Here is a 184657-nt window from a genome sequence, read left to right as displayed (position 1 = left end):
CCATTGCGGAAGATTCCCCACTGCTGCCTCCCGTAGGAGTCTGGGCCGTGTCTCAGTCCCAGTGTGGCCGTTCATCCTCTCAGACCGGCTACTGATCGTTGCCTTGGTGAGCTTTTATCTCACCAACTAGCTAATCAGACGCAGACCCATCCTTTAGCGATAGCTTATATATAGAGGCCATCTTTAGTAGAAGAAACATGCGTTTCTTCTACAGTATTCGGTATTAGCAGACCTTTCGATCTGTTGTCCCCATCTTAAGGGTAGGTTGTCTACGCGTTACTCACCCGTTCGCCACTAAATTACGCTCAACACCCATCTCTTATGGGTTGGCACTTTTTATGCGTGGTGAATTCACTTCGTTCATCCACCGCATAAGCAGCTTAACATCCAACCTATTATTTAAGAAATCGGTGTTAAGCGTAATTCCGTTCGACTTGCATGTGTTAGGCACGCCGCCAGCGTTCGTCCTGAGCCAGGATCAAACTCTCCAATAAATTTATTATTAGAAAACCTAAAAGGCTCAATTAATATCTTGTTTCTTTTTTAAAAGAAATTGTTTTTGTTTTGTGTTTATCTTACGATAGACACCGCACATCTGGCATTTATTACATCTACATTGTTTAGTTTTCAGAGAACACTTGCTGGCAAGCTTCGTTGTCAGCTCATTTATATTAACACAACGTTCAAGTTGTTGTCAACATCTTTTTTATCACCGCGCTTTGTTCATCAGCGACTTGTATTATGTTACACGTTTTCTCCGATTATGTCAACACCTTTTTAAAAGTTTTTCATAAAAACTAATCAACTCTTCCACGGCAATGTTTCAGTCCACTGAAACGCGCTCCTTGTTTTCGTCCTTCTCTATATAGTTGTTCCTAATTATAGTATAGAGAGCAGATGCTTTACATAAGAAAACAGTTCAACGAAGGCAATGAGATGAATCAGAGTCTGTACGGAGTAAAACCGACTTATGTCTGACCGTAGGGAGTTTAAGTCGGTTTTGCGGTCTTCGATTCTATACTACCTTAAGATTCATCGCGCGCCGTCTTGCCTGTTTTCGTTGTGAAGTATCTGCTCTCGCATTGCAAAATAAAAGCAGATGTTTCACCCATGAAAGCATCTGCTTGTTCACACTACAACCATGCAATTAAAACATCACTTTAAACAATATCAACAAAATCACACCCGGAATTCCAAGAAAACCAGCAACAAGTGCTGATAATACATTGATCCCGATTTCAAAGCCGAAATTCGCACCTACGAAATTAACAACCCATAGCATAATCCCACCAACAACACCATTATAAATGAGCTTCCAAACAATTCTTACTGGCATTAAAAACATTCTGCCGATAAAATAAATTGCTAATATTCCTACAACATAAGCTGCGATTACACTCAATTCCATATGTATAACCTCCATTTTCAGCGATTTACTCAGATTTATTTTTTCTAAATCTGAATTATGACACTCTATACTTGTATATTTTAGTACATAAATTACGATATGTCATGGAAATTATTTTTTTGCCACACATCACATTGGATTTTTTCTTGCCTTGCAATTTTCAGCAGGTAACGATATTTTGCTTCATTCGCCTTGATTAAATAGATTACATAGTCCATCAGATCAACATCTGTTATTTCAGCAAGCATTTTCATAGAATATTGCCAGTCCAGTTTTGCTTTTTCCAGCAGATGGAGAAACTCTCTACGCAACTCCTGCGCTTTTTCGTGTTCTAAACGCTCATGTCTTTGCGTATATAAATTAATCAAATAATCGCCTCCATATACATGCTTATACCATAATATATTGGAGCTACTATGTAAATATGAAAAAGACTTTAATTTAGATAAAATACCATCAAGATTCATCTATCTCCCTCCCAATGTTATTTTATCCAGTTTCTTTCATAACTAAACAACTTAGCTTTTTTAATCGAAAACAAAACTTTTCTTAAATAGCAAAAGAGGTGTCACATTTTTTATGCAACACCTCTACAGATTAATAAATCTGCATATATTTTATTATATTTCTCGACGATTTTCCAGCGCTTTGGATAGCGTAACTTCGTCGGCATATTCTAAATCGCCACCAATCGGTAAACCGTGGGCAATTCTGGTCACCTTAATACCAATAGGTTTTAGCAACTTCGCAATATACATTGCAGTCGCTTCGCCTTCTACATTCGGATTTGTAGCCATAATAATTTCTTTCACATCACCCGAATATAATCTCGCAAGCAACTCTTTAATCCGAAGATCTTCCGGACCAATTCCTTCTAGAGGAGATAAGGCTCCGTGCAATACATGATACCGCCCCTTAAACTCTCGCATACGCTCCATTGCCGCAACATCTCTTGGCTGTTCTACAACACATATGACCGTTTTATCGCGATTTTCTCCAGCGCAAATACTGCATGGATTTGTATCGGTTAAATTAAAACAAGTATTACAATAGCCAATCTTCTCTTTTGCATCGATAATTGCTTTTGCCAGTGATTTTGCTTTATCGCTGTCCATATCTAAAATGTGATAAGCAAGTCTTGTAGCAGTTTTCGCCCCAATTCCCGGCAAAGCACGAAAATGTTCTACAAGCTTCGCTAAAGGAGCTATGTATTGCATACTTAAAACATTCCTGGTGGTAATCCAAGTCCGCCAGTTAATTTACCCATCTCTTGTGACATCATATCATCCACTTTTCTAATCGCTTCATTTACTGCAGCGGCAACTAGATCTTCAAGCATTTCAATATCAGCAGGATCCACAGCTGATGGATCAATCTTAAGCGACTGAATTTGTTTTTCTCCATTGATGACTACTTTTATCGCACCGCCGCCGGCAGACACATCCACCGTTCTTTTTTTAAGTTCTTCTTGCATTTTAGCCATGTCACCTTGCAATTTTTGTACTTTTTTCATCATGCCGGCCATATTGCCCATGTTTCCCATTCCACCAAACATTCTATATCCTCCTTAAAATTCGCAATTTATTTATAACTTATTTAAGACTACCAAAATAGCGGTTAGTCGTCAAATATCATTTTATTCTTTTAAATCCTCTTTTTTTACAAAATTGTCACCAAACATTTTTACTGCTTCTTCTAAAACATGTCGTTCTTCCGGTGGCAGGTCAGCAGCAATTTCAACCACCGTATGATCCTTTTTGGGCAATTCCGGAGCTTTTGGCGGTACCGCCTTTGGCACTGATGGCGGTGCCGGTGGAGGTGCAGCAGCGCCTTGTACACATCGTACAATAACCGGCATAGCACAAATCTCCGTTAAAATATTTTCTAGAATTGCTTTATAATCGCTTTTTTCTGTTCTTTCTTTTGGAAAAGCGGCTGTAAACGCAATCACCATTTGCCCATCAACAAAACTTTGCAGAGCGCCCTGCGCTACACATGCATAGACAGATCGTTTTCCACTGTGAACCAGCTCTTTGAGCATTCGATCCCAAACTGCTTTCGCATCACCAATAGTTTCTGCTGCCATCGGCTCAAGCACAGCTGCTTTCTTTTCATTTGTTTGCAAACTCGGCTTTGCTTGTGGTTTTTGTCCAGTCATAGTTTTCTCCACAGCCGGACCTCTTTCTGGCATCTGGTACTGCGGTCTTTGCGGTGAAACTTCTGCATAGTTCCTGCTTTGTTCTGTTATTGCAACACGCGGCGCACGAGAAACTGTTTCACCCAGTTTTAATATTTTTTCTTCTAACAACTCAATCCGCTTTAATAAATCCTCCTGATCCGCGCCAGTAGAAACAGAAGGATTAGAGATCGATAACAACGCAACCTCTGTTGTAATTCTCGGCTGCGGTGACCATTTCGCATCATTGATCGCGGCATGCACAAGTTGGATATTTTTCACCAGTGCATCATGTGTAAAGTGTTTGGCCTGTTCTATAACTACATTTTTATCTCCACTGTAGAATTCTATACTTTTTATATCTCGCGTTGCCTGATAAAGCATGACACTACGCATATGCAAAGCAATTTCGCTTAAAATTTGTTTTACATCTTTACCTCGTGTGATAAGTTCATCAAGAATCATTAATACTTCTTTATTATTTTTATTCGCCAATTGATCAACAATTTTCTCTATTGCTTCATGTCCGACAAGACCTAGAAGTTGCCTAACTTTTTCTGCAGTAATTTTTTCATCATCCAGCGTACTGCATTGATCAAGAATGCTTAGTGCATCGCGCAAACCGCCATCTGCATGCAGTGCAATTAATTGAATTGCTTCTTCTTCAGCCTCGATCTGCATTTCCTTTGTAACAAAGTTTAATCGTTCAATAATTTTCGGAACTGAGATGCGTTTAAAATCATAATGTTGGCAACGAGAATGAATTGTAGCCGGGACTTTATGTGTTTCAGTCGTAGCTAAAATAAAAACAACATGACTTGGCGGCTCTTCAAGCGTCTTCAGTAAGGCATTGAAGGCTTCCGTTGTTAACATATGAACTTCGTCTATAATATATACTTTATAGCGTCCATCAACAGGCGTGAACTTTACAGTTTCACGTAAATCCCGTATTTCATCGATTCCACGATTCGATGCAGCATCAATTTCAAATACATCCATGGATGCTCCCGCATTAATCTTTGTACAACTCGTACATGCATTACAAGGCGAAGGAGTCGGCCCATGTTCGCAATTTAACGCTTTGGCTAAAATTTTCGCTGTACTTGTTTTTCCTGTACCACGTGGTCCAGAAAAAAGATAAGCATGCGCAATTTTTCCTGTACGAATTGCGTTTGCAAGTGTTTTACTGATATGTTCCTGCCCAACTAGACTATCAAAATCACTCGGACGCCATTTTCGATATAAAGCAATATATGCCATACGTATCCTTCACCTCCTACAAACTAACCCAACCTAAGTATTTTATAGCGATGCCCCGCTTAAACTATAATTTATCAAGTATATAAATTATTCAACATGAATTCAGCGTTTTCCTTTACTGGTTCGCAAACGATATTTTCGTACAACAAAAAAGCAACCATATCTATGGTTGCTCATAACTATATCATTTATACCAGTGCTTTTAATGTCGGACTACGGTCCTTAGGCACCCTTACGGCACATGAAGGTTATCACTTACCGTTGCTTCCTTCCAGACCTGGCGGGATTCATGAGCCTCCATTGCGTAAGACCCAAGTACCGTAGTCCCACCTTAAAAACACGGTGAAAGCTTAAGTTTAAATTTAATGGCGGAGAGAGAGGGATTCGAACCCTCGGTACAGTTGCCCGTACACACGCTTTCCAGGCGTGCTCCTTCAACCACTCGGACATCTCTCCAATGCTTAAAACTAAAAATTTATTCAATTATCACAACGACACTCGCTGCGACCTTTAATAGAATATCATTATATTAACCACTTGTCAATACTATTATTTATCATTTCTTTAAATAAAAAAGACGATTGAAACAATTCGTCTTTTGGTCTTATTGAATTCCATCCACAGCAAGAATGAGTTGAATCAACCCGATCTTTGTATCAATATGGATTACAGCCTGTTTACTTCCAACCGGAATAACACCCTCACCAAATTTCTGTGGTTCTAAATCAACATCAATATTTTTATTCGACAGCGCGACAATGAACAATCCATTTACAACATTCAAGAACTCCGAAACACTATCCAGCGCTAATTGATCTACCGTATTTATATCTTCTTCCTTACTGTAGCGTTTTGCAAGATGAAGAACGACAGGCTCCGCTAATAACACACCTGTTCCTAAAGCAACGTCACCATTCATTTTTTGACTGATCAACCATTTGCCTTTACCACCTAACGCTGTCGCTGGAATTATTACCCCATCTAGCTCCGCAAATTGCTCTAATGCCTGCAAAAACAACTCTACATATTCTATATAAAGCTCACGAATTTCTTCAAAATCAGTACAGCATATATTGCCAAACTCCATTTTTTTAAATGAATCTGCCAAGCTAAATTGATTTTGCTTTCTATATTCTGCCAAAGTATTTTCTAACTCTTCCAACGTCATAAATCCCAAACTAAGAATTGCTTGTGCCACGCTTAAATTATTGTCTTCACGTGCTGCCAAAACCGCCCCTACTTGATCTTCAGTCAGCAGACCTGCATCCATAGCCGCTTCACCAAAAAGTTTGTCATGGTCAATTTGGATCTTCTGAACCTTCTCTATTTGTTTAGCCGTCATCAACCCCATATGAAGAGCAACCACGCCTGGTGAAACACGTTGAAATTCGTCATCTTCAAGAATTTCCAAAACCTGTTCGCTGCTCAGCAAATTTTTATTTAATAGATATTGCGCTAAAAATTGCTTAAGCATGCTCATATACCCTCTTCCTTAAATCTATGATCGCCTTATCAATTTGCTCCACAGTATATGGTTTTTGAATAAAATCGACTGCACCAAGTTTTAATGATTCTAATAATTTTGCAGAAGTCCCCGCAGAAGATAACATAACGACATAAGCCTTTTTATCAATTTCGCGAATTGCTTTTAAAGCTTCAAGCCCGCCAACTTCTGGCATAACAATATCCATAAAGATTCCATGAGGATGGTTTTTCAAGAACATCATAACTGCTTCTTTGCCATTTTTAGCTTCTATGACTTCGCAATCTCTGCTTTCCAATTCTTTCGTCAACTTTTTTCGCAATAAAGTAGAATCATCGCAAACGAGTATCTTCAGTGTTTTCTTCAATGCTTTCCCCCCCCATAGCTTTATAACAATTATTCTACGATAAAGTCATACAGCCTGCTAAGAATATAATGTCATGCATTTTAATTATATCATAAATATTTAAAATACATAGCCTTTAAACTATATCTTTTTGCAAAAATTCAAAATCGATATACTTGATTACATATTTACATGCATATGTTCTTGTCCTATAATAGATGTATAGTAATAGGCAAAGGCGCCTGAGTGTAAGCTCATGGCGTCTTTTTATTTTTCTTAAAATCTACCGCCTCTTACAACCTTTCAATAATACATTACTGTCAAACTCGATTCACTAGACATATATGCATCAACTGCGCTGCCTCTCTTGTTGCATTTCTTATTTCATAAACAAAGGAGCGAATTTTTATGATATTAGATCACCAGATTACCACCTTAGCTGAAGACTTAAAAGACCTTACAATAGCTAGACGTCGTGATTTCCACCGTCATCCAGAGTCAGCTTGGGTAGAATTTCGTACCTCAGCAATCATAGCTGATATCCTCTCTGATTTAGGGTACGAAGTGCAGGTTGGTAAACAAGTCATTGCCGAATCAGCAATGTCAGGCGTTCCTAAAGCAATTATATTAGCCGAACATATGAAACGCGCACTCAATCAAGGTGCCAATCCGAAATGGGTAAACAAGATGGGTGGAGGCAAAACCGGAGTCGTCGGAATCTTCACATTCAAAAAACCGGGCCCCACGATTGCCCTTCGCTTTGATATAGATGCTACAGATATTACGGAAACACAAGAAGAATCTCACATTCCCTGCAAAGAAGGTTTTACTTCCATTTATAAAGGATCTATGCATGCTTGTGGACATGATGGACATACGGCCATCGGTTTAGCTGTTGCCGAAATTTTGGTTCAATTACAAGACCATCTTGCCGGAACGATTAAACTCATCTTTCAGCCCGCTGAAGAAGGAACCCGAGGCGCTAAAGCCATGGTCGAACGCGGAGTCGTTGATGATGTTGATTTTATAGTAGGAGCACATCTAGGCCTACAAATGAAAAGAACAGGGCAATTGACCTGCAACGTAACCAGCTTTTTGGCCACCAGCAAATTTGATGCGGAATTTTCCGGCTTGCCAGCACATGCAGGTGCCGCACCCGAAGAAGGGAAAAACGCCCTCTTAGCAGCTTCATGTGCAACTTTAAATCTCCATGCCATTCCAAGGCATAGCGAAGGCGCATCACGTATCAATGTCGGCATATTAACAGCTGGAAGCGGACGAAACATTATACCTGCAAATGCAATTTTGAAGCTAGAAACACGCGGCGCAACTTCTAAAATCAATCAATACATGGCAAAAGAAGCAAAGAAGATTATCACAACCGCCGCTCTAATGTATGATGTCAAGGTAAAAATCACTGATATGGGCAGTGCCGCCGGCGGCGATACAAATAGACGACTCGCAGAAAAACTAACCAAAACTGCAACGAGGCTCGGAATTTTCAAGGAAATGATTCCCGCTTGTCCGTTCGGCGCAAGTGAAGACTTTTCTTACTTTATCGAACGCATTCAAAAAACCGGAGGGCAAGCCGCCTATATGATGATCGGTACTACTTTGTCAGCCGGCCATCACGATTCTCGGTTTGATTTCGATGAAACAGCTCTTGACCCAGCAATAAAGTTACTTGCCGCTGCGGCTGCAGAATTGCTAACGAAGGAATTATAAGATTCATTAATCCTATGATTCAATATTGATTATTGCATTATTTCATTTCTCCGTTTACCATTAGAATGAATATATATTTTAGGATGGTGGTAACATGGTCTCCCAACAAAGATTAGCAGAAAATTTTGAAAAAATGAGTATAATTACAGCTCCTGGTCAGGGCATCACACGTCTCGCTTTTAGCGACGAAGACTGGCAAGCGCGCAAATTTATTATAGATTTGATGGAAAACGCTGGTTTAACAATTCGTATTGATAACTTCGGAAATATCATCGGACGACGCGAAGGAACAAATCCTACTGCAAAAGTCGTTATGATGGGATCGCATATCGACAGCGTACCAAACGGCGGTAATTTTGATGGTGTCGTTGGCGTTCTTGGTGCAATCGAAGTCATCAATTGTATGAATGAAGAAAACTTCGAAAACTATCATCCAATTGAAGTCGTTGTATTCATGGCAGAAGAATCCAGCCGTTTTGGTGTTGCTACACTCGGCAGCAAAGCAATGCGCGGTGAAATGGATATCCATTTATTAAAAAAATTAGTAGATAAAACCGGTGCCTCGCTCTACGACGTTCTAAAACTTCGCGGACTGGATGCTGACAAAATTGAAGAAACCGAGTACACAGATAAATTAAAAGCATTTATGGAAATCCATATCGAACAAGGCAAAGTTTTGGAAACTACAAAACATCAACTTGGCATCGTCACAGGAATCGCAGCACCAACACGTCTCAAAGTCATATTAAACGGACAAGCTGATCATTCTGGCGCCACACCAATGAACATGCGTCAAGATGCACTTTGTGCGGCGGCTGAAATCATCCTGCAAGTTGAAAAAATTGCAAAAGACTCAAAAGAATTCCCAGTTGTCGGTACAACGGGAATTATCCAAGCTTATCCAGGCGTTATGAATGTCGTTCCGGGAAAAGTTGAATTGGGTATTGATATCCGCAGTATCTATATGGAAACGAAAATTAAAGTTGTCAAAGCTGTAATCGCTGAAATAAATGCAATCGCCAACGAACGTAATTTAACAACTGAAATCACAACTCTTACCAACGAAACACCGGTTAAACTTAGAGATGATATGATTTCCTTTCTGGATGAAATTTGTAAAGAAAAAGATTACGCTTATATGCAATTGCCAAGCGGCGCCGGACACGATGCTATGCACTGGGCACCGATTGCACCTACTGGCATGCTCTTCATTCCTTGTAAAGATGGAATCAGCCATAATCCTGCCGAATCAGCAGAAATCAAAGATATCGCCGCTGCAACGGATGTCCTTTATACGGCAATCCGCCGCCTATCCACACAAGACTAATTTAAAATACAAATACCTTTTAAACGAATCGGTAAGAGGATCAGCGCCTCTTACCGATTCGTTTTTTCTATATAGATTTAAAGAATCGCTTGCCTTTCTCAGTAATTTTCGTACCGGCACGACCCTTCAATATACAAACCAAGCCTTGCGCATTCAGTTTCTTTAAGGCGGTTCGAACACTTTGTTCACTCAAAAATATATCCTGTTCCTTCAATTGCGCCGAAATCTCTTTTCGCCCAATATAACGACATTGCCGCTGTGCTTCAAACAGAATTTTTAAAATGCATTCGCCTTCTTCGCCAGGATTGCTCTCTCTCAAGAAACGCTCCTCTTGATCCCTATGACGCTGAATGCCTCTTAAGATATGCCCCGGTAAATTTTGGGGTTCAAACCCCTCATCCATACTGACCATATATTCGATGCAATTACGTAATTCACGAATGTTTCCCGCCCACTGATGCGCAAGCAAAATCTGCATTGTCTCCTGTGGAAAATCAACTCTGACATTTTTTTCACGTAAAAAAGCTTTAATTAAATAAGAAATATCCGATTTTCTTTCCCGCAGCGGAGGAATACGTAAATTAAATACATTTAGCCGGAAATATAAATCCATCCGAAACTTTTTTTCTTCTACCAATTGATATAAATTTTGATTCGTTGCTGCAATCACGCGAATATCAATCGGAATAATTTTCGTTCCGCCTACGCGTATCAACTCGCGTTCTTGCAAAACACGCAGTAACTTTACTTGTGTTTCTGTTGACACTTCGGATATTTCATCTAAAAAAATAGTCCCTTGATTCGCCATTTCAAACAAACCGCGTTTTCCTCGCCGGCTTGCCCCTGTAAAAGCCCCTTCCTCATATCCAAATAATTCACTTTCGAGCAGAGACCCACTCAACGCCGCACAATTAAAGGCAACAAAAGGGCCTTTGCGACGTGTAGAATAGTTGTGAATGGCTTGTGCAAAAAGTTCTTTTCCGGTACCACTTTCCGCTTCAATCAAAATATCACTCTCTGTTCGCGCCGCTTTTTGCGCAAAAGTAATCGCTTGCTGAATGGCCTGATGCGTACCGAGAATATTGGCAAATGTATATTTCGCAATATAACCTTGTGAAACCATCGCCTCATGGATTTTTGTATTCTGATTTTGGATGCTGTCACACGGACGAATGGTAAGTATTCCCCCATGTATGCGCCCGTTCTTCAAAATCGGTGATTTATTCACAACATAATAAGTGCCCTGTAAAATAACCACAGCATCTTTTACTTCTTCCACTTCACAAATTTCCTTTGCGGAAATCTTTGCAAACAAATTTTCTAAAGGCTGATCCGCTAAATGCAGAATATGGCTGAAAAACTTAACGGCCTGCTGATTATAGATTTTTACATGTTGTTCTATATCAAACGTCAATACCACGTCATCAATCATATCCAGCAATTGCTCAAAATCTTCCTTTGTATCATAAAAACGATAAAACAAATTCACAAAACCGGGACTCATCGGCACCATTTCTTTCATATGCGCATAAAGCAATTGTTTGGTAACCTGATTTACCAAATTCAATTTATGTAAAATATCAAATATCGTTGAAACATCCACCGGACGTGTTCCTATATCAATGGCATGCTCAATATAACCGGGTACACTCTCCCTTTCATTTGGCGTAATCGCATAACGAATGTCTCGATAATTCTCCGGTTGATTGTTATTAAACGGAATCAGTTCCAATTGATAAAGCCCTAATTCATACAGTACTGCCACCGTTTGCGTCGACATCTCCCAATACGTATTCACCACCAATACTTTTGTGTTTGGCGGTATTTGACTCAGTTTATCCCAGGCACTTTTAGAAATCGTCCGCCGCACAACCAAGAGCTCTGTTTGCGGCATAAGGTAGCGTTTTACAATACCAGCAACTTCATACGACGGTACAAGAGCTAAATCACAATTGATATAAGAATCAATGCCTTCTTCTAGTGAATAGCTGATAAAGTCAATATACTTACCAAGCAAAGCCTGCAGTTGATATACAAAATGAAATCTTTTGCGCAATAATACGATCGCAACCCGTGGTTTTCCCATAAGCGCCTCCAATCATCTAAATGGTTAAATTGGTTAAACCTTTTAGACTCATTCCACCAATTTAAGATATAGTATAGCATTTTCCTTTCTTTTATAAAACTTTATTTAGACATAAAAGCACTATTTTTAACCTTCATGTCGTTCTATATAAATAAAAATTATTGGCACATAATTTGCATATATACAATAACAACTCCAGAATTTTTCTGGACAAAACATCGAAGGGAAGATTTTTATGAAGGAACAACAACAGCAAACTACCTCCGAATCGACAAAACTTACTGTACCTTGGTATGGATTTGTCGCACTCATTTTTGCCATTCTTTTTTTCTCAGGCATTTTCAACAGCGCCAGCGGTGCATTAAAAGCACTCGATTTTAGTGCGTTGCTTGGAAAATATGGTTCTGTCCAAGCGCCAAATGGCGGACTTACTACATTTACCGGAAAGGCAGGGCTTGGCGCACGTGATGGCTTCTTATTTGCACTGAGCCTGGCACCAAGCGTTATGCTGGCTCTCGGTGTCGTTGAAATCGTTACCCATTTGCAAGGACTGAAAGCCGCACAAAAATTACTCACTCCAATTCTCCGCCCATTACTTGGGATTCCAGGCATTGCAGGGCTCGCTCTCATTTCAAGTCTACAAAGCACGGATGCCGGCGCGGGAATGACTAAAGCGCTTCGCACAGAAAATCAGATCACCGATAAAGAACGTTTGATTTTCTGCCAATTTCAATTCAGTGCAGGCGGTACCATTACCAATTACCTAGCAACTGGTTCAGCACTCTTTGCCGCTTTAACTGTACCAATCATTTTGCCACTTGTCGTTTTATTCGCTTTTAAAATATTTGGTGCAAATCTCATGCGAATTTATCTGAAACGCTTTAGCGAGGAGGCTGTAAAATAATGAATAAATCTTTAATCGACATCTTTGTCGAAGGTGCTAAAAAAGGTCTTCATATCAACCTCAACAGTATCATCCCAAATCTCGTCATGGCATTTGTTTTTATTGAGATCTTAAAAATTACCGGTCTGCTTGCATTTCTCGGTGAAGTTTTTGCCCCTATTATGGCGATCTTTGGGTTGCCTGGCGAAGGTGTAACCGTTCTTCTAAGCGCCTGGCTTGCTATGGGCGGTGGAGTCGGTGCCTGTGCCAGTCTTTTCAATGAAGGAATTTTAACCAAGGAGCATGTAACGATCCTTATCCCAGCAATTTTTCTGATGGGCGCACAAGTGCAATATATGGGACGCCTGCTCGGCACTGCTGGTATTCCAAGCCGTCATTACCCCGTTCTACTTGGTATTTGCATCTTAAATGCTGCACTTTCTATGCTCGTCATGCGATTTTTCGCATAAAATTAAACGAGAATTTATCCACAAACGAAAGGATCTGATTTGGTGAACGTTTTCAACTTAAATGATTATCTTGACAATTTACAATATCTGGTTAACTTCGACAGCGGAAGTTATACCCCCTCCGGCACAAAAAAAGTCGCTGCATTTTTCAGCGAAAAATTCAAAACAGCGGGTTGGCACGTCGAAACAGTCGAAGTCAGCGATAAAGTAGGCCCTTGTTTAAAAATCACAAACTGCCCCGACGACACGTATGAACTTTTATTGCTCGGCCACATGGACACCGTATTTCCAGAAGGAACCGCTGCCCAAAGGCCTTATAAAATCGATGAAAAAGGTATCGTCACAGGTGCCGGCGTCAGCGATATGAAAGGCTGTCTCCTCCTGACGTATTACGCTTTGATGGAACTGCAACAACTCGGTAAGTTAAAAGACTCCCGTATTTGCTTCTTGCTGAATAGCGATGAAGAACTTTCCTCCATTTATTCGCGCCCTTTTATCGAAGAGACTGCCCAAAAATGCAGCTATGCATTGGTCATCGAAGCCGCACGAAAAAACGGTGATATGGTAAAACTCCGCAGCGGGGTCGGGCGATACCTAGTAACTGCAAGCGGCACAGCTGCACACGCGGGTGTCAATCCGCAGGAAGGATCAAGTGCAATCAATGAACTTGCACACTGGATCATCCAATTAAATCAATTAAGCAATTACGCCGTAGGCACTTCAGTTAATGTAGGTATAATCCATGGCGGAACTGCCGTCAACGTTGTCCCTGATCAAGCAACAGCCGAAGTCGACATTCGTTTTAAAACACCGGCAGAAGCGGACCGTATTGAAACAGCCATACAAGATCTTGCAAAAAACTCCTTTACCGCAGGTGGTGCGAAAATTACGTACGAACGAGAAATCAGCCGCCCTGTCATGCTGCCAAGCAACGAAACCTTGGCACTTTGCGATACCATATCAAAATTCGGGAAAGAATTAAATCTTGACTTTAACTGGGTAGAAACCGGCGGCGGCTCCGACGGCAATTTAACCGCCGCACTTGGTATCCCAACCGTGGATGGAATGGGTCCGGTCGGTGCAGGTGGACATAGCAGTAAAGAATGGCTGGACACCCACTCCGTAGAACCTCGTCTAAAACTTCAAATGCGTACAATCGATTATATCGTACACGAACTAAAATAAACGTACACCAAAAGGTAAAACAAAAGCTGGTACTAGAAAATGATTTCTAGTACCAGCTTCGTCGTTTTCATACCTAGCCCTCGCTAAGTCGTTTCAATCAGCTTTTTATTTCGCCAAGTATTACTGCGCCAACGATAAATGAAAATAACCGCTCTGACACATTCATCTGCCGCCATACCAATCCATATGCCAACAATGCCCCAATTCATGACAATACCGAGCAGATAAGAAAGTCCCACTGCAATACTCCACATACAGATAATCCCGACAGTCACGGGGGTCTTAATATCACCGGCTGCCTGCAAAGCACGCACCATGACGATATTAATCGCCCGTCCAATTTCCAAAAATATTTCAATAAATAAAATCGTCTTACCGAGTTTTAGAACTTCCGGATCTGTCGTAAAAATCCCTAAAACATAATCGCTACACAGATAAAGCACCACTGTCAGTCCCGTGCATGCCATTAAAGAAATTCGCATCGTATACCAAACTTTTTTACTGACCTCTTCAAATTGATTACCACCGATCAGATACCCAACCACAATCTGCAATGCCGAGGATATCGCCAACGCGTAAATATACGCAAAGGTTGCAACAATATATACATATACTTTTGTATTGATTACAACTAACCCAAACGCATTTACCATTTTCATAATCGTCGTCTGTGATAACTGATATGACAGCGTTTCCCCGCCGGACGGAATGCTAATATATAAAATACGTTTTAGCGATTCCCAAGGAAACGGTTTTAAATATTTCATAGAAAGATTCACCTTTAAATAGCGCTTGAAGATATAATAAATCAAGATCAAGCCAATGACCTTACTTACCGTTGTTGAAATTGCCACACCGGCAACGCCCATTGCCGGCACCTTCCAAAAGCCATAAATCAAAAGCCAGTTACCAAAAATATTCATCAGATTCATCAAACTTGAAATGACCATGGTTGCTTTGATCCATGAATGACCTCTAAAACAAGCAACAAACGAAAAATACAAACCTTGTACTGTAATCCCACTTGCCATAATGGTAAAAAAGATACTCGTTTCCTCCATAATTTCATCCGGTACCTGCAGCCAATGAAACAGCTGACGGTGAAATAAAATCAAAAGAGCACTTGAAACAAATCCAAATAAACCATTAAACAATAGCGAAACCGTACATACTTCCGATATCTTTTCCTTGTTTTTTGCCCCTAAGTACTGCGCAATCAAGATCGTTGTCGCTGTACTCATCACTGTAAGTAAAATAATGATAATATTCATAATCTGATTGCCGTTGCCAACTGCCGCAACCGAAACTTGTGAATATTGGCTGATCATAAATTGATCGACATTGCCGACGAGCATCTGTAAAAAGATTTCAACGAAAATCGGCCAGCTCATCTTTACGATCGATTGTTTACTAGGACCTATATTACTCTGCATATACTACGTTTCCCCTTAAGTACGTTATCCTTTATCTAGATAAGATTAGAAGATTATAACACCCTAATTACAAATTAGCAATGCTCTCCTGCCATTTTTATCAAACGTACAAAGCTACAGAGATATACAAGAATCCACGGTATAGCAAAATCCAGTTTAACAGCCCATTTTTTTCTTCAACGTACTATATTCATTCACTACATAGTTTTCTGCCCATTCTTGATCTTCGATCGCTTCAATATTCACTGAACAATATTTTAGCTCCGGCGTCTTAGAAATCGGATCCAAATGTTCAATCGTTAAATCATTACAAGCACCGATCCACCAATGATAGGTCATATAAACGGCCCCACGATTCACACGCTCGGTTGATAAAACTCTGGCAATTACCTTCCCACGACGAGAAACAACCCACACCAGTTCCTGATCTTTGATGTTGAGACGTGCTATGTCTTGATCATTTACCTGAATATAGCCCGGTTCGTCCGATAAAATTCTAAGTGCATTACAATTTCCCGTCATCGTACGCACAGAATAATGTCCGACTTCACGCACTGTCGAAAGAACGAATGGATAGGACGCATCCGGCATTTCTTTCGGTTTACGATACGGTGCCGCAAACAAAAGTCCCTTACCGTTTGGACGCGTAAATATATTTCCCTCATACAAATAAGGTGTTCCTGTATCTGCTTCATCCACACAAGGCCATTGTATGCAGCCAAGCGTATCCAGTTTTTTATAAGATACACCGGCATAGAGCGGACAAAGGCTACGAAGTTCATCCCAGATTTCTTCCGTATTCTTGTATTGCATCGGATATCCCATCGCTGTGGCCATAAGCGAAATAATTTCCCAATCCGGCTTTACATCCCCTTTAGGTTCTATCGCTTTATTAAACTTTTGAAAACCACGATCAGCCGCTGAATAAACGCCTTCATGTTCTCCCCAGGAAGTCGCCGGCAAAATCACATCCGCATATAATGCCGTTTTATTCATAAAAATATCCTGTACAATGACGAAATCCATTTTTTCCAGAGCCGCCCGTATTCCATTGGCATCCGGATCACTCTGCACTGGATCCTCACCGAAAATGTAATACGCTTTTATTTTTCCTTCTCTGGCTAAATGCGGCACCTCCGTCAAGCAGACGCCCCGTTTTTTCGGCAGTTTCACGCCCCATGCCTTCTCAAATTTTTTCCGATACGCTTCATCTTCCACAGATTGATAACCCGGGAATACGTTTGGCAGGGCACCCATATCACAAGATCCTTGTACATTATTCTGTCCGCGAACAGGGCCAACACCAACATTTGGACGACCGAGGTTTCCTGTCAAAAGTGCCAGCGATGCCAATCCTTCGACAACATCAACCGCCTGACCAAATTGCGTAACGCCCATCCCCCAAAGAATCGTAGCACTCGGTGCAGCTGCATACATCCGCGCCGCCGCACGAATTTCTTTTGCCGGTATACCAACAGCTTCCTCTACACTTTCCGGACTGTAATCCATTACGATTTTTTTGTATGTATCAAAACCTTCTGTATACTTTTCCACATAGTCTTTATTATAGAGATTTTCTGTAAGCAAAACGTACGCCAATGCATTTACCAAAATCATATTCGTACCATTTTTCAGTGGCAGCCATAAATCAGAAATTTTTGCCTGCTCGTTGAAACGCGGATCAGCCGTGATAATTTTAGCACCCTTTTCTTTTGCCTTAAGAATACGCCGCGCAACAATCGGATGCGAAACTGCAGGATTATAACCAAACACAAAAACGCATTTCGTATCTTCAATTTCCGGAATTGAATTTGACATTGCCCCATTCCCTAAAGCAAGCTCTAACCCCGCAACAGAAGAACCATGACAAACACGTGCACAATGATCGATATTATTTGTACCAATTACAGCTCTGGCAAACTTCTGCATGACATAATTTGCTTCATTCCCTGGCCCCCTGGCTGCACCCGTACACATAATTGCATCCGGTCCATATTCTTTCTTCACTTCTTGTAATCGCGTCGCAGCAAAAGAGATCGCCTCTTCCCAAGACACTTCCTCAAGTTCAGATTCCCGTGTACGACGAATCATTGGTTTTGTTAACCTAGAAGTCATACGTTTATTATTTTTTAAGAAATCCCAACCATAGTAACCTTTTAAACACAATTCTCCTTGATTATTGCGCCCCTGACCAGGTTCTGCACAAACAATTTCACCATGTTCCACCGTAAAAAGAATTTCACAACCACTTGCACAATACGGACAGATTGTTTTTACTTTTTTCATCATTTTATCCTTCTACTCCTTTCATCCTTGCATAAATCCAGCTGCATATTTACGTTTACGCATGATCTGCTTAGAAAAATTGTCGTGCTTGATTTGTTTCAACGCTTTCGTCGGGCAAACCCCAATACATGCCGGGCCATTTTCATTTCCCTTACACAAATCACATTTAACAACACTGAGCTTATTCGTTTCTTTATTCACTCTGATCTCAATTGCACCATAAGGACAAGCAAGCATACATGCTTTACAACCAATACATTCTTCTTCCTTGATCTCTACGGAATGTGCGCCCTGTACCAAAGCACCCTTCACACAAGCTTTCGCACAAGGTGCATCCTCACATTGGCGGCACTGAATAGGTGCTGTAATATTCGCTGTTTTTACGACAGTCAGACGCGCAGCAAAATTTTCCGGTGTCAAAGCATCCAAATCCGGCCTCTCTTGATGCGCCAACACGCAAGCTATTTCACAAGTTTGACAGCCAATACATTTTCCCGGATCCGCGATTACAAAATCATTCATCTCTCTCTTCCTTCCGTATATGTAATAAATTTACCATGTAACTCCGCTACACGATTTTATTTCAAACGATTCTCTTTACCTAGCGTTTTTCATCATTGCCAGTGCAACCAACTTGCTTTGGCATCGCTTGATAACTCGTATGCAAAAGCTTATGCGACACATGCCCTAATGGCTCTCCTAAAAATTCTCGGTAAAGGAGCTGTATCTGTGGATTTTCATGAGAAGTATGCACTTCTAACGCTTGATCATGCTGATACAAACCAGCCCGACGTTTGTCATACGCCTCCTGTACTCTATTGCCTAAATATAATTTCGGCTGTCCGCCACCACTAATACACCCTGCCGGACAAGTCATCACTTCCATGAATTGAAAATCAGCCTTCCCCTGTTTTACCTGTTCTAGCATCGGCTCAACATCTTTTAAACCGGCAACGCGCCAAGTTTTCAACTGCAGACCGTTCAGATTCAGTTCAACACTTTGTTTACTGCCGCCTTCACGCAGCCCCTGCATTTTATCGTCTGTCAATTTTTTCTTCATCAACCGTTCATACGCAGTCCGTAAAGCAGCCTCCATAACACCACCGGTAACACCAAACAAAGTACCTGCACCCGAATAAAATCCGAGCGGCAGATCAAACGCTTCCTCCGCCAAAGTGTTAAAATCAATGCCAGCCTCTTTGATCAAATAAGCCAATTCCGCTGTAGTCAGCACCGCATCCACATCTTGATATCCGCTGTCTGCCATTTCTTTTCGCTCTGCCTCCTGCTCTTTACAAGTACAAGGCATAATAGCAACACTATAAATACGCGACGCATCCATCCCCAGCTTTTTTGCACCATATGTTTTAAACATCGTACCAGCCATCTGCATCGGTGACTTACAACTGGACAAATGAGGAATAAGCTCCGGATATTTTGTTTCTACAAAGCGTACCCAGGCAGGGCAACACGACGTAAACATCGGCAATACACCGCCATTTTGCACACGATCTAAAAGTTCTTCCGCTTCCTCCATAATGGTTAAATCGGCACTAAAATTCGTATCATACACCTGATCAAATCCAACCAAACGCAGTGCAGCAGCCATTTTACCCGGAGTCAACGCCCCAAATTCCATTCCAAATTCTTCTGCGAGTGACACACGCACTGCCGGCGCACATTGTACCATTTTATAACGATCTTTTTGCGCTAAAGTTTGTTTCACTTTTGTATAAACACCTGTATAATGTGCGGCAAATACAGGACCATGATAGTTTGCAGGTAAACCACGCATCTTTTTCATCTCCGCAATCGCATCTGCACTATGCTCAAAATTAGAAGCATATGCACTGCAAATCTGCACACATTGCCCGCAACGAACACATTTTTGCTGATCGATCTTTTGACTTACCCCCGCATCCCCTTCGATTGCAGCCGTTGGACAAACAGCACTGCAACGCTGGCACCCCGTACAAAGCACCGGATCTATATTTATTTCTGCTTGCTTTCCCATGATAGAAATCCCCCTATCCTTCTAAACCTTGACTTAACACTGTTAAGCTTTGCGCGGCGAAAGCTCTTTTTTGTCTTGCGTCTGCAATCGGGTCCACTAGCCGTAAAGCCTGTGCCGAACAAACTTCTACACATGCCGGACCTGCTTCACGCTGGTAACACAAATCGCACTTTCCGGCAAATCCATGTTTATTCTTCGCTTGTAAAATTTCAATCACACCAAAAGGACAAGCAACTACACAACTTTTACAGCCACTGCACAATGCTTCATCAACAACCACTTTCTGCTCAAAAATATGGATGGCGCCACCGGCACAACTCTTTAGACATGGTGCCGATTCACAGTGATGACATTGCACGGGCATCGCTTCTTTTTCCGTTCGAACAAAAAAAAGCCGCGGCATAACTTCACCCTGTACATTCCCTAACGTTTGCCCTGCTTTACCAGAATGCACAGAAGAACATGCCACTTCACAGGCCCTGCAGCCTATACACTTACTTTTGTCTGCATACACAAAAGATCGTAACTTCTTTTCCAACTTTTCCTGCCTCCAATAAAAAAAAAATACACAAGTAGCTCTCCCTCAAACTCCTTGACGAAGAACATCTTTATGTATTTTAATTATACACGATCCCATGCTATACTAATAATACTTAATAAATACTTCTTTTATACTTTTAAAGTATAGTTTTATCGCTTAGAAAGGATTTTTTCTATGATCAATACGCGAGAACTCACCTATTTTCTAACCATCGTACAAGAAGGCAGTATACTTAGCGCTGCCCAAAAACTCCATATGGCACAGCCGCCCTTAAGCCGCAGCATCAAACAATTAGAGGAAGAACTAGGCTGCAAGCTTTTTAAACGTGGACCACGTAAAATCGAGCTGACAAAAGCGGGAAAACTTTTCCGTAACAGAGCCGAACAAATGCTAAAACTGATGGACACCGCCATAACTGAAGTTAAATATCTGGAAGACGGAAATCACGGCACACTTTCGATTGGTACGGCCTCATCTTGCGGCGTGACAATTCTCCCAAGAGTCGCCAATATTTTCCACCAACAATATCCAAACCTAAAATTTGAACTCTGGGACGGCGAATCCATACGCATTATCGAATTAATCAACGCAGGTATCGTTGAAATTGGCCTTGTTCGTTTTTCCTTTGACAATGAAAATTTTAATATGATCCGACTGCCAAAAGAGCCTCTAGTTGCTGCTTTACATACAAATATGCTGGACAGCTTTCCAAAAACAAATTATCTGTCTTTAAAGGATCTGTCTGAAAAGCCACTCATGATCCATCGAAAATATGAAACAATTTTGACCGAACACTGTCAGCAAATCGGCTTTGTTCCAAACTATCTTTGCCAAGCAGATGATATCATGCCAATTCTTGCTTGGGCCGACGCCGGCGTTGGCATTGCCGTTGTACCAACCTCAGCCATCGGCATGATTCCTACCCCCAATATCACCTTTTGTACGATCGTTGATCCCATCGTTAAACTCAATGCCGCACTGATTTGGAAACGCAATCAACCGCTCTCCGTTGCCGGGCAAAAATTTCTTGATGTTTTTATGACACTCCATACTCTCTAAACCTTACTACGATTGTACCTATTCTTCTATTGGAATAAATAAAACATCCCCAGAATTGATTCTATTCACATCACTGATTTCGTTATATTGCGCAATTTTCTCTGCATATGATCCCGTTCCATACATTCGATAACTAATCTTCTCCAAAGTATCATGTTCAGTCACATAATATTTAATCTCTATCTTTTCTGCCTTCTTTTCCTCTTTCGTGGCATCTTCTCGCGTCTTTAATTCCACACTTGCTCCAGGCAGTGCATGTTCCCCATGAAAACTCTTAATATATGACATACTAACAAACACGGCAATACCAACTAAAATCAAGCCCAATAAACACCGCATTACTTTGTCCTTTTTCATAACTAACGCCCCAAATCTCCTGAATTAAATATAATCCTATTAAAATAACACACGCATCGCATAACTGTATTCCTTTTTATTATACAAAAATATTGTCTGCCTTGCATATACGCCAAGAAGGAAATAAAATATTCTTATCAACCTAACAAAAGGAGCATAGCTATGACCATTCATGAAAAACTAATTGCACTTTTAGAAGAACATCACTGCACCTATCGTCTTTGCAGCCATGAAGCAGAAGGACGCAGTGAGCAAATCGCTAAAATTCGCGGTAACAAGCCAAGTCAAGCAATGAAAGCCATTGTTATCATGGCAAAAATGAGTAAAAAAGAAAAGCAATATTATCTAGCCATCGTTCCCGGTGATAAAATGCTGGATTTAGACGCTTTAAAAACATATACCAATGCCCCCAAAGTCATCTTCGCGCCAAAAGAAAACGCAAAAGAAATTACAGAATGTGAAATAGGCGCCATTCCGCCCTTTTCTTTTCAAGAAAACCTCCCGCTTATCGTTGACCCTCTCGTCAAACAAAATGAAGAAATCGTTTTCAACGCCGGCGAACTCACAAAATCAATTTTCATGAAACTAGACGACTATATCCGCATCGTCAACCCCCCCTTCGTAAAAATTGCAAAAGAACCGTGAACTAAGAAAGAGCTTATCTCAAAATGAGATAAGCTCTTTCACTGATTTACGATTCAAAACGATCCCATATACAATTAAACTTGTTGATTAAAATCATAATTCTAATCAGACTATATTTGAGCTAACCACGCTTGTATCATCCATGTAAATTTAATCTTAAGCCATCCTTTAATGCACTAATTAAAATATTCATTTTTATGCCAATGTTACGGTTCATCTGACCACACAACATACATTCATCTAAATCTATAAATAAAGTAAAATGTATATTTTCGACACGGAGTGAACAAACTGGTAACCGTATGCATTTACGAACATTTCTTATAGATCTATGTTCATACGATCAACGAATTAGGGGGATAACTGTGCTTAAATCTAATAAATCGTTATACACAATCACCTTAGTTTTTCTAATCGTACAAATTATGATTATGATTGGATTAGTCCATATAAATCGTTATGACCATCTGCGAAGCGTCGTGATAACTACTTCACTTTGGATAATCTATACCCTTTTAGAACTCAAATACCAGTTTAAAATGAACACTTACATCCGTGTACTTATGGTACTGTCAATTTTTTTTGATGCATATTTCGGTATATTTCTTGATCTTTATTCGTCCTCTTTTATTTTTGATAAAGCGCTACACATTTTCGGTTCATATTCCTTTTCTTTATTTACATACATTCTAGTAATGCAACTGCAAGCAAATCTAATAGACAAAAAAATTAAATTCATTCTCGTCATCTGCCTTGGTTTAAGCTTAGGCGCCATCTATGAAATTTCCGAATTTCTCACTGACACTTTCTCGCATCCCTCCCCACCAAGCCAACCTAGTTTACTAGATACAGATCTTGATCTTATAGGAAACCTGACCGGATCATTATTAGCAGGCTTTCACGTAATATCACGAAATTTTGTTAATGAGAAATTTTGATATATTTATCATATCGCCATCACTAGTTATCCTATTATGAATAAGAATACATCTCTACACATAAAAAGCTCTACATCAAACAGATAAAGCCTTATGCGAATAAAAACCGAAATATAATTGATTTCGATTTAGAATAGGGCTTTTCTGCCCCTTCTGGCATCTTGCTTCATAATACGAAGCTTTAAAACAAGGATCCTTGCTATGCATAACTAGTCATATCTGAAAATAAAAAAATTATATGCTATCACTTAGTCGTTTGATTGGTTAGTTTTAATAAAGAATTTTATTAATGAAAAACAGCGACAACCAAGCACAATGTTGTACCTAGTTGCCGCTGCTCAATTACTTATTAAACTTCAATCACCTTAAAACTAATGATCTTTTCAAAAATCAAGTACTCCGTACTTTCATCAATAACATCTGCAAATTTGTAACAGTTATCACCGATTCTGCCAGTGCTATTAATCCATTCTATGAAGTTATTCGATTCGGTTTGTATTACTTTGTATTCTCGTTCACTGGAATCGTTCATTGTAATACGTAATAATACTTTGCTATCATCTACAGGCATCGCAACTGGTGTAGCAGAAGCTTCATTTGAATTGTCACTTTCTCTATCGGCAGTTACTGAAACCACCACATAATAATATGTAGTTCCATTCGTCACATTAATATCTGTATAGCTGGTATCAGCGACACCAGTGGCAATCGTTTCATATGTTCCACCCAATGTCGTAGAACGTTTTACGATATAACTGGTTGCTCCGTCAACAGCGATCCATGTCAAAACGATTTGTGAATCGCCTGCTGTGGCAGTTAAGTTTGTTGGGGATATTACCGATGTATCAGAATTAATCTCCAACAATGGCCTAAAGGTAACAGCAGACATCGTATCAGTATAGCCTTTATCGGGTTTATTATCTAAATGCGTAAAATTTTTATCATAATATACCGGAATATACATACTCCTACTATCTCCTGCTGAGTAATGCCATCTCATTTGATGGGCAATATCACTGTATTTTGCCCCACTCATATTACATACAGTTATACATACATTATCAGAAGCCTTAAAAGTTATACCATCGCTACTAATTTGCCCTGACGAAATATCATCTGATAATATCTCAGGATATTTCCAATGGAAATTTGGACTCTTCCAATCACAATACTCACTAATAGGTTCAATAGTTCCATGCCAAACACTCGTGCTTTGCTTGCTTATTTTTCCATCAAGTGTGCTATTGGTTATATATTTTGCAAATTCCTCTTGAGTTGGGCATCTCATTGTGCCTCCTTTAACTAATCCCATTGTATCGAGATCGGAATAACTGATACGCTGTACAATTCTTCTATCCGCTAACAATCTATTCCCATCAACTTTTAGAAAATAAAATACTCCATTCGCTGATGTCGGTGGAGTATTAACATCAATTTCGTCTAACTCATCAGCTTCCGATCCAACTTTATAATCTATTTTACCATCTTCTTGTTGCACTGAACATTTTATATAATCTCCTACCTGCATTTCATCAATTGAATTACGCAGTACTCCCGTTGTTTCAGGAACTCCCATTTTTACCAAACTCCTTTTATTTTATATTGAAAGTCAACATAACTACCGAACCTCTTATCTTCAATTTTGCCTGTCCTGTATATCGACTTTCACCTATATACATTCTTTTAACTCCGATTTTTAAACACCTAAAATAAAAAAATCCGGCATCGATACATTTTACTGTACCAATGCCGGATTTTTTATCATTTCAATATTCCATATATTGCAGCAATCGCAAATAAATTTCGTTGCCACGTTAATTTTGTAATTTTACTTTTTTCCTCTTTGGCGGATTGTTGCAAGGATTGATTCGCCTCGTTCAATGAGTTGTTCGCTTGATCCAGTGATCTTTTCGCTTTCGTCGATTCGATCTGCAGCTGAATCAACTGATTCTTTAGCGCTGTCAACTCCGTGTTCGATATTATCAACTGATTTTGTGCTGCTTTCAAGTCCTCTTTCGATTGCTCCAATTGATTCTGCAGCTCGTTGTTGTTGCTCTTTAGCTGACTGAAGATCTCCTGCAATTCTGTCAATTCCGCTTCCGACATCTGATACATCTGTTCTTGGGCCGAACAAGTACCATATTCCGAGATTGACAATAAGAATACTGCCAATACCAATAGCAATAGTTTTTTTATCAATTTTCAACACCTCCATAAATTTAACCTCCGTTAAAAAATTCTGATTCGTTAGAATTCCCTATGCAAAATAATCGGTCACGCCTCTTGCTATTGCATGCGCAAAATCAGCTTGTCTATTCGCAAGCAATTGTTCATCGTCATAGTTACTGATAAATGCAGTTTCAACTAACACAGCTGGACATTCTGTATGTTTTAAAACATATAAACCCTGCGAGTATTTGACTCCGCGATCGACAGTACCAAGTGAATTTACAATTTGATTTTGAATGTAAGAAGCTAAGGATTCACCTTCACTGCCTTGTCTATAACAAAACGTTTCTGTTCCTTTTGCAGTTTTATTCGTTGCCGCATTACAGTGAATTGATACAAACAGATCGGCACCAAATGAATTGCTGGCACTCGTGATATCTGCAAGCTCATTTTCTTGTACGAATAAAACTTCATAACCAACTGCTTCTAGGTCCCTACATACGATTTCTCCTATATTTTTCACTACGTCTGCCTCCTGCAGAAAGGTTCCTACTGCGCCGCTATCTAGACCAGGGTAATGCCCTGCATTAATACAAATTTTCATTTTCAACACTCCTATCTGTTTTTAAATTTATTTAAAGTAAGACTTGCTTTGTCACGTAAGAAATTAAGTAAATCATTTGCCTGTTCTATCCCTGCATCACGAAGATTCTCAAGGATACTGATTGCTTCGGTGATAGCTAAGTACACCCATGTAGCTTTTAACAAGACAGGGTTTTCATCTGAAACAACGATTAATTCATCTGCCTTGACTGCGACAATTGTTAAGATTACGTATACTAAGATTTTCCCAGTAAAACGATGCTTCATAGCATTACTGTTAATATACCCTTCACGAATTGCTTTTGGTATATCTGTTATACAGCTAAATAAATCGGTTGATTGCGCATTTTCAGATAAGTGCTCGTAACAGATTGCGATCCATCTTGTTAGCAAATCAATAAATACTAATGTAACAAACGCAGTTAAAGCGCTGCCGTGAATACCGGTTAAAATCGGTACTACAAAAGCAATCATTGCTTTGATCACCCATACATCCAGCAATCCTTGAATCGCTTTACATATCGATATCCATACTTCATTAAAGTTCAAAATAATCACTCCTTGATTTTTAGTTCTTACTTATATACATTCTTTTAACTGCTATTTTTAAACACATAAGAAATAAAAAGAGTGAAGATTTCTCTCCACCCCTTAAAAGTATTATTTCTTCACTATCTGTACATATAATGACATCTGATTAGCTTCTGCTTAGAATCCAACAGCAAACCAATAATACTCTTGATTTTTCCAACTTAACGCAGAAAAACTAACATTTGATACATTATAAACATAATCTAACCCACTCGATGATTTCCCCGACGCAATTGTATTAACTTCGACGCTAACGCATTTATTCGGAAAAGGAACAGGAAAATTGATTGTCGTCCACTCCTCAGTTCCACCTTTACCCCATTGAAAAATCAAACCATTTGGCAACTTAGTCCAGCCATGATCAGTTAGACTACCAGTTACACTCCCCATCTGAGATAAAGTATTAATTTGCTCTTGTAAATTTTCATCTGTTTTAACTCTGGCACTAACTTCTGCCTGGAGATCTTCTTGTATTTTTTCATCTGCATTACTGCGATCTGTAACCTCTTTATTAATTTGATCTTGTAACTGCTGCTCTGCTATTCCTCTCGTTTTAGACTCCTCATCCAATTTCAATTGTAATTCTGAATCCCCGGTGGTTCTTGCTACAACTTCTTTAGAAATTTGATCTTGAAGATCTTTATCTGCTGAGCTCCTTGCATTCGCTTCAACGTCAATAGCTTCCTGTAACTTTCTATTTTCGTTGATACGATCAGTGATTTCCGCATTAAGCTTGTCCTCTAAATTTTTATCGGCTTCTTTTCTTTCTTTTGTTTCCATATCAATATTGTCTTGCAGTTTAGTATCAGCGTCTGTACGAGCCGCTGCTTCTGCCTCGATCTGTTTTTGAAGCTCTTTATCTGCTTTCGTTCTTTCTGTAACTTCCTTTGTAATTTGTTCTTGTAAATTCTCAATCTCTGGAACGACACTTGGATCAAATTTACCATCATTCCCTAATACCGCAAATTTGCCAATGTCTTTTTTCCCTTCTGAAACAACTACAAATTCCTCATTCACATTTACTGTTCTACTCATGTAAAAATCCCCCTAAAATTTTATCTTAACCAATATAGCCAAAGACCTCTTACGTTCAAATTTTTTATCTTGTATATCGGCTTTCACTTATATACATTCTTTTAGGAACAATTTTTAAACACAAAAATTAAATTTATTTTAGATATGTGATTTTATTTTTCTTATCTATTGATTTAAAAGCAGGCATTTAAATTTTTATCTACTTTTAAGATTAATTGCTACAATTCGCAGAAGGGCATAAAAAAAAAACGTCCTCTAAAGGACGTTAACTAGCAGCAACAAAAAAAGCCACGCGAGGCCTTGTGATTACTAATGGCAGAGAGGGAGGGATTCGAACCCTCGGTACCTTGCGGTACAATTGATTTCGAGTTATTTTAGGAGTTTTTCAAGCCCTTTGGCAGCCTGCTTTATAGTGTTTTTCTTATAAAAATAAGATTTTTACTATGTATAACTAGTCATATCTAAAAATAAAAAATTTTATAGGCTGTCAACAGGCTGTCAGTTAGTTGTTTGATTGATTAGTTTTTTACTTAAAGTTTAGACAAAAAAGCGGAATCTAAGTACGAGATTGTACCTAGATTCCGTCTTTTTAATTATGAGATTTCAATTACCTCGAAACTAATGATCTTTTCGAAGAACAAATATTCTTTACTGTTTTGCAAACCAACCGTTTTATCGAATACATAATATGCGTCTCCCGTATCAACAGTACGATTACACCAAGTAATAAAGGCTTCTACCTCAGAAATACTTAATTCGTACTCACGTTCACTGGAATCATTCATTGTAATACGCAATAAACAATTCTTTTTAACTGGTTCTGGATCAAAATTTTCTGTCCAACGAGCAATTCCTTTTGAAATACGAAGCTCATCAATATAGCCATTGAAAAATTGCGCTGCTTTATATAAACCAATATTTATAGTCTCATCAGAACTGAATACTGTTGATGAATTATTTAAACTATCTTTTAAAATACCATTTTGAAAAGCATAAAAAGTTCCAGAATGACGAACCAATGCATAATGTGTCCATGCACCAAAAATAGCACTTCCCATTGGTCTACCTGATGCTATATCCCATGTTGTCCCATTAGATGACATCCACCATGTTACATCACCATGACTTGTAATATCGCCACTATGCCCAATAGAAAAAACACGCTTAAGAACCCCATTAGTATTACTACTCCCAAGAATTACTTGATTAGCACTTGAAGTACCCTTTCTATATTCCCACCAATCAATAGTAAAATCGTCGGTGCCAAAATTAAAATGATCGGAATACGGAGTTGTCAAATAGCTACTCCCATCCAAATATAAACTTTTCCCACCAAACTTACTTTGATCCGCTGATATTACCGGACTCCCATTAGCCGTCCAAACCTTCCCCGTTTCATCCTTAAAATCCTCATTAAAATGTAATAAAGATACTGTATATTCGTCTAATTTATACATAATTACTACCCCCAATATTTAATATTTAATAATTAATTGTTCAATGGTATTACTTTAAAACTAATGATTTTTTCGAAAGCTAAATATTCTTTACTGTTATCGACAATATCACTTAATTCATAACATGAGTCTCCTGTTCCAAGTGTTCGTTTATACCAATTAACAAACTCTTCTACTTCTTTGATAGCTAAACGGTACTCTCGTTCGCTTGAATCAAGCATCGTTACTCTCAATAATACTTGATCTGATTTATCATCTGGATTATATGGTAAAAGTTCGCCAGTTTCATCAATGTCGATTGCATCTATAGCAAAATATCCTGTCCCATCATTCACTATTTTCACACTATGTTCTTTATCTTCTAATTCTTTAACTTCAAAATCTAAACTTTGGGTAACTTCACTTTTAGAAATATATTGATCTATTACTCCAGCTTGAAGATTATCAATATAAACTAAAATAGATGATGACTTGTCTTGATATCTATCCCCAATCATTCGTAACTTAGTTCCCCGAAAGTTAAACTGTGCGCTATCGCCAGTTACTTTGCTCTCCTTCATTGTGCCACCAGAATAAATTCCAACCTCGGCTTTCGCTGGAGAAACCCATCCTGATCCATTATAAATTATATTAGAATTTGTCTCCTCAACTCTTTTCCAACCTTCTTCCGGTGCTAATAATTGTTGTCCTACTGTTGCCATTTTACATTCCTCCATAAATAATTTATTTTGAAAACCAACATAACTACCGAACCTCTTATTTTCAATTTGTTTTGTCCTGTATATCAGCTTTCACCTATATACATTCTTTTAACTTCGATTTTTAAACACCTAAAATAAAAAAAATCCGGCATCGATACATTTTACTGTACCGATGCCGGATTTTTTATCAATTCAATATTCCATATATTGCAGCAATCGCAAATAAATTTCGTTGCCACGTTAATTTTATAATTTTACTTTTTTCCTCTTTGGCGAATTGCTGCAAGGATTGATTCGCCTCGTTCAATGAGTTGTTCGCTTGATCCAGTGAGCTTTTCGCTTTCGTCGATTCGATCTGCAGCTGAATCAACTGATTTTTTAGCGTTGTCAACTCCGTCTTCGATATGATCAACTGACTTTGCGCCGCTTTCAAGTCCTCTTTTGATTGTTTCAATTGATTCTGCAGCTCGTTGTTGTTGCTCTTTAGCTGACTGAAGACTCCTTGCAACTCTGTCAACTCCGTTTCGGACATCTGATACATCGGTTCTTGGGCCGAACAGGTACCATATTCCGAAGCTAATAATAAGAATACTGCAGATACCAATAATAATAATTTTTTTATCAATTTTTGACACCTCCATTAATTTAGCCTCCGTACAAAAATTTTTATTTGCTAAGGTTTTTTATGCAAAATAATCGGTCACGCCTCTTGCAATTGCATGCGCAAAATCAGCTTGTCTATTCGCAAGCAATTGTTCATCGTCATAGTTACTGATAAATGCAGTTTCAACTAACACAGCTGGGCAGTCTGTATGTTTTAAAACATATAACCCTTGCGAGTATTTGACCCCGCGATCGACAGTACCCAGTGAATTTACAACTTGATTTTGAATATAAGAAGCTAAGGATTCACCTTCACTGCCTGACCTATAACAAAACGTTTCTGTCCCCTGTGCTGATAAATTTGCTGCTGCATTACAATGAATTGATACAAACAGATCAGCACCAAATGAATTGCTGGCATTCGTGATATCTGCAAGCTCATTTTCTTGTACGAATAAAACTTCATAGCCAACCGCTTCTAAGTCGCTACATACGATCTCTGCAATGTTTTTTACTACATCTGCCTCCTGTAGAAATGTTCCTACTGCACCACTATCTAGACCAGGGCAATGCCCTGCATTAATACAAATTTTCATTTTACGACTCTCCTATCTGTTTTTAAATTTATTTAAAGTAAGACTTGCTTTGTCACGTAAGAAATTAAGTAAATCATTTGCCTGCTCTATCCCTGCATCACGAAGATTCTCAAGAATACTTATTGCTTCGGTGATAGCTAAGTACACCCATGTAGCTTTTAGCAGAACAGGGCTTTCAGATGATATAACAATTAATTCGTCTGCCTTGACTGCAACAATTGTTAAGATTACGTATACTAAGATTTTCCCAGTAAAACGATGTTTCATCGCATTGCTGTTAATATACCCTTCACGAATTGCTTTTGGTATATCTGTTATACAGCTAAATAAATCGGTTGATTGCGCATTTTCAGACAAGTGCTCGTAACAGATTGCGATCCATCTCGTTAGTAAATCAATAAATACTAATGTAACAAACGCAGTTAAAGCGCTGCCGTGAATGCCGGTTAAAATCGGTACCACAAAAGCGATCATTGCTTTGATCACCCATGCGTCTAACAGTCCATGAAACGCCTTACATATTGATATCCATAACTCATTAAAATTCAAAATAACCACTCCTAAAATTGTTTTCTTATTGGTATACATTCAATTTGATTTCTGATTTTAAACATAAAAAAAATAGACGTTCTCACGTCTGCATGGTTCTCTTGCTCTATTCACTATAATCTCCTAATAATTTAAATCATCTTTTGTCCTTCACTATAATTTATCTTGTAATCACCGTCGGTTTTCAATGTAACCCTCAACAGATTATTCCTAGGATATCCGTAAATATAATCTGTGCCATGTATTGCTTTGTCCCACGAACCTTTCATATCTACCTGCATGGATAAACTATCTATTGCTGCTGTAGATTCATAAAGTTCTTCTCCGAGCAGAAAAGCGAATCCAATCCCCTTAAAATTACCTACAGTTAATTCATCCCATTTATCTCGTTGAATACTTGACATCTTATCATAACTAATTCCAACTGTTTTTAACTCATCAAAATTTTCAATATCCTCCCACGAATTAGTTGAAAAATTAAATACTTTATAGTGCTGTAAATCTGTTGTTACCATAAATCTTATATTAGAGGAATCAATCATTCCTTGCACTACAGGAGGAACAAAATCAGCTGTCCACCTTGCCAATCCCCTTGTCACTCTAAACTCATCAAGATAGACATTACCATTAACATCAAAAACACCAACAGTAACGGGAAAACCCGTACCTATGTTTGTATTAACAAAAGGTAAACTAGATACAAGATGATAGAAACTAACACCATTTAAATAACAATCAATATTTGAACCATTTCTGACCAATGCAACATGATTAAATTGATTTAAATTTATGTTTGGTGAATAAATTGGACCTATGCCCCAAGAAGAATTGTTAAAAGACATATATAGCCTAATTCTTCCTCCATCAAGATATAAATGGAATGGGGTTACTTGAGTAGTATTACCAGAACCATATCTAAAAATTGACCCAGAGTCAGTATTTGATTCTGCGTATATTTGAAAATCAATAGTAAAATTATCTGCCCCAAATAAAAAATCAGTGTTAGGTGCAGTTAAATAATTTCCAAGAGTAATTTGAAAACTCTTACCTCCAAACTTACTATGATTAGCGGAAACAGTTGGTGTACCAACCGTTGTCCATGCCCTCCCTGTTTCATCTGTAAAATCATCATTAAAATGAAGCAAAGACAAATTATTAGCTGTATTAGTTACTAGATTAACTTGATCTATCCCTTCAAAACTATCTAATAAAAGTAATTCTTTAAGAATTATTAATTTATCCTTAGGCACTGCATTTAATATAATGTCTGGTAATATAATGTCTGGTAACTCAGAATCAGGCTCTCCTTGGTAACAACACCTTCTTGGCCTTGCAGAACCTATGCCTAATTGTTCTAACTCTTTTTGAGTTGGGCATATGTCTGTTCCGTAGTTATTAAATAAAGAAACTAATTCAGCATCAGTAGAAGGTATACCAAGATAACTCCAATTACCAGGCTTGTTACTATAATACCCCTCTACAAAAGAGTATTGACTTGTGGGAGGAGTAAAGGTAGTGTTTATAGCCCATCTTTCCTTGGAAGAAATTCTAAATTCATCGATATAGCAATCTGCTGAAACAAATCCACCAACATTCCAAAATGAGGATGTTCTTGCACCAAAAACAACATTAGTAATGTTCTCACGTGAGGGACGCTTTTCAGAAGCATTTCCATTTCCTACTATTTGACCATTTATTCTAATTTGAAACCTTAATATGCCATTACTTACATAAAGATCAATAGCAAAATGATTCCATGTGTGTAAAGGAACCCTATTTAACCACTGATTTTCATGTAGGTTCACAGCATTATGAATACCAGCATTTGATCCTGTACCAAAATAAGTATCCCTCACCCCTAACATTAAGCATAACCCATACGTACTATAATTCATAAAGTACAAATAATACAGGCCTGCTAATTCCAAAATAAGATTCCTAGAGCCATTAGAATATGATTTAAAATTCATCCAAAAATCAATCGTGTAATATTCAGTGGATGTCCCGGGATACCCAGATATAAAAGGTATTTTTAGCGTTCTATTTAAATAAGTAGTTGGGGATATATTTAAACTTCCTTCTCCAAATTTATAATTTTCAGTGTTTACTGTCACACCACTATTAACATCAGATGATATATTGTCTACAATATCAGTAAAAGAAGAATCGTTACAATGCATCATTACCACAACATTGTCATCAATACCACCGCCTTCAGTCTCTACTCTCGCTAACCAATAATTATCCTCTATTAAATAATCCGTGGGTGGTGTAAAATCTGCTGTCCATAAAGCCTTACCTTTTACAACAACTAGATCATCTAAATAACCAATAGTACTATTTGTGCCCTCACGAGAGTCACCATTCCAATGTCCGACATATAAGGAACTACCAAATGCTAGAACATTGCTATTTGTGAAAGTTCCTACCTGAGCACCATTAACAAATACACGATTGATTCCCCCTTGTCGCGTAAAAGCAATATGATTCCACTGTGCTGTTGGGTTTGGTACCTTATCAACAAAACCATTATTGCTTGATCCTATTCTAATAGTTAACTTGTTGAATTGTGTATCATCACTTAACTGTATTGTATTTTGAGAATTTGTTCCCCCTAGCACAATACTCCAGCTTCTACTACCAATAGACATTCCTGTTCTTTTATTCCAAAAAGATATTGTAAAATCTCCTGATCCAAAATTAAAATCACTTATGTTTCCAGAAGACAAAGTAAAATATTTACCCACACCTGTAGCCCCAAAAAATGCGGCCCTGCCACCGAACACTCCCGGTTCATTAAAAGTTACACCACTATTAGTCCACGTGTTTTTTATATCATTTACCCCGGAATCGTTAAATCTCATATTAACTAAAACTGTTCCAACTAATCCCCCACTAATATCCGCAGAATCAACTAATTTAAATTCTGTATCATCAATGGTAGTGTCTTCTGAATACTGCCCCGGGCCTGTGAATGAATCCACTTTTGTCATTTTATATTCATATCGCTTATTCAATCTAACAGTTCCATCAAAAGTTACATATTTATTCGTGTTGGCGTCTACGCCATCAACTGTAAATTTACTACCATCCCCTGACGAAAAATCAAACTGATTAATGATCTGATCCTGCAAACCAGGCGCAAATTTCAGAATTTCTACAGGCGGTAAATTAAACGTTAAGGGGTTATTAATTATAATTTCAACTAAGGTACTCCCGACTACACCTAATTTAGTTACCTGTTTAAGCGCTCCTGCCGATCCGCCACTATTTAATGATCTCCATTTTTCACTACCAGGTTGCATATCATCTGCAAAACTATTGCTAGATACCTGCTGTAAGTTAGACAAATAGATCATATCATTATAAACAACAGCTTCATCAATCCCATACTGAGCTTGGGGTTTCCAAGCAGATATAACAGCGCCCTTACTTGCAATCACTTCCCAATAATTATTTTCAACATTATTATAATCAGTCTCACTTGTATGGGCTGTTACACATCTAATAATACTTGTTCCCTGTATAGCAACTTCATGAATATTATAAAAATGGTTTGGTTTCCAATCATCAATATAGCCAATTGTTATTAGATCATACATTGCAGGAGTAAATACTGTGCCGCTTGTATGATTATTTTTTGTTCTATATAATAAATTTTCAAATGTCAATAATTGATTTTTTGCATAGAAAGTACTTGGTTGCCATTCTTCTGCACCCCCTACTATAACTCTACCGTTATACATAAAATTTCCACTTGTATCTTCACTAATTTTATCTACCTTAGCTTTATCGGTATCAATATAATCATTCGTAGACAAGTCCTTCCCTGACACTTTATCTACTTTTTTGTCCAATATTACCATGATCGCAGAAATAACATTATCATCATCGGCTAATGCATCTGCAATTTCTTTTAACGTATCAAGTGCTTCCGGCGCGCCATCAATCAAATCAGCTATTTTTGTATCTGTATAGGCTCTCGCATCTACTGAGGTTATTAAAGAATCTAATAATACTTGCAATCCTGTAATTGCGCTAATTGGGTGCGCATTATCCACACCACGACCATTTAATTTGTTGTGTATAGTTACACCTTCATTGACAAGCTTTCTAAGTTTCCATACAACAGTACCGTCAGTAAAGTTCATTTCTTCGACGGTACCTGCTGGCGGCGTATTTCCACTTGTGCCGGGTGTTACGCATTCCCATACTCCCCAACTCGGAATATCGTTTACTCTGACAAGATGGTCAGCTTGGTAATCTGTATTTGCCTTCCATGATTCAAAGTGCATTTTACTTGTTTCATGTCCAATTCCTAAAACTTTATCATCGATATCTGAGACAATATTATTGATTGTTTCTCCTGCGAAAATATCGCTATCTTCCATTAATCGAAGGTTTAATTTCTTGGTTGCTGACATTTATACCACCTCATTCTCCACTTAAAGTTTTTCCGATGTTAATGAATCCGCTATTCTCAAGTCTGTAATAAATCGCATCACCTGTTTTATCAGGATTATAATAGGTTTGAAAAACATAATTATCTTCCGGACTAAACTCTACAAGTCCATCATTAGCAGCATCTTCAAAGCTGCGTTTAAACATATAAAACTTGTTCGGTAGGATTGAAACTCCGTCTTGGTCCAACAAAAAAAGACCGGCCTGTTCAGGCTGATCTCCAGCAACTTTTTTACCAACTACAAGAAGCGGTGTTCTATCAATCATGCAATAACTACTATCTGTTGTAAAAGTACCGGCTTGAACAAATACCCTATCACTAGAAACATTGGCTTGTATGAATTCAGCAATATCATCTTGTAAATTATCGGATTCTTCCAATACCGCTACGATCGTTGGAGCAACCAGTCTAAAATTTCTAACCTGCGCTTGATAAGATTCTAAGCCGTTACTGTCAACTTGATAAAACTCTATCGTCGCTTCCTTCATCATGCTGTTTTTAAAATCATTGCACCAATTTTGCCAGGTATAAATAAAGTTCTGACTTGCATCTTCGGTACCTTCCAAATTTGTATCGCGATCAATAACATACTGATTGTTTTCAGTATCGTTATATATTTTAGCGATAAAGTTAACATCTTTGTTTATAATCTTTTCCGCTGTGTAGTAATTTTTTATATCATCCTGGGCAACGGCTCCAACATTATTAAACTTATCTCTTGGAGTAAATCTGAATTTAACTTGTGTACCGCAAAGCCCGTCCCCATAACGTGTATAACCAGATTGATTTGGATAATTCATGACACGTAAATATCCTACTGGGCTTGGACGCTGCGCTCTGTTGTTGGTTTCCAAACGTCTTATCTTTGATGCATCAAAATCCTCCGCTACATCTACAGAGGCCGTCGTGATATTATACTGCTCTGTCGTTGTTTCCCCAGCTTTACAAACGAAAGTTGAACCAGTCACATTGCTCATCTGATCAGTTCTTAAGAAATATACAAGCTCATACTGTTTATGCTGCGTCGGTACTGTATCCATTACGCCTCTCATGATGCCTTGAATCATGAAATTACCGTTTGGTAATCGATTAATGGTGCTATACGCCATAATCTCATCGCCAATCATCAGCATTTTATTCCCGACTCTTGCGGCAGATATATCTGCAGTCGCATAACTTTCTAAGTACTGTATAACGTTTCCGTTACCCATTTCCTTAATTTCAAATCCATTGTAGTCCCAGTACTCAGTATCTTCCCTATACGCAACCTGCAGCTCTGCAATCGCACTCCACATACTTTTTCGCGATGTTGGCGTAAATTCCGTAGCAGCTTGTTCTTTTCTCCAGACCTTCCATTCCGTTGTAATGCTGGTTGGTCTGGCAGCGATACCATATACATATGTATCTTTGCTGTAGGAAAGTTCATAAGGAACTTCAATGAAATCATAAAATGAAACACCGGTTGGGTACTGCACAATCGGCTGCCACCCACTACCATCGGATGGTTTTAATACGCCTGACTCGAATCCAAAGACATCTTCAACACATTCTACTTTAATTTCCCCATTGATCATATCTCCGTGATCTACATCCGTAACTCGCATAACAAGACGTTCTATGCCATAAGGTGGCCAGCTTAATACCACAGGATCACCAATCTGCACTTGAGCAAGGCTTCTATTACCGATAATACTTGCAGTCGAAAGTGGATAAGCCTGCGCGGTCAGTTCACGTTCTGCAGCAGTCAATGCATTTTGTGCAGTCGTAAATAAGGTATAATCATATGTTTTATTTGTTCGAGTATTTGTTATTGCAATATTCGCATTGTCGTATCGCGGTATTGTGGAGTTTTCATACAGATTTGTAGAATCGGTAAATGCCACCGTAATATTTGAAACAGTTTCCGACCAATCAAGTCTTGAAAATTCACAAGATGCGCAATTGTTGGTGCTTAACTTAAATAAATTGCTAACTTCATAATCATTTCTGATTAATTTAAACGTTAACTTTCCTGTGACCGGATTCAAAAACCTAACGGCATTTATATGGTTGCAAATCTGTGTTATAAGTTCTTTTGCCGTTATTGTTGAATCAATTATACCCGATATGCCCAGTCCCTCTCCGTCAATGCCGCCTCCTAATGTAATTGTAAATTCAGGAGAAAGTATTGCATAAGTTTGATTGTACAATACATCAGCTTTTACTAGTCTACTTGCAAGATTGTCATTATTGATAACATTTACAATATCCTGGGCAGAGGTTTCAGGAATTTCATCATCATTACGTGAGCAATAGATTGTAATCGTATGTCCTACTACATCACACCGTGTATCACCGCCGGCGTATTTAGGGCCTGTCACTTTAATTGTAATGTCATCGTATTTTGTCCCTGGGTAAATTGCCGTGAATTTTACAACCGGCGTTTTTTCAGTATCAGTCTCATTCATGAGCAATTCTAATACGCCTGAAGCATATTCTCCATTGCCGAGTTTTTTTCCTACTTCAATTAAAGCCTCTATATCAAGCTTATCAGGAGATTCATTTAGTCCCCAGTCTTGATTGATATAGGCTTCATAAATTACTTCGGCCGGATTGTTGTCTTCACCAACGGCACCTAAACCTAATCCATCATAAATATTTTGGACTTCAATCCAAGTTTCAGGAATTGTTGCAGACTTGCCGATATAGGCCTGCGGTACAACGATGGTAAGAAAAGACCGATAGACTGGCGTAAGCCCACGAAGTTCTGCCTGCACACTATCTGCACGCATTTGCTCCACCATCCAAGGGTCTTTTTGCTGTACTTCATCACCAAAATATACATTCATATTGCCGATAAAACCACCTGATTCATCTGGTCCACCAAATAACTGATCATCATCTATCGTTAGGATTTTGCCGCCAGGACAATCAGACTTTGAGATATTCCCTTCCCAAGCCAGGTTTTCTCTCATGTAAATCTTTTTTAATTTGATGTTGGGACCTGTCCAACACAATATAAGCTGGTAACCTAAAAAATATTTAAAACCTTTTTGTATCGTAGTTTTAAGATTCCTGCCATTGATAAGCCAAGATAAAAGCCACATAAACAAAGCGTTGATAAGTGGTCCAGTTAGATCATCTTTGAATTTTGCCTCTGTAGATTGACCTGTTACTTTTGTACTAACTGAACCCCCCTCCCCACCTTTTACGCTTCCATCTTCTAAATTAGCATCTACCTTTGCCGCCCCTACTTGATGACCAGTAATCGCTGCTTTGATATAATTTACGATCAATGAAAACACCATCGGCCAAGCTGAAAATTGAGCATGCGCAGCGTAGGTTTCTGTATAAATATCTGCTCTAAAATCACCAAAATGAGAAACCAATGGTTGTTTTAGTAAAAATGTTCCGAAACCGACCGGAATTGGTTCTCCAACTCTCGTAGTACTTGCGGTTACATTTAAATCATCAGCCGTATTTGAATCGGATGAACTACTGGACCTTTTATTTAAAAACTTCAAAGCCCAGGTGGTTAATCCCCAACCGAGAAAAGTATTTATATTCATTTTTTATCACCTATATATCGATTGTGCCGACAAATCCATCTGTATCTCTCTGCACAACCAAAGTATCAATCCAGTATGCGCCTTTGCCAACAGGATTTTTTTCACTATCCGTGGGTGGCGTATAGGGACACCCATAAAAATTATCTGTATTTCCGAATTTTACAGCGCAGGTTTTAAACAATGCATCACACCCCGGAACGATAGTAAACTCGCCTGTACGAATACTTTCGCTTAACGGGTATTTTATCGTTATCGTATCGCCTTTATGCATAGCTACCGCTCTAATGTTGTTTCCTAGCCAAACCATCCCGCCAACAAAGTACCCTTCCGTAAATTGCAAAAATTCATCGGATTGAATGGACAATCCTGCTATATTTTTTATTGTACACTTAACTTTGTATTGCTCTATATCCAGCCTGCAATTATGGTCGAATAATCGGTTGTTGCAATGATACTCAAGTTTTCCGTTTGGTATTTCTTTATTTAGATAATTTTCTTGTGTAACAGAGATTTCTGCCTGACTGCCGTTAAAATTCACCTGCGATACTGTACCTTCTAAAACTTTGTCAAACTTTGTGAGGTCTTGACGATGTGCTCTGAAAATACTTAGATTCACTCTGCCCTGCTCCGGTGGACTTCCCTGATACAACATAGCTATATTATTATCTTTCTTTGTAGAGATCGTTGTTACGCCATCCTCGGATGGTTTGATATTTCCTCGCATAATATAATCGTGATAAAAGACCTCATCATTGCCATCTATGGACAAAGTTATATCTTTCACCGCCGAGGTGTAATTATAATTTAGACCATCATACGTAAATCTGTAACACTCAATAGGCCTGCCATGATAAGCAGACCCTTCATAATTCGATATATTACTGTCGTAACTCAAACTAATACCTCCTTCAATGCTATTTTTGCTGATCCGACGCCTGTCGTATCATAAGCAATTTCTAGAATATCTGATGCTAATCGATATTTGCATAAAAAGCTAATCATACGTACATCGTTTATACGCAAATCGCCAATGTTGTCACCGAGCAGAATCTTGCCGTGTTTGATATTCTTACTATCGATATACGTGGAAAAACCAACAATACTGCTTGTTATCGTCTTTCCATTGTTTAGAAAAATAATTAAGTTTTTCCTTGTTGGCAGATCTGAATAATACCTGTAGAAATCGGTTAGTTGCGTCGACAAAAAAGATTCTGAACTCAGTTTATCCTTATCTAGCGTAATATCATTTAGCCATGTTGGTGCGTAAAATGGTACCAAGCAACCTTTACAGCGAAAGAAAAATCTTTGCAGATTATTAGTCTCTTCTACATCGAGCGTTATATATTCTATCTCACGATTTTCAGCAATAAGATGACTTTTCATATCGTAATAAAAGCTACCGGTTTCATTATCCAACTTTTCTACGTTTTTTTCATAAGCCATGTCAATCTCTCTCGACCATGGCGGCCAAAGCTTAAATACTTCCAGATCGTTATATTGATCCGGCAACTTTATATTATCCAGGATAAAATTATCATCATCCCTATACGTCATATAGTCATAAGAAGGGGGTAAGGTCATTCCGTAATCTTGCGGGACAATCTCAAAATTCATTGTTAAGTTTGTATCATTACTGAAAAGCGCATTTAAATCATTTGAATCCTGGATCACTGCAGTAAACACGGGACAAACAAAATCCCCTTTCTTTCTTGCAGCCGCACTGAATTTTTTTAGTTTAATTGCACCGCTTGCTGATACGTTGACAATATCATAATAAGATCCACCGCCATTGATTTTATCTCCATAGGAGAAAAAAACTCCGCTGATATCTCTATAGGTCCACAGATATCTTTTATCGGCCTGATAATAATAATCTCCACGATTTATGTCTTCCTGGATGGTGTGCAGTCGATGCCAGGCTGGAATTTTAAAGGTGTTGTTTTGTCTTGATATAATCAGCATTCTTAAATATTGAGATTGCCATGTATCCACGCTGACATAATTAAAAGAGAAAAACCGTCTCGGCTCTTCTCTTAATGCAGCTCTTTGTTCAGTTCCATCATATGCAGTATGGATCTGCGTTTTAAATTCAAATCTTTCAACAATATTTTCATTTGCCATATGATCTACCCCCAGTTTGGCGAAAGGCCAATTACATTCGGATCATTACCTTCATCATCGCCAGGATTGTGTGGGTCTTGTCCTTCATCGTCAGGGAAGATAAAAAAATTGGTCATTATATACCAGATCATCCAAGGTTCATATACAGGACGATTATTCATAGTTTCCTCATTTCTCAAAATCGGCTGCAAGTGCGGATATAAAAGATCTGTAATAATAGCCAACACAATCAAATTGGTCATATTGTTTATAAAGCCTTGTTTAATTTTTTTCACATCATTTACTATTAAATTATCTTCTGCAATATATATTTGAGGATAATTTATTTTAAAAGATATATTACTCAATTTTGCACTAACTGCATTTATAATTTCTTCTACCGTGATGTTTCTTACAATATCCCTGCCAACATCGTAGTATGTACTTCCGTTTGCTAGGCGCTTGCTTAAATCAAAATGATATACACTTTTAATATATCGATCAAACTCGCCCCATAAGAATTGCTCTGTACTCGCATGGCCCAATTTCTTTAGTAAATAAACGACAATAAAAAAAGATGATACATCTGTAGCACCTGTAAAAATGATTCTAAACTGATGACTTTCTATGATTGCCTTGGATATAGCTAAGTCGGCCCATGAACGAATATTTGTTTTTTTAAGTATTGTGTTTCCGTCAGTATCCTGGATCACAAACATTCTATGCGTGAAATTGAATGTGTAAATGTAGCTAGAATTTAATAACAGTGGACTTATTCCTTTTCCCGAACCAATTGGCAATAATAAACTGCCAAGCTGTCCCATCATTACCGTATCTCCATACCAGATGATCGGTAATATAACCCCAAAGCCTGACGAATCTAAAATTCTGATATCTGATACATGTGATATATTTGCAGTACCTACTAGGTTAGAGTTAAAACCTTGCGAAAACCCTTCGGATAAAATACCTGGAAGTATTACGCTCATTTCCTCACCTACTGTTTAATGCTGATTCCGTCATAGCCAAATATCCCACCGCGTTTGGACATCGGAAACACCTGATATAAGTCACCGCTAGTCGGGTAGTTGATTTCATATGCTCCGGCAGAAGCTATATTATAAAGCGATATAAAATATATGCCCGGAATATATCCAACAGGACTGAATTGTCTTAGTTTATCGGGATCCCGCACCACGCACATCATTAAAGGTAAATTTACAGTAATACAATTTAAAGTATTTGAATTTCTTCCTTGATCGGTTGGACTCTGTGATTGTAGAAAATAATAATGTGGTGTTTTCGGTGCCCAGGCAGAACTTCCATCACTTGCAGCCCCCCGAATTGGCAAAGACATTTGCTTGCCGGTATAACAAACCGTGCCGCTTGTTCCTGTTGATCCGGAACTGGCCCATATAATATATCCACGGCTGGGTGCATCATCCATATCAATCCTTAAGAAAGTAGAAGCGTCTTGTTCCGTACCAAAAATTCTAAGCAAATTTAATTCAATCAAATCTAAATTCATATCAACATCTGATTGCAAAGATACAAACATTCGATAACTATTTGATGTACCACTTAAAAATTGACCGCCGTTCCAGCTTCCGATCTTCTTTATATGACCAAGCACAAGTTGTTGAAAGATTGGTTCGGCAGTCCCGGTTTCCATAGTTCGATAATAGCAAATGGAAAACGTTAATACCGGCGAATTTTCTTCGTTAATGCAGTTGGCAAATACGGTATAGTTCAATCCTTGAATTAATTGCACGCCAATACCAAGGATATCTCCTGTATTGTTTGTTGTGGCATATTTAGGTGCATCCGCGTGATCAAACCATTTTTTTGCTGCAGTAGAATGCGCTGAACTTGCGGTTATTCCAACTCCATGCATAGAATTGTTTATTGGCGGTGTTGTTGGTATGTAGTTCCCATCTTTATCTAAATGTGAAGAATACCATGCTTTCAGATCAATTCCTAACCGCTGCTTATTGAAAATTTGATAACCATTTGCACTTCTAATATTAAAAAAGTTTTTTCCGTCTGGTGTGGAAATACTTGCACGTATACCATCGCTCATTTGATCATTAATAATATCTAAATCTGCAACTGGTTCTTCAACGACATTCCAGGCGTTTTCTCTTGCAAACTCTACGATCTGCGTTACTAACTCATCCGGAGTATTAATCGTAAACTGTTTAAAAGCCAAACTTCATCACTCCTTAATCTAATTTTATTGCCATTCTATAGCGTTTTGAAATACTTCTTAATTGATCGTATTCACTAACGATACTGCTTGCCTGCCAAAACGCATCAACAAGCGAATTGTTGTATGCATCAAAATGATAATTGTAATAAAATAGCCGATCTTCCCATACATTCGGTATAATTAAAAACTTTCCGTAAGCATTGCTAATTTCACCGAATCTTGTCGGTTCGCAATTTGCATAATAATAACGCGGAATCGCACCATTATTCCCAAATACATTTGATGTAATTGTATTGCTCTTGCTTTTTTTCATATTTTGTACTGGATATAACGGAATAAGATGGTGTGTAAAATTATCGATCCCGTTTTCTACATAGGTTCTATATTCCGCAAATTCCGTAAAATCTTCATAGGTAGGATAAACATTCATAAGATCATCTTGCGCATTTCCCATAATTCGTGCAGGGGTTATATATGGATATGCAAGTCGCCTATCTACCCCTTCATGCCGCAAGGACACCAAATCTTGTTGATAATTGCAAAAATATCTCCACTGGCCATCGGGCTGCATGATATTGATTTGCGTTGGACAATTTAAGTCTGTTCCTACCCTGCAGGGGAAAGCTGGCACACTATTTGTAAATGCTGGATTATTAGGATTTAAACTAACGCCTACACCTGTGTTTCCATCAACCCGGTAAGCTCCTTGCAAATTGGCTGCGGTAGGTACTAGCCCTGTAGGCCCACACATATAGGCCGGAAATGGGAAAGATTCAGAAATCACACTTTCCATCATTCCAATATTTATGGTTTGCCAAAACTTCCCCGTTTTCATGACGACTGTCAAATTTAAATTGTCTTTTATTATCCAAAGTTGTGGTTCCGGATAATCCGAAATGCCGATAGAATCATTAAGAAATAGCAAAGGATAACCTATTCCATCTAATGGTGGAGGTGTAAACTTAGAATATCCATAGCCCGTTGTGTTACTGTTCGAGCGCAAAACTAAAGGGATTAGGGGTATTTTAAATCTTTCTTGGTCGATATGTCCTCCCTGTTCTACAAATCTCAAATTCTTGTCAAATTGTTTAAACACACCAAATGATAAATATTTGCCGTACGGACTAAATCCAGAGGATGTATCTGCAATATCAACAATACCAGTTGTACCTTCAGCACCAGTTACACGATAAACATATCCATCTTGATTTTTTGTTTTATAAACTGGATAATCTGGATAAATTTCATGATCAATATACTCACTCTGCTCTACATAATACGTATTAATTAGCCCTGAAGCTGGATTGAAGGTAAACGGCGTTTCATATTTTTTCATTAAAGGCAACACATACCTTTTTATTCGTGGATGCGTAAAAAGCCATTTGCGATATGTATTGGGTTTAAATTCATTGATCATCATACCGATATAAAATTTATCATTTTCATTTATATTTACTTGAAAAAATCGTCCATACGGAAATGAATCACCGTATTGGGGATTGCTAGGCATTCTTATCCATGCATTATCTTTATGTATCTCTGTGGAAGTAACATAAGAAGTGATGCTTTCTAATACCCCTTCCAAAGAGTCATAAGAATCCTTTATATATGCCAATTACATCACTCCCATTCAATAGCAAAATAATCATTTCCGGTTCTTCCTAGAATATTGCTGAAAATAATATAGTCTTTATCCTTTATTCTCACAATATTTTCTGATGCGATATCCTTTGAGCCTCCGATCCAATAAACCCCATCCAGTGATCCTATTAAATTATTAGGAAAGTTGCTATAAAGCAAAAAAGGAATCAACACGTGCGGCTCATCAATGATACCCGACGAAGCTTCCACATAAACCGTATATAGTTCCGTTGAATTCGTGTTTGTTGGGAAAATATTCAGTTCTCCGTATTTACTTACGCCATCATTGTTATAGCCTGCTGTCCAGGTACCGTCAACTTTTCTTAATTTAAAAGGAGATAGCAAACTGGATGTCGTAACTGCAGGATAACTTTGTTGATAAGATGCGCCATTTGAACTTGATAAGTTAACAGGGTCTGTAAACGAGGAAATTATAGAACTATCCCACGTATAGTTTCTTGCTGGGGCAGTGCCGGCAATCAATAATGGATACGGGTATTGTTTTTCTACTGATACCGGTCTAAAAAACCCAAAATATCCTGCCATATACTGCGTTGCTAGTCTAACTACAACGATAACTCTTTTTGTCGTAGCAGTTATCCAATATGCAAATGATGTGTTATTTACAGTCGGGAAACACGGATACGATGAATTCAAAGGAAGTTTTTTTATTGCTCCCGGCTGATCTTCCCAACTTTTCAAACTAGCATCATAGCCTGCATATCCATTAAATTCAATTGTCCCTGTTACAGACGCATTTGATTCTAAAACAAGTCTCATTCCAAAATAAATTTTATCCTGCCCGTCCCCTACGCCTTTGTATATAACAGAAGCTAATTGCTCAGCTTCTGCCTGTGGTACATCTGGTGTTGGTCCATAAATCGTATAGACTCTTTGCCATTTCGTTGATTCTGAAAACTTATCACCTGTTAATAGCGAATCTATCGCATTATACAGATCGTAAATCGTTGTTCCCGTACCGGAACTTGCGACAACTGTATCCAAATTAACAACCCCTTTCATTTTTGGCATAAAGAAAGACAGCTTAAAATTTAAGCTGTCTCAATTGATAATATTAAATTAATATCAACTACTCCGATATACTAAAGATTCTCCATATCTTTTATAAACTCATCAGTACATAAACTAGCAATATCTAACCAGGCGTTCACTTTACTTGTATTTGATCCTGTAAATGCAGGAAATATAGATGTGCTCGTCCCATCTTTAACTATATCTTTTCTATATATGTATGATCCAGTTTGCGTATCTACAACTTTAGCACTCATTTCCGCTGTTAAAGTCTTATTAGTTGCCCATGTAATTATAAACTTCCCTTTACCATCTCTTTGAGCGATTTGATTAAAATTTAAAATGGCAACATAATCATATCCATAAGTTTTCCCGAAATCTGCGATATCCTTACGCTTTAAAACGTTTGGATCTTGAATATCATGATCTTCTAAGTATTCAAGAAAATGAGTAGTTTCTTCTTGGGTTGCTAAAAGTGAATAATGCGATTTTGATTGCGTTAATATTTTTTCATTAAGTCCCGTCATTATGCTCGGATATTGTTTGGCAGCACCAATATTACTAATAACAATAGCCATTTTAGGATATGACTCAGAATAACTGTGTATTGATTGATTGGGATTAATTGAAGCTGAACAAATTCCCGATATCATCCATCCAAGAATTAAACTTATCGTAAACACTATTCTCATTTTTATCACTCTTTCTAGTATTGTTATATTTTTTCAATAATTTTTTGTGATTTTTATCTGCATACTTCACCGTTTCTACATACCATTGATCAACTAACGTAGCTGGTACCACGATTGACCACAATGAAGCGTTAGGTTTATTTGATATTTTAGAAATAATTTCACCATCGTCATCATAAGATATTTGGTTTAATAACATAGCTTCTCGGTCATTTTTATTGAAAAGATAATTATAGATGACATATTCTCCTGTATATTGATCAGGAATTGTTTTTACCCAAACGTTGATCATTAATCCTTTTTTACTTTCAACGTTATCGTATTTAATCGAATCGGTATCAAATTCACCAACAATTTTACCTTCAAACGAGATAGGTATATATCTATTGTTTTCAGCAAATGTTGTATTTGAATTTGCAAGCATTACTGCTATAAATGACATAATGAACGCCAATTTCCTAAGAGACATATACAATCATTCCTTTTGTTTTAGTTGCAATAAAAATAAAAATCCTTTCTTATCTATTATTAAATCTATGTAATCCGTTACCGGCTATTTTCACTATCTCTTTTACCTAAATCTCTATAAATTGATTTTATCCATCCAATTGCGACAAAATTTACCTTTTAATATTATACTGTGAATCGGAAGGATATGCAAATTCAATAACTGATTGTGTATCATAAGAAAAAGCACTCCGCAAAGAGTACTTTTTTATTTATTCCTCAGTATTTATAACCTGTTTCCATTCAGCAAGTACAGTGTCAGAAAAATCGGAGGTGGTGTTAAATCCTTGACTGTCCGTTACCCTGATTGTTACTTTATTTGCGTTTTTTATTAGATCAATTAAATTTTCCCATATAATTACTTTTACAAAAATGTTTCCATATACCGCAAATTCTCCTCGAGTAACTTCTTGATATTGATGATTTATTGGAATATCAAATATTTGATCATTTATTTTTATCTGGAATCTATTAATTTGATAAATTACACCCGGTTTGTAACCGCATGACTTATTAATTATCAAACCATAAACATGGCTAGATGGATAAATCACTTTCCCTAAACCTACTGCATTGAATAACTCTACATTATTGGCTTCACTATATACGGTTACACTATTTTCAAAAGAATCTCTTGGTTTTCTTATGACTTCTGCAAACGCTGTAATTTGCAAAGAAAAAATTAATATTAATACTAAAGCTAAAATCCTTTTCATGCCAAAATCCTCCAATGTTTTCTTTTAGAATAGCATTAGAGGATTTTATCGTCAACTAACTATTTCATCCGCTTATTAATTTGGCTATAGAATTTTGCATTTTCAATATGTTCTTTTCTCACTTCACTCTTAATGAGCGATCTGCCAAATGTATCAAAAACACGCTGACCATCTACATAATTATTTACATTTAGGCGCGGACTCATGCCAGTGCTTAAATTAGCAGTAAAGCTTTCCATAGCATTCGACATGCCTTGTGATCCTGCACGCCCTACATATCCACCTTTCGCAAATTTCGGAAGCGAAAAATGCAAATTATGAATATCACCATTATTTACTCTTTCCAAAAACCTTGTTCCGACTTTTTTTACAGCATCAGCTTTTACAACAAACTCACCATTACTTAATTTTGCAAATATGCTGTCGCTGGTTCCAGTCCCCGGTCCAACAACACTGCCGCCACCTGAAAAATACTGTGATTTATATTCAAAATTACTCGTCCCTCCACTTGAAGTACTCCCTGCCGTATCTACACTACTCCCTATCGGTATCGCATTCGCAGCACTTTGCATTGTTTGTATAACACTATTAAAAAATGTTTGTGTTCTGGATAAAAAATAATTCCCCGTAGTGTTAAATTCATTAACAAAACTGCTAAAATTACTTGATATACTGTTTAATTTTGAATCAAGTTCTTGTGTTTGCGTTGCGTATTGAGGCGCAAAATCGGTATTAAAACCAAGGGCTCCGTCTCTATTCTTCGGCTGCGATTCCCCCATGGAATACATATTCTCCGTCGGCTCAAACCATTGATTCATTAGATCATCAGTGATTTTCTTCGCAAAAACTTGCTGAATCGATTTTAATATAGACTCAACTAAATCTAAAAATGCTTCTTTCAGATTTTCAGCTTCATTGATACCATCAGTCAGAAATGTAACTAAACCATCTTCGAGTGCCTGTTTGGACGAAGTGTGAATATCATCTAGCAATGATGGGACTTTGGCAAGCTCTTGATTATAACGTCTCTGCTGCTCTATCGGCATTATATTTTTATTGAAAAAATCGCCCTTTTCCCAAATTTTCAGCTTGTCATATTCTGACCATAATCCATTTAATCTGGCATCCAATGCAGCTACATTTTGCCTAGCCCCATCAGCATCTACATTCTTCTTAGCATTTTCTTTCTGCCTTGAAGTCATGGTCGAATTGACATCGATCATTTTAGTTTGCCAATCCATATTATCCTGAATTTTATCTAAAATTTCATTGATCCCATTTTTTAGAGTTTCAGTAACTTCTTTGATTTTTGCTTTGATCGATGCAATTGTTTCTTTATCGCCTATCGAAATTGCCTGCTCTAGTTCGGTTTTCAATTCAGCTAGATTTTTATCCATTAAGGTATGGAATTTTTCTATATAAGATTCAGTTACTTCCGTTGCTGAAATTGCACCGCTTGCCAGCTGAGATAGTAATACTTCCTGGCTTTCAGTCAGATCGTTGTTTGCATATTCGAGTTTTTTCTGTGTTTCTTTAAAATCAATATCAAGTAATTCTGAAAAACGTATTTTTTCAATAGCTTCAACAACATGATTTAAATTAGCCGCTCTAAATTTTTCTGCTAATTTATTATATTTACTATTGATCTCCGCTTTATCCAACTGGCTTTGTTCATCAACTAATCCTACAGATTGTATCAATAATTTATTGCCTTCATCGAACAATGCTTGTAAAGATTTTCTATACTCTGCCCCACCTTTAGTGAGCATATCGCCTGCCTGCCACGTCATATATTGATTAAGTTGTCCTGTAAAACTCGATGCATCAAAATCAAGATGACCGGCCGTCGCCCTTGCTGACGGATCAGAGTATTCATCCAATACATCTAGTCCAATACTTCGTGCGTAATCAATGATCGCATCACGAATACCGTTTGAATTACTTTCTAAAAGAATAGACGAATAATCATCAACAACATCGAATTTATTGCCGTTGACATGGCCACCCCAATTACGCAGTCCAGAAGATACCACCATCTGCCGACCTGTTAACTCAAAAAACTTTTGACTAACTGCAGAAATTGCATTTAGAGCGACTTCGTTGAGTCCTTCAATATTAACGTCATCGACTTCTCGCCGCCAGGTTGTACCTTCTTTATTAAATGCGGTTTGTGCTGTTTGCATTGTCCCGGTTATTTCGTTTAGAGCATCACTCAATTTACCAGTAGCTTTAGCCGCTTCTTCGGCATCTGCCTGGTATTTTTTTATGCTCGCAGATCTATCTGCTTCATCTTTAAACAGAGCATTGTTTGTAGCATTTATTTTCTCCTGAATGGCCATTTCAGTATTGATAGATTTTTGCTGTTCTAAACTATAAAGCTGATTATAAAAATCTTGCGGGTTCATCGGGCTTTGCTCATTTTTAAGTTTTAAAGTCTCTATTTGATCATCTATATCTTTATTTGCTGCCTTGACCCAATCAGAAATACTTCGGATAATACTTTTTAGTTCTTTTTGTGATTCCTTTGTCGCTTCTTCTGATTGGCTATTTTGCGTCTGTTGCCTAGTCCCCGGCTGATACTGCTGCCGGTTACTTTGCTGTTCTCTCAGTTTATCCAATAATTGCTGAAGCTTATTTTCTGATTTTTCATCATCCGGAGAACTTCCCTTTAAGCTTCCGAAGTCAAAAATACCCGATTTTTCTAAAGCATAACCAGCGCCAACAGCTGCTGCACTTGCTCCTAAAGCCATTGCAATTCCCGCAGGCCCCCCCATTGCACCGGTTAAGACGTTTAATGCCGCTTGTGCAATAGATGTTGCTTTGACCGCTTCGCGCACACCTATAACCGCTGTTTTAACTAAATTAAATGCAGTTTGCATTCCTTGAATCATAGTAATAATTTTTTCAAGAATAAAAAAGCCCATTAATGTATCAACAACGATATCAATAATAGTATTTGTACCTGCAAATGACTCGTTAACATCACCGACCCCAGGATTTATTGCGTTTACAATGATATCGACAATATTGATTAATGTTTCTAGCCATTCTCCAACCCTACTGATAATTTCGCCAACAACTGGGCTTGTATTGACCAGTGCATCTCCGATATCAAGCGCTAAATTCCAAGCTCGTTCTAAAAGATCACCAGCATTTTCAATTGCTGACAGCGCTTCTTCTGAAAAATAAAAACTTCCATCATCGTCATATGCCCCAAATAGCTCGGTAAAAGATATAAATGAATCTTTCGCTTCTTCTAATCCGGTTTGGATTTTAACAATAACTCGAAGAACGCCTACATTTTCATCAATATTTCCTTGTCCATTAATTGCAGCGCTGAGCTGATCAGAAAAATCACGAACCTTTACAAGCCCTTTTTCCAATGATTCAAAAAGCGGACTTAAAACAAAGCTGCCTGTATTCATTGCGTTGTCTTGTATGGTTGATAAAAGCCCCATCATTTTATCTGCAAGTTTTGTTGACAAACCACCAAATTTCTCATCCATACCGGTTAGCAAGGCGTTTATTGCTGTATCTGCATCTATACCGGCATCCCCTATATTTTTCACCTGATCTGCAGTAAGCCCCAATTTGTCAGCTAAAATTGTGTATGCAGGGATCCCTGCTTCAGTAAGCTGCAAAAGTTCATCGCCCATGACACGACCTTTGGCTTTAATCTGCCCAAGAGCGAGTGTTATACGTTGAATGCCCTCTGTACCAAGACCAAGCCCTGCAGAGGCATCCCCAATGGAACGTAACATTTTTAATGACGTTTCCGCATCAAAGCCAAATGCTAAAAGCTTCTTACCTGCATCAGTAACACCAGGCATATCAAAAGGAGTGTCAGCTGCAATCTTTTTTAAATCGTTAAGATATTGAGTCGCCAATTGGCTGTTGCCAAGAAACACTTCGAATGAGGCTTCGTTGTTTTCCATACTCATACTATATTTGCCAATTGATCCAACTGTACTATCAAGCCCAGTTTTTAGCATAGATAAACCAGCATATACGCCTGTTAGGATCATACCAAAGTTAGCGATTTTAGAAAGGAAACCACCAACAGCTTGCGTACCTTCCGTGGATGACTTCTTTGCTCCCTTTATGGCACTTACAACTTCTTGCAACTTCGAAACAAACTGCTCATTTTCCGCAGTAATATGTACTTTTATTTCATTGTTATTTGCCAATTATCTTCACTTACTCCCTAAGCTTTTTTAGTAGCGGTGTAATTTCCTTCGCTCCACCGAACGCCATACCAATTCCACCCGTTACAGCTTCAATAAAATCAGCTTGCCGGCGCATTTCTTCTTTGAGAATTTTCTCGTAGAATAATTTGACTTCCGGCAAGCTGTATGAATTTACTATTTCATTTTTTGTATGACCATACGTGATTAACTTTTGGACAACTTCATAAGGTGTTACTGAGACTTTTTCTCCGCTTTCTTGCTTGGCTGAACTGTCTGCACTTTCGCCAAGCGTTTCGTGAAAAAACCTTTATTCACATCATAAACAGCAGTTCCTAGCTCAAATACATCATCGAGCATAAGCCCTTGAATATATACTTCATTTTTCCCGGTTGCTGTGACCATGAAATCAGTTAATGCCTTTACCAGCTCTTCGCTCTCTATGTCTCCTAGAAGATCGATAATTGGCATAGCTTGATTTATGATTGATTTAGCACCTTCATATTCTTTTAATGCCATTTGTAATTCATCTGCATGCTTAAGCAACAAATGCATAATCACTCCTAAAGGCTTAACTAATTTCATGCTCTGTGCCCAGGAGTAAGGTTTGATGGTGATTGTTTCATCGCCAATTTTGATCTCTTTTTCAGCAAACAAAATATCTGCTTCATTCAATTGTTCTGACATTATAATTCCTCCCATATAAATAAGCCGCCCGGATTCGGACGGCCATAAGTTTTGTTGTACTAAAAAAGACAGCTCGAAAGCTGCCCTAAATTATTTATTTTTTTTATTCAAACCCACAGTAATTTCGATTCTCCTAATCAAATCTTTTACAAACTCATCGGGATTCTCCCATTTAATTGTATTGACTTGTGCGATATCAAAATGTCTATTATTGAAATCAGTTTCATGACAAGTAAATATTACTTCTTTTCCTAAAGCCTTAGCAAATCCAGCTTCGTAATACACACCTGTTTTCTGCTCTGTCAAATCAGCTACAACGAAAGCCGAATGCTGAATTTCATATAAGATTTCATCCATAATAAAATTATTGTGTTGTTTATCACTAATAATACTAGGAATATATCCAGCACTAGAAATAGCAGTTTCAATACATGACTTTGCAGAATTAATAACAGGATTATCAAAAGAAAAGGACATTGCAATAAATGCGGTTTTACTATTATTCTTTTTACGTAAAAAATATACTTTTTCCCAGCCTTTAGCTGTAAACGAAAATTTACCATCTTCATCCGAAGTTATATACTGTAGTTCTTTAAGTAATCGAATAAATTCACCACGCTGATAATATGCACTTGTTACGTTAGACGGCATGAAAAATATATCAAATTGCATTTTATTAATGCCGTTTTTAAAATTTTCAGTGGGAGTATAAAACCATTGCCCAACGTCATTTATTTTAGATGCAAGTAATTCAATTACCATATCTAACCTATCATTAAAGTTATCCGGATATAAATTATAAACTGTGTCTAAATCTATATACAAATCACTATCATATTTATTAATTGATATAGTAATTGGCGTAGAATCTGTATTTAAATGATTCTTTTTCACAACTCTCAGGTAGTAAAATAATGCAGATTTTAATTTTAATAAATCATACTTACCTACATTGTAACTACCGTTTAAAGTACCAGTTATATAATCAGCTAGTATATAATTACCGCATAATTCACAATACCATACACCGGTCAAATCATTAGACGACACTAAATCAGCTTTATGTCCGCAAATTAAACATTCTTCGTTCATTTCAAGCACATCCTTCTAAAATAATGCAATATTTTACATTATATCATGGACTCACTTGAATCAACAATTAATATTTAACCAGTATAACCAGTCTGTCCCTTAAGTCAGACTCAATCTGAGCAACCATACTGTTCATACATTGTGGCGAAAATTCTTTTATAAAATTCAAAGGCATTCCCTTAATACGAATTGCCGATATAGGAATGTGAAGATGTGTCGGGTGTTCATTCATTGGATAAGCTTTAATATTTTCTGCCGAATCAAGACGCGTCTTTTGCGCATTAACATGAATCATTACCGCATTATTTTCAAGCCTGTCACGAAGGAATTCTATTTCTTCTGCCATTTCCTGAATGTGCTGCTTGTATTGACTAATCGTATCGTCTGTCTTTGCTTGTGTAAGTTTTTGATTAAGTTCTTTTTCTGACCCACTGTATCCAGAGTAATTCATAAAACATCATCTCCTAAAGGTATTATCTTAATCAGTATTAACCATTTTAAAGAACGGCTCTTTCGGATGATTTACACGATCAGGCATTACTGACAATTCAAGCGTAAAGGATCCCCATTCTTCGGTGATTAAACCAACGTCTCCGTTTGGAGTTACTGACACATGCCAAATTTCCAATGTATATGGACGACCAGTAGATGGATCTCCAATGAAAAGTAAATCACCCTCTATTTTCTTTGCGGTACCACCCATGATCTTTGGATATTTCTTTTCCGGTACTGTGTACGAAACAAATACCTGTGATCCATCAAGGATATTCGAAGTATCTGGAATTGGAATAACGCCACCTCTAAGCTGCGTATCGTCAATAATGTAATCGACACCTGAGATATAAGCACCTTGTTTTGCAGTTACTTTAATTTCGTAAATTTCACCAACAACGAAATCTTGTCCGCTCGCACCTGGTTCAAATTTAACAGTCACACCTTCATCTAGCTCTTGTACTAATCCTGTCATGATAACCGGAGCACTTTGATCTCCATTTAGTTCTTTTCTCCACGTAAATTCTGCATCTGTAATTGTACCCTCAACAGAATTTTCTTTTGTAATTTCAATGTAATAAGCTCCCGACTCAGAACCTGTATAAATTCCTCCAGAAATAACTTTTCCTGTTCCAGGGGTGCCAACTTCGACATATGAAGTTGCTGGATTAACAACTGCCGGAGTAGCTACGGCGGGTAGAATAGAAACATCTTTAATATTTTTATAAGGCACTTGTAAAACTGCACCCAATGTCACATCATGAATTTCTTTTTCGATTGTTTTCTCAGCTTGTATTTCAATACCTTCGGTTCCATACAGCGCCAGCGCCAAATTAAATGGGTTAAATTCGTCAAGTGTTAATGTAGGCTTGTACGACATAGATTTCACAGCTTCAGCATAAAGCTCAGCGGCTGCATCCATAGAACTCATTTTTTGTATCTTTTCAATGTTCGGCGTCATTTTAAAATCAGGGCAGTTTCCCATGTGGCGTAAAGCTTGTTTTGTTCCATCATAATTCCATCGTCTAAAATAAACTTTACCTTTACCAACAATCAAATCGTTTGGTGTTGGCGTACCGAATAACTGCATATCAAAATTAAAACTAGAAAGATGGTTGTTAACATCTCTTTCCAGCGCTTTTGTTTTACTCATATACTATTCCTCCATTCAATTTCTAAAACTATACGGCTCTGACATACAGGTCGCTGTACATCCCCGTCAGACATCACACTTGGCACTTTTACGATTGCGGCAATGCCGATTTCTTTTTTTGCCCATTTAATCCATAGCGGCAATAAATTCATGAATTCTGTCTGATATTTAAACAGCAGTTCATAAGCGTCTGACGGTATTGGGCTGTTACTTTTAAGCAAAATATCCACCCATAACGTAGTCAGCGCCCGATCCCCCGCAGCGTCGTTTTCACTATCGAAAGTAACCTCAATACAGGGATAACTTTTTCCTGTTGCCCTTGTGCCGGCATAGATATTTACTCCATCAAAAACGGGGGCGTCCAGGATATCATTCTGTTTCTTCAAAAATTCCACCAGGCTATTTGCCAGCGGCCACCAGTTTAATTTATTCATACCTACCTCCGATACACGGAAACAGACATCGGGAATGCCCGTTTTTTCGCTGACTTTCCACCAGTAAAGGTGTCGGCTGTAATTTGATCCGTGAGATCATCTACTTCGGCAGCATACACACGACGCTTTAGCTCATAGGCATCTGCGCCTTCCACAGTCCCCGAAGTATTCATCATAGATTGCTTTTTGGCAGCTTCCATGAGCGCATAAGCTTCAGCCAACTGCTGAATTTTAAAAGGAGCAGGCTCTACAATAGAACCCGCTCCCACCCCAAGACTGTTTGCCAAATCTTCGACATAAGCGGTTGATTTTGCAATATGCGTAGGTGTTACGCACTCCTTAAGTAATTCATCATCAATTAAATTTTTATCAAAATATATCCTCATAGCCCTGCCTCCTTAATCGCCAGCCTATTGTTACGTGCAAAAATTTCATTTATCTCCGCCCGATTGCGATCCGCCGACTCATACAAAAATCGATCTGCAGGTGTACCAGGGTGCCTTACTTTTCTAGCAAAAACAAAACCTCCGCGCTTGTCTAAAAACCTTAACATTTTTTTATTTACTGGTTTTATTGCATACGAACCATCTGCCCAGCGATAAAATTTACTTGGCAATCGTTTATCGGCCGGAGCAAAGGTACCTGTCGGCTCATGCACAAACACACCATACGAGGCGATTGCTGGATTAATATCAATAACACCTTCACATTTTTTTAAATTTGTGCGAAACCGTATTGCGCGTTCCAAAGATCCTCCACGGCTTTTAAATTTATGTTGTTCCCTTGCTCCGCGTTGCACCAAACGACATGATTCCTGCAATGCTCTTCTCATATAATTCAGTGTAGTTTCTGGCGACTTCTCCATAGCCTGTAATGTCGCCTGGGCATCCATCTGAACCTTTATGTCCATAATGCTTAACCCACTTTAGCAATAAACACGGAATCAATAGCCTCGAAAGATGGTAATACAATTTCAGAAACAATCGTTATAGAATTCACTGGATGAGGCTCCATAATTGTAGTAATTGCTACACCCGTATTTACGATACTTACCTGCGCCTGAGATTGCCCACTGACTAAATCAGCCTCTTCTGGGGTTGTACCATAATACGTTTTACCAAGATCGCCATCTGGTAGTAAGGTAAAATGATCATCTGGATAAAAGTTTTCACCAGCTCCACCAACTTCAGTTGCAAATTTCTTAGTATAAACAGATATCTGTAACTGTAATTTGGTTTCGAAGTATTCTTTCATCATTTTATCTGTAACAATAATGTTTTCCCCGCCGATCGGATTTATATCTAATCGAATTTTCTTGTTGTTTACAATATTTTTCCACGTCTTCCGTGTGCAGATAGCGCGAGTTGGACGATTACCTGTATCTGTTTCAACTTGATCCATCCAATCTAAAATATCTGAAACGACATCCGCACTTTCTGTATTTGACCATTTAGCACTACCTGCTAATGTGGTTTTATGTTTTGTTGGATGTTTATAATCATACTCGTAGGCTTGTCCATCTTTCGACGCAATTTTAATTTTGCCTGTCGAAAGCAGCTGCATAATCATGCGTTCAGGAATTACGCCCGCGCCATCAACAAGAGTTTTCGCGTCTTGATAAACCTTTTTAATAATCGGATCCGCAATTGCAGAGTTCATGCCTGACATTACTTTTAAAAGTTCTTGACGTTCTTTTTCACCAATCCTGAAAGATTCACGGAAAAACGGCATTTCCGTTTCGATTTTTGCAATTCCAATACGATCCCTTACTGGAGCTTTCGCATCAAACGCACTTGGCGCTAAAGATACTGGCAAACCATTATGCCCTCTAATCCACGATAAATCTAATCCCTGCTGCTTTTCAGCTGGAAACAACAAGCTACCTAAATATGGAATGTTATTGCTTGCTGCAGTTGTATAATACGTAGAAATAACTGGCGCTTGCACCAGATCAAAAATTGATTTCATATTCTATTCCTCCCATTAACCTAAAAATGTAATTTGTTTTAATGCCTCGATATCCGCCGTTGTTGGCTCAATCGGCATTTTCTTTATATCAATAAAACCATGTACAAGCATTGCACCAAGAGCTGGACCATAAGTTACGTCAACATCGTTTTCAAGAACACCTTCTGCGACTCCGCCAGCACCTGCAGTACCGCCAGCTAAAGCAGTGGCGACCAAAGCGGACACTGTGCCACTTCCACTATTACCGTCCGCTGTCATTACATCAACTAAGTCTTGTGCTTCAGTATTTTCTAAGATAATCGCAATAACATCATCAGCAACTGTCGTTACCGTTTTTGTTTCATCAGTCGCAAGATTTACAGTAATAACATTACTTGCTACAGAAACACTCAATTCCTGACTAGCTGTAGTTGGTGCAACGAAAGCGACTTTAATGGAATTTCCATCTACCCCTTTTTCTTTCGCTACAAAAGTAAGATTACTGTTTTCTGTAGTAAAAGTTGTTGTAAAACTGGCTGCCTTTGCGCCTAAGTTTACATCAGAGACAGCTTTGCTTGGATCAAGCAGCACGCCTCCGCCACTAACAATCGTACCTGCTTCTACAATTTTTTCTCCATCCTCATTCACAGTTACCCCCTCATCACTAACAGTTACAGTCATTGCAACCTTGTGATCAGGAAACTTTAAAATTTGTTTTGTCCCAAGATAATTGGTTTGTTTAAATTTCATTATGTATATCCTCCGTAATTATTTAAAATAGCCTTCTAAAGCCTTTTGATTTTCGGTAGAATTTGAATTACCACTTTCGGCCAGTTTTTTTGCATATTCTGTACTTTCGTTATCATTGCTAGCTCCACCATTTGCACCAAGTAAACTTCCTGCGCCAGGCTTTTGAATATTTGCAATTAATTTCGGATGCGCTGTTAAAAATTCTTTTACATAATCATCAATCTTAGAATTTTTATCATCGTTAAAGGCAAGTGACTCATCATCTTCATTAACAACGATCTTCCCAATCAACATATCAACCAAAAGATTGGGATCATCCGCATTGTTTTTGCCTAAAGCTTCAAGTAATGCTGTACGTTTCATGCCATCAAAACGCTTGCCACGTTCTTCAGATAGAGTAGAATTATGCTCTTCGTCTTTAACTCTCAGCTTTTCTTTTAAATTGGTAATTTGTTTTTGCAGGGCGGGATCGGCAGTTTTTTCTTTCATAATCCCCTTAATTGCTTCTTCAAGATCTTCAGTATCATCATCAATACCAAGTGCATCTTGAAATTTTTCAACTCTCTCTTGCAGGGTTTTAATTTTACTCGCATCCCCCTTTGTTTGGGCTTTTAGAACTTTGATATCTGCCGCTTTATCTGTAACAGCTTTATCCTTTGCGGCAACAAAGTTTCTCAAAACGGTTGCATTTGCCTCATCCAGGCCTAATGCCTTGATCAATTCTTCTATTGTCAAATAAATCTACTCCTTTTTTAAAAATAGATACAAAAAATACCGCTAAGAATAATGTCTCGCGGTAACTGTGGCAATCAATGGCACCACCACCTCATTTAATTTTGGACATAATAAAACCACTCAGCAAAAAAATGTGAGTGGTTTTATATTAATATTTCAATTGATTTAATTTCATTCTGATAAAGCTCAACTCCATACTGCTCTCCATCCGATGTAGTTTGAGATATTGAGAAACTATCAGAATCAATATCTTGATAATCTTTATTATCATCAGCACACGTATAATCTGTTACTTCTCCTACAATGATTTGATCATCAATACATGTAACTTTTAATGTTTTATGTAAATACTCTAAAAGATGCTTCACAATTACTCCTCCTTTTTCGGATAATGCGGAACTATATGAGTTCCTCGTTTACTATAGTGAATTTTAAAAACACTAGTAGTAACTTCTTTACCGTTTAAATTATTTACAACAGAACCAACAATTTTATCATTATTATAAATTGTTTCTTTGTGATTCCATTCACCAGATCTCCGTGTTCTAATTTCCCCAGTTCCGGCAAACGTATCGATTAACTGCTGTATTTCAATAAGATTTAAATCAACTCTACTAGGCCCATATTGACCTTTAGATCTAAGACCAGCAACTTTCTGTTTGTAATTATTCGTTCCTTCAATATGTTTATCTTGATTACCCTTATCAATATTTTTAGGCTGTGCCTCTGAACGAATAAATTCTCTTATTTCTTTTATATTACCATTATCATTATTAAGTATCAACTGAAAATCGGCTTTACTTAATCTACTTACGGGTTCATTAAACCCATCCCAACCACGAAGTATAGTTTGCCAGTCAGCGCCACTTTTATATGCCTTTACACCGTCATAGCCAAATAGCATTGCTTGCTGGCCAACATCCAAACTATCAAGATATTCTTTAGCTTTATTGGGATTGAACTTTATTTGTTTATCAATCTCCCAAACAAATACAACTTCAAGCATACACATGCAATGCGGATGGCGCGGTATAAATGGCACTTTCCCTTTTGGATAGATGCCTTTGCCATAACCAACATTCATATTAGCGCAAACATCACATTGATCAAACGGAACAAATTTATGTCGGCTGCTTAATCTCCACCGGTACCCCCATACATCTTCGTCGTCTTGATTTTCAGCTATAAAGCCATCAAACCAGGCTCTGGCAGATTCGGTTCGAGCAATGCGCATCGCATGATATCGTGCTTTTTCCTGCACTGCTGCCCAGGCTGCTTTATTGAGAACTGCAGCATTCAATTCTGGTGCTGTTACTGCGTCCAGAAAATTCTTATACGTAGTACGCAGCTCAGGCATTTTTAAATTTTTTACCGCAGCCTTCAAAGCTTCCGCTTCACCGCGTAATTTTTCAGATACTTTACCACTGCCACCCGCAAGGTCAATTCTTTGAAGAATATTATCGAGGTATTGCGGCAGTTTAGCCTCACGAATTACTTGGTTTCCGCTATTATAGCCGTCGTAAAGCTTCATCGCCATCTCTCGCGCACTTTGCATGTTTAGCATACTAGAATTAATTGTATCAACTATGGTTTCTCTCATTTTGCTATTCGTACCGTGCAATCGCGTGGACAAGTTCATTTTATCGCCAGTCCAGCTGTCGGATAAAAGCTTATCTTTTATATTTACCTGACTGGCTTTTGTGACAATCGAAGGCAGAACGCCATACCCGGAGCAGGCGGCCAGATACATCGCATTTGTAATTTCGGCTTTATTGGCACTAAAAAAAGCCGTATCTGATAAAGCACCAGCTACAGCTTCGGAAACAAACTCTCCCTTTTCGATTCTACTTATAATAACATTGATAAGCTCTTCTGCTATTGTATTGTATTTGGATCCGTACCCTTTCACAATATTTCTGACCGCTTCGCGAAAATCATCTTTATTGAAGTCAGCCATATTTAATCATCCTCAGATTTGCTGTAATCTATATCATCGGACTGCTGATCGATTTCATCCAAAATTGCATTAAGCTCATCATCATCAAGCTCATTTAATACAACGCGGGCGGCTTGTTTCTTAACTTCTTTATTAAATTTACCCCCGATGTTCAGCATCAGCGCTTTTGTTACCTTATCAAGCTCCGCTGAGGTATCAACAACACCAAATTCACTATTATAAGTCGAAGCATAATCAAGATCTTTATTAATATATCGCCCAAAAAGGATTGCAATTTTTTCTTCAAATTCTTCAAGACTTTTCGCGAACTCTGCAATTGTTTGATTGGTAGATTGGTTGTCCCACTCTTTTGCTATTCCGGATGTTTGTTCTTGTACGCCGGTAACATTCGCACGTTCAGCCATACGGTATATTTCCTGCACCATGTTTTTGATTTCGTCTAAAAGCATCTGACTTGGTGCCGAATCCGGCGAAATGTACTCTGGACCTCTACTAGAACCGGCTTTGTAAACAAGCATATCTGTTGTGCCTATAGCGATTTCATTAGCAGTTTCATAATCGTCGCCTTCTCCGATCGGATAGGTCAGTAAACTAAAGGCCTGGTTACGATTACGTTCCCGAAGCTCACTACAAGCATTGAATATAGCGAGGTTTGTTTTTGCAATTGGATAAAATTCTGATTGAGGGGTAATATCATCGTCCTCATCATTTAATGCCCCAAACAGAGGAACTACAGGAATTATACCAATTGGATTATCCCCCTCCTGCCTGCCGTGTTCATCAACCTTGATCCATTTATCATTTGTCCATGTCCAGATAACCGATTTAGAAATTTTGTTTTCATTTACAAGCTCAGTATATCTTAACTTATATTTAAACATCATGATATTCCCAAATTGATCGGTTGCCCAGTCTTCGATTTGATTCGGCCTAACAATGTACATATACGGAAATGTACGATTTCTAATTGCTTCTTCAAAATCACTTGCTTGCTCTATGTAATTATCTACAATTCCAAATACACAACCAAACAATTTAGCCTTAATTGCAGTGCGTTTCATGTACCTGTCAATTTTAGTTCCTTTCCCATCAACATTTTTCAAAAATTCATCAAAAAAAGGATTCGCATTATATTTGCGTACAGGATATTCCTTGAAAATCGGATTCACATGTGCATCTATGCAGGGTTTTGTGTAATTGCAGTAGTAAGCCATAAAACATCGCCGCACATATTTATCAAGAGGTTCACGCGGATGCGGTACAAGATATGTCCCATCTTCAAACCCGCCGGTCCCGGAATATGCATCTTTGAGCAGCAGATACTTATCCGAGATATCACCCAAGAAAGGCGCTGCATGTTTAACAATTTGATACTCACTCATCTGCTTTTTTACTTTTTTAACCTGTTTTCTTCTTACAGCCATCAGCATCCTCCTTTCTTAGAATTTTCCTGTTTGAATGCCATAATCTTTATATGATCCTTTAATATTCGCTACCTCATAACCATCTAACGCATACCATATTGCACTAAACGTATGCGGATCAATACTGAATTCATCTTCAATAATTTCACCGTCTTTATTCAGTTTATAGGTTAGATCCTGCAACTCTTCTATTGTGTGCTCACAGCAAGCCGAACAGATAATTTTCTTAAAGCGCTTAACTTTTTTCGTGTTCTGCAACCGACTGGCAGGTCCTTTTTTAGCACCGGACATCCTAAAACCCTGTTGATTAAAATATTTAATCGTTTTAGGCTCTGCTGAATCGGCTTTGATCAGTTCTTTTGTTTCAACAAATTCCTGTAGATCTAATGCAGTCACATCATCTGTACATTTATTTTTATAATACTCCCAATAGATGTACAAATATTTACGTTTATCATCGATTGCGATACGTAATACTGCATTATAAGATTCTTCAAAACCAAAGTCCATGCCGGCTTTAAAAAAGCGGCTTGGTAATCCATTGATCGCATTTTCAACACGTTTATCTGACTGCACTTCAAATTGTGGCAATACTAATGTGCCATTTACACCAAACCGCCCCTTACGAGCAATTCGGTACAAATCAATGTCATATGTTTTTAGCTCTTCAAGCTGCTCGATGTAGCTGTAAGGCAAAAAAAGATTATCATCAGCTAATGAGTGATGATAATACGTATTGCCAATAACCATAATTCTTTTTTTATAAAGAACTTCATCTTTTACTTTTACATTCTTGAAGAAATGCTTATAAGTCCAATTTGATTTGCCAACAGGATTAGTAGAAAGAATCATATGTAAAGATAATGTTGGATGCCGTAGCCGCCCGATCAGCTCTTTAAAACCGGCATATTTCAGTTCACTGCACTCCTCAATCCACACAATGCTGACGTTATGGATTGATTTTAGTTTCGCTGGTTTATCCATTCCCTTGAAAATAATCTTGCTGCCATTGGGGAAACGGATCTGCATCGGTGATGTTACAATTTTAATCTCATCTTCAAATTCTAAATCTACAATGATTTCTTCAAATAGAGCAAAGCAACTGTCACGTATAGTGTCATAGACTTCACGAACGACCAGCGCAGTGCGTTTTTCCTCAAGCAATTTTAGGATAATTTTTAAAGCAACATGATAACTTTTTGATGAACCGTATCCTCCAACTAGAAAGTAAAATTTGTATAACCAATCGAAAAGAAAATCTTCAAAATGTGGATTTACTTCTTTTTCTACTTCAATCATCGGTTTTCACCTTGCGCTTGATCGTAATATTGATTGGCTCATCCTTACTTGCACCACTGTTTTTTGTTTTATAGATTTCTAATTTTTGTTGCTCAATCAGAAGTTTCTGTTTATCAATTTCTAAATCATGTTTTAATTGTAATTGCTTCGTCTTCTTATCCTGTATCCTGGTCAATGCTTCTTCAAGTTTTAAAATATCATCAATCTTACGACACTCAGTTTCACTAATTGACTCTATGTCCATCACAGGTTTGTTTACACTTATCTCTCTCATTTTACCTGTTTTTTCATCATACACTTGAATGATTTCTTTTTTATCTTTACTAACCATAAATACTGAGCGAGCTTTTTCGGATAAACCGTTCATAAGATCTTGAATTCTTTTAAGCATTCGTCTTTCACGAAGTGTTAATAACCTGATAGCCTCTTCGGTTTGGACAAGCTCATCTGTATCAATTTTTTCATACATTACCTGTTCGTCATCGTCAAGGCAATCTAGCCATATTGTTTCAAACTCACCAGTAGTCACAGCATTTTTATTTCGTTTGGGCGGGCCACCGTTATTACCGACAGCATTCTTGTTACCAACAGGGGCGCCATGACCAGCAGCATTGCGATTGCCTTTTGGTGCACCTGCTTTTTTATCTGGGGTGCACCCTTTTTCTGTTTTGGGTGCACCCTCTCTGGTCCACTTATGACGTTTTTGCCAGGACTTCACGGTATTGATACTGACACCGTATTTTTCAGCGATATCTTTATATTTCATCCCTGCTATGTAATCGGCTCTTGCTTTTTCTGCTTGCTCATTTATTACTGTCATCTACATGATCACCAACTCCCTAAATATCATCAACTATTGATAAATTATGGCTATCGATAGTTGAAATCAATTTTATACACAAAAACAAGCATTTTAGCTTGATTTTTGATAGATTTATACGATTTAAATTGCATATCGTGAATAAAGCATCAAGATTTTACAGATTAATCTGCTTGTATATTTATTAGCTTGTTATTTCACTTCAAAACAGTACCGTTATTCGATTTATATTTGCCGTTCTCGCTCGCACCTACAACGTGGACTAAACGGCGTTTTCATCATGTCACGATAGTTTGTATGCCTGGGTCGTTTTCGGAACGTGACACAAAGCCTGTCAACGTAAAACACCTTATCAGCAGTACATGTTTGATTGTCATTGTATTTGCAATTTTGGTTATTACAGTGTAAGAGCATTGTGTCACCTCCTTGATTTTGGGCATAAGAAAAACGCCTCGGGGAGAGGCGTTTTGGAAAACTTTAATTTTTAATTGCATTTAGTGTTTCAAGTAAGCAATCAATTGCTTCTTTCATGCATTCCATAATTTCTTTTGAAGTCACATATTTACCTACAGTTAAGCTTTTTACATTTCCTTTATCCTTAACAGCAAAAGCGATTAACTCTGTTGGTGGAATACGATGTATAAAACTATGTCTTAACTTAACACTTTCAAATTTATCGCCTTTTTTAATTTTGTTAAGTGTATCAAATAAATTTTTATTTATATTTTCCAACTTTGGGCAAACAATTTTATTAAAGCTAACATCTGTAATAGCGAATCCTAATTTATATTCACCATTTACCACTTGGCCTATAATATCGAATGCTGAAAAAACAACAGAAAAACACGTATAAGCAAAAAAATCGAACATTGCTTTATTTAGTGCTTCTTTTTGAGTATACGGGAAATATTCAATGCATCCTTCTTCTTCATTATTTCTATGCCAAACATCATCATTAAATTTCTCGGCATAATGGTATGCACATGGATAACTTAACTGAATTTGAGATATTTTATTACTCAGAATAATAGTCCAATCTACAGCATCCTTTCCATTTAAAAAGCACCCCCAAATATCAACCTTTTTATTACTCCTAATTTCACTTATGACTTGTTTAAAGCTTTGTAAAGGAAATATTTTTACAGCAATTTCACTAAAAGCCTCGTCTGTTGGGAACTTAGGATAGCCATATTCCACTACGCGCCATCTCCTTTTACCAAATTACTACACACTTCGATAAAAGGAAACATATTCCTGCCAAATATTATAAGAAAAAGGAGTTTTGAAAAAGCATGTCAAATATATAATATTTACATTTATTTCCAAGGTGGTAACTATGGAAGAAGAATTAACTAAAACACAACGTATCTGCAAAAAGATATTTAAAGTTGCACTTATAAATTTTGCATCGTTTGTCATAATATCTCTCCTTCTTGGTGGAGATGCCCTACAAGGCTTCGCATCTGACGGTCATTATTATTTAAAAGATCATGGGAAAGTAAAAGAAACGTATGCTTTTATTTGGTATTTTAGCAGGCTACATGGTCAAAGCATATTTATCACGCATGCCTTCGCTTTTCTTGCATTCATTATCTACAGATTTTCTAAACCTTCACATAAGAAAAAGCCGTCCAGTTAAGAACGGCTTAAATGTTTATTATTATTTGTTAAATGATTCCATAATCATTATACACTCCAGTCCTTTTTTTCGTAAAATATGAAGTTTATTTTCCATTTCATTAAGTTTGTAAAAAAAGTATATTGAAGATAATATTATGGCACATGCAACTACCCATTTATATTCACTAAGAACATATCCTATGATAATATTTATAATACCAAGTGCTATCCCCAATCTCGCATTAATAGTTTTTAATACATCAGACGAGATTTCTACCTCAGATTTTAATTGCGCACATTGTATAATTCGTTCTTTTTGGGGTACAGTATCACACCAATCATAAAGCTTTTCTAAATTTATATCTTTATCTTCCAACAACTTCATAAATACACCCCTAATTAAAAAGTCGCCGACAAACTTGCCGGCGACTAAAATTTAACTATTGAGTAGGTACACCTACAATTCTCATTATATCATAAATTTTTCAATGTGTGTTACTTTTTCAACTTCTACTAAATTTTTTTATAATTCTCTGTAGAGTTGACTTAACGATTTCTTTTTCATAAGCCCTTTTTTACTTTGTCCTTTAGATTTACTACCGCCGCCACCTTTTAATGGTCCGCCAGCGGGGATGGGCTCCTTGGGCGGGAGATTTGCTTTATACATGCCATACATCAGTTCCATTACTTCATTTTTCGTTGCATTAGCAGCATAGTCGTCATCTTTCGGTATTGGCGTAAAAACGCCTGTACAATCAGGACATATGTAATGCTTGCTCTTGCGACTATAAACCATAAATACTACTTTACCACGTCTCATACAATCTGAGCATGTCATTGGTGCCATAATCATTCCTCCTGTAATACTCGTAATTGCGAAGGCGATTGATTAATTAAATTCGCAATACTCTTTATCTGTTCTTCTGATACTGACCTTAATTGAAATACGTTAGTTTTCGCGATCTCCCGCAACTCTTTAAGCTCTACAAACGCTGCATAAATATCTTTAGCTTTCAACCCATTCAGCTCCAAGCCGCATGAGATGTCAGCAAATAATTTTGCTGTTTTTATCATTTCGTCTAAACGTTCATTGGGTATCATGGTTAGTCCTCCTCGATTGTTTGAGTTGTTTTATGGGTATTACCTGCCAATGCTTGTTTCCAGCAGTCTTTACAACTAAGTGAGATACAACTACTTGTAGTCCAACTAATTTTTTAATTAGGCTCTTTTAACCCTATTCTTGATGGACAAAAACCTCTCTCATTATCGGATGATATATACTCAATCAACTTCTCTATCGATTCTTCACAATATTTCATTTTTATCCTCTCCCAAAGGCCGCTCGTGTAGCGGTCTTATTTTTATTTATCATACACAACAATCGTCGTCAGACCATCAAACTCAAACGTTTCGCCATTGGCCTTGATCTTACAGCCACGAATATCAGCTTCGATTGTTTTACTAACATGCTCTTCATTTTCTAGTACTGTATAGCCACGATCACGCAGCTCTGTAATAAGTTCAAGGTCGTCAAATTCCTCAAGGTAATCTTCAAGATCAATATCAACTTCTGCTGTTATCGTTTTTATCATTGTGAGTCCTCCCTACAACTTCTCAATCCGAACATATATCCCAGGGACATCAGCCCAAAACTTTTCAGTTATCTCACTTGCCACCAAAGCATCATCTTTCCAAAACTTTAGCTCCGTCATTACGTCCTTTAGCAGCTTAATCATATTATCCGTATCAGGCTTAGTTGTCTTATACTCACCGTTATTATGTGATCCCTTTGGGTAACACCACTTCGTTACCAGCCTGACAGCTCCACAGTGCTTCTTCTTAGGGATATACTTTGCTAAGTATGCAGTAAGCTTTTGGCGGGCGTCCTTAAGCTCTGGCGGCTCATAAAATACAGGTTTACCATTCACCACCGTTACTTTCTTTTCCTGATGAGTTACGGTTGGAGGGACCATTGGCAGAAAGAATTCAATCATCATGATTTATCCCCATCCATCTTCCTGCTCTTTGATCATAGATAATCGCACCAGAGCTTTTTATATTGTTCCAAACATAATTCAAAATTTCTGGTTGTTTGACCAGCCAATTTAAAACTTCACTATTTCGAACATCAAACTCCTGATCAGGAATCGAATGTCTGAGTGGTGGCATAAATTTTGCAACTTCCATTATTTTGCTTCTGTTTCTTTTTGACAATTTAATCCATTCCCTTCAAGAAAAAATTTTTAGTCAAGGAAAGGGAAAAGTAGTCGTCGTGCGAAAGCTAACGCACGACTATTTTTTCCCCTTGACCGTAGGGCGGAAAATCACCAAACATATATTTATATATATGGGTTTTCTTCCGATTCGGAAAAACTCGAAAATTCACCGACTTTTTCTTCCGATTTGGAAAGTGGAAAAACTCGACGTTTTTCTTCCTTCCAAAATGGAAAATCTCGAAGCACTGTTCGACTTTTTCCATTTTGGAAGAAACGGAAAATCATCGAGTTTTTCCGTTTCTATGCGGTTTCCATATTCCCATTTTTAGTTAATTTAAAGACTTCACCATTATGTGCTACGGTATATCCCCCATGCTCTTTCAGATGATTTTTTACAGTCTTTTCCGTTACGCCCATATATTCCGCCATACTTTTAAGCGTTGGAGTACCACCAAATTTAGTTGCTTCGATTGCATTTTCTATCGCAATTTTACGATCTTTTTTACTATCTTCCGGTGTTTTTTTCTTCTTAAAATTCTTTTTCCATGAAGGCTGCTCACTATCGGCTTCCACATCTTTTAAAACACCAATCCTATCTACATGGTGCACCGGATAATCAAACCACAGATTGACTGGTGAGAACTTAGGGAACTCTCTTAATGTTCCTTCAATGCGCCATGCGGTGCGCTGTTGTACTTTCTGCCTTGCTCTGTATACGAAATTATTTGTGAGTGTTGTATAAGATTCTATTGGTAAAACTTTTTTACAATAATCAAGCATCGCTTTTTCACTGCACTGATCATCTTGTGAAACATCGTCTTCCCATGTTGGATATTTCTGCTCAAGGTAATCCATACAAGCCGCACAAACAGCTTTATTTTCTTCCTGTTTAAGTAATGCATCGGTAATATCGAGTTCAATTAAATCAAGCAGGGCATCTGGATCACGAGCGAATACACCGCTGCCGCTAGCCCTGTCCATTGACCTTTTACCACCTTGGGCTCCTTTTGAATGATGATGACAATAAATTACCGCGCAGCCAAGTTCTGTACACACTTTATCGAATTGATTGCAGAAGTTTGCCATCTGATCAGCGCTGTTTTCATCACCAGTAATGACTTTGTAAATTGGATCAATGATAATGGCCATATAATTTTTCTTTGCAGCTCTACGTATGAGTTTTGGTGCCAGCTTGTCCATTGGTATAGATTTACCGCGCAAATTCCAAATATCAATATTACCAACATTTTTCGGTTCCCATTTAAGCGACTGATATACATCTTTGAAACGATGCAGACAGCTTGCTCTATCAAGCTCAAGATTCACATATAATACTTTGCCCTGGGCGCAATTCCAAGACAGCCATTTCATACCTTCGGCAATCGCGCAACATAGCTCTATCAATGCAAAGGATTTACCTGCTTTAGATGGACCAGCAATCAATAATTTGTGTCCTTGACGAAGGATTCCATGAATTAGTGATGGTGCAAGCTCAGGAAGGTTGTCCCAGGCATCGGCCATGCTTTCAGGCTCTGGTAAATCATCATTGATAGCTTCTATCCATTCCTGCCACTCAACGAAGTTTGCTTTCCCTATATTGCTATCTACCAACCACTGTTTATGCCCTTTGCGAATGACGCCTGGCATCCTGGATAGTCTCGAGGGATTACGGTTTTGACTGTCGATTTCAAGACCATTCTTTTGACAGACTGCATATAGGTAATCGACTCTTTTACGGTATTCATTTTTATCTGCAGCATCGACGCGAACTATTGCATGCAGGCTTTTACCGCCACTATGTACGAGGCATGCTACCGGTAGTTCTAATGTGCGGATGATCTCATTTTGCTTATCAATTTCCATACAGTCAGATTCTACGAGTGCATAACGAAAATCTGTTACATTATCATTTTTACAGCCCTGTCCATCAAGTGGATTGAACCGGATCCATGCGCCACATTCTGGCTTATAATCTCCAAGAACAGCACCGATATCACCATCACAAATATTTAATTCTTCAATGAGTTCACCGGCTGTACGCGCCCAGTTTCCCTTTGTCGGTAAATACTTACCTTCTTTCTCCCAAGAGGTTGTTACATAGCCAACATTTTCAGTACTATCAAACAGAGTTTCAAGATAGGTAACCAGATCTTTAATTGGATCCCATTTTTGTGGTTCTGTTACTTCCCTGCCTTCAATCCAGTTTTTATCAACCAGGACCATATCATCTTTACTGCCACCGATAATATCATCCCAGGCAAGCTCTGTACCGCCGCCAGTTGGTTTCCAACCTCCGGTTTTCGCCATATCCACTATAGTTCCAGCTGTCACGGGCTTTGTCGTACCTTGGAAAGTTGTCCATTTTTTGAAACATTCACCGGCACGATAACGAGAAAAATCTCTTTTACTCCAATTATCCCAATCAGCTGCCGTAAAACCTTCTTCTTTGAGTGCCATGCCAACATTCACCCATTCTTGATATGAAAGGTTTGAAGGATCAATATATTCGAGTAATGGGAGTAAATCATGTTTATGGTTGTCCATTTATTTGTCCTCTATATTTACGAATAGTCCATGCGTACCGTTGCGCAGTGAACTTTCTTCTTCAGATATTTCATAACCAAGCTTCGCAAGGAAATCGTATACTGTGTTGAGTATTTCATTTTCAACATACTGATTGCTCCAGTTATAATAATTTGCTTGTTCTGAATCAAGTGTTAAATAAGTCGATATTAACAGGTGTCGTTCAGGTTGGGCAATAATAAGAGATTTGATGTTATTAATAAGATTTTGTTCATCATCTTCATTTATTTCAAGACCAAGAAAATTAGCAAGGTCTTCAAATTCAGCAACATAGTAATTATCATTTAATGTAGCCAATAATAAATACTCAATTATGACATGTAGATTTTTCTTTGCTGTGGTGTTAGAAACAGTTTTAATAAAATCGCTTCGAAGTTGATATGCTTGTTTTGAAACTTTAATTAGGGCTGCGCGGTGTTCGTCATGTTTTCTTCGTTCGTCAAGCAAAGCTTGATCAGCTTGCGGTTTTTCGTCTTCACTTTTTTTGTATAAATATATATAGCTTGATCCATTAATGCAGTAAAAATATTCGACAGTATCAATATCGTTTGGTATAACAATTTCAGGTTGTTGAAATAAGTAAAATGATTGTACATAGCTTAAGCCATTAATTTTTTCCACTTTCGTTGCGAATTTTTCGAGTTCAGCAATTATCAATGCCTTATTTTTCTTACTTGTCTCTTTATCTATGGCATCTTTCAGCTCCCATTTAAAATTTGGTGTTCCGATTTTCTCAAGAACCTTATTACGAGTTTTGATGTCTTGAATCTTATCCAGCTCTGCATAGTCCATTAAGGTACCGCCACGCTCAACTGATTCCTTGAATTTTTCTTTATCAAACTCTAGGAGTTTCACTCTGCGACGAACGGTAGATTCCGAAAAACCAGTGTTTTTAGATATGTCATTAACGGATTCTCCGAGGTCAAGCATCATCTGAAATCCTTGTGCTTGTTCATATATTGTTAAGTCGCTTCGTTGCATATTTTCAAGCAGCATAGTAGAAATTTGTTTACGATAACTCATATCTGATATATTGCATGGCACTTTTGTTAATCCGGCAAGTTCCGCTGCTGCAAGACGACGGTGACCGATAACAGCAATATATCCAAGTTCTTCTTGTTGTTTAGGATCATCAGCACCAACACCAGTGATTTTTGAAAACCAAGGTACAACTGTGAGGTTCTGAAGAATTCCGTTAATTTTTATACTCTCTGCAAGTTCGGTAAGGTCTCCAAGGTCTTTGCGAGGATTGTCATAGTGAGGATGAATTCTTGAAATTTCTATATCTTTGATCATAATTCACATTCCTTTCAAAATTGATATCTACCAATTCCCCGATTGCTCTATATGCGCCGGTTTATATTCATTAGGCGTTATACCTTGTGGTATATGCCAGCCATTGCCTGCTATCCGATCAATTAATTTTTTTGCATGTTCAAACTGCCAAGTACCTACATGCTGAAAACCGCGGCTTTCCAAGAAACGAATCTGCTTCGGTGTTGTTAGTCCTTCTTCTCTGCGTTTATCTAAACGTTCCAACAACTTGGTTGCTTTACCAGCGTTATCAACCTCATCAGGAAAGATTCCTAGTTTTTCAAGGGTTTTTATCTGTTTTTCACTTGGTGGTCCTGACTCCCATCCAAACGCTGGTACGTAACTTGCTAAATCTTCCGCTTGAATTGACATTTCAAATTGGAGCGGATCGACAAGCTTTCTTTTACGCTTTTTCATTTCTTCAAGTTTTTTAGCTAATGCTTCTTCTCGCTCTGCAATAACATTTTCATTTGCTTGTTTTTCAACTTCTTCAATATCTAAAGGGCATGCATTTTCTTCAATTCTTTTTGTCATAGCTTGTGCGATTTCTTCGGTTTGTGCAATCAGATGTGCCGGCCTACATAATTCATGTTTTTCTGTATTCCAGAGAAAATCCAGTAACAACAGATCTTCTTTACCTTCAAATAAACGGGTTCCGCGCCCTACCATCTGACAATACAGACTTCTTGATTTTGTTGGTCTTAAAACGATGACACAATTCACACTGGGACAGTCCCATCCTTCCGTTAAGAGCATTGAATTACAAAGTACGTTATATTTATCTTGCTCAAAATCTTGCAGTACTTCTGCGCGATCGTCGCTGTTACCGTTTACTTCAGTAGCTCTAAAACCGACCTGATTTAAAATATCTTTAAACTTTTGGCTAGTTTTTACTAAAGGCAAAAACACTACAATTTTGCGTCCTTGACAATATTTCATCATTTCTTGTGCTATTTGATAAAGATATGGATCTAAAGCCGTTCCTAAATCGCTGGCTTTAAAATCTCCGCTTTGCATACCTACGCCTGTGATATCCAGTTTTAGAGGTATCGTTTGCGCTTTAATTTTGCACAGATACCCTTCTTTAATCGCCTTGACTAAACTATATTCATAAGCCAGACTGTTAAAATACTGTCCCAAATTCCGCATGTCAGTACGATCTGGCGTTGCAGTAACACCTAAAATCTCAGCGTCTTCAAAGTACTGCAATACTTTTTGGTAACTATCTGATATCGAGTGATGAGCTTCATCAATAATAATTGTGTCAAAATAATCAACTGTAAATTGTTGTAATCTTTTTTCTCTTGTTAAAGATTGTACCGAGCCAACAACGACTCGGTACCAACTTCCTAAACAGCTTTCCTCTGCTTTTTCCACCGCACATTTCAATCCAGTGGCTTTTTCTATTTTATCGCTGGCTTGTTCTAAGAGTTCAGCCCTATGCGCCATAATTAGGACGCGATTTCCTTTGCGTACACATTCTTCTGTGACTTTAGCAAAAACAATCGTCTTACCCGTGCCAGTTGGGAGGACAAGCAGCGTTTTCTTGTTTCCCTTCTCCCACTCTTCGAAAATCGCTGCTTTAGCTTCCTGCTGATATTTTCTAAGTTCCATTATTATTTAGAAAGAACCGGCTTTAAATGTAGCTTGTGGTTGAGTGGGAGCATTATCAGATGCATCATAAAATTTCCTTACCTGATTGAATTTTTTTAATTCACCTTTATCATTCGTATATTCATGAATACCGATCTTCGCTTTTCCTTTGGCACCAATGACATTATTCCAATTCATTTTAATGCGTTCGCCATGCTTCTTTTGTCCAATTGCACAGAAAAATGCACTTAACATACCTTCAAATTTGCTATATAAAAATAAATTATGATTAATTGTTGTAGTGCCCTCGTCCGTAGTAACCTGCAATTTTAATTTTGCTTGGTTGCAAGGTGGAACTTTTTCGCTACCATTGTATTTTGCACGTTCAAATGCAGTTACTTCAAAAACATAATCACCTTCCGGTAATAATATGAATTCTTGCGAATCCTGCTGAATCTCATCCTCCCAACCTAATTCCATTCCTTCTGGTGTTCCCATGCTATCAAAAATACTCATAAACTTTCTCCTCCAATATTTTCATTAAATTAGAATGGTACTTCGCGCAATTCTTTGATTGCTGCAAATACTTGATCCCATGCTCCAACTAAGCAGCCTTCAATGAATCCAGGATCATAATTTGAAATCAATGTATCCTTAGGATAATACCCTTTATCACTAACGATTTCTTGAATTTCTTCGACCGTAACATTGTTTTTGATCATTAAATCAGCTAAAGATTTCGGTATGTTCTCGGGCAATGGTTTGATATCTTTCTTTTGATCCACTGCTTTATTTTGTAGCTTAGTAGTAGTATTTTTTTCTTCTGTTTGTGCAGCGGCATTATTTTTAACTTCATTCTTTGTTTTCTGCTCTGTAGCCGGTTCTGGTGATGGAACAGCATGGCTCTGTGTCATTAGAACATCTTTTATAGGCTCAGGTTCCTGAGAAGAATCATTGGGAATGCAATAACCAATCTGCTCATATTCAAAGGGTAATTCTTCTTTGAGATCATGACGATTTTTTGCGTCCCAGCAGGGGTGGTGCTGCGTATACATGATACGCATGCCACCCTGTGCCTTTTTCTTTTTATCAACTTCAACTACCCGCTGCCGATAATTTGCAAAGAGGACCATATCTGCCCACTCTTTTACAAGTGCTGAGGTTTGCGAACCAGTTTTATTGCCGAGTTTTAATTCGTATCGATCAAAGCTACCACATTCATCCGGCAATTCAAATTTACGAATTAGTGAATGTGCGGTTAAAACTACATTGATACCGGCTTCTGTTACATCACTCAAGAGATTTAACAGCCTGCCGAATTCTTCTTTAACGTAGATGTATCCCTTGCCGTAGCCAAAATCTTCAATACCTTTTTTGTCATAGGTAGCGCATACATGCTTAACACATAGCTGCTCGGCCCAGTCGATCGTATCAATGATTAAAGTTTTGCAGCACCCCGGTGTATTTTTTACTTCACTGATCATTTGGATCATCATGGTCCAACTTGATGGCTTTGGCAGTCTTGCAACATCTAAAAGGTTGGTACTTCCTTCTGTATCAATAAATAGAGGATCCGGAAACTTTGCTGCAAAAGTCGATTTACCAATACCTTCTGGTCCATATACAATAACTTTTTGAGGTTTAAAGACCATGCCTCGCGTAATATTTAATGCCATAAAAACTCTCCTTTCTTAGTCCTTTATTTCTACGTGATCTAATGCGAATTTTATAAGCATGCATGCAACTTTGTGAATTGGTTGATTTGTTTCCGTTGCAATCGCTGTAACTTGTGAATGAAGTTCTGTTGTTACTTTTAGAGGTTTAGGATAGATTTCAGTGGTAAACGGATCTTTTTTAATAATTAAAATGTCATCTTGCATTTAAAATTTCCCTCTTTCCCAAGTATTTTGTTTAGGTGCTTCAGGCTGAATGATCGTTGCTATGTCTTCACCTTTTACGTAGCCATCTTCAATAATGATGCTGCATTCGTCTTGTGAAGTGCTGACACGAGTTGCAATAACCTGCAAGCCTTCCTGCTCAAGCCATACTCCAAATTCTTGCATAGATTCGACGTCCATTTGTTCGAGCTTGTCCATTAATACGAAACCACAATTCGGATTTAATTTTCGGACAATCGCGGTTGCTACTTTTAGTTGTTCAGCACCGCTCATGTTGTCCCACTTATATCCTTTATAAATCAACTCACCATCTTTTACAGATAACTCTGCTAGTGGCAGATCCGCATTTTTAAGTAAATCTATTTTTGCCTGTCTGACTTTATCTATTTGAGTTGTTAAATCATCATATTGCTTTGTATATTCAGCAGCATCCATTTCTGCTTTTTCTTTATCATAATTGGCACGAACTTTAATATTGATTTCATCAATGTTTGTAATATTTTTTTCAAGTTCTGCCGTGCTTTCATCTTTAAGGTCCTTTGCAGACTTGCTGGCAATTTCAAGATCAGAATATACGCTATTTTGTTCATTGATTAATTCATTTAGTTTGGTTTTTAAATCCTTGATCGTTTCCCCTAAAGTTTTATGTTGATCTCGTAAATATTGAACATTTTGACGCTTGCGGGCATTTTCACCATTACGAGCTAATATATCCTGCTGTTTTTTGATAAGATCAGCAGCACTAACTGGCTCTTTCGGTGCTTCCGGATAACTAGTCATTTCGGCAGCAAATTTTTTCTTTTGATCAGCAATGCGACCAAATTCAAGCCTACGATTATAGAGCTGCGTTTCTTCGGTTTCCAACTTGTAGAGCTTGTCCCCTACACCAATAATCTGCAATAAGATATTTGCTTTTTCCTTATTGTTGGCCGACATGAATTTAGGTAAGTTAAGTGCCATTTGATCAATGAATGAATCTAGCAGTTGTTGTCCGCCCTTGTTACCATCCGGATCCAAAACTTTTAAGGAACTATTTTTCCCTTTACGTTCTACAACCAACCCATTCGAAAGTTGAATCTTTAGGTGGGGTGGATTTACTGAGCCTTCTCGATTTGGCTCTGATGGCTTAAACCTGTCACCACCTAAAGCCCAAGCAATTGCATCTATCACAGAAGTTTTACCTTGTTGATTCTTACCGCCAATTACCGTTAATCCGCTTTTTGTTGGTTCCATTTTTATTGCTTTGACACGTTTTACGTTTTCAATTTCAAGGTTATTTATCTTTATCAACTTGAATCACTCCTTTCAGCCCAGCTACACATTTTTCACAAACACATTTATTTTTAAAGCTGACCGTTTTATCTAAGCTCCCACAGATCACACAAGCCCCGGAAGGTATATACTTACGAAAAATCACTTTGTCTTGATCTACGTAGATTTCTAAGCTGTCCTTTTCTTCAATTTCAAGCGTGCGACGTAATTCAATTGGAATTACTACTCTGCCTAATTCATCTACTTTACGAACAATTCCAGTTGCTTTCATTCATAAAACACTCCTCATTTGATTTTTTAATCATTCCGTGTTACACTGATTCCGAAAATTATTTACGTTTGATCACGTTAGTTGGCGCTGACGTGATCTTTTTTATCCCATATTGCTCTAAAATGATCGTTTTAGTTGGGCCTACAATTTTACGCTGTTTTACAAGACCACCATTTTTACTGTACCAGCATTCATATAGACGACCTGTTTTGCTGCACCAAAGCCGATAACCATTGAGACCATTATGATCAAACCTAAGCATTTTATCGCAGTCAATTGGGTACTGCTCTGTCACCGTTTTCGCCTCCTTCGCTTACGTTTCTTACCTGCTTGTCTAAAATCTTCATAGCAGGTTCTGTCGTCTGCACAAACTGGCACTAATGTTTGACTGTAAGGTAATATTGCCCATAGCAGGCGCGTTGTGGTTTTACCACATCTAGCACAGTACATTACTCAATCATCCATATAACTGCAGCAGCAATACATATCGATAATACAAGCAGAGCATCTTGCCCGCGTTGCGTTAAGTATCTGTTAATCATGTATTTTCCTCCTTACTAAACACACTGATATTTTTTGATTTTCACAGAGTATACGAAGATGCTTGATTTTTAAAATTTTACAAATGTACATCGAGTTTCACCTCGCTTTCTACGCAAGCCGATTCTTTCGTGGTCTGCCACGGAGTGCTGGTTTAGTAGCCTCTTTAATAATTTGATTTACAAGTTTTATTTCGAACCTATGATGACCACGTGCCATATCTGCAAGCCATTCATCAAATAATTCACGATGTACTTTTAAATGAGTTCCGACAAAGAATGATGGGAAGTCACTTTTACCTAAAGTAGCTAAAACAGCATGCGCTCGAATAATACTTACGTTTAAGTCACTATACTTTGCCGCCTCCTGTGCCGTTAAAACAGCTTTGCGCCAAATCGGTATTGGTTCATCGTATGACATTGTTCTCACCTCACTTTGTAGGAATTTATTGCCCCCTGTCGAATATTGGTATATTGAGGAAGGAGGTGTTATTTATGACTTCAGCTCATATCCACTTGAAATCCGGTTCCGTTATTGAGATAAAAAACTTGACTGCCATCAATGTTTTTTACGGCAATGGAACCAAAACCTACGAAGATACTGACTTTACTCTTGTCCCCTTTAAAGAACAGCTTCCTTATGCGTTCATAGGTGAGAATAAGAATATTTCTCTTTCAGGTATAGAGATTCATTATGTTGAATTTATCAATGCCTAATTCGAAACATCATTAACCTCTATGCGAAGCGTATATATAACATCAATGTGCGCTTCGCATATCTTTTTTATAATTTTTTCCGCCTCCTCCCAAGATCCATTCGGCGGACTTATTACAACTGTTAGTTCCATATTTTTCACCTCACTTTCTAACAAATAATTACTTCATACTCAGGACAGTTAAAATCTTCACCGTTACGATATTCAATCATCGCATAGAATTTATCGTCGCCGTGATATAGCTTTGGTATCCTGCAATCTTGATGCACACACCCACTGCCTGTACTTAAAGTTTGTCCGCCTTCCTTTGACCAAGGTGTTGCTTCTTGAAGTCCCCGGCTAATTAAATGCGCCACTCCAGCCGAACGCGTAATGAAGATTTTGTAACTCGAATTATTCACGTTCTCACCCCCTCTCACTCTGGAAATTTATTTTGATACCCAAGATTTTACAGGCTTTGTTAATGGAGTCTTCGTTCCAGCGTTTATCGGCTCTTTGATCCAATAACTTATAGACATACGGAACTGACAACCCAAGTTTTCCCGCAAACCACGAAACACTTTTTTTCTGTCTATTAAGCTCATTTTTAATTGTTAATGAAAAATTCACTATAACCACCTCTCTCCTATTGGTTTCGTTGTTATGGCTATATATTAACCCTATAAGGATATTAATTCAACGAGCAAATTAGCCCAATAAGGATAATTATAACCCTAAGCCTTCATTTTTCTCCTAATAGGTGCTATTATCGCCTATTTTCACCCTATGAGGATATTGAATTAATTATCCTAATAGGATAGAATTAGATCAAACAAAAGAAAGCGGGTAGCACTAATATGGATGAATTTCCTAATAATTTACGGCAGATAAGAGTGTCACATCCTGACAAATCGTTGAGATCAGGAAATAAAATCGCTGCCTTACTGGGGGTAACCCCTCAATACTATTACAAATTAGAAACAGGAAAAGAAAATAAACGTTTAAATATAGATCACCTTAACCAACTCACAAAAATATTTGGCGTTACTGCCGACGAGATTTTGGGCAATCAGCCTTTATCTGACGAACCAGCATCCGAAAATAAAAAAACACCCAAGGATTTAGCTAAATTCCTTGAGCAAACAGAAGTTATGTTCGATGGCGAAACATATAAACTTGACAATGAAGATAAAGCAAAACTAAGGGCAGCCTTAGAATTCGGATTTTGGACTGCAAAAGAGAAGAATAAAAGAAAGAAAAAATAGTTTCAGGTGGTGTCATGGATGAACATACCCTTACGAGTAAGGAATTTAGTAAATAAGCACGGCACATCTAACCCTTTAATGATCGCAGCAGATTTAAATATCGATGTAATAACCTATGACCTGCCTGTATCTATTCGAGGATTCTTATTAAAAGTTCTAAGGCGAAAAATTATTTTTATCAATAATAATCTAGCCGAAGTGCAGCAGCTCATCGTACTTTGTCACGAGTTAGGACATGCTCGGTTACATAGCGGATATGGCTACTATCTGCATCCGGATATGACGTATTACGTATCCAGTAGCCGTGAGCATGAAGCAAATGAATACGCTTTGAATTTACTTATGTATTCGCATAATGTAGATTACAATTTAGCAAAGGTCATGCTGGATAATCTTAAAACCGCGCCCAAACTTGTACATAAAATGTTGAGCGAACTGGCAACTTATGATGATTTTTGCTAAAACATAAAATTTTTTACCCATTTCACAGAACATATGTTCTTGACAAAAAGGAGGAACTATTAATGGATAAAGACCAATTTACATATAAAAGAATCATTAGAGACGACATGTACTGTATTCTTTCTGACACTGGCAATGAAAATAAATTATCAGATGAAGCATTACAGTCAATAGAGGATTTTAAAAAGTTCATTAATGAAAAATATGCTCTCGACTATAAATAAAATTTAAAACTAACCAATCAAACAACTAACTGACTCCTGTAGAAAGGAGAATATCATGGCAACAATAAGAGAAGATGGTCGCTTACAATCTAGCGTAACTGTCACAAATCCAATTACGGGAGAAAAGAAAAAGAAATACGTCTACGGTTATACCGAAGAAGAACTGGAGACAGAAAGAGATCTCGTAAAAAACTCTGTGCTAAATATCGTAAAAATCACATTTAAATCTTGGGCTACTGATGTACTCAGTTACAAACTTAGCGAGAAAAAAATCTCTCTTGGAACTTACGAATCCTATGATTCCGTATTGGAAAATCATATATACCCAACACTCGGAAGTGCATACGTTGATCAAATTACCCCCTTCATGCTTCGTAAGGTTTTTAAAGAGGTAAAAGCACCACGTATGAAGCAGTATGTTTATACAATTGTTAAAAGTATTTTTAGCCAAGCTTTTAGAGACAGGATGATACCATTTAATCCTTGTGATTCAATCGATAAGCCACAGGTAGAAACACGTGAAACAAAAGTTATCGATGTTGTAGAATTTAAAGATATCCTGATGCACATGCCGTCTGTACAGTTTAAATATATTGCTAAGACCGCGTGGGAATGTGGATCCAGGCGCGGCGAACTGGCTGCACTACGTTGGACTGATCTTGAATTTAACAATAACGTCATAGCAATCACTAAATCACGAAAGAAAACTAAAAAAGCTACCATTGAAGGTAATACCAAAACATCTGCCGGCAAACGTCGCTTACCTGTAACAAAAGAGTATATGCATGAAATGAAAGTCTGGAAAATGCTTCTTCGCGGTATGCTTGCAGAAAGAAATATCCCGTGGGACATACATGGCTATGTGTTCCGTGCTTCGGATGATATGAGTCAGCCGATTCCACTTGCTACAATCACAAATACTTTTGCAAAAATCGTAAAAAAAATGGGACTGCCTAAAGGGACAACATTCCATTCCCTTAGACACTCCCACGCTACTATGTTAGTCGAAAACGATGTTCAAACTAAAAAAATCCAAATTCGACTAGGACATTCATCGGCAGCATTCACTCTTGATCGTTACACGCATTCTACTGAAAAAATGCAAAATGGTATTGCAGAGATCATGCAAAAAAATCGTTAGTTTTCTTGTCTATTACACTATATCAGAACATCCCAAAATTTAGCAGGCTGTCAAATAGGCTGTCAGAAATACAATTGACTTATTTTCGGGCAACAAAAAAGGCTCCGCGTCAAGCCACGCGAAGCCTTGAATTTACTAATGGCAGAGAGGGAGGGATTCGAACCCTCGGTACCTTGCGGTACAATTGATTTCGAGTCAATCACCTTCGACCACTCGGACACCTCTCCATATTAAGAACAATAAATATTATATCATACTTTCCTCTAAAGTAAACATGAAAAATTCTGTAAAAATGCTATACTATAATAAAAAACTATAGAAATGGGTGCTCCAACATGAGTTTTTGTGAATCTTTTGCCCCTGCGATTGATACAAAATCAAAAATCCTAATTTTAGGTTCCATGCCCGGAATTCAATCCTTAAACCAACAGCAATATTATGCGCATCCGCAAAATCGCTTTTGGCGGGTAATCACAGCAGTGTGTCAAGAAGATGCTGTTCCTGAAAATTATGAGGATAAACTTACAATGCTGCTTCAACATCAGTTTGCACTTTGGGATGTCATTCAGTCCTGTGAACGTGAAGGCAGCCTTGATTCTGCGATTCTACAGGAAATACCCAATGATTTTACTTCCTTATTGGAGGCTTATCCACAAATTAAAACCATCTGTTTTAATGGCGGGAAAGCATTTTCTTCCTATAAAAAACATTTTAAAATGATGCAATCCGACCGTATCAATTACATTACGTTGCCATCCACCAGCCCGGCAAATGCTCGATGGACATTACCAAAACTTATATCGCATTGGCAGCATACCATTTATTCTTGATTGGTCACTATTCATTTTTTAATTGCTTTTTTATGTTCCGACGTTCGCGGAAAAACTTTTTCATGAGCATGCGGCAGTCATCAGCCAAAACTCCCGCCGTTACTGCTACTTGATGATTCAGCGCTTGATGGTCTACGATATTAAATACCGATTCAACTGCACCAGCTTTATAGTCGGTTGTGCCATACACTACGCGGTCAACGCGACTCATTACCAACGCTCCGGCACACATTGGACACGGTTCGACTGTTACATAAAGTGTAGTTCCACTGAGCCGCCAACGCTTTAGCTTTTCACAAGCCTTTTTTATTACGACCATTTCCGCATGAGCAGTTGCATCATTCCAAGTTTCACGCATATTATGCCCGGCGGCAATGACTTCATCCTCAAAAATTAAAATAGCCCCAATTGGCACTTCACCTAGCTCAAAGGCCTTCTGTGCTTCAATCAGGGCTAATTTCATATATTTCTCATCATCTATCATTCTATCACCACACGTAAATAAAATTCGATTATTACAACCAGCCGTATTATACACTAAATAAACTACCAAAACAATACTTCGACGACGTATTATAGATAAGTTAAATTCGTTAAATCAACTTTATACGCACTAGACGCATTCGTTTTTGGTGATTCTTTCATTTTATTTTCTAAAATCGTGCTAAAAGTAAGCTCTTGTTTCTTCTTGCTGTTTTCATTAAACGATTGATTTTCTTTTGCATAGGCACCAACTTTAGGTACTCTTGCTACACTTGATACTCTTTCTATCATGTCACTCACCATCCTAGATAAAATTAACCTCCTTGTTATATATATTATCGTCACTTTGATTTTAGAACTTAATAGTTTTCAGTAAAAAAATAAATAAAATTACCTATTGACACAAAATGTCTAAAAAAAAGAAATCTTGTAAAAGCGTGCATGCTCTGCAAGATTTCTCTTTATTTTAGAAGTATTTAAGTTTTATTCCCACCCGTCAATTTAGGTTTATCCATCATTTTATCTATGATAGATCCATTTAGGTAGAACTGTACTAAACTTTTGAAACTCTCCTATCGTTAATTTCACTGATAGGATGAAAGATGCGAATACAACTAACCCGGTTAAACTAACTACGCCAAGCCACCCATAGGAAGATAGAAAGGTTCCACCTAAAGTGCCAATGATACTAGCTCCACTATAATAAAAAAACATATACATCGAAGATGCCTGCGCTTTATCGCCTTCTGTAACCTTACCTGCCCAACCGCAAGCATTGCAATGTGCGCCAAAAAAACCATATGTCAATATACCTAACCCAATGATTTTAAATACTAAACTTGCCATCAGAGTCATCAGAATTCCGATCAGCATAATCAAGCAAGATAAGCACAGAACTTTACCATGCCCATATTGATCAGACAACCGTCCCATAATTGCCGAACTTACCGATCCTACTAAATACATCACAAAAACAAAGCCTATTTCAGTTTGACTTAAGTTGTACGGCGGTGCTATAAAGATGTAGCTTATAAAATTATAAACGCATACAAAAGAGCCCATAACTGAGAAAGCAACAATATAGAGTGCTACTAACTTTTTATTTTGTAGAATTTTCAAAAAATCTTCCTTAATATTTAAGCGAAGTGTACCTTTTTCAATTTGCTTAGTCGAATTTGGCAGTATGAACCAAAAGGCGATACCAATGCATAAATAAAGCATACCAGCAATCGCAAGTCCGCCCCGCCATGAAAAATAATCCGTGATTATACTGATTAAAAGCCTGCCCGAAAGACCGCCTAAAGCATTTGCACTGACATAGATTCCTATTACGGAACCAATAATTTTAGGATCAAATTCTTCATTAATATAAGCAATTGCCAGAGCAGGAAAACCTGCTAACAAAATTCCTTGTACCAATCTCAACCCCAAAATCAAATGAAAGCTTGTGCTAATCGCCATACCAATTGCTAACAATGCAGCAATCATAACGGCAATGGTCATCACCTTTTTTCGTTCTAAACGTTTTGCAACGCTGGCAATTCCAATCATTGAAAACGCCATCCCGCCTGTTCCAAAACTCATTGCTAAACTCGCCGTGGCTGGCATCAAATTGAATGTTTCTGCCAATACTGGTATAATTGGCTGCAAACAATACTCTGCACCAAAAGCAGCAACACTTCCTAGAAAAAGAGTAATAATCGCTCGCCAGTAATTGGGGGAATTCCTTGTTATATACGTACGCATTTATTTCATCTCCTATATTACCTAAACTATATCATAAATCTAGAAGATTTATACGTCAAATGCATTATCATAATCATTTTAATGTCGTAACTGCATCTTATGCTACATGCACTACAAAGTCTCGTCTCTAAAGCATTTTCTTAAAACATTTTAAGCTGTGAATAACTTCCCCATAAAGCACATAACAATAAACCCTTAGGCTATCCATCCTCATATACAAGTCTCATGTTATTATTATTTTTAATACAAACTTCATTCATCAATTAAGAATACCTATCAAAATATTTTATTTAAAGAAATTTATCCTGGTATGTCCTAAATTTTCGAATTTTCTATTTATTATATAAGAAGAATCATGTATTATTGTTATAATAGATATGCATTTCGTTTATATCTAAAATAGGAATAATCTCTCAACCCTTTACGTGTCAAATTATAGTATGATTATGTAAACAGTGTATATTCACATTGATTATCATTTCAATAATTAATTTGCATATATTTTATACTCTTAATTAACGATATTTATTTTTAAGTGTGTTATGATATACACTACCTAAGGAGTGATACACATGGAATTAAATCAGCTAGAGTATTTTAAGACACTTGCTCATATTAATCATTTTACACAAGCAGCACAAAGTATCTCTGTCTCGCAGCCTGCTCTTAGCCGTTCAATTGCCAAATTGGAAAATGAGCTAGGCGTCCCGCTATTTGATAGAGTAGGAAAAACAATTAAATTAACACAATATGGGCAAACTTTTCTCATACATGTAGAACGTGCCTTACAAGAAATCGCCAATGGAAAACAGGCACTTGCTAACCTTTCTGAGCCGGATCAAGGTGTTGTAAATTTATCCTTTCTCCATTCTCTTGGTAACTATCTTATTCCGGTACTACTAAGCAAATTCAGAAAACAATATCCTAAAATACAATTCAGCCTCAACCAAAACAACTCTGCGTTACTTACATCACAATTAATCGACGGCGATATTGATCTTTGTTTATGTTCTACTTTGATGACAACAGAAACGTTAGGTTGGTTTTCTTTATGCGCGGAAGAATTGTTCGTCGTTGTCCCAGAAAAACATCATTTAGCAAAACGTAAAAGCATTCATCTCTCAGAAATCGCGCATGAGCCATTTATTACGTTCAAACCAATGTACGGACTTCGCCTGCTTGCCGATCAATTTTTTGAGACTGCTTCAATTCGTCCAAAAATTACATTTGAAGGCGATGAAATTATGACGGTGGCCGGGCTGGTAGATGCAAATTTAGGGGTAGCATTGATTCCTCACATTCCTGGACTAGAACATTTAAATATCGTTTTTATTCCTGTTGCTTACCCAACCTGTGCCAGACCCCTCGGAATGGCATGGAATACAAATAAATTTCTTTCTCCTGCCGCCAAAAAATTTCAGCAATTTGTCATAGATGTTTTTAAAAATAATGATACTTTATCACTCGCACCAAATTATAAAGAATTACACGAATAGCACATAATAAAAATAGCCTATCAAAAGCAGCATAATTTGCTGACTTTGATAGGCTATTTTCTTATATAGGCTCATCGTTCCTCAAACAAAAATAGTTTCCCGACTAACTGCCGGGCAAGTACCAAACCGATCAGCGCTGTAACCAGCTGCGGCCACCCCATCATCATAAGTACTAAGGCTGCAAGTTTAACCGGAATGGCAAAAAAACTTATGATGAATAAAGCACCTAGATAAAGCGTCATCATTTTAAGAAATGGTGACAACCACAAAATACGCTTTTTCCAAAATTTATAACAGACTAAAATAAAAACTACATTCCCTATTGCAACGAGCGGTATTAACAGTGGAATCGCCAATTGGCCTTGAAAAAATCCGATAACAGGGAGTAAACAAGCAATCAGCACGGCCGGCAGAACACCTGCATATCGTACAGCTACTGCCAGCGTCATATTCACTAAGCTGCCAATAATGAACATACCTACAAGCGGCGGCAATGGAAAGATCAAACGTATCCCCTGAAAACATATTGCAATAGCTAAAAGTAATGCCCCTCGCGTCAATTTCTTTCTTCGTTGATCATGTACATCTTTCATTGATGTCCTCCATTCACCACAATACGTTAAATTTAAGCTGATAAGCAAAAAACCCTCTGAGAATCCTCAGAAGGCTAGTTTATGTGCATGGTGCGCCTAGCTGGATTCGAACCAGCGGCACGCAGTTTAGGAAACTACTGCTCTATCCACCTGAGCTATAGACGCACAAGTATGAATTACCTAAGATATTATAGCAAATCGCCTTACGCTTGTCAAAACAACGCCATTTTATTTCTTTCTTCATCCTGGGATTACGAAATGTGCATTGACTATCATTCACTATATTCCAATATGTTCAAATCTCTCCATCACCATACTCCAATTGAGATTATGGAAAAATGCATCAATATACCCTTTACGATTTAATCCATAATCACATAGATACGCATGTTCCCATACATCCATAACCAGTAAAGGCTGACACCCTGCTAAAAAGCCTTTATCATGCTCACCAATCCAGCAGTTGAATAAACGGCCTGTATGATTGTCTCTAGTTAAAATAACCCATCCGATTCCTCGTATTTGTCCCATTTTTACAAAATCATCATACCATCGATCAAAACTGCCAAAAAATTTACACAGCCACTTTAAAAATTGATCATGTTCCTTTCCCAACTCATGACAACCTAAATTTCCAAAATAATATTCATGCAGCCGCATCCCGGAAAATTCCCAACCAAATCTTCTTTTCAGTTCAGCGAAACAATTGCTGCTTTGATCCTCCATATTGCAAAGTTCCTCAATCATCTTGTTTGTATTTTTCACATACCCTTGATATAAAGTAAGATGTGTTTTTATTAATTTATTGCTAAACCCCTGCATACCAATCAGATAACTATAATCTTTCGCTTTATACATAAACCGCCCTCCTATAAAACTATCGACTATACATTTTATGTGTAAAGCTATACCCTTAGAACGAGTCTTTTAGACTATATAAAAGAACAAGTGCCATACCCCAAATAAGAACTGCTGATATTTTATTGAGTAAAACCATCAGCCGATCTATATTTTTATATTCACCTAACAATCTGCCGATGATCGCTAAACTGAAAAACCAAATCCAGGATACCAGCACGCACGCTGTTGCAAAAATCATTTTCTCCGAACCTTCATATTGCGCTGAACTGGCCCCAATAACACCAAGAATATCAAAAATGGCATTTGGATTCAGAAACGATACTGATATAGCGAATGCAATTTGTTTCTTTGTTGAAAAAGCCTGCATACACTGAAATGAACTGCGCGTTGCATTACTTTGCCAGGTCAAGTATCCCATATAAAATAAAACGATAACACCTGCACCAATCGTAATCAATTTCAACATGGAAAACTTAAATAAGAACATAGATACACCATGAACTGCACATAAAATTAATAAGGTATCACAAAGGGCTGCTGTAAGCACCGCTGGCAATACATAGCGAAATCGCGGCTGCACCACACCTTGCTGAAAAATGAATAAATTTTGCACACCTAAAGGTAAAATTAAACCAATTGCCAAACATATACCATGTATAAATGCTGTCATAAAAATACCACCTGTCATTTTCTTATACAACAAATTATAAAAATATATGCTTACCTTGTCGCCAGCCAATTGGTTTGTTTTTATACCAACCAATTTGATATAATAAAGAAATACTTGGAGGTGGCAACATGTTAACCATTGATTGGCAGCCAAATAAAAAAGATCCGATTCCTGTATACAAGCAGATCTTTTTCTATATCAAAAATAAAATTCATACCGGACAGTGGACTGTTCACAGCAAATTGCCGCCTCAGCGTGAACTTGCCGACAAATTAAGAGTTAACCGCAGTACGATACGTATTGCCCTTGACGAACTGATTGCAGAGGGTTTGCTGCAAAGTAGAGTAGGCAGTGGTATATGGGTTGCCAACAATACTTGGTCATTATTCACCGCAACAAAAAAGGTAAATTGGAATGCTTACGTTCATACGGGATTTTATTTGCCGAATTTGCCATTTATCCAGGAAATCAATCGATTAGAATTTGACGAAACACTTACACGTCTTGGCACAGGCGAAATTTCTCCAAACCTACTGCCTACTGCGCAGCTAAATAAAATCTTAAAAACGCTTCCCCATAAAATACAATCATTCGGTTATGAAGAACCAAAAGGGTTATACTACCTCCGCCAACAAATCAGCCAGCATCTCAAAAAATTTGGGATTACAGCCTCCCCTGCTTCCATCATGATTGTCTCCGGCGCTTTGCAAGCATTGCAATTAATTTGCTTTGGTTTATTGCCTAATAAAGCCAATATTTATGTAGAAAAACCTTCGTATCTGATGTCATTAAAATTATTTCAGTCCATGAATCTAAACTTCTCCGAACTTCCGATGGATGATGACGGTATACAAATAGAAGCTTTTTTACACCAGCAGAAATATAAATATCATTCCCTCCTCTACACGATACCAACATTCCATAATCCAACGGGAATATTAATGGGAGAAAACCGACGTCAAAAACTACTCTCTGCCTGCCAGACAGCACAGCTGCCGATCCTGGAAGATGATGTCTATCGAGATCTATGGCTAGAGAAACCGCCTCCGCCTCCTTTAAAAGCATTGGATACAACCGGCAATGTACTCTATATTGACAGTCTATCCAAAGCAGTTAGCCCCGGACTTCGAATCGGCTGGATCGTGGGACCTGAACCCATTATAGAAAAGCTAGCCGATATCAAAATGCAAAATGATTATGGGTCAAGCTGCTTATCGCAATGGACGGCTGCGGAATGGTTTGCAACCGGCTGCCATGAAACTCATTTACAAAAGCTTCGCCAAGAGCTTCTCTTACGACGTCTTACTGTTGTCCAAGTTTTAGATCAGCATTTTAAAGATATTGCTACTTGGATTATACCAAAAGGTGGATTTTACATCTGGATCACACTCATAGAACCGATTGCAATGCAGCAATTATTCAAAAATGCATTGGCAGAACATCTTCTGATCAATCCAGGAAGTATCTATGACAATTTGTCAAATCATCACTTAAGAATATCTTATGCCTACGCAGATATTTGCGATTTAAAAACAGGCTTATACAAACTTGCAAAAATCATAAAAAAAATGAATGCAAAGCATTCATACAAAATAGGGCTCTAGATACTATATCGTTGCACCATATATTTTTTAAGCTATTTTTGAACAGGTTTCCAAACTAAAGCATGTATAATCAAACGCATTGCATCGGAAAACCCCTGATTATAATAAATCCTTTCTGCTACGACTTCTTTTGTCAAACAGTTATCGCATAATTTACGTACCATTTTCATCTCTTCTTTAGATAAATTTAGCTCTAATTCACTCTCTATTGTATGATTCTCTAGATTTGCCAAATCATAATGTTTTGCTATTTTCTCTAAATTTTTTAAATCAGTTTCATTATGTATATCTCTCAAATGATCGGTAATGCTTTCAAAAACATTCATCGTCTACGCCTCCTATGATTCAACATTTTGTGGATTTATCACTTTAATTGTAATCAACAAAATGTTGAACGTCAATCTTTTTATCAATTTATTGTTGATTTCAATTCAATTATCAACATTTTGTTTATATAATATTTTAAAAAGGAGGATTGCAATGCGTTTAAAAGATTTACGACTCAGTAAGAATTTAACTCAAAAAGATGTTGCAAAATACATTAATAAAACAACCCAAGCTTATAGTTTATATGAACGTTGTGAACGTGATCCAGACTCGGCAACGCTGATTAAGCTTGCCGATTTATTTGACGTCAGCATTGATTACCTTTTAGGTCGCACAAATATTCCTCGCAGCAATATACTAAAAGAAACTTCTGCCCCTTATGATCTTCCACAGGAAGCCCTTGATCGTATAGAAGAATTTACAGAATTAATGAGATTGAAATATCAAAAATGACTGCGTAGAACGCTTTATTCATCAGAAGCACTGCCAATTTTCAATAACTGTCTTCTAAACAGCGTATCTTTTTCATTCAAATCTGGAAATTTATCTTCCAGCTCATCTAAAATCCGCCCTAAATCAGAGAAAATTGCCCCTACCTCTGGAACAGGAACTTCGTATGCCTTCTGAATGGATAGAAAACAATGAGAAAAATTCAATCGTGTTTCTCGGACTGCCATAATCAAAGCCGCACGAAACAGGTTATTATTTTCTTCTTCAATAGAGCGCGTAAAAATATTCAAACAGATTTGTACGTCATGTATTACCGGACTAAATTGTTTCCATTCATTTTTTGCCTCGGATAAATCTACTAAACTTCGCGCAATACCCCGAATTTGAAAACTGATATGTTCTAATCGATTCATCATCAAAGAATATTCTATAATCTTTTCGCGTTCTTCACGATGAAACGGCGTATAGCGATAGCTTTGTATCACTTGCATAATATTAACATGATCTTTTCGAATGCATTGTACATATTGCCTAGCTTCATATAGTCCGAAAGACAAGTTTTCCGTCGTCTCTGCTGTTTGCAAAATTTCTAATAGGTTTTTCAACCGCGCAACTGCATGTATCACTGTTTTTTTCACTTTCACACTAGATTTACCCGCACTAAAGATAATATTTAAAGCAACTGCAACACCGGCACCAATCATCGTTTCTTCAATTCGTCCAATCATATAGCCTTGACTTCGGCCATACTCTAATACCAGCAATGTACTTACACCAATTTGTGATATAATTTGTGAATTTAAACGAAACACTCTGCCGATCGCAATGCCCATTCCAATCGTAAAAAAAATACTCCAAGCATTCACTTCAAAATATGAGCCGGAAAATCCACCGATCGTCACACCAAATATGACGCCCAATACCCGATATACACCTTTTTCTACCGAATCGGCTATTGTTACCTGCATTGTTAAAATTGCCGCCAACGGCGCAAAAATTGGATACGGATTCGCAGTAACAGATGAAGCCAGCATCCATGATACTCCAGCTGCAAAGGCTATTTTAAAAACTTCCAAATTTGCATCAATTCTAGTCAATCTATTTCCGCACATAAAATCCCCCCAAGAAACATAAAACCCTTTTTATTTATTATAAAACATTGTTCTAAATTTTTTTATACTTTATACGAAAAAATGGGATGATGCAGTAAAATTACAGTATCCCTAATGTTTTCGTACTTGGCCTTTCCCGGAAAAATACGTTCCGAAGGATGAAAAAAGATCACCTTACGTTAAAAATCCGTTTGTCTGAGCGAAGCGAGTTGAGGATTTTAGTAAGTTGATCTTTTTTCAAGTATTTTGGAGGTTTGAGGCCTAGACTTTTTGGTCCTTTTGTGTCGATGACAAAAGGACAATTTATATAATACATGCTACATTAAGAAATTTATAAGTAAAATCTTAGTGCGACAACGCAAAAATTATAGGTAAAATAAAACTATACATATAGATGAATATGCTACATCGAATCCCATTCCACTTATAAACTAGTACGAAGATAGATTGCCGGTTGACGAGAAGTATTCAGATGCTAGGCGCAGCAAAGGGTTGTGAAGGAGTCGTACTCGTGTACGTCGACGAGCAGCACCTTGCTGTAACGACGCAGATGAATGCTTATCGCCGACCCGCGACCTATCTGTCCACAGCATGTCGCACCATAACGCGATATCGCCAAGACGGATGCGCTAAGGAAAATAAAAAGATCGTCAATGCCAGCAAATCAGCACAGCCTCCCGGACTGATATTCTTTATAATAAACTCCTCATCCAACACCTGCAATACTGCAATATTCTCTTTTTTCAAGGCACCGCCAGCTTCAAGTACTTCTCTCATTTTTGTTTTTAAATAGGCCGACATTTCGCGATTATGCCGTCCTAAAACATTGGTATCATCTACAGAACTAGCTAAGACAAGATAAGCTTGCAGCATACTTTCATTTCCTGAAATTCCGCTGCACAAACATTGTTCGAGTACCGGATAAGAATACTTAAGTACACTCGGGAACCCCGCTTCTGCTTCACCTCGAACCCCCGTTAGACCATAACGCAAATAAATTTTCTCACCTTTGGTGGGATTTTTTTTTGCTTTAATTTTTTCGTACTCACGCCTACAAATTCCTGCTGTCATTTGTGCCACATAGCCAGCAATATTTTGTGGTGTAAGCGGTTCTCCTCTTGCAGCTAGAACACCCGAGGCCACGCACGCTAACCCAATAGAAAAAATTGCGCCTTTGTGCGTATTAACACCGCCCGTTGCGTCAAACATACAATGCTCCGCCTCCACACCAACAGCACGAATCGTTTGAAATAAAGCTTGGGGAGCATCTGCCTTCCCCTCGATTCCTTTTTTTGCAAATTGCGTAAAATACGGCATTAAGGCGGTTGCACTCGCTAAAAAAGAAAAGTAATCCATATCTTGATGTGCACCGGCACTATATCGGTCTACCAATCCCGGCTTTGGCGTAACTGCTACTTCATATAAAATCGCCTGCACCGCGAGACGACCAATTTCTTCTGGTAATACAAGCACAAAAATTCTCCTCTCACTGCGTGTTTTGCTGCAATTTGTCTATAATAGTTATACCTTCGGGGGTTGCAAAAAAATCTGCTGTAGTCGCAGGTACGAGCGACCTCGCGCCTTCCAAATCCCCTTTTGCAAGAAGTGCACGCACGCTTGATGCCGATATCGGTTGCCCGCAATTTTCTTTTCGCTCCAGCATGATGGATGCAACACCAGATTTAGGTAATTCTTGCTGCATGATTTGATGATAGGCGGAGGTCAATGCGTCTGCTGGCTCAGTGCCAACAAATCGTTTTGTAATGAAAAGTGCAGGCGCTATATGTTTTGCGAAAATATCTAAATCCAGCTGTGCATAAGCTTTGGCTATCCTAGATAATTCCTTAATGAAATAGGACGGAAATGTATTTGCCGAAATTATATAGGGTCCGCCGCTATGCACCGTTACATTTTTGAAATTTCTTGTTCCTTCTTCAATCAATCGTTTACGCACTTTAAAAGGAAAATCCGACAAATCCTCTTCTACGACAAAAATATGCAGATGATCGCAATGTTTCGCTGCATATTCTACTAAATACTGATGCCCTAGTGTGAATGGATTTGCATTCATCACAATGGCACCCTGAACACCACTTTGTCGACATGGTTTTAAAGCTTGTACATAGCGTTCAATGCCATCTTTTTGGCTTTCCAATAAAATCGCGTCCGGCGCACTACCAATCAAATAAAAACCTGCACCACGAAATGAATTGAGATTACTCGGTTTTGTAAACACAAAAATATTCGCTGCCCCTTTTGCCCACAATTCACTGCATAAATAAGATATGATTTTATTTAATAATCCGCTGCTTTGATAACTGGGATCTATCGCTACACATTTAATAGTTGTTCCTCGGTAACCGCCACCAGCAATCATCTTTTCTCCGGAGAATAAACCAACATAAGAATCCATCGTATCATACATTAAGTCAAACCCTGCTAGAAATTCAGCCACTTTTTTTCGGCCGTCTTTAAAGCTTTGTGGTAATTCATGCAGTTCAAACGCATCTTCAGTAAAATCTTCCATCATTGGCCTCCTGCTTTAGGTTTGCATTTTGCTCACAACTTTTTCAATCTGTTGCAACAATTGTTCTACTGTATGCTGCCGCATTCTCGTACAAATGACTGCATCCTGCTCACACAGCAAGCATTTGCGTTTAGGCAAACCAAGTGCACTGCGGCTAATCGGTATCCCATCAACGTCCAATACATCGATGTCCAATAATCTGCCAACCTGATCTTGATCTTCGATCTTACAAGCAAGTTTCTTTAATAACGCTGCATCACAAGAAACCGAAAAAAAGGCTTCCAAGCCTGTAAAACGTTCTGCACGACGAATCGTGCAAATCGCAGCCCCCGCCTGCATGCAGGCACTTTCAATTCGCGTCAATCCGGCTTTATATAATAGCCGTGCCGCATTGTTTAGTTTTACCTCTCCCGGCATGTTGATCGTAAAAGAAATGATCGGGTTCCTATATTGTACAAGAAGCTCGCGCTGTAAATCAGCGCGGGCTTCTTTATTTTTCAATACCTCTTCTAAAGTTACCGTAATTCCTTCAAAAAACGCATGAGACATTTTATGCTTTCACCTCATGGATCACATCCAAAACCCTGCCATCCGGATGCGTAACTACCCCGACTACTTTATCTGTAAATTGTAATGCATCCGGTGTACCGACAACTTTTTCGGCACTGTCTTTCAAGGCTTCAATGGTTGTAACTTTTAAACCAGCTTTCATGAGTCTTTCCTTTACTTCCGGCCGATTTGGATTCACTGCAATGCCTTGATCCGTAACAAGGACATCACAAACAGCCCCCGGCGTAACCAAGGTATTGACCTTATCTAAAATACAAGGAATCCGTCCGCGAATCACTGGTGAAACCAGCACGGTAAGTGCTGCTTTGCTCGCAGTATCCGGATGTCCGCCAATTGCGCCGCGAATCACACCATCAGAACCAGTCAATACATTGACATTAAAATTTACATCGACTTCTAAAGCCGATAAGATCACAATGTCAAGCTGATGAATCGCAGATCCCTCATTAAATGGACTTGCATATTGATTGCCATCCACTTCAATGTGATTTAAATTATGAATCAGAGATTCGGCAGCACTTGTGTCAAATCCTTGTACATCAAGGATTTTTCCAATTAAACCTTCTTCGTGAAGTTTTACAATCTGCGCAGTAATTCCACCAAGTGCAAAGCGTGCTTTCATATCACGTTTGATCATTTCTTCGCTGATAAACCGTGTAACGGCAAGTGCAGCACCGCCAGATCCAGTTTGAATTGAAAATCCATCTTTAAAATAACCCGATGCCTGGATTACTTTTGCCGCCGCTTCAGCAATCAATAAATCACGAGGATTTTTCGTAAAACGAGTCGCTCCAGAAGAAATTTTACTGGAATCGCCAAGTGCTTCCACCTGAATTACATAATCAACATCCGTCGCTGGAATCGATGCCGGCGCATTTGGAAACGGAACAAGATTATCCGTAAGAATAATGGTTGTATCTGCGTAACGTGCATCAACTTTTGCATAGCCAAGTGAACCGCAAATTGATTTTCCTTCTTCGTTGGTATAAATACCGCTGGCATTACCGAAAACATCAGAAGAAGGTGCGCCAAGAAAAGCTACATCAATATGTAAACTGCCATTCGCAATCGCCGAGGCACGTCCGCCATGACTGCGGAAAATAACAGGCTCTTTCATCAGTCCGTGCGAAATTGCATCTGCCAAATCCCCACGCATGCCGGAAGTTTCAATTTTTCTTACCACACCACTTTTAATGTGTTCGATCAGCGGTGCATGTGCAGTAGAAAGGCTGGAAGATGCGACCGTTAAATTTTTAAAGCCCATTTCGGAAAGTTTATGCATAACCATGTTTAGGATATAGTCACCATTACGAAAATGATGGTGAAAAGAAATTGTCATACCATCTTTCAGCCCTGATTTATGAATTGCTTCTTCTAAAGAAGACAACAATTTACCATTTTTCGCAAGGCGTTCATTCAACGTAGCGTAATCTTTATGCTCTCCTTCAGCATGATAAAATTCCAAGTCTAAATGCTGCAAAAGCTCTGCTGAGATTTCATGATTGATTGCATTTTTCATGCTTCTACCTCCTCGGGGACTAAAATTCCAGATGCAATTGCAAGCTCAATTGTGCGTTCTGCGCGAATGACAACCGGTCTATCCACCATTTTTCCATTCAGGCTGATAACACCCGATCCTTTTGCTTCCGCTTCCTTAATTGCCGCAATAATTCGTTTTGCTTTCTCAATTTCTTTTTCGGTTGGAGCAAAGACTTTATGTACGGGGCCAATCTGACGTGGATTAATCACCGATTTTCCGTCAAAACCCATTTCCTTTACTAAATTCGCTTCATAGATCAATTGTTCTTCATCGTTTACATCAGAAAACACTGTGTCTAAGGCATCAATACCTGCCGCTCTTGCAGCAACCACAATGGTTTCACGTGCCAATTGCAACTCTGTCCCGCTTTTCGTTCTATTCGCTTTTAAATTTGCACAATAATCCTCTGCACCGATTGCAATTCCGATCAAACGATCCGAAGAAGTCGCGATTTTATGTGCATTAATTACGCCAAGAGCGCCTTCAATTGCTGCCATCATCAGTGTCGTACCGACAGGAATATGATGTTTCTTTTCCATTTCTGCAATATAAGCTTCGCATTCTGTAATATCTTCCGGTGTTTCCGTTTTTGGCATACGAAGTACATGTGCGCCAGCAACTACCATCGCTTCAATATCTGCTTTGCCATAAGGAGTGTTCAACGGATTAATACGAACAACGATTTCCGTATCACCGTAATCAATCGTTTTGATTGCCTGAAATACCAGCAATCGTGCCGCATCCTTTTCAGCCATAGATACCGCATCTTCAAGGTCAAACATAATAGAATCTGAACCATATATATGTGCATCACGCATCATTCCAGGATTGTTTCCAGGAATAAACATCATCGTTCTGCGCAATCTTTGTTTGATCGCCATTTCTTTACCATTCCTTCCTTACGTTTGCTTTATTTCCAGTTAAATTCCGTACTTCCGGCTGCACGATATAATGCTGCTGTTACTCTTGCAATGATCGTACAATTTAATGCGCCTTTATCTAGCGCTGTAACTTTAATGCCGCTGGTGAAACCATACGTACTTAATGTTTTTGTAATCACTTCTTTAATTTCTCTGCCAAACAAGCTGGCCACCGTGCTGTCAAGATCAATCACAATGCCGGCATCTGCATTTTTTTCAACCACAATGCTGATATCACCGGATTCTAATGTCCCAGCTCTTCCCGTTGAGATTAATTCCATCTCTTCACCTTCTTTTTTTAATTGCAATCTTAATCCATTGCATACATTTAAATTACAATTTACATCACGATAGTTTTGTATTATCGTAATATAAATTTTATTGATTTAGATTTGCAGATTGATATAACTTTATTCCACATCTAAATTATAGCGAAGATATCCTAATAAAAAAAATAAAGATTTATGATTGGGTGCGATAGAAAATTCAGATAATACATGATTCTCTTAAAGTTCTTATGCTGCAATTACTCCTTTTTTCTTAGAACACCATATTTTTTACGAATTGAATAAATACTTTAACGATTGGAATGTCGAAATCACCATGATTATAAACCATCCAGTTTTGCCTCATAATTTTTTCACCACTCTGATTCACTAAGTAAGCTCTATGAATATTCGGTATATTTAAGGTAATAGACTCCGGCAAAATTGCATAACCCAAGCCGTAGGATACCATCTCCCGACAAGTTGTAATTTTATCTACATGCATATTAATCATCGGCGGGCGATCAAAATGCTCTCTCCACCATTTATCAATTTGCATTTTTAAAAGATAATCACGTTGATACTCAATCCGAGGTAATGTCGCAAGATCTTTCATTTGAAATGGTTCGGTTGATGCAATGCATATAGGCTCTTCGCAAAGTAAGTAAACATTATCACAACCGCCATAATCTATATTTACAAAACCTACATGTGCCTTATTGCTATTCACTATACTAAATAAATTTTTTGACCAGTTTGTTTTTACTTTAAAATCTGCCTCCGGATATTTTTGTTTAAATAGTTTTAAAATTCTTGGCAATCTATACATCGTAAAATAATGTGATGCACAAATTTCAATTGTACCAGACAGTGAATTCGAAAAATTCCGCAACTCATTTTTTATATTTTTCAGTTGCTCAACCATTTCTTCAGCTTTACCAATCACATACTCTCCCTCAGGTGTAAACTGAATTCCTCGTGCTCTTCTTAATATGAGCTGAACACCTAATTCTTGTTCTATATGCTTGATTTTAGAAGTAAGTGCTGGCTGTGACATATACAAAAGTTGCGCAGCTTTTGTAATATTTTTTTCATTATTTAATGTTAATAAAATATTCCAATCTTTATTTTCCATCAGAGCAACCTTGCCGATTAGTTCTCTATTCGACATTCCTTTCATAAAATCTCTAAATCATATATACCATAAAAATAATTTAATGAATAATAGTTTTAATTTATCTATAGAAATAAAATATCGTTATTTGTCCAACATCAAATATCTCTTTATAATATGAGACAGAATTTAATTAATTATCTGATAATTTTTTCAGTTTTAAAAGATCGCATAACAATTGGAGGTAAATGATTCATGATTCAATTATCTGATAGCGGCTGCTATTTAATCAATGGCGTGCTTCTTACCAGTGAAAACACTAAATTTGATTTATCAACATTAAATTCACAGCTGCCACACAATACTATAACACCTTTAACAGATAACATTTCTAAAGAAAAAGCGATTAAAGGTACTATAGCTTATCAAATCTTAAAAAAGCACAATAACAATGCCTTAATGAATAATTTAAAAATTAAATTTGATGCTTTAACTTCACATGATATTACTTTTGTCGGTATTTTGCAAACCGCAATTGCCAGCGGACTAAAAAAATTTCCTGTACCTTATGTATTAACAAACTGCCATAATAGTCTTTGTGCTGTCGGTGGCACAATCAATGAAGATGATCACGTTTTTGGTTACTCGGCAGCAAAAAAATTCGGCGGAATTTTCGTGCCGCCACATCAAGCAGTCATTCATCAATTCATGCGTGAAACGATGGCAGGCTGTGGAAAAATGATTCTCGGTTCTGACAGTCATACCCGTTACGGTGCATTAGGCACCATGGCAATCGGTGAAGGTGGCGGGGAAATTGTAAAACAACTGCTCAGCCATACCTATGATATAAAATATCCAGACGTTATCGCCATTTACTTGAAAGGTGCACCTAAGGCAAATGTCGGTCCTCAAGATGTAGCCTTGAGCATTATCAAAGCCGTCTTTGACAAAGGTTATGTGAAAAATAAAGTTATGGAGTTCGTCGGTCCGGGTATCAGTAATTTGAGCATGGATTTCCGTAATGGAATCGATGTCATGACAACAGAAACGACTTGTTTAAGTTCCATCTGGTGTACCGATGAAAAAACAGCATCTTATTATAAAGTACATGGTCGCCCGGAGGATTATCAAAAACTTCAACCAAAAGAAATCGCGTATTATCAAGGTGCAGTTGAAGTTGATCTGTCTAAAATTGAACCGGTAATTGCGATGCCATTCCACCCAAGCAATGTATTTACAATTGCAGAAGTCGATGCAAATGCAGCAGATATCTTAAGACACGTTGAAAAACTTGGTCAGGAGCAACTAGAAAATTCTAAAAACAATCTAACCCTAATGGATAAACTCCATAACGGAAAATTAAAAGTTGATCAGGGTATCATTGCCGGCTGTGCAGGTGGTTCCTACGAAAATTTAGTATCTGCAGCAAAAATTTTAGGACAAGCACCTTTGCATAACTTCTCTTTGAGCGCATATCCAGCCAGCCAGCCTGTTTTTCTGGAATTAATGAAACATGGTGCAATTGCTGATTTAACACTTTCTGGTGCAAGCATCCGCTCTGCCTTTTGCGGGCCATGCTTTGGTGCCGGCGATACACCTGCGAATAATGAATTTAGTATTCGCCACACAACAAGAAATTTCCCACATCGTGAAGGTTCTAAACCATCGGATAGACAGCTCTCTTATGTTGCCTTAATGGATGCACGTTCAATCGCCGCAACAGCAAAAAACAACGGTATTCTTACTGCAGCATCAGAAGAAAATATCACGATTCCTGATTATACATTTAATCGCGATATATACAAAAATCGTGTTTACTTTGGCTTTGACCATCCTGAACCAAACGAAAAGCTAGTTTCTGGTCCAAATATCGTAGAATGGCCAAAAATTAGACAACTTCCTAAAAATCTTTTGCTTAAAGTTTGTGCGGTCATTCATGATCCCGTAACTACAACAGACGAATTAATTCCATCTGGGGAGACTTCTTCTTACCGGTCTAACCCACTACGCTTGGCTGAATTTACATTATCACGTAAGGTTCCTGCCTATGTTGACAGGGCAAAAGCTGTACAACGCGAAGAAACGAAACGTCAAGCATTCCTTCATCAAGAAACGCCCGCCAAAGAATCTTTAGATATTTTCGCAGCAGCTTTTAACGGAAACGTAAGCAGTGAACAAATACGTGCAACTGGTATTGGCAGCGTCATCGTAGCAATAAAACCGGGGGATGGTTCTGCAAGAGAGCAAGCCGCTTCTTGTCAGCGTGTTTTAGGTGGAGATGCCAACATCGCCGTAGAATATGCGACTAAACGTTATCGCAGTAATCTAATTAATTGGGGCATGATTCCCTTCACTATAGATAAAAAAGATATTTTTTTATTAGAAGACGGAGATTTAATTTATATTGCAGACATTCGTCAAGCAATCACCACTGAAACCACTGAAACCACTGAAATTCCAGGTGAACTTATTCAAGCAGATAAACGCACTCCAATTACACTCAAGCTTGAAAATCTATCCGCAGGCGAAAGAGAAATTATTGCAGATGGCTGTCTCATCAATTACTACAATAAAAACGAATAAACCTTTGTAAATTTCTCTATCTCCATTTTATAAATAAGTAAACATTTATAGCCATCCAGACGCAGTTAAAAATGTCATATTTTAGCCCGTCTAAAATATGACATTTTTAAACTTACTCGTTTACTTGGCTAAGTTTCAATAGGTGATAAATCATCTATTGAAATGAATAGATGAGACAAAAGAGTCCCCCCTCTTATTTGAATTAGGGTGGTGACTTATGCTATGACATATTTTTTCGTCTTTTGCCATAATTTCTAATTATTAAATACTACTTTAAATATTTAGAATATTCATACGTAATTTCTTTACAGCTGTAAGGATCAAATTTATTGTGAATGTTTATTTAAAACGCTTGGACTTTTATCTGTTAAATTTTTGTTTTTATTTTGTTTAAGAAGATGATGGAAAAAATAAAATTGGGGGATTGTAAATGTCAATGTTTTATGGAAAAAATTATTATAAGTGGATTGTTCTATTGGTTTGTATTCTTGTATATTCTTCTGGTAATTTGGTTCGTCTGAATTATACAGGCATTGCAAGTTATATCATGGGTGAATGGAATATTGGTAAGCCTGAACTTGGTATTTTAGGATCCGTCTTTTTCTATGCTTATGCTTTAGGACAAGGTACCTGTGGAACACTAACCGATTTATTAGGCGGCAGAAAAGTAATTCCTCTGGGCATAGGTATCACTGCTCTACTTGTTGCCGCGTTCGCTTTTGCTGACAGCTTTAATCAAGCAGTAATTATACGAGGCGCACTTGGTTTTGTTGGTGCTGTGGCATTTGTTCCTTGTGTAGCAGTTATCGGTCGATGGTTCAGTAAGAAACAGCGCGGTTTGGCTATGAATCTATTTTCTGGTCCAGGCGGCGGTATGGGTGAAGTTTGGTCTTTTTTACTGCTACCAGTCATGGCGTTATTTATGAAAGATGGTTTTACAATTTTGAGTGTAGGCTCATGGAGGGCAGCTACACTTATTATGGCAGTTGTCATTTTAGTGGTTGCTGTGGTATCTTACGTATTTCTTCGTTCTGATCCTAGTGAAATGGGGCTTGAATCAATACAGGCAAAAGAAGAAAATAAATCCGCCCAAAAAGGCAATTACAAATCCATGGTACTATCTGCGATAAAGGACCCTTCCTTTTGGATTATTATACTTGTATGGCAAGGATTTACAGTAGGGTTACGACTAATTCCTAGTTGGTTGCCATTATATGCTGCTACTTTTTACAGCCAAGTTGCCGGACTCGATAAATCCGAAGCAATGATTGCCGGTGGAGTTATTGCTTCTTGCTATGTTGCAGGGAGAATCGTTGGCCCGCCACTTGTAGGTAAACTTTCCGATTATCTTTTAGAAAAATATGAAATTCCACGTGCATCTTTACTCGTTGTTAGTTTTACAATTACCTTCGGTCTGATTTATCTTTTAACTACGCCGCTTACATCACCAATCGTACTTGGAGCAATTGCCGCTGTCCTTGGTGTGGGCATCAATTTGTTATCTATACTAAATACAGTAATAGCCGAAAATTGGTCACTTAAGACCTCAGGCACATTGAATGGCTTTATCAATACCATCACACAATTAATCGGAGCAGCTTCCTTGACGTATAGTGGTTATATGGCGGTACAATTTGCTGTTAAAGACGGCGGTTTCCATTTAGAGTATCAAGGCATTTGGTTTTTGCTTATGATCTCTATCGGTGTTGCGATCGTGGGATCTATTTATACGTTATATAGCAATAAAAAAGCAAAAAGTAAGGCTGCAATACAGGGATAAATCATATGAGAGAGGATTTTGACTATTTATGAATGACTTTGGAAAAGAAATTTTAAAGAATGTTATTGATCTTCATATTCATACCAATCCAGATGTTCGTCAAAGGCGGTTGGATGATATTGAGCTAGCGCAAGAAGCAGCACGTGTTGGTGCACGAGCAATTGTAATTAAGTCTCATGTCGTGCCGACGATGGATCGGGCGCAAATCGCTGAAAAAGTTGTACCAGGGATAAAAGTATTTGGTGGAATTACATTAAATCCAGAGGTTGGAGGAATCAATCCATCTGCTGTTGAAGCCGCGAGAAAAATGGGGGCAAAGATCGTTTGGCTGCCGACCGCCTGGTCTGCACATGAACGGAAAATCATGGGCAAAAATGATGGTGTTGAATCGATCGTGAACGGCGAAATTGTTCCCCCTCTTGAGAAAGTCTTAGAAATAATCGCTAAACATGATTTAATTCTAGGAACAGGACATTTATCCCCAGAGGAAATTTTTATTGTTGTGGATAAAGCAAAAAAAATTGGTGTCAATAAGATTGTGATTAATCATCCTGAATGGTGGTCCATTGCGATGCCTATAGAAATGCAAAAAAAATTAGTGCCATACGGTGTGTATTTTGAACGATGTTATGCTACCCGCTGCCCAGGAAAAGACTATGAAAAGAACTTTGCAAAAAATTTAGCGGCAATTCAAGCAGTAGGATATGAATCCACCATTATCGCTACCGATGGCGGGCAATTAGAAAATCCCATGTGGAGTGATGCATTAAGCGAATATATAGGATTTTTACTTAATGCAGGGGTATCACAAACAATGATAGATACAATGACAAAACGATCTCCGGCAAAATTATTAGGTTTATCATTATAAATAAGTAAAATAGTTGATATTCACCATGAACAAGCCGCAGTTATTTTGGCCGATCTAAACTATGAGCTAGTATAAGGAGAGTGATACTTTATGATGATCATTTCAGGAATTGTTATCCTGTTCGTTACCATCTACCTGTTAGTAAAACGTTATGAAACACGTATGGTTCTATTTTGTTCTGGCGTAGTAATGTCTTTTATCGGTGGTCAATTTTTTGCTCCCTTTCAAGCTTTTTCACACGCCATGCTTGAAACCAAATTATTTGAATCCATTATCGCGGTAATGGGATTCGCTATGGTAATGAAGTTAACACAATGTGATAAACATTTAATTAATTTATTGATTAAACCACTCAGAAAAGCCGGTCCTTTATTAATCCCAGCTTCTGTATTGGTAACACTATTTATTAATGTTTCAATTACAAGCTCCGCTGGTTGCTCGGCGGCTGTCGGTGCGATACTAATTCCATTGATGATGGCCGCGGGAATCCATCCAGCAATTGCAGGTGCATGTATTTATGCCGGTACGTACGGTGCAATGTTTAATCCTGGTTATCCGCAAGTTGCTCTTATTGTCAGTGTTGCAGATGCAACCCCAGTTGCTGTTGTCGCAAACCATTTTTGGGCCTTACTTGCCTCTGGTATAATCGGAGCTGTCAGTTTGTGGGTTTTAGCATATTTAAGAAAAGAGCATACAGGATATATTATGCCGAATGCAATTTCTGACTCCGAAAGAGAACATTTTAAAATTAAATACCATTATGCTCTGGTCCCACTTATTCCTATTATCATTCTTGTAACCGGCAGCATGAATCTCATTCCAGTTTTCAAGCCATTTTCTATTTCACATGCGATGATTATCGGGGTATTTTGCGCCTTTTTCGTTACACGTACAAACCCACAAGAAATATCAAAAGAATTTTGGCATGGCGCTGGAAATGCTTTCGGACATGTCTTCGGTATCATCATCTGTGCACTCGTATTCGTCGGTGGTCTACAATCTATGGGATTAATTCAATCTTTAATTCGTTTAATGATCGATGTTCCCTCGATTGCAAAGTTAAGCTCTGGCATCGGGCCTTTTCTTCTTGGTATCATGAGTGGATCTGGCGATGCGGCATCAGTTGCATTCAATAAAGCAGTGACGATCCATGCTGCCGATTTTGGCTTATCAGCAATGAGTATGGGAAGTATGGCATCTATCGGTGGAGCACTTGGGCGTACAATGTCGCCAGTCGCTGGCGGAATGATCATCTGCGCCACTTTAGCTGGAGTATCACCAATGGAAACAGCAAAAAGGAATGCCCCTGGAATGATTATCGCAGTCATCGTAACTATGATTATGCTTTTATATATATAAATTCAGATTATATTTCCATATAATGCTTTAATATCATAGAGTTTTAAGAAAAAGCAGCCTCATAACCAATAATTTTTAAATTTATAAACCATAAAAAGCAACGAAACATCGTTTCGTTGCTTTTCTTATTTTCATACAAGCTATCTCATTTTTTCATTTGCGTTTGCCATTCAGCTTCCTTAAAACCAACCAATACTTTATCCTCCATAATAAACAATGGTCTTTTCACTAACATTCCATCCGTTGCAAGTAATGAAATTTGCTCATCTTCTGGCATTTCCGGCAATTTATTTTTAAGTTCCATTGATTTATATAAAAGACCACTTGTATTAAAAAATCTGCGAATCGGCAGTTCCGACTTTTGCCACCAATCTTTTAATTCGGCTGCTGTAGGATTTTCTTCCTTAATATTTCTAATTTCATAGCTTACACCATTCGCATCCAGCCATTTTTGCGCTTTTTGACAAGTTGTGCATTTAGGATAGCATATAAACAAATATTTTTCATTCATATTTTTAAACCTCTTTTATCATAGTTTGATAGAATAACCTTTTATAAATTCATCTTACATCAAATGAACACGCCAAACAATAGATAAAAGATAAATGAAAGGTCGACATAGCTTGCAAAGAACCCCCCATTAAAAAGCAGAACAAACTACTTTTTAATGGGGGGGTCCTAATTAGACGCCTGCTTCTTTGCTGATCTCTTCCAGTGATTTATTTCTGGTTTCAACTCCCAAAGTACCAACAATAATTGCAATTAACGTCAATACCACACCCAGACCGATAAAGACTGCGATAGAACCATAACTTGATAAAAGCCAAGCTACGCCATATGGAGAAAATACTGCGGAAACCCGCCCAACTGCATTCGCGAATCCCATGCCTCTCATACGAGCTTCAGTCGGCCACAATTCGGGAACGTAAACCGAGCAAGCAAAGCAAGTAAAAATATAGTTAATTACGGTGAGAATAAATCCAACCGTGACAATTGCCACCTCTGTACGTTGTAATGAATAGAAATACCCTAGTAATCCTATGATTAATAAAAGTATGATCGCCATCTTTTTACGTGGAAATTTATCAACAATTTGTGAAGAAATAAATACCCCCAGCGGTGCCCCAAACATGATCAATGCCATCATTCCGGTAGACTTAGTCACGCTGATGCCCGATTGTACAAAAATAGTTGGAACCCAATTCAAAACAGTATAGACGATTGTATTCATGGCAATCAACACCGCAGAAGCTACAATGGTTCTTCTTAATAAAACACCTTTAAATAATTGAAAGAAAGAAACCTTTTTGACCACTTGCTCCACAGCTAAAGCGTCGGATTCAATCGGCGGTAATTTAATTCCCTTTTCAAGCTCTATATCCTTTTCAACTTTTGCAAGGATTTCTTCAGCTTTCGCTATTTCGCCATGTGACTCATACCAGCGCGGGGATTCCGGTAGGCCATGCCGCAAGGCCCATACAATAATTGCCGCAACCCCACCAATTCCAAACATTGCACGCCAACCAAAAATCGGTATTACCCAATATGCGGTTAGAATCGCGATCGGTGGTGCAACATTTGCAATCAGTGACAGAAACGACACCCACTTGCCTCGCACCCTCGCCGGCACGAATTCAGGAAATGTACCAAACCCAATAACAAGTTCTGCCCCTAGACCAATTCCCATAATACCGCGAAAGATAATCAACATCGTCATATCTGTGGCAAAGGCTGCTGCTATCGATGCAAAGCCAAAAATCAGCAAATTAATTTGATAGGCAAATTTCCTTCCCAAGTGATCACCTGCAAAACCTGCGAATAGCGACCCTATAAAAAGCCCGGCCATCGTAGATGAAGCAAAAGCTGCATTCAGATAATTGTTCGACCAACCTGATTTCACCAAGTCAGCTAGGATTACACCACCCATATAATTATCAAAACTATCAATAAATAAACCTAATCCCATCAACATGAGAACATTATAATGCCATTTTGATATCGGCAAACGATCCAATCTTGCCCCTATATTACTTTGCGTGCTCACGAGACTTTCCCCCTTAAATTTTAAAATGGTTGTATGGATGATGAATTGCAAGATATTTAACACTAGCCTCGCAGCGACCACTAAACTAATGATGTACGTTTAGTTACGCAATTATCTTTAGTAAATCAATCTTATTTCTTCATCTTTAAAACTTCTTTTACCGATTGCACAATATGATCACTGGTAAGACCAAACGCTTTCATTAAGACATTCGGTTCACCGGATTCGCCAAACCGATCCATGACACCAAGCATTTTCACCGGAACAGGATGGTTTTGTGCCAACACTTCTGCCACTGCGCTCCCCATTCCCCCCATGACTTGATGCTCTTCTACCGTTACAACCGCCCCCGTCTTTTTTGCGACTTCTATAATCGTTTCTTGATCCATCGGCTTTATGGTGTGATTATTGATAACTGCTGCGCTGATCCCTTCTGCTTTTAACTGATCTGCCGCCACCAGGCTTTCATAAACCATAGCACCGCAGGCTATGATCGCAACATCCAAACCATCCCGACAACAATATGCCTTACCTATTTCAAAAGGCGTGTCCTCCGAAGTAATCGTCGGCACTTTTTCTCTGCCAAATCTTATATACACAGGCCCATTGATTTGCGTTGAGCAAAGCGTTGCCTTTTTCGTTTCTATTGCATCGGTTGGTACGACTACCGTCATATTCGGCAAGCACCGCATAAGTGCAATTTCCTCTAATGCCTGATGTGTCGCACCATCCGGTCCAACAGATATGCCACCATGTGCACCGGCGAGTTTGACATTGAGATTGTTATAGCAGACTGTTGTTCTAATTTGCTCCCAAGCTCTTCCTGCCAAAAATACGCCGTAGTTACATACAAAAGGAATTTTTCCTTTAAGGCTCATCCCAGCAGCGATGCACATTTGATTTTGCTCAGCAATGCCAACACTAATAAATCTGTCGGGGAATTTCTTTTGGAACCAATCTCCTCTTGTTGAACCTGTTATATCCGCTCCGATCGCTACGATATCAGGATTTTTTTCTGCAGCTTCTACCAATCCTTCTCCATATCCATCTCTGGTTGGTTTCATTTTAGGCTGCAACAAATCCGTAGCTAATTCTATCGTCAACATCATGTAAGTTCCCCTTTCCTTTAGTATCCTAATTCTTTTAAAGCGGTCTCAAGTTGTTCCCGATTCGGAGCTGTACCATGCCATCCACACACATTCTCCATAAACGATACACCCTTTCCTTTTATGGTATCGGCAAGAATGACCGTTGGTTTCCCCTTCATATTTTCAGCACTCTTAAATGCTGCCTCTATATCTTTAACCCGATGTCCATCCACCTCAATGACATTCCACTTAAAAGCCTTCCATTTATCAGACAGTGGATTTATATCCATTACATCTTCAACTTTGCCATCAATTTGAAGTTTATTCACATCGACGATACCGCAAAGATTATCAAGTTTATAATGTCCGGCAGCCATTGCACCTTCCCATATTTGTCCTTCCTGCAATTCACCATCGCCCATCAAACAGTAAACTCGAGTATCCTCACCATTCATTTTCGCTGCAATCGCCATACCAGCAGCTACTGACAGACCTTGGCCCAGTGAACCTGAAGACACATCGAGTCCTGGTGTCTTAAACATATAAGGATGACCTTGTAGTATGCTATTATATTTTCTCAATGTCATCAGTTCCTTTTCATCAAAATACCCGCAGTCTGCCAGCACAACATACAAGGCCGGACAGACATGCCCCTTTGATAAAACAAACATATCCCGATCCTTCCAAGACGGATTTTGGGGATTATGCCTCATAATTTTATTGTATAGTACCGTTAAAAGATCAATCGCTGAAAGAGATCCCCCTGAATGCCCTGATCCAGCCTCACATAACATTTTCAATAGATTGCTTCGAAGCAACTTGGTCTTTGCCTCCATTTGCTCTTCATCCAGTTTTCTGAACATCCTTTTCTCCTCTCAATGCATCAGAATTTTAGAAAATTAATCAATAAATTCACAACCTGTATCTCGAAGCATCTTATCTACCCAGGTTCGATCCCATTTACCCTTGTGAATTTCTTCAAGGAAAACAGTTTCCTTAGCAAGTACTTCTCTTGATTTAGCTAGAAGTTCCTCGGCATCTTTTGGATCAATCACAACCACACTATCGGCATCACCAACAAGTATATCGCCAGGATTTATTACAATTCCGCCACAAGAAACAGGCGCATTAATTTCTCCACAAGGATCTTTATAAGGACCGTTAGGTGTTACGCCTGCTGCATAAACCGGTATATCCATTTTTCTTACCGCAGCTGCGTCACGGATCGCACCATCAATAATCAAACCTGCGATGCCACGTTCTTTCGCCCAGCTAATCATTAATTCCCCGGTTATCGCATTCTCAAGCCTCCCCTGAGCGGCAACGACAATAACATCGCCTGGCTTTGCCATATCAAGTGCTTTATGCAACAGCAAATTATTCCCCGGCCTGGTTTTTATCGTAAAAGCTGTTCCTAATAGCGGTGCATTGTTCATCGGTCTGATTCTGGCATCAATACATGCCAGGCGATTCATGTTATCTGCAATATTTGCTACCGGAATTTCCGCAAACCCTTCTACTAGCTCTCTTGGCGGTCTATGAATTGTGTTGTAAATTCGATATCCAATATTCGACATTGCTTCTAATCTCCTTTATACTTCGTTATTTTAATGCTTGTTCAATCCGTTCAACAGCCTCTTGGAGATTTGCAAGTGATATCGCATACGTAAGACGAATGCATCCTTCTCCAGCATCACCAAAAGCACTTCCCGGTGTTACCGCAACATGTGCAGAATCTAGTAAATACTTTGCCAGCTCAAAGGAACACATCCCTTTATAATCAACCTTCGGGAAAAAGTAAAATGCACCCTCTGGCAATGGGCACTGCACCCCTGGGATGCGATTTAATGCAGCTGTGATTTCTCGCCGGCGTTTGTCATATTCCTCGACCATAACATCGATACAGGCACTACCACCTTCTAGTGCAGCCACCCCTGCAACATTTGTAAACGATGCGGCACAGGTAACTAAATGCTGCTGTACCTTTAATATCTGTTTTACAATTTCAGCAGGTCCAGCTAAATAACCCAGACGCCAGCCAGTCATCGCATAAGCTTTTGACATGCCATTGATCACAATCGTTCGCTCTTTCATATTCGGTAAAGCAGCCAGTGACGTATGCACGCGACCATCATAGATGATTTTTTCATATATATCATCTGTCAGCACCCATAAGTCATACTTTTGCGCCATCCGAGCGATACTATCAAGCTCTGTCTTGGTTAACACCCTGCCAGTTGGATTACTAGGAGAATTTACAATAATCGCTTTGGTTTTTTTGCTGACATGGGCTTCAATGATGTCGTCTGTAATCGTAAAATTTGTTTCAAATTGTAATGGAACTCCCACTGGTATTCCGCTAAGCAACTGAACGATTGGACGATAACTAACCCAAGCTGGTTCAAATATCAGAACTTCATCACCTGGCTCCACCACTGCATTTAATGCAATATACAATGCCACCTTCCCACTTGCCGTCGCTATGATTTCTTTATTAACATCGTATGTCAGTCCCTGTTCTCTCTGAAATTTTTCAGCAATTGCTTTTCTAAGTTGCGGTGTACCTTTACTATCAACATAATGCGTAAATCCATCCTTTATAGATGCAATCGCAGTATCTTGAATATGCTGCGGTGTCCCAAAATCAGGATCTCCACTCCCTAAATTAATTACATTAACGCCTTCTTGCTGCAATTGGCGTGCGCGGTCAGAAATTGCTACCGTCGGCGACCCCTCTACACCAAAAACAATACTTGAACATGATTTTGTCATCCCATTCCCTCTCCCTATTCTCTCATTTTTGCACTTTAAAACTGATTGGGTGTTTATACTCGAAGTGCTTTAACCAGCTTCAATTTTCTAAATCGTTCACGATATTTTTCTATTGCTTCTTCAACTGAAATTCTGGTAAATTTCACGCTATCTCCCGGTCTAAGTTGAGCGGCAAGTTCCATATCGACTGAGGCAATCACCCCAATAATCGGATACCCTGCAGTGCCTCCCCGCCCCTTGAAAGTAATGATCGGAGTACCAGACGGAACGATCTGTATAGAACCCACACAAACGCCACGTGATATTACCTCAGTTGGTTGATGTCCTACAATCGGAGAACCTTCCAAACGAATTCCAACATGATTGCTATCTAGGCTGACAGTATAAGTTGATTGATAAAATTGCTCCAAGTAATCTTTGAAAATATCTATATTACAGCCATCACATACTCTAATATTCCAAGGTGATCCATAACCTACATTTGGCGATATTGGCGGATTTCTCAGCAATAACTGCTGTCCGGTACGAAGCTTATCTCCAATCATACCGATGGTATCCATCGCACAGCTTCCCAATACCTTCGGAACTTCAATGCCTCCTCCAACGGCAATATAAACCCGTAAGCCTTGCCGAATATTTTGTACAGAAAAAACTTTTCCTGCCGGGAGAATCGTAGACTTTCCTGCCTCAATTGGCAGAGCATCTATTGTAAGATCTGCCGGTGCCCCTGTAATACAAATTGGGACATCGACTGTACTGCTCATCGAAAAATCGAAAGCAGTAATTTCAATAGACGGCTCAGGCGACTGATTGCCCACCAACTCATTTCCCAAAAGATACGCATAAGTATCCATCGCACCGTTACTGCTGATACCATAGTGCATCAACCCCGTCCGACCAAGATCCTGCACAGATGCAAATCCTGCAGATTTAACAATTAGACATTTTTCCATTACAGCATCACCTTCATATCATGAATTGTTTTTTCTGCATATAAGCTTTGCTCTTCTTCGGTAATAGGAAAAAATTCAATATAATCTCCCGGATTATAGGGAACAGGAGGCAGAACTTCTAAATCAAGAACCTGAATCGGGCAGTGACCTATCGTTCGCCACCCACTAGGGCTTGTTACCGGAACAAATGCGGTCTGATTTCCAGCCACCGCCACATACCCACCTGGAACCTGTGTATGTGGACTCTTAAGTCGAGGGATTTTCTCTGCAAAAGGTGCACCTTCCATCAAGAAACCGCCAAACGTGGCAAAGGTAAAAATCTTACGAAACCCAGAGCAGAACGTCTGAATTACTGCCTCCTCTGCAATTCCCAAATGCGCGGCAACAAAGGGTAGATCAGAGCCCCATTGCCCACCGAATACAACCGGAAGTCGATAATATTGCCTCAATCCAACTTCAAATTTCTTTAGGTCAGCTCTACTTTCGATAATTTCATGAACGATCGATTTAATCGTATTGTGATCAGTAATCAAGCAATCAAAAGTAATCAGCACCGTCGTGTAGGTTGGATAGATTTCTAAAACTCCATTGATTTCATGTTGACGAAGTAATTTTGCTAAACCATGTGCATTTTCCCAAGCTTCTTCCGTAAAGATCTTGGAAAATTCAATCAAAATTGCTGAATCGCCATAATTAATTATTTCATTATTTAGAATTTTCACTCTACATCCTCCCTCAAATATGCCACCCTCACCAAACGATTCAGGAGAAACTCTTACCTAATGTACGTATTTCTACCCCAGCTTCAATTAATGCATTGCGAATTTTTTTTGCTATTGCCAAAGCGCCTGCCGTATCACCATGTAAAAGTAATGAATCGCCCCTTTTCTCAATATCACGTCCATTTACCGATTCTACCTTGCCCTCCAGCGCCATTCGTACACATCTTTTTAATACAATTTCCGGATCATGAATAACCGCATTTGCTTCTCTGCGGCTCACGAGTGAACCATCATCATGATAAGCACGATCTCCCAGTAGCAGCGTTGCTACCTTTAATCCACGTGTTTTAGCAAGCTCTGATAATTCACCTTCTGATGTTGCGATAATCAATGACGGATCGAAACGAAGAACCGCATCAACTACTGCCTCTGCATATCTTCGATCTGTATCTGCAAGATTGCCCAACCGCCCGTGTGGCGTTATATGCTGCAAGTGCCCTCCGTATACTTTAACAAAAGCATGCAGTGCACCCAATTGATAAATTATATCTGTTGTAATCTCCCAAGAGGTTAGGTTCATATCTCTGCGGCCAAACCCAACTAAATCTGGAAATCCCGGGTGCGCGCCAATGCCAACACCATTTTTGACAGCCAATTCTACTGCTTTCGCCATCGTTCGAGGATCACCGGCATGAAATCCGCAGGCAACATTTGCAGAACTAACCAGTTCCAGCATGCTAGCATCATCTACAATCGTATAACAACCGAACCCTTCTCCAAGATCAGCAACTAAGTCAATACATGATTTCAAAATACATCCCCCTTAAAAAGATTATTGTCTACATTGCTTACACTGTTATTATATATATGCACGAAAAGATTGTAAAATTTAAGTTTTTGTGTTATAAAATCGAATATTTCGATAATATTAAAAATGCTTAAATTGGCATATTTGCAAAGAATCCGCATATAAAAATAAGTGGTAGACAGCAAGCCTTAACTCGCTGTCTACCACTTATACTTATGCTCTATCATTATTGTACAGTAATGATTCAATAAAAAAGCAATCTAAACATGAATCTAATATTTTAAGACTGTCTAAAGCTTTTGTTTTTGGATATTGCGATTGTATCTTATAACAAATACGTTCAGGGGGCGGATCTTCTAATCGATAATAAGAAAATGTTCCTGTCGAAACAAATTTTTGCGCCATACAAAGTGGAACAATCGACCAAGTTCCTTCAATGTTTAAAAGTGGAAACAGTAATTGTGCCGTATCTACACAGATGTCGGGATACCCCCGATCGCCCTTCCATCGACTGTACCACTCTTGAAACATGGGCTCTCCTTCAAAAAATACTTCCTTTGTCATATCCAGACTATCTAAATCAATAATTTCATTACACTTTCCCGCTACAGCTTCTTTTCGTAATACAACCCTGGGCTCAGTGTAAAATTTCTTGATCACAATATTTCTCATCGGTAAATCTAAAAGTGTAAAGGCAACATCCATTTCACCACTATCTACTTTAAGATAAAGTTCTGTTGAATTATGCGTTTTCATACGAATACTCATATCTTTTGCATTTTCACGCAAGGTCTGATAAAGAGGAGGAAGCAGAAACGTATGAATGATATCTACAGCGCCAATGAACAATGACAAATTTTTTGTCCGGGATTGAATGCGTTTTGTATCCTGCATCAAGTCATCCCATCTTCTGGCGATTGCTAAAAATTCTTTCCCATAATCGTTTAAAGTCAACGTTCTGAGCCCACGTCCTCGATCAATTAAGCTCACGCCTACTTCCCGTTCCAGTTCTGAAAGACGATGGCTAAGAGTGGATTGAGATAAAAACAAAGAGTTTGCCGCTTCAGTTAAACTACCATGCCGCACCACAGCAAGAAAAGCTTCAATTCCTAATGTATCCATTCTTCCACCTCTATAATATTATTTATAAATATTATAGTCTAATAAATTAAAAGATACAATTAGCTTAAAATCATCTTGCATCTAGAAATTAATCAATGCACTGATCCTTTCATATTCAGTATTACAACGCCAAGAATAATGAATACTATCCCAATCGCAGTATATACATTGAGCGATTCTTTCCAAACGAGTACAGCGATTAAAGCAGTCAAAGCCGTTCCTACCCCGGACCAAATCGCGTAGGCTATACTCAAAGGTATAAACTGTAATGCATAGGAAAGTAAATAAAAAGATAGTCCCATTCCTACGATAAATAGACCTCCGGGAATCATCTTCGTAAATCCTTCCGAAGCTTTAAGCATAGATGTAGAAAAGATTTCTAATGCAATTGCTAAGCCTAAAAACATATAACCATTCATTTTATGGCCTCCATAATAAAAGTAATGAAAAATTACACTTCGTCCGGTAATTCATCCAATCCCTCAAACTGCATTTTGTAATATTTTGCGTATAAGCCATCTAAAGGCAAGAGCTCATCATGCGAACCTCTTTCTTGAATGCCCTTGTGGTTGATAACGATAATTTCATCGGCATTGCGAATAGTACTAAGTCTATGTGCAACAACAATGGTCGTACGATCTTTCGAAAGACGTTCTAACGAGGATTGAATATATCGTTCGCTTTCATTATCAAGCGCTGAAGTAGCTTCATCAAGGATTAAGATCTTAGGATTCTTCAAAAATACACGGGCAATTGCAATCCGCTGCTTTTGTCCACCGGAAAGTCTGGTGCCTCTTTCACCAACATAGCTGTCATACCCTTCCGGCAGACTACTGATAAAACTATGAATGTTGGCGTTTCTCGCCGCTGCGATAATTTCTTCATCCGTAGCATCCGGTTTTCCATACGCAATGTTGTCACGAATCGTTCCCGCAAAAATATAAACATCTTGCTGCACAATCCCAATCGCACTTCTTAAAGACTTTAACATGACATCACGCACATCTTTGCCATCAATTAAGACCGCACCTGCAGTTACATCATAAAACCTTGGTAAAAGAGAACATAACGTAGTTTTTCCTCCTCCTGAAGGGCCGACTAGCGCAACCGTTTTACCTGCCGGAATCGAAATATTCACTTGATCCAGCACACCATTCGTCTGATCATAGCGAAATGATACATCTTGATAAACGATATTTCCTTCTACATTTTCCAGCACAACGGCACCAGGTCGATCAAGGATTTCCGGTGTTGTTCCTACAACTTCTACAAACCGTCTAAATCCAGAATACCCCTTTTGAAATTGCTCTGTAAAATTGATCAAAACATCAATCGGATTTAAAAATATTCCTATATATAACGCGTATACTGCCAAATCTGTAACTTCTAAACTACCATTGGCGATAAAATACCCACCACTGACCAATACCGCTATATATAATAAGCCCTGAAAAAAGCCATTTCCCGCATGGAATCCGCCCATGATTCTGTAACTGTCTTCTTTTGTAACTAAAAATTCCAGATTGCTGTGATTAAATTTTTCACGTTCCAATTCTTCATTGGCAAACGATTTTACCACACGAATGCCCGAAAGACTATCTTGCACTCTAGCATTCACGCCCGCAATTTTTTCACGGTTGTTCATAAAAATTTCTTTCATTTTTCTATTCTTATAAATACTAAAAACAATCATCACAAACGTAACTGCAAAAAGAACCAATGTCATCTTAACATTGATAAATAACAACAATGCGAACGATCCTAAAATCTTAATTGATGATATAAAAATATTTTCCGGTCCATGATGGGCAAGTTCTGATATATCAAATAAATCAGATACTAATTTTGACATCATCTCGCCAGTATTATTACGATCATAATAGGAAAATGACAACCTTTGATAATGATCAAACAAATCCTGCCGCATATCACTTTCCATCCGGGCTCCCATGATATGCCCCCAGGTTGTAATATAATATTGACAGACATACCGAATGCTATACATAAACAGCATACCAGCCCCAACCCAGCCAATCACGCGCAATATTTCTTGTGGTGTTTGTACAAATAAACCATGTGTAAGAAAGTATAAAAGCTGTGGAAATACAAGATCAATGATTGAAACGATCAAAGCACACAATAGATCCATGTAAAATAATTTCTGATATGGTTTATAGTACTGCATAAATTTTTTATAAATAGACATGAAAACCTCCGTTTAAATAAAACTAAATTATAGAATTTCTCTTTTAGTAAACGTTTTTCCTGCAATTTTTGAGAAACAATCTCATTTTTCATCATAAAATTTAACCTGACAGTATATTGTATATTGACATTTGTACTGTAAAACTTTATAATCGTTTACAATGATATATTATTTATTGGTGATGACGGAAAAAAGTAATTTTGTATTTTCATCCAGAGAGCTAGTGGTTGGTGCAAACTAGTTGAAAATCCATCATGAAGTTCCTTCCCGAACTGCGGACTGAAATAAAAGTAGGTCTTGCCGTTTCGTCTACGTTACAGACATAGAGCTGATCTTATGGTCAAACTAGGGTGGTACCGCGGTGATTCGTCCCTTATCGGTATCGCTTTTTATTTTGTCTGTAAGGTTAAATTTGGGTGGTACCACGATCCTATCGTCCCTCTTTATGAGGGGCGTTTTTTTTATCATTTCCATAAAAATAAATTCTATTTTAGGAGGTTTTCTTATGCATATTCCATTTCTTATCGTCTGCATTTATATTCTCTTACTTTTCGTTATCAGCTATTTTGCGCAACGTCGTTCTGCCGGAAGTGCTGCCAACTATATTTTAGCTGGCAGACAATTAACTACCCCGCTTATCACAGTATCCATCGTCGGTCTTGCCGTGGGTGGTGCTTCTACGATTGGTGTTGCTGAACAGGCATATAAAGTAGGATTGTCCGCAGGTTGGTACACTACAGCTTGGGGCATTGGTGCCATCGCCATGGGCATGCTCGTTGCAAAAAAATATCGGCAGCTCAATATTACAACCATTCCAGAACTGCTCGGTAGATACTATGATAAAAAGGGTATGATTGCTGGCATTGCATGTCAGATTCTAATTCAACTCGTCATCATGTCCCTGCAGTATTTAGCAGGTGGCAGCATTCTTTCCGCTTTGATGCCGGAAATCTTTACACTGACTACAGGAATGCTGACAAGCGCAGTTGTCTTCATTAGTGTTACCATGATCGGCGGCATGTGGTCTGCAAGTCTCTCTAATATCTTAAATGTATCTTTAAAATACATCGGTATCATTTTAGCTACAATTGTATGCGTTTGGCAAGCTGGTGGTTTAGCGAACATCGAAGCCAAACTTCCAGAATCGACACCTTTTCTTAGCTTTTTTGATGGTGTCGGCATTACAGGCATTATAACTTGGATCCTCGTATTAGTAACAGTGAATTTATCTTTGCAAAGCATCATTCAAATTTCCTTAGGTGCCAAAAATGTGCAAACAGCACAACGTGGATTTATCATTGGTGGTCTCATGATGCTGCCAATCGGTTTTGTCAGTGCATTACTGGGTGTCATTGCAAGAACAATGTTTCCGGATGCAGCACCAGCAATGGCACTTCCCATGACCATCATGTCTTTAAATCCAATTTTAGCAGGCATTACATTGGCTGCATTATGGGCCGCAGATGTGTCCACAGCTTGCAATTTACTGCTGAGCTCCGCCACATTGTTTTCACAAGATATTTATAAAAAATTCGTAAAACCAGACATGAGTGATAAAAGTTTTCTACTTGTCACAAAAATTTCTGTTTTGGCTTTAGGTCTGTTAACCCTTATTTTTGCAATGACAATCAGCGGTATCATCAACACCCTTATGATTGGTCTTAGTCTGACAGCTTCCTTCAGTGTCATCGTACTCTTTACACTATTTGCACCTTCACTTTGCCGAAAGAACGCTGCTTTTTATACCATCCTTGTAAGTCTAATTGTCTTAATTCTTTGGCAGACACTCCCAGCCATTCGCATTTTCCCTCACGTTATTTATATGGAATGGATTGCTTGTGTCGGAACTTTCCTCTTGACCTATCTTCTTGACTCTAAGACAATTACAAGTTCTGAATATGCATCATAATTTATCTTTTCCTTGTTTTAGCTTTAATTACGCAATATACAAATGCCATTCTCTTGATGCATAAAAACCCCCCATTCATAGCCTTTTCTAAGAATGGGGGGTTTTTAAATTCTTGTCTGCTCATTTTTTAGGAAATACGCCTATCGTACATCGTGAAACACATATAAGATTTTCTTGTTCATCTGTGATTTTAATATCCCATACCATAATCGTTTTTCCGTGATGCAGCAGTTTGCCCACCGCAGTGACAACACCATCCCTTTTTTTTCGAACGTGATTTGCATTGATTTCTATACCAACGGCATATTCTATCTCTGGATTTATAAAATGATAGGTACCTAAACCGGCTACTGTTTCCGCCAGAGCAGCCGAAGCTCCGCCATGTAATAATCCCATTGGCTGGCGGGTGCTATTGTTAATCGGCATCGTAGCAACAATTTGCGTATCCTTTATTTCGATTACTTTAATGCCTAATGCAGCAATCAGCGTATCTTCATATCCCCCATTTTTCATCAGCGATCCTCCCCTCTGTTTTTACTGATTTTGCGGCAATACCGAAGTTAGTATACAGCAATCTTGGCATTCTCTTGGCTCAATTTATGTTTTATATCCTGTCGTAATATAAATTTCTGTATCTTACCTGCCGCATTTCTTGGAAGACAATTTATGATTTCCAGCCGTTCCGGCCATTTGCATTTGGCCACCTTCTTTTCCTCAAAAAAGGCTTTTATACTATTTAAAGTCAGACTTTCATTCCGTTCTTGCATTACTACATAAGCACAAATTCTCTCACCCAATCGCTCATCTGGCATTGCTACGACACCAGCTTCATAAACACCAGGAATTTGCAATAAAATATTTTCTATCTCCACACTGCTGATATTCTCCCCACCACGAATAATAAAGTCTTTTTTTCTGCCGGTAATCCTGACATATCCATCCTCGTCCAAAGTACACAAGTCACCACTATAATACCAACCTTCCTCATCAAAAACACGCGCAGTAGTTTCCGGATCTTTAAAATACCCCATAAAAACATTCGGACCGCGTGAGGCTTCTTCTCCTTCAATTCCCACAGGTACTGGATGACGTAATGGATCAACAGCCTGCACCTCTACACTGGGTACCGGCGCACCATCCGTCTGTATAACTTTATCAATCGGATCATGCAGACGTACCACTGTATGAGGAACACTTTCAGTAGATCCATAAACACCAATCACTTTGAGCCCTGCTTTCAGCCCTTCCTCAACGATATGTCTGGGTATTGGCGCTCCGCCACATAGGAAAAAGCGAAGTGAAGATATGTCATATTGCCGACTTTGCAACGCACGCAGTATATCATAAACAAAGGGGGTAGCCCCCATGCTGCAAGTACATCGTTCCCGTGTGATTAATGCGAGGCTGGTGTCTGCAGAAAATACATCCTGAAGTACACTTGTAGCACCAAACATAAAAGGTACCGTTACGCCGTGATGAAAGCCGGTAGCATGTGCCATTGGCGCTGGCATTAACATAACATCTGTATAATTAAAATTTAATGCGGCTGCAAAAGCTTTTTCACTGGCAATCATATTATTATGATTAAACATAACTCCTTTAGGAGCCCCATCCGTTCCCGAGGTAAATAAAACCGCCGCTAAATCCTCAGCCCGCCCCACACGCTGATCGGGCAATGGTGTATATTGTTTCAGTATCCTTCCAAAGGTATTGCCATCAGATACATTCTCTTCTTTTTCTACAATTACCAATTCATTTAAACAAGGAAGTTGAGAAAGGATGGACTGAACCATTGGCAAGTAAGACAGCCTTCGATATTTCATTGGAAAGAAAAAAACTTTTGATTCACATTGATTAAGAATATGTACTAATTCCTTTTGTCGATAACATGGTAAAAGAGGATTCGCAACTGCCCCCACTTTCAGACAGGCTATGTAAACAACGGTAAATTCAGCCCATCCAGGTAATTGGAAAGAAACAAAATCTCCATATTTCACTCCTGCATCTTGCAAAAAAGATGCAACTCTGCCAGCCGCATCATCTAATTCGGCATAGGTGTAACTTGTACCTTGCAGATCCATCACAGCTATTTTTTCCGGGGAGCTTAGAACCGCCATTCTCCAATAATCAGCTAAGGTTGCATCCCCCCAATAACCTTTCCGCCTATAGTAGTGTTCACGAGATCCACCAGCTTTTCTTATTGAAGACATTCCTCTCACCCCTTGATTGAAAATAAATCTAATAGAAGTTGTTTAAAACTCTCCGCTTGTTACTTTAATGGTTCAGGCTCTATGCAAATATGCATGATCTTTCTGAATCCACGTAGTCCCCTTGAAGATAAAAATTTTAAGCCGCTTCTATCCATGGAGCATTTAGAGCTATACTATTTTCAGTTATGAAACTTAGTTTGCTCTGCTTTTCTTAATTTCCTCAATAAGAGCTGGAATCACTTCAAATAAATCACCTACTACGCCATAATCGGCCACATCAAAGATAGGTGCTTCCGGATCTTTATTGATGGCTACGATAATATCCGAAGACGTCATACCTGCCAAATGCTGTATAGCGCCTGATATCCCGCAGGCAAAGTAAATCTTAGGGCCTACGGTTTTTCCTGTTTGACCTACTTGCTGCAAGGGCGGCATCCATCCGGCATCTACCGCTGCCCTTGATGCACCCACTGCACCGCCAAAAAGATCTGCTAAATCCTTCAGCAAGGCAAAGCTCTCCTGTTTTCCCATGCCTCTGCCCCCAGAAACGATCACTTCGGCCTCTTCAATCTTAACGGCGGATCCCCCTACAGCTTTGATAAGATCAATTACTTTTGTGCGAATCATTTCAGCAGGCGTGCAAATTTCTTCCTTTATCACCGGTGCAGTTCTCGCATCATCTGGCAGTGCCTTTTTAAATACGCCAGGTCTTACGGTTCCAATCTGCGGTCTGGTATTAGAACATACAACCGTCGCCATATAATTTCCGCCAAAAGCGGGTCTCGTCCATTCGATCTCGCGCGTTGCCTCATCAATGCCCAATACGGTGCAATCTGCAGTCACACCAGTTTCCAGTCGCGCGGAAATCCGTGGGCTCAAATCTTTCCCATGATTGGAGGCTCCGATTAAAAGCACTGACGGTTTATACTTTTCAACCAGCTTTACCATGGCATTGGTATATCCATCGGTACTGTAATCCTTATATTCCTCACCCTCGACTACCAACACCTCATCTGCACCATACGCAATCGTTGATTTAACCGCAGCGGCAACGTTGTTTCCAATCACAACGCCGACTAGTTTTTCCTGATTGGCATCCGCCAAAATACGCCCCTGACTTAATAATTCCAGTCCTACATTTTTTGCTGCTCCATCAACATTTTCAATCAGCACCCATATATTTTTATAGTCCGCAATATTCATCATTACACGCCTCCTTAAATAAGTTTAGCAGTCACGAATTCTTCGAATAATTTTAGTGCACATTCTTTTCCACTACTTTCACAAATCCTAATGCCTGATTCTTTTTTAGGAGGCGTAAACATTTTTACTACTTTTGTCGGTGAACCTTTGAGCCCTGTTTTCTCGATATCAATTTCTGGCAGTTCTGCCGCTGTCAGGACTTCTATCTTGGCTTTATTTGCTGCCATTTTACTTTTAATGGATGGATATCTCGGAATATTAATGGATTTTACTACCGTAGCCACCACAGGAAGCTTGGCTTCGACCACTTCATAACCTTCATCATGTTCTTTATTCACGGTAATCGTATCACCCTGAACTTCTATCTTGGCAACAAAGGTAAGCTGCGGCAAATCCAGTTGCTCTGCTATTTCTGGACCAACATGTCCGGTATCGCCATCAATTGCCTGTTTACCACAGAGAATAAGATCAAACTTACCAAGTTTTTTAATCGCATTTGCCAATATATAACTGGTTACGAGAGTATCCGATCCAGCAAAGGCTTTGTCACTGATCAGTACTGCTTTGTCAGCACCAAGCGATACACATTCCTTTAAAACACTTTTCGCTTGTTCCGGTCCCATACTCAATACAGTCACCGTACCACCATGTGCTTCTTTCAACTGCACTGCCGCTTCAAGGGCATTGCCATCAAAAGGATTTAAAACACTTGGTACCCCATCACGAATCAACGTATTGGTTGCTGTGTCTATGCTTACATCAGAACTATCTGGTACTTGCTTTACGCAAACTAAAATCTCCATAATGATCCCTCCTCGTAATTTTTCACTTTAGCATTTCTCTTGCAATGACGATTCTTTGAATCTGATTTGTTCCTTCAAAGATTTGGAACACCTTAGAATCTCTCATCAGTTTTTCAACCGGATATTCCTTACTGACACCATATCCGCCAAAGATTTGAACGGCATCCGTAGTTACTTTTACAACCGTGTCACCACAGAATGTTTTTGTAATTGAGCCTTCTTTTATCACTGGCTTATGATCATCCATTAAGACCATTGCATGTTGTACCAATTGACGAGCTGCCTCAGTCTGAATTTCCATATCTGCCAAAATCATTTGGACAGCCTGTAATTGCCCGATCGGTTTTTTAAATTGAAATCTTTCTTTTGCATATTTTACAGCCTCGTCAATTGCTGCTTGACAAATGCCAACTGCTAAAGCACCAACGAAAGCTCTGGAAACATTTAGCGTATTCATTGCTGTAATAAAACCTGTTCCCTCTTCCCCAAGCAGATGATCAACTGGAATTCTTACATCCGTAAAAATTACATCCGTAGTATTAGATAACCGAAGACCCATTTTGTTTTCGTGTTTTCCAACAGTAATTCCCGCTCTATTTCGCTCTACAATAAAGGCTGATATCCCCTTAATACCTTTACTTCTATCCGTTGATGCAAATACAACAAATACATCTGCAACGCCCCCGTTTGTAACAAAGCATTTATTGGCGTTAATTACGTATTCATCGCCTTCCCTAACTGCAGTTCCTCTCATCGATCCTGCATCCGATCCGGAATTTGGCTCTGTTAGGCAGAACCCGCCAAAGGCACCTGGAATAATGATATCGGCAAACAACTTTTTCTGTTCATCATTGCCTGCCGCGATAACTGAACGCAGTGCAACAAATGTAGTCACCAAAGAAATAGCATAGCCAGCATCGACTTTGGCTAATTCTTCAAAAACAATAGCTGTCGTTTGATAATCCAGTCCTGAACCACCATATTCCTCAGGTATTTCCAAACAATGCAAGCCCATCTCAAAAGCCTGTTTAAGAAGCTCCTTTGGAAATTCACCTTTTTCATCAAGTTCTTTAACATGCGGTTTTACTTCTTTAAGTGCAAAGTTTCTTACCATTTCAACCAATTCTTTTTGTTCATCTGTTAATATGTGTCCCATCGCAAATCCTCCCCAAATCATTTCGTATACTCTCAAAAATTGAAAGTATTTATAGTGCAAGGCTTTATGCCTTAGACTTTTTCATTTCTGCCATCCTCCACCTATATTTGTTTACAAAATCAGGCACTTTGTTTTCAAAAACCAGAGCCACTTTTTCCACCCATATAAACTGTACTATACTTCACGATTAACAACAATTTAACTTTTCTAAATTATCAAACAATTATAAATTAAAACTGAATTGTCAGATTGCTCTTTAACAATATGAATCACTACCATTTTCAGTTCATCCCCAATCGTCAAACTTTATTGACCGACTTCTAACTTCGTACTGAATTACACTTCGGCGCTTTATCTCTATCAACTCTGGGGATAATCGGTTTAACCTGACTCGTCATCAGAATAAGTGCTCCCAGTATCGATAAGCCCGCCCCTAAGTATAACGCATAGTCATACCCATATAAATCCACAACCACCCCCGTCAGAAGCGGTGCAATTATACCGCCAATTGTGGCACAGGTGGCATAAAGGCCAACAATTTTGCCGGCATGCGTGGGAGAAAAAACGATCGGCATAGAATAATATCCTCCCATGGTTAGGCATAAAACTCCATTAGACGCTGATATTAAAGCTACCGCCATACTGGCATTCATCGCCTTAGAACCGTATATTAATAAAACGCCAGCACCTATCATGCCAAGTATCGGAAATAGCTTTCTCCCAATATTGTGTCCTAATTTCTTTGCGGCCTGATCAGCCAGCCAGCCGCCTAATGGATACGTGAACATGGCAACCACATATGGCATCATACTATATATTGCACTTGTTCCTAGCGCGAAGCCACGCCCCTTAACAAAGTACACCGGCAACCAGGTCATAAATAAGTAAAAGAGGTAATTGGTACAAAAAAAAGAAATTGCACCGATCCAAACTGACCGTACTGAAAATATATCTTTAGCGGTCAAGGTTACGATCTGATTTGTACCTTCTGCCAAACCACCTTGATCTGCTCTAATATACGCTATTTCTTCCTTACTTATTGTCGGATGCTCCTCAGGCTTATCCTTACCATACTTAAGCCAGAGAATGACCCAAAGCGGAGCAATAAAAGCAAAAGAGAAAAAGACCATTTGCCATCCCCAAGTTTGGATAATCCAAGCCGATATCGGCATAGCCGCAGCAATTCCGATAGCCACCCCCATAAGACTCAACCCTTGGGCTAACCCAGATTCTTTTTTCGGCATCCACTGTGCTACAATTGAAGTCATCGCCGGTAAAGAAACACCTTCTCCCCACCCCATTGCAACTCGTATCATTACCATTAGCCCCATTGTAGAGCCAAAAGGCGTTACAAATACAAACAGCGACCACCAAAGAGCGCCAATCATTGTAACCTTTCCACCGCCAAATCGATCCGCCAACCACCCGCCCGGAAACTGCGTACATGCATAGCCAATAAAGAAAGCTGTTGAAACCAACCCGTATTGTGTGGCACTCCAATTGAAATGCTTCATCATAGAAGGTCCTGCCATCGACATACATGATCTATCCATATAAAGAATCGTATAGCACAATGTCAACATAGCAATCATATACCATCTTTTTTTACCAATCTTTGCGTCCATAATCATTCCGCCTCTCTTTTCTATGATAATAGGGTCTTATGCCAAATAGGTATAATCTCCTTCTACGTCGATCCATTTCGACAACTAGAAACGTTTGTAATTGTTAAAATATTTTAATTTTAAAGATGCTATCTATTTGACGTCACACTATAACTCTTTCTTTAATGTAATTTATTAAATGATTTACAACAATTTAATAAATTTAAATATTCAAACTATTATGAATAAAAAGAAACTAATCCGGATGAATTTTTAGCCATACTAACCAATCGCAAAATACATCTACTGCGAATATGCAATATGATCCAGCATATAGGTAAGATTGATTAGAAAAAGTTAATAATTCCGCGCCGCAGAAACCACATAAAAAAGCTTCGATTATTCAATAATCAAAGCTTTTTTGAATTATTATACAATTCTGATTTTAAAGGAAATTTGTAAAGTATCAAGAATATCTAAAATAAATATTATAAATATTAACATTCTTATTAATTATCAATATACGCATTAGATCGTGCGTCAGAAAGGAATAGACTATATGGAGATTTTTCAAATCAGGTACATATTAGCAGTAGCCAAGCACCAAAATTTTTCTCGTGCAGCGGAAGAAGTTTGTGTAACTCCCTCCTCTTTATCACAGCAAATAAAAAAACTTGAAGATGAATTGGGCGTTGTCCTATTCGGAAGAACTACACGATCAGTTCATCTAACTCCGGCGGGCATTGAATTTGTTGAAAATGCCAAGAAACTAATATTGGATATTTCCGGAATTAACATGGCCATGCAACAATATGTGGATGGTGAAAGCGGTAAAATATCCATAGGCAGTGTCCCGGCGCTTGGAGCTTTTGGTATTACGCCACTCATAGCAGCTTTCAAAAAAAACTATCCAAAAATTTCTTTTGAATTTCATGAAGCCGAATGTTTTGACCTCTATCCACTATTGTCGAGTGGAAAAATTGACGTAGCCTTTCTTACCGCATACAACAAATACAAACCGGACAAGATGCCGCTAGAGTCATACCCTCTGATCCAAGACGAATTAGTCATTATAACGAATACCGCTCACCGATTTGCCTCCAGAGAAATAATCGATCTACATGAAGCCGCGGAAGAAACTTTTATTTCTCTCTCCAAGTCTTCCGGAGCTTTTACAGACACCATTGATGCCTGTAAGTTATCTGGATTTGAACCGAAATTCGGCTATAATTCTCACTACGTTGATACCTGCGTTAGCCTTGTAACCGAAGGTATGGGAATCGCATTACTATCCTCTCGGATAGCGAAAATGGCATGTCCTGCAGGAAAAAACATTGCTGTAGTTCGCTTTAAACCGAAAGCAATTAGGACTGTATCCGTGGTCTTTCCAAAAAAGAAAAAACTTTCTCCCGTTGTTTTAAATTTCAAGAATTTTTTTGTACATTGGTCACAGGAAAATTATATACACAATACCTCCGATGGATAAAAAATGACCAGGCTGCTCAGAAAAATTACACTTTTGTGCATTGTTATAAACATCCTAGTCAAGGGGTATCATGAACAAAATTTGTAAAACAAAATCAGGCTGCTCCATATGCAATTTATCCGTACCGTATAGATTGCATATGGAGCCTTTCTATTTACACATTATCTTCCTTAAGGAAGCTCTTCTGTCGCTGACGTGCTGCTTAATTTATCAAAATTCAATTCTCCGCCTTCATATACCTTCACAGCACCATTTTCAATGAATTGCCGAACCTCAGTTTCAGAATAACCATATTTCAACAGGTACGCACGTGTATCATAACCAATCGGTTTAGATATCCACAACTTAGGGTCGCCAACACTCTTCATGCGAATTGGACTTGTCGGAATAACGCGGTCACCATAAGATTTGTATTTCACATGTCTTAGGATGTCATTGGCATAAACTTCTTCATCTACAAGGATATCATCCACCGTAAATGCTTTCTGATAAGGAATCTCATTTTCTCTGAAAATTACTTCCCATTCAGCAAACGTTTTTTTGATAAATGCATCTTCAAAAAGTTCAACCACATAACCATTCGTCTTATTTGCCGTAAGTTTTTCTAACGTATTGTATTCTTGATTGCCGCGAAGCGATTCGATACCGAATGCCTCAACCATTTGTTCGAAATATTTATTATAATTGCCCTGACAAATCAAAAACCAAATCCCATCTTGAGATTTATAACAGTTATTTGACGGGGTTGGAACCAGCTTTCTTGATCTTGGATATAAAGCCCCTGCCTGGCGTGAAACAATCGCATGCTGCATTCCCCAACAAGCGACATGATAAAGGTTAACGACTACCTTGTCGCCTAAACCAGTTTTCTCTTTTCTCACTAAAGCGGCCAAAACACTGGCAGTCAAAAAACCGCTCGCATTCCAATCACCAAAAGCAGCAGGAACATTCACTGGATTTTCACCTAGTTGCGGAAATGAAGTCAATATGCCGCCACGCGCAGAATAGGCAGTCGCATCATATCCTCTTGAATCCCTTTCCGGTCCTCTTTCGCCATAACCTCTCATTTGCGCATAAACGATATGCGGGAACATCTTGCGAATCGTTTCATAATCCAACCCCAATTTAACCAAAGCTTTATCTCTAAAGTTCGTAACAATAACATCCGCAGTCTCCACCATTTTATAAACGAAAGCGATACCCTCTTTACTTTTAAGATTCACACTCAACCAATTCTTATCAAGACCAGCCATATCGAATGCAGGATCTTCAATATCATCACGCAGCATACCATAACCAGGGCCTTGTGTACGTTGTTCATCCCCGCTAAATGGTTCAATTTTAATAATCTCTGCTCCCATTTCACCGAGAATTCGTGGACATGCTGGTGCTGCAATGTAAGAAGTCAGTTCGATTACTTTAATGCCTTCTAATCCTTTCAATGTAAAACACTCCCTTTATCAGATTGCAATTTGCTTTTTTGTTAGCATACGTAACTACTTGTCGATTGAAATGCCGCTTAGATATTGGCTTTTAGCTTGAATCGGTTGAATCTTGGCAGCTAATAATATCAGCGCACCTAAAATTGCCATGGAGGAGCCCAAAAACAACGCATAGCTATACCCGTAGACGTCAACAACCATACCAGTAACAAGCGGTGCGGAAATTCCTGCCATCGTACCAATGAAACCATACATGCCCACGATTGTACCGGCATTTTTAGGTGCAAAGATGATTGGAATGGAGAAAAAGCCACCTTGCGTAATGGTTAAAAAGCCCATCGATGCTGCAATTAAAATGATCGCTGTGTTAACATTATCAGCCTGCGCGCCTAGGATCAAAGCAATTCCCCCTATGACTAAACCACAAACAGGAAACAGCTTTCGCCCTATATTGTCTCCGAATTTCTGCGATGCCCAGTCAGCCAAGATACCACCCAATGGATATGTGATCATCGCGACAAGATATGGAATGATTGTGTAATAGCCACTTTTCACCAGAGTAAATCCACGTCCAACAGCTAAATAGGTCGGCAGCCATGTTAATAGCAAGTAAAAAACGTAATTATAACAAAAGTATGCAATAATCGCACCCCATACGGATCCGGTTGAAAAAATCTGCTTTGCAGTTAAGATAGCAGCTTGGGTACCAGTATCTTTTGCCCCCTGCCCCGATAAAATATAGTCCAGTTCTTCTTTGCCAACTGAAGCATGTTCGGGCCGATTTCCACCAAATTTAGCCCAAATTAAACACCAAATTGGTCCAAGCAGCGCAAATAGATAAAATATAGTTTGCCAGTTATAATTCTGGATTAAATAGACACCTGTAAGCATAGTGAGAATGACCCCGAGTGGAACTCCAATTAGTGTCCATCCCTGTGCCTTACCTGCCTCTCTTTTCGGTACCCATCTGGCTACCAGTGAAGAAGCCGCAGGTAAAGTAACGCCTTGCCCCAAACCTACAATTACCCGAATAAAAATCAGTGAGCTTATCGTTGCCGCCCCAAAAGGAGTTAAAAAGGTAAATACTGACCAAACTAACGTACCAATGACAATTACTTTAGTCGCCCCGAATCGGTCAGATAACCAACCAGCCGGAAGCATGGTCAGAGCATACCCAATAAAAAATGCCGTCGAAACTAAGCCAAACTCCGTTCCAGTCCAGCCATATTCTTTCATCAATACCGGCCCAGCAATTGATATACTGGCTCTCCCTAGATACATAAAAGTGAAACATACGACCAACAGAGCAATGATATACCATCGTTTATTACCAATCTTTGATTCCATAAGAGATTCCTCCTATTTTTTAAAGTGCACTTTTTACTTTTATGAGTAAAAAACATCGAAGAATTGGAACCTTCTGATTCAAAATTTTCATTCATTTCCTTATATCACTTGTTTTTTTAATTTTGCAGCATGAAAGATTTCTTCATCTCGCTGTAGCATTAAGAATTAAAGTAAGCAGACATTTTATCTAATGGAAGTTCCAGTAAACCTTTTGTTTTTATATACAGATATATAATAAAACCTCGTTTACAGCGAAAGACACACTCTAAACATTTGCTTCTGTCACAATATACATAAGCATCCTCATCGGCCAAAGGAAATACCACTGGCGGTTGTTTCTTCGCAGAAACATACTTTATGTAAGCACCAGTAAAAGTCTTAAGTAAAATCCACTCCGGTCTATTTTCCAACTGCTTTATCTCCCAGAATATCTGTACTGCATTCTGATTAAAACCGCCAACAATCTTATAATCTATATTGATCTCGGGCAATACAGCATCCATTGGCAATGCCTTCAGACATTCCATGGATACACCACAGCATACAGGCTCTTGTATTGGCATATCATAGCCCATAACTTGATATAACCTGCTACAATGCCTGCAACGATAGATTACAATATCGGGACATTCCGGCCAAGGCTTTCTGGCAGCCTTGCTTCTCAGGGGACCAAATTCCAACTTTCAGTCCTCCCTTCGCGCATTGTATTCTGAGAAACTTTTGATGCTCCGAATTAAAGTTACCACTTTAATAAGGAAATGATTTAACTTTTAATGTAGAAAGAAGGTCATCGGTTTTACACAGATGACCTTCTGATATGTCCACAAATTTTCAGACTTAATCAAGATACGCTAAACAGCCACCATGTTTGATCGTCTGACGAGAAATCGTTATGCGCTGCACCGTAGGCGTCCCTTCTTCTAGCCACATTGCACGGGAATCACGGTATAAGCGTTCCGTAGGGCCATATTCGCAATCTTCAAAGTAGCCAACACCACCAAAGATTTCAAGCATTTCATCGCCACACACTTTGGTAACTTGAATACTGAACAGTTTGCACATTGCAGCCTTTTCTTCAATGTATTCTCCGTTCGGATCCTTTTCGTAATCTTTTGCAAAATCATAAACCATGGTACGTAAAGCATGAACATGCGTAGCCATATCAGCAATTTTCATTCTGATCGCCTGACGTTCGATGATCGGTTTGCCGAAAGTAACACGGTCATGGGCACGTTTAAGCGAAATTTCCAACATGCGTTGCGCCATCCCCAGATTACTAGCTGCGATATGAACACGTGAAACAGACAGGGAATGAATCGAGATATGGAGACCATCGCCTTCTTTACCAAGCAAGTACTTCTTATTGACTCTCATGTTCGTAAATTTTAAGCCGGTATGCCCTGATCCACGGCATCCCATCATATGAGGCATCGGCGTAACTTCGTACCCCGGTGTATTACATGGAACCATAAAGGTAGAAAGACGATGATCTTTATCGGCATTAGGATCCGTAAGAAGCGTAACATAAGCATAATTGCAGCAATCCGTATGAGAAATTAAATACTTTTCTCCATTAATAATGTAATCATCGCCGTCTTTGACAGCTAAGGTTTTAATATCTGCACCAGTTCCGCCTGTTTCCTCTGTAACCGCCCAGCAAGTAAAGACCGATCTGTCCTGAAAACCAGGCATTAACTCTGCTTTCAGTTCTTCACTACCAAAGTCATATAAAGGACGCCAATTTAAATCCATAGCATAATGCAGATGCATACGCATTCCGCCAGGACCACGACTAAATTCTTCCTGAATTTTTAAAATTTCTAATTCAGAGAGACCCCAACCGCCGTATTCTTCTGGGATCGAGCAACGGTACAGGTTATTTTTTATGCCCAGTTGATAAAACTCCTCAGGAAACACATTCGTATCCTCAATTTCCTTTTGCATCACATCAAATGTGCCCTCTGTTAATTCTCTGATCTGTTTTAGATACGCTTTAAATTCTTGTTCATTCAATTTTCCCATTTTCTTTCCCCCTTATTTTTTAAACACTTTTCGGCTATGCGAAAGTATCTATAAGTCTAAGACCTTATGGCCTAGAACTTTTTATCTTCCCGCCCCAATTTAGCAACTTGCAAGAATACATGACTTGCTATGTATATGGTTTAGAAAGTTACAACGAATTTACGAAATCTATAAGTTTCTTCCGATAAACTCAATATACTATAGTTAAATATTCACAACAATTTAATAATTTTAAATTATCAAACTATTATAAGGCAAAACCACATGGTCATTACATTCTTAGAGAATTACTCTGTCTGCGCAATGGATTTTGCAAGAATTTCCGCAATATCGAAGGTACGTACTTGCTCGTCAGCGTTGTGCGCCTTGGTTCCATCCAACATCATTGTCAAGCAATACGGGCAGGCCGTTGCAATGACTTCAGCGCCTGTTTCCAAAGCTTGTTTTACCCGAACTTCATTGATACGTTGCTGCCCATCACCTGTTTTTTCTTCCATCCAATTACGCCCGCCTCCGGCACCGCAGCAGAAAGCATTTTTTCGATTCTGTGCCATTTCAGTCAAATGTACTCCCGGCACAGCTTGCAGAACTGTACGCGGCGCATCGAATATATCATTATGCCGTCCAAGATAACACCCATCATGATAAACAACCTTTGCAGAAAAAGAGCTATCCGTCTTAATTCTTCCTGCTTGCACAAGATCCGCGAGAAACTGTGAATGATGAATAACTTCATATTCGCCGCCAAAATCAGGATAATCATTTTTAAACGAATTAAAACAATGTGGACAAAGCATAATAATTTTTTTAATTCCCAATCCCTTGAACAGCTCCACATTGCCCTCAGCCAATTGCTGAAATTCAAATTCATTACCCATACGTCGAATCGTTTCACTGCAACAAGGCTCATCGCTGCCCAATACGCCAAAGTTTACGCCAGCCGCTTTCAACACCTTCACTAAAGCAGTACTTACCTTCTTAGCCCTTTCATCATAAGCACCCGAGCAGCCCACATAGAGTAAATATTCTTTTTCTTCCGACCAAGCAGGTACATCCAACCCTTTCATCCAGTCACCACGACTACTACTAGAAAGTTTCCACGGATTACCGCTCGCATAACAATTAAAAGTACGCTGTACGTCCTCTGGCATCTTTGCCTCAGTCATGACCATATAACGACGCAAGTCGAGAATTTTTTGTACATGTTCGTTCGAAACAGGGCAAACCTCTTCACACGCACGGCAAGTTGTACACGACCAAATAAATTCTTCGGAAAACAGGTCGCTAACCACCTGTTTTTCCAATACTTTTTGCTCTGCGTCCGTAAATTCTACTTTCTGATCGCCTGCGGCTTTAAGTTTGTCTAACAATGGTGCTTTTTCTTCCATATGCGCACGCAGTTCAACATGCAAGGCACGGGGATCGAGCGGTTTTCCTGTCTGAAAGGCCGGACAATGCTCTGTACATCGCCCGCATCGCACACAACTATAAGCATCCACAAGTTGTTTCCACGTAAACTCTTCCAACCTATTCACGCCAAAGGTTTCTGCCGTTTCATCCTCAAAATCTAACTTCGTCATCGAGCCCTTCGGTCGTAAAGTATGCCAGATTGCATTAGCTGGAGCAAATGCCAAATGCAGATGTTTTGACCCCGGAATCAGAATAGCCATCAAGCCCATTGCAAAAAAATGCATCCACCAAGCGCCCGTTGCCAATGTTTGGAGCGTATCGGGCGAATATTTTACGAGTGAGCCTGCTATGTAATTGGCAAGGAAGGAGGCACCACGAATATCATTTTTTTCGCCTAATGCAAAACTGGCCCCGTTATATAACAGGTCTCCAGTAACAATAAGACTGATCAGACCAAGAATCAAAAACGCTTCAACAGAATTCTCTATTCGATCCGGCTTCAGCACCGTACGCCGTAATACAGCCATAATAACGCCGATATAAACTAACAGTAAAAATAATTCTTTCAAGCCGATAAATAAGCTGTTGTCACCAACAATTGGAAGCGAAATACCAAACAATCCTTCTACCGCCAAATTCATTGCACCAAAACCAAGCACAATAAAGCCCCACATAATCAATACATGCGCTACCCCAGAAACCCGATCCTGCAGCACCTTATCCTGCCCCACGACATTTGACATAAAATATTTCAAACGATCCCCTAACCGGTCAGACCTGTTATCGGGTTTTCCGTGCAAAGTATTTTTAAACCTGCGGAAGATTTTATACATCATGAAACTAAAAGTACTCCCCATCCAAAGTAAAAAAATTAGAATTTTTGCCATAATAAAATACCTCTCTCCCCCAATTATTCTTGAATGCAAAATGAATTTCTTTTACTCTTGCACTTCTAAAAAAATCATCATGCTATGAAAATTTCATATTAAATGTACTATATTTACGGGTGCACAACAATTTAATTAAATTAAGTAGTAAAACATTATAAAGTATAAATATATAATCTAGCCGCAAGCGAACAAAAAGCTTCACCACATTTCACCTCACATAATATGAACGATTTGTAAAGTGTTTTTGATTAAGCTTTCTGCTTGCCGAACTTCAGCATATTAAATTTTAAATAATAAATATTAACATATTTTACAGTTTTCTTCTTGACATATTGTTATTTGCGATTATAATAAAATAATATTTTGTTTACAACTTTACATTTTTTAAGAATAAGGCGCTATCTATTTATGTAGACAAATAGTTCAAATCCTGCTTGCTATATTCCCTCAAAAGTTTATTTAACTTTACTTAAGGAGGTTTTTTGCTAATTTTATTGTTCAAAAACAGGAGGTCTTTTTTATGAAGTTTTTCGAAAAAATAAGTACGATCATTACACGCTATTTCCCTTTATGGGTTGTTTTTTTTGCCGCATTGGCTTTCTTCCAACCGACTCCTTTTAAACCGCTTGGTACATATGTACCTTACTTATTGGGTCTTATTATGCTTGGTATGGGTTTGACGATGTCAATCCATGATTTTAAACTTGTACTGATTCGTCCTAAAGATGTAATTTGCGGTATTCTTTTACGTTATATCACAATGCCGCTGATCGCTTTTTTGGTGGCTAAATTACTGGATTTACCTCCAGCGTTAGCCGCAGGTCTCATTCTCGTTGGCGCGTGTCCAAGCGGTACAGCCTCCAATGTTATGACGTTTATCGCCAAAGGTGATACCGCATTGTCAGTTACCGTATCCAGCTTCAATACGATTTTAGCTCCCATCATCACACCATTTATTTTTTTATCACTTGCAGGAACAATGATTCCAATCCAGTCAGATGCACTGCTAATTGACATCTTAAAAATCGTCTTATTTCCTGTATTTCTTGGTATCATCTTACGTATGCTGGCTTCAACTATTGTTGATCGATTCAGTCCAATGATTCCGGCCTTTTCTGTTATTGCAATCATTTTGATTATTACGGCTGTCGTTGCATTGAATGCCAACAAACTAATCACGGTTGCCGGCATCGCATTTCTAGCTGTGATACTCCATAATTCCATCGGGCTCTTCCTTGGTTATGGCGCCTCGCGCATGATTGGCATGAACGAAAGTAAAGCGCGTGCGATTTCCTTTGAAATTGGAATGGAAAATTCGGGGTTGGCAGTTGCTTTAGCAATGGCACATCTTGATCCGATGGCGGCTATTCCGGGAGCCATTTTCAGTGTATGGCATAATTTCAGCGGAAGCTTGCTTGCTGGTTTTTGGAGTAACCGCAAATAAAGACTTCCTAAATAATATAAAATAAAAGACTTTATCAAAATTACTTTGATAAAGTCTTTTATTTTTGTCCGGCCTATATTCAAGACATTTTTCCTATATCGACTGGAAGGATTTTGCTATTTATTGACGAAGTAATAAACATAAATAAGAAATTTTTACATTATTAGGTTTATATGTTGCTAATTGTAATTGAGTATTTGAACAATGATCTTATATTGTAAAAATAACACGATAAGACTATTCAATAGAAAGGTAAAACAAATGAAGGGTTGTACTTTAACAACAAGATTGAACATAAAAATAGTCAGCGTTGTTTTTCTATTAATGATCACAATTACAGCATATACGCATTGGCTCTCATTGCAAGAAGAAAATGAAAAAAATATACAATATTTAATGTCCATTACCAATGTCCTACTCGAAAGAAAAACCGAAAATAGTTTCTCAAAAATATACGCACAGCCTGACAACGATGATCAAACAAATCGTGAAGAAATTCTTGCCTTGAATCGAGAACTTCAACCGCTTTTATGCGGAATTTTCATTCCAACCAATACAATTAAATTTGGTTTTTACTCACAAAAATACGGCAACATTGTCGCCATCGGACCTCAAGTTGATAAATCTCTGCTTATGGATGTTTCTCCCATTCCAATTCAAGAATTTGATGAGAGCGACGCGGAAAGAGTTTTTGAAAAAGAGCACTCCATTCTATGGCATGGCGCATCGACCATTACTTATGTACAGCCGATTGAAGAAAATGGCGTCATCGTTGGCAAAGTTTTTGCTGCGGTAAATCAAGATGCGGTCTATGCGGTAATTTGGAAACGGACAGCAAACACTTTTTTAGGCGCATTTATTATGCTGTTGATCTGTATCAGCATTTTTCGCGAATTGTTTATTCGACTAAAAAAAGACTTACAGTTATTTGCTGAATCTATTCTTTCAGGTAATTCTTATAAGTATCGTAGTGAAATCGCTGAATTTACACCGATTCTAAAATACATCAGTCAACAAACCGAACAAATGACACGCTTAGATCGCTTGAATATCATTGGCGAAATGGCAGCCGGAATTGCCCATGAAATACGAAATCCACTGACAACGGTAAGAGGTCTGTTACAGTTACTCACCAGAAAAAAAGAATTCCACCAGCAGCAAGAAAACTTTTCATTAATGATTGATGAAATTGATCGTGCCAACAGTATTATTACAGAATTTTTATCCTTGGCGAAAAATAGAACGATGAATTTCGAAGCTACCAATTTAAATGATATCATCCAAGATATCTATCCGTTGATACATGCTGATGCTGTATGCAATCATTGCGACATCGAATTGCATTTAAACAGACTTCCTAAAATTCCTTTAGATGAAAACAGTATCCGCCAGCTCCTTTTTAATATGATCAGAAATGCTTTAGATGCAATGCCGCAAAATGGTTTGATTCATATTATGACAAAATACAAAAAAAGTACGGTTATTTTGTTAATTAGAGATTCTGGATCTGGTATCCCTGCCGATATCAAAGATAAATTAGGAACACCGTTTTTCACTACCAAAGAAAATGGTACTGGACTTGGACTGGCAATCTGCTATCGAATTTTACAACGTCATAAAGCAACAATGGAAATTGAAAGTGAACCTGGCAAAGGAACTACTTTTATCATGAAATTTGGACTCACATTACAATAAAAGACTTCATATGACTCAAAATTAAATCAGCAGAGGTGATATACTATGCCTGAAAAAATTTTAACGTTTTTCTTTCTATTGATCAGCAGTTCTTATCTGTATTTTGCAAAACAACTCACCTTTGGAAACCTGCAGTCACCTCGCTCCGGATTTCTGCCTATCTTGGTTGGCATTGCCGCAATTATAATCTCATGCTTTTTGCTTTTTAAGCAACGGGATAAACAGCAATCCAATGCAGAAAATTCGGTGGATTGGACAAAGTTCATTTTTATCCTAATTGGCTTCATCTTCTATATTACACTATTCCATATTATTGGCTATTTTTTCACTACATTTATCGTCCTCTTTTATTTGTTTAAAATTGCTGACATGTCCGGATGGATTATTCCTCTTGGTGTAGCTTTCGGCAGTTCAGCTTCATTTTATCTTCTATTTAAATACTATTTAGCCGTTGCTTTACCTTGACCACCTTCAATCTTTTCATAATTTTAAAATAGGAGATGAGATCGTTGGAAACTTTGAGTATGCTTTTACATGGATTTTCTATCAGTATCATGCCAATGAATTTATTAGCCTGTATCATCGGAGTTTTGCTCGGTACACTTGTCGGGGTATTACCGGGCATAGACACGATTAGCGCCATTGCTCTGTTATTGCCTTTTAGTTATAGCATGGACAGCACCGCCGCCTTGATTATGTTTGCCGGCATCTATTATGGTTCAAAATATGGCGGTTCCACAACCTCTATTTTAATGAATGTCCCGGGTGAAGCAGCTTCCGTCGTCACTTGTTTAGACGGTTATGCAATGGCACAACGCGGACGCGGTGGTGCTGCACTTGCTGTATCTGCAATTGGATCTTTCATCGCTGGAACGATTGGCATCATTGGTTTGACCATATTTGCTCCGCCGCTAGCACAAGCTGCGCTGGTATTTGGCCCGCCAGAGTATTTCGCCATCGCAACTGTGGGCCTAATCGTTCTCACGAAATTAACGGGTACTTCTGTTCCAAAATCTATTCTAATGACTGCTGTTGGTATCATGCTCGGAACTATTGGACTTGATAGTATGTCCGGCATCAGCCGATTTACTTTTGGGGTTGATGAATTAGATCGTGGTTTTGATCTTTCCATTTTAGCGATGGGAATCTTCGGCATTGGTGAAATTCTCACCGTAATGACAAAGTCTGGCGAATCCACACACATCCCCACCTTAAAATTCCGTGATTTATATCCTACCCGCGAAGAATATAAACGTTCGACAGCACCTATCGTCCGCGGTGGAATTTTAGGATTTTTAGTTGGCTTATTGCCTGGCCCTGCCGGAACAATTTCTAGTTTTTCATCCTATGCACTTGAAAAAAAATGCAGTAAAAATCCCGCAGAATTTGGTCATGGTGCAATCGAAGGAGTCGCAGGCCCAGAAGCGGCAAACAATTCTGCTATTTCGGCAACTATGATCCCTTTATTGACATTGGGATTGCCGTTTTGCGGTGGAACAGCGATTTTATTAAGCGGGTTCATGATCCACGGTATTATTCCGGGACCAGCCCTAATCACACAGCAGCCTGATTTATTCTGGGGACTGATTGCCAGCATGTATGTTGGCAATATATTATTACTCATTATCAATTTTCCACTTGTCGGAATTTTCGTCCAGCTCTTAAAAACACCGATTCATATCCTTATGCCTTTAGTGGCAATTCTGACTTTAACGGGTGCTTATACCATTAATAACAGCATTTTAGATTTAATGTGGATCATTCTTTTTGGTATCATTGGATTTTTTATGAATCGGAATGGATTTGAGCCGGCACCGCTTATCATAGGCATTGTTATTGGGCCTGAATTAGAACAAGGATTGGTACAAAGTTTAATTATCTGCGACGGTAACTTTTGGAGCATTTTTACACGGCCAATTGCTGGTACAATTTTTGCTGTTGGCGGCATGTTTATTCTTTATCACGTACTGCGCCGCTTTCCTATTTCTACGCGTTATTCAAGTAAATCAGCTAAACTATAAGTGTTTTATATATAAACACAAGGGAGATGTTGTAATGAGAAAAAAACTATTTCTGATTCTTACCCTGTTTTTATTTATCACATCTATAATATTAGGAGGTTGTAATACAATGAAAACACAAGCAGAAGTTTCTGAGAAAAAATACCCAACCAAACCGATTACTCTTATTGTTCCTTTTAGTGCTGGTGGTGGATTGGACTTGGTAGCGAGAAGCTTAGAGAAAATGGCACCCAAATATCTAGGACAACCTTTAGTCGTTATCAACAAACCGGGCGGTTCCGGTACAATTGGTTGGAACGAACTGGTCAGTTCGCCTTCCGATGGTTATACTTTAGGAATCAGCGCAATTGATGTACTAGTACAATCATTATATGGAACAACAAAGTATCACTATCCCACAGCCTTGGAGCCTATTGCACAAATTACAACTTCTCCATGGATTTTAGTAGTTAATGCTGATCTGCCTTGCGAAGATATTAATTCTTTCATCCAATACGCAAAAAACTCCCCTCAAAATTTAAAATTAGGACATCCTGGTATAGGAACATTACCACATATTTTAGGTGAAAAATTTTCGAAACTTAGCGATACAAAATTTGATGAAGTCCCTTTTCGAGGTGCTAGCGATGTGGTAGCCTCTCTGTTAGGCAATCACATTCAATTTTCTTTCATTAATCCATCAACGGTCAAAGAACATATTAAAAATGGTACACTAAAAGCAATCGCAATAACAGGTGATCATCGGCTTACCGATCCTGAATTAGAAAAAATCCCAACCTTTAAAGAATTAGGTTTTGACATTGTATTAACCAACTGGTTTGGTATAGCCGCACCTAAAGATATGCCACCTGAAGTAAGAACAAAATTAGATCAAGCACTTAAAGAAATTGCCGCCGATCCCGAATTTAAAACAAATATAGAAAATTTAGGTTTGCAACTAGAATACTTAAATTCTGATGAGTCAAAAGACAAGTGGATTTCTGATGGTGATAAGCTATATAAATCAATTGAAGAAACCGGGATTCTCGATCAAATAAAAGCGCAAAAAAATTAAACCTCTCCTCTGATTCACATTGTCGTTTTTCTATTTTTACATATTCCCCTCATCAATCACCTACCCAAACCATAACTATTTCATATACAAATACAAGGGAGATACTGAGATGAAAAGAAAATCATTTTTATTCTTGACTACAAGTTTATTGATCATGACTTTTATCATCGGAGGCTGTAATACCTTGGCAACACAGAGCAATACATCGGCACCAAAATATCCTACCAAACCGATTACGATGATCGTTCCTTTTAGTGCTGGTGGCGGATTAGACTTAGTGGCAAGAACCTTAGAAAAAATGGCACCAAAATATTTAGGACAGCCTTTAGTCGTTATCAATAAACCAGGCGGTGCTGGTGCAATCGGCTGGAATGAATTGGTGAGTGCTCCTTCTGATGGCTACACTCTAGGGATCAGTGCAATTGACGTATTGATTCAACCTTTATATGGAACAACTAAATATCATTATCCAACTGCACTTGAACCAATTGCCCAAATTACAACTTCACCATGGATTTTAGTCGTCGATGCAAACCAATCTTATAAAGATATTTATGCACTCATCGACTATGCAAAACACTCTTCTCAGAAATTAAACTTTGGGCATACTGGAATAGGATCACCTTCTCATATCTTAGGAGAAAAATTTGCTAATATAACTTCAACCAAACTTGAACAAGTCCCATTTCGAGGTGCTAGTGATGTGACTGCTGCATTATTAGGCAATCATATTCAATTTGCATTTGTTAATCCTTCAACTGTTAAAGAGCATATTAAAAATGGTACATTAAAAGCAATTGCCGTAACAAATGACCAGCGTCTTACTGACCCAGAATTAGAAAAAATACCAACCTTAAAGGAATTGGGATTTGATATCATATTGACCAACTGGTATGGCATAGCCGCACCGAAAGATATGCCACCTGAAGTTAGAGCAAAATTGGATGAAGCATTAAAAGCAATTGCCGCTGATCCAGAATTTAAAACCAACATTGAAAACTTAGGTTTACAGCTAGAATACTTAAATTCCGATGAATCAAAAGACAAATGGATTTCTGATAGCGATAAGCTATCTAAAGCAATTCAAGAAACTGGCATTCTCGATCAAATAAAAGCGCAAAAGAACTAAATTTAAAAACCTGGTAAAAATTTAGCTTGTCAGCGTTAATCCTTTAAACTATAACCATTCCATACACAAATACAAGGGAGATACTGAGATGAAAAGAAAATCATTTTTATTCTTGACTACAAGTTTATTGATCATGGCTTTTATCATCGGCGGCTGTAATACCTTGGCAACACAGAGTAGTACATCGGCACCAAAATATCCCACCAAACCGATTACGATGATCGTTCCTTTTAGTGCAGGTGGTGGATTAGACCTTGTGGCAAGAACTTTAGAAAAAATGGCACCAAAATATTTAGGACAACCTTTAGTTGTTGTCAACAAACCGGGAGGATCTGGTACCATTGGCTGGAATGAACTGGTTACCTCCCCTGCCGATGGCTATACTTTAGGAATCAGCGCGATTGATGTATTAATTCAGCCTTTGTATGGAGCAACAAAATACCACTACCCGACAGCTTTGGAACCGATTGCGCAAGTTACAACCTTACCATTAATTTTAGTAGTACCTGCCGAACAGCCTTGGCAAAATGTAAATGATTTAATTCAATACTCTAAACAAACTTCTAAACAAATTAAATTTGGTAATACAGGTATCGGTTCTACCGCGCACATTCTTAGTGAGCAATTGGGGAAACTTTCTGGTATTTCGATTGAACAAGTTCCATTTCGTGGTGCCAATGATTCTACGATTGCCTTATTAGGAAATCATATTCAAGCCGCTTTTGTTAATCCTTCAACCGTCAAAGAACATATTAAAAACGGTACATTAAGAGCATTGGCAACAACAGGAACGCAAAGAATTACCGACGATCCAAAACTCTCTCAAATACCTACCTTAAAAGAATTAGGTTTTGATATAGAATTTACAAATTGGTTTGGTATAGCCGCACCTAAAGATATGCCACCTGAAGTTAGAGCAAAATTGGATGAAGCATTAAAAGCAATTGCCGCTGATCCAGAATTTAAAACCAACATTGAAAATTTAGGCTTACAGCTAGAATACTTAAATTCCAATGAATCAAAAGACAAATGGATTTCTGATAGCGAGAAACTATCTAAAGCCATTCAAGAAACTGGCATTCTCGATCAAATAAAAGCGCAAAAGAACTGAATAAAAAAACTCCAACAAAACTTAAACGTTTGTTGGAGTTTTTATTTATTTAAACCTTAAAATGACTGATTCCATTTTGCAAAGTAGCCGACATTGCCGCCGTTTCTTCCGCACAACTTGTAACATTCTGCATTGCCGCTGATTGCTGTTGCGTAGAAGCAGAAATTTGTTCCGCATGACGCTCTACTGCCTCAATTATACTAGCCAATTGATCAATCAGTTTAACGATTTGATCCGAATTTGCCACTTCCTCAGCAGCAATGCCATTAATTGCATTAATTTCATTGGCTGTATGTTTCACTGCTGCTAAAATTGTATCTAACGCTGTACCAGTCTTCGTAACAGCCTGCACACCATCTTCCACCTGCATACTATTTTCCGCCATAGCTTCAACGACTTGTGTGGTTTTTAGTGATACATTTTCAATCAAATGCGTGATTTCCTGTGTTCCCTGATTCGACTGTTCTGCCAATTTACGAACTTCTTCTGCTACAACTGAAAACCCTCTGCCGTGTTCTCCGGCACGAGCAGCCTCAATTGCTGCATTTAAAGCCAGTAGATTGGTCTGATTGGATATCGATGTAATTGTATCAATAATTTGACGAATTTGCTGTGAATAACTGTTTAAATCTGCAATCATATCCGATGTGATCTGTGTTTGATTTTTAATTTTGTGCATCATCTCCATTGTATCTTGCACATTATGCAATCCTTGCTGGGCCGCTTTTTGCGTTTCAGCAGAATCACTTTCCGTCGTCGATGCTTTCACCTTTGCCATCTGAATCAAAGATGACAACTGTACTAAAGCTTGTGACGCTTCCAATACCGCCGTATTTCCCTTCTCTGTTTCAATGGCTAAAGACTGCATACTGGTTGATATCTCTTCAAAAGAAGCTGTGACTTCTTGCGAAGAAGCAGACATTTCTTCTGAAGCAGCACCTAATTGCTGACTCGCCTCCGCAACTTGACGAACAATTTTATCCTGGCTGTCAATCATACCATTGAAAGAATCAGCCAACTGTCCAAATTCATCGTGCACCTGCATTTGACTATGTACGGTAAGATCCCCTTCCCCCGCTTGTCTCATCGTTTTTTGCAGCGCGTGAATTGAATTTAAAATAGAATGCTCTAATAAAAACACAAAAGAAACTGCCACAATCAATTCAACTGCAAGAAAAATGATATTTCCTCCTGAAAAAAAAGTGCTGCCTTCCTTGACCGACATATAGATTTGTCCTGCTGCATTCAATATCAGCAAAGAAAAAAATCCAATGAAAAGTTTCATGCGTAAGGTAAGGTTCATGTTTCATCCTTCCAATCTCTAAATCGATTATTTAATATGTAAACATAATGCCGCAATATCGTCGCGACGTTTACGGCTGCGTGTTGTCCTAAACAGCCAGCGATAACTATCAGAATACCCGATCGGACAATGAATGGCAGGTTCTTTTAGCAATTCAAATAGTCCATCTGTCATAAAATAGAAAACATCTCCCGAACCAAAAGAAATCTTATGACATTCATATTCAGCTTTTTTATCTATACCAATAAAAAGTCCCGGTTTTTTTATAACGGCTGGCTGTTGATTTATAATTGCAAGAAAATGATTAATACCAGCCATGCTATATGTCAATTCTCGTTTCTCAAAATCAAGCGAAAAGCAGATTAATGCCGCAAAAGAGTCCTCTGTCAAAAAAGGTATCGCTTGCTGATTAAACCATGCAAGTTTATCGTTTAGCGCTGCCTCTCTCTTAAAAGCCTGCGCCAGCAAAACCCTTAACGCTGACAACATGAAGGAAGTCGTCAAACCATGCCCCATGATATCAAGCACATAACCATTTAGCACATTATTTTCTTCCCAGCGAAAATTAAAAAAATCCCCACTCACATAATGATAAGGACGATACATCGATCGAATCTCAACCTGAGAATTTTTATAATTTTGCGGAAGCATATTTTTTTGAATGCGGCTGGCAAATTCAAACTCTCTCTTTAGCCGCCGTTCTAATGAGATATTTTTAATTAATAAAGCAAAGATACTTTTATCATGAACTTTTACATGTCGCGCATCAATCTGCACCTGTACAAGTTCATGATTTTTTTTTCGATGCGTAGATAGAAATATATGACCTTCTTGTCCGGAATATTGAATCGTATACAGATACTTTTCTGATACCGTTACATTCAAATCCAACTGCATAATATGCAAATATTGAATCTCTTCCAGTGAATATCCATAAAAATCACATGCTTTTTCATTCATAAATAAAATCATGCCAGAATCATCAAGCAGCACAAGGGGATCATTCACCATATTTAAAATCCAATAACTACATTCCGGGAAAAAATGCGCGCCCTCTGCAACAAGTTTTCCTACTGGAAATTCATTCATTATTAAGACTCCCAATGATTATTTCCGTATTGTTCAATCAATAGAATTCAAGATTTTAACCTTTCATACTACTCAATAAAAATTTATACGAATTCAAATATTTTATTTAGGCGTGTAAGCTCAAATAACTCTTTTACAACACCTGTCAAACCGTGCAACTGTAGCTTTCCATGGTGTTCAAGTGCACGTTTTTGCAGCGCTACCAACACACCCAGACCAGAACTGTCAATATAATCAACTTGGGATAAATCAATTAAAAAATTTGTATGCCCTTCTTGGAAATAAGATAAAGCTTTTGTTCTAAGCAAAAGGGCATCTTCGACGTATAAACCTCCCTCTAATTTTATGAATACTTTGTTATTTTCAACATGAATATCTGCTTTCATAGCATCGCTCCTCACTCCGGCGAAACATCAAACTGTTTATACATTGTAAGTTTACAACCACAAGCGCTAAATTCCAATGAATCTACATAATGACGAATGATCTCAATTCCCCGCCCGCCTTCATTATACAAATCACAAGTTGGATGACATACGCCGAGTTCTTCAATGCCCTCTCCATTATGACTCACTACAATATATAAACCTTGTTCAGTTCGCGTTATATTAATTATTACTTGCGTACCTTTATGATCATTTATGCCATGAAAAAACGCATTATTGACCGCTTCATTGATGGCAATAAATAATTGCATTGAACATGCCGGATAAAATGTATCCAGTGTTTCCCGAATAGCCGCTCTAGCCAGACGAAACTCATCATGGGAAGCACATGTATAGTTAAAACTATTTCCCAGAAACGATCCCTCCTTGTTTTTATTAAACTCTTAGCTATTCTATATCATTTTCCAAAAACCTTCTTCATTTTAGAGAAAACTGCAAAAAAGCTGATGTTTCCACAAAATATAGCAGCCATACACATTGCGCTGCTGCAAATGAAGCTAAAATAAAAAGAATGCTCTCGGCATATGCCAAAAACACTCTTAGCAAAACTTCTATTTTATAAAGCAACGCTTATTCATGCTGTTTGATTTTCATTCCAATTTGAATCATCTGGCAAGCTCTTACTGCGCCCTGTGTAATTAATTCTTTGCCGTTTTCCATACAACTTTCCAACGTCATAGGTCCAGTAGTAATACTCATCAGCCCATCAATACCTGCTTTTAACACCCCTTCATACCCTTTCCCCAGACAACCAGCTATACAAATCGTCGGCACTTGATGTTTCTGCGCAATTTTTGCAATGCCGACAGGCGCTTTACCAAATACAGTTTGGAAATCAGTTCTGCCTTCACCTGTAATCACAAGCTGTGCTGATCTGATTAGCTCTGTGAAATTGGTTGCTTCCAAAACAATTTCTACTCCCGGGCGTAACACAGCATTCGTAAAAAATAAAAATCCAGCGCCAATTCCCCCACCTGCGCCGGCTCCAGCCTGATTTGCTACTGCTTTTCCCGTAGCGATTTCAGCCTTTTCAGCAAAATGTGCAAGCGCTTGATCCAGCTCAATGACAAGTTCTGGTGTCGCTCCTTTCTGTGGTCCATAAACTGCCGACGCACCTTTTTCTCCGCATAATGGATTATCCACATCACAAGCAACAATAATTTCTGTATCCCGCAAACGTACATCAAGCTGTGAAAGATCGATTGCAGCTAATTTTATCAATGCAGCTCCACCCTGAGGAAGTTCTTGTCCAGCCTCATCTAAAAATCTTCCGCCTAAAGCTTGCATCATCCCACAACCAGCGTCATTTGTCGCACTGCCCCCGATACCGACGATAATCTTCTTCATTCCGTGTTCCAAGGCAGCACGTATTAATTCTCCGGTACCATAGGTCGTTGTAATGCGCGGATCTTTTTTTTCTTCCGGCACTAAAGGCAATCCCGATGCTGCTGCCATCTCAATTACTGCAGTTTCCCCATCACCCAAAATCCCCCAAAATGATTTGACAATCGTTCCAAGCGGTCCCATCACATTTTGATACATAATTTTTCCGTTTGTCGCTGTAACAAGTGCTTCCACGGTACCTTCGCCGCCATCCCCCATCGGCACTTTGATCACTTCAGCCTTCGGAAACACATTTTTTATCCCCTGTTCAATCGCATTCGCTGTTTCTACTGCTGAAACACTGCCTTTAAAAGAATCCGGCGCGACTATAATACGCATATCCATCCCTCATTTCACTTGATCAATTTCGTATTCTGGCTTATCTTCATTTTATGAAAAACCGGCAAGATTTACAATATTGACACTGCCTAATCTTTTATTTTAGATTCCAATAAATATTATGCAAAATAACCAATGAGTACGCCCATATAATTTGTTATAATGAGATATAATAAAATCTAATTGTACATTTTAACTAATCGAGGTGATTTTTTTGCTTTTAACACATACCTTAGCCCAAAGAATCGTCGACAGCATTTTGCCCATCGCCCAACAAAACATTAATATTATGGACAACCAAGGAATGATTCTTGCCTCAGGTCAACCCGATAGAATCAATACCCTCCACAAAGGTGCACAAACCGCAATTCAAACTGCTCAAACAGTTGAAATCTTTCCTGCAAATCTTAAACAATACAGCGGTACAAAACCAGGCCTGAATATGCCGATTATCGTGCATCAAAAAATTATTGGCGTCGTAGGAATATCTGGGCATCCAGAGAAAGTAAGACCCATTGCGCAAATGGTAAAAATGATCACAGAATTAATAATAGAGCAGGAAGTATTGCAAGAAGAAGCGCATTCTCAATCTCATTTAAGAGAAAATTTCACTGCACTTCTTCTCTCTGAGAATGCACATACAAACCAAGATAAATTGACTGCGACTGCAAAACTATTAAAATACGATTTAAGCTTAGCACGGTTGGTTTTGGTGATTGATATACAACCCCTTTTGGAGTATGCGTTTGATCAATTCGGTATAAGCGAACTCGCAGCATATCGCACGAAAGACAAGCTGCTGCAACAATTAACAAACTGTCCAGAAATACAGGGTGCTGACTTTGTTGTTTTTTTAGAAACGCACTTAATTATTCTTAAACATTTTTCTGACACCGTTGCTCCATCCGCCTATACAAGCTGGGCAGAAGTGATCCTGAGTCTTATAAATCCAGAAAATAAAATACAGCTTTTCTTAGGCGTAGGAAGTCTAGCCAGTCACTATACTGCTTTGGCGCAATCTTATCAAGAGGCCTTATTTGCACTTACAAAAGAAACCTCTAATGCCATTTCCAGCATACACGACTTTGATATCTTAGTTTCCTATTTATTAGAACAAATTCATGGTACAGAAACCTCGCCAATTTTAAAAATAAAGGAAAATTTAAATGGACTAACCAAAAAGTATGATATAAAAAGAACCATTCTTTGCTTGTTAGAACATAACTTAAATCTCACAGATACTGCAAAAAATCTCTATATTCACCGAAACACCCTACTGTTTCGTCTAAAAAAATTTAAAGAAATCACAGAACTCGACCCCTGTCGTTTCTTTCATCATGCTGTACTCTGTAAAATCATCTTGAAAGACTAATACTTCATAAAAACCTCCCTTATCCAACCATATTCGAAAGTAACAATACCCCAGCTAAACCGACTACTGCGGCAACCGTCGTTGCCATCGTATACGTTTTAAACATATCCATAAGCGGCATATTGAAATACTCCTTAACAATCCAAAATCCCGAATCATTTACATGAGAAAACCCAATAGCACCTGCTCCGATCGCAATCGCAATTAACGCCGGATCTAAATTAGGATATACCTGCAATACCGGTATAATAATGCCTGCGGCCGTCATCATTGCTACAGTTGCAGATCCAACAGCAAAACGCATGACAATCGCAACAAGCCACGCCATCACCAACGGACTCATATCAAGACTCGTTAAAACTTTTGCAATTTCATTTCCTAAACCGCTATCAATCAGTACTTTATTAAAGGCACCACCCCCACCAATGACAAGTAGAATGCCTGCAACCGGTCCGAAACATTGTTCTGTAAAACTACTTAACTGTTTCATCGAGAAACCACGCGCAAAGCCAAGCGTCCAATACGATAGAAACACTGAAATCAGAAGTGCCGTAATCGGATTGCCGATAAATGCGATTAAAGGCATAATCGCTGCATCTTTCGGTACATTTAGTTCAATAATTGTTTTCGCTACCATGATAAGCAAAGGAAGTAAAATCGTAAATAAAGTAGTACCAAACGGCGGCAATTTTTCATCCGGCGTACGTTCACTTTTCGCTAAATGAGCAGGAGGTTTAAACTCAGCTTTATAACGCAAAAGATTAATAAAAATAGGACCACCGATGGCCGCTGCCGGGAAACCAATCAATAAACCATACATAATAACGCGACCGACATCTGCATTCAATGATACGGCAATCGCCATCGCTGCAGGATGCGGTGGAATCATACAGTGCACCGTCATCAGCGTAGCTGCCATTGGAACACCGATCGCCACCAGAGACAATCCTGTTTCCAATGCAACACTGAAAACCAACGGAATTAACAATACGAAGCCAACTTGAAAGAATACTGGTATTCCCGCTACGAAGGCCACAATCATCATCGCCCACTGTGCATTTTTCTTACCTAAAATATCAATCATCGTTCTGGCTAAACGCTCAGCTCCGCCAGAAATCTCTAACATTTTTCCCAGAATCGTACCAAGTCCCAAAATCGTAGCCAAAAAACCAAGAGTACTCGCCATCCCCGCTTCAATTGAAGCACTTATTTTAACGAGTGGCATCCCTGTAGCTATCCCTACAAACATACAAGCAATAATCAACGATAAAAAAGCGTGCAGTCTGGCTTTCATAATAAAAAAAACAATGAGTCCAATCGCCGCAAATAATACCCCTAATAAAAATATACTGCTTTCCATAATAATCCTCCTCGTAAAAACTGCGACATATTAGGATAAAACTCGGTATTTTCCTCCTTTTTAAAAATAATAAAATAACCACCTTATATTATTATTTTATAATTTTAAAACAATTCAGACAATTAGAAGAATTCACAACTATTTTATTGTTTTTGCTCTCACCGTTGTATAAATCATCTAATAAAAAATATCGACTTGCATCAAGAAATCTGTTTGCTCAAGCGACCAACTTATAGATTATGGCAGGTCGATATTTTCTTTATTTCTTCTTTCAATAAAGCGCCTGAACTGCCGCATTTGCCAGCTCCGCCAACAGTCTCGGATAAATTCCGATAAATAAAGTTGCAACCAGACTGAATAACGCTACAATGCGCAATGTTCCATCAGCATGAAAACCAACCTGCGTTTCTTTTGCCTCTTTCCCATACATCGTCTTGACCACCAGCATATAGTAATACACTGAAATCATAGAAAACACTAAGCCTAATACGGCAAGCCAAAAATATCCTTTATCCGCAATCGCAGTAAAAATATACAGCTTTCCAACAAACCCTGCTAAGGGTGGCAGCCCTGCCATAGATAACAAAGATACTGTCATCACAACTGCGAGAAATGGTGATGTTTGCGAAAGTCCGGAAAAATCCTCAATTTCATCTGCACCACATTGATTATATACAGCGGCAATTACAGCAAAAGCACCCACATTGGCTGCCATATATAAAACAATATATACCAGCATTCCTTTAGCGCCAGCCCCGTCAGCAGCTACCAAGCCAGCTAAGATATATCCGGCTTGTGCGATTGAAGAATACGCTAACATACGCTTCATATTTTTTTGCCAAATCGCACCTACAATTCCAACAAGCATACTTAATCCAGCCAAAATACTGATGACTGGCTGCCAATACATTTGCAAAGGGATAAAAGCCACCAAAAAGACCCGCACTACAACTGCAAAGCCAGCTGCCTTTGATGCCATTGCCAGCATAGCCGTAACAGAAATCGGCGCTCCTTCATAGACATCGGGCGCCCACATATGAAAAGGGACAACGGATATTTTAAAACATAATCCAGCAAGTATCAAACCTACCCCTAAAAGTACCGCCGGACTATCATTCAGTTGCAGCGCAAGCTGACCAAATAAAATACTTCCGCTAAACCCATATACCCAACTCACACCATACAAAAAAACAGCACTTGCTGTAGCCCCAAGAATCAAATACTTAATCCCTGCTTCGCTTGATTTCACACTTTTCAAATGAAATCCCACCAAGCTGTAAAAAGCAATTGACATTAATTCAAGACCAATAAATACAGTAAGCAGGTCATTTGCAGATACCATGACCATCATCCCTGCCAGACCAAACAATAGCAATGCATAAAATTCGCCTATATTTTTTGTGAATTTTTCTACGGTATCAAAGGAGAATGCCACCGTCAATATCGTTCCAACAAGAAATACCTGTTTAAAAAATACAGCAAAACTATCCACCACAAAAAATTCACGATATACAGTATCCGAAATTCCATACTGCTGAAAACTATAAAGCAAAATCCCGATTAATCCGCAAACCGTAAAACATCCTAAACTGCGGCGATTCTCTTGCCGCGGCAGCAATAAATCAAACATGATCAGCGCTAACGCGAGAACAACAACGGCTATTTCAACTGCTAATAATTCAATATTCATTTAAACACACCTCCCAACAAAGTTGGCGTGATCGGTAAATTCACAAAGACCGACATCATCGGTTCCACTCCACTATTGACCATGCCCATTAATAGCTGCGGAAAAACACCTGCAACGACCAAAACAGCTCCTAATACAGTAAGCGGTACCAATTCAACACCGGATGCATCACGGCAAGCATCGAACTCTCTCCGTCTTGGACCAAACAAGATATTTGCCAACATACGCAACACATAAAGTGCTGTGAAGATAATCCCCGATACAGCCAAAAGCGTATGCCATGGATAAACTTTAAATGCGCCAACAAAACTTATAAATTCCGGAATAAATCCTACCAATCCCGGAAGCCCGAGTGCGCTCATTCCGGCTAACATAAACCCAATTGCTACACGCGGCATCTGATGCGCTAACCCGCCAAGTTCAGAAATCTGTCTTGTACTGGTTTTTTCATGGACTAAGCCAATCATAGCAAAGAATAAAGCACTCATGATCCCGTGTGCAAACATATTGGCAATCGCACCATTCATACTGATGATATTCAACGCTGCAAAGCCGACTAAGATATATCCAATATGAGAAATAGAGGAATAACTCACCATATATTTTAAATCTTTCTGAACCAGTGCAAGAAATGCCCCATACAAAATATTGATTACTGCAACAAATGCAATCATCGGCGCCCAAAACTTAGCACCCAATGGTAAAATCACCATTCCGATACGAATCAAACCATAAGCGCCAATTTTCTTTAATACACCGGCATGAAGCATCGCTACACCAGTCGGTGCCGCTGCATAACCGTCAGGCGCCCAGCTATAAAATGGCCACATCGCCAATGTTGAACCAAACCCTAAGAGCAATAAGAAAAATGCGATAATTTGAACCGATTCCGATAAATGTCCAAATGCCTGCGCCTGCGCTAAAACTTGCAGACTAAAGGTTCGCATGCCTGCCGGAAAAGCATTGATATATAAGGCAATCACGCCAGCGAGCATAAAGGCCGAACCTAACAATAAATAAATCACCAATTTCATTGCTGCGTATTCTTTACGCACACGCTTAGCAGATCCCCAAACCACCATCATAATATAACTCGGAATGATCCCTACTTCATAAAATAATAAAAAGATAAACAGATCCTGCGCGACAAATGTTCCAATCGCGCCAACAACTAACAGCAGCAATTGAATAAAAAATTCTTTGGAACGTTTCTCAACTTTCCATGAAACAAAAACTGCCGAAAAACCTACAAGAACCGTAAGCAACAGAAGCGGTAATGAAATGCCATCCACTCCCAGTGCATAAGACACGCCCAAATCAGGAACCCAAACAACATTTTCCTTATACTGCATGCCGCCTAAACTAACATCATACGCACCATAGGCATACATTGTTAAAGCAAGCGTAATCAACATTGTGATCGCAGAAATCATCTTAATCATTTGATCTGCCGCCCGAGGCATACAAGATAAAATCAAGATTCCCAAAACAGGTGTGAGTAAAATTGTTGTCAACAATGGAAATTCGGACATTTTAAAAATCACCCCCTGCTAAGATCAACTTCCATAGCGGATCGCCAAATACCAGCCCCGCTATAATAATGAGCAGTGCACTAAACATAACCAAGCTGTAACGCTGCAAATTACCGGACTGTCCTTTGCGTACTAAATCACCAACCTGTACGGGTAAACGCGCAATTTCATTGACAATCCCTTCTACAAAGTGCAGTTCCAGCCAATACAAAAATCTTCCCAAGCCATCGACAAACGTACGCTTCATCCATAGATAAAGTTCATCGATATAATATTTGTGAAAACTTAGTTTGTATAACAGACGAAACCGTCTAATCAATTGATCCGCTGAAACTTTCTCCGTGCCATAGATCAGCCAAGCCAGACAAATCGCCGCGATTGATACGCCCATTGAGACGATTGCAATACTCCAATTGATAGCTGCATGTGTGCTCAACCCAAATCGAACCCATTCACCAAAATGATTTACATACGGTATATAGCCTCCTACAACAGAAAAAATACTAAGTACGATGATCGAGACTTGCATAGAAATTGGCACAGCATGCGGTTGATGCTCCATCTTTTCCGGACCGCAAAATACAACGATCAGCAACCTTGCCATATAAAAAGCCGTCATAAAAGAAGTCAGCATGGCGAGACTGTATAGCGGCATACTCACTTGAGAAGCGGCCAGCAAAATTTCATCTTTTGAAAAGAAACCCGCAAACGGCCAAATACCGGATATCGCGAGAACACCAATCGTCATTGCGACAAATGCAAGCGGCATCTTATGACGTAATCCACCCATTGTAAAAATATCGGATTTATCCGGCAAAGCATGTAAAACCACACCAGCCGTTAAAAATAACGAGGCCTTGAAGAATGCATGTGTCATCAAATGAAACATCGACGCTGTGACACTGCCTACCCCAAGTGCTAGCATCATATATCCCAACTGACTGATTGTAGAATATGCCAAAATACGTTTCAGCTCTCTTTGTGTAATTGCAATACTGGCAGCAAAACAAGCAGTAAACGCCCCAATCCAAGCGATGATCTCCAATGCATTCGGTAAAATACTGAATAAAAAGAAACTCCTAGCGATCAAATACACCCCGGCAACGACCATCGTTGCCGCATGAATCAGCGCCGACACAGGTGTGGGTCCTTCCATCGCATCCGGCAGCCATACATGCAGCGGAAACTGTCCCGATTTTCCAACTGCACCAAGAAACAAGAGAATTGCCACGGCTGTGAGGAAACCTGTACCATATTGCCAAGCGTATCCAGGCACTACAATTGCCAATTCTCTAAAATCCAATGTACCAAACAAACTCTGCAAAAGTAAAATTCCAATCAATAATCCAAAATCACCCACACGTGTTGTAAAAAACGCTTTTTTAGCCGCTTCCCGTGCGGAAATTTTATGAAAATAGTACCCAATTAAAAGGTAGGAACACAGACCAACTAATTCCCAAAAAACAAACAATTGCATAAAGTTAACTGCGAGAACCAACCCCAGCATAGCTGCAGAGAATAAAGATAGATACGCAAAAAAACGTCCAAATCCATCATCGCCGCGCATATAGCCAACGGAATAGATTTGTACCAATAGCGTAATCAGCGTGACGACAAATAGCATCATCGCAGAGATCGGATCTAGATATACACCCATCTCGGCAGAAAATCCCGTAATTGAAACCCAAGGTATTTTTTGAATCAATGGAGCATCCACCGTAATATTGCTTTCTATAATTCCAATGCCAACACCGAGTGCCAAAACAAAACTTAAAAAACTCAATCCAATAGAAATCACTGCCGAAGTCGCAGCAAAACGACGCAGAAAAACACCAACCAGAATGAAAGCCACCGCTGGCATCAACGGAATCAACCAAGCATGTTGCAATGCGTATTGGCTAAACAAAATTCTCACCTACTCTCTCGATCAAATCTTACCAGTGCATTTTATTCAGTCGAGCAGCATGCACAGTATTTCGATCATGATATATGCGAAAAACCATGGCCAAGCCAACGGCTACTTCGGCCGCCGCAACCGTGATTGTAAAAATCGCAAAGATTTGTCCTGTTAAAACTTCCGGTGTAATAAAGCGCGAGAAAGCGATCAAGTTGATATTAACAGCATTCAACATCAACTCAATACTCATCAAAATTCCAATAATGGTTCGCTTCGTCAATGCTCCATATAAACCGATCACAAACACCATCGCCGCAACTGTTAAAAAATGCGTCAAACCAATCATTCTTCCACTCCCTTTGCCAACACAATTGCACCAATCATCGCTGCCAGTAAAAGCACTGCAGCGGCTTCCATGACCACCATATAATCGGTAAGTATCAATTGTGCAAGAAGTGACGGCGTATCTTGCACCGCCTCCACCACAGAATACCGCCATGGGGTTGTAGCAATCACCCCCAAGACAACGAGAACAAATAATCCGCTGACTGCCGTAACCCACTTTGATGGAACATTCTCATCCGTATCATTGGTTCCATGTCGACTGCTACGCCGTGTCAACATCGTTCCAAGCACAAAAACAATCGCAATCGCCCCATTATAAATTAAGATCTGGACTGCAGCCAAAAAATCAGCCTGCAACAACACATATAACCCGCTTACACCAACAAAGCACAACGCCAGTAATAATGCACTATGTACAAGATCACTTTTTGCCACAACGCCGACTGCTGATGCTACTGTAAGCACCGCAAAGATAAAAAATGCAGCTGTGTAGGCAAGTTCATGCATTCCCATCCCTCCCTTGCTCCGTCTCATTTTCCTGCATATCTCTCTGTTTGGCAATCGCTAAACAATCAATATCTAACGCATCTCGGAAGTATGTGGAGTTCTCATAATTCTTATCCCAAGAAATTGCGTTGGTAGGACATGCTTCAACACAAAAATTACAGTATAAGCACAAACCCGAATGATACACATAAGTTTTTAAAAATCTTTTTTTATTCTCATTCATTTCTGTCGTCAGCGCGATAACATGATTCGGGCATGTCATTGCACAAAGACCACAGGCAATGCATTTCTTATGATTTAAATTTAGTTCACCACCACGAAATCGCTCAGGCATGGTTAATTTTTTTTCAGGATATTGCAAGGTTTCTTTTTTATGAAAAAAAGTTTTTAAAGTAACACGCATCCCTTTTAGCAAACCTTTACCCAGCATACTGCATTCCTCCTAACTGAAAAAATCGAACACATAGATACCAATACCCGTAGCAATGAGATTGACCAATGCCAAAGGAAGTAATATCTTCCAGCCAAACGACATCAGCTGATCAATCCGCAGCCGAGGAAACGTCCAGCGAAACCACATAAACAGAAAAATCATCCCGCCTACTTTAAGGAAAAACCATACCCAGCCAGGCAGCCACGGTCCGTTCCACCCGCCCAAAAACAACGTAGTGGCAATCGCCGACACAGCCAGTAAATTTGCGTACTCAGCTAAAAAAAACAATGCCCAGCGCATACCTGTATATTCCGTAAATGGTCCTGCAACCAATTCTGACTCTCCTTCAACCAAGTCAAACGGCGCACGATTAATTTCTGCCGTTGCCGTAATTACATAAATGACAAACGCAAGCGGCTGCAAAACAATAAACCACACTTGCTGCTGCATCACCACAATGGTACTCATACGCATGGAACCTGTGAGCATCACAATTCCTAAAATCGAAAGCACCATCGGAACCTCATAGCTAAGCATCTGGGCAACCGTTCGCATGCCACCTACCAGAGAATATTTGTTATTAGACGCCCACCCCGCCATCAAAAACGGTAAAACAGATTGCGCAGATATCGCCATAAAATAAAAAATACCAATATTTAAATCTGCAAAAATTGCTTTATGATCGAATGGCACTACAACAAACGCTGCCGCTGCAGGAATAAACAATAAAATAGGCGCCAGCATCCACATCCATTTATCCGTACCAAGCGGTATAATATCTTCCTTCGCCATAAGCTTAACCATATCAGCAACGGACTGCAGCGTGCCTCCCGGGCCAACACGATTAGGGCCGGAACGCCGCTGCACAAAAGCGCTTACCTTTCGCTCCGTATAAACAAGTACTACAGCGGCTAAAGAAATCATCATAAAAATCGCACCGACCTGGATTAAATTGATACAAAGCTCCAATGCCTGCGGGTTAGAAATGAAATGTGCCAAAGCACCTCTTAAGACAATGGAAATTTGCAATAATCCCATAATTTCTTGCATGTTTTACACCCCCTCGCCTAGCATTAACAATCCACTTCTCCCATCAACGAGTCCAACGTCGCCAGTACAGCTACAACATCACCGATCAGCAAACCTTGACAAGCTTCATTCAACACCTGCAAATTGATAAAAGAAGGACGCCGCACATGGAGGCGGTAAGGTTTGGTTGAACCATTGCTTACAATATAATACCCCAGCTCACCGCGTGGATTTTCAATGGAATGATACATTTCGCCAACTGGCGGTTTTACTATCTTGGGAATCTTCGCCATGATTTCCCCCTCAGGCATTTGTTCCAGCGCTTGCCGTACAATCTCAGAACTTTGCTGCATTTCTTCCATACGCACAATATATCGATCCCAGCAATCTCCAACTTTGCCCAAAGGTACTGTAAAATCAAATCGATCATACACACCATATGGCTCGGCTTTGCGAATATCATAGGCAATGCCGGATGCACGCAAAACAGGTCCAGTTAAACCTATTTCTAGTGCTCTCTGCCCAGAAATTATTCCCGTATTTTTTAATCGATGATAAAAAATCTCGTTGCCAGTCAACAAATTGTGATATTCTTCAAGCATCGCAGGAAAATCCGCCAAAAATTCTTTCAATGCAGGGATAAACGCGGATGGAAGATCCGCTGAAACACCGCCAAATCGTATGTAACTATAAGTCTGTCTGGCACCGCAAACCATATCAAACAAATCCAAAATTCGCTCTCGCGTGCGAAAGCCGAACATCATACCGGTTGAAGCCCCCAAATCCATTGCCAGCGACCCCATAAAAATCAAATGACTCGCAATACGATTCAGCTCCGTCATCATAATTCTAAGATACTCCGCACGTTCTGGAACTACAATCTCCATCAACTTTTCTACCGTTTGACAATAACCTAAATTATTGCCCATAGAAGAAACATAATCTAAACGATCGGTATAGGGAATAAACTGCGCATAGGTTCGACTCTCAGCCAACTTTTCGATCCCGCGATGCAAATATCCCATATGCGGCATCGCTTGTACCACCCGTTCTCCATCAAGTTCTAATACAACTTGTAAAACACCGTGCGTACTCGGATGCTGTGGTCCCATATTCAGCGTATAGGTTTCTGTCTTTACCATGCATAGACTACCTCTTTTCCCTTGTATTTTTCATCTCATACGTTTTCCGCAACGGATGTCCTGAAAAATCCTCCGGCAGCAAAATACGTCTTAAATCAGGATGCCCTTGAAACTGGACGCCAAGTAGATCATAGATTTCCCGTTCTTGAAAATCCGCCGAAGGCCAAATCGCTGTGACAGATGAAACCTGCGGATCTTGTATATCACAACGCACTTTCACTGTAATCGCCCGCCGATTTGGAAAAGAATAGAAATGATATACCATTTCTAGATAGTCAGTGTAGTCCACCGCGGTTAGATTACGTAACATGTTGAATTGATAGCTCTCATTTGTTTTAAGTTCCTCAAACAACTCCAGCATCCCGCCGGCTTCAACAAGTAAAACTTGCTGAGTTCCTTCCCCCACGATTTTCGCAACATCCGAATACCGTGCCTGTAATTCTTCTAATAGCTGTATCGCATCTCGACTGCTCATACTTCTTTCCTCGCAACTTCAGGATTGTTAATTTTCCGCTTCAACTCCAGCATCCCATGAATTAAGGCCTCCGGACGCGGCGGACAGCCAGGAATATATACATCCACCGGTAAGATCTGATCCACACCGGGAACAACGGAGTAAGAATCCGCAAAAGGACCTCCGGAATTTGCACAGCTCCCCATTGCAATCACATATTTCGGCTCTGGCATCTGTGCATACAAACGTTTGAGTGGACCAGCCATTGTCCAAGTTAAAGTACCAGCCACAATAAGCAAATCTGCCTGTCTGGGTGAAGCACGAAAGACTTCATAACCAAACCTTGATAAATCAAATCTAGCAGCGGCAGCGGACATCATTTCGATCGCACAACAAGCAAGCCCTGAAGATAAAGGCCATAAAGAATTACTGCGCGCCCACTTTAATACAGTATCAACGCTGGTTAAAATAATATTTTTCTGAAGCAAGGCATTGTCTTCTTGCTTCTGTAAATGATTCACTTCCATTCCAAGGCCCCTTTCTTCCATGCATATCCTAAGCCCACCAATAAGATACTGAGGAAAATAAACATCTCAATAAAGGCAAACGTCCCAAGCTGCTTAAACTGAATCGCCCATAGATACAAGAATACAGTCTCAATATCAAAAGCAATAAAAACCAAAGCATACAAAAAATAACTTGCTCTAAACTGAACCCAAGTTTCGCCGACCGTATCAACGCCACACTCATACGGTAAAGATTTTTCAATATCTTGATTTCGAGGATGTGGTCGAATGATAAATGCCGTTCCTAATGCCAATAACGGAAACGCAAAGGCAATCAACAATAACAATCCAACACTGCCAAACTCCTCTAACATAATGAATCCCCTCCCCCCTACACTGCCCATAGGCTGTGCGCCAGCATATTTCTATAAAACTGGAATGACACCAGTCATTATCATAAAGCTTTGTTCTCCATTGTTTCCATAAGCATATTCTATTATTCTTTTAACTATACATCCTCATAAAAAAACACAAAGCTACAACTCGACGCAAAGGAATCAGTATGATCTACCCGTTGTGTACTTCGTGTTCTTTGTGTTCAATCACGTTTGCTAAATACTCCTCTTCCCATCGAATTTGTGAATAAATCGCTACGCTTCTAAACATGCTAATTATACATGAATTAACATAATTTTTATTTATTTAACATGTACTAAAACATTTCTATCATTTATTTAACAATACTATTTTTTGCTGATAAAATCAACCGAATTTAATATTTTATTTAAATATAAATCCATCACTAAGATATTTTTCTTACGCTATAAGCAGCCGTTATGACAAAAAAAACTGCAACAAACTCGTAGTAATTTGAATTTTCAAGCGTAAAAAAAGCTGACGTGACAATGATAATCACGCAGCTTCTCAACCACCGAACGATTTTCTTTTTCATAAAAGCTTGCCCATTCCCCAATCTGCAATACCAATTTTTACTGTTCAACCTACTTCTGTAACTTAGAAGGTGCTACCTTTTTATATTTTTTGAATTGACGACTAAAATAGTTACTATCACTAAACCCCACTGTTAATGCTACTTCTGTGATATTTAGTTTATTTTCCTGTAAGAGAACTGCAGCTTTGTTCAAACGAAGATGTGTAATATACGCAGTAGGCGATTTTCCGGTAAAACTTTTAAATAATCTGCAAAAATAATAAGAACTCATATGCGCGGCTGAAGAAAGCGCATCGAGCGTGAGTTTCTCTGTATAATGAGCTTCCATGTATTCTAACACCGGTGCAAGACAAGCTAGCGTTCTGCGTTGATGTTTTTTTGCCGCTTCACTTATCGTTTGTTCTTTATAATAACGAAGTAATAGCACTAAAACACGATAAATATAAGATTTTACAGATAATTCATAGCCAAATTCTTTTCTATAATACTCGGATATAAGCTGCAGAATTTCTTCTCGCAAGCTGCTGTCCTTTTCGATCTGATTACGAAAAAGAAATCTATTTTGCACTAAAGGTACCATGTACTTGAGCTGGCATAAATCAATTTGATTACTCTGAATAAAGGTAAGATCAAATTCAACAACATAATAAATTAGATGCTCAGAACGGCTTTCACAGTAATGTAAATCATTACTGTTTATAATAATCAAATCTCCCGTCTCAACCTGAATTGGCTGAGAATTGCAATAGACCGTTGCTGCGCCTTTCTCAAAGTACAGAATTTCAAAGTTTTCATGCCAATGACATTCAATGACAGTTCCTATTCTATGATGCTCACTGCGATGGATATCCACAGGAAAATCTGAGCGGCTAAACCTACATCTCTGACCGACTTGCTCAATATCCATATGCTTCACCTCAACAAGATTATGCTATATTTTCACAAGATTGTTCATGAAAAACACCATATCATTTCTTACAATAGTATCATGCTTACTCTTAATACAGCAACTTAATCCTATTGTAGAGAGGTGTATACATGAGAAAAGATTGTATGCGTGAAAAATCTAGTTATGTACAAAAGTTCATGATACTTTTTGCCGCGTTGTCTAAGCCTGCACGAAAGTATTGTTCTACCTCAGGATTGTTAGTATTCGTCGTTATCCTTTGGGGAATCAATGTCGTAATGATAAAATACCTGACTACATTTTTCCCACCATTGTCACTCGCACCTATCCGTCTTTTTTTAGCTACCTGCCTTTTACTGCCTATCGTCATTTCCAAATACGGATTCCAAAGGCCACCACAATCTGCTTTATTCCCCATGCTTGGCGTTTCCCTATTTGCAATATTTCTTCATCATATAACACTATCTTCTGGCATTGCCTTGACCAGCGGAACTCATGCTGCTCTCATTCTAGGTCTGAACCCTCTTCTAACAGCACTTTTGGCAAGCCGCCTAGCCGCTGAACCTCTAACATGGTTTAAAGGGCTGGGCATTTGCTTTGGTTTCAGCGGTGTTATACTCGTAGTATCTGGCAAAATTCAAGGTACGGCTACTCTATTCGGTGACTTTGTTATGTTTCTAGCCATGCTCACGGCGGTTATTGGCTCCTTATTCGTAAAAAAAAGTACTGCGAATGTTGCCCCATTAATCGTAACCGCATATACGCACGCGGTTGCCACGTTGGCCCTAATTATATTTGGCTGTTTTGTAAATCCTATTTGGATTTATGAAGGCGCATTTGATATGTATCCACTTAGCGTACTCTTATTTTCCAGCTTAGTAAACACCGCTTTAGGCGCTTTGTGGTGGAATATGGGTATACAGCGCATCGGTGCCTCCAAATCGTCCCTTTTCCAAAATGGAATTCCTGTCGCCGGTGTCTTTGCATCTGCATTTTTCTTAAATGAACCATTAGAATGGAACTATCTAGCCGCCCTCTGTTTTGTTATCTTAGGTGTCAGCCTTGGCACCGGGTCACTTAACCTACAAACCTTAAATCGCATATTAACAAATCTCAAGCATTTTTAAACGAGACTTCTTTCTAGAATCTTTGAACAAACAGACTTCCTATTCTCATTTTTCTTTGTTTTTAGATAATTTATTTTATAGCGTGGCATTGTAAGGCTGTAATGTAGTATAATAATCATATATTTTTGATGGCAATTTCATTGATGCTGTTAATTTTGAAAGAATGATGAGGTATAAAAATGAGCATTAAATCACTTACGCCGCTAGAAGGACGCTATGGACACATTACGGCACCTTTAGGCGACTATTTTTCAGAATGGGCTTTAATAAAATATCGGATCCACGTAGAAGTAGAATGGCTAATCGCGATGGCAAACAACTCTGCTTTCTCTGAAATTCGTTCCTTTACTCCAGAAGAAATTACATTTTTACGCGATATTGTGAAAAATTTTGATGAAGCTGCAGCATTGCGCATTAAAGAAATTGAACGCACAACCAATCATGACGTAAAAGCAATCGAATATTATCTGCGCGAAACTTTAGGCAGCATGTCATTATCTGACGTATTAGAATTTATTCATTTTTCTTGTACATCAGAAGACATTAACAATCTTTCCTATGCGCTCATGCTAAAACACGGGATTGAGGATGTTTGGCTTCCAGCTATGGAAAACTTGATTCAAACGGTTACAACAATGGCAAAAGAAGAACAAGACATTCCCATGCTCGCACATACCCACGGACAGGCTGCATCGCCTACAACAGTTGGAAAAGAACTGGCTGTATTTATCTATCGCTGGAATCGTCAGCTAAAACAACTTCGTGCACAAGAATATCTAGGCAAATTCAACGGTGCTGTCGGCAATTTTAATGCCCATAGCATTGCCTATCCAGAAGTAGATTGGCAAGCAACCTCTCGTTCTTTTGTAGAAGGTCTTGGCTTAACTTACAACCCATTAACTACACAGATTGAATCGCATGATTATGTTGCTGAAACATTCCATATACTTGCGCGTTTTAACAATATTCTTCTAGATTTCGATCGTGATATGTGGCTTTATATTTCACTTGGTTACTTTAAGCAAAAAGCAATTGCTGGTGAAGTAGGTTCTTCCACAATGCCACACAAAGTAAATCCAATTGACTTTGAAAATTCAGAAGCAAATCTCGGTCTGAGCAATGCCGTATTGGATCATTTAGCAAATAAATTGCCGATCTCCCGTTTGCAACGTGACCTTAGCGATTCCTCGGCACAACGCAATATCGGTACAGGTATCGCACATTCCTATCTTGCCATTACTTACGCATTAAAAGGTTTGAAAAAGACAGTAGTAAATAAAGAATCCCTTGCTGCCGACTTAGACCATGCGTGGGAAGTTCTATCTGAAGCAGTACAAACTGTCATGCGTAAAAACGGACATGCCAATTCCTACGATCAATTAAAAGCAATCACACGCGGGAAAGGCATCGCAGAAGAAGATCTCAAGGCCTTTATCGAAAGCGTAGATCTTCCAGCAGCGGACAAAAAACGTTTACTGGCTTTAACGCCTGCACAATACATCGGAATTGCCAGTTCTTTATTAAAAAATATATAAATTCACATAAAAAAGAAGGGCGCTTGTCAAATCCTAAAGATCTGACAAGCGCCCTTTTTTTGTTATTGAAATATACCAGCGCGTACAAACTATAAAAATAAACTTTATTATTTTACCGCCATCTAACTCTACGGTTCGTTTATTGTTCTTAACTGCAAAATATCCTACAATGAATTTGTGAGGTGATACAGATGAATTGCGAAAAAATCGGCAGATTAATCTACCAGCTGCGAAAAGAAAAATCCATGACACAAAAAGACCTTGCTGATTTAATGAATATCAGCGATAAAACAATCAGCAAATGGGAACGGGGACTTGGCTGCCCCGATGTATCCTTACTCCCAGAATTATCGCAAAACCTTGGCGTTCCGATTGAATATCTCTTATCCGGCAGCATTGAATTAAACGAAACCATTGGAGGAAATATGAAAAAGATAAAATTTTACGTCTGCCCGCAATGTCAAAATCTCATGACTGCGACGGGCGAGGCCAACATCTCCTGCTGCGGGAAAAAGCTGGAACCATTAACCGCAGTTAAAACCGATGAAAAACATCGATTAGCAATAGAACCTATAGAGGATGAGCTCTATATCTCTGCCTCTCATGAGATGATAAAAGAACATTATATTGCATTTGTCGCCTATGTTACAGGTGATAAAGTTTTTATCGTGAAACAATATCCCGAATGGAATCTGCAATTTAGATTTCATAAATTCGGGCACGGCAAACTATATTTCTATTGTTCCAATCACGGATTATTCCAGCAAACCATTTAAAATGATAAATTTAATCTATCCCTAAAATAAAAGACGTGTCACACAACAAGTTTTTAAAACTCGTTATGTGACACGTTTTTTCAACAATAAATTTGATATTCATTGCAACAGATGCGATGAAGCGGTCATTTTCCACAATCTATCTTCAACAAACGATATTTTGGGGTTATAAATCCATAATCTCTTGTTCCTCTAATACAGATGATTCACTTGAGGTTTAAGCTTCAATACATCATAAATACTATTTGTATCCTGCTCACCGTCATATTGCAACTCAACTTTAGTGACTACCCATTTATCCTCTTGATAGGCAATACTAAATGTATAGTGGTCAGTATCCCGATATTTGGGCGAATCACATTGCGCAGCAGCTTCTTGGCTGGAAAAATCCTCATAATAATTGACTTTATCAATTTTCAATATTCCAACATAGGGTCTAATCAAAGAATCATTCTTACGAAGATCAATCGTGTACTCGCCATTCACTGTAAAGTGCACTATCCTCCAAAATGGCGGCTCTAGCCAGTTAGGTGGTTGTTTCTTATTAATTATGAAAACCAGCCAATTCTGCCCTTTATAGCTATCCATTGCTTTTTTGACTTCCTGGTCTACATAGCTTTTAAATGACGCTACGACTTCAGACTCACTGGGCGCGGCAAAAACCAAATTAGAGTATGCCAACAACAAAACCATGGTTATCATCCATACTTTTTTCATCGCTATATCATCCTTTCATTTCTTCGTTTACTATGACTAATCTCCATCACCATATCTTGACCAATCAGACTACAGCGCCTCGCTCTTGTCCACCCCTTCAATATAAGCATGTCGCAAAAGCTGTCATTAATATTCATTATTTTACCATTAAAAGATATTTACACCATAGGTCTTTTATCTTATTTCCCTATCCATTCAAGGACGAAAGAAGGACGAAGGGACGGTGGTAGTGTCCTATCTTTTAAGACACTACCACCGTCCCCTCGTCTTTTTACTCTGTTCCCCCCAGCATAGCTAGGAGATTAAGATTTTCATTTAACGATATCGCTGTTCATATATATCTTTTGGTATTGGAATAATGCAAAAAGGATGTCCGGCAATGTCTATCATCACTTTCCATCTATTTGAAAATTGGCTTTCCGCGATTTTAGCTCCACACTGAATTGCGTGCTCTATTTTACTTTCAAATTCATCCATTCTAACATAAAAGTCCAAATGTATCATTTGTTGCTGTTCGTCCTTATTGGATGGCCATTTGGGGCTGCTATAATCAGGGTTTTCTTGAAATATTAAAGGTGTTTCGCTATAATCCGCTTTTATTACAGTAATCCATTTTTCCTCTTCATGAATCTGGCTACTTTTAGTCCACCCTAACATGCTTGCATAAAAATCAGATAATTCTTCAATGTTATCACTATCTAATACTATTGCGCCTAATCTCATTATACCCCTCCTTGTTAGCAACTTTCGATTTATTATTTTTGTTCGGCTTTCTTTTGATACCGAAGCCGAGGGGACGGCAAAGGGACGGTGGTATCGTCCTATCCTTTAAGACACTACCACCGTCCCTTTGTATTTAATTAATAATTTTCTTTTCTAACTTCAAAGAAGCTTTGTGGATGTGCGCAAACAGGACACATCTTAGGTGCTTTTTTGCCCATTACAAGATGTCCACAATTGCGGCATTCCCAGATTTTTTCTTCGGATTTTTCAAATACTTTTTGCATTTCTATATTTTTAATCAGTGCACGATATCTTTCTTCATGCGCTTTTTCAATTTTTGCAACCATTCTAAATTGCGCTGCTAAAGCAGTAAATCCTTCTTCTTCCGCATCTTTGGCAAAACCGTCATACATATCTGTCCATTCATAGTTTTCACCTTCGGCAGCATGAAGTAAATTCGCAGGCGTGTCACCAAGTTCCCCGAGCGCTTTAAACCAAAGTTTCGCATGCTCTTTTTCGTTATTTGCTGTTTCATCGAATATCGCAGCGATTTGCTCATAACCTTCTTTTTTGGCAACGGATGCAAAGTATGTATACTTATTTCTTGCCTGAGATTCACCTGCAAATGCCGCCGCTAGATTTTTTTCTGTTTTTGTTCCTTTTAATTGCATAGTATCTCTCCTTTGTTCTTACTTTTTTGGAACAAATTTTAAACAATTGTTCCTATTTAAAAAGTATTATTTAAAATACACACTTACTACATTCTTTGCTTCCAGAAAAAATTCCTGCCACAATTAATGAAATACTCTTTTAAAATCAGTGATTTCTACATTTTATTTTCTGCTCAAATCCATATTCTATTGTTTTTTACGTAAATAACCATAAAATTAGATCGTTTAAAAATCTATTCGTTATGAAACCTATTAAAGTTACTATTATACGGACAAATTTTCATACTCATACTTCCACATATTCCAAAACATATGGAAATATCATTATGTTCGCCTATAATGCCTGCTCTACAATCGGTTTCAATCCCAATTCCCGAATCGTATCAATATCGCGATTCGCACCACGTCCATTGGTGGTCAAATAATTGCCGATCAGCATTCCATTGATGCCTGAAAGAAAACCAAGTGGTACCAGTTCTCCTAATGCTTTTTCACGACCACCCGCATAACGCAAAATTTTTGTAGGCAATATCAATCTAAATATTGCAAACGTCTGCAAAACTTCCATTGGTTTCAAGGGTAAACGGTCTTCAAGTGCAGTTCCTTTTACGGGATTTAAGACATTAATCGGCACAGAGTCCACGTCTAATTCTTTCAGTGCAAACGCCAGCTCTATTCGATTTTCCCAGCTCTCACCTAAGCCGATAATACCACCTGAGCAGACTTCCAATCCTTCAGCTTTAATATGTTTTATTGTATTAACACGTTCATCATAAGTATGTGTCGTACAAATTTGATCAAAATAACTTTTGCTTGTCTCTAGGTTATGATGATAGCGTGTGATCCCAGCTTTTTTCAAAGCTTTGACATGCTCCGGCTCTAAAATTCCAAGTGAGCAACAACGCTCTAAATTTGTTTCTCGCCCAATCCGCTTAATTGCATCGGTAAGTTTAACAAAATCCGAATCCGCTTTCATCCCACACCCAGCCGTTACAACACAAAAACGATATGCGCCATGAGATTCAGCAGCCTTTGCGGCATCTATGATCTGATCTTCCGGCATTAACGGATATCTTTCAAACTCTACTTTATGATGGGCGGATTGTGCACAAAATTTGCAGTTTTCTGAGCAGCCACCTGAACGGGCATTGACGATTTCACAAGTGTCAACTTGATTCCCGGTAAATTTTATTCGCACCTTATTGGCGACCCCCAATAAAATCGGAATATCATCTTCATGAATTTGTGTAAGCTGCAACGCTTCTTCAAGCGTCAGCTGCCCACCATCCAAAACCTTTTTCCCCAAGGAAAAAATCAAATCATAACTCATCGTTTTACCCCCTAATTCATTTCAGGACACAAGCCTGCATCTTTAACCATCATAAAATCTTTTTCTATATCGCGACCACCAAACGTTAAATAATTGCCAACAATTAAACCATTTGCCCCCGCTAACATAACAGCGCCCTGCATATCCCGTAAATTCACTTCGCGCCCTCCTGCCGGGCGTATAATTTTATCGGGTAAAATAAATCGGAAAATAGCAAATGTCTTTAAAATATCCAATACAGATAATGGCTCTTGATATTCTAATAACGTTCCTTTGATCGGATTTAATATATTAATCGGAACAGAATCCACATCTAGCGCGCGCAACGTAAGTGCAAGACTGATCCGATCACTCCAACTCTCGCCCAACCCAATAATACCGCCTGAACAAAGCTCTAATCCAGCTTTTTTCACCGCTGTCAGGGTATCAAATCGTTCCTCATAAGGATGCGTTGTACATATCTGCGGATAAAAGTTTTGACTGGTTTCAAGATTATGTGCATACCTCTTAATACCTATTTTTTTCAAATAAACTGCCTGTTCGTAGTTAATGGTTCCCAAGTTCGCACAAATTTTCATCTTAGATTTCGACAAAATATACTGTAGCATTTGAACAATATAAACAAAATCCGGATCATCTTCCATTCCTTTTCCGCTCGTAACAATACTCGTACGCTCTGCACCAGCTTTAAAAAGTTTTTCTGCAGCGGCAAAAGCTGCCTCTTTTGATATTAAAGAAAATGGCTGAGAATCCGTCTGATAATATACGGATTGAGAGCAGAACTTACAATCTTCTGAACATAAACCTGAACGTGCATTGATTACGCCGCACATATCAACCTTATCCCCTGCAAACTTACTACGGATCTTATTTGCATAAGCCCCAAGTAAGGGAATGTCTTCTGCACAAGTTTCCGCCAAATATAAAGCCTCTTCTTCATTGATTTCTTGTCCAGATAAAACCTTTTCACCAAGCTCAACAATCTCTTTTGCACCCATAAATTGTATCCCTTTCGTTCATCGTTAACTTATTCATCATTAAAAGTTTACCATTTTGTTATTATTGTACCTCGCTCCCCATCGTTTGTAAACCAATTCTATTAAATAAGTTAACCTTTATACTTCGACATGTATACGAAGTACCTTATAGCACCTCAACAAAGTTAATGTTAAGATTGGATGCCAAAACAATATTATATGGTCGTATAATATTGTTTTAGCGCATCAATTCTGGAACAAAGTAAATTCTTAAGTTTGTCTGGTTTTATTGAGATGATGTTTTCGGCATATGCAATCAAGTAATTGGCGATAAAATTTTCTTCGCCCTGATTGTAAAAACCTCTAAGCAAAAACTTTTCTTCCTCCATATAAAGCTGTATAGAAGGATAATGTTCTTTGTGAAATAAATCCACACCTTTTTTAGTTATAACAACTTCAAAATCAATTGCAGCTTGATTTCTGAAAATTTTCACTCCCGCTTTCTTTAATTCATCAATCGTTTTCGTAGCATATTGAAGGGTCTGCTTCATTGAAATGATTTTATCACACCGAAATACTTGGGGCCGATTTGTTGCAAAATTATGTGCAGTTACATACCATTGCCCATATGCAGAGGTAATTTCAAAAAATTGCACGACATATAACGTATCAGCAGATTCTTTTTTATATAAAATTTCACAGCCCTTTTCCTCTATCGCCATTTGTAAAATTTCCTTTAACAACACGCTGCTATTGTGATGTTTTAAAACACCTAAAGTGAGGACTTTTTCCATTTTGTGAACCGCCTCAACTTTTTCCTCTGATAAACACATTTCAAATTTTTCTTTTAATTTTTCCACGTGCAGATGAAATGGGGTTGATTCATATGCACGCAATGTACACATAGAAAAATACAATGCATACATTTCATCTACTGTAAACACGATCGGAGAAAGCAAACGATTGGACAAAATTCCATAGTAACCATTTCTCCCTACCTGCGAATAAATCGGCATTCCAATCTGTTCTAATGATTTGAGATCACGTATTGCCGTACTTTTTGAAATCGCATATTTTCCCATAATATCTTTCAAGTGAAATGAATTTTTGTCATTTAAATACAGCATCATATCATTTAACCGTTCTGATTTTTGCATATGTTCTGACTCCTAGTTTATTATCCTTTTTAAAAGGTATCACAAATTGACACCTTTTCATAGTATCGTATAAATATAAATAAGATAAAGGAGTAATTTTATGGTTACAAAAAATGATTTAACAAGAATTTTAGAAACACAGACAGAAATTGCGCTGGCGACCAGCGTAGAAAATACACCGAATGTTAGAATCGTAAATTTTTATTTTGACAGTACTACCAACCTTTTGTTTTTTGCTACTTTTGGCGATAACGAAAAAGTGAAAGAATTTGAGCAAAATAAAAAAGTTGCTTTTACAACCATCCCGCATCACGGTAATGAACATGTAAAAGCAACAGGGATTGTGAAACAAAGCAAACAAACCATCTTTGACATCGCTGATCATTTCATAGCTAAAATTCCCGACTATAAAGATACCATAGAGCAAGCCGGACAATTTTTAATTTTATTTGAAATTCAATTTGATACAGCCATCGTGACATTAGACTTTGAAAATATCGCTACAATTCAATTGAATTAAATCAATCCAAAAGAGGATGCTGCAATCTTAAGGCAACATCCTCCTTCTTTTTTGACCAAAGCATCTAAAGCCGGGGGACGGTGGTAGAAGCAAAGCCGCATTGCGGGCTTATGCACAAACGTTCAGGCGAAATATATTGCACTGAGAAATCAATTTTACTTATGACCTATTCTTCCACATAAAGCCCATATTCTAAAATTACAGACTTCAATTCATCTAAATAAGCATTCGCTTGTTTACTAAGCTGCGTGCGATGATTGGAAATCCAGCCGATCTGAATATGATCGTCAACGTCTAGCGGTACCGATATAATGTTATCACCATTTAAATCCGCACTGACAATTCCAGTAGAGATTGTATACCCATTCAGCCCAATTAACAGGTTAAATAAAGTCGCCCGATCGCTGACATGAATACTTTTTTTACGAAATACCGTACTCAAAATTTCTTCTGAAAAATAGAAAGAGTTAAACTCGCCCTGTTCGAAAGATAGATATGGATATTCCTGCAAATCTTCCAAGGTTACAACCTTTTGTTTCGCAAGCGGATTTTGCGTACTAATAAAAATATGGGGCTTTGCCGTAAATAATGGATGAAAATCAAGCCGATTTTCCCGTAACAATTTCTCTATCACCCTGCGATTAAATGGATTCTTATACATAATACCGATTTCACTGCGCAAATTTTTGACATCTTCGATAATTTCATAAGTTCGCGTCTCTCTAAGCGTAAATTCATACTCTTCTGCACCGCTTTTCTGAATAAAATTAACAAACGCATTGACGGCAAAAGCATAATGTTGTGTAGAAATAGAACAAAGCTGCCGATACGGCTTTTTGTTCAAGTACCGTTGTTCCAAAAGCCCAACCTGTTCCACAACCTGCCGGGCATAACCAAGAAATTCAGCACCATCCCGCGAAAGTTGAATTCCCTTGGAAGTCCGAATAAATAGATCGATGCCAACTTCATTTTCAAGTTCTTTGACCGCACTAGATAGACTAGGCTGCGTAATATACAGCCTTTTTGCGGCTTCATTAATAGATCCGCAATTTACAATTTCAATAATATATTTTAGCTGCTGCAATGTCATGATCTTGCTCCCCTACATCTTTATGAATGAATAAAAGCTCAAAATCTATAGTTTTTCTCAAAACGCATTATTCAATCGCACGACTTAAATAATTTTTAAGCAGTGCGATTTGTTTTTGTTTCAGCCATTCCCCAATCTCTTTTCCTTTCAACTCCGGAGGAATAGCTTCATCCTTCGGCAGTACCATGACTTTTTTCAAAGGACACAACTGTAAAACATTTAAATTCGTCCCTTTGGTAATCAAATCGAACTCTTCGAGATTAAGCGAACCACGTCTTAGCCTTTGCATGGCATCAAAAATCTTTTCCGGTGTCGCCTTCTCCAATTCAGTTATAAGTTCGTTGACAATACTTGCTGCATTTAACCAATCATTTGGCAATGTCATCGCAGTATTCCATGCAGTAAGTCTTTCCTTATCTAATGTGACGCCGAAGGCTGCAAACCTGATTTTAGCATCTTTCGTTTCATGTGCTACAGCATTTAACTGTGTCATAGCCTTTGCAAAAATAGCTTCGCTTATATTTGCAAGTTCTGCAAATGTAACTGAAAGTAACGCTGTTCTTGCCAAAATCTCAAAAAACATTGCCGGTTTTTGTGCTTCTGATAAAACCTTTCCTAGCTCAGCAACAATTCGTTCTACGGGTTCCTCGGCAAGCTCCTCTTTGGTCGCCGACATAAGCGGAAGCGTTCCCGGGTCCACAGTAAAATTAAACCGCGCAGCTTGTCCGGCAAGGCGTAAAGCACGTATAGGATCATCAGAAAAATGCTCGCTCGTTGCTCTTAGTATTTTTGCCTCGATATCGGCTCTCCCACCATATGGATCGATAATTTCACCCGTCAAAGCATCCTGCGCCATCGAATTCACGGTCGTATCCCGGCGATATAAATCCTCTTCAATCGTAATTTTGGGTTTGGCGGACACTCTAAAACCTTTATACCCTGTACCTACTTTTTTCTCGGTCCGAGCAAAAGCAACCTCGCGCTTAATCCCATCAATCGCTAAAAGAAAAACAGGAAATGATTTACCGCATTCCTGTGCATCGGGAAAAAGCAATTTAAAATTTTTCTTTACCATACCGACTACACTAAAATCAATATCCTTGGGCACTGCTCTCATAAAATGATCACGAACAGAGCCACCAACTCTAAAAACCCGTCCGCCATGTTCAGCGACAATTTCGGCAAACTGCCGTTCTGTTAAACCCATACTATCTATTCCTCTCTACTCCCACTAAAACCATTTGTCTCGTTTTTCATTTCTTTTCTTAAATGCATTATATCATTTCTTTTTCTTTGACAACAACCAACAATACGAAAATGATACTCTACACAAATCAAAAGAAAAACATACAACCTCGCGATATTTCCAATACAATTTTTTCTATACGCATCATTTTATTGACATACAAAATCAAATAGCATATTGTTAAATCAGAAGATTGGATTATGCTAAAAGAAAATATAGGATGAGGTGTTTGCATGGATTTAATAGAAAAACATAGCAAGACGACAAAGTTAAAAATCTATTTGGATAATTGTTGCTTTAATCGACCATTTGATGATCAAACACAATTAAAAATTCATTTGGAAACACAAGCCAAACTCTATGTTCAAGCACAGATACTAAAGCGGGAACTCGATTTTGTCTGGTCCTATATTTTAGAATATGAAAATATGCAGAATCCTTTTGAAATTCGAAGACAATCTATTATTCTTTGGAAAGATATTGCCACTGAAACCGTAATTGAATCCAAAGATATCTTAACATTCGCTGAAACTCTTAAGACAAAAGGTATAAAAACCAAAGATGCCCTGCATATCTCTTGTGCCGTTGCTTCTAAATGTGATTATTACCTTACCACAGATAAAAAGTTATTAAATAAAGATATTTCCGAAATTGATATAATAAATCCTATAGAATTAATAAGCCGATTGGAGGTTGAGTAAGATGAAAACTGATAGTATTATCAAAAATGAAGGTATGAGTATCTTAATTGACAAACTTGGTAAAGTCGATGCAGAACGTTTTATTTCTTTAATTATTAAAGAACCTTTTGATTATACAAAGTGGCAAGATAGCCACTTTAGTAAAGATATAAGTGTTAAAGAATTCAGCAAAAATGCAATGAAAGCAATTAGTAAATTATAAAGGCACCACAAAAATGAATATAAAACGGTCATCAAACCCCCAAAATACTTGAAAAAAGATCAACTTACTAAAATCCGAAGCGAGCTTCGTCAGACAAACGGATTTTTTAACGTAAGTTGATCTTTTTATTTTTCTGTAAAACTCAACCTTTATTTACTACATTGACCGGATCCCCATTGACGAATGCTGTCAGATTGTTCACCGCAATATCCATCAGACGGTTCCGACTTTCCTTTGGCGCCCAAGAGATATGCGGCGTAATGATACAATTTTTCGCCTGCAACAATGGATTATCCCCTTTTATCGGCTCTGTGGAAACGACATCAAGTCCCGCCGCATATACTTTGCCCGAATTTAGTGCTTCCGCCAAATCGGCTTCACAAACTAACGGTCCTCGCGAATTATTGATAATGATAACGCCATCTTTCATTTTTGCAATATTGTCACGATTGATCATACCTTCGGTTGATGGAAATAGCGGACAATGTAGAGCGATAACATCCGCTTGCGCAAACAATGTCTCCAAAGAAACATATTCTGCAATCATCGCCCCAGCCTCATTTTGATGTGCATCATGCGCAATCACTTTCATTCCCAAAGCTTTGGCAATCCGACCTGTTGCTTGGCCAATTCGTCCAAATCCAATAATCCCCATCGTTTTTCCTGCCAATTCAATCAATGGATAGTCCCAAAAGCACCAATCCACATTATGTTCCCACTTACCGGCATAAACAGCCTGACTATGATGTCCTACATGGTGACAAACCTCTAGTAATAACGCAATCGCAAATTGCGCGACAGCATCCGTTCCATACGTAGGAATATTCGTAACGATAATGCCTCTTTCCTTCGCTTCATTTACATCTACAACATTGTATCCAGTCGCTAAAACTCCGATATAACGTATATTCGGGCATGCTGCAAGCGTTGCTTTATCAATCGGCGTCTTATTCACGATTACAGCCTCGGCTTTGGCAATTCGTTCAATGATTTTTTCATGAGGCGTTCTATCATATACCGTAAGTTCCCCTAGCTTTTCAAATCCAGCCCAGCTTAAATCCCCAGGATTTTCTGTATAGCCATCTAAAATTACAATTTTCATATGCGACTCCTTTTCTAAATAAAACAGCGCAACCAAAGCCACAAATATAGAATTTGTCCAAAAGTTACGCTGTTTTCCGTTTCTTATACTTTATGCTTACAACTTATTCTTATTCCGTTTTTTTGGCATCGCTTTCAAGATCATGTAACATTTCAACTGCTTCTTTCACGCTGTAATTTTCATGAATTACACTGCGCAAGGTCTTCACTAATGAAGTAATATCTTTATATTCCCAAACAAATCTGCCGAATGTAACCCCGCCAACACCGACATCCAGTGCTTCCCGCGTCATTTTTATATATTCTTCAGCGGTATTTCCTATGTCACCGCCTTGGATAACAACGCGTGCCGGACACGCTTTCACCACTTTTTCCATACTTTTAGGATCTCCGGTATAGGTCGTTTTAATAATATCCACACCTAATTCAGCGCCTGCTCTGACACAGTAGGCAATGTTCTCCCATTTCGTGCGATCTTCTGGTTGAACCGATTCCCCTTTAGGATACATATGCCCGATGAGCGGCATACCGGCTGCCATACATTGCTTGGACATCAATCCAATATCGCGAAGCTGCTCCGCCTGATGATCTCCAAGCAACATAGCACCAACGGATACTGCATCTGCGCCCATTCTTACACCTTCTTCGACATCACCAAAGCATACATCATACGTAGGCTGCACAGGTGAATAACTCGAGCATTTTAAGAGCAAGGATACTTTACCAACATGTTTTGGAAGACATAATTCTGCAATACCTTTTGTCATTGTAATCGCATCTGGTCCCCCGGCAACAATTTTATCAATGGTTTCCTGAATTGGAATCAACCCATGCATAATACCTCTTGAAATAGAATGATCCACCGTGATCGCCATCATCTTATTACTTTTCGAATTCACAAGTCTGCTCATACGAACTGCTTTACCTAACATCGCCATAATTTCATATCTCCTTTTAATTTAAATTTTTTCTATTAAGCTACAACCTACAACCTCATGGCTCAATCAAAACTTTTAATCCTTCACCACGCTTACAAACTTCATAAGCCTGTTGAAATTCTTCAATTTTGAATGTATGTGTAACAATTTCTTTCAAATTTATTTTTTGATTGATTACCATTTGAGCCGCTTCAAGATAATCTTGACGTTTATAGGCAGTAGATCCATTGACATTGATTTCACCATAATGAATGGTATTTACTTCAATCGTACACTCACCGGTACCGGCAAAACCGGCAAATAAATTCACGGTTCCACCCTTCTTACATAGTTTAATCGTTGAATTTACAATTTGCGGCACACCGATTGCGACCATAATAACATCCACGCCTAAACCATCCGTTTCCTTCCTGATTATTTCCTGCAGAATTTCTTTGGTCGGATCTACAATAAGATCAGCGCCCAGTTTTTCTGCTTTCTCACGTCTGGAGGCAATAGGTTCACTCACAATGACCTTACAAGCGCCCGCAATTTTAGCCAATTGCAAATGCATAAGCCCGATCGGGCCGGCACCTACAATTAATACCGTATCATTAAATCCCGTTCCCGCATTTTTAAGTCCCCGAATACAACATGCAAGAGGTTCGATCAGTGCACCCTCTGCAAAAGAAACATGCGCAGGAAGACGGATCACATTGCCGCTTGCCAAAGCAATTTCAGGAATTAAAACATACTCGGCAAACCCTCCATTGAATTCGTAACCAATCGCCTTTCTATTCATGCAGGCATTCTCTCTGCCATTCAGACAGCTGTTACAAGCATGACAAGGAATCACATTTGCAATTGCAACTTTATTTCCTACAGCAAAGTCACGTACTTCTTTTCCTACTTTTTTAATGACTCCACACATTTCATGTCCGATAACAGAGGGATAACGAACATCCTTCGTCTTCTTTCCTTCTAAAATTCGGATATCTGTTCCACAAATTGCCGCTTTTTTCATTTCTAATAAGATCTCATGATCTCCAATTTCAGGCGTTTCAATCTGCGTTGCTTTGAAATCATTAGGTCCCGCTAAAACAACGGCTCGCATCATAACCTACTCTACCTCCTTTTAAATCAAAACTTATTATCCGATGTAGCCTTCCTGGTTTGTTGAATCGCATTATAGGAATTTTCATAATCTCCTAAAGCAATCATAGCAACCAATGTATCAATCAACGCCAGCTGCGCAATACGAGCTGTCGCAGATTCTGACTTAAAAGCAGTCTCTTTTGTTGCCGTAAACAAAACAATATCAGCAAACTTTAACAATGGTGATTTTCCCTGGTTTGTCATAACAATCGTAGTTGCGCCCTGCTGCTTTGCAAGTTGCATACAATGCACAACATTACGGTTGCTTCCCGAATGAGAAATTCCAATTGCAACATCACCTTTTTCAAGCAAAGAAGCCGACATGGCCTGAATATCCGCATCGCAATGAACAAAACTTTTCATACCAACCTTTAAAAATTTATGCTGTGCATCCAAACCAACCAACGCACTGCCGCCACTGCCGAAAATTTCGATACGTTTCGCTTGCACAATCTCTCTCGCTGCACATTTGACCATTTCAATATCCAAGACCGCTAACGTATCCTTTAGCACGGCAATTTCGGAAAAAAAGATTTTTTGGCAAATTTCTTCCGGCGTATCTTCACGATCAAGCTCAGGATCTAAAATTTTATTCGCAGGAACAATATCCCTTGCCATATTGATTTTAAAATCCTGATACCCTTTGTAACCAATACTTCTGCAAAAACGAATGACCGATGCATCACTTGTATGAACTTTTTCCGCTAACTCCGTAATGGTATAATTTAAAACTTCCTTATAATTTTCCAAAACATACAATGCAATCTTTTTTTCTGAATTCGTAAAAAAATTTAATTGATTTTTAATTTTTATAAAACAGGACTGATTTGTCATAATATTTTCCTCTATCTTAAGCTTTTATTTTAATTACAGTATAATCTTTCTGAAAATTATTTTCAATTTATTTTTATATTTTTGTAAAAAAACTTCAAAAGAAGGTAAAAATATATTGCGCAACGATTAAAGCTGCGACAGTTCAGTCCCATTTCTATTATTTATTTTAATCTATGCTTCATTAACAGGTTCATCAAGTGTCAACAATATGACAAAAGCCAATGCTGCAGCCAGTCCAAAATAGATAAATACATTGGTAAACGAATTAAACTGATCCAAAAGCAATCCCGCGATCATGGGTGAAAAGAAACCACCTAAATTGCCGCCTGTATTGACCAGTGAAATGGCAACAGGATATGTGCTGCCTGATGACATTCCCATCGGATAAGCCGTAAAAGCAGGCCAACCGACATTAATTAAAAAACCTGTCATAAATAAGGCAAATGCTACTGCATTCGGATCATTGGGAATATTAATTAACACAGCCATCATAATCGCCGTTGATAAGGTCGTGATGATCATCGTCGGTTTACGCCGTTTCAGAAAAACCTTATCAGAAAGCCAGCCACCCACAATCGATCCAATAAATCCACCGATCCAGGGCGCAGCGGCAACCAGCCCCATTTTCATGAAGGAGAAACCTTTCTCTTTTACTAAATAAGATGGAATCCACGTTAATAATCCATAAAGAACACTTACCATTAAAAAATACGCAATGCATATGCCCCATATATTTCGCGACTTAAATACCTGCAGATTGGTATCCAAAATCGCCACTTTTTTTGCCCGAATAAAAGAATCAATCCAGCCAAGGCTTCTTTTTACTGTATTTTCAACTTTTTCAGTAAGTGCAAGATCTGACTCGCGAATATATGCTAACTCGCTTTCTGATACATGCTCACTTTTTTCTGGGCTAGATTTTACAAAAAGATACCAAATCACCGCCATGACAAGCCCCGGTATTGCAAACCAGAAAAAAACACTTCTCCAACCATACTCTAGTGCGATCCAAACTACGAGCGGCGGCACAAGAATTGGCGCAAACATCGTTGAGGCAATGTAAAGGCCTGTTGCTGTTCCCTTTTCCTTTGCGGGAAACCAATTGTTAATTGTTGATACACAACCAACTGGCGTAGGGCCTTCGCTGACCCCTAACAAAAACCGATAGACTTTAATCATAAATGGTGAAGAAGCCGTCCCGATGAGATATGTGCACAAAGAAAATCCTAAAATAGACAACGAAACCAAGCCTCGTGTTCCAAATTTACTGAAGAAAAATCCCGCTGGAATCTGCGATGCAGCGTATCCTAAGAAGAACGTACTTGCCAGCGCACCAGCTTCAAAATTACTTAAACCAAAGTCTTCTGAAATAAAAGGGAGTACAACACCGATATTCGTCCGATCCATATAATTTATCGCATAGGTCACAAAAATGATCCCCATGATAACCCAGCGAAAATGCGTTTTTAATTGCACCGTTTGAGCAGCCGTATTTATTTTCGAATCATTTGAAATTTCAGACATTTTAAATTCCTCCAAATTACTTTTGTTCGCTCTCATCAAACAGATTTCGGAATTTCACCATTGAGAAAATCATATTGTTTTCTCATCAGCTCTTTTAAATTTGGATATAACTGACGATAAATAGAACTATGTTTATCAAAAAAAGTTACATTATCAGCATCTGCTTCAACCACTCTCCCATAACTTTCAATACATGGAACATCTTCGATTTCCGTATAAATTCCTGCTGCCATTGCACCGAGCATCGCGGCTCCATACGCTGCCGTATTACTTGATTCAATCGTCCGAATCTGCGTATTCAACACGTCAGCCCTAAGCTGGATTGCCAATGCACTCTTTGAAGCACCACCGACACATTTTATATACTCGGGAGAAATATCCCAGCGATCGCTGCCGATTTTATAAATCTGTTGCATCCCATAAGCAACGCCTTCATAAACCGCACGTACGATATCCGCTTTACAAGTATTGATATTGAGACCAAAGAACATACCACATGCGCGTGTATCGAATACCGGACTTCTTTCACCGCATAAATAAGGAAGAAAAACCAATCCATTTGCCCCCCGCGGCGACGATCGTGCAAGACTTTCCAAATCTTCCTCGGATGAAAAATCCGAAAAGACATTTTTCATTACCCATTTAATCGAAGCACCTGCCGTACTCATTGCACCATTCGATAACCATAAGCCTGGAATTACATGGCCTCGGTTCATAAATGCCGGACTAAAGTTAGGCGTATTTAAGCAAAACGTGATGACCTCAGAAGTTCCCATACTTTGAAAAACATTGCCATGTTGATTTACTCCTAGGGCAAAACTCGTCGCTGCAGTATCTGCAGCACCGATCGCAACCGGAATTCCCTCTCGCAATCCTAATAACTCGGCAACTGCTTTCTTTAAACCGCCAACCTTGCCGAATGATTGTAATATCTCCGGCAAATAATCGTCATCAATATCAAAAATTTCTAAAAATTTAGGTTCCCAAACATACGGATTTCTGACTCTCATTAAACCTGAGTAGGAAGAAACCGTCGGATCTACCGCAATATTTCCTGTAAGCTGCGCGCCTAAATACGTATTTAAAAAGCCAAATTTAACCGTTTCATTCCAAGTATTTGGTTCATTACTTCGTATCCAATTGATCGTTGCCGCCACGCAAGTAGACGGACTCGGATTATTTCCAACTCTGGCAAAATACATATTACTGCCGCCAAACTTTTCAACCCCTTGCTCAACTTCTTTGATACTTCGATTATCAAGATAAACGATCCCTGGACGAATTGCCCGCAAATCCCGATCTAGGAAAATTAAAGTGGGTGAAGTTACACTTAGACCAATTGCTTGTACTTGGTCTTCGACATCCACGACAATCTCCTTGATTGTCTTCAGCAAATTTCGGAAAAGAAGTTCTACATCGATTTCAGCCTGATCATTGGTAGGGTTTAAGACATCCACAGGAAAAGACAGCTCTCTGATTAACTTCCCCTGTACAGTAAACAAACTTGTTTTTACGCTGCTAGTACCTGCATCAATGCCTAACAACATGCCTTCTTTCACGCATTGTCACCTCTCTTACTATTTTACCGTTTCCTACCTTATAAAGAATACAGCCCCTTATGATTTCAGTCTTTTCACCCGTGATTTACACAACAATTACTTTAATGCCTTTCTCTTCAAAAGACCTTTTAAGATTTGGCGATATTCCTGCGTCCGTAATTAACACATCCACAAGATCCGCCGGACATATACTGACAAGACCGTCAGCCTTGAATTTGCTGCTATCTGCGATACACATAATCTGAATGCTAATTTCAAGCATTTTTTTTCTAAGCCCTAAGGACTCTATTTCATGCTTCGTCAATCCACTCTTTAAAGAAAATCCAATTGCCCCCATTACACAGATTTGTGCATGCATGCTTTTTAAAAATTCTTCGCCTAGTCCGTCATAAAGATTACATGTCCCTTGCTTCAGTACGCCGCCAGTCATAATCACAATGACATTCTCTCTATTACGCAATTCATAAGCAATTTCAATACTGTCTGTAATGACGCGCAATGCTTTTTGGGGATAAAGATTTCGTGCCACTTCCAATGTAGTTGTGCCGGCATCTAAAATGATGCATCCTGCATCACGAATAAGTTCAGCAGCTTTTTTCCCAATTTTAATTTTTTCTTCATGCCTTTCAACAGCACGTTTACTTAAACCTGTATCCAAGGCTAGATTAGAATTGGTTGTACTGGCGCCACCTCGCGTGCGAACAATCAAACCTTCTTCTTCTAATTCAATCAACCCCCGCCGTACCGTTGATAAAGAAATCGTAAGATTTTCCGCCAAATCTGCTGCAGATATAAACTCTGCCTCGGTAATCATATTTAATATTTCCTGCTTGCGTGCTGCTGGTATCATTCTTATCGCTCCTCCTTCCACCTGAAAATTTGACCCCCGCTTGCCAATAGCCTCCCTGCATCCTATGACAACCCCTTGAAAAGCTTTTCAGATGGATATATTCTTCATATCAATTCATTTTCCTTCTAAACTGTTCATTATTTTTTAACTATTTTCAATTTAATTCACATTAAACTTCATTTATATTCAAAACATTTCTAAATTATTCATTAAATTCCTTTCCCACAAATAATCCTCCATGCATTTTAATACATCGTCCGAGTGCCAAAATTTTTGGCTCCATTATAGTCGTTCTTTTCTTAAATGCATTATATCATTTCTTTTTCTTTGACAACAACTGTTCAATTCATACAAAAAGCCGGTACTATTTAAGCCATACAAAACTTAAATAGTACCGGCTATACTTATATAGTTAACTAATCAATGATCATTTGTTTTCTTAACTTCTCCGCTATTTCACGACTTTTTAATAGTTCAACAAGCGTTAAAGCAAAATCCAAGGAAGTTCCCGGACCGCGTGAAGTAATAATTTTTCCATCGATGATCGTACGATTTGCGCTGCTCACATTTGCCCCTTGCAATGCATCTTCACAGCCAGGATAACAAGTCGCAGATTTTCCTTTTAAAATACCAAGCCTACCTAATACAGTCGGTGCAGCACAAATTGCAGCGACCCATTTTCCTTGCGCTGCTGCGGTCACTAATTTTTCATTTAGACCAGCATGCTGATCTAAATTTTTTGTACCCTGTCCACCGCCCGGCAGTATCAACATTTCTGCATCAGTATACGCCACATTTTCATACAAGGTATCGGCTAATACCGTAATTCCATGTGCCCCATGCACTTCTTTTCGACCCATGATAGAAACTGTCTGAACCTCAACCTCTGCCCTGCGTAAAACGTCAATCACACTAATCGCTTCAATCTCTTCAAAACCATCTGCTAAATGAATCAATACCATATGCGCAAACCTCCTATTATTATAGTAAAATGATCATCAAAATG

180 protein-coding genes, 3 tRNA genes, 1 other RNA gene and 2 other annotated features (1 of these 186 only partly in view) are annotated in these 184657 nt (G+C 38.6%); of the genes, 37 read left to right on the top strand and 147 right to left on the bottom strand.

Annotated features, from left to right (window positions below; genetic code table 11):
* Positions 1-494 (bottom strand) — a sequence feature (most likely nonfunctional fraction of RNA operon); it reaches 1468 nt to the left of the window's first position.
* Positions 495-1147: 653 nt separating this feature from the next.
* The 9 genes from BN6559_RS13735 to BN6559_RS13695 all read right to left on the bottom strand — a co-directional run bounded on the left by BN6559_RS13735 (position 1148) and on the right by BN6559_RS13695 (position 6694).
* Positions 1148-1408: a pro-sigmaK processing inhibitor BofA family protein gene (locus BN6559_RS13735; protein ID WP_110955257.1), complete on the bottom strand. Its 261-nt coding sequence runs from the start codon at positions 1406-1408 to the stop codon at positions 1148-1150.
* A gap of 92 nt (positions 1409-1500) precedes the next feature.
* Entirely contained in the window at positions 1501-1875 is a 375-nt protein-coding gene (locus BN6559_RS13730) for a YaaL family protein (protein ID WP_110955256.1), read from the bottom strand.
* A gap of 153 nt (positions 1876-2028) precedes the next feature.
* Positions 2029-2625 carry a recombination mediator RecR gene (gene recR, locus BN6559_RS13725; protein ID WP_110955255.1) on the bottom strand — a complete coding sequence of 199 codons (597 nt, stop codon included), beginning with the start codon at positions 2623-2625 and terminating at the stop codon, positions 2029-2031.
* Positions 2626-2627: 2 nt separating this feature from the next.
* Entirely contained in the window at positions 2628-2963 is a 336-nt protein-coding gene (locus BN6559_RS13720; protein ID WP_110955254.1) for a YbaB/EbfC family nucleoid-associated protein, read from the bottom strand.
* Between the two features lie 81 nt (positions 2964-3044).
* A complete protein-coding gene (gene dnaX, locus BN6559_RS13715; protein ID WP_110955253.1) occupies positions 3045-4844 on the bottom strand; it encodes a DNA polymerase III subunit gamma/tau in 1800 nt (599 codons plus the stop codon).
* A 217-nt stretch (positions 4845-5061) separates the two neighbouring features.
* An RNA gene (ffs, locus tag BN6559_RS13710) (signal recognition particle sRNA small type) lies at positions 5062-5161 on the bottom strand.
* A 49-nt stretch (positions 5162-5210) separates the two neighbouring features.
* A tRNA-Ser gene (locus BN6559_RS13705) sits at positions 5211-5300 on the bottom strand.
* A gap of 148 nt (positions 5301-5448) precedes the next feature.
* Entirely contained in the window at positions 5449-6318 is an 870-nt protein-coding gene (locus BN6559_RS13700) for a hypothetical protein (RefSeq protein WP_199884005.1), read from the bottom strand.
* Positions 6311-6694 carry a response regulator gene (locus BN6559_RS13695; protein WP_110955251.1) on the bottom strand — a complete coding sequence of 128 codons (384 nt, stop codon included), beginning with the start codon at positions 6692-6694 and terminating at the stop codon, positions 6311-6313. Before BN6559_RS13695 ends, BN6559_RS13700 begins: the two co-directional genes overlap by 8 nt.
* A 387-nt stretch (positions 6695-7081) precedes the next feature.
* On the opposite strand from BN6559_RS13695, the gene BN6559_RS13690 reads away from it, so the two are divergent.
* Together BN6559_RS13690 and BN6559_RS13685 are read left to right on the top strand one after the other, a co-directional pair.
* On the top strand, positions 7082-8398 hold the full coding sequence (locus tag BN6559_RS13690) for an amidohydrolase (RefSeq protein WP_110955250.1): 1317 nt from the start codon (positions 7082-7084) through the stop codon (positions 8396-8398).
* A 94-nt stretch (positions 8399-8492) separates the two neighbouring features.
* The gene (locus BN6559_RS13685; protein WP_110955249.1) at positions 8493-9725 is read left to right on the top strand and encodes a M20 family metallo-hydrolase; all 1233 of its coding nucleotides are present in this window, start codon (positions 8493-8495) and stop codon (positions 9723-9725) included.
* A gap of 67 nt (positions 9726-9792) precedes the next feature.
* On the opposite strand, the gene BN6559_RS13680 is transcribed toward BN6559_RS13685, so the two are convergent.
* The gene (locus BN6559_RS13680; protein ID WP_110955248.1) at positions 9793-11811 is read right to left on the bottom strand and encodes a sigma 54-interacting transcriptional regulator; all 2019 of its coding nucleotides are present in this window, start codon (positions 11809-11811) and stop codon (positions 9793-9795) included.
* A gap of 235 nt (positions 11812-12046) precedes the next feature.
* Between BN6559_RS13680 and BN6559_RS13675 the strand changes: the two genes are divergently transcribed.
* The 3 genes from BN6559_RS13675 (at position 12047) to BN6559_RS13665 (ending at position 14349) form a co-directional block, all read left to right on the top strand.
* Complete coding sequence (locus BN6559_RS13675; protein ID WP_110955247.1) at positions 12047-12715, top strand: nucleoside recognition domain-containing protein; 669 nt, start codon at positions 12047-12049, stop codon at positions 12713-12715.
* Positions 12715-13164 (top strand): YjiG family protein, encoded by a 450-nt coding sequence (locus BN6559_RS13670; protein WP_110955246.1) that lies wholly within the window; start codon positions 12715-12717, stop codon positions 13162-13164. Before BN6559_RS13675 ends, BN6559_RS13670 begins: the two co-directional genes overlap by 1 nt.
* 261 nt (positions 13165-13425) lie before the next feature.
* Positions 13426-14349, top strand: a complete 924-nt coding sequence (locus tag BN6559_RS13665) for a M20 family metallopeptidase (RefSeq protein ID WP_199884004.1) — start codon at positions 13426-13428, stop codon at positions 14347-14349.
* A gap of 83 nt (positions 14350-14432) precedes the next feature.
* Here the strand turns inward: BN6559_RS13665 and BN6559_RS13660 are convergent, their stop codons facing one another.
* The 5 genes from BN6559_RS13660 to BN6559_RS13640 form a co-directional block, all read right to left on the bottom strand.
* On the bottom strand, positions 14433-15782 hold the full coding sequence (locus BN6559_RS13660; RefSeq protein ID WP_110955244.1) for an MATE family efflux transporter: 1350 nt from the start codon (positions 15780-15782) through the stop codon (positions 14433-14435).
* 156 nt (positions 15783-15938) lie between these two features.
* On the bottom strand, positions 15939-18068 hold the full coding sequence (gene fdhF / locus BN6559_RS13655; protein ID WP_267886733.1) for a formate dehydrogenase subunit alpha: 2130 nt from the start codon (positions 18066-18068) through the stop codon (positions 15939-15941).
* Positions 18069-18089: 21 nt separating this feature from the next.
* Positions 18090-18590: a 4Fe-4S dicluster domain-containing protein gene (locus tag BN6559_RS13650; RefSeq protein ID WP_110955242.1), complete on the bottom strand. Its 501-nt coding sequence runs from the start codon at positions 18588-18590 to the stop codon at positions 18090-18092.
* 79 nt (positions 18591-18669) lie between these two features.
* The gene (locus tag BN6559_RS13645; protein WP_110955241.1) at positions 18670-20082 is read right to left on the bottom strand and encodes a [Fe-Fe] hydrogenase large subunit C-terminal domain-containing protein; all 1413 of its coding nucleotides are present in this window, start codon (positions 20080-20082) and stop codon (positions 18670-18672) included.
* Positions 20083-20095: 13 nt separating this feature from the next.
* Entirely contained in the window at positions 20096-20620 is a 525-nt protein-coding gene (locus BN6559_RS13640; protein ID WP_110955240.1) for a 4Fe-4S dicluster domain-containing protein, read from the bottom strand.
* Positions 20621-20797: 177 nt separating this feature from the next.
* On the opposite strand from BN6559_RS13640, the gene BN6559_RS13635 reads away from it, so the two are divergent.
* The gene (locus BN6559_RS13635) at positions 20798-21682 is read left to right on the top strand and encodes a LysR family transcriptional regulator (protein ID WP_110955239.1); all 885 of its coding nucleotides are present in this window, start codon (positions 20798-20800) and stop codon (positions 21680-21682) included.
* Between the two features lie 18 nt (positions 21683-21700).
* On the opposite strand, the gene BN6559_RS13630 is transcribed toward BN6559_RS13635, so the two are convergent.
* A complete protein-coding gene (locus BN6559_RS13630) occupies positions 21701-22039 on the bottom strand; it encodes a LysM peptidoglycan-binding domain-containing protein (RefSeq protein WP_110955238.1) in 339 nt (112 codons plus the stop codon).
* A gap of 162 nt (positions 22040-22201) precedes the next feature.
* Between BN6559_RS13630 and BN6559_RS13625 the strand changes: the two genes are divergently transcribed.
* Positions 22202-22684 carry a YbaK/EbsC family protein gene (locus BN6559_RS13625; protein WP_110955237.1) on the top strand — a complete coding sequence of 161 codons (483 nt, stop codon included), beginning with the start codon at positions 22202-22204 and terminating at the stop codon, positions 22682-22684.
* Positions 22685-23971: 1287 nt separating this feature from the next.
* Here the strand turns inward: BN6559_RS13625 and BN6559_RS13615 are convergent.
* From BN6559_RS13615 to BN6559_RS13430, 39 genes are all read right to left on the bottom strand, one after another.
* Positions 23972-25198, bottom strand: a complete 1227-nt coding sequence (locus BN6559_RS13615) for a fibronectin type III domain-containing protein (protein WP_110955235.1) — start codon at positions 25196-25198, stop codon at positions 23972-23974.
* Between the two features lie 185 nt (positions 25199-25383).
* The gene (locus tag BN6559_RS13610; protein WP_199884003.1) at positions 25384-25821 is read right to left on the bottom strand and encodes a hypothetical protein; all 438 of its coding nucleotides are present in this window, start codon (positions 25819-25821) and stop codon (positions 25384-25386) included.
* 58 nt (positions 25822-25879) lie between these two features.
* On the bottom strand, positions 25880-26395 hold the full coding sequence (locus BN6559_RS13605) for an N-acetylmuramoyl-L-alanine amidase family protein (RefSeq protein ID WP_110955233.1): 516 nt from the start codon (positions 26393-26395) through the stop codon (positions 25880-25882).
* 11 nt (positions 26396-26406) lie between these two features.
* The gene (locus BN6559_RS13600; RefSeq protein WP_456060752.1) at positions 26407-26952 is read right to left on the bottom strand and encodes a phage holin family protein; all 546 of its coding nucleotides are present in this window, start codon (positions 26950-26952) and stop codon (positions 26407-26409) included.
* Positions 26953-27102: 150 nt separating this feature from the next.
* Complete coding sequence (locus tag BN6559_RS13595; protein ID WP_110955231.1) at positions 27103-28020, bottom strand: gp53-like domain-containing protein; 918 nt, start codon at positions 28018-28020, stop codon at positions 27103-27105.
* Positions 28021-28613: 593 nt separating this feature from the next.
* The gene (locus tag BN6559_RS13590; RefSeq protein ID WP_110955230.1) at positions 28614-29477 is read right to left on the bottom strand and encodes a LamG domain-containing protein; all 864 of its coding nucleotides are present in this window, start codon (positions 29475-29477) and stop codon (positions 28614-28616) included.
* Positions 29478-29509: 32 nt separating this feature from the next.
* Positions 29510-30178, bottom strand: coding sequence for a hypothetical protein (locus BN6559_RS13585; RefSeq protein ID WP_110955229.1), 669 nt, complete (start codon positions 30176-30178; stop codon positions 29510-29512).
* Between the two features lie 187 nt (positions 30179-30365).
* Positions 30366-30803 carry a hypothetical protein gene (locus BN6559_RS13580; RefSeq protein ID WP_110955228.1) on the bottom strand — a complete coding sequence of 146 codons (438 nt, stop codon included), beginning with the start codon at positions 30801-30803 and terminating at the stop codon, positions 30366-30368.
* A gap of 58 nt (positions 30804-30861) precedes the next feature.
* A complete protein-coding gene (locus tag BN6559_RS13575; protein ID WP_110955227.1) occupies positions 30862-31377 on the bottom strand; it encodes an N-acetylmuramoyl-L-alanine amidase family protein in 516 nt (171 codons plus the stop codon).
* A gap of 12 nt (positions 31378-31389) precedes the next feature.
* A complete protein-coding gene (locus BN6559_RS13570) occupies positions 31390-31935 on the bottom strand; it encodes a phage holin family protein (RefSeq protein WP_456060965.1) in 546 nt (181 codons plus the stop codon).
* A gap of 122 nt (positions 31936-32057) precedes the next feature.
* Positions 32058-36350 carry a LamG domain-containing protein gene (locus BN6559_RS13565; protein ID WP_110955225.1) on the bottom strand — a complete coding sequence of 1431 codons (4293 nt, stop codon included), beginning with the start codon at positions 36348-36350 and terminating at the stop codon, positions 32058-32060.
* Between the two features lie 10 nt (positions 36351-36360).
* Positions 36361-39936, bottom strand: a complete 3576-nt coding sequence (locus tag BN6559_RS13560; protein ID WP_110955224.1) for a phage tail protein — start codon at positions 39934-39936, stop codon at positions 36361-36363.
* Positions 39937-39946: 10 nt separating this feature from the next.
* Complete coding sequence (locus BN6559_RS13555) at positions 39947-40831, bottom strand: phage BR0599 family protein (RefSeq protein ID WP_199884002.1); 885 nt, start codon at positions 40829-40831, stop codon at positions 39947-39949.
* Positions 40828-42057, bottom strand: a complete 1230-nt coding sequence (locus BN6559_RS13550; RefSeq protein ID WP_110955222.1) for a hypothetical protein — start codon at positions 42055-42057, stop codon at positions 40828-40830. The genes BN6559_RS13555 and BN6559_RS13550 overlap by 4 nt, the downstream gene beginning before the upstream one ends.
* A gap of 5 nt (positions 42058-42062) precedes the next feature.
* On the bottom strand, positions 42063-43025 hold the full coding sequence (locus BN6559_RS13545; protein WP_110955221.1) for a hypothetical protein: 963 nt from the start codon (positions 43023-43025) through the stop codon (positions 42063-42065).
* Positions 43026-43033: 8 nt separating this feature from the next.
* Positions 43034-44245 (bottom strand): hypothetical protein, encoded by a 1212-nt coding sequence (locus BN6559_RS13540; protein WP_110955220.1) that lies wholly within the window; start codon positions 44243-44245, stop codon positions 43034-43036.
* A 13-nt stretch (positions 44246-44258) separates the two neighbouring features.
* The gene (locus BN6559_RS13535) at positions 44259-45860 is read right to left on the bottom strand and encodes a hypothetical protein (RefSeq protein ID WP_110955219.1); all 1602 of its coding nucleotides are present in this window, start codon (positions 45858-45860) and stop codon (positions 44259-44261) included.
* Positions 45861-45865: 5 nt separating this feature from the next.
* A complete protein-coding gene (locus BN6559_RS13530; RefSeq protein ID WP_110955218.1) occupies positions 45866-46891 on the bottom strand; it encodes a hypothetical protein in 1026 nt (341 codons plus the stop codon).
* Between the two features lie 98 nt (positions 46892-46989).
* Positions 46990-47610 carry a hypothetical protein gene (locus BN6559_RS13525; protein ID WP_199884001.1) on the bottom strand — a complete coding sequence of 207 codons (621 nt, stop codon included), beginning with the start codon at positions 47608-47610 and terminating at the stop codon, positions 46990-46992.
* Positions 47540-48052, bottom strand: coding sequence for a DEAD/DEAH box helicase family protein (locus BN6559_RS13520; RefSeq protein ID WP_199884000.1), 513 nt, complete (start codon positions 48050-48052; stop codon positions 47540-47542). Before BN6559_RS13520 ends, BN6559_RS13525 begins: the two co-directional genes overlap by 71 nt.
* Positions 48053-48329: 277 nt before the next feature.
* Positions 48330-48833, bottom strand: a complete 504-nt coding sequence (locus tag BN6559_RS13515; RefSeq protein WP_110955215.1) for a hypothetical protein — start codon at positions 48831-48833, stop codon at positions 48330-48332.
* Between the two features lie 59 nt (positions 48834-48892).
* Positions 48893-53020, bottom strand: a complete 4128-nt coding sequence (locus BN6559_RS13510; RefSeq protein ID WP_110955214.1) for a tape measure protein — start codon at positions 53018-53020, stop codon at positions 48893-48895.
* Positions 53021-53030: 10 nt separating this feature from the next.
* Complete coding sequence (locus BN6559_RS19315) at positions 53031-53180, bottom strand: hypothetical protein (RefSeq protein WP_199883999.1); 150 nt, start codon at positions 53178-53180, stop codon at positions 53031-53033.
* 71 nt (positions 53181-53251) lie between these two features.
* Entirely contained in the window at positions 53252-53704 is a 453-nt protein-coding gene (locus BN6559_RS13505; RefSeq protein ID WP_110955213.1) for a hypothetical protein, read from the bottom strand.
* 90 nt (positions 53705-53794) lie between these two features.
* The gene (locus tag BN6559_RS13500; protein WP_110955212.1) at positions 53795-54796 is read right to left on the bottom strand and encodes a hypothetical protein; all 1002 of its coding nucleotides are present in this window, start codon (positions 54794-54796) and stop codon (positions 53795-53797) included.
* Positions 54797-54863: 67 nt separating this feature from the next.
* Positions 54864-55247, bottom strand: coding sequence for a hypothetical protein (locus tag BN6559_RS13495; RefSeq protein ID WP_110955211.1), 384 nt, complete (start codon positions 55245-55247; stop codon positions 54864-54866).
* A gap of 27 nt (positions 55248-55274) precedes the next feature.
* Positions 55275-56441 (bottom strand): phage tail tube protein, encoded by a 1167-nt coding sequence (locus BN6559_RS13490; RefSeq protein WP_110955210.1) that lies wholly within the window; start codon positions 56439-56441, stop codon positions 55275-55277.
* The gene (locus BN6559_RS13485) at positions 56438-56875 is read right to left on the bottom strand and encodes a hypothetical protein (protein WP_110955209.1); all 438 of its coding nucleotides are present in this window, start codon (positions 56873-56875) and stop codon (positions 56438-56440) included. Before BN6559_RS13485 ends, BN6559_RS13490 begins: the two co-directional genes overlap by 4 nt.
* Positions 56876-56877: 2 nt before the next feature.
* Positions 56878-57261, bottom strand: coding sequence for a hypothetical protein (locus BN6559_RS13480; protein ID WP_110955208.1), 384 nt, complete (start codon positions 57259-57261; stop codon positions 56878-56880).
* Positions 57258-57785 carry a hypothetical protein gene (locus BN6559_RS13475; RefSeq protein WP_110955207.1) on the bottom strand — a complete coding sequence of 176 codons (528 nt, stop codon included), beginning with the start codon at positions 57783-57785 and terminating at the stop codon, positions 57258-57260. Before BN6559_RS13475 ends, BN6559_RS13480 begins: the two co-directional genes overlap by 4 nt.
* 5 nt (positions 57786-57790) lie before the next feature.
* Complete coding sequence (locus BN6559_RS13470) at positions 57791-58843, bottom strand: major capsid protein (protein WP_110955206.1); 1053 nt, start codon at positions 58841-58843, stop codon at positions 57791-57793.
* 15 nt (positions 58844-58858) lie between these two features.
* Positions 58859-59572 (bottom strand): hypothetical protein, encoded by a 714-nt coding sequence (locus BN6559_RS13465; protein ID WP_110955205.1) that lies wholly within the window; start codon positions 59570-59572, stop codon positions 58859-58861.
* Positions 59573-59590: 18 nt separating this feature from the next.
* A complete protein-coding gene (locus BN6559_RS13460) occupies positions 59591-60307 on the bottom strand; it encodes a hypothetical protein (protein ID WP_110955204.1) in 717 nt (238 codons plus the stop codon).
* A gap of 143 nt (positions 60308-60450) precedes the next feature.
* Complete coding sequence (locus tag BN6559_RS13455) at positions 60451-60675, bottom strand: hypothetical protein (protein ID WP_110955203.1); 225 nt, start codon at positions 60673-60675, stop codon at positions 60451-60453.
* Positions 60676-60677: 2 nt separating this feature from the next.
* Positions 60678-62264, bottom strand: a complete 1587-nt coding sequence (locus tag BN6559_RS13450) for a polymorphic toxin type 50 domain-containing protein (RefSeq protein ID WP_110955202.1) — start codon at positions 62262-62264, stop codon at positions 60678-60680.
* 2 nt (positions 62265-62266) lie between these two features.
* The gene (locus tag BN6559_RS13445) at positions 62267-63688 is read right to left on the bottom strand and encodes a hypothetical protein (protein ID WP_110955201.1); all 1422 of its coding nucleotides are present in this window, start codon (positions 63686-63688) and stop codon (positions 62267-62269) included.
* 15 nt (positions 63689-63703) lie between these two features.
* Complete coding sequence (locus tag BN6559_RS13440; protein ID WP_199883998.1) at positions 63704-64987, bottom strand: PBSX family phage terminase large subunit; 1284 nt, start codon at positions 64985-64987, stop codon at positions 63704-63706.
* Positions 64980-65807, bottom strand: a complete 828-nt coding sequence (locus BN6559_RS13435) for a helix-turn-helix domain-containing protein (RefSeq protein WP_110955200.1) — start codon at positions 65805-65807, stop codon at positions 64980-64982. The genes BN6559_RS13440 and BN6559_RS13435 overlap by 8 nt, the downstream gene beginning before the upstream one ends.
* A gap of 477 nt (positions 65808-66284) precedes the next feature.
* A complete protein-coding gene (locus BN6559_RS13430) occupies positions 66285-67004 on the bottom strand; it encodes a Cthe_2314 family HEPN domain-containing protein (protein ID WP_110955199.1) in 720 nt (239 codons plus the stop codon).
* Between the two features lie 139 nt (positions 67005-67143).
* Here BN6559_RS13430 and BN6559_RS13425 point away from each other — a divergent pair, with 139 nt between their 5' ends.
* Positions 67144-67446 carry a hypothetical protein gene (locus tag BN6559_RS13425; protein ID WP_110955198.1) on the top strand — a complete coding sequence of 101 codons (303 nt, stop codon included), beginning with the start codon at positions 67144-67146 and terminating at the stop codon, positions 67444-67446.
* A gap of 21 nt (positions 67447-67467) precedes the next feature.
* On the opposite strand, the gene BN6559_RS13420 is transcribed toward BN6559_RS13425, so the two are convergent.
* From BN6559_RS13420 to BN6559_RS13345, 16 genes are all read right to left on the bottom strand, one after another.
* A complete protein-coding gene (locus tag BN6559_RS13420; RefSeq protein ID WP_110955197.1) occupies positions 67468-67812 on the bottom strand; it encodes a hypothetical protein in 345 nt (114 codons plus the stop codon).
* 138 nt (positions 67813-67950) lie between these two features.
* Positions 67951-68274, bottom strand: coding sequence for a hypothetical protein (locus BN6559_RS13415; RefSeq protein ID WP_110955196.1), 324 nt, complete (start codon positions 68272-68274; stop codon positions 67951-67953).
* Positions 68275-68276: 2 nt separating this feature from the next.
* Positions 68277-68528: a hypothetical protein gene (locus BN6559_RS13410; protein WP_110955195.1), complete on the bottom strand. Its 252-nt coding sequence runs from the start codon at positions 68526-68528 to the stop codon at positions 68277-68279.
* Positions 68529-68788: 260 nt separating this feature from the next.
* Positions 68789-69019, bottom strand: a complete 231-nt coding sequence (locus BN6559_RS13405) for a hypothetical protein (protein ID WP_110955194.1) — start codon at positions 69017-69019, stop codon at positions 68789-68791.
* Between the two features lie 12 nt (positions 69020-69031).
* Positions 69032-69424, bottom strand: coding sequence for a RusA family crossover junction endodeoxyribonuclease (locus BN6559_RS13400; RefSeq protein ID WP_110955193.1), 393 nt, complete (start codon positions 69422-69424; stop codon positions 69032-69034).
* Positions 69414-69641, bottom strand: coding sequence for a hypothetical protein (locus tag BN6559_RS13395; RefSeq protein ID WP_199883997.1), 228 nt, complete (start codon positions 69639-69641; stop codon positions 69414-69416). The genes BN6559_RS13400 and BN6559_RS13395 overlap by 11 nt, the downstream gene beginning before the upstream one ends.
* 302 nt (positions 69642-69943) lie before the next feature.
* A complete protein-coding gene (locus BN6559_RS13390; protein ID WP_110955191.1) occupies positions 69944-72187 on the bottom strand; it encodes an AAA family ATPase in 2244 nt (747 codons plus the stop codon).
* Entirely contained in the window at positions 72188-73522 is a 1335-nt protein-coding gene (locus tag BN6559_RS13385) for a ParB/RepB/Spo0J family partition protein (RefSeq protein ID WP_110955190.1), read from the bottom strand.
* A 27-nt stretch (positions 73523-73549) separates the two neighbouring features.
* Positions 73550-75154: a DEAD/DEAH box helicase gene (locus BN6559_RS13380; protein ID WP_110955189.1), complete on the bottom strand. Its 1605-nt coding sequence runs from the start codon at positions 75152-75154 to the stop codon at positions 73550-73552.
* 6 nt (positions 75155-75160) lie between these two features.
* A complete protein-coding gene (locus BN6559_RS13375) occupies positions 75161-75649 on the bottom strand; it encodes a DUF669 domain-containing protein (protein WP_110955188.1) in 489 nt (162 codons plus the stop codon).
* A gap of 29 nt (positions 75650-75678) precedes the next feature.
* Positions 75679-76809 (bottom strand): ATP-binding protein, encoded by a 1131-nt coding sequence (locus BN6559_RS13370; protein ID WP_110955187.1) that lies wholly within the window; start codon positions 76807-76809, stop codon positions 75679-75681.
* A gap of 15 nt (positions 76810-76824) precedes the next feature.
* Positions 76825-77013 carry a hypothetical protein gene (locus BN6559_RS13365; RefSeq protein WP_110955186.1) on the bottom strand — a complete coding sequence of 63 codons (189 nt, stop codon included), beginning with the start codon at positions 77011-77013 and terminating at the stop codon, positions 76825-76827.
* Positions 77014-78321: an AAA family ATPase gene (locus BN6559_RS13360; protein ID WP_110955185.1), complete on the bottom strand. Its 1308-nt coding sequence runs from the start codon at positions 78319-78321 to the stop codon at positions 77014-77016.
* Complete coding sequence (locus BN6559_RS19755) at positions 78305-78574, bottom strand: AbrB/MazE/SpoVT family DNA-binding domain-containing protein (RefSeq protein ID WP_110955184.1); 270 nt, start codon at positions 78572-78574, stop codon at positions 78305-78307. The genes BN6559_RS13360 and BN6559_RS19755 overlap by 17 nt, the downstream gene beginning before the upstream one ends.
* 58 nt (positions 78575-78632) lie before the next feature.
* A complete protein-coding gene (locus tag BN6559_RS13350; RefSeq protein WP_110955183.1) occupies positions 78633-78869 on the bottom strand; it encodes a hypothetical protein in 237 nt (78 codons plus the stop codon).
* Between the two features lie 356 nt (positions 78870-79225).
* Positions 79226-79534, bottom strand: a complete 309-nt coding sequence (locus BN6559_RS13345; RefSeq protein WP_110955182.1) for an excisionase — start codon at positions 79532-79534, stop codon at positions 79226-79228.
* Positions 79535-79608: 74 nt separating this feature from the next.
* Between BN6559_RS13345 and BN6559_RS13340 the strand changes: the two genes are divergently transcribed.
* Entirely contained in the window at positions 79609-79830 is a 222-nt protein-coding gene (locus BN6559_RS13340) for a hypothetical protein (RefSeq protein ID WP_110955181.1), read from the top strand.
* Here BN6559_RS13340 and BN6559_RS19675 read toward each other — a convergent pair.
* Both BN6559_RS19675 and BN6559_RS13335 read right to left on the bottom strand, forming a co-directional pair.
* Positions 79827-79961 carry a hypothetical protein gene (locus BN6559_RS19675; RefSeq protein ID WP_267886709.1) on the bottom strand — a complete coding sequence of 45 codons (135 nt, stop codon included), beginning with the start codon at positions 79959-79961 and terminating at the stop codon, positions 79827-79829. The genes BN6559_RS13340 and BN6559_RS19675 overlap by 4 nt on opposite strands.
* A gap of 17 nt (positions 79962-79978) precedes the next feature.
* Positions 79979-80230 carry a hypothetical protein gene (locus tag BN6559_RS13335; protein ID WP_110955180.1) on the bottom strand — a complete coding sequence of 84 codons (252 nt, stop codon included), beginning with the start codon at positions 80228-80230 and terminating at the stop codon, positions 79979-79981.
* Positions 80231-80665: 435 nt separating this feature from the next.
* On the opposite strand from BN6559_RS13335, the gene BN6559_RS13325 reads away from it, so the two are divergent.
* From BN6559_RS13325 to BN6559_RS13315, 4 genes are all read left to right on the top strand, one after another.
* Positions 80666-81073: a helix-turn-helix domain-containing protein gene (locus BN6559_RS13325; RefSeq protein ID WP_110955178.1), complete on the top strand. Its 408-nt coding sequence runs from the start codon at positions 80666-80668 to the stop codon at positions 81071-81073.
* A gap of 18 nt (positions 81074-81091) precedes the next feature.
* Entirely contained in the window at positions 81092-81535 is a 444-nt protein-coding gene (locus tag BN6559_RS13320; RefSeq protein ID WP_110955177.1) for an ImmA/IrrE family metallo-endopeptidase, read from the top strand.
* Positions 81536-81597: 62 nt separating this feature from the next.
* Positions 81598-81759 carry a hypothetical protein gene (locus BN6559_RS19310; protein WP_199883996.1) on the top strand — a complete coding sequence of 54 codons (162 nt, stop codon included), beginning with the start codon at positions 81598-81600 and terminating at the stop codon, positions 81757-81759.
* A gap of 55 nt (positions 81760-81814) precedes the next feature.
* A complete protein-coding gene (locus BN6559_RS13315; protein WP_110955176.1) occupies positions 81815-82900 on the top strand; it encodes a tyrosine-type recombinase/integrase in 1086 nt (361 codons plus the stop codon).
* 139 nt (positions 82901-83039) lie between these two features.
* On the opposite strand, the gene BN6559_RS13310 is transcribed toward BN6559_RS13315, so the two are convergent.
* A tRNA-Ser gene (locus BN6559_RS13310) sits at positions 83040-83127 on the bottom strand.
* A gap of 108 nt (positions 83128-83235) precedes the next feature.
* Between BN6559_RS13310 and BN6559_RS13305 the strand changes: the two genes are divergently transcribed.
* Positions 83236-83730 (top strand): DNA-deoxyinosine glycosylase, encoded by a 495-nt coding sequence (locus tag BN6559_RS13305; RefSeq protein ID WP_110955175.1) that lies wholly within the window; start codon positions 83236-83238, stop codon positions 83728-83730.
* Between the two features lie 7 nt (positions 83731-83737).
* On the opposite strand, the gene tadA is transcribed toward BN6559_RS13305, so the two are convergent.
* From tadA to BN6559_RS13290, 3 genes are all read right to left on the bottom strand, one after another.
* Entirely contained in the window at positions 83738-84214 is a 477-nt protein-coding gene (gene tadA, locus BN6559_RS13300; protein ID WP_110956407.1) for a tRNA adenosine(34) deaminase TadA, read from the bottom strand.
* 89 nt (positions 84215-84303) lie between these two features.
* Positions 84304-84504 carry a hypothetical protein gene (locus tag BN6559_RS13295; protein WP_199883995.1) on the bottom strand — a complete coding sequence of 67 codons (201 nt, stop codon included), beginning with the start codon at positions 84502-84504 and terminating at the stop codon, positions 84304-84306.
* Positions 84505-84732: 228 nt separating this feature from the next.
* On the bottom strand, positions 84733-85959 hold the full coding sequence (locus BN6559_RS13290; protein ID WP_110955173.1) for an MFS transporter: 1227 nt from the start codon (positions 85957-85959) through the stop codon (positions 84733-84735).
* Between the two features lie 572 nt (positions 85960-86531).
* On the opposite strand from BN6559_RS13290, the gene BN6559_RS13285 reads away from it, so the two are divergent.
* Entirely contained in the window at positions 86532-87455 is a 924-nt protein-coding gene (locus BN6559_RS13285) for a LysR family transcriptional regulator (RefSeq protein WP_110955172.1), read from the top strand.
* A gap of 71 nt (positions 87456-87526) precedes the next feature.
* Here BN6559_RS13285 and BN6559_RS13280 read toward each other — a convergent pair whose 3' ends face one another.
* The 4 genes from BN6559_RS13280 to BN6559_RS13265 all read right to left on the bottom strand — a co-directional run bounded on the left by BN6559_RS13280 (position 87527) and on the right by BN6559_RS13265 (position 89579).
* Positions 87527-88048 (bottom strand): hypothetical protein, encoded by a 522-nt coding sequence (locus tag BN6559_RS13280; RefSeq protein ID WP_110955171.1) that lies wholly within the window; start codon positions 88046-88048, stop codon positions 87527-87529.
* An 88-nt stretch (positions 88049-88136) separates the two neighbouring features.
* Positions 88137-88213 (bottom strand) — tRNA-Arg (locus tag BN6559_RS13275).
* Between the two features lie 114 nt (positions 88214-88327).
* Positions 88328-88906, bottom strand: a complete 579-nt coding sequence (locus BN6559_RS13270; RefSeq protein ID WP_110955170.1) for a superoxide dismutase — start codon at positions 88904-88906, stop codon at positions 88328-88330.
* A 55-nt stretch (positions 88907-88961) separates the two neighbouring features.
* Positions 88962-89579: a LysE/ArgO family amino acid transporter gene (locus BN6559_RS13265; RefSeq protein WP_110955169.1), complete on the bottom strand. Its 618-nt coding sequence runs from the start codon at positions 89577-89579 to the stop codon at positions 88962-88964.
* A gap of 128 nt (positions 89580-89707) precedes the next feature.
* Between BN6559_RS13265 and BN6559_RS13260 the strand changes: the two genes are divergently transcribed.
* The gene (locus BN6559_RS13260) at positions 89708-91183 is read left to right on the top strand and encodes an aminotransferase-like domain-containing protein (protein WP_110955168.1); all 1476 of its coding nucleotides are present in this window, start codon (positions 89708-89710) and stop codon (positions 91181-91183) included.
* 32 nt (positions 91184-91215) lie between these two features.
* Here BN6559_RS13260 and BN6559_RS13255 read toward each other — a convergent pair whose 3' ends face one another.
* Positions 91216-91509, bottom strand: a complete 294-nt coding sequence (locus BN6559_RS13255) for a hypothetical protein (protein WP_110955167.1) — start codon at positions 91507-91509, stop codon at positions 91216-91218.
* Positions 91510-91663: 154 nt separating this feature from the next.
* Between BN6559_RS13255 and BN6559_RS19305 the strand changes: the two genes are divergently transcribed.
* A complete protein-coding gene (locus tag BN6559_RS19305) occupies positions 91664-91963 on the top strand; it encodes a helix-turn-helix domain-containing protein (RefSeq protein WP_199883994.1) in 300 nt (99 codons plus the stop codon).
* Positions 91964-91977: 14 nt separating this feature from the next.
* Here BN6559_RS19305 and BN6559_RS13245 read toward each other — a convergent pair whose 3' ends face one another.
* From BN6559_RS13245 to BN6559_RS13210, 8 genes are all read right to left on the bottom strand, one after another.
* The gene (locus BN6559_RS13245; RefSeq protein WP_110955165.1) at positions 91978-93072 is read right to left on the bottom strand and encodes an FUSC family protein; all 1095 of its coding nucleotides are present in this window, start codon (positions 93070-93072) and stop codon (positions 91978-91980) included.
* Between the two features lie 576 nt (positions 93073-93648).
* Complete coding sequence (gene citG / locus BN6559_RS13240; RefSeq protein ID WP_199883993.1) at positions 93649-94545, bottom strand: triphosphoribosyl-dephospho-CoA synthase CitG; 897 nt, start codon at positions 94543-94545, stop codon at positions 93649-93651.
* 13 nt (positions 94546-94558) lie between these two features.
* Positions 94559-95599 (bottom strand): [citrate (pro-3S)-lyase] ligase, encoded by a 1041-nt coding sequence (citC, locus tag BN6559_RS13235; RefSeq protein ID WP_199883992.1) that lies wholly within the window; start codon positions 95597-95599, stop codon positions 94559-94561.
* 15 nt (positions 95600-95614) lie between these two features.
* Positions 95615-96148, bottom strand: a complete 534-nt coding sequence (gene citX, locus BN6559_RS13230; protein WP_110955162.1) for a citrate lyase holo-[acyl-carrier protein] synthase — start codon at positions 96146-96148, stop codon at positions 95615-95617.
* Position 96149: 1 nt separating this feature from the next.
* Entirely contained in the window at positions 96150-97688 is a 1539-nt protein-coding gene (gene citF, locus BN6559_RS13225; protein ID WP_110955161.1) for a citrate lyase subunit alpha, read from the bottom strand.
* Positions 97685-98590 (bottom strand): citrate (pro-3S)-lyase subunit beta, encoded by a 906-nt coding sequence (gene citE / locus BN6559_RS13220; protein ID WP_110955160.1) that lies wholly within the window; start codon positions 98588-98590, stop codon positions 97685-97687. The genes citF and citE overlap by 4 nt, the downstream gene beginning before the upstream one ends.
* A gap of 29 nt (positions 98591-98619) precedes the next feature.
* Positions 98620-98910 (bottom strand): citrate lyase acyl carrier protein, encoded by a 291-nt coding sequence (gene citD, locus BN6559_RS13215; RefSeq protein WP_110955159.1) that lies wholly within the window; start codon positions 98908-98910, stop codon positions 98620-98622.
* 259 nt (positions 98911-99169) lie between these two features.
* Positions 99170-100075: a LysR family transcriptional regulator gene (locus tag BN6559_RS13210; protein WP_199883991.1), complete on the bottom strand. Its 906-nt coding sequence runs from the start codon at positions 100073-100075 to the stop codon at positions 99170-99172.
* Between the two features lie 189 nt (positions 100076-100264).
* Between BN6559_RS13210 and BN6559_RS13205 the strand changes: the two genes are divergently transcribed.
* The 4 genes from BN6559_RS13205 to dcuC all read left to right on the top strand — a co-directional run bounded on the left by BN6559_RS13205 (position 100265) and on the right by dcuC (position 106602).
* Positions 100265-102592 (top strand): hydratase, encoded by a 2328-nt coding sequence (locus BN6559_RS13205; protein WP_110955158.1) that lies wholly within the window; start codon positions 100265-100267, stop codon positions 102590-102592.
* Between the two features lie 430 nt (positions 102593-103022).
* On the top strand, positions 103023-104372 hold the full coding sequence (locus BN6559_RS13200) for an MFS transporter (protein ID WP_110955157.1): 1350 nt from the start codon (positions 103023-103025) through the stop codon (positions 104370-104372).
* A 28-nt stretch (positions 104373-104400) separates the two neighbouring features.
* Entirely contained in the window at positions 104401-105243 is an 843-nt protein-coding gene (locus BN6559_RS13195; RefSeq protein ID WP_110955156.1) for a DUF6282 family protein, read from the top strand.
* Between the two features lie 90 nt (positions 105244-105333).
* Positions 105334-106602, top strand: coding sequence for a C4-dicarboxylate transporter DcuC (dcuC, locus tag BN6559_RS13190; protein ID WP_110955155.1), 1269 nt, complete (start codon positions 105334-105336; stop codon positions 106600-106602).
* Between the two features lie 145 nt (positions 106603-106747).
* Here dcuC and BN6559_RS13185 read toward each other — a convergent pair whose 3' ends face one another.
* The 12 genes from BN6559_RS13185 to BN6559_RS13130 form a co-directional block, all read right to left on the bottom strand.
* Complete coding sequence (locus BN6559_RS13185) at positions 106748-107113, bottom strand: arsenate reductase family protein (RefSeq protein WP_110955154.1); 366 nt, start codon at positions 107111-107113, stop codon at positions 106748-106750.
* A 171-nt stretch (positions 107114-107284) separates the two neighbouring features.
* Complete coding sequence (locus BN6559_RS13180; protein WP_199883990.1) at positions 107285-108646, bottom strand: MFS transporter; 1362 nt, start codon at positions 108644-108646, stop codon at positions 107285-107287.
* Between the two features lie 131 nt (positions 108647-108777).
* Complete coding sequence (locus BN6559_RS13175) at positions 108778-109755, bottom strand: transketolase family protein (RefSeq protein WP_234407846.1); 978 nt, start codon at positions 109753-109755, stop codon at positions 108778-108780.
* Positions 109756-109772: 17 nt separating this feature from the next.
* On the bottom strand, positions 109773-110597 hold the full coding sequence (locus tag BN6559_RS13170; protein ID WP_110955153.1) for a transketolase: 825 nt from the start codon (positions 110595-110597) through the stop codon (positions 109773-109775).
* Between the two features lie 36 nt (positions 110598-110633).
* Positions 110634-111311 carry an RraA family protein gene (locus BN6559_RS13165; RefSeq protein WP_110955152.1) on the bottom strand — a complete coding sequence of 226 codons (678 nt, stop codon included), beginning with the start codon at positions 111309-111311 and terminating at the stop codon, positions 110634-110636.
* A gap of 25 nt (positions 111312-111336) precedes the next feature.
* Complete coding sequence (locus BN6559_RS13160) at positions 111337-112506, bottom strand: pyridoxal phosphate-dependent aminotransferase (RefSeq protein ID WP_110955151.1); 1170 nt, start codon at positions 112504-112506, stop codon at positions 111337-111339.
* A 53-nt stretch (positions 112507-112559) separates the two neighbouring features.
* Positions 112560-113459 (bottom strand): 5-oxoprolinase subunit C family protein, encoded by a 900-nt coding sequence (locus tag BN6559_RS13155; RefSeq protein ID WP_110955150.1) that lies wholly within the window; start codon positions 113457-113459, stop codon positions 112560-112562.
* Positions 113459-114181, bottom strand: a complete 723-nt coding sequence (locus BN6559_RS13150) for a 5-oxoprolinase subunit B family protein (RefSeq protein WP_199883989.1) — start codon at positions 114179-114181, stop codon at positions 113459-113461. Before BN6559_RS13150 ends, BN6559_RS13155 begins: the two co-directional genes overlap by 1 nt.
* A 40-nt stretch (positions 114182-114221) precedes the next feature.
* Positions 114222-114992, bottom strand: coding sequence for a LamB/YcsF family protein (locus BN6559_RS13145; RefSeq protein ID WP_110955148.1), 771 nt, complete (start codon positions 114990-114992; stop codon positions 114222-114224).
* Between the two features lie 210 nt (positions 114993-115202).
* On the bottom strand, positions 115203-116111 hold the full coding sequence (locus BN6559_RS13140; RefSeq protein ID WP_110955147.1) for a LysR family transcriptional regulator: 909 nt from the start codon (positions 116109-116111) through the stop codon (positions 115203-115205).
* Between the two features lie 92 nt (positions 116112-116203).
* The gene (locus BN6559_RS13135) at positions 116204-116530 is read right to left on the bottom strand and encodes a DMT family transporter (RefSeq protein WP_110955146.1); all 327 of its coding nucleotides are present in this window, start codon (positions 116528-116530) and stop codon (positions 116204-116206) included.
* Positions 116531-116562: 32 nt separating this feature from the next.
* Entirely contained in the window at positions 116563-118317 is a 1755-nt protein-coding gene (locus BN6559_RS13130; protein WP_110955145.1) for an ABC transporter ATP-binding protein, read from the bottom strand.
* A gap of 172 nt (positions 118318-118489) precedes the next feature.
* Positions 118490-118694 (top strand) — a binding site (T-box leader).
* 128 nt (positions 118695-118822) lie between these two features.
* Between BN6559_RS13130 and BN6559_RS13120 the strand changes: the two genes are divergently transcribed.
* Complete coding sequence (locus BN6559_RS13120) at positions 118823-120226, top strand: sodium:solute symporter family protein (protein WP_110955143.1); 1404 nt, start codon at positions 118823-118825, stop codon at positions 120224-120226.
* Between the two features lie 120 nt (positions 120227-120346).
* Here the strand turns inward: BN6559_RS13120 and BN6559_RS13115 are convergent, their stop codons facing one another.
* From BN6559_RS13115 to BN6559_RS13090, 6 genes are all read right to left on the bottom strand, one after another.
* Positions 120347-120739 carry a PaaI family thioesterase gene (locus BN6559_RS13115; RefSeq protein ID WP_110955142.1) on the bottom strand — a complete coding sequence of 131 codons (393 nt, stop codon included), beginning with the start codon at positions 120737-120739 and terminating at the stop codon, positions 120347-120349.
* 47 nt (positions 120740-120786) lie between these two features.
* Entirely contained in the window at positions 120787-122436 is a 1650-nt protein-coding gene (gene fadK, locus BN6559_RS13110; RefSeq protein ID WP_110955141.1) for a medium-chain fatty-acid--CoA ligase, read from the bottom strand.
* A 192-nt stretch (positions 122437-122628) separates the two neighbouring features.
* Entirely contained in the window at positions 122629-123642 is a 1014-nt protein-coding gene (locus BN6559_RS13105; RefSeq protein ID WP_234407844.1) for an electron transfer flavoprotein subunit alpha/FixB family protein, read from the bottom strand.
* An 11-nt stretch (positions 123643-123653) separates the two neighbouring features.
* Entirely contained in the window at positions 123654-124442 is a 789-nt protein-coding gene (locus tag BN6559_RS13100) for an electron transfer flavoprotein subunit beta/FixA family protein (RefSeq protein ID WP_110955139.1), read from the bottom strand.
* A gap of 22 nt (positions 124443-124464) precedes the next feature.
* On the bottom strand, positions 124465-125598 hold the full coding sequence (locus tag BN6559_RS13095) for an acyl-CoA dehydrogenase family protein (protein ID WP_110955138.1): 1134 nt from the start codon (positions 125596-125598) through the stop codon (positions 124465-124467).
* A 320-nt stretch (positions 125599-125918) separates the two neighbouring features.
* Complete coding sequence (locus tag BN6559_RS13090) at positions 125919-127223, bottom strand: MFS transporter (protein ID WP_110955137.1); 1305 nt, start codon at positions 127221-127223, stop codon at positions 125919-125921.
* Positions 127224-127761: 538 nt separating this feature from the next.
* On the opposite strand from BN6559_RS13090, the gene BN6559_RS13085 reads away from it, so the two are divergent.
* Complete coding sequence (locus BN6559_RS13085) at positions 127762-128688, top strand: LysR family transcriptional regulator (RefSeq protein WP_110955136.1); 927 nt, start codon at positions 127762-127764, stop codon at positions 128686-128688.
* Between the two features lie 170 nt (positions 128689-128858).
* On the opposite strand, the gene BN6559_RS13080 is transcribed toward BN6559_RS13085, so the two are convergent.
* The 5 genes from BN6559_RS13080 to BN6559_RS13060 form a co-directional block, all read right to left on the bottom strand.
* A complete protein-coding gene (locus BN6559_RS13080; protein ID WP_110955135.1) occupies positions 128859-130130 on the bottom strand; it encodes a CaiB/BaiF CoA transferase family protein in 1272 nt (423 codons plus the stop codon).
* Between the two features lie 54 nt (positions 130131-130184).
* Positions 130185-131477 (bottom strand): MFS transporter, encoded by a 1293-nt coding sequence (locus tag BN6559_RS13075; protein WP_110955134.1) that lies wholly within the window; start codon positions 131475-131477, stop codon positions 130185-130187.
* Between the two features lie 158 nt (positions 131478-131635).
* Entirely contained in the window at positions 131636-132157 is a 522-nt protein-coding gene (locus tag BN6559_RS13070; protein WP_110955133.1) for a hypothetical protein, read from the bottom strand.
* Between the two features lie 157 nt (positions 132158-132314).
* Positions 132315-133499 (bottom strand): acyl-CoA dehydrogenase family protein, encoded by a 1185-nt coding sequence (locus BN6559_RS13065; RefSeq protein WP_110955132.1) that lies wholly within the window; start codon positions 133497-133499, stop codon positions 132315-132317.
* A 287-nt stretch (positions 133500-133786) separates the two neighbouring features.
* A complete protein-coding gene (locus BN6559_RS13060; RefSeq protein WP_110955131.1) occupies positions 133787-135796 on the bottom strand; it encodes a (Fe-S)-binding protein in 2010 nt (669 codons plus the stop codon).
* Between the two features lie 523 nt (positions 135797-136319).
* Between BN6559_RS13060 and BN6559_RS13055 the strand changes: the two genes are divergently transcribed.
* The 7 genes from BN6559_RS13055 to BN6559_RS13025 all read left to right on the top strand — a co-directional run bounded on the left by BN6559_RS13055 (position 136320) and on the right by BN6559_RS13025 (position 144253).
* Positions 136320-137243, top strand: a complete 924-nt coding sequence (locus BN6559_RS13055) for a bile acid:sodium symporter family protein (RefSeq protein ID WP_110955130.1) — start codon at positions 136320-136322, stop codon at positions 137241-137243.
* Between the two features lie 261 nt (positions 137244-137504).
* Positions 137505-138938 (top strand): ATP-binding protein, encoded by a 1434-nt coding sequence (locus BN6559_RS13050; RefSeq protein ID WP_110955129.1) that lies wholly within the window; start codon positions 137505-137507, stop codon positions 138936-138938.
* A 45-nt stretch (positions 138939-138983) separates the two neighbouring features.
* On the top strand, positions 138984-139403 hold the full coding sequence (locus BN6559_RS13045) for a tripartite tricarboxylate transporter TctB family protein (RefSeq protein WP_110955128.1): 420 nt from the start codon (positions 138984-138986) through the stop codon (positions 139401-139403).
* A gap of 35 nt (positions 139404-139438) precedes the next feature.
* Positions 139439-140959: a tripartite tricarboxylate transporter permease gene (locus BN6559_RS13040; RefSeq protein ID WP_456060730.1), complete on the top strand. Its 1521-nt coding sequence runs from the start codon at positions 139439-139441 to the stop codon at positions 140957-140959.
* Positions 140960-141068: 109 nt separating this feature from the next.
* On the top strand, positions 141069-142013 hold the full coding sequence (locus BN6559_RS13035; RefSeq protein WP_199883988.1) for a Bug family tripartite tricarboxylate transporter substrate binding protein: 945 nt from the start codon (positions 141069-141071) through the stop codon (positions 142011-142013).
* 154 nt (positions 142014-142167) lie between these two features.
* Positions 142168-143142 carry a Bug family tripartite tricarboxylate transporter substrate binding protein gene (locus BN6559_RS13030; protein ID WP_456060963.1) on the top strand — a complete coding sequence of 325 codons (975 nt, stop codon included), beginning with the start codon at positions 142168-142170 and terminating at the stop codon, positions 143140-143142.
* A gap of 133 nt (positions 143143-143275) precedes the next feature.
* Positions 143276-144253, top strand: a complete 978-nt coding sequence (locus BN6559_RS13025; protein WP_456060961.1) for a tripartite tricarboxylate transporter substrate binding protein — start codon at positions 143276-143278, stop codon at positions 144251-144253.
* A 49-nt stretch (positions 144254-144302) separates the two neighbouring features.
* Here the strand turns inward: BN6559_RS13025 and BN6559_RS13020 are convergent, their stop codons facing one another.
* The 5 genes from BN6559_RS13020 to BN6559_RS13000 all read right to left on the bottom strand — a co-directional run bounded on the left by BN6559_RS13020 (position 144303) and on the right by BN6559_RS13000 (position 148813).
* Positions 144303-145556: a methyl-accepting chemotaxis protein gene (locus tag BN6559_RS13020; protein ID WP_110955123.1), complete on the bottom strand. Its 1254-nt coding sequence runs from the start codon at positions 145554-145556 to the stop codon at positions 144303-144305.
* A 27-nt stretch (positions 145557-145583) separates the two neighbouring features.
* Positions 145584-146645, bottom strand: coding sequence for a SpoIIE family protein phosphatase (locus BN6559_RS13015; protein ID WP_110955122.1), 1062 nt, complete (start codon positions 146643-146645; stop codon positions 145584-145586).
* An 83-nt stretch (positions 146646-146728) separates the two neighbouring features.
* Positions 146729-147031: an STAS domain-containing protein gene (locus BN6559_RS13010; protein ID WP_110955121.1), complete on the bottom strand. Its 303-nt coding sequence runs from the start codon at positions 147029-147031 to the stop codon at positions 146729-146731.
* Positions 147032-147042: 11 nt separating this feature from the next.
* Complete coding sequence (locus BN6559_RS13005) at positions 147043-147396, bottom strand: ATP-binding protein (protein ID WP_324609430.1); 354 nt, start codon at positions 147394-147396, stop codon at positions 147043-147045.
* A gap of 265 nt (positions 147397-147661) precedes the next feature.
* Positions 147662-148813: a glycerate kinase family protein gene (locus BN6559_RS13000; protein WP_110955119.1), complete on the bottom strand. Its 1152-nt coding sequence runs from the start codon at positions 148811-148813 to the stop codon at positions 147662-147664.
* A gap of 214 nt (positions 148814-149027) precedes the next feature.
* Between BN6559_RS13000 and BN6559_RS12995 the strand changes: the two genes are divergently transcribed.
* The gene (locus BN6559_RS12995; protein ID WP_110955118.1) at positions 149028-150185 is read left to right on the top strand and encodes a CdaR family transcriptional regulator; all 1158 of its coding nucleotides are present in this window, start codon (positions 149028-149030) and stop codon (positions 150183-150185) included.
* 19 nt (positions 150186-150204) lie between these two features.
* Here the strand turns inward: BN6559_RS12995 and BN6559_RS12990 are convergent, their stop codons facing one another.
* From BN6559_RS12990 to BN6559_RS12930, 13 genes are all read right to left on the bottom strand, one after another.
* The gene (locus BN6559_RS12990; RefSeq protein ID WP_110955117.1) at positions 150205-151545 is read right to left on the bottom strand and encodes a GntT/GntP/DsdX family permease; all 1341 of its coding nucleotides are present in this window, start codon (positions 151543-151545) and stop codon (positions 150205-150207) included.
* 271 nt (positions 151546-151816) lie between these two features.
* Positions 151817-153235 (bottom strand): NADH-quinone oxidoreductase subunit N, encoded by a 1419-nt coding sequence (locus BN6559_RS12985; RefSeq protein WP_110955116.1) that lies wholly within the window; start codon positions 153233-153235, stop codon positions 151817-151819.
* The gene (locus BN6559_RS12980) at positions 153232-154767 is read right to left on the bottom strand and encodes a complex I subunit 4 family protein (RefSeq protein WP_110955115.1); all 1536 of its coding nucleotides are present in this window, start codon (positions 154765-154767) and stop codon (positions 153232-153234) included. The genes BN6559_RS12985 and BN6559_RS12980 overlap by 4 nt, the downstream gene beginning before the upstream one ends.
* Before the next feature lies 1 nt (position 154768).
* Complete coding sequence (gene nuoL, locus BN6559_RS12975) at positions 154769-156673, bottom strand: NADH-quinone oxidoreductase subunit L (protein ID WP_110955114.1); 1905 nt, start codon at positions 156671-156673, stop codon at positions 154769-154771.
* 28 nt (positions 156674-156701) lie between these two features.
* Positions 156702-157010: an NADH-quinone oxidoreductase subunit NuoK gene (nuoK, locus tag BN6559_RS12970; protein ID WP_110955113.1), complete on the bottom strand. Its 309-nt coding sequence runs from the start codon at positions 157008-157010 to the stop codon at positions 156702-156704.
* A complete protein-coding gene (locus BN6559_RS12965) occupies positions 157007-157516 on the bottom strand; it encodes an NADH-quinone oxidoreductase subunit J family protein (protein ID WP_110955112.1) in 510 nt (169 codons plus the stop codon). The genes nuoK and BN6559_RS12965 overlap by 4 nt, the downstream gene beginning before the upstream one ends.
* Complete coding sequence (locus BN6559_RS12960; RefSeq protein WP_110955111.1) at positions 157509-157946, bottom strand: NuoI/complex I 23 kDa subunit family protein; 438 nt, start codon at positions 157944-157946, stop codon at positions 157509-157511. Before BN6559_RS12960 ends, BN6559_RS12965 begins: the two co-directional genes overlap by 8 nt.
* 12 nt (positions 157947-157958) lie before the next feature.
* The gene (gene nuoH, locus BN6559_RS12955; protein WP_110955110.1) at positions 157959-158999 is read right to left on the bottom strand and encodes an NADH-quinone oxidoreductase subunit NuoH; all 1041 of its coding nucleotides are present in this window, start codon (positions 158997-158999) and stop codon (positions 157959-157961) included.
* A gap of 23 nt (positions 159000-159022) precedes the next feature.
* Positions 159023-160120, bottom strand: a complete 1098-nt coding sequence (locus tag BN6559_RS12950; protein ID WP_110955109.1) for an NADH-quinone oxidoreductase subunit D — start codon at positions 160118-160120, stop codon at positions 159023-159025.
* A gap of 7 nt (positions 160121-160127) precedes the next feature.
* On the bottom strand, positions 160128-160595 hold the full coding sequence (locus BN6559_RS12945; protein ID WP_110955108.1) for an NADH-quinone oxidoreductase subunit C: 468 nt from the start codon (positions 160593-160595) through the stop codon (positions 160128-160130).
* Positions 160592-161101: an NADH-quinone oxidoreductase subunit B gene (locus BN6559_RS12940; RefSeq protein ID WP_110955107.1), complete on the bottom strand. Its 510-nt coding sequence runs from the start codon at positions 161099-161101 to the stop codon at positions 160592-160594. The genes BN6559_RS12945 and BN6559_RS12940 overlap by 4 nt, the downstream gene beginning before the upstream one ends.
* Entirely contained in the window at positions 161092-161454 is a 363-nt protein-coding gene (locus BN6559_RS12935) for an NADH-quinone oxidoreductase subunit A (protein WP_110955106.1), read from the bottom strand. Before BN6559_RS12935 ends, BN6559_RS12940 begins: the two co-directional genes overlap by 10 nt.
* A 627-nt stretch (positions 161455-162081) precedes the next feature.
* Positions 162082-162939 carry an AraC family transcriptional regulator gene (locus BN6559_RS12930; protein ID WP_110955105.1) on the bottom strand — a complete coding sequence of 286 codons (858 nt, stop codon included), beginning with the start codon at positions 162937-162939 and terminating at the stop codon, positions 162082-162084.
* Between the two features lie 131 nt (positions 162940-163070).
* On the opposite strand from BN6559_RS12930, the gene BN6559_RS12925 reads away from it, so the two are divergent.
* From BN6559_RS12925 to BN6559_RS12915, 3 genes are all read left to right on the top strand, one after another.
* Positions 163071-164066: a DMT family transporter gene (locus BN6559_RS12925; protein ID WP_199883987.1), complete on the top strand. Its 996-nt coding sequence runs from the start codon at positions 163071-163073 to the stop codon at positions 164064-164066.
* Between the two features lie 179 nt (positions 164067-164245).
* Positions 164246-165601: an adenylosuccinate lyase gene (gene purB, locus BN6559_RS12920; protein WP_110955104.1), complete on the top strand. Its 1356-nt coding sequence runs from the start codon at positions 164246-164248 to the stop codon at positions 165599-165601.
* A 191-nt stretch (positions 165602-165792) separates the two neighbouring features.
* On the top strand, positions 165793-166377 hold the full coding sequence (locus tag BN6559_RS12915; RefSeq protein ID WP_110955103.1) for a helix-turn-helix domain-containing protein: 585 nt from the start codon (positions 165793-165795) through the stop codon (positions 166375-166377).
* A gap of 192 nt (positions 166378-166569) precedes the next feature.
* On the opposite strand, the gene BN6559_RS12910 is transcribed toward BN6559_RS12915, so the two are convergent.
* From BN6559_RS12910 to BN6559_RS12885, 6 genes are all read right to left on the bottom strand, one after another.
* Positions 166570-167094: a hypothetical protein gene (locus BN6559_RS12910; RefSeq protein ID WP_110955102.1), complete on the bottom strand. Its 525-nt coding sequence runs from the start codon at positions 167092-167094 to the stop codon at positions 166570-166572.
* Positions 167095-167409: 315 nt separating this feature from the next.
* Positions 167410-167817 carry a VOC family protein gene (locus BN6559_RS12905; RefSeq protein ID WP_110955101.1) on the bottom strand — a complete coding sequence of 136 codons (408 nt, stop codon included), beginning with the start codon at positions 167815-167817 and terminating at the stop codon, positions 167410-167412.
* Positions 167818-167954: 137 nt separating this feature from the next.
* Positions 167955-168488, bottom strand: a complete 534-nt coding sequence (rbr, locus tag BN6559_RS12900) for a rubrerythrin (RefSeq protein ID WP_110955100.1) — start codon at positions 168486-168488, stop codon at positions 167955-167957.
* Between the two features lie 334 nt (positions 168489-168822).
* Positions 168823-169818, bottom strand: a complete 996-nt coding sequence (gene bioB / locus BN6559_RS12895) for a biotin synthase BioB (RefSeq protein ID WP_110955099.1) — start codon at positions 169816-169818, stop codon at positions 168823-168825.
* A gap of 11 nt (positions 169819-169829) precedes the next feature.
* Entirely contained in the window at positions 169830-170816 is a 987-nt protein-coding gene (gene bioB, locus BN6559_RS12890; RefSeq protein WP_110955098.1) for a biotin synthase BioB, read from the bottom strand.
* Positions 170817-171010: 194 nt separating this feature from the next.
* A complete protein-coding gene (locus BN6559_RS12885) occupies positions 171011-171952 on the bottom strand; it encodes a helix-turn-helix transcriptional regulator (protein WP_110955097.1) in 942 nt (313 codons plus the stop codon).
* Positions 171953-172052: 100 nt separating this feature from the next.
* Here BN6559_RS12885 and BN6559_RS12880 point away from each other — a divergent pair, with 100 nt between their 5' ends.
* Positions 172053-172472 (top strand): pyridoxamine 5'-phosphate oxidase family protein, encoded by a 420-nt coding sequence (locus BN6559_RS12880; protein WP_110955096.1) that lies wholly within the window; start codon positions 172053-172055, stop codon positions 172470-172472.
* A 166-nt stretch (positions 172473-172638) separates the two neighbouring features.
* Here BN6559_RS12880 and BN6559_RS12875 read toward each other — a convergent pair whose 3' ends face one another.
* The gene (locus BN6559_RS12875; RefSeq protein WP_110955095.1) at positions 172639-173562 is read right to left on the bottom strand and encodes a LysR family transcriptional regulator; all 924 of its coding nucleotides are present in this window, start codon (positions 173560-173562) and stop codon (positions 172639-172641) included.
* Between the two features lie 67 nt (positions 173563-173629).
* Positions 173630-174769, bottom strand: coding sequence for a tRNA nucleotidyltransferase/poly(A) polymerase family protein (locus BN6559_RS12870; RefSeq protein ID WP_110955094.1), 1140 nt, complete (start codon positions 174767-174769; stop codon positions 173630-173632).
* Between the two features lie 272 nt (positions 174770-175041).
* Here BN6559_RS12870 and BN6559_RS12865 point away from each other — a divergent pair, with 272 nt between their 5' ends.
* Both BN6559_RS12865 and BN6559_RS12860 read left to right on the top strand, forming a co-directional pair.
* The gene (locus BN6559_RS12865; RefSeq protein ID WP_110955093.1) at positions 175042-175509 is read left to right on the top strand and encodes a PIN domain-containing protein; all 468 of its coding nucleotides are present in this window, start codon (positions 175042-175044) and stop codon (positions 175507-175509) included.
* Position 175510: 1 nt separating this feature from the next.
* Entirely contained in the window at positions 175511-175711 is a 201-nt protein-coding gene (locus BN6559_RS12860; protein WP_110955092.1) for a hypothetical protein, read from the top strand.
* Positions 175712-175853: 142 nt separating this feature from the next.
* Here the strand turns inward: BN6559_RS12860 and BN6559_RS12855 are convergent, their stop codons facing one another.
* The 8 genes from BN6559_RS12855 to BN6559_RS12820 form a co-directional block, all read right to left on the bottom strand.
* Positions 175854-176813 (bottom strand): D-2-hydroxyacid dehydrogenase, encoded by a 960-nt coding sequence (locus tag BN6559_RS12855; protein WP_110955091.1) that lies wholly within the window; start codon positions 176811-176813, stop codon positions 175854-175856.
* Between the two features lie 109 nt (positions 176814-176922).
* The gene (locus tag BN6559_RS12850; protein WP_110955090.1) at positions 176923-177750 is read right to left on the bottom strand and encodes a class I fructose-bisphosphate aldolase; all 828 of its coding nucleotides are present in this window, start codon (positions 177748-177750) and stop codon (positions 176923-176925) included.
* Positions 177751-177805: 55 nt separating this feature from the next.
* Entirely contained in the window at positions 177806-178846 is a 1041-nt protein-coding gene (locus BN6559_RS12845; RefSeq protein WP_110955089.1) for a zinc-binding dehydrogenase, read from the bottom strand.
* Positions 178847-178869: 23 nt separating this feature from the next.
* Positions 178870-179718 carry a MurR/RpiR family transcriptional regulator gene (locus tag BN6559_RS12840; protein ID WP_110955088.1) on the bottom strand — a complete coding sequence of 283 codons (849 nt, stop codon included), beginning with the start codon at positions 179716-179718 and terminating at the stop codon, positions 178870-178872.
* 171 nt (positions 179719-179889) lie between these two features.
* Positions 179890-181242: an MFS transporter gene (locus BN6559_RS12835; RefSeq protein WP_110955087.1), complete on the bottom strand. Its 1353-nt coding sequence runs from the start codon at positions 181240-181242 to the stop codon at positions 179890-179892.
* 35 nt (positions 181243-181277) lie between these two features.
* Positions 181278-182801, bottom strand: coding sequence for a xylulokinase (locus BN6559_RS12830; protein WP_110955086.1), 1524 nt, complete (start codon positions 182799-182801; stop codon positions 181278-181280).
* A gap of 85 nt (positions 182802-182886) precedes the next feature.
* Positions 182887-183651: a DeoR/GlpR family DNA-binding transcription regulator gene (locus tag BN6559_RS12825; RefSeq protein WP_110955085.1), complete on the bottom strand. Its 765-nt coding sequence runs from the start codon at positions 183649-183651 to the stop codon at positions 182887-182889.
* Positions 183652-184067: 416 nt separating this feature from the next.
* A complete protein-coding gene (locus BN6559_RS12820) occupies positions 184068-184613 on the bottom strand; it encodes a DJ-1 family glyoxalase III (RefSeq protein WP_110955084.1) in 546 nt (181 codons plus the stop codon).
* Positions 184614-184657 lie beyond the last annotated feature (44 nt).

This window comes from Massilibacillus massiliensis (genome assembly GCF_900086705.1).
Classification (GTDB): domain Bacteria; phylum Bacillota; class Negativicutes; order FLKF01; family FLKF01; genus Massilibacillus; species Massilibacillus massiliensis.
The sequence above is the reverse complement of the archived record's forward strand: the minus strand, read 5'-3'. Positions and strand labels throughout refer to the sequence as shown.

What these genes read in the sequence shown, in the direction of transcription:
- BN6559_RS13370 (WP_110955187.1), bottom strand. Translation starts at nt 76,809, where the DNA reads ATGGCATTAAATATTACGCGAGGCATGGTCTTTAAACCTCAAAAAGTT.
- BN6559_RS13200 (WP_110955157.1), top strand. Translation starts at nt 103,023, where the DNA reads ATGTCAATGTTTTATGGAAAAAATTATTATAAGTGGATTGTTCTATTG.
- BN6559_RS13115 (WP_110955142.1), bottom strand. Translation starts at nt 120,739, where the DNA reads ATGAAAAATGGGGGATATGAAGATACGCTGATTGCTGCATTAGGCATT.
- BN6559_RS13010 (WP_110955121.1), bottom strand. Translation starts at nt 147,031, where the DNA reads ATGAAAGCAGATATTCATGTTGAAAATAACAAAGTATTCATAAAATTA.
- BN6559_RS13515 (WP_110955215.1), bottom strand. Translation starts at nt 48,833, where the DNA reads ATGAAAAGGATTTTAGCTTTAGTATTAATATTAATTTTTTCTTTGCAA.
- BN6559_RS13660 (WP_110955244.1), bottom strand. Translation starts at nt 15,782, where the DNA reads ATGCAGAGTAATATAGGTCCTAGTAAACAATCGATCGTAAAGATGAGC.
- BN6559_RS19305 (WP_199883994.1), top strand. Translation starts at nt 91,664, where the DNA reads ATGCGTTTAAAAGATTTACGACTCAGTAAGAATTTAACTCAAAAAGAT.
- BN6559_RS13170 (WP_110955153.1), bottom strand. Translation starts at nt 110,597, where the DNA reads ATGTTCAGAAAACTGGATGAAGAGCAAATGGAGGCAAAGACCAAGTTG.
- BN6559_RS13425 (WP_110955198.1), top strand. Translation starts at nt 67,144, where the DNA reads ATGGAAGAAGAATTAACTAAAACACAACGTATCTGCAAAAAGATATTT.
- BN6559_RS13260 (WP_110955168.1), top strand. Translation starts at nt 89,708, where the DNA reads ATGTTAACCATTGATTGGCAGCCAAATAAAAAAGATCCGATTCCTGTA.
- BN6559_RS12950 (WP_110955109.1), bottom strand. Translation starts at nt 160,120, where the DNA reads ATGGTAAAGACAGAAACCTATACGCTGAATATGGGACCACAGCATCCG.
- BN6559_RS13490 (WP_110955210.1), bottom strand. Translation starts at nt 56,441, where the DNA reads ATGAGTAAAACAAAAGCGCTGGAAAGAGATGTTAACAACCATCTTTCT.
- BN6559_RS13160 (WP_110955151.1), bottom strand. Translation starts at nt 112,506, where the DNA reads ATGACAAAATCATGTTCAAGTATTGTTTTTGGTGTAGAGGGGTCGCCG.
- BN6559_RS13030 (WP_456060963.1), top strand. Translation starts at nt 142,168, where the DNA reads ATGACTTTTATCATCGGAGGCTGTAATACCTTGGCAACACAGAGCAAT.
- BN6559_RS12910 (WP_110955102.1), bottom strand. Translation starts at nt 167,094, where the DNA reads ATGAAAAAAGTATGGATGATAACCATGGTTTTGTTGTTGGCATACTCT.
- BN6559_RS13680 (WP_110955248.1), bottom strand. Translation starts at nt 11,811, where the DNA reads ATGGGAAAACCACGGGTTGCGATCGTATTATTGCGCAAAAGATTTCAT.
- purB (WP_110955104.1), top strand. Translation starts at nt 164,246, where the DNA reads ATGAGCATTAAATCACTTACGCCGCTAGAAGGACGCTATGGACACATT.
- BN6559_RS13635 (WP_110955239.1), top strand. Translation starts at nt 20,798, where the DNA reads ATGATCAATACGCGAGAACTCACCTATTTTCTAACCATCGTACAAGAA.
- BN6559_RS12945 (WP_110955108.1), bottom strand. Translation starts at nt 160,595, where the DNA reads ATGAGCAGTCGAGATGCGATACAGCTATTAGAAGAATTACAGGCACGG.
- dnaX (WP_110955253.1), bottom strand. Translation starts at nt 4,844, where the DNA reads ATGGCATATATTGCTTTATATCGAAAATGGCGTCCGAGTGATTTTGAT.
- BN6559_RS12925 (WP_199883987.1), top strand. Translation starts at nt 163,071, where the DNA reads ATGAGAAAAGATTGTATGCGTGAAAAATCTAGTTATGTACAAAAGTTC.
- BN6559_RS12905 (WP_110955101.1), bottom strand. Translation starts at nt 167,817, where the DNA reads ATGAGATTAGGCGCAATAGTATTAGATAGTGATAACATTGAAGAATTA.
- BN6559_RS12820 (WP_110955084.1), bottom strand. Translation starts at nt 184,613, where the DNA reads ATGGTATTGATTCATTTAGCAGATGGTTTTGAAGAGATTGAAGCGATT.
- BN6559_RS12915 (WP_110955103.1), top strand. Translation starts at nt 165,793, where the DNA reads ATGAATTGCGAAAAAATCGGCAGATTAATCTACCAGCTGCGAAAAGAA.
- BN6559_RS13060 (WP_110955131.1), bottom strand. Translation starts at nt 135,796, where the DNA reads ATGGCAAAAATTCTAATTTTTTTACTTTGGATGGGGAGTACTTTTAGT.
- BN6559_RS13485 (WP_110955209.1), bottom strand. Translation starts at nt 56,875, where the DNA reads ATGAATAAATTAAACTGGTGGCCGCTGGCAAATAGCCTGGTGGAATTT.
- BN6559_RS13185 (WP_110955154.1), bottom strand. Translation starts at nt 107,113, where the DNA reads ATGAATGAAAAATATTTGTTTATATGCTATCCTAAATGCACAACTTGT.
- BN6559_RS13445 (WP_110955201.1), bottom strand. Translation starts at nt 63,688, where the DNA reads ATGGCTGTAAGAAGAAAACAGGTTAAAAAAGTAAAAAAGCAGATGAGT.
- BN6559_RS13625 (WP_110955237.1), top strand. Translation starts at nt 22,202, where the DNA reads ATGACCATTCATGAAAAACTAATTGCACTTTTAGAAGAACATCACTGC.
- BN6559_RS13035 (WP_199883988.1), top strand. Translation starts at nt 141,069, where the DNA reads ATGAAAACACAAGCAGAAGTTTCTGAGAAAAAATACCCAACCAAACCG.
- BN6559_RS13050 (WP_110955129.1), top strand. Translation starts at nt 137,505, where the DNA reads ATGAAGGGTTGTACTTTAACAACAAGATTGAACATAAAAATAGTCAGC.
- BN6559_RS13630 (WP_110955238.1), bottom strand. Translation starts at nt 22,039, where the DNA reads ATGAAAAAGGACAAAGTAATGCGGTGTTTATTGGGCTTGATTTTAGTT.
- citC (WP_199883992.1), bottom strand. Translation starts at nt 95,599, where the DNA reads ATGGAAGATTTTACTGAAGATGCGTTTGAACTGCATGAATTACCACAA.
- BN6559_RS13615 (WP_110955235.1), bottom strand. Translation starts at nt 25,198, where the DNA reads ATGGGAGTTCCTGAAACAACGGGAGTACTGCGTAATTCAATTGATGAA.
- BN6559_RS13385 (WP_110955190.1), bottom strand. Translation starts at nt 73,522, where the DNA reads ATGATCAAAGATATAGAAATTTCAAGAATTCATCCTCACTATGACAAT.
- BN6559_RS13450 (WP_110955202.1), bottom strand. Translation starts at nt 62,264, where the DNA reads ATGGCTGACTTCAATAAAGATGATTTTCGCGAAGCGGTCAGAAATATT.
- BN6559_RS13165 (WP_110955152.1), bottom strand. Translation starts at nt 111,311, where the DNA reads ATGTCGAATATTGGATATCGAATTTACAACACAATTCATAGACCGCCA.
- BN6559_RS13550 (WP_110955222.1), bottom strand. Translation starts at nt 42,057, where the DNA reads ATGGCAAATGAAAATATTGTTGAAAGATTTGAATTTAAAACGCAGATC.
- BN6559_RS19675 (WP_267886709.1), bottom strand. Translation starts at nt 79,961, where the DNA reads ATGGAACTAACAGTTGTAATAAGTCCGCCGAATGGATCTTGGGAGGAG.
- BN6559_RS13085 (WP_110955136.1), top strand. Translation starts at nt 127,762, where the DNA reads ATGGAGATTTTTCAAATCAGGTACATATTAGCAGTAGCCAAGCACCAA.
- BN6559_RS12860 (WP_110955092.1), top strand. Translation starts at nt 175,511, where the DNA reads ATGAAAACTGATAGTATTATCAAAAATGAAGGTATGAGTATCTTAATT.
- BN6559_RS12990 (WP_110955117.1), bottom strand. Translation starts at nt 151,545, where the DNA reads ATGGAAAGCAGTATATTTTTATTAGGGGTATTATTTGCGGCGATTGGA.
- BN6559_RS13340 (WP_110955181.1), top strand. Translation starts at nt 79,609, where the DNA reads ATGACTTCAGCTCATATCCACTTGAAATCCGGTTCCGTTATTGAGATA.
- BN6559_RS13290 (WP_110955173.1), bottom strand. Translation starts at nt 85,959, where the DNA reads ATGCGTACGTATATAACAAGGAATTCCCCCAATTACTGGCGAGCGATT.
- BN6559_RS13575 (WP_110955227.1), bottom strand. Translation starts at nt 31,377, where the DNA reads ATGAAAATTTGTATTAATGCAGGGCATTGCCCTGGTCTAGATAGTGGT.
- BN6559_RS13690 (WP_110955250.1), top strand. Translation starts at nt 7,082, where the DNA reads ATGATATTAGATCACCAGATTACCACCTTAGCTGAAGACTTAAAAGAC.
- BN6559_RS13415 (WP_110955196.1), bottom strand. Translation starts at nt 68,274, where the DNA reads ATGGCACCAATGACATGCTCAGATTGTATGAGACGTGGTAAAGTAGTA.
- citF (WP_110955161.1), bottom strand. Translation starts at nt 97,688, where the DNA reads ATGAAAAATGCAATCAATCATGAAATCTCAGCAGAGCTTTTGCAGCAT.
- BN6559_RS13325 (WP_110955178.1), top strand. Translation starts at nt 80,666, where the DNA reads ATGGATGAATTTCCTAATAATTTACGGCAGATAAGAGTGTCACATCCT.
- BN6559_RS13345 (WP_110955182.1), bottom strand. Translation starts at nt 79,534, where the DNA reads ATGTCATACGATGAACCAATACCGATTTGGCGCAAAGCTGTTTTAACG.
- BN6559_RS13055 (WP_110955130.1), top strand. Translation starts at nt 136,320, where the DNA reads ATGAAGTTTTTCGAAAAAATAAGTACGATCATTACACGCTATTTCCCT.
- BN6559_RS13270 (WP_110955170.1), bottom strand. Translation starts at nt 88,906, where the DNA reads ATGTATAAAGCGAAAGATTATAGTTATCTGATTGGTATGCAGGGGTTT.
- BN6559_RS13605 (WP_110955233.1), bottom strand. Translation starts at nt 26,395, where the DNA reads ATGAAAATTTGTATTAATGCAGGGCATTACCCTGGTCTAGATAGCGGC.
- BN6559_RS12985 (WP_110955116.1), bottom strand. Translation starts at nt 153,235, where the DNA reads ATGAATATTGAATTATTAGCAGTTGAAATAGCCGTTGTTGTTCTCGCG.
- BN6559_RS13595 (WP_110955231.1), bottom strand. Translation starts at nt 28,020, where the DNA reads ATGAGTAGAACAGTAAATGTGAATGAGGAATTTGTAGTTGTTTCAGAA.
- BN6559_RS13365 (WP_110955186.1), bottom strand. Translation starts at nt 77,013, where the DNA reads ATGCAAGATGACATTTTAATTATTAAAAAAGATCCGTTTACCACTGAA.
- BN6559_RS12825 (WP_110955085.1), bottom strand. Translation starts at nt 183,651, where the DNA reads ATGATACCAGCAGCACGCAAGCAGGAAATATTAAATATGATTACCGAG.
- BN6559_RS12845 (WP_110955089.1), bottom strand. Translation starts at nt 178,846, where the DNA reads ATGATGCGAGCCGTTGTTTTAGCGGGACCTAATGATTTCAAAGCAACG.
- BN6559_RS13155 (WP_110955150.1), bottom strand. Translation starts at nt 113,459, where the DNA reads ATGGAAAAATGTCTAATTGTTAAATCTGCAGGATTTGCATCTGTGCAG.
- BN6559_RS13105 (WP_234407844.1), bottom strand. Translation starts at nt 123,642, where the DNA reads ATGATGAATATTGCGGACTATAAAAATATATGGGTGCTGATTGAAAAT.
- BN6559_RS13315 (WP_110955176.1), top strand. Translation starts at nt 81,815, where the DNA reads ATGGCAACAATAAGAGAAGATGGTCGCTTACAATCTAGCGTAACTGTC.
- BN6559_RS12980 (WP_110955115.1), bottom strand. Translation starts at nt 154,767, where the DNA reads ATGTCCGAATTTCCATTGTTGACAACAATTTTACTCACACCTGTTTTG.
- BN6559_RS13670 (WP_110955246.1), top strand. Translation starts at nt 12,715, where the DNA reads ATGAATAAATCTTTAATCGACATCTTTGTCGAAGGTGCTAAAAAAGGT.
- BN6559_RS13390 (WP_110955191.1), bottom strand. Translation starts at nt 72,187, where the DNA reads ATGGACAACCATAAACATGATTTACTCCCATTACTCGAATATATTGAT.
- BN6559_RS13020 (WP_110955123.1), bottom strand. Translation starts at nt 145,556, where the DNA reads ATGAACCTTACCTTACGCATGAAACTTTTCATTGGATTTTTTTCTTTG.
- BN6559_RS13245 (WP_110955165.1), bottom strand. Translation starts at nt 93,072, where the DNA reads ATGTGCGGAAATAGATTGACTAGAATTGATGCAAATTTGGAAGTTTTT.
- BN6559_RS13280 (WP_110955171.1), bottom strand. Translation starts at nt 88,048, where the DNA reads ATGAAAGATGTACATGATCAACGAAGAAAGAAATTGACGCGAGGGGCA.
- bioB (WP_110955099.1), bottom strand. Translation starts at nt 169,818, where the DNA reads ATGAGTTATGATTTGATTTTTTCCTTGGGGAAAAAGGTTTTGGATGGT.
- BN6559_RS13465 (WP_110955205.1), bottom strand. Translation starts at nt 59,572, where the DNA reads ATGAAATTTAAACAAACCAATTATCTTGGGACAAAACAAATTTTAAAG.
- BN6559_RS19755 (WP_110955184.1), bottom strand. Translation starts at nt 78,574, where the DNA reads ATGAAAGCAACTGGAATTGTTCGTAAAGTAGATGAATTAGGCAGAGTA.
- BN6559_RS13650 (WP_110955242.1), bottom strand. Translation starts at nt 18,590, where the DNA reads ATGAATGATTTTGTAATCGCGGATCCGGGAAAATGTATTGGCTGTCAA.
- BN6559_RS13000 (WP_110955119.1), bottom strand. Translation starts at nt 148,813, where the DNA reads ATGCGTATTATAGTCGCGCCGGATTCTTTTAAAGGCAGTGTTTCAGCA.
- BN6559_RS13095 (WP_110955138.1), bottom strand. Translation starts at nt 125,598, where the DNA reads ATGGGACACATATTAACAGATGAACAAAAAGAATTGGTTGAAATGGTA.
- BN6559_RS13420 (WP_110955197.1), bottom strand. Translation starts at nt 67,812, where the DNA reads ATGAAGTTGTTGGAAGATAAAGATATAAATTTAGAAAAGCTTTATGAT.
- BN6559_RS13100 (WP_110955139.1), bottom strand. Translation starts at nt 124,442, where the DNA reads ATGGAGATTTTAGTTTGCGTAAAGCAAGTACCAGATAGTTCTGATGTA.
- BN6559_RS13475 (WP_110955207.1), bottom strand. Translation starts at nt 57,785, where the DNA reads ATGGACATAAAGGTTCAGATGGATGCCCAGGCGACATTACAGGCTATG.
- BN6559_RS13675 (WP_110955247.1), top strand. Translation starts at nt 12,047, where the DNA reads ATGAAGGAACAACAACAGCAAACTACCTCCGAATCGACAAAACTTACT.
- BN6559_RS13120 (WP_110955143.1), top strand. Translation starts at nt 118,823, where the DNA reads ATGCATATTCCATTTCTTATCGTCTGCATTTATATTCTCTTACTTTTC.
- BN6559_RS13195 (WP_110955156.1), top strand. Translation starts at nt 104,401, where the DNA reads ATGAATGACTTTGGAAAAGAAATTTTAAAGAATGTTATTGATCTTCAT.
- BN6559_RS13520 (WP_199884000.1), bottom strand. Translation starts at nt 48,052, where the DNA reads ATGTCATTTATAGCAGTAATGCTTGCAAATTCAAATACAACATTTGCT.
- BN6559_RS13440 (WP_199883998.1), bottom strand. Translation starts at nt 64,987, where the DNA reads ATGATTGAAGTAGAAAAAGAAGTAAATCCACATTTTGAAGATTTTCTT.
- BN6559_RS13065 (WP_110955132.1), bottom strand. Translation starts at nt 133,499, where the DNA reads ATGGGAAAATTGAATGAACAAGAATTTAAAGCGTATCTAAAACAGATC.
- BN6559_RS13285 (WP_110955172.1), top strand. Translation starts at nt 86,532, where the DNA reads ATGGAATTAAATCAGCTAGAGTATTTTAAGACACTTGCTCATATTAAT.
- BN6559_RS12885 (WP_110955097.1), bottom strand. Translation starts at nt 171,952, where the DNA reads ATGCAAAAATCAGAACGGTTAAATGATATGATGCTGTATTTAAATGAC.
- BN6559_RS12965 (WP_110955112.1), bottom strand. Translation starts at nt 157,516, where the DNA reads ATGCATGAACTTGCCTACACAGCTGCATTTTTTATCTTTGCGGTGCTT.
- BN6559_RS13075 (WP_110955134.1), bottom strand. Translation starts at nt 131,477, where the DNA reads ATGGAATCAAAGATTGGTAATAAACGATGGTATATCATTGCTCTGTTG.
- BN6559_RS13720 (WP_110955254.1), bottom strand. Translation starts at nt 2,963, where the DNA reads ATGTTTGGTGGAATGGGAAACATGGGCAATATGGCCGGCATGATGAAA.
- BN6559_RS13685 (WP_110955249.1), top strand. Translation starts at nt 8,493, where the DNA reads ATGGTCTCCCAACAAAGATTAGCAGAAAATTTTGAAAAAATGAGTATA.
- BN6559_RS13480 (WP_110955208.1), bottom strand. Translation starts at nt 57,261, where the DNA reads ATGAGGATATATTTTGATAAAAATTTAATTGATGATGAATTACTTAAG.
- BN6559_RS13210 (WP_199883991.1), bottom strand. Translation starts at nt 100,075, where the DNA reads ATGAAAGGAATGTCGAATAGAGAACTAATCGGCAAGGTTGCTCTGATG.
- BN6559_RS12865 (WP_110955093.1), top strand. Translation starts at nt 175,042, where the DNA reads ATGGATTTAATAGAAAAACATAGCAAGACGACAAAGTTAAAAATCTAT.
- BN6559_RS13295 (WP_199883995.1), bottom strand. Translation starts at nt 84,504, where the DNA reads ATGATAGAAAGAGTATCAAGTGTAGCAAGAGTACCTAAAGTTGGTGCC.
- BN6559_RS12850 (WP_110955090.1), bottom strand. Translation starts at nt 177,750, where the DNA reads ATGGCGATGTTAGGTAAAGCAGTTCGTATGAGCAGACTTGTGAATTCG.
- citE (WP_110955160.1), bottom strand. Translation starts at nt 98,590, where the DNA reads ATGGCGATCAAACAAAGATTGCGCAGAACGATGATGTTTATTCCTGGA.
- BN6559_RS13525 (WP_199884001.1), bottom strand. Translation starts at nt 47,610, where the DNA reads ATGAGAATAGTGTTTACGATAAGTTTAATTCTTGGATGGATGATATCG.
- fadK (WP_110955141.1), bottom strand. Translation starts at nt 122,436, where the DNA reads ATGTCTTCAATAAGAAAAGCTGGTGGATCTCGTGAACACTACTATAGG.
- BN6559_RS13565 (WP_110955225.1), bottom strand. Translation starts at nt 36,350, where the DNA reads ATGTCAGCAACCAAGAAATTAAACCTTCGATTAATGGAAGATAGCGAT.
- bioB (WP_110955098.1), bottom strand. Translation starts at nt 170,816, where the DNA reads ATGGGTGCAAAAGAGATTGTTGAGCTTGGTGAAAAGGTTTTATCTGGA.
- BN6559_RS13405 (WP_110955194.1), bottom strand. Translation starts at nt 69,019, where the DNA reads ATGATAAAAACGATAACAGCAGAAGTTGATATTGATCTTGAAGATTAC.
- BN6559_RS13700 (WP_199884005.1), bottom strand. Translation starts at nt 6,318, where the DNA reads ATGCTTAAGCAATTTTTAGCGCAATATCTATTAAATAAAAATTTGCTG.
- BN6559_RS13135 (WP_110955146.1), bottom strand. Translation starts at nt 116,530, where the DNA reads ATGAATGGTTATATGTTTTTAGGCTTAGCAATTGCATTAGAAATCTTT.
- BN6559_RS13025 (WP_456060961.1), top strand. Translation starts at nt 143,276, where the DNA reads ATGGCTTTTATCATCGGCGGCTGTAATACCTTGGCAACACAGAGTAGT.
- BN6559_RS12840 (WP_110955088.1), bottom strand. Translation starts at nt 179,718, where the DNA reads ATGACAAATCAGTCCTGTTTTATAAAAATTAAAAATCAATTAAATTTT.
- BN6559_RS13175 (WP_234407846.1), bottom strand. Translation starts at nt 109,755, where the DNA reads ATGATGTTGACGATAGAATTAGCTACGGATTTGTTGCAGCCTAAAATG.
- BN6559_RS19310 (WP_199883996.1), top strand. Translation starts at nt 81,598, where the DNA reads ATGGATAAAGACCAATTTACATATAAAAGAATCATTAGAGACGACATG.
- BN6559_RS13545 (WP_110955221.1), bottom strand. Translation starts at nt 43,025, where the DNA reads ATGAGCGTAATACTTCCAGGTATTTTATCCGAAGGGTTTTCGCAAGGT.
- BN6559_RS13090 (WP_110955137.1), bottom strand. Translation starts at nt 127,223, where the DNA reads ATGGACGCAAAGATTGGTAAAAAAAGATGGTATATGATTGCTATGTTG.
- BN6559_RS13380 (WP_110955189.1), bottom strand. Translation starts at nt 75,154, where the DNA reads ATGGAACTTAGAAAATATCAGCAGGAAGCTAAAGCAGCGATTTTCGAA.
- BN6559_RS13495 (WP_110955211.1), bottom strand. Translation starts at nt 55,247, where the DNA reads ATGAATTACTCTGGATACAGTGGGTCAGAAAAAGAACTTAATCAAAAA.
- BN6559_RS13015 (WP_110955122.1), bottom strand. Translation starts at nt 146,645, where the DNA reads ATGAATGAATTTCCAGTAGGAAAACTTGTTGCAGAGGGCGCGCATTTT.
- BN6559_RS13375 (WP_110955188.1), bottom strand. Translation starts at nt 75,649, where the DNA reads ATGAGTATTTTTGATAGCATGGGAACACCAGAAGGAATGGAATTAGGT.
- BN6559_RS13320 (WP_110955177.1), top strand. Translation starts at nt 81,092, where the DNA reads ATGAACATACCCTTACGAGTAAGGAATTTAGTAAATAAGCACGGCACA.
- BN6559_RS13470 (WP_110955206.1), bottom strand. Translation starts at nt 58,843, where the DNA reads ATGAAATCAATTTTTGATCTGGTGCAAGCGCCAGTTATTTCTACGTAT.
- BN6559_RS13435 (WP_110955200.1), bottom strand. Translation starts at nt 65,807, where the DNA reads ATGACAGTAATAAATGAGCAAGCAGAAAAAGCAAGAGCCGATTACATA.
- BN6559_RS13505 (WP_110955213.1), bottom strand. Translation starts at nt 53,704, where the DNA reads ATGTCAGAACAATTGAATGAAGCAGATATTTTGTTTGCTGAAAAAGAG.
- BN6559_RS13560 (WP_110955224.1), bottom strand. Translation starts at nt 39,936, where the DNA reads ATGAATATAAATACTTTTCTCGGTTGGGGATTAACCACCTGGGCTTTG.
- recR (WP_110955255.1), bottom strand. Translation starts at nt 2,625, where the DNA reads ATGCAATACATAGCTCCTTTAGCGAAGCTTGTAGAACATTTTCGTGCT.
- BN6559_RS12935 (WP_110955106.1), bottom strand. Translation starts at nt 161,454, where the DNA reads ATGTTAGAGGAGTTTGGCAGTGTTGGATTGTTATTGTTGATTGCCTTT.
- rbr (WP_110955100.1), bottom strand. Translation starts at nt 168,488, where the DNA reads ATGCAATTAAAAGGAACAAAAACAGAAAAAAATCTAGCGGCGGCATTT.
- BN6559_RS13130 (WP_110955145.1), bottom strand. Translation starts at nt 118,317, where the DNA reads ATGTCTATTTATAAAAAATTTATGCAGTACTATAAACCATATCAGAAA.
- BN6559_RS13040 (WP_456060730.1), top strand. Translation starts at nt 139,439, where the DNA reads ATGAGATCGTTGGAAACTTTGAGTATGCTTTTACATGGATTTTCTATC.
- BN6559_RS13735 (WP_110955257.1), bottom strand. Translation starts at nt 1,408, where the DNA reads ATGGAATTGAGTGTAATCGCAGCTTATGTTGTAGGAATATTAGCAATT.
- BN6559_RS13265 (WP_110955169.1), bottom strand. Translation starts at nt 89,579, where the DNA reads ATGACAGCATTTATACATGGTATATGTTTGGCAATTGGTTTAATTTTA.
- BN6559_RS13400 (WP_110955193.1), bottom strand. Translation starts at nt 69,424, where the DNA reads ATGATGATTGAATTCTTTCTGCCAATGGTCCCTCCAACCGTAACTCAT.
- BN6559_RS12870 (WP_110955094.1), bottom strand. Translation starts at nt 174,769, where the DNA reads ATGGGTTTAACAGAACGGCAGTTTGCCGAAATTGTCGCTGAACATGGC.
- citD (WP_110955159.1), bottom strand. Translation starts at nt 98,910, where the DNA reads ATGGAATTAATCTCAACGGGAAGAGCTGGGACATTAGAATCCGGTGAT.
- BN6559_RS13730 (WP_110955256.1), bottom strand. Translation starts at nt 1,875, where the DNA reads ATGAATCTTGATGGTATTTTATCTAAATTAAAGTCTTTTTCATATTTA.
- BN6559_RS13645 (WP_110955241.1), bottom strand. Translation starts at nt 20,082, where the DNA reads ATGGGAAAGCAAGCAGAAATAAATATAGATCCGGTGCTTTGTACGGGG.
- BN6559_RS12880 (WP_110955096.1), top strand. Translation starts at nt 172,053, where the DNA reads ATGGTTACAAAAAATGATTTAACAAGAATTTTAGAAACACAGACAGAA.
- BN6559_RS12875 (WP_110955095.1), bottom strand. Translation starts at nt 173,562, where the DNA reads ATGACATTGCAGCAGCTAAAATATATTATTGAAATTGTAAATTGCGGA.
- BN6559_RS13585 (WP_110955229.1), bottom strand. Translation starts at nt 30,178, where the DNA reads ATGGCAACAGTAGGACAACAATTATTAGCACCGGAAGAAGGTTGGAAA.
- BN6559_RS12940 (WP_110955107.1), bottom strand. Translation starts at nt 161,101, where the DNA reads ATGGAAGTGAATCATTTACAGAAGCAAGAAGACAATGCCTTGCTTCAG.
- BN6559_RS12960 (WP_110955111.1), bottom strand. Translation starts at nt 157,946, where the DNA reads ATGCTGGGTAAAGGTTTGCTAAAAGGGATGCGTGTTACTTTAAAAACT.
- BN6559_RS13255 (WP_110955167.1), bottom strand. Translation starts at nt 91,509, where the DNA reads ATGAATGTTTTTGAAAGCATTACCGATCATTTGAGAGATATACATAAT.
- BN6559_RS13305 (WP_110955175.1), top strand. Translation starts at nt 83,236, where the DNA reads ATGAGTTTTTGTGAATCTTTTGCCCCTGCGATTGATACAAAATCAAAA.
- tadA (WP_110956407.1), bottom strand. Translation starts at nt 84,214, where the DNA reads ATGATAGATGATGAGAAATATATGAAATTAGCCCTGATTGAAGCACAG.
- fdhF (WP_267886733.1), bottom strand. Translation starts at nt 18,068, where the DNA reads ATGAAAAAAGTAAAAACAATCTGTCCGTATTGTGCAAGTGGTTGTGAA.
- BN6559_RS13590 (WP_110955230.1), bottom strand. Translation starts at nt 29,477, where the DNA reads ATGTATAAATTAGACGAATATACAGTATCTTTATTACATTTTAATGAG.
- BN6559_RS12835 (WP_110955087.1), bottom strand. Translation starts at nt 181,242, where the DNA reads ATGTCTGAAATTTCAAATGATTCGAAAATAAATACGGCTGCTCAAACG.
- nuoK (WP_110955113.1), bottom strand. Translation starts at nt 157,010, where the DNA reads ATGATTGGTTTGACGCATTTTTTAACAGTTGCGGCGATGGTGTTTGTG.
- BN6559_RS12855 (WP_110955091.1), bottom strand. Translation starts at nt 176,813, where the DNA reads ATGAAAATTGTAATTTTAGATGGCTATACAGAAAATCCTGGGGATTTA.
- citX (WP_110955162.1), bottom strand. Translation starts at nt 96,148, where the DNA reads ATGTCTCATGCGTTTTTTGAAGGAATTACGGTAACTTTAGAAGAGGTA.
- BN6559_RS12930 (WP_110955105.1), bottom strand. Translation starts at nt 162,939, where the DNA reads ATGGATATTGAGCAAGTCGGTCAGAGATGTAGGTTTAGCCGCTCAGAT.
- BN6559_RS13140 (WP_110955147.1), bottom strand. Translation starts at nt 116,111, where the DNA reads ATGGATACATTAGGAATTGAAGCTTTTCTTGCTGTGGTGCGGCATGGT.
- BN6559_RS13045 (WP_110955128.1), top strand. Translation starts at nt 138,984, where the DNA reads ATGCCTGAAAAAATTTTAACGTTTTTCTTTCTATTGATCAGCAGTTCT.
- BN6559_RS13205 (WP_110955158.1), top strand. Translation starts at nt 100,265, where the DNA reads ATGATTCAATTATCTGATAGCGGCTGCTATTTAATCAATGGCGTGCTT.
- dcuC (WP_110955155.1), top strand. Translation starts at nt 105,334, where the DNA reads ATGATGATCATTTCAGGAATTGTTATCCTGTTCGTTACCATCTACCTG.
- nuoH (WP_110955110.1), bottom strand. Translation starts at nt 158,999, where the DNA reads ATGCAAGAAATTATGGGATTATTGCAAATTTCCATTGTCTTAAGAGGT.
- BN6559_RS13410 (WP_110955195.1), bottom strand. Translation starts at nt 68,528, where the DNA reads ATGATACCCAATGAACGTTTAGACGAAATGATAAAAACAGCAAAATTA.
- BN6559_RS13500 (WP_110955212.1), bottom strand. Translation starts at nt 54,796, where the DNA reads ATGAACGAAGAATGTTTAATTTGCGGACATAAAGCTGATTTAGTGTCG.